Origin of the sequence: Archaeoglobus fulgidus DSM 4304 (genome assembly GCF_000008665.1) — an archaeon.
In the GTDB taxonomy this organism is placed as follows: Archaea; Halobacteriota; Archaeoglobi; order Archaeoglobales; family Archaeoglobaceae; genus Archaeoglobus; species Archaeoglobus fulgidus.
The window spans coordinates 1,762,264-1,981,448 of the sequence record NC_000917.1 but is presented as its reverse complement, the minus strand read 5'-3'; the positions used below and the strand labels follow the sequence as shown (position 1 = coordinate 1,981,448).

Below are 219,185 nucleotides of genomic sequence, written 5' to 3'. Positions count from 1 at the left end.
CGCCCGAGCCGTCGTTGAGGCTTGCAACTGACATAATCATGTTCTGTGCAAAAGAGATGCCCAAGTGGAACTCCATTAGCATTTCAGGCTACCACATGGAGGAGGCTGGAGCCACGCCCGTTCAGGAGGTTGCCTTTACCCTTGCCGACGGCATCACCTACGTTGAGAAGGTTATAGAGAGAGGCATGGATGTTGACAGCTTCGCTCCAAGGCTGAGCTTTTTCTTTGCTGCAGGAAACAACTTCCTTGAGGAGATTGCTAAGTTCAGGGCTGCAAGAAGGCTTTGGGCGAGGATAATGAAGGAGAGGTTCAACGCGAAGAATCCGAGGTCCATGATGCTTCGCTTCCACGTTCAAACCGCTGGTTGTACACTGACGGCACAGCAGCCCGAAAACAACATTGTGAGAGTTGCTCTGCAGGCTTTAGCTGCGGTGCTTGGCGGATGTCAGTCTCTGCACACCAACAGCTTTGACGAAGCTCTCTGCCTGCCAACTGAAAAGGCTGTGAGGATTGCTCTGAGAACGCAGCAGATTATTGCTGAAGAGAGCGGTGTTGCTGACGTCGTTGACCCGCTGGGCGGGAGCTACTACATTGAATGGCTTACGGACAGAATAGAGGAGGAGGCAATGAAGTACATTGAGAAGATAGACGAGATGGGAGGAATGATTAAGGCGATTGAGAGCGGTTACGTGCAGAGGGAGATTCAGAAGTCCGCCTACGAGAAGCAGAAGGCCATTGACGAGGGAGAGATTACTGTAGTTGGAGTGAACAAGTATCAGATTGAGGAGGAGATACAGATTGAGCTACTGAGAGTTGACAAAGCAGTGGTGGAGAAGCAGATAAGGAGGTTGCAGGAGTTCAGGAAGAACAGAGATGCGAAGAAGGTGGAGGAGGCTCTTGACAGGCTCAGAAAGGCTGCAGAGAAAGAGGATGAGAATTTAATGCCCTACGTTCTTGATGCTGTGAAGGCGAGAGCAACGCTGGGTGAGATGACTGACGCCTTAAGAGATGTTTTCGGGGAGTTCAGGGCTCCCGAGATTTTCTGATTTTTTATTATTTTTTATTATTTAATTTTCTTAGTACAAAAAGTAACAATTTCATCTTTTACTTTATTAACTCTCAATATTGTAAATAAATTAACTAAAAATAATATTGTTGATATAACTAAAATTAAAATTATGAAACTTCTCAAAATCAAGTTAAAATCTGGAGTATTGATTGTTACAAGAACTTTATAACCCAAAAAAGATATTACAAAAAGTGATGTACATCCAAATACCAAGACATTTGGTAAATCGTAAGCTAGTATAGCACTTCCCGTGAAGAATTTTGGAACAAATTCACTTTCGTAAATCATTAAGTTTTTTCCAATTAATTCGTTTATTGTTTTTTCTAAGTAAATCAGGTACCCTCCTAATCTAGCGATCGCGCTCAGGCTTGAAAATACGTTTGTCCACAATCCAATGATTAGCAGGATAGAAATAGTGTACATAACTGCATCCGTAGTGTTATCTATGACACTCTTTGTAATCTCATTTTTTATCAGAGAATGAAGTATATAACTCCCAATTAAGCTTAAAACTATGAGCCCAATTCTAATATTTCCTGTCATTTTTTGGGAAGTTAAATGTATCTCGTTTTTTAGAATTTTGTATTGCTCTAATAAAACTTTAATTTGTCCTGACTTCAGTTCTGGGTCAATTTGTTGTGGGTCAATTTGTTGAGACACATTTTGAATTTAAAATTTAGATTAAATAAATGTTTCTAAAAAACAGGGTAGAGTCTAATTAACAAAAACCACTCAATCGAATTGTAGTAAAGCATGAAAAGCTTACAGAACAGAATTCCAGTTTCTCACTGGATTATGGCAGCTAATCAAACAGAAAAAGACTTAAATTCGCTGCTTCAGCGAAGAAAACACGGATTCAACCTTACTTCTCTCACTGAAAGGTTTGATGCTAGTACTCCAATCCAAGACTCTCCAAACTGAACCAGCCAGGGAGCCTTATCCACCACAAATTTCGGCTTGTTTTCGCAGTACTCAAGCACTTCTTTGATATAAGGACTTTGTAGTCAGATAGTTTCTGGCTTCTTGGCTTTTTCTCCGGTGAGATGGACAATTTCTCCTCAAACCTCTTAATCCATCGGTGAACGGAGTATTTGGAAACAGGATGCAACTCCGACAGAATTTTAGCAGTTCTTCTCGCCGATGATATCTGGATGTAGATTGCTATTCCCAAAACTTTAATTTCGAGTTGTTCCTCTCAAAGACTTTAAGCTCCTCAACAATATCCTTTTATTTGTTTTAGTAAGGGACACGTTCCCTTTGGATGAAGGTTAATCAAATTCAGCTTTTTCCAGCCTCTCATAGATTTTCTTTGTGTGACCGACCGCCAAGCAGATATCACAGATATAGGGGCCGAACACCCCCAATAATTCGTTTCGAAAGAAGAAAGGTTGTTAGAGGGTTGTTTGACTTGACTTCAGGATTTGTAACGGGATTGCAAGATTAGAGATTGAAGCGTTATACCAAAACCTAAAGCCCAACAACCTCCAGAAAGTCAACCCTCCTGAAATCCTCATCGAAGGTGGCTATCTTTTTGATGCCGTAATGTTTGCATGTGGCAGCGATTAGGGCGTCGTTTGGGAGTGATTTATACTTCTCTGCGACAGATTTAATTAACTCCAAGTCCCTCGAATCTTGAACAACGTAAATTTCATCATAAAAATTATGTAGAGCTTTTACAAAATCCATTGCAAAGCCGTATCCGTTTTTCTTTACAAAATCCCTGAGAGCATAAGCATATTTTTAATATTTAGCCTTTTCTGGGCTATAATTCGAAGGCCTGTGTAAAAGGACTCCTCGTAGACCGTTACGCTTGCAATCGGATTTAAACGGTTGAAGAGCTCAATAGCTTTTTCTGTCTTATCTGTTTTTATTAGTAGGATATCACAAACGAAGTATCTACGAAGACATCCATGTCCCATCCCTGATTTTCTTTATTTCTTCAACGGAAACAGGTTCACCCAAATCTATGGGTTCTACTTTTAGTTCGAGTTTAATCTTCACTCTCTCCCCCTCCTTTAAATCAACCTTCTGCAAAGGCTTGAAGACTCCGTTTTCGTAAACAGCTTCGATGATTTTTGGCATTTTGATGATTTGCCTTGGAAGAAGAAAGGGGTTTCGTAGGTGGGGTTTGTAGATTTGAATGGGTTGGAGGTGGAAGTGTTGCTGAGTTGTGGAATTGTAAAGTTAGGCTTAGGTGTAGTATCCAAAATTATTTCACAACCCTAGACCCACTTCATGTGAGGAAACTAACGTAAAGGTTGAGAGAAAGTGAAAAGCTTGGCTCAGTTGAAGCAGTTGTAAGGTGGCATAACGAGATTAAGCCTCATATAAGTTTGGAGTGGGATGAACTCTGCAATGCGTTCTGGTGCAAGCTTCCTCCAGATTGAAGAGATGTAAAAATAATTGGGATGCCATACGAGCAAACCCAACCAAAAAGATTAAAATACTAATGGGATACAATAGGTTAAGCCCGGGTAGCTCAGCCAGGGAGAGCGTGCGGCTGAAGACCGCATAGTCCCCGGTTCAAATCCGGGTCCGGGCATTTCTATCCTTAAAATCCTTAATTCTGCCGTTTTTCCAGTCCTAAAAAAGTCTAGCAGTTTGTTTACAGTCTCTGAAATCCTGTAATTAAAGTTTTCTTTTGAATGTAGGTTGATATTCCCTTTAATTTCGAGAGGTACATCTCAAAGACTTTAAGCTCCTTAACAATATCCTTTACCGAATACATATTTTTTTTAGATTGGTTTTGGTAATGGGGACATGTTCCTAGTGTGCGACCAAACAAAATATTTATACCTCAGAAAATATTACCGTCATGGAGAGAATTTTTGCTCCTTGGAGAATAAGATACGTTCTCGCTCCAAAGCCGAAAGAATGCGTTTTCTGCACCGCTCCTAAGGAGAACAGAGACAGGGAGAACCTGATACTCTACAGGGGCAAAACCTGCTACGTCATAATGAACCGAAATCCCTACAATCCCGGTCACGTGATGGTCAATCCCTACCGCCACATTCCATCCATCGAAGACATGACGGAAGAGGAGATTGTGGAGGCCATGAAGCTCGTCAGGCTCTCGCTGAAGGCAATAAGGGAAGTAATGAACCCTGATGGCTTCAATGTGGGGGTGAACATAGGCAAGGTTGCAGGGGCTGGAATTGCCGCCCACCTCCACATTCACGTCGTGCCGAGGTGGAATGGCGATACGTCCTTCATGCCTGTCTTGGCGGACGTGCAGGTCATTCCAGAGGCCTTGGAGGAGACCTATGACAAGTTATACCCCGCGTTTCATAAACACTGAACTTTTTTACGTAGAATACGAAAAATGGAAAACTTTTTATGCGGTAATTAGACATGATTAAAATGATGGTTACTGTCGAAAGCACGATCCTCCAGGTGAAAAACAGGAGACACACCGCAGTCATCTACGTTAACGAAAGCAAGATAGAGGTTGTTGACTGCACTAACAGCACAAACTGCCGCATTCAGGGGGTTAAGGGGGCAGGCTGTCCGAGTTACTGCCCCTTTGTTGTGGATGCCAAAAGATACGTTCAGGGGCTGAAAACCAAGTACAGAGTAGAGGTTTTGAACCCCAACCCTTAGTTTTTTCATGGAGCAGATTTTCGTATACTTCACCGGCACAGCTGGTTCTGGAAAAACCTACATGACGAAGGCTCTTGCAGACTGGTTTGACCTGAAGAAGCTGGATTACCTGACCGTAAACCTCGACCCCGGCGCGGACTTCCTCCCGTACTCTGCAGACATCGACGTCAGGGAGTGGTTCACGCTTGAGGATATCATGGGGAGGTACAACGTTGGGCCTAACGGAGCGCAGATAATTGGAGCAGACCTCGTGTCAACCCTTATCGATGACATTAGAGATGAAATTCAGCTCTCCTCGTCAGAATACGTTCTGATAGATACTCCCGGCCAGCTGGAGCTTTTCACGCTCAGGGAGAGCAGCAGAGTACTCGTAAACGCTCTCAACCCCGAAAGAAGCGTTATGGTCTATCTTTTCGACCCCGTTGTGTCCAAAACACCATCCGGATTTCTCTCAATGCTGTTCATGGCGTCTTCGGCCGTATTCAGGCTTGAAATACCGCAGGTGCTCGTTCTGTCTAAATCGGATATTCTTTCGGAGAGGGAGCTTGAGAGGATTGTGGAATGGAGCGAGGACCCTGAAACCCTCTACGATAGCCTTAATCTGGAGCGGAAAACGCTGAACCTTGAGCTCTTTCTCCTGCTGAAGGAAGCTGGGCTGTTCAGACCGCTCATTCCGGCATCAGCGCTTACGGGCTACGGAATGGAGGACATATACGATGCAATTCAGGAAATCTTCTACGGAGGGGACGACTTAGAGAGGATCTTGTTCTAAGGATTGACGACAGGGAAACAGCTTCCTGGCCTCAAAGCCTTTTTTACACTCTCAAGAACAAAAATTCTTGCCTTTCTGACAGCATTTTCCAGCGAATTTCCCAAGCCGAGATAGCAGGCGAGGGCGGTGCTGTAAACGCAGCCCGTGCCGTGGATGTTTACGGGTGAGAATTCTGCTGAGACGGTGTATGTTCTGCCCGCCTCGCAGACAACATCCTTTCCCCCAAGCTCTCCACCGGTAATCACGACATCGCAGCCATACTTTTTGTTCATTTCCAGAGCGAGCTCTCTTGCCTCCTTGGTTGATTCCAGCAGCGTTATGGCTTCCGTTAGGTTTGGTGTGACGATATCAACATGCTTCAGGATCATTTTGTAAGCTTCCTCATCGCCTATTTTACCGCCCGCACCGGCAAAAATTACGGGGTCGAGTACCTTGGGGGCGTTAAGAGGAACAAGCTCAGCAGCCAAAACCTTAGCAATCTCGACAGATGTGATCAGGCCGATTTTGATGCAGTCGATTTTCATATCCTCAATGACCGCTCTGAGCTGTTCCCTGATAACCTCCGCCTCCACGGGAATAGCCGCCTTTACACCACATGTGTTCTGAACGGTCAGAGAAGTGATTACTGAAGCGGGATAAAGGCCAATTGCCTTAGCAGTCTTTATGTCGGCGCTAACACCAGCCCCACCAGACGGGTCGAGGCCAGAGATTGTTAGAATAGTTTTCATAAAAATAAAAATTTAGAAGAGCTCGTTCAGGTTTATGATGTGCTTTCCGAGCTTCCCACCGTAATTGCCGGCAGTAATCTTCACGACTCCCGGAATCTTTGTAGCAGCGAGTATTCCGACTCTCGTGGCCTCCTTTATTGCATCAGCGTTGAGACCGTTGATGACAATCTCGTAAACCGCCTTAACTCCCTCAGGAATCTGCGTTCCCTCGACCTGGTCTCTGATGCTCGGAGCGAATTTCTCATTGGTTGATGCTTTCAGGAACTTGTACTTGTTGGCCCCAACCTTCGAGCCAGAGGCGACGATTCCACCAGGGAACGGAGTGATTACGCCCTCAACGTCGCTAATCGCATCAACAGCAGCTTTTGCGGCAGCAAGGGCTGATGGCTGCGTTTCGGCCATAATGAAGAAGTTTCCTCCAGCAATTCCGTTTGTGTAGCCGATGTCGTTCTCGATTATGAAGTCTCCTTCCATCATTGGCACGGCCCAGCACTTCCTTCCTCCAACCTCAACTTCCTTCTCGTAGCCATCGGCGAAGAACTTCAGCTTGAAGCCGGTGTCGAACTTCTCTTCAGCGTCTGGCAAACCGTTAAACACTGCCGTAGTTGGAGCCGTAAGCACACACTGGCCGAGTCTGGCCAGAAGCTGCTCCTCAAGCCCCTTCTTGCTCATGTGGCAGATCTGGATGTAGTATCCCGGCCTCCCATCGGGAGTTTCTGAGGGCTTGGCCTTAATCTCGATTCCAGCCTCGGCAGGGCACATAATTACCGAGGTGCCAAACCCCGTAGCCTCGTTGGCAGCAACCCAGGCCCAGTAATAGTCGTAGCCCGTTATCAAAACCCTCGCAATTTTTATATCGAAGGCCTCAGCAAAAGTCTCCTCAACCTCAACACCATTCACTTTCATACTATCACCTGCTTTTTGTTTGGTAGAAGCGATTTAAATCTTTTTATTTTTGCAAGCTGGAAAATTTTTAAAGATTGAAGTGATTTAACTTTGTAATAAACCGGAATTTCGTTAAGAGGCTGATAAAGGAACATTTACGACTCCATTGAGTCCATCAGAGAGATAACTTCAAAGGATTTTGAAAGCATGAGCAAGGTTGAAAGGCTTGCGGTGAGATACAACATTATCACGTTACTCAACAAACAAAAGCCTCAAATTCTATCTAAGGCTCGGAGTGAGGCTTGAGGATGAGCTTTCTCTCCCCGTTGATGTTGTATCCTTCTGCCAGCCAAGTTTAGACATTATGTGCTCACTAGGGGGAAAGTTGTACTGGAAATGCAGCCTGAGCTTTACGAAGCCCTTTTCCTTAACACGCTCGACGAGCTTTTCCTTCTGGAAACCTCAGCTTAGATAATCCCGCCGTACCTGTCTATCTCGCCCCTCTTTATTCTTGTTGAAGAAATGGGCTTCCCGTCTTCTGCCATCATCCAGTCAACCTTTACTATGGTTATCTTTCTCTTTCCGAGCTCTTCCCTCTTCTGGTTAATCTTCAAAGCCATCTCGTAGGTTTCTGGCGATACAACGAGGTACTCGAAGTCAACATCGAGCGTTTTTCCGTAGGGGTTGGTTATCTTAACAATTTCCGGCTCGAACCCGTATTTTCTCATGACGTACCTTTTCACGTTCTCCGCTCTTATGGCAAAGGGTAGGACGCTCCTGATTCTCGCTCTCGCCATTCTGTCGCTGGTAACGCCTATGGTTATGTCCCTTCCTCCAAGCTTTATCGCCACGTCAATCAGCTTTTTGTGCCCCTCGTGCAACGGCTCGAAGGTTCCACCAAGTGCGACCTTCACGGTATATAATTGAGTGTTAGGGACTTATTAACCTTTTTTCCACTTAATCCGCGTTGCAGAGCCTCGCCACACCCCAGAGCATGCCCGTATAGATGCAGCCATCCGGGCCGATTTCAGTTGCAGCGTAAAAGCTGTTGTGAGCAGGGAGGGGAGAGATTCGCGCATACCACACAGCCTCACCGCTTTCCCAGTTCACAGCTTCGAGAGTCCAGAATCCACCTCTCTGGCCTATGGCGTAGAGGAGATTCGTTTTGTCACTCATTGTCGGTATGGCGTTTGGAATGCTCACGTTGCTCGCCCACACGCTTCTGAGTGCTCTTTTCTCAGCATCCCACTCGAACTTCTCAACTCCGTAAGGAGCGATTCCTGGGACGTTAGAGAGGAGCATAGAGAATGGTTGAAGCCTTTCTGGCAGGAGGTCGAGCAACCTCAAGCCAAGCCTGTTGTTTGTTATCGCTGCAGAGCAGTTTCTAACAAGCACCGACTGCTCGGAGTAGCTCTCATCCTTCTCAAAGCCGAATGTTACGGGGACTTCAGCAGCAATCCTCCTGTCTCTTCCCTCAATCCCTTTCCAGTCTTCTGGAATCTCATCCCTCCAGAAAAGAACCATGTGCATGAGCCTCTGTCCATCTGTTATAACCACAAACCTGTCCTCGCCGCAGTTCATAAGCGATGGGGTGGAGCCGGAGCCCTTTCCGAGCCTCCCTCCCCTCTGCTCCCCAGTCTGGTATTCGGCCCTCCAGCCGAGTCTCAAACTCTTGCCGTCCCAGTTTATTCTGTACACCGCCTTATCTGTCACGACGTATATCCCACCGCTCTCATCTGCGGCTATGGAGTTGGAAATCGTCTCGGCAATCTCGCAGTTTTGGTTTATTGGGTAAAGGGCGTAATCGCCAAAGTTGGGCGATACTACACCAACCCTGCCGAAGTTCGTTGCAAAGGCTATCATTCCGTCGTAGGTAAGCGTTATTCCAACTATCTCCTCTCCGCTGCACACTTCAGGTAGCTCAAAGACACCCTTCAGCTCGATTCTGGAAAGTCTGCCGTTATCACCGTAAGCGTATATCCTGTTCAGCTTTGGAACGAAGAAGGTGCGATTCGCGAGAACGCTATAGGCGCCGCTTATGCCCATTCTGTGCCCTTCAGGAGTGATTTCATCTATCAAGCTGAAGTTTTCGAGGTCTATCTTGGCTATCTTGCCGGTAAAGCCAACTGTTGAGACCCACGCAACCCTCTTGCCGTCTTCGTAGGGCTCGGAGAACGCTATTGTTATGGGGAGATCGCGGAGGGTGAGGTACTCAAATCTCAGCTTTTCCGGAAACCTTGGAGCTTCGAATGGGGAGCTTGCCTGACAGTAGCTGTTTCTGTGGCTCTCAGCCCACACCGAATCGAGGTATTTGTTGGCTGGAGGCTCCGCAGCGAAGGGATTTGGGTTCTCAGGTGGGGGATTTAAGAGCTTATCCACATTAAGTACAGCAGAAGAGGGATAGAGCTGGAAAAGCAGTTCTGGTAGGGCCAGAGACAAAATCAGCGCAAGGACAATTGCCAGGGCAGCATACCTTTTCCTCACAAAAAATTTTGATTATTTTCAGTTAAAAATTTAACGCTTAAAAATCTTCAACCCTGTAGATAGCCTTCATCCTTTCAAGCTTCAGAACGTTCCTTACATCACCCCTCGCTATGACGTCCATGGCCTTCAGGGCAAGTTTTTTGTAGAACTCACAGTATGGGCTTTTCCTGAGCATTGTTCCACTTTCGGCGTAAATTTCCGCCGGACAGGGGGCTCCGCAGAGATTTCTGAACTCACAATTCCTGCACTCCTCAATTTGCTCAACGGTCCTCTTTCTGACTACCTCAAACTTCTCAATCAAGCTGCTCCAGTCGGATAGGGCCGAAAGATTTGCTCTGAACTCTTCCATACCGATGAACTCCCCGCAGGGGTATATGCCGTCCGCACTTACTGCGAAAAACCTTCTCCCGCCGCCGCAGGGAGAAATGTCGCACTGCAGAACTCTGGACGTGGGTGCGACCAGCCCGAGGAGAATGTTGGCAAAATCGCCGATAACTATCCTCCTACCGCTCTTCGTGTTCTCGATCGCCCTATCAATGGCTTTGATGTAGTAATCTTCGAATCCTTCCGGCGGTCTCAACTCCCTTCCACCCGGACTTGTCCCTCTTACAGGATTTGCGAGCATCACACTAACTTTTCCGGCGAGAAAGTCAACCATTGCAGGCAGATGCTGGAAGTTGTGCTTGTTAACCGTCATTATAATATTTAAGCTCCTATAACCATCAAAGAAGTCGAGAGCCCTCATAACAGCATCGTAATGCCCCTTTCCCCTCAGATAATCGTTCGTCTCCTTGTATGGGCTGTCGAGGGAAATTCCAACGCTTGCCCCCTTCTTCATGAGAAGCTCAGCGTCTTCTTCCTCCAGCAGCGTTGCGTTAGTCTGGATGCCGTACTTGAAATCGAAATCCTCCATTGCTCTGAAGATTTCATCCTTTACCATTAAGGGCTCCGCTCCGTGAAAAATGACTCTCTCCACACCATTTTCGGCAAGCACCGTGAGGATCTCTTCAAGCTTTTCGTAGCTCATCTTTGTCCCCCTTTCTCTGATTTCGGCAGGGATGTAGCAGTACGGACAGTTTCTGTTGCAGCTCTCGGTAGGGTTGATGTAAGCAGTCCTGATGTCAACCTCAAATCGGTATCTCTGCATTTCCTCCAGAAGAGCATCCTTTCTTTCTCTGTAGAACCTCTCCACCTCCTCTCTCTCACCTATGGCCCAAAAGTTGGATTCGGGAGCCAAGAAAAACCTTTTACCATTTACCTCCAATTCTTTCAGCATAGTCCCACCAAAAAATTAAAAGGGTGTTTCCTCATCCAGAGCAACGTAATGCGTCAGCCCTCCCTCAGCTTTGCACTCGTAGCGGTATGCCTGCATGAAAAATACAGGTGTGAGGAGCTCTAAAAAAGTTAGGATTGTTATACAATTGTTATACGAAAGTTACATATACTACTTACTACGATGTATCGTAGTTAGTGGTGTTTATGGGAAACAGGGAAAAGGTGTTGAAGAGGCTAAGAAAAGAAATAAGGTCGGGTATCTACTCCTATGCAGTCCTGAACATTCTGGAAAACGGTGAAATGCACGGATACGCCATAAGAAAATCTTTCGAAAACCTGAGTTCTGGAGAATTCGTCCCCTCCGAGGGTGCACTGTACGACCTTCTGAAGCGTCTGCAAAAGCAGGGTCTTGTGGAGAGCTTCTGGGTTGAGGATACGAGACCAAGGAAATGCTACAGACTAACAGAACTCGGAAAAGTTGTTCTGAAGGATTTAAGAAGAGAAATTAGCATTTTAAGAAACGTAATTGAGAAAGTAGAGGAGGTGAAAGAATGGAAGATTTGAAAACTTTTCTGTCCTTTTTGCTGATAATTATAGGGCTGCTCACCTATGCTCTCAGAAACAGACCTAATCCGTATGTCGGAGTAAGAATGGGATACACCTACCTTTCAAAAGAAGCGTGGAGAAAAGCAAACACCTTTGCTGGCATATTCTGCGTTATGGCAGGATTGGTGCTTATTGCAATGAACATGCTGCTAAACCTCCCCGATCAAGTTTTTCTTATTGTATTCCTAATTATAATCGTTGCAGTAGCATTTCTAAGCTACAGAGTGGGCAAGGAAGCCTATGAAAAGGAGGACCTGCGAATGCCTGCAAAGGCCAAAAAACAGCTTGAGCCTGTAAAAGTCGAGCGACATCTTTTAATCCAGCTGATTTCGTTAGCTGCGTATCTTATTCTCCTTCTTGCCCTCTGGAATAACTTGCCCAAATCTATTGCCACACACTTCGACATAACCGGACGACCCGACAGCTACACTGACAAGTTTACAGGAGCAGTCCTGTTACCACTCCTCACTATGTCCATTATGCCGCTAATGACTCTTATCATCTCAAAGGAGCCAATGCTAACACGATTTCCAACCAAGGGGGTCAAAGCTCTTACTTTGGTGCATCTGCTCATTGTCGCGTTAATGGCACTGAGACTTTTCTACAATGCTGGAATTCCAGATAAGTTTTGAAAAATTATTTTTTGGGCGCTCTGTCGAAGTAGGGGCTCTTGCCCAGTGCTGACAGCGGAACGCCCATCACAACGTCCGCATCAATCATTCCAAGCTTCTTTGCCGCAATTCCAATTCTGTACATGATTCTCGTGTCAATCCCGAGCATCGCTGAAACTTTCACCGCCGAGCCGAGAGCGATGCCGAGGTCAATCATTCTGAAGGCGCAGTTAGGCCCCACAAAGTTCTCACCCTTCCTATCAGCCTTCTTGAATTCGGAGCAGCTTTCAAAGCCGCATGCCTGGCAGTTAACACCCACCGTTCTGTCCCCCTTGGCCCCTATCAACAAAATCGCCTGAGATTTTCTTACGCTTTCAGCATCTCTGATAAAATCCTTATCCCCTCCTTCAGCCATTTCCTCCATTTTTGCAGCAATTTTCTCCATTTCCTCGCCGTCAACGTAAACGATTTCGATGGTGTCCTCACCCTTGGACTTAGGAGCCGTTCTCGCCGATTCAGCCATGATGAGGGCTGCTATTTTCACACCTTCATTTTTGAAATCCTTCTCGTTGAGAAGCATGCCCTAATTAGAAATCAAAAAATAAGTACTTTACCCCGATTCACATACCAATGAGTCCTAAATCCCCTCAAAAAACGCATCAACAGAGCCGTATCGCCTAACGATCCTCAAATAAAGGTCGTCCAGAACTCTGCTCGACGCTCCCCAAACGAGCTGCCCTGCACACTCGAAGTTCGGCCCCCAGTCCGTGATTCTTCTCGACTTGAGAACCTTTCTGAGTTCATCGACCAGAACTCTGCTCACCTCTCTCCCATCAGGTACGAAATCGAGCGTCCTTATCATCCCCACAACGGGGCAAATCATTATCCTGTACTCGTGAACCTCCCGCGGCCTTAAAAATCCTAGAACATCAACACATTCGGGATTTATTCCAAGCTCCTCCTCAAACTCTCTCAAAGCTGCTTCAACCTCGTTCTCGCCATCCTCAATCATCCCACCGGGAAAGGCTATGTGACCCGCGCTCCTGTTCAAACCCTTCGAGCGCTTTATCATCACAATTTTCGGGCACTTCTCATCAAAAACCGGAACCACCACGGCGGCATCCGTCTTTTTAGAGACTTTTTTGTCCAGCAGCTCTCCAAGCCTCTTAACCAACACTTTGAGAGTTCATTAAAAAAGTATTTAAGGCTTTTCTAAGAAACAAACGGTTAACTTAAAAAGCACCGAACTAACTTGCAGTATGGGCAAAACTATTGCAGAAAAAATACTCAGCGAAAAATCGAAGAGTGACGCTTACGCCGGTGACATTGTTGTTGCCGAGATTGACCAGATAGCCCTGCAGGACGGCACGGCTCCTCTGGCAATAAGGCAGCTGATGGAGCTCGGAACGGAGGTTAGAGCAGCAGACAGGACACACTTTTTCGTTGACCACGCCGCTCCCTCGCCAAGAAGGGAGCTGAGCAACGACCAGAAGTTCATCTACGAGTTTGCAAAAAAGGTTGGGGCGGACTTCAACCCGCCCGGAGAGGGGATAATCCACCAGATTATGGTAGAGCGGTACGTCAAGCCCGGAGATTTGGCCGTTGGGGCTGACAGCCACACATGCACCTACGGAGGAATTGGAGCTTTCTCCACGGGAATGGGTTCTACTGATGTTGCAGTTGCCATCGCACTCGGCAAGAACTGGTTCAGAGTTCCTGAGAGCTTCAGAGTTCAGCTTGACGGCTCTCTCCCCAAAGGAGTTTTCGCCAAGGATGTGATACTGAAGCTCATAGGTGATCTTGGTGTTGACGGAGCAACCTACAAGGCCCTTGAGTTCCACGGGGAGTGTGCTGAGAACATGACTGTGGAGGAGAGGCTCACAATAGCCAATATGGCGGTAGAGTGCGGAGCCAAAGCGGGAATTTTCGAGAGCGATGAGAACACGAGGAAATTCCTCGCCGAGCTTGGGAGGGAGGGGGATTTCAGAGAGGTAAAGGCGGATGAGGATGCAGAGTATGAAAAGGAGATTTACATGGACGTTTCCTCCCTCGTTCCGGTTGTCTCAAAGCCCCACAACGTTGACAATGTTGCAGAGATTAGCGAGGTTGAGGGCACGGAGGTAAATCAGGTTTACATCGGAACATGCACAAACGGCAGGCTTTCTGACTTAGAGGTTGCTGCAAGAATCCTGAAGGGCAGGAAGGTTAAGGAGGGTGTTAGGCTGATTGTTGTCCCTGCAAGCAGGAGAGTCTATCTGCAGGCCCTCGATAAGGGGCTGATAAGAGTTTTCGTTGAGGCTGGAGGAATGGTTCTCAACCCCGGCTGCGGGCCGTGTGTGGGAATCCATCAGGGAATTCTGGCTGATGGCGAGGTTTGCATCTCCACTCAAAACAGAAACTTCAAGGGCAGAATGGGCAATCCGAACGCGGAAATTTTCCTTGCCTCACCAGCTACAGCTGCAGCAAGTGCTGTTAAGGGATACATAGCAGACCCGAGGGAGTTCCTGTGAAGATCTCCAGAGGATTGCTCAAAACAATTCTGGAAGCTGCGAAGAGCGCTCACCCAGATGAGTTCATAGCTCTGCTGAGCGGAAGCAAGGATGTAATGGATGAGCTCATTTTCCTTCCCTTCGTTTCGGGCTCGGTGTCTGCAGTTATTCACCTCGACATGCTACCCATCGGCATGAAGGTTTTCGGGACTGTTCACAGCCACCCCTCGCCGAGCTGCAGGCCATCGGAGGAAGACTTGTCCCTCTTCACCCGCTTTGGCAAGTACCACATCATAGTCTGCTATCCCTACGACGAGAACAGCTGGAAGTGCTACAACAGAAAGGGCGAGGAAGTGGAGCTGGAAGTGGTTGAAAAAGATTAATATATGATGAGAAATAGAGAAAATTGAAATGCCTCGTACCGTAAAGGATCTGCTCGTTGAAATTAAAGATACTACCGAGCTGATGGTTGACCTTGCCTATTCCGCAATTCTTTACAACAATGAGGATATTGCTGAAGAGGTTCTGGAGCTGGAAGGAAGGGTTCTCGATTTGCTCAAGCAGATAAGAGTCGTTTCAATCCTCGCTGCAAGAAGGGTGGAGGAGGCGGAGAAGGTTTCATCAATCCTGCAGATAGCCAACGCGGGGCAGAAGATAAGCAGCGCAGCAGCAGACATTTCCTCGCTTGTCCTGAGAAACATCAGACTCTCGGACGAGATGGTCAAGCTGATGCTCTACCATTCCGAGGAGACGGTCGTAAAGCTTGAGGTTCCCGAAAATTCAGAGATTGCAGGAAAAACTCTTGGTGAAGTTAGGCTCCACACCAGAACGGGAATGAGGGTGATTGCGATAAAGCGCGGGTTCAGCTGGATTTTCAATCCCGACAGGGACACGATGGTTTACAAGGGCGATTTGCTCTTTGCAAAGGGCGACCCGGCAGCTCTACCGAGATTTTACGAAGTAGTTGCGGGGAAGCAAATACCCCCTCCGCCCGAACCTCCGGACATCAAAATAGAGGAGCTCGACAGGGCCGTTGACCTGCTTATAGAGGTGAAGAACCTCTCCGAGCTTTCGGTAGACCTCGCGTACTCCTCATTGATTTACGGAAATGACGAAATTGCGCTGGAAGTCGTATACCTTGAGGAGGTTATCGACAACACCAAGTTTGAAATTGAGAAGAGCGTGCTCAAGTGCAGTCGCCACTTCAACGACGAGCAGCTTATGCCTTTAATGGCCATTGTCGAAATAGCCTACTGCTCCGAGCTTATAGCGGATGCAGCGAGGGACATCGCTCAGGTACTGCTGGACAAGATGGAGATTCCCGCGATATTCAAGGAGGCAATGAGAGAGACCGATGAGGTGCTGACATTGATTACAGTATCCGAAGAATCCCCGCTCAACGGAAAAACTCTTGGAGAGGCAAGGGTCGAAAGCAACACCGGGATGCATGTGGTGGCGATTAAAAGAAAGAACGAGTGGATAACAAAGCCAACTGCCAACACAAGGATTTTCAGTGGGGATGTTCTGATTGCAAAAGGAACGAGGGAGGGTGAGAGCGAGCTGTTAAAGCTCTGCTCTACCCGTGCACCGCTTCCATAAGCTTTACCACAAGCTCCCTCTTTATCATCGAGCTTCTGTCTCCCTCGCAAACTATAGACCTAACTCCTATTATGTCGGGTGAGAGCTCTTTTAGCGTCTCAATGTGATTCCAGCTTATGTTTCCGGCTAGAGCCACCATCAGGCCGTTATCTCTCGCCAGCTTCACAAAACTCTCAATATCTCCGATTTTCATGTGATCGAACAGGGAAGTGCCATCCTTTATGGCGGTGTCAACCATCACAATGTCCGCTCCAGCCTTCGCAACCGCTTCAGGCAAATCGAGGGGGGATACTGACGAAATTCTGTAATAGTCGCCGTAGCCAGCAGCAACGACTTTTTTGCTCGAATCAAAGTCCTTAACAGCTCTCACAACGCCAACCATCATCTCGTAAGCTTCTTCAGCGTTTTTGACTCCGTAAAGACCGACCTTTATGTAATCCGCACCTGCAACTGCAGCACCCAGCGCTGCAAGGCTCGCCGTTCCGGGCTTATACGGCATATCTCCCGTTGTTGCGCTTATCTCCTTACCGTATTTCTTGGCGAGCTCCGAAATTTCCCTAATCACCCAGGGGAAGTTAGCACCAAGCGAGCCTTCAGCAGGATTCTTCACATCGATGATGTCAGCCCCTCCCTCGATCGCCTCAATCGCTTCCGCAACACTCATGGGGCTTACAAGTACCTTCATAAAAGGTCGGACTTTGAGATGGTATATATGCCTTTTGAAAGAGATTTAAACACTCACATCAATGCAGAGTCATGAGAGTGACGAGTCCAGAAATACAGCGCGGAATCAAAGTTTCTGAGCTGCTCGATATGTTTGGAAGCACGGCATTCAATGCCAGAAGACTTGGAGAGGCTGCAAAAATCTGTGAGGAGATGGTTAAAAGCGACTCGTTTGTTTTCCTCACTCTGGCAGGAGCGATGATTCCCGCCGGGATGAGGAAAATCGTGGCCGGGATGATGCAGAACGGATTTATAAGCAGTCTTGTAACCACTGGAGCCAACATCGTTCACGAAATAGTCGAATCTCTCGGTATCGGTCACGAGATTGGAAGCTGCTACGTCGATGACACAGCTCTGGCTGAGGAGAGCATTAACAGAATTTACGACGTTTTTGTTGGGCAGGAAGCTTTTGAGAGGGTCGAGGAGTTTCTTTCAGGCATAATTGAAGGGCTTGATGGGATTTACACAACCTACGAGTTTCTATGGGAGGTAGGAAAAAGAATCCCGGATGAAAGGTCGTTCCTCAGAATTGCCGCGGAGAGAGAGATTCCAGTCTTCTGCCCCACCCTGCACGACTCAATAGCCGGCTTGCACATGACGATTTACCGAAAAAACCTTCAGATTGACTTCTTCAGGGATGTCAGCAGAATTATAGACTTCTGCTTCCAGAAAAGGAAGATGGGTGTCATTGTCGTTGGAGGAGGCGTGCCAAAAAACTTCACACTGCAGGCGATGCTTCTGGCGGAGGGATTTGACTACGCGGTGCAGATAACAACAGACTCACCGCAGTGGGGCGGGCTGAGTGGGGCAACGCTTGAAGAGGCTAAAAGCTGGTGCAAGCTAAAGCCCGACGCCAAGGCTGTAACGGTTTACTGCGACGCAACTATAGCTCTGCCAATGCTCTACGCCTACCTGCTGGACAGATGTGGGGAGTCGTGAAAAAGCCCGAAACCATTTTTATTAGCCAAACCGAGACGGAGCATGAAGCACAAATTTGACCCTAAAAAAGCTCATATTCTCGATTCGGAGTGGAGGAGGAAGATTTTTCCTCCGGAGAAGGTCGTGGAGTTCATTGAAAGCCTCAGGCCGAAGAAAAACGTTCTGTTCGACGTTGGAGCAGGAACAGGCTACCTCACAATTCCCCTTGCGAGGGTTTTCAAGAAGGTTTACGCTGTAGAGATAAGCGAGGAAATGGCGGAAGTTCTCAGGAGGAGAGTAGAGGAGGAGGGGTTGCTCAACATCGGAATAATCGTCTCCGAGAAACCGCCGGAGGTGGACTTCAGAGTTGACGTTGTGCTTTTCTCCAACGTGCTTCACGAGATGGACAATCCGGAGGAGTATCTGGAGTGGGCCTCAAGGGCCGACTACGTGGTGGTTGCTGAGTGGAAGAAAGAGAAAACTGAGTTCGGCCCACCGGTTGAGGAGAGGTTAAGCCTTGAGGAGCTTGAAAATCTGAGCAAAATGAAACTTGTAAAAAGCGAAAATTTGAGCTACCACTACTTGGCAGCTTTCAAAAAGGTTTAGGACCTCACTCCTAATATCGACTTCTGTGACCTTCTAATTCTCCTTCTCTTCTTTCCGTCGGACGTGTACTTCTGATTTGGTCCTGGCTTTTTGTAGTCCTGCCACTTGGTAGGCACGAGCCTGTACTCGTTGCTGTTCCTCTTCTTAATCTTCACCCACGTTACGCTGCCTGTCTTACCCATGCCCCATTTTCAGCCTCCCAATTTAAAAACTTTACCTGAGAACCTGAGGAGAGCTCCAAGAAGCATTAGGGCTGAGCCCAACCAGACGGCGTTTATCAGCGGAACGCGGTAGTACTCAAGCGTTACAACGTTGTTGTCCAAATCGAAGCTCTTGATTGAGTAATAGTTGTCCCACAATACTGTCGGAATTATCTCAACTGAAGAAACTCTGTTGTTCCCAGCAACTTTGTAAAAGTAAACTTTCGGTGCTATTACGCCATCCGGGGTTTTGACTATCGCTGTGAGAGTGTACTTTTCCGCATCCTCGCTAATGCTTAAATCGAGAAGCTTGTAACCCTCTGAGTCAAGAGTGATGGTCTTGCTTTCCTCGAAAAGCCAAACGGAAGTTGCTCCGACAAAGAGGAAAATTACGCCCAGGTGAAGCAGCGTCGCGGGCATCGAGACTTTTTTTATTTTAAGCACAACCAGCAGCACTATTAAGGCGAAGACCGGCAGAAACGTGACGAAGTAGTATTCTCTGCTCACCTCAACAGAAACGCCGGCAATCGTTCCTAGAAAAACCACAATAACTGCTGACAAAAAGAGGATTGGCAAATTCTGATTGCAGAGACTTGAAATCGAAAACTGTCTCGCCCTGACAACTAAAGGAGCTAAAGAGGCCAGAATCGGAATTACGTAGCTGTAATCACTAACCTCCCCTCCAAAACTGTGCACTGAGCTTATAATGCCACTTCTCGTGACTAGGGTTGCAAAAAGAACGAGTGAGAAGGTGAGATAAGCGAAAAAGTCTCTGCCCCTAGTGAGATGGAAGTAGGCTGTAAGAGTTAGCCACGGAAGTAGGGAAGCGTTCTCCACCGGATCCCATCCCCAGAAACCTCCCCATCCAAGAGTTTTGTATGCCCACAAACTTCCGATAAGAATGCCGAGGGTTAGGGATAACCACGTGAGCCTCGCGATGGTTCTTTCCCCTTCCGAATTTGCAACGATTACGGAGTACAGCAGAGCGGCAAGCGAGTAGGCGAGGAATACCACTGGAGGGTGGAGTATCATCTCCACAGTTCTCAGCAGAGGATTCAGTCCTGCTCCATCTGGGGGTGTGTAAGGTAAGACCGTAAAGGGATTTGAGAAAATCAAAAGGTTAAGGAGGAGGTAAGACGTGAAAAGAGTCATTACAGCAGCCACCTTGGCTTTCTTTCTGTCCTTAACCCCCCAGTTAATGTAGAGTGAGGTCACCATCAGATTGAGCACAACCCACAAGAGGAGGCTGCCTTCCTTCCCGGCCCAAACCGCGCTTATTTTGTAGGCCAGCGGCATTTCGGCATTGGAGTTAGCATAAACGTACCATATCGAAAACGTGTCGGTAACAAAGTAGTTTACAAGCAGCAGCAGGGCAGCAAAAGTCGTGGAGGTTGCAAGGTAAAGTGAGAACTCACCCAGACTTTCTTTTTTCGCGAGAAACAGTGAAAATGCCGAAAATGTAGCTACAAAAGAAGTTGCCAGCAGCAGGAAGCCTGGCTCCAACTAACCACCTTTGTACTCAGTATGGCACTTTTGAAGCACTTTCGTGGCATGCAGAACTTTTCCATCCCAGTTCCCCACAACCACGACCTCGGCATCGTACCGCTGAACCGTCCCGTTGTAAACAGCAGTTATGGTGTTTTTGCCATCAGAAAGCTGGAAGGTGTTGCCGTTGACAGATACAATCTTACCAACAACCTGAACGTTTTCCGCTTTCCCTTGCGCAATCAGGTCAGAAGGTGTTAAGTAAGGAGAAATGTTGTGGTAGAGAACGATAATCGCCAATGCTGTGAAAGAAACCAGTGCGATTAAGCTGAATTTTTTGTCTGCCATGCTTAGGAGTTGAACTCCTGAATTAAAAAATATTCGGCCATAAAGCACATAAACAGCAATTCTCAAATTTTTCCAAGCGGGGGTTGCCGAGCCAGGAAAAGGCGCAGGGCTTAAGACCCTGTCCCGAAGGGGTCCGCGGGTTCGAATCCCGCCCCCCGCATGCTTTTTACTGCAGTAAGAGTCTCATGTCACCTGCCACCCAGCCCTGGTCCTGCAAGGTCGTAGAGATGAGTCAATGTTGTGACCGTTGTTCCAACAGGTCAGTTGATGTGTCGCCGTCACTGTGAGTGAGGACTGTTACAGTCTCACCTGGATTGAGGTGGGAAATTAAAGCGGTGATTCGCCTCATCTCTGAGAATCAGCCCTGCAAAGATGCCTGTGTCCCCTATCGCGGGGAGAAGACCAATACGTGCTCAAAACCATCAGAAAAGATCATCTTTCAGGCATTCCCTGCCAGCCTCATTCAAACTACCACAACCCCCATCTTCACGAAGTGTTTGTCAAAGGTGTAAATTTCCTCGATTTTGTGCTCTCTCATCTTGACGTAAGCAAGGGCGTCGTTAACGTCAACGCCCTTCTCCACTGCGAGAAGAGAGGCTTTCAGGTAGTCTTCGGCACTAACCTCAAAAACCTTCACGTTCCTGAGGGTAAGAAATTCCTTCACGAATTCTGCTGACAGCTTTTCGTTACTCCTGCTCGCAATTACGTTGGCAACCTCGCTCAGATGCACAACAGTCGTCGCAACTTTCTCTCCCTCTTGGATCCTCCTGAGAATCTCGACGGATTTCCCCTTCATCTCTGCAATCCTGTCATCTGGTTCTTTCTTTGGTTTAAGCAGGGCGTAAATCAGGACGTTGGAATCAACGAACCTCATAAAGCTCTCTCCTCATCTCTTCCCAGTCCTTCAGCTCCTCAACCTCGATGCTGTCTGCAAACCTCATCACGTTCCCCTTCCTCGGGAGAATCTCAACTTTGTCCTCGTAAACCACAACCACAACCTCATCCCCGTGCCTCTCCCTCCACTCCTTGGGGATGACAATCCTTCCGTGTCTGTCCAGTTTTTTTACTTCGATGCTCATAGCTTTAATTGTATGGCATTTTTAATAAGTTTTGTCACAGAACTAAGCTTTTTCCACCTCCTCCATAAAACCCCTGAGCTGCTGCAACGAGTAGCTTTCTGCCGAGAGTTATGCCAAATGGCGATGCGGCAGTTTCTCTCCCCCAAACCGTTGCCTTGTTAGGGGCGAAACCAAACTCGCTCAATCTCGTTTGACCTCTCAACTCAAAAGGGATGCTAACTACGGCCAAACCAATCGGCAGTTTAATTTTTTGGTGCTGTTACATCTTTCCTTGGAAATCAAAAAGGGCAGGGATTCAACCCCACCCATGCAGCTGCAAATAGAAATCCCACTATGGCTAACAATTGACATCCAGAATAAAAAGATTCCCATCCAAGAAATCACATCTGCTTTAAAAGGAATTGAAGCTTCAATTCTGGGAAAGGTTCTGGAGGAGATAGACAGCGTTCTCATCTCCTCAATGCATAGAAAGGATACGACAAAAACGATTACCATAAACACAGCAGAGAAAAGAGAACGATCGTAACGCTGCTTAGAAAAACCGTTACAAGACTCAAAGACAAATCAATAGGCAGAACCTTCTGCCCCCTCTACAACTTAATAGAATTCGACGAGAAAAGGCTATATCAGCCAGATATAGCAGCAATAGCCATCGATTATGCTTTATCCATGAGCTACAGGGAATCAAGGCAGAGGCTTGAGAGACTGACAGAGTCTCCTTCACACCTCACGATATGGAGGAGGATGCAGGAATTAAGCTATGAGTCGAAATTCGAATACGAAAGCTTTGTTTCGGCTGATGGAACAAAGCTCCATGCTAAGAGAAGTAAGAAGCTCGATGTAAAGGTTATCGCTGGAAAAAGCGTTATCGTTGGGATTAACGAGAGCCATAGGGAAATGAGAGGAGAGTACGATGTTAAAGCAACAGTCGTAGGAGATGCTGACAGAGATCTCAGCTGCTTTTGAAGAAAGGCAGATCGATTTAGAACCTTAAAACCTAAACTTAATTTACCACTTCGCAACATTAAAACATGAGACTTCACGAATATCAGGCGAAGCAGATTTTCTCCAAGCACGGAATAAGAGTTGCAAGAGGAGAGCTGGCAACCTCTGTCGAGGATGTTAGGGGGATTGCTGAGGAGCTAGGGGGCAAGGTGGTACTGAAATCTCAGGTTCTTGTTGGCGGGAGGGGAAAGGCAGGTGGTATAAAGAAGGCCTACAGCGTTGAAGAGGCCGTTGAAAAGGCTAAGGAAATGTTTGGTTCCGTATTAAAAGGCCACATAGTTGAGAAAATCTACGTGGAGGAAATGATTGAAGTTCAGCGAGAAATGTATGCCGGGCTAACAATTGATAGAGCCAATAAAGGTATCGCGGCAATTCTGAGTTCTGTGGGTGGTATGGATATTGAGGAAATTGCCGTCAAGCATCCTGAGAAAATAGCCAGGATCGCTGTGAATCCGAAGTGGGGGCTCTGGGATTATCAGATAAGGGAGCTTTTGCTGAATTCGCAAATGCCGAGGGAGTACTGGAAGGAGGTCGCTTCAATCCTCAAAACCCTCTACCGGATTATGGTTCACTACGAGGCTGAGCTTGTCGAAATCAACCCCCTTGTTGTTACACCTGATGGACTTGTTGCTGCGGATGCGAGGCTTAACATTGACGACAGTGCACTTTTCAGGCACAGGGATTTGGAGAAACTGAGGGATTATACCGAAGCTGACCAGATGGAGAGAATCGCAATGGAAAAGGGGCTGAATTACGTCAAGCTTGATGGGAACGTTGGCGTGCTTGCAAACGGTGCCGGGATGGCCATGGCAACCATGGACCTGATATACATTTACGGTGGCAAGCCGGCGAACTTCCTCGACATAGGAGGTGGAGCCTCTGCAGAGGTTGTGAGGGAGGCCATTAACCTAATTCTCAGCGACAAGAATGTTAAGGTGGTCTTCATCAACATCTTCGGCGGGATAACGAGGTGCGATGAAGTTGCGAAGGGGCTTAAAGAGGCTTTGGCAGACGTATCAACTCCGGTGGTTGTGAGACTCGCAGGCACAAACGAGGAGGAGGGGAGGAAAATCATGGATGAGTTTGCAAAGGATAGGCCAAACTTCCACATTGTCGAGACGATGGAGGAAGGGGCGGAGAAGGCCGTAAAGCTTGCTGAGGAGGTGTGAATTATGGCAATTATCGTTGATGAAAGAACGAAGGTGGTAGTTCAGGGAATAACTGGCTATCAAGGCAAGTTTCACACGGAGAGAATGCTCAACTACGGCACAAAAATTGTTGCCGGAGTTACTCCCGGAAAGGGCGGGACGGAAGTCCTTGGGGTGCCGGTCTATGACTCTGTTAAGGAGGCAGTGAGGGAGGCTGACGCAAACGCATCCGTAATCTTCGTTCCCGCTCCCTTCGCTGCTGATGCCGTGATGGAGGCGGCTGATGCTGGCATCAAAGTTATTGTGTGCATAACGGAAGGCATTCCCGTTCACGATGAGCTGAAAATGTACTGGAGGGTGAAAGAGGCGGGAGCGACGCTAATAGGCCCCAACTGCCCCGGAATCATAAGCCCCGGCAAAACGCACCTCGGCATAATGCCCGTTCAGATTTTCAAGCCGGGGAATGTTGGGATTGTGTCAAGAAGCGGCACTCTGACGTATCAGATTGCCTACAACCTCACAAAGCTCGGATTGGGTCAGTCAACGGTTGTTGGAATAGGAGGAGACAGGATAATAGGCACGGACTTTGTGGAGGTGCTAAGGCTCTTTGAGGATGACAAGGAAACCAAGGCTGTTGTTTTGGTGGGTGAGATTGGAGGCAGGGATGAGGAGGTTGCGGCAGAGTTTATCAGAGAAATGTCGAAGCCGGTTGTAGGCTACGTTGCAGGCTTAACCGCCCCACCCGGAAAGAGAATGGGGCATGCGGGGGCGATAATTGAAGGGGGAGTTGGAACGGCGGAGTCGAAGATTAAAGCACTTGAAGCTGCGGGAGCGAGAGTGGGGAAGACGCCGATGGAGGTGGCTGAGCTGGTTGCGGAAATTCTATGAGGCTCGACATTCTGCTTGTCAGGAGGGGCTTTTTCAGCTCAAGGAGCAGAGCGAAGGAGGCAATAAAGAAAGGCTTCGTCTTGGTTGATGGAAAAAAGGTGACGAAGCCTTCAGCGGAGGTTGACTTTGAGGCGGAGATAAAAGTTCTCCAGCCGGAAAGGCCGCGGGGATACTGGAAGCTGAAGGAAATCGACGAGCACTTCAACCTTTTTTCCGGCAATGAGGTTGTTCTTGACCTCGGAAGCTCTGCTGGGGGTTTTTTGCTCTACGCCAGCGAAAAAGCAAAGGAGGTTTACGGTATAGAGTACAGCAGGGAGTTTGAGGAAGGCTTGAGGGAAATTGAGAGGCAAAGGCCAAACGTTAAGGTTTTCATTGCCGATGCCTTCACCTTCGACATTTCACTTTTGCCCGAGCTTGATTTAATCCTTAATGACCTCACTTTGCCTTTTTCCTCATCCTTTCGTGCAATGCGAAGATTTCTTCCGCTGCTGAAAAAAGGTGGAATTGTGCTGTTTGTTCACAAGGAGGGAGATGGGGAGAGCCCAGATTTTGGTGAAATGGAAGTAATTGGGAATCTGACTTCCTCAGACAGGAAGGAAAGTTACTATTTGCTTCGCCCATAAGGTTTCTTCTCATTATTATAACAATTGATGACATTATTATCGATTAATTACGAAAAATTTAAATACATAGAAGTTCCGGAATTATTGTCAAAATTGGGGGTAGTATTTATGAGGGGGTATGTAGTGGGATTGGTGCTGGCGTTAATGCTGGTAACTGCACCGGCAATGGCAGAAGACTTCAGCATGAACGGTACGGAGTTTGCGGCTGCATTCATAAAAAACACGGTTTCAAACCTCGATCTGGGAGCGAAGTTCCTGCACCTGCTCTACGAGGTGAACGACACTGACACAAACTCCAACCTCTTCCAGAACCTCTGGGGGCTGGTTTACGGTGGAGTTCTTGTTGCGGGTTGGAACAACCAGGTGACGGCGGAGGTTCTGGAAACGCTGGCAGACAGCGATAACCTGACATCCCAGAGAACTAACATCAGCGAATCAATAAGGATGATGGCGACCAACACCTCCGTTGTCTTCGGCGACACTGAGGGCAGCCAGGGACTGGCAGCGCTTATGAAGTACCAGGTAAAGGCCTTGCAGAACACGTCGATAACAACCACCAACTCTACCGGAGTCGAGGTGCCGCTGGTTGAGGCTTACGCCGAAGCACTGGCGAACACGATAACGGACAACGTAAAGTTCATGATGGAGCTGTTCAAGGCAATACCTAATGCTTTAACGTAAGCTCTCTTTTTTCCTTGAATTTTTTATATCCAGTAGTAAACTAGATTCATGGCTTTAGTCGAGGACGTCATATCCTTGCTTGAGCAGCAGGATGGCCTTACGGCAAAGGAAATATGCAAATTGCTCAACCTTGAACCGCAAAGGGAAGATGATGTTTACTCAGCATTGCTGAAAGCATCCAAGATTTTGAGGAGGAAGGGTAAAAGGCTTGTGATGCAACCTCCCCGCTGCAAGAAGTGTGGCTTTGAGTTTGACAGAATTAAAGCTTCTAAGTGTCCTAAGTGCAAGAGCCAGTGGATTGAGGATGCGAGATTTTTCATAGACTAGAGAAATTTTGATGCGAAAGTTTCAGCCCTGCTCTTACAGTCCTCACTGAAGCTGCAGTAATTGCAGTATCTGCTCTCCTTCCTTTCGGGAAGAAAACCTCTTTGTATGAGCTTCACTCGCTCAATGAGCTTGATGACCTTCTTTTTGAGGCTGAAGGTAACCTCAACAGGCCTAAGATCGCCCGTGTATCCGTAGTAAATCAGGGCTTTGCTGTAGTTTCCAGCCAAGGCGGCTGCACCGGCCTTTACCATGTCTTTAAACCAAACACCATTTTCTGGTGGATTTAGGCCAAGAAAGAGGGGGAGCAGCTCTCCATCACATTCAACTATCTCATCCACACTAACCAGAAGACCGAGCGACTTGGATTTTATCGTTGCATCCACTTCGACGCTTTTGCAGTCAATTTGAGGAAAGATGAATTTATTTGCCGCACTCCTGAAAGCTTCTTCATCGAATGCTCCATGTAGAGCTTTAGCCCTCTTTTTCGCCCAATCGAGGTCAAATCCCTGTTTCAGGGAAAGGTATATCTCCCTTACCGCAGTAAGCTCGGTAAAACGCTTTTCGCCAACATGAACCCGGAAGTAGCACAGTCTAGGACAGGTGATGTAGCTCGTGAGGTAGCTGAGCTTAATCATCGCAAGGTGTTGACATCAACATTTTAAACCTTATTGTTTTACTTTAATTGATGAAAAGAATTCTGGCTGTGGCAGACACGCACCTGAAAGAATGGAATCTTCCGGAGAAGCTCATAGAGCTTATGGAAGGAGCAGATTTTGTCGTTCACGCAGGGGACTTTGAAAGCTACAAGGTTTACAAAAAGTTCTCAGATTACGAGCTTTATGCTGTAGCTGGAAACAGCGACGATGATAAAATTAAGGAGGAGCTTGATGAAGAGCTGGTTTTTGAGGTTGAGGGGGTTAGATTCGGTTTAGTGCACAAGGGCAACTTCATCAACCAGTTCCACGACCTTGGCTATAAGGCAATGGAGCTTGGTGTTGATGTGCTTGTTTTCGGCCACTTACACCGTTTTGTTCTTGAAGAGGTTAGAGGAAAGCTTCTTGTTTGTCCCGGCAGCCCAACGCAGCCAAGAATGTCGGTTGCGAGCTGTGCTGAGATTGCTGTTGATGGAAGTAAGGTTGATGTTAAATATCATGTTGTTCAGCCGCTTTTCTGCGGTATGGACGTTTACGAGAAGCTGGAGGGGTGTGGATGAAGGTTTTCGTTCCCGAGAACTGGGATGAGCTGAAGGGAAAGCTGGCTGAGAGGGGAAGAGTTGTAGAGGTGAGGAAGGGAGATGGAGAGGAGGAGTGCTGCGCCTTCATTGGAAAGTCCCTCAGGATGACAGCAGGCCCTAAGAACATGAGGGAGGCGCTGGAAACCCTCGCAGATCTGGGGTTTGATTATGCTGCTATCATTGGTTTCGAGCTGGAGCTTGAGGGGCTTGAAAAGGGCCTCGGATTCAAGATTCCAAAGGTAAAGAGCGTGGAGGAGGTTGAGAGGGCTCCTGAAGTGGAGTCCCTAAAATCCATCGTTCTCAAAACAAAGTGCGTTGAAGGAGTGGAGAAATGCGGAGCAATTGGCATTTTCATAGGCTTTGTGCGGAAGGAGTCTGACGGGAAGACGGTAAGCAGGCTTGAGTATGAGGCTTATGATGAAATGCTGAACGAGAAGGCGAGGGAGATTGAGGAGAGAGTAAAGCAGATGCCCGGAATTGTAAATGCCAGAGTTTACCACAAGAGGGGGATTCTGCTGCCGGGGGAGGACATAGTTTACATCACCGTTATGGGAGAGCACAGGAAGGACATCTGGGAGCCTTTGAAGGAGGCAGTGGAGTTGATGAAAAAGGAGCTTCCAATCTGGAAGAAGGAGGTTTACGAGGATGGAGAGGTTTGGGTGCACGATGCCGAGAGAACTAAATCATGAAAACCATAATTTTTGTTAAAAGCCCGCCATATTTCACGAATCTCTCGTGAGTGCACTGCAGTCCTGCTTCCTCAGCGGCATTTGCAAAGACCCTGTGCTCAGCCGTTATGATAACAAGCCTCGAGTTCTGGTTCATACACCTTTTTGCCGCTCTGGCAAAGCTGTGATACAGCCTTTCAATTGCGCCCTTTCGGTGAATTCTAAGGCCATATGGCGGGTTTGTGATTATAACGTCATACTCTCCTGTCATCTCCGTTGCATCTCCCTGCCTGAACTCGATGGTGTCTGCAACTCCCGCATTTACGGCGTTTCTGATAGCACCAACAAGGTGCTTTCGAAACTTCTCCATTCCGTAAAGTTTCAGCCTGACTTCATTTGGCTCAAAAGCCAGCTCCCACTCGCAAAGCTTTTTGTAGGCAAAATCCCTCAAGTTCGGAACATTCCTCACCATTAAGGCAGCCTCGATTGGAATCGTTCCGCTGCCGCACATGGGGTCGATGAGGGATTCGTCAACCTTCCAATCGGCGATTCTCAACATCCCGCACGCTATGGCAGCGTTGAGGTGAGCAGGATGGTTGTAAACCCTCCACCACCGCTTATGCATCGCATCATCTCCTGTGGTGTCAACCCCAACGAAGAGCTCGCTATCAACAAGCTCAACCCTAATAATCACGTCTGGTTGATTGAGATTTACCTTCAACCTCTCCCCGTAGCTCTCCATGAAGCTGTCAATCACAGCCTGCCCCGCTACTCTCGCTATGTCCATTGACGTGAAATCGTGCTCCCCAACCCTCAAGCTCCTTATGGCAAAGCTTTTTCCTTTAACAAAGCTGAAATCCAGCCCCTTTACCGCTGCGTAGATGTCATCAAGCCCCTCAACTTCGCACCTCAGCAGCAACACGTTCAGCCTTTCCAGAGTTCTCGAAAAGTGGTTCAGCAGGGGGATTGCAGACTTTTCCCCGGAAAAGAAGATCCTGCCCCTTCTTTCTCTGATTTCCTCCACTTTGCACCCGAAACTCTCCACTTCCTTGGCTGCAACATCCTCAAGACCCGGGGTGAGAGTGGCATAGAACCTCACGACAAGACTTTTCTTTCCCGACGGATATGTTCTTCGGTGATAATTCGGGGAAAGCCCTACAGCGACGAGGAGATTCTGAACTCGCTTCATCCCTTAGTGAGGGAGTGGTTTCTCTCAAAGTACTCTGAATTTACCCCTCCGCAAAAATACGCTATAGTGGAGGCTTTCAAAGGCAGAAACGTGCTTATAACCTCTCCAACAGGAAGCGGGAAGACTCTTGCAGCTTTTCTTGCTGCAATAAGCATGCTTGTTGAGAAAGCTGAGAAGGGGGAGCTTGAGGATAGAGTTTACGTCGTTTACGTCTCTCCCCTTAAAGCCCTAAACAACGACATAAGGAAGAACCTTGAGGAGCCGCTTGAGGAGATTTACGCCCTTGCTGAGAAAAAGGGAATCAAGCTGCAGAAAATAAGAGCTGCTGTCAGAACAGGCGATACGGATGCTGCTGAAAAGCAGAAGCAGGCGAGAAAACCACCTCACATTCTGATTACAACTCCAGAAACCCTCGCAATCGTTCTCTGCAGCCCCAAGTTCAGCAAGTCCCTCACGAACGTCAGATTTCTCATCGTTGACGAAATCCATGCAATTGCGGAGAACAAGAGGGGAGTTCACCTAACCCTCTCAATGGAGAGGCTGCAGAGAATTCAGGAGGGAGAGATGGTAAGAATAGGCCTTTCTGCCACCATATCGCCCCTTGAGGAGATTGCGAGGTTCTTGGTGGGATACAACTACGGTGAGGAGAGAGACTGCGTGATAGCTGATGTCACCTTCGAGAAGCCGATGGACATAAAGGTTGTCTCTCCTATAAACGACTTTTTCTCCGCCAGTGCTGAAGAAATAAGCGACAGGCTTTACGACTTGCTTGCGGAGTACGTAAAAAGCTCGAAAACCACGCTGATTTTCACAAACACGCGTAGCGCGACAGAGAGAGTGGTTTACCACCTCAAGAAGAGGTTGAAGGATTTCCCAATAAAAGCTCACCACAGCTCCCTCTCCAAGGAAGTGAGGCTTGAGGTGGAGAACGAGCTGAAGAACGGGGAGCTGAGATGCGTTGTCTCCTCAACGAGCCTTGAGCTCGGCATTGACATAGGATACATCGACCTCGTCATTCTGCTGGGCTCGCCCAAGAGCATAAACAGGGCTTTGCAGAGAATCGGGAGAAGCGGGCACAGGCTGCATGAGGTGAGTGTTGGCAGAATTGTGGTCGTTGATCAGGACGACCTCGTTGAGTGCACAGTTTTGGCGAAAGAGGCGAGGGAGAGGAGGCTGGACAGAGTAAAGATACCGAGGAAGTGTCTCGATGTGCTGTGCCAGCATGTCGTTGGAATGGCCATTGAGAAAGTCTGGAGCGTTGATGAGGCCCTTGCCCTGATCAGAAACGCCTATCCCTACAGAGAGTTAACGAGGGAGGAGTTTCTCTCCGTGCTGAGATACCTCTCCGGCAACTTCTCCGAGCTGGAAAAGAAGAAGGTTTATGCGAAAATCTGGTTTGACGAGGAAGAGGGCGTTTTCGGAAGAAGAGGGAAGATGATCAGGCCGATTTACTACCTCAACACTGGCACGATTCCCGACGAGGTGGCTGTGAAGGTAATCACAAAGGACGGAAAGAGAGTTGGAAAGGTTGAGGAAGAGTTTGCCGAGAATTTACTGCCGGGAGACATTTTCGTCTTGCAGGAAAGACCTTCAGGTTTTTGAAGGCCAAGGGAATGAGCATCATCGTCGAGGAGGTTGAGGGGGAGAAGCCCACCGTCCCAAGCTGGTTCAGCGAGCAGCTGCCTTTAAGCTACGATTTAGCTGAGAGGATAAGGAAGTTCAGGGGCTGGATGGAGGAAATGCTTGAGAAGAAAAGCAGGGAGGAAATTATTGCCATTCTTATGGAAAACTTCGAGATTGAGAGAAACGCTGCCAACGCCATCTACCGCTACTTCATGGAGCAGAAGCTATTCAGCGAAATTCCGACTGACAGCAAGCTGGTGGTGGAGAAGTACGAAGCGGAGAGGAACTACTACTTCTTCCACACTCTGATTGGGAGAAGGGCGAACAGCGCAATTGCGAGGGTTTTTGCCTACAGGGCAGGTTTAATCAAGAACTGCAACGTTCAGATGGGGATAAACGATAACGGCTTTGTCCTCATCCTTCCATCTTACAAAAGGCTCAGCGATGCGGAGATTGAGGGGCTCTTCGTCATCCCTGAGTTTGAGGGCCATCTGAGAAAAGCTTTGGACAGGACAGAGATTCTGAGGAGGAGGTTCAGGCATGTTGCGGTGAGAAGCCTGATGATTCTGAGGAACTACATGGGGAGGGAGAAGAGTGTCTGGAGGCAGCAGTTCTCTGCGGACTCAATACTAAGCTTTTTAAGGCGCTACTACCCCGACTTCCCCGTGCTTAAGGAGACCTACAGGGAGATAATGGAGGATGCAATGAACATTGAGGATGCGATGGAGTTTCTGGCAAAGGTTGGCAGAGAGATGGAGCTTGTGATTGTAAGAACGCCCTATCCCTCTCCCTTCGCCTTCAACATGTACCTGCTGGGAGAGCAGGACGTAGTGCTTATGGAGGACAGGAGGAAGATTCTGAAGGAGCTTCACGAGAAGGTAATGGGCGTGATTCAGAATGCAGCGAATTAAGATGTATCTGGACTTCATAAAGATCGAGCACACGCTCTTCGCCCTCCCGTTCGCCTACGCTGGAGCCTTTCTCGCAGAGGGGGGACTTATAAGCCTCAGGCTGGCTTTTTTGATTTTAACAGCCTTCACCGGCCTTAGAACGGCAGCGATGACCTTCAACAGGATTATAGATAGGGAGATTGATGCAAAGAATCCCAGAACGGCGATGAGACATCTCCCAGCTGGCCTCATTAGCCTGAAGGAAGCCTATACCATAGCATTTTTGGCTCTTGCGATTTACTTCATCTCAGCTGCACTCATCAACAAAACTGCCCTCATGCTCTCCCCAATCCCCGCAATAACTGCCTACATCTATCCCTACCTCAAGCGCTTCACCTGCCTCTGCCACTACGTTCTCGGCCTGAACCTTGCTTTTGCCCCGCTGGGAGGGTGGATTGCCGTCACAGACTCAATCGACATTTTCGGCAGCGAGCTCGTCCCCACTCTTATTGGTGTAGCTGTGATGTTCTGGGTTGCTGGCTTCGACATGATATACGGCCTTCAGGATGTGGATTTCGACCGCAGCAACAACCTTCACTCAATTGGTGCTCATTTTGGTGTTAGAGCTGCCCTCTGGCTTTCAAGGCTAAACCACGTCATCTTCTTCGCCCTCATCGCCATCGCCCTTCAAATCCATAACGCTAAGCTTGCAGAGCTTTTTCTTCCTTTAATCGCCCTTTTGCTCTTCTACGAGCATTACATTGTCAGGGATGGCTACGATGAGGCAAAAATTCAGATTGCCTTCTTTTACGTCAATGCCCTCGTCAGCTCGGCACTTCTTGCAGCCATTTTCGCCGATGCCATTTTCAGTAAATTACTTTAACTCTTGCTGTCACATAGGTAAGTGAAGCTCTCCCGACTTAAGAGGAAGCACAAAAGGGTTATTTCAGTTGGTAAGATTGCAGAGCAATTCTGGTGCGAGATGAAAGTTGAGCTGAAGCTTCTTTACGACATAAAGCCCTCGAACGCTCTTGTTCGGAAAGGAAAGAGAATTCACGATGAAATATCTGGCAAAGCAAGCCTTCCGAGGCCCAAAAACTTCATCGACTGGTTGGGCGGGCAGATTTACTTCACCAACCTTTCCATTGAGAGCTTTCTTAAATCTGGCCTTGGCAGGGAGGTTTTTCTCGTTACAAAAGTTGATGGTGACGGCTGGAGGTGGTATCTCAGCGGTTCCATCGACGAAATCAGGAAAAAGGGTGGTAGAACTCAGGTGGTGGAAAGGAAGACGAGGCTGAGGGAAGAGGTGCCTGAGAATGAATCACACAAAGTTCAGGGGCTTCTTTACCACCTAATGCTTGATGAGGCGAGGAGACAGAAGGTCAGTAGGAATGTGAAGAGGGCCTATGGTGTCGTGGAGAGAGCAGCAATCAGCAAGGAGTTCTCTCAAGCTGTGGGGATGACAGAGAGGAATGTTAAGGCCATGCTCAGAACGCTGGACTCAAAGCTCCCCATGATTCCTGAACTTGATGAGGAGGTCGTGGTTATTTACGAAAGCCAGAAGACTGGTGAGAGGATAGGTGAGGTGAGGTTTAAAGCTCAGAGGGAGGAAATTGAGAGGATTCTGCAATTTTCGAGGGAGTACTGGGCGGGAGAGAGGGAGGCTTTAAAAACAAGAGAAAACTGGAAGTGCAGGTTCTGTGAGGTTAGGAAGTACTGCCTATGACTATTTTGCCAAATTCGGGTTAATGGTTCTCGAATCTGGTTGGGTTAAGGCTGTGAATGCAGAAAGAAAAACGCAGCTTAAACCTATATTCGTAAAAACTCATTCTCTTAATTCTGAGGTGTAAAATCCTTTAAATAGCATTGCACTATACAAACTCTGCTCAAACGCTATCGTTTTTAGCTAGGTTTTCCTCGTGTATTTAAAGGCTATTACTGGAAAAAAGAACCTACGAACTGAAAAAGAATCCAGAACTGATCATAGAGAGGGAAAATGAACTGGAAGAGCTTTTCATGCTTTTTGAGATTTTTGAGGAACTGGAAATTAACAGGGAAATCAGAAATCTGGCCTACGAATTTGTAAAGAAGATGGTTTATTGCCAAATGACGCTATAATCCTTTCCACCTGTAAATTTTATGGAGTAAAATATCTGATTTCGTTTGATGGTGATTTTAAGAGGGCATGCAAAGAGGAGGGTATAAAGCTTATTGACGGCATTTGTTTGATGATGAATACATAGGAGAGGAAACAAGAAGCCCCAACTTAGAATTTAGCTTTATTCAGCCCCTCTGCAATTTTCCTGATTACCTCTTCAACCGTAAGAATCTCCTTAATCAGCCCTGAAACCTGCCCTCCCAGAGCAGGATTCTCAGAATCTCCGCTCAGCTCTGGCTTGAGAGCTCTCATTACAACCGGGCTCTCAATAACCATCGTGGAGTCGCAGGTGGCTTTTAAAATAGCTTGCTTAATGCTTTCCGGCACGGGACACTCTTTGGTTGCAAGCAGTCTCGTGCCAATCTCAACACCTTCCGCTCCGAGAATCAGGGCTGCAGCAAATCCCCTCTCATCTGCTATCCCGCCAGCGGCTACAACTGGAATGCTGAGGTTGTCGGCAAGCTCAGGAATCAAGCAGAAGGATGTTACACCACTCCTCCCTATAATCCCTCCCGCCTCAAAGCCCATCGCAACCACAGCATCCACTCCCGCCTTCTCCGCTTTCAGCCCCTCTTTCAACCTCGACACCTTGTGTATGACTTTTGCCCCGGATTCCTTTACTCTCTCAGTGTATTTCTCCGGGCTTCCTGCAGAGGTGTAAATAATCCCAACATCAGCTTTAAGTGCAGTCTCAAGATTCTTCTCCGAGCCGGGCTGATATATTGGAATGTTCACGGCGAAGGGCTTATCAGTCCTGTTCTTAACTTTCTCTATCTCCTCTTTTAGTTTTTCAGGCGAAAGGCCGGCAGAAGCTATAACTCCAAGCCCGCCAGCCTCAGACACTGTAGAAGCAAATTCTCCGAGAGTTATTCCGGCCATCGGGCCCTGAACTATCGGATACTTCGTTTTGAGGAGTTTAGCAATCCTGTTCATAGAGCAATTTGTCAGTAATATTTTAAAACATTTGTTGCTTCTGAACTATTCCAGTAAATCTAAACCCCAATCTCGCAGAGTTCACTTTAACATACTCAAACAGTTCTGCTCTTGGGACCTGATGCAAGAGCTTTGAGCACCTCAATTCCCCTCTTTGACGTTAGCAGGTGCATGAGCATATTTGATGCTATGTGCAAAGTATTAAAAAATTGCCTTATGATAGCTCAAGTATAAGACCGTTTAGCTAACGTCTAAACAGTTTAGCCCGCATCTAAACATTTAGATATTATCTAAACTTTTTAATATAGAAATAAACGAAAGATTTATATGCTAAGAGGTTGCAAGATGCAATGGTGATACTATGTGGGGTAGCAAAGCGCTTGGGTTGGTGCTGGTGTTTGTAGTGCTGGGAAGTTTAGTGACACCGGTGATGGCTTGGGGAACCATAACGCACGTCAGGTGTCATCAGAAGCTGGAAACCCCCATCCGGGATTTAAAATGGAATACTTATCTGGCTCCATTGCGCCGGATGCTGGCTATACGATCTCTGTTGACTGGGGTAAAAAATTCCATGGTGAAGACGTGAATAAGGCAATCAAAATAGCGAACACAATGTTGAGCTTGGCAAAAGGAACCGACGAAAAAGCATTCGCAAAAGGATGGCTAGCCCATTTAATGCAGGATAGGGTGGCCCACGGAAACGGACAAGGACTGCCCAATGATCGCACCTACGGTGTGGGTTACTCAAACTACGCTGCACAGAAATACGGAATAGATCACATAACAGCAGAATTTTACGTGAACGGCAGAGTCATCCACGAAAAAGGTTGGAACTGGGACTTCGTGAGGATCGCCATCCCTACGAAACTTATTGCAAAGGCCATGAAATCGCTTTACGGCTCCTCCCCAAGTGAGAGTGACCTGAGCAACGCCTACAACAAGTTCGCTGCCGAATATTATGCTGAACTGACTTTCTGGAACTCACCTGCAGGGAACACACTCTATCTATCTCTGTATTTAACGGGCGTCGTTGCAGACTACGATGATTACGTTCAAGAAGTTAATTGCAATCCGTACGAGAAATCGATTGAACTGACGAGAAGTCCAAACGCAATGTCAGCAACCTTTAGCCCCCTCGTTGCTAAGGATGCCAAAGGCACTAACGTGCAAATCAAAAAATGGGTGAAAGAATATGCTACGATGCTTGAGAAGTCTGGAGCAATAAAAGTTAGCAGAAAATTCGAAAACGGGTGGTTGGTAATCGAGTTCAAAATGACCGACAAAGCGAAAGCGGACAAAATCGCTGAGCAAGTCCTGCGAAACATGGTAAAATCGGGCGAACTTCCCGAGAACACTGCAAAAATTTTAAGCCGGATGTTTTGATCGAGGATGAAGCGCACATCTGCAGCATTGGTGGTGTTTCTAATACTCCTTTTTTTGGGACTGTTATTCCTCCCGATGTTCATTGTTTATGGTGGTTTTGGACTGCTGGACCCTCTCGCAACCAAGGAAAGATACACGCTAAGCTACTACATATATCTTGAAAGCCGCAAGCCATTCGAAAACGTAACGGTCTTGATCCCTGCAGCCAAGCTGGGCTCGCTGGAGATAGTACCGGCAAATTTCGAAATTGTTAAAATTGGCAACAGAACGTATATAAAAATAGCTCGCGAAAAACCTTACTATGAGATTTATCGACTGCATGGAGAAAATGAAACCTTAACCAATTACAGAATGGACATCACAGTCGAATTCCCAGAAATTAAGATAGAGAACCTCACTGAATACAGAATAGACGACGGGAATGTTAGTGTCCTTCTCGATTACACAAACTCAAGCTACGTCAGCCTGCAGGTCATGTTGTATTACCTTGAACTGGACTACGTGGACATTTTCGGAAAAAGGATTTACACCAACTTCGGCCATTACAACTATCTATGGTGCAAGACAACTCCCGTTAATATTACCGAGGACAAGAGGGGCAGATGGATGAAAGTTCCCGTTTCTTGCGGGGGTGAACTTTAAAATGTTGCTTATTTTTAGGGTCCCGAGTAGAGTATGAGGTATAAACCTACCTCTGCTCATGTGGTATTTTACGCTGCAAACTTGGAGTTTGATGCCTGAAATAAGGGGATGATAAAATGAAACCGCAGCCACTTCTGCTCATCGCAATTGCACTGCTTTGCTGCTGCGTGACTGATGAAGGAGACAAGATTACAAGTCTCGGCAAAATAGCTGATGAGTCTATCGTGTACGTCTGGTGGAGTGTGAAGGCGGAAGATAGGGTTTACCTCGGTTTGGGGACTGTTGACGGAACATCCTTTGCAGAATTCCACCCTCCAAATCGTCTGGAGATTCTTCTCAGCAGTGAGGATTTCAGTCAGAGGGAGGCGGCGGTGTGGGATGGAGAGGAGATTCTAATCTTCGGCGGAACTGTCTTCGAGAACGGAAAGTATTCCCCCACAGATCAGATACTGAGCTTCAACCCAAAATTGGAGAGGTTAAGAGTTCTAAACGCATCTCTTCCCCATCCAACCTCCGACGTGGCAGCGGTGTGGGGAGATAGTAGGGTTTACATCTTCCTGAACAACAGCGAGAGATGCGAGGTTTACGCCTTTTATCCGAGCAACGAAAGCTTTGCGAAATTGGATGTTTCTTGCCCCATCGAGCATCCGGGAGGATGTGTTCACTCGGTCGTTTGGTACGGCGGCAAAGCATACTTTTTCTGTGGCGAAGGGGTTGCAAGCTTCGACCCCATGGGAGGATTTAAGTGGATAGCCTTCACCGACAGAGTGTGGGTCAGAGCTGCTACGGTGGCGGATGGCTACATCTTCGCCATCGGCGGTAGCAGCGGAATCGCAGAAACGAAGGATGAGATCATCAGATTTAACCCGAAAACAGGAGAGCTGTGCGAGATGAGGACCAAGCTTCCAGTTGCAAGGGGTCAGGCGGTGGCTGTCGGGGGCGAGTACATCTACATTTTCGGAGGATACACGAAGGATGGCTATGCGAACGAAATTCTGAGATACGATTACAGGGGCGATAAGTGCGTTAATTTCATTCAACTTCTGAACGATGATGTCAAGAAATACCGACCCAATAACGGAAAACAGTAATATATGACTGTGTCACAGTTGAACTGTGGACGAAAAGAGGATTGCCAGATATCTCGACAAGTTTGGACACATTGAGGAGAGAGTTGGTGACATTCTGAACTGGATTGAGGAGGCAAAAGTTGACAAAAAGTCGAGACTGGCAGTTTATAAAGCTGCTCAGGAGGCTGTTGAAGCTGCATGCGATCTTGTGGCGATGTTTCTTAGAGATTCTGGCGTTCCCCCAAAAGACGATTACACCAACTTCCAGAAATGGGGGGAGATGGTTGATAAAAATATTTCAGAATGTTTAAAAGTTGCGAATGGGCTTAGAAACAGGCTGGTTCACCGCTACAATGGACTTGATGATAGAATTGCCCTCAACTCAATAGAGGAGATCATTCCGTGCCTTCAGGAATTTGTGAAGGTGATGAAGTCGTGGCTGAGAAAAAAGATGTAATTTATAGGGACTTTGAGTTCCTGAAAGACGATGTTCTTGCTGTCCTCCTGTTTGGCTCGGCGGTAGATTGCAGTTCAAGCAGAGACATTGACGTTTGCATCGTCTCGCCGGAGGGATATGACATCAGGGAGGTTTTCAAGAGAGTCGATGTGGTGGGGAAGAAATACGACGTCTGGCTTTTTGAGGAACTCCCCCTATACATGAAAATTGAAGTGATTGAAAAGCACGTAATCGTGTTCTGCAGAGATGAGTTGGAGCTGTATGAATACTTCTACCACTTCAGAAAGCTGTGGAAAGATCAGGAAAGGAGGAACAGGATAACGAGAGAGGACTTGGAGCAGATGGTCTCATGAGATTTTTGTCGGATGCGGAATTCAGATGTTAATGTTAAAAAGTTAAAAACTGGCACCGAAAAATTTAAGTTTTGTTAGACATTGTGTATCATGAGCTAAGAGGTGTTGTGGCATGGTAAGGATTGCTGCGGTGCTGCTGGTTTTGGTAATGCTGAGCGTACGGCAACCGCAAAGCCCTCTGTTGAGCTGTACGCGGGGAGGGAAACAGTATCCCCGTTTTCGGCGAAGATTGCTATGTGGTAATTAACAGGATGATTGGTAAGATTGCAGCGTTCAGGAAGATGCCGGTGAGTGATTTCAAGTTTGATCTCAATCCGAGAATTAAGAAGAGGTTGGAAATAATGAAGGAGAACATGAAGGGGGGTGTGATGTTCATTCCTGACGTTGGTGTGGTGTGGGTTACGCCAAAGCCGAGCAGGATCATAAGTTTGGAGAACGAGAGAGAGGTTGGCGAAGAAATTTTGAAGGTGGTTATGCAAAAATACAAAACAAACATCAACTTCAGCGAGCTTGGATGGAAGTTGGGCGGGATGGGTCTTGAGAATGACGGTTTTCTTAGGACTTCCGTTAAAGGTGTAGACAACAACCAAGGGGCAGTTTTCAGAGTGGACGATCCGAAATGTTGGGATGATATAAAGGCTGCTGAAAGCTCGATGGAGAAAAACAGACCAAAAGACTATCCGTGGGATAGCAACGTGGACAACAGAGACGTTTTAGACTGCTCCAGTGAGAGTGGATGCGCTCACATTGTAAACCAGATACTTGAGGAAAACGAGGCGGTGTATTATTCTGGACACGGAAGCAACTACTGCATTCTGATTAAAGGTGAGAAGAACAGCAACAAGATCAACTTCTGCTCGAAAGATGTTGCATACGGCAGACAAACGAGGCTCTTCGTTGTCTCAGCCTGCTATGCGGGCAATGGACTGGCTGAGTGGCTGGTAGAGAAATGGGTTAGGTGCGTTATCGCTGATGATGGGGAGTTGTACGACTACAACTACTGGTCACCATGTGCCGCTTGGGCTGACGCCTTCTGGGACAGAGTAACGGGCAATGTAGATGCGGGGTACAGGAGGACACCACACGAAGCGAGGATTGAAACTAACAACCTATTTGGTTGGATACCAAGGAACTGCAACCTCGACGTTGAGAGGGGAGACTGCAACTTCTACATTTGATAGCATGCTCTTCATTTTTTACATCCCCTACTATCCGGGACTCGGCGATTTCAGCTTTATTATCAACTCCTACGCCACAAACGCAATCTTCCTTGCTGCATACGCTTTGATAACGAAATCAAAAGTGGATAAGATCAAATTCCCGATCGTGACTATGCTGCTCGTTCCACTCGACTTCGCCGCCATGTTGGCTGGTGGGCTCGTTAGCTGGGGCATAGTAAGCATGCCCTACTGGCTGTGGGGGGACTGGAGACTGATGGACGAGCTGGCGAGATACAGAGGAGAGCTTGGAGCGCTTGATGCGATCGTTGGCGGGATAATTCTTGGATATTCCGCATCCTTCGCTTTTACGAAGGTCAACAGGAAGCATCTGGTGATTTCGTGGATGCTCGCCAACTCCATTTCCACCTTGGTGGTTGCAATTTTCTTCGTTCCGCACTTCTGCGGCATGCCACCATACAGGTGTTAGGCGGACGGAGGTGGTTTCAGTTAGTTCAGAGTGGGCTGCTTGGAATGGTGGTTGGTGTGGATAACGATCAGGGAGCGGTGTTTAGAGCGGGTGATTGGTGGGTTAAAGATAACACGAACGCTGCAAAAAATTCGATGGAAAAGAATTGGGATCCTGATGTTGATGACTTTGGCGTTGTAGACAACACAAACGCTGTAAATCAAATTCTTAGAAACTACGAGGCTGTGTTTTATTCCGGTCACGGAAACAAGGAGGGCGGAGGATACGGAAAGGGAGAGTGCATAGTTGTTAAGGGAACAGGTAAACACCCAGAGCTCTGGTACTGCTACCACCACGCAGTATACGGCTTACGGACTCGGCTTTTCGTGATTCAAGCCTGCTACGCGGCAAACGAAAACCCGAATTCGCTGGCAAACGTCCTCGCGAGGAAGGGGGTTGAGTGCGTTATTGGCGCTTCGGGGAGCATACACGACTACGATGCTTTCGGATTGCCAACCTGTAGAACTTGGGCCGACGTATTCTGGGATCACGTGACAGGAAACTCCGATGCAAATTACCAGAAAAGGACGGCACACGAGGCGAGGATTGAAGCGAACAGCGCTGCATGGTTCTGCGATCTGGACAGGGAAGTGGGCAACTGCAACATGTACATCTGAGGGCTTATGTTCTTCAATTTTTTAATTCCTCCCAACAGCTTCTCGTCCTTCCCGGAATATGTCGCCTTCGTTGTTTCGCTATCCTACGCCCTCAACGCTACGCTCTTGCTGCTGTACTCACGGATTTTTGGGGTGGAGGTTAAGGAGAAGGCGTTCATCCCAGTAACACTCTCCTTTGTGGCAATCGACTTTACATCCATTCAAGGTCTAAGGCTATTCGTCGGCATTCCAGCGTACCTCGGCGTTGTGATACTAACATCTCTTTGTATCCTGGAAGGATTAGCTTTAGCCCTCACCTCGTCCCTCGCCCTCGTTAATGCGAGCAGAAGGCATCTCGCAGCAACGTGGATCGCTGCGAACGTCGCCTCTTCGGGCTTGTTTATGGCTTTTGTTGGTGTTTCTTAGGAGAGGGAGCATGGATAAATTGAGGCTGGCGAACAGACTCGTGCTTGCGATCTTTCTGTCGATTGCTCTAGCCATACCAATCCCACATCGTGCGGTTTGCTGACACGGGATGGTAGAATGTAAAGCAATTTGTCAGTAATATTTATAAGGATTTTTGAATAGGAGAATTGTGAAGTGGCTGATTCTCGCTGCCATCGCAGGCATTGCATTCGGAGTGATTACAGCCTACTACGCCGTTGATTACATCGCAGACCTTTTCAGCGTGAAAAACGGTCCGTGGGAGACTAACTTGCTTGCAGGCTCTGAAAAGGCCGACATCTACACCAGAGCTGCCATTGCCATCCACGCCCTTTTCGCCCTCAACAGGTCTGAGGCTGTTTACTTTATCGCAACAACGGATAGCAGCAATCAGCCCCTGAGGCTAAACTGCGACTACAGAATTGAGGGAGGAAAGTTTCCAGCGAGATGGTGGAGCATCACCGTTTACGGCTCTGACCACTTTCTCATTCCCAACGAATACGACATCTATGCAGTGACTGGAGAGAGTGTGAAGTGGAGTGACGGGAAGTGGGTTGTGAAGCTCTCTCAGAGGCATCGGGAGGGCAGCTGGATTCCTCTGAGGGGTGAAGGGAACTTCATTCTCGTCCTGAGGCTTTACAATCCCGAACAAATCGTTTACGAGAGCCCGCAGTCAGTCCAGCTGCCAGAAATTATTCTGGAGGGGTGCAGATGAGGAAGTATATCGCAGTCTTCGCAATTTCCGCCATCATCGCTCACATCGCCTTTGTAGCCTTCCTTCCCAAGCTGATAATGGTTTTCTACTTCTACACAACAACCTCGGCAGGCTACGAAGAGAACAAAATCTACCACGCACCTCCAATAAACTCAAGCCAGAGAACCGTCGTTCTGCCAAGCCCCAACCTGCTTTACTCCTTCTGCATCTACGACGTCTCCGAGGGGCCTTTGCTGATTGAAGCAAAAGTTCCTGAGAACACTTACTGGTCCGTCTCCTTCTACGATTCCTTCACAAACAACTTCTTCACCATCAACGACCGTCAGGTTAAAGGGATGGCCAAGATTTTGCTGGTGAAAGAGGGCACTGAAGTTAAAACAGATGCCATTGTGGTCAGAGCAAAGGATGAGCACGGCTTCGTCCTCTTCAGAACCTTCATTCCTGACAAAGCCCTCATCCCCCAGCTTGACGCTTTGAGGCAGCGGTGGAAGTGCGAGCCAACCAAAACATATTTATTTGATTAGATGTCAAATTATTTTTATGATTTCTGGAGTGTGGGTTGTGAGTCTTGAGCTGCTGAAGAAGGTATCGGCGGAGGAGGTCGAGGAGTTTGAGGGACCTGATAGCTGAGGTAGTTGAGAGCTACGATTCAGCACGCTTGGATGCGGAGACGGCAGAGCTTGTGGAGAAGTACCTTGCGAGGGTTGTTTTGAGGCACGTGTTCCTTGAAGAGGAGCTTGACGGGGAGACTGAAATCGTGCTTAGAATTCTCAAAAGATTTTTATCCTAATTTTTGCTATTCTCTGTCAGCGTAGAATGGTTAAGAGCTGCAGTGTTGGGTGGGGAGCAAAGGTTGCCGCTGTTTTCGCAGCTTTATACACCTCCATTTTAGGTCTTGCGGTTCTAATACCTCATGCCAATTCTGCCATTGAGGTTTTTTCCGCTGTGATGGCTGCTGGGTTGGGAATTCTAATCGCCCTTCTGGCCGTTCCATTTATAAGCGAAATTACGGATAAAACGGAAACTTTAGAGGTGGAAGTGATTGGAGAGGTGGTTGTAGAGGATTCTCTCAGCTTTGGAGGGGCCAATGCAGGACTAAAATCCGAAAGAATATTTGTTGCAGACAAAGGTTTAGTGATTGACGGATACCTCTTTGAGTGGCAAAAAATCAAATTTGAGATTGAAAAAGACGAAATCATCCTTAGATTACCTTCGGGAAGGCGATTGCCTATTCCTTACTCAGAAGAACTTGCCGAAATGCTGAGGAAATCGAAAACTTCTTATTTCATTGATACCAAGTAACAACATGAATGAAAAGGTGGTTGTTGCAGCAATCGTCATAATTATTGCCTCTGCCATTGCCGTTGCAGTCACTGCATCGAAATTCGAGAGCTATGCGAGATTTGGAGACATCGACATGAAGCTTGAGGCCGTCAATGACAGCCACGCAGTCGTAACCTTTGTCACCGAAGTGAGAAAGGAAAACGTGGAAGAGTTCGCGATAAAGGCGAAAATTTACGACATTCAGACTGATCTGCTGCTCAATGAGCTTGAAGAGACTTTCAAGAGTCCTGAGTCAAGATTCACGGCAGAATTAACGATTCCCTTCGAAAAGACTCGCGATTACAAAATAGTCCTTTATCTCCAGGTTGGAGACAGGATTTACGACTCCTACCGTCTAACGCTCAGAAATCTCAGGAATCTCGTATCTGAAGACATGAAACTCGAAGCATCGCTGGTTGATTCGGACTTCCTGCTGACATCGGTCAAAAACGGGAGTGTTGGCTTTGTGGCGAGGTTCTACGTTGAGAGTGTGAAGGATTACGATGTGGTGGCGAGGATTAAGGTTCTTCAGGCTGATTCAAACGTTCTTGTGGGGGAGAGCTGGAAGAACGTGACGCTTCAGAAGGGTAAGACCAACATAGTCTCGGCTGAATTTGAGGTGCCAGACGATTACAACTACGTGGTTAAGCTGGACGTATGGAGGAACGGTAAGCTTGTGAAAAGCTGGGCTGATGTGCTTAACCTTGCTCCAACTAAGAAGCTGTCCAAGGGGGAGGTTGAGAAGGAGGTTGACTTCGAGGCGGAGAAGTTCGTGACGGCTGTGGAGCCAGAATACGTTCCGAAAAGTGGCGGGGTGCCGGGGTTTGAAGTGGTTTTTGCCCTGATGGCCCTTGCGGGTGTGGCCTTATGGAGGAAGGCGAGACGGTAAGGAAGATTCTCCTCGCAATCCTATTTTTTGCTCTTGTTGTGTCTCTCGTAGGTCTGTACGTTTCCGCAAACGTTATGATTGACGTTTGGGCAGGGCAGAAGTATTCGACAGTTTACAAGGTTCTGATGAATGCTGCAATGCTTCTGATTGTCATTTACCTTATACAAAGGTTAATAATCCAGCCAAGGAATTCGGATTGATGAGACTGTTCGTTGCGGTTGATGTGGACGACTCAATCAGGGAGAAGGTTAAGCCAATCCTAAAGGAGCTCTCCGGTGTCAGCGGGGTTAAGGCCGTAGAACCCGAAAACCTGCACATCACGCTGCTTTTCCTCGGAGAGGTGGGCGAGGAGAAGCTTGCAAGAATTGAGGAAAGACTTTCGGAGGTTACCTTCCAGCCGTTTAAGATTTCCTTCGAGGGTGTCGGTGCTTTTCCGAATCCCGGTTCTCCAAGGGTTGTGTGGATTGGAGTGAAGGAGGAGGGTGAGCTTACAAGGCTGGCAAACTCGGTCTATGAGAAGCTGAAAAAACTCGGTTTCAGAAGGGACAAGGACTTCAAAGCGCATCTAACGGTTGGAAGGGTGAAGAGAAAAAATCCCGAGGTTGCGGACATCGTAAGGAAGTACTCCTCCGAGAGCTTCGGCGAGATGGAGGTAAGAGACTTCAGGCTTAAGCAGAGTATTTTAACCCCGAAGGGTCCGATTTACAAGGATTTGAGGGTATTCGAATGAAGGTTGAGGAGATACTTGAAAAAGCTCTCGAACTGGTCATTCCCGACGAGGAAGAGGTAAGGAAGGGAAGAGAGGCGGAGGAAGAGCTCAGAAGGAGACTTGACGAATTGGGTGTTGAGTACGTTTTCGTAGGCAGCTATGCGAGAAATACGTGGCTGAAAGGCAGCCTCGAGATAGACGTCTTTCTACTCTTTCCGGAAGAATTTTCAAAGGAGGAGCTCAGAGAGAGGGGGCTTGAAATCGGAAAGGCGGTTCTTGACAGCTATGAAATCAGGTATGCTGAGCATCCCTACGTTCATGGAGTTGTTAAGGGCGTTGAGGTCGATGTGGTGCCCTGCTACAAGCTTAAAGAGCCGAAGAATATCAAGTCAGCAGTTGACAGAACTCCCTTCCACCACAAATGGCTCGAAGGCAGGATAAAGGGGAAGGAGAACGAGGTCAGGCTGCTGAAAGGATTTCTGAAAGCAAATGGTATTTACGGAGCGGAGTACAAGGTGAGGGGGTTTTCCGGCTACCTCTGCGAGCTTTTGATTGTTTTTTACGGCTCTTTCCTTGAGACGGTCAAAAACGCAAGGCGCTGGACGAGGAGAACGGTAATCGATGTGGCAAAGGGAGAGGTGAGGAAAGGAGAGGAGTTTTTCGTGGTTGACCCCGTTGATGAGAAAAGGAATGTTGCTGCAAACCTGAGCCTCGACAATCTGGCGAGATTCGTGCATCTCTGCAGAGAGTTCATGGAGGCACCTTCTCTGGGATTCTTCAAGCCGAAGCATCCTTTGGAAATTGAGCCTGAGAGGCTGAGAAAAATTGTCGAGGAGAGAGGGACTGCGGTTTTTGCGGTTAAGTTCAGAAAGCCAGATATCGTTGATGACAACCTCTACCCGCAGCTCGAGAGGGCATCAAGAAAAATCTTCGAGTTTTTGGAGAGGGAGAACTTCATGCCGCTCCGCTCCGCCTTTAAAGCCTCAGAGGAGTTCTGCTATCTGCTGTTTGAATGTCAGATTAAGGAGATTTCAAGGGTTTTCAGAAGAATGGGACCTCAGTTCGAGGACGAGCGGAACGTCAAGAAGTTTCTTTCCAGAAACAGGGCGTTCAGACCGTTCATCGAGAATGGAAGATGGTGGGCTTTCGAGATGAGAAAGTTCACGACTCCTGAGGAGGGTGTGAGGTCTTACGCTTCAACCCACTGGCACACTCTCGGCAAAAACGTAGGCGAGTCGATTAGGGAGTATTTCGAAATAATTTCGGGGGAGAAGCTGTTTAAGGAGCCTGTTACAGCCGAGCTCTGCGAGATGATGGGGGTGAAAGATTGAGGCTGACCTTTTTGGGCACGGGCGTTTCTGTTCCCTACGGAAAAAAGGCTCAGAGCTCAATTTTGCTCGACACCGGAGAGTCAAAAATCCTTTTCGACTGCGGGATTGGCAGCTATCACCGTTTGGAGCAGCTGGGTGTTAGCGTTAATAACATCGATGCCGTCTGCATAACTCACCACCATTTAGACCACAATGGAGACCTGCTGAACATCCTCAAGGCCAGATGGCTCCTCGGTGGGGGTGTGCTGAAAATCTTCGGGCCGAAGGGCACGAAAAGTTTCATGGAGTCTCTGCTTGAGGCCTATCCCTATCTGAGGGGAAAGCTGAAGTTCATCGTCGATGAAGGGGAAGCTTTTGATGAGAGTGTGAAGATAAGGGCGATTCCAACCGTTCACTCCATAGAGAGCAGGGGTTATGTTGTGGAAGACACTGTTGCGATAAGCGGAGATACCAGGGCCATTAAAGAGTTCATTTCGGTGGAGTGCAGCCTGATGGTTCACGAGCTATCTTTGCCCTTTAACTATCAGGCAGACTACCACACCACACCCGAAAACCTGAAGGAGAATCTGAGATACTGCAAAGCGGAAAAGCTCTACCTCACACACCTCTATCCGATGGCACATGCGGTTAAGGATGAGATAATCGAGTATCTGGAGTTTGATGCTGTCGTTGCGGACGACATGATGAGCATAAGGCTTTGAGCAAACTTAAAATAGTGCCTTACAGAGGAACATTGGTGATGCTCATGAATGAAGAAGTAAACAAAATCATCACTTTATGCGGTAAAGACTGGGCTAAAATTGGCGTTGAGTTCATTTTCCTCGGTGGGAAGCAGGAATGCGAGAACTGCAAGATAAAAAAGACCTGTTTGAAGCTGAAGGAGGGGGCCAAGTACAAGATTGTCGGCTTGAGGGATGGGGCGGTGCAGGAGTGCCCTCTGCATGACGAGGGTGTGGTGGCGGTAGAAGTTGTTGAGCTGCCGATAATAGCCCTTGTTGACTCCAAAATCGCGGTTGAGGGGGCAAAAATTCACTACGAGCAGAGAAAGTGCGACGTGTACGACTGCAGCATGTACTCCCTCTGCCACCCGATTGAACTGAACAACGGGGAGACGGTGATTGTTGAGAAGGTCATCGGCGATGCTCCGGAGCAGTGCAGAAAGGGCCACAGCGTCATCGTTGCAGAGCTCAGAAGGGCTGAGGAGTGAAAAATTAGAACAGTGGTTTGAGAATTACCGCTCCTTTTACTTTTCTTTTGAACTCCTCGGGGTCTGCGGAGGTTTGCGGAATGGCTCCGAAGTGCATTGGAATGTAGTACTTAGCCCTTATGTCCTTTGCAGCCTCTATAGCCTCCTGAAGGTTCATTGTGTATGTTCCGCCCACAGGCAATAGGGCGATGTCGACTTCAATTTCCTTCATCTCAGGAATTCTGTCAGTGTCGCCAGCGTGGTAAATTTTTACGCCATCAATCCCAACTATGTACCCTACGCAGTTCTCCTTGTGGAATGGCTTGTCAACGTTGTAGGCGGGGACGGCTTTAATCTTCACACCCTTAACCTCCGCCTCTGTCCCGACTCCCACCTCGCAGCTTTCAAACCCCTCGATGATGCATCCTGAGGGGTGAACGACAACCGTGTCATCCTTTGAGAGCTTTCTGATGCTCTTAACGTCCATGTGGTCAAAGTGGTCGTGTGTGACGAGAATCACGTCAGCCTTTTCCAGCTCTTCGGGAATATCGTAAGGGTCGATGTACACAACCCTGGAGCCCTTAATCCTGAATCCTGCGTGCTTCAGCCAGGTTATTTCAACACCGTTGTAAACAAAACTGCTTTCCGCCATGAAAGTAGTTAGGCTTTAATTGTTATAAACGTTTGCTGCTAAACTTTTTAAGGCGGAAGTGTTTTATTCTCTATCAGGAGTGGTGCAGTATGATTTGGCAGGGAAGGAGCAGAAGAAAGCCGAGTGGAGGATTCTACAGGAAAGCCAGAAAAAAGAGAAAGTACGAACTTGGCAGAGAGCAGGTTGAAACGCTCATCGGTGAGAGGAAAGTGAAAAAGATTAGAGTGAGGGGCGGCAACTACAAGCTGAAGCTTTTCGCGGACAAGTACGCCAACGTTTACGATCCTAAGCAGGGTAAGGTTGTCAGAGTCGAAATTGAGAGCGTAGTCGAGAATCCTGCGCACGTGCACTATGCCAGGAGAAACGTCATCACTAAGGGGGCTATCATAGCAACAAGCATCGGAAAGGCGAGGGTTACCAACAGACCGAGCCAGGAGGGCGTTGTAAACGCAGTACTGATAGAATAAAGGGGTGCCGATAAAAACAACAACCTACTGCGGTGACGGCGGGATAGCTACTACCGGTGAACCGGCACCCCCATGGTTAATTTGTTTTTGCATGTAGATAAACTTTTCGCTGAGAATGTGTATTGGTTTATAATTTTGATAAAAATATTTACAGGAAATCCTTAGATTCGATTATTTTTGCGTTGAAAACGTTTTTCATGTGTCTAAGCCCATACTCGTAATCGTAGTCGCTCAAAGCCTTGGTGCAGTCCTTTAAAACTGCAACCTCATATCCTCTCAGCACCGCATCACCTGCAGTGTGAAGAACGCAGATGTTCGTTGCAACTCCGCAGATGTAGAGCTTTTTAACTCCAAGCTCCCTCAGCAGCAGGTCAAGGTCAGTAGCAAAGAAGGCTGAGTACCTCCTCTTCTTTACGTAGTAGTCTTCCGGCTGTGGGTTAAGCTCGTCGATGACCTCCGCCCCTTCGGTGTTCATTACGCAGTGCTTCGGCCAAATTTTGAACTCCACGTCATCCTCGCGGTGCCAGTCCTGTGTGAAGATTACCGGCATTCTTTTCCTGGCAGCCTCAACGACCTTGGCAGTGGCTTCGAAAATTTCCTCGGCGTTGGGAATGTAGAGGGCACCGCTCTTGTAGCAGAAGTCCTTCTGCATGTCAACTACAACGAGGGCCTCCATGTACTTAGTTGGTTTCGGTAAGATATATTTTTATCTGCGGAGACATCTGTTATGGAACTCACACACATCGAGGACGGGAAGGTCAGGATGGTTGACGTCTCGCACAAGGATGATGTTGACCGAATTGCCGTCGCTGAAGGTTACATCAGGTTGAGAAGCTCTACAATTGAGGCAATTATCAATAAGGAAGTTGCAAAGGGCAATGTAATAGCAGCGGCGAACATAGCCGGGGTTATGGCGGTGAAGAAAACTCCAGAACTCATACCGATGTGCCACCCTATTCCAATAACCTCTGTGAAGTTCGATTTCGACATCGAGAGTGTGGGGATAAGAGTGAAATGCACTGTCAAGTCTAAGGGAAAGACTGGGGTGGAAATGGAGGCCTTAACTGGAGTCAGTGTGGCCTTGCTAACGATATGGGACATGGTAAAGAGCTTGGAGAAGGACGAACGCGGGAACTATCCCAAAACTCTAATCGAGGTCATCAGAGTAGTGGAAAAGGTGAAAGGTGGTAAGGAATGATTGACAGAATAAAGAAAATAGTGTTCGGTGGAGAAAGGGAGAGGGAGGTTGTTGAGTTAATTGGGAAGCAGGTAGAGCTAATAATCGACACATGTGAGCTCATGAAAAGCATAATCGAGAGGAGCGATGAAGCAGTGGTTGGGGATGTTTGTGAAGCGGAAAAGCTGGGTGACGCTATCAGGAGAGATATAGTCCTGAAAATTCACTCTGGCGCCTTCATCCCAGCACTTCGCTCTGACTTCTGCAACCTTGCCGAGGAGCTCGATGAGATACTCGATGAGCTCGAAGACATCGCCATGCTTTACCTGCTGATCGACTTCATTCCGGACGAGTTGAGGGATGAGTTCATCAGGATCGCGGATACAAACTCAAAAATGGCCTATCTGCTCCTCGACGCATTTAATGCCCTTGAGGAGGGTGGCCTGAGCGACATTCTGCTAAAAATCAAGATACTTGAGGAGCAGATTGACAGCATGAAAGGGAGAATTTACGAAAAGCTTAAGAACATCGACTTTTCTGGTTACGCTGAGTGGTACTACTTCATCAAGTTCGTCGAGAAGCTTCTCAACGTCAGCGACCTCATAGAGGATGCTGGTGACACCATCCAGGTTTTAAGCGTCAGCATACGCTGAAAATGACCAATTCGCCAGCCCTTTTAACCATAACTTTTCCTGTATCCATGAGATAGTGAAGGAAGGCCAGGGTTTCGCAGAGGGCCATAAATTTATTGAAATCGTCGAATTTTCTGAAGTTCCCGGTGCTCCAGTTTATCTCTGAGGCAATTTCCTCGAGCATTTCGTGACCGCTGTTAACGGCATCGTAAACCTCATCCGCCCTCGATGAGTAGTGTTCGATGAGCTGCAAAATTCTCCTCTCCGGGTCTTTGATTCTGCTCTCGTGCGCGGGAAAGATTTCAGATATCTCAAGCTCAAGGCATTTTTCAAGCGACCTCAGGTAGTCGCTCACTCCGGTTGTGTAGGAGGGGTAGAAGCTTACGTTTGGTGTTGTGTTGCTCAGTATGAAATCACCGCTGAAGAGGCACCCATCTATGAGCAAACTAACGTGACCTGCAGTGTGACCGGGAGTCTCAACCACCATGCCGCCCCTACTCAGCTCAGAAACTCTCGCCCTCCTCGTTAGATTCAGGGCTGTAATCACTCTCAGAGTTTCCGCATACCTACCATTTACTCCGTAAGCTCCGAGAAGCCTTTTGTAGTCTTCAATAAACTTCTCTGGATTTGAGTATACTTCCAGAAACTCTATTTCCCGTTTGTGCATCTCAACGCTCCTTTTGCTGTAAAAGATCACGCCGACGTGGTCTATGTGGTGGTGGGTAACGATTGTCCTCTTAACATCGTACTCCTCAAGCTTTTCAGCGTTCTGGGGGTTGCAGAATCCACCGTCTATCATGATTTCTGAGTTTACAACGTAGACGTAAGTGTAGTCCGGATTTGGGAACGGAGTTTTCAGCTTTATCACTTCAACTTCCATTGAATGCTCTAAAATCCTGCGGATTTAAAAGTAATTACCTTTTTGAACTTTCTTTTTTATAGGAAAATCTTATTTTTGCCCTACCTTACGCTGAGTATGGAGATTATCCAGAACGTTTTCAATAGGGCGGAGAATGGAGACAGGATTATGATTTCATTTCCAGACATGCTCAGTTTTTTCACCGTGACGAAGTGGCTTAATGAGCAATTCGGCAATCCTTTGTGGATTCTCTGGACCGATGCTGCGGTTGAGAGGTTAAACCACCTCGGAAAGAAGTTGGGCTACCCCGTTAGCGGTAATGCTGTGACTATCGGTGCCATAAAGGAGTGCCTTTTTCTTGACGTCGTGGCGAGGTACGACTTTTACGACGATGTGAGCAGCTTGTTGAAATCCCTCCCAGTAGGGAATGTTCTCCTCATCTCCTTTGGTGTGAACTTTCTCGAAATTTTTGGTCAGGGGCTTTCCAAGGCGATTGAGTTCATAATTGAGCATGAGAACGGGATACTTTGCACCTGCACGGTTGGAGAAGCCCCAGATATCCTGCTGCCATTTCACGACACCTTTATTGAAATAAAGTCCGGGGAGGAGTCGTACTTAACCTACAAATCATACGTTGCTAAGCTTAGATTCTCTGTGGATGGAGGCACGATCGAGATGAGCGATAGTTTTCTTGTCAGCGAGTAATATTAAGATTGCTCAGATAAAGGATTTTAATCCGATTTTCCTTAATGGGGCCAATGAGCATAGAGCAGCAAATCAGGGAACTTGAGGAAGAGATAAAGAGAACACCCTACAACAAGGCAACGGAGCACCACATAGGAAGGCTGAAGGCCAAGCTTGCGAGGCTGAGGGAAGAGGCAGAAAAGCAGAAGGCAAAAGCGGCAAGACAGGCTTTTTCGCTCAAAAAAGAGGGTGATGCGACCGCGGTTTTGATAGGCTACCCCTCGGTTGGAAAATCAACGCTGCTCAACAAGCTTACCGGGGCGAAGAGCGAGGTTGCGGACTACGACTTCACAACTCTAAAGCCCGTTCCGGGAATTTTGAACTACAAAGGAGCCTCGATTCAGATTATTGACGTTCCCGGAATAATCGAGGGTGCTGCAAGCGGCAGAGGGAGGGGAAAGGAGGTAATCTCAGCCGTCAGGGTTGCTGATTTAATAATCATCGTAGCAGACGTATTCAACCTCCACACCATCGACATAGTCAAGAGGGAGCTTTACGAGGGCGGTATAAGGCTTGATCAAAAGCCTCCGGACGTTGTAATCAGGAAGAAGGAGAGAGGAGGAGTGAGAATAAGCTCTACAGTTCCCCTCTCGATTGATGAAGCTACGATAACCAGTGTTCTCAAGGAGTACAAAATTCACAGTGCTGATGTTGTGATAAGGGAGGATATTACGATAGAAAGGCTGATTGATGCTCTCGCGGGTAACAGGGTGTACATTCCTTCCCTTACTGTCGTAAACAAAATCGACCTGATGGATGTGGATGTTGCGGATGCCATCAAAGTCTCAGCCGAGAAGGGGATAAATCTTGACTTGCTGAAGGAGCAGATTTACAGGAAGCTTGAATTCATCAGGGTTTACCTCAAACCTCCCGGTGGGAAGGTGGATTTCAGCGAGCCTATGATTTTGAGGAGAGGTGCAACCGTTGAGGATATATGCAGGAAGCTCCACCGCGATTTTGTGGAGAACTTCCGCTACGCGAAGGTTTGGGGGAAATCCGTGAAGTTTGACGGGCAGAGGGTAGGATTGGAGCACGTCGTCGAGGATGGGGATATCATAACAATCTACGCATAGTTTTTACCGATTTTGTCAAAACCGGTAAAAGCATTTATATATGGACGTCTCAGTTAATGCTGAGGTGATGTAAGATGGTGATGATGAAGTTGTTCACGTCCCCCACATGCCCGTACTGCCCCAAGGCGGAGAAGGTGGTTAGCAAGGTGGCTAAGGAAGAGGGTGTGCTGGCCATTAACCTTCCCGTTAATACGGATGAGGGGTTGAAGGAAGCTCTCAAGTTCGGAATAAGGGGAGTTCCGGCGTTGGTAATTAACGATAAGTACCTCATCCTCGGTGTTCCGGATGAGGGTGAGCTTAGGCAGTTGATAAGAAAGCTTAAAGGAGGTGAGGAGTATGGAGCGTCTTAACAGTGAGAGGTTTAGGGAGGTAATCCAGAGCGACAAGCTGGTGGTGGTGGACTTCTACGCCGACTGGTGCATGCCCTGCAGGTACATCTCGCCGATACTTGAGAAGCTCTCGAAGGAGTACAACGGCGAAGTGGAGTTCTACAAGCTCAACGTCGATGAAAACCAGGATGTGGCCTTTGAATACGGCATTGCGAGCATCCCAACAGTGCTGTTCTTCAGGAACGGCAAGGTTGTTGGTGGATTCATTGGAGCGATGCCTGAAAGTGCGGTGAGGGCGGAAATAGAGAAAGCACTTGGAGCCTGAAGTCCCCATGAGGTCCCTCAAAGAGATGGTTTCAACCCTCAACTGCGGAAACCTGCTTGAGTGCGTTCTCGGCCTGACTCCCGCGGACGTGATGGTTTACGAGGCCTTGCTGCGAGGCAAGGAGAGAGTTGACGAGATAAGCGAGTGCGTCGGAAGGGGAGAGAGTGCGGTTTACAAATCCCTTCAGAGACTCCTCCTTGCCGGAATGGCCTACAGAGTTAAGATGCCGCTGGATGGCGGCGGTTACTACTTTATTTATAAACCCGCGCCGAGGGAGAAGGTTGTGGAGGAGGTCGAGAAAGTTTTAACGGCCTTGGTGGAGAGAGTTAGAAAAGCTCTGGAGGAGTTTACGGATGATAGCGGTACTCGGATGTCAGGGGTGTGGAACCTGCAGTAGGGTATGCCCGACGGATGCGATAATCAGAGAGGGCGGGAAGGTTGTGAGAATAGACCAAAGCAAATGCAAGGAGTGCTACGAGTGCGTGAAGGCATGTCCGTACGGGGCGCTAATCGTTATGGACTGAGCTTTGAAGGAATTATTCAGCTTCTCGGAGGAGATGATGAGGCGAGAAAAGCGGTAGCGTTGCTGAGGAAGCACTTTAGAAGGGGAAAAATTCCGAAAGACGAGCTTGACGTTGAAACGGCCTTGACTCTCGATTATTTCAGACTTGCACTACCCGTAAGCTCCTTCCACGATTCCCTATCGTGGAAAATGAGGTTTTTTGCAATAGAGGACATGGAAGTTCCCTACATAGTGAGGTTTTTCATAGAGGACGTGGAAAGGGGAATTGGGGACTGGAAGGCAACCGTGGAAAGGTACTTCAGGGCGATTGGCGAGGAAAGAGCGGAAGACTTCGTGAAAATTTTTGAGGAAATGGTCGAGAGAAGCAAGAACCTCATTATCTGCGGTGAGGATATAGTTGACATCTCGATGAAGTACGGAAGAGACGGAGGAGTTGTGATTGCGGAGATGAAGGGTGCTGGGCTGATAAGCCCTACTGTGGGATGTGGAGCTTTTGGAAGGGCGAAGGCCCCGCTTTACGAGATAAACAGGTTTTTTGCAATGCTTTTAGAGAAGCAAGGTTAAAGCAACCTTTTCCAGTACTTCTTCGCGTCAGCCCAAAAACACTTTCCACAATCTCATCTGGTGTGTAGGGAAGCACCTCCAAGTTTCCCATCAGTACTTTGCAACGAAAATGTCGTCCTCAGCGCTTTTAAGCCGCAGCGTCACCTCTCTGCGCACAGTTTATTGTCCTGAGCAAAACTATTTATACTATAGATAATAGACCAGTTGCATGGGCAGAAAGCGAGTTTACGAAGTTGTAAAGCACCTACCAGCAGAAGAACTCGATAAAAGGATCAAAAAGCTCGAAAAAGATACAAGAGTCCTTCAAAGACTCTACTTCATAAGATACCTTTACAGAGGAATGAGCGTTGAGGAAGCTGCCGAACTGGTAGGAATTACAAAGGCTACTGGCTACACATGGCTCAAGAGATGGAATACCAGAGGTTATGAAGGCTTAATTCCCGAATTTGGAGGTGGTAGACCTTCAAAACTTACAAAAGATCAGAAGGAAGAACTCAAAGAAATGCTCAAGGAAAGAGACTCGTGGACAACGAAAGAAGTTCAGGAGCTAATTGAAGCGAAATTTGGAGTTTCTTACTCTTCGTGGCAGGTCAGGAGAATTCTGAAATCATTCGGCATGAAATACGCCAAGCCCTATCAAAAGGATTACAGAAAGCCTGAAAATGCTGAAGATTCTTTAAAAAAACATGGATGAAGCCGAAATTCGCCAATCAGACGTAATAGGATTCATCGATGAGATGGCAGTCGAAGCGAATGCAAATACAGCAAAGCTGTGGAGTTTTGGAAGGCCTGTTAAAAGAGTCGCTACTTACGTCAAAGCTAAGGTTTCAGGATTCTATAGCTTGAACGGGAAAAGCGTAATAGAGTTTCTTAAGAGTAACAGGTCAGAAGACTTCATATCTTTTCTCAGGAAAATCAGAGAGGAAAATCCCAAGAAAAGGATTGTAATCGTTCTCGACAATTTCAAAACGCATCATGCTAAAAAGGTGAAAGAGGAAGCTGAGAAGCTTAGCATTTCGCTGGTTTATCTTCCTCCTTACTCTCCCGATTTGAATCCGATTGAAAACGTCTGGAAGAGTGTTAAAAGAGCAGTTTCAGAAACATCTCCTCTGAATGTAGATGAACTTAAAGAAACGATTGCTAAGGCCTTCAAAAAGTTAACAGGGTCGATATCATTTGCGAAGGGCTGGATTGAGAAGTTCTTGGGGGATAAGTTTAAGATGTTATGCACTTAACCATAACTTAGTCTGAAAATATTTAACACCTTCTCCACGACACCTTTAAATTTGGTGAGTTAAAGATGGATTGTGAAGCTCGTTGCCATCTCAGTGTACGGAGAGGACAAACCGGGAATCATCCACGCGATTTCGAAAGCACTCGCTGACTGCGGAGCGAACATAGTTGATATTGAGCAGACCGTCCTGCAGGGCATGTTCGTCATGTTCATCGTTGCAGAGGTTGATGATGAGGTATGTGTTAAAAGAGAGGTGGAGAGGGCAGCGGGTGAGGTTGGAGTTCACGTCAGCCTGACTCCCTTCCAGAGAAGGGAGAAGGCCGAGAAAAACCTCTACGTCGTGACGATTCTGGGCAAGGACAGGGTTGGGATAGTGAGGGACATTACGAGAGCTTTCCTCGATTTCGGCATCAACATCGAGAGAACGAGCTTGACGGCGAGGGAGGAGCTAATCTCCATAGAGTTCCTCGTTGACCTCGGGCAGAGGGATGCGGCTGAAGTCAGGAAAAGGCTGAGGAGAGAGGCTGAGAGGCTTGGGCTGGACATAGTAATGCAGCCCTACTCCACCTTCAACAGAGAGAAGAGGCTGATCGTTTTTGACATGGACTCCACGCTCGTGGAGGCTGAAATCATAGACGAGCTTGCCAAGGAGGCTGGAGTTGGGGATGAGGTGTCGAAGCTGACCGAGAGGGCAATGAGGGGAGAGATAGGCTTTAAAGAGGCCCTCGAGGAGAGGGTGAGGCTGCTGAAAGGGCTGCCAGTAGAGGTGCTCGAGAGGATTTACTCAAGAATAAAGCTAACGGAGGGGGCAAAGGAGCTTGTCAGGAGCCTGAAGGAGGCCGGCTACAAGGTCGCAGTCGTCAGCGGGGGCTTCAGCTACTTCACCGACAGGCTTAAGGAGGAGCTTGGTTTGGATTACGCCTTCGGCAACGAGCTTGAAATTGAGAACGGCAGGCTTACGGGCAGGATTAAGGGCAGGATAATCGATGCTAGTGAGAAGGCCAGGATTGTAGAGGAGATTGCGAGGAAGGAGGGGATAAGTCCTGAAAATGTGGTTGCGGTGGGAGATGGCGCGAACGACAGGCTTATGATTGAGAGGGCCGGACTGGGGATAGCCTTCAACGCGAAGGAGGTTCTGAAGGATGTTGCAGACGGCAGCATTTCCAAAGAGAACCTTGTTGGACTGGCAAGCGTCCTTAAGCTGCCAGCAGAGTTCAGAAAAAAGGTATGAGAGATATCCTTTTCATCTACCTGCTGACTCTCGGAATTAAGCTCTACGCCTACTTCCTGTCGGGATTTACGGCGATTCTGGCTGATGCTTTTCATTCCGTAATCGATATAACCATGATACTAATTCTGCTTCTCTCTGAAAGGTATGCTGAGAAGGAAGCGGATTACCAGCACCCCTTCGGCCACGAGATGGCGAGAAATGTTGCGTCACTTGCCGTAGGTGTGGGCTTCATAACCTTCATGTTCTTCGAGCTCATGAAGGAGGGTCTTCTTAAGGTCCTTCACCCGGCTTCGGGATACAGCAATGTGGAAGTCGCCCTGGGTGCGGAGGTTGCAGTTCTTGCCCTGCTCGTAATTGCTGCGCTGATATCTGCCAGAAGGTCAGGAATTCTTAACAGAACACTTCTCGTTGAGAGCCTAAACGACTCCCTTTCCACTTTGGCCGCTATTGTCGGTGTTGGACTTGTTTGGGCAGGCTACCCGATATTTGACGGCATCGCCACCATTGCTATTGCCTTTATAATCTTTTACAACTCCTTCAGGCTGGTAAGGGACAATGCAAGACTTTTAATCGGAATGTCCCCTTCAGAGGATTTTTATCGCAGCGTTGAGGACGCCTGTCTCGAAATTGAGAGGGTTAAGGGCGTTCACGACATGGTGGGCGTTTACACTGGGGAGAACTCCGTCCACCTCGATTTGCACGTGACTGTTGATGGGGCGATGACGATAGAGGAGGCCGACAAGCTCTCGGTGGAGATAGCCGAGGCGATAATGGCAAAGCATCCTGAGGTGAAGCACATATCCGTCCACTTCTGCCCCCACGATGGGCGTAGGAGGAAGTTATACTGAGAGGTCGATTAGATTGCAGTGGTTGGAATCCACTTCAGTAAAGATTGTGAAATTGGTTTGGCGTTTTTACTTATGTTGTACGATTCGTCTCCCGCCAATACAATGCAAACACTCCTTTCTTTAAGCGCTGCAGCAAATCCCGCAGGTGTTTGCAGTGCCAGGAAGCAACTCGCATCCGTGCATGCTAAAAGCTACTCTTTCTGCTGAGTTTGGTTTGCTCGTGTTTTTTGAGTGCGATGAACGTCAGCAATGCACCACAAATATCATGACCAGGGCCGAAGAGGTTGTTGATTATGGTGAAGTAGGTGGTTTCTTCCATTGTTTGTTGAGGTGGTGTGGTGCTATCTAAAATTACGGTAATCTTTGGACGGGTGAGGTATCGGTAGATTTCGCATATTCCGCCCACAAAAAGAGCCACGCCGATAGAAAGGATAATTTTCACGAAAAGCTCGTCGCCGTCAACGACTTTCCTGCCAAATTCTGTGAGGCTGACGTAAACCCACTTGCTCCTTCTGTTTTTGGCTACAAGCCCGGCGTTGAGCAGCTTCTCAATGTGCTCGCTGACGGTGGATTTTGACATGTCGAGGCTTCGTGAAATTTCGCTGAGGGTCATGTTCCTATCTCTAAGGAGTTTGAGAATTCGAACTCTTGTTGGAGACAGTAAAGCCTCTAAGGTTTCTGGCTTTAACACCCATACCATTGAACTCTTGTTAGTTCGGAGCATAATAAAGTTTCATGCTGGCTCATCAGCTTATCAGCCAGTCTATCAGTCGTGCAAGTGTCTCGAAAACGCCGAAAAGCGGTCGGAGTAATGTTTCTTGATTGTTCCAGCGGTCTGAATTGACTGTGTAGTTCTCAGGTGGCTGAATGCTGGAACGCTCAGGCAGTGAAATCTCGACCTTGGATAATTTGATTGTCGCATTTAACTTGCCCTCTGGAACGTCGGGGACAAGAATTCCTGCCTTTTCGACCATTATCGCATCGGCAGGAATTCCCAACCTTTCGGCGAGCGCTTTGATTCTCTCCAAGATCGTACCGTTTATCTTCGTCACACCAATAAACACTTTGTTCCTAGCTTCATCAGGTCCTGCCATGGATAAATACTTACCAAGAAAGGCATCCCTGCTCATTTCGTCAAAGATCGCATCCTTCCACCTGTAAAGCTGGCTGTAGCTGTACTTTCCCTTAACAACCTATCCACTCTCCACCGTAGTACGGCGAGTCTCTTCCCAACTTCTGCAGCTCAATCGCCTTCTTCGCTGCGGAGTAGTAGTCCGAACGCTCTATGCTGTCAACATCGATGCAGAGCCACCAGTCTGCAAGCTCCTCTTTCTTCACCCACTCTCCGTTCTCGAAAACGTAAAACTCCTCCATCGGACTTTTTCTGCAGAGCGACCTGTCCACCTTCAGCTCGGCAATCGTCGGTATCGCACTGCCCACTGCAATGGCCCCCAGTATGAGAACGCTTGCCAGCACGAATCTAAGTATATAGACATTTAGAGCTAAACTCGGAAAAACTACTAACGATAATTGTAATTTCAGCTCTTTTCGTGCTCATTGCTTTGCTCCTTATCTCTTACCAGCTCATCAAGCACGGATACAGGGCTGCAGATATAAAAAATCTTTACACAATCCTTGAAGGGGAAGAACTAAGGAGGCAAAAGGATTTAAGCGCTAAACTCAGATGGGGAATCGTTGACGAGATTCTTTGGACAATAATTGTTGCAAACGGAGCAATTCTCTTTACTGCGCATTACGTGCTAATCGGTTTAAAGATCTTGGATTTGATTGCTATTTTCGTGGTGATGTTGAGTGGCGTAATGCTTTACGCGCCGCTCGCCTTCTTATTTCTGTACCCCGTCGTAAGAGCATTCGAGAAGAATTTTCCTCCGAGCAATCCGCAGTTCTTGCTTTCCCACGGACTTATCTGCACTGTTTCGAGTCTAATAGTTTACGAGAAACTCGAACAACTTTGGTGGGACCCCCTGCTTGTGGGCTTTTTCTGGATCGCTGCGGGCTTCGTTAGCTTCTTCACGAATAGGAGATTTGAAGTCCTGGTTTTCCTGCTTCTAATAGCTCCTCTCGCCCTCCTCTCCGTAAAATGTCCGGGAGCGATTTTGCCGATTCTATTGGCGAAATCCGAATGCTCGTTGAGAATCCAAGCGACTTTTTTAGTTAAACTGGCAGTTCTAATCTTTGCGAGTTTAGCTGCAGTTGCATTGGTTCTGCAGGTCTTCGGATACAAATCGCTGAGGGAGCTTTCTGAGAAAAGGAAAGCAGCCATAAAACAGGGAAAATACAATCCCCTCAGAGATCCAATCATCTGGATAGCCTGGATCATGCTAACCTCACTCGGACTGCTTATCGCTTCGTTTATGGAGCGTGGTGAAATTTCCCCCAACATGCTGTAAACCAATTTTCTCTTCCTCACCTGCAAGATTTTTATTCTGTCGGATTATGGTGACACCATGAACAAAGGAAAATTCGCTTTGCTCTTCACATTTGCTGCGTGCTTTGCAGTCATTGTTTTCTTCTGGTTGCTCGCCGTCCCGCCCGAAAACTTCACCGCTGATAGAATTGTTATGGTTCTTCTCATATCGCCCATCTTTGCAATCTTACTCGCCTTTAACCTCTCAAGGTTCCTCAAGCAGCACGGCTACTCACTGAGACAAGTTCACGTTGCATTGGAGCAAAATATTGCCGACTTCATTTACGAGTTTCAGCGCCTTGTCTTCATCCACTTAATGCCCATCGCCTTTCTTGGAGCTCTTATTTTCTACTACGGAGAGTTTACACCAGCGATTGCAGAATTTTTATCTCTCTTCGCATTAATATTCGCCCTTTCTCCTCTCCTATTCCTCGGAATCTCCTTTTTCGTTGCCATGCTGCAAGTTTACGAGCGAGTTAGGAAAAAGAGCTTACTGCGAGCTAACTTTTTCAATTTCTGGATCTGGATTCACTTGTTCGTAATTTTGCTAATAATCATATCGAAAGTGTTAGTGCAACCCTCGGAGCTACCGTTCCAGAAAGCTTATTTTAAAGCTCTCAACGATGGGGTCTTCAATCTGTTAATTATTGCAACCATGAACGCCATTTTCGGCGTAACCGGAAGAATGGTAGCGCGTGAAAAGTTCCCCATCCTCTTGCACCTATCGATCCCGCTCGTAAATTCGTTTGTTGCTGTGAAAATTTTAATGGCGTAGGTTGTTGCGATGCGGAGAGCGGTAGCCTGTTCTATCGGGTGTAGTGGATTCCGTGCAGCGATATGCACAAGTCAATGTAGCAAGCTGGAACCTACTTCTGCACTACCACAGGTGTTTAGGCTTTATCCAGATCTTATTCTTCTGTGGTACGCAGTATTTCAGCCCGTACACTGGTTCAGGGTGCGTTCAAAGGAGAGAGCTAAGAGAGAAAAGTAGCTGTATCGCCATGACAGAACACAACTCTTTTTAGCTTTACTGGCTAAATGCGGACATGTGGAAGAGAAACCTCCTCCTGTTAATTCTCCTCCATATCGGCGCATTTCTCTTCCCATTCCTGACCGTCTCCAAGGAGAAGCTAACTCCGGAAAGAATAGCTGTCGCTTTAGCTCTTCTGGCAGTCGTGCTAATGTCCGAAGCTCTCTCCATCTACCTGATTTTCAAACGTCGCGGTTTGAGACTTAGAGAGGGACTGATCTGGATTCTGGAGCTTAAAGAGATTGAATACGCAAAACTCAGCGAAGAGGAACGCGATCTGGCTGTAAAGTTCGGCTACATAATTATCGGCTTCCCGGCGGCGGGCTTGATGCTCTGCGGAGCTGTTTTGGAGTGGGGTGATTTAGCGTTGGCTTTCAAGTTCCCGATCATCTTCTTTGCCTTCATCGTCCCGCTACTTCAGCTCTGCCTTTTCCCCCTCGTTGTTTTGTTTTACACCTACAATCGATTTTTGAAGAATGATCTGGCAGCTTCCGCAAACTTTTCAGTATTTTGGGCAAAGCTATCCATTGCGGGGCTCGTTCTGGTGCTTTTATCCTTAATGTTGGTCAAATCCGAAGTCCTGCCCTTCGTGAAAACCATTACCGCTCACAGAACAGCTTTCATCCTCGCACCGCTCTTCAACATCTTCGTGGGGGCGCTGCAGTATTTGATGGCTAAAACGGGCTCAAGGGAGCTCATGGTGACCTTTTCTATTGTTCTGTTCGCTTCGCCTCTGCTCTCCTTCGCTCTCCTCTTAGAGCTTCTCGGAGCCTATTCATTACAGGAAAGCCTAAAATTTGCGCTTATCGGCGTTTCAGTGATTTTTCTTGCCATGTTTGCGGCTACATGGGTGGTGCTAAGACTCTTTGGCTACTCTTTCGACACCCTTCAACGGGCGGTGGAAGAGGCGAGGGTTGAAGGTCCAATCCTTTTCTGGCTTTTCTGGGTAAACGCTGCAATTGTTGGGATTGGAATATTTTTCGTTATCCGCATTCTGACTTTTTAACGCAAGGGAAACTGATGTAAGCGGTGACGGGTTGAGGATCGAAAAATCTAACAGCATGCGTTGCCAATAGTAACGTGAAAATGGGCGCCAAACTCCTTTACATAGTTCTTTTCACAGATGTAGCACTGCTCCTCCTGTCAAGCTTTGTTGAAATCGGCGTGAGAGGTACTTGATGTACCTTTGCGGCCTTGCAATGACAGCTGCGCTGTCCTGCTACTTTTTAGCGTTCTTAAGGATTGCTTTGAAGAAAGTGTTGTGAGCAACTGTCTAAAATAAAAGAAAAATTTATAAGCTAAGAAATAGCATGGTGAATGGGTCAGGGTTTGGAGCCGTTTGCAATGAATAAACTCTGGGGTAGATCTGGTGATGGGCCATGGATGCAACAACAAATTTCTTCATTTCATATTTCTTACCCCTCATATCGTTTCTTGGCCTGCTGAATCTGCTCTACACCCTTTATTCAAGAAGCAGAATGGATAGACTTCGGTTTATTTCCTCGTCAGTCGTTTCCATCTTCACAATCTTGTTTGGAACAATGCCTTATGCCCGCTACAATCGATTGCTCGGCGAGAGCTTTTGCAACCTGATGGTTTTCGTTCTTCCCGTATCTTTCTTCCTTGTATCCTTGCTTTTATGGTTGCTAAGGAATAAATACGTAAGTGAACTGAAATGACCTTTCAACTTCTGAGTGTGGTAATTCTCGCCTTTGGTTTTGCGTATTTTTTGTTCTTAATTCTGCGCAAGGCACAATTTCCGAAAGTGGCCTGGATTATCCAGCTGGAACTACTACCATCTTCTGAAGTTTTCTGGGTTGGTATTTGACTTGGCTGGCTGGATATATTTCTTAAGTTTCGAATCGTCTCTCTCATCTTGTATTTTCCAGTTGCAGGGCTTTTCAGGTTTAAATCAACTGGTACAGCACAATTAAAAATAAAAATTAACCCAAAAACCTCTCCAGCCTGCTCAGAAACTCTCCAATCCTCTCCCTCGAAGTTGCGTAGCTCAGCCTGACCCAGCTTTTGTAGGCAACGCCAAAGGCTGAGCCGGGAGTTAGAGCCACATATTCCCTCTTCAAAAACTCCTCGCAGAACTCGTTGCTGTCCCTGCCAACATTCATGAAGATGTAGAAGGCCCCCTTAGGTGGAGCATACTCTATACCCATTTCGTCAAGCTTGGCCATTATCATGTCCCTTCTCGCCCTGAACTCTTCAACAATCTCCTTTATGAAGCTCTGGTCTCCTTTGAGGGCTGCAACTCCAGCATACTGAACGAAAGATGTGGGATGGCTGACAGAATGGCTCTGCATGCGGTTCATGAGCTTGATTATCCACTCCGGCGCTGCAGCATACCCCAACCTCCAGCCTGTCATGGAGTAGGTCTTGGAGAAGCCGTTGATTGTTATTGTCCTTTCAAGCATCCCGTCCATTGCAGCGAGGCTGTAATGCTCGCCCTCGAAGATTATCTTCTCGTAAATCTCATCGCTCATCACGAGGATATCCTTGTCCACCGCCAAGTCCCTTACCTTCTTCAGAAACTCCTTGGGATACACAACGCCGAGCGGGTTGCTGGGAGTATTCACAACAATCATTTTCGTGTTTGACGTTATGTAGTCCTCAATGGGGGCATCCTCAAAGCCCTCCTCGTGGGGAACCCAGACGGGCTTTGCTCCCGCCATCAGAATGCACGCCTCATAGCTAACCCACGAGGGGTCGAGGAGTATTACCTCATCCCCTTCCTGCAGCAAACACATCATCGCCTCGAAAATCGCATACTTTGCCCCCGGCGTGACGATTATGTTCTCTGCTCCAACATCAATGCCGTTCTCGTTCCTCAGCTTCTCAACGATGGCATCAATGAGCTCAGGAACGCCCTTTGTGGGAGTGTAGAAAACCTTGCCCTCCTTCATTGCTTTGTAAGCAGCTTCAATGATAAAATCGGGCGTGGGGAAGTCTGGCTCCCCAACGCTCATGTCCACTACGTCCTTGCCCTCTCTCTTCAGCTCCTTTGCCATCGTTGAAACTCTTAGCGTGGCTGAAGGCTGGACTACCTCAATCCTGTTAGCTCCCCTCTGCATCATACTCCTTCAGCCTCTTGACAAGCTTAACAGCAGCCTCAACAGCCCTCTTTGCATAATCAACTCTCTCCGTTGCTGCAATCCTGCCCATTCCGGGCCCGCTGATGCCGAGCGTTACGGGCTTGCCGTATTCAAGGCTCAAGTCCATGATCTTCCTCGCAGCGTGCTGGGCAACAATCTCATCGTGCTCCGTCTCTCCTTCGATTACACAGCCTATGGCAACAACGGCATCAACTCTGCCCTTCTCAAGCATCTTCTTTACGGCAATGGGGATATCGAAGGTGCCGGGAACCCTGATAACCTCGCTAACCTCAGCCCCCAGAAACTCAGCATGCTCCTTACCGAGAATCTCCATCATGTAGGTAATGTCCCTGTTGAACTCAGCAACGACCATTCCAAGTTTGACCTTCTCCATTTGAAACCACCTGACAAGAATCTCCGTCAGTTATTTAATAATTTAGGGATTCGCATTGCCTCAATCTGTCACGGATAATAAAAATTCAAAAAATTTTAAAACCAATGCAAAAATTTCGAATCATGGTTAGGCTCGATTTCATGAAAACCTTCATGGAGGTCGTTGAGTCGGGAAGCCTGAAGAAGGCTGCAAAGAACCTCGGAATGTCAGTCAGCTCTGTGAGCTTTCAGATTAACTCAATTGAATCCTTCTATGGGGTGAAGCTGCTTGAAAGGGGGACCAATGGCGTAAAGCTGACAGATGAGGGCAAGATAGCAATCAAAAACATGAAGTCCATTCTCAGCAGCGTTGAGGAGACCAAAAAGCTGATTTCGAACCTCAGGGGGGATAAGATAACCATAGCTTCAGGAATGGTGGGGTTGAACATCGTCCACGCCATTCAAACTCTTTTGAAGGCCACCTACCCACAGCTTGAGGTTAACGTGGCTCTCAGAGGAGCTCATGAGTGCGTTAGGGGTGTTTTGAGCGGAGAATTCGACTTCGCTATAGCTGGGGACATCCTCGACGAGCACCTTGAGTTCGACAGGCTCAACTGCGATGTTCTGGGCGAGGACCACCTCGTTCTAATCACACCGCCAAACCACGAGCTTGCTGAGAAGCCTGTTGTCACGCTGGAAGACATTACGAAATATCCGATAGTAATGCTTGACGACAACTACGGCATTACAACGAGCACAAAAAAAGCGCTGATGGCGAGCGGATTGAAGCTAAGCGAGCTGGATATTGCTTATACGGTCAGCGACTTCTACTCGAAAATCAATGCGGTGAGCAGCGGGATTGGAATTGCCATCACATCCTTCATCGCAGCCTGCAAGGCGTGTGAGGTTGGCTTGATAAAGATGAGAAAAATTGAGGGCTTTAAATCGGAGAGAGATATCTACCTCGTCTCCTCCAAGCTATCTTTGGAGAGCAAAAAGATGAGGGAGTATCTTGACTTCATTCTGGCCAAGGGGAGGCAGCTTTTCGAAGATTTTGCAGTGCAGGTGTTTCGGATAATTTTAATTTTTCGGCTTTTTTGAAATGGTTTTTGAATCCACTTAACCTTTAAAGTTGAGTTTTTTGAAGCAGTTACCTTATAATTTAATATATTACAGCTTTTAATTAAAATGCTATTTTAGGCAAGCAAAAACTCCGAACTTTCAAAAAATTTCGAAATACATTTGGAAAATTTCGAAAATTTTAAATGCATCCGAAATCACCGCTGACTATGCAGCAATCCAGTGTTTTTATCGACAGTGAAGTGCTGCTCGACGACAGGAAGTTTGCAGAAGCGATGCTGCTAAAGAAGGACAAAGCAGGGCTGAGCAGAGCCGACATGGTTTTCGTTCTTAGAAACCTGCTGAGGCTGAAGTACTATCCTGTAGCGGTGAAGTTCTTCTACGACGAGGCTGAGGTGGAGAAGTTCAAGGCGGAGCATGAGTACCTTGTAGCATGCAACCCCTTCACCTTCTGCCATTTCTGCGCTGAGTCGAGGCAGAAGGGAGATGTGCTGTTTGGGGAAAGGAGAACGCTGGGATGTAGCAACGCCCGCTACCTCTTTGGCTGGAAGGACTACGATGAGAATGAGATCAAGAGCCACATGAAGTATGTCAAAGACAGGGAACAGGCTGAGAGATTCGTAAAGACCAAGCCAAGGCTGCCTGAAGGACTTCTTGCCTTTGCCACCGCTCCACTCCACAAAGCAAAGTTTGAGCCTGATCTGGTGTTCATAATCTGCGACGTTCTGCAGAGCTACCACCTCTACAACGACTACGCAGCGGCCATGGACGTCCATCCAATCAGACCCAACTTCATGATGAACTCCGCTGCATGCGGTGGAGCGGTGTGGAGCTACGTGGAGAACACCATCAACATTGTTCCCATGTGCAGTGGCAGCTACACGGCAGGAAAAACGGAGCAGGGCGAGATAAACGTCTTCATACCTTGGGCTCACTTCGAGAAGCTGGTAGTCAGACTCCTTGAGAGAACTGCAAGTCAGGGAGGAGCGAGCTTCCCCAGAACAGGGGAAACCTATCCCGGATTCGATATTTGCAAGCTCTGCAACTTCCTGCTCTTCAGGAAGCCAAAGGAGGATGAGTAAAGGGAGGTGATACCTTGCTGGATGTAGTATGGGCTGAGATAGACGGGAACGTTATAACGGTGAATGCCCTGATGGTCTTTCTGTGGTTCATCTGGGTTGGCTGGATTTTCTCAACCGTCGGGGCATTTGGAGGTATCATGGCTGGTTTCGGCCACATTACAATCTTCGGAATTGGCGACTGGGCAAGCAAGCTGAAGGGGACAAAGGTTAACATTGGCTCCTACACCGATGCGGGCAAATACCTGACAGATACCATCAGGCTGGGCAACTCTGTGCAGACGTGGTTTAATGCTGTGTCGTCAACCTACAACTGGTACACTCAGAAGAGACTCGTATGGCCTGCTGGTGTTGCACTCGGTCTTGGAGCCGTCATCGGTGCTCAGGTTGGTGTGTGGGGCACTGGTGGGCAGGTTGCTCCTTCAATGTATAAAGGCCTGTTCGGTCTGGCGACCTATCTGATTGCAGGATACATGTTCTACCAGCTCACACCAAGGGCCAAGGCGGGAAAGAAGGCCGGAAGAGAGGCTGCACAGAGGTTCCAGCAGAAGGTTAAGGAGCTCAGAGAGAGCGGAAGGCTGCACGAGCTTGAGGGCATCAAGAACCTGAAGGTTGGCCTTAGCGAGACGACCTTCGAGTTCTTCGGCGAAAGCTTCAGAGTGAAGAACTTCGCACCTTTCATCGTCGGCTTCCTGATTGGATTGTTCTCCGCAGTGATAGGAATTGGAGGCGGATTCCTCTTCGTCCCGTTCCTGACGAGCCTCGGACTGCCCTTCTACGTCGTTCCCGGAGCTTCAACGCTTGCAGTGTTCTTTACACAGACATCAACTGTACTTGGATGGCTGGCAAGGGGAGTGATGTATCCTGTGGCCCTCATCGTTGCTGGATGGGCAGGAATATTCATCGGCAGCTACATTGGTCCGAGAACTCAGAAGTACATCCCGCAAGATGCTCTCTTCGCCCTCTTCGGCATCCTTGCCCTCTACGTCGGAACGAGGTACGTGCTGAGCGCATTCTTCGGAATCAAGCTTCCACCATGAACTATTTCTTAATTTTTTTAACTCTGCTCGTAGCAGTTATTGTTGAGAAAATTGAGGAATTAGTGGCAATCAGATTTTTCAGCAGCTACGTGCTTGATATTGCCAGAATGGAGGCTGAAATTGAGGAATACAAGGAGCTTTCCATGCTTGCCATGCTGTCGGGTGATAGAGAGGCTTACAGGGGTTTTCAGGACATGATGAACGAAATTTACGGCAGAGTCTTCTTCAGGAAAATTTCCTTTTTCACACCGCTTTACTTCCTCCTTCTCTCTCCCTATATCGTTGCATTGCAGTTTCTCGGAGTCGAGAACTCCTTAAGCATCGTGCTGCCCGTTGCTGTCCTTTACTTCTCAGCAAAGCTGTTTTACGGGATGGTGAGAGACTTCGTTAAGAGCTACGTAGATTACAGAAAGGCCAATAATTAGCATGGCTCTGAAAAAATCAGTCATAGAGCAAATAAGTGTTGATGCTCATCATAACATTTAATTCTAACAATGCGAAAAGTTTTTTATTAGATAATGACAAATCTCTCCAATGGCAAACGCAGCAGACTTCGCCAACGCCTTAATGCAGATTGTTCTGGCCAATTTCGAGTTGCTGACGAACGCATTCAGCTTATTGCTTAACAACTCTGTTGATGTTGCGGAAGTGTGGAATGTTTCAATTCACGCTGCAGGATTCGGTTACTGGTTCATCAAGCCCTTTGTAGGGGATGGAGGAGCCTTAGATGTTGCATCCAAAAACGTTTCCGCGATGAAGAACATCAGCTACGCGATAAACTATATTGGAGGGAACGCGGAAACGATTTTTGGCAACGAAACTGGTCAGAAGGGTCTGTCTGCGGTAATGAGCCATTTTGTGGGGTTGATTGATGATGAATTCGCCTTGAAGGTTTGGAATTTAGCCAAGAGCGGTGTGGAGGTGGCGATGAGGATGCTTGAAAACATCAATTCAACGCTGAGGTGATGGAATGCCCATAGCAGCAGCGACAGATTTTGCCTTAAATGCGATTCTAAGGCCAATATCAGACATCTTTGTCCTGATTTACGGGTTGCTTGAGCCCATAAATGCGCATCTCATTCCAGAACATACTAATTTCATTTACGGGCAGCTATCCCTTCTGCTGTGGGGAACAAAGTTTCTGGCGACAATTCTCGGTGTTACCGCAAACAATGCTACTGCGATGGCAAATTTCACCGATGTCCTCCACACTCTGTCGGAGAACTCCTACCACTTTTTCGGCACGGTTGAGGGGGAGAGCGGGATGGCCTACATTGCCAAGCACTCCTACATCGAGCTTAGTCAAAACCAGCAGCTTTCAGAGGATATGGCGGTGAAATTTGCGAGGGCGGTGAATAGCACGATAATCTACTTTGTGAAAGTTTTTGAGTACCTGTGAGGTGATCGAATGCCAACAGCAGCCGAGCTTGGCAACGTGATGCTGCAGGGCCTCTCCGCACTGCTCAGGGCTCTCGGCGACTTTTTCATCTATCTAAAATACGTGGGGAACAACGAAACCACTCTCAACGCTTCGAGGGGGAACTATCAGAGCTTCTGGGAGATTTGGTACCACGTTGATGCGGCAATTTCATGGTTCAGAAAGCTCCTTTTCGATACGAATGGGTTTATCTGGCAGATTAACCACAACGCAACGCTTGAGAATGAGTTTGCTGAAGTGGTTGAGATTGCTGCAAAAAACGGGACATACATATTTGGGGATGTTTCAGGGGATAATGGGACAGCCTTTTTGGTAAAAGTGATGGCGGAGAGCGTTTCAAACAACCCGGACTTCGTTTCAAATCTGTATTATGCGGCAAAGCATCTGGTGATACTGATGGCCGATGCGCTCAAGGTGTTTCCCAATTACTTTCCGGGGTGATGGAGGATGCCGCTTGACGTCTGGATTGCCTTCTCGTACTTCATAGATTTCTTTCAGTGGCTTTTCATGCTAAACGCTGAGGTGATGAGGGCAATTGCTGTAAACGACACTCTTGCCGAGAAAACTGCTGAGAGCATCTACTACATTTCCGGCTTTTTGAAGTACTTTTCAGATGTTTTCAGGGATACAGTGAACATAGTTTCTGCGAATGACACGATGATGCGCTACAGTGTAGGAATCTGGCAGAAGGTTGCTGGAAATGCCACCTACGTGTTTGGAGACGATAACGCAAACTGGGGTATAGCCTACATCTGGAGGAAAAGCTACGAGTGCATTCAGACTGGAGGTTACTGCCAGAATCAGGCACCGAACTTGACATACAATGCGCTGCAGTTTTTCAAGTGGATGTTTGCGGCACTGGCTGAGTTGGGGAAGAAATTCTCGTTGATTTACACCTAAAGCTTTTTGGTAACAAATAAGCTCTTCAGGCTTAGTTCGAAAAACTGGGGATAATTTACTTTATCATTACCATCAACAATACGAAACATTTAATAATTAATTTGATTATCGAATTTTCGTGAAAAGTGTGAAAATAATTATAATCTTAGCTTTAGCTTTACTTATTCAGATTTCGCATATAGCCGACGCCAAAACGTATACAGTTAATTTCTCCTCCATAGGCGGACTTGAGGTTACTCCGGACTCGCCTCACCCAAAAGCTTGGCACAGGGACACGAGAGACCTTCCGAGCAACCCTTACTACACGAGCGACAGGACGCCCTTCACGCAAGCTGATATCGACCTCATTGAAAGCCCTGACAGCAGCGGTTTCAGTTCGGGAGGTCAGGACACCCACCACTTCTACTTCAGCATCCCTCAGAACGCAAACGTCGTCGTGAGGTGGAGGGGACACGCGCAGGAGGATGGCGATTACGTCACGCTCTACTACTGGGACGGTAGCAGCTGGCAGAAATTAGAAGAAACGACCAGCGGGAGTTGGACTTGGATAAGCGGTAGCTTTACAGCGAGCTGCGAGGCACACATTCTGGCGGTAGGGCATGACGGAAGTTTGGAGTATACTCATCCGACGTCAGACTACGTAGAGATCGAGGTCAGCGTTGCCAACCCGCTTCCGGTAAGCGTCGTGAAGGCTGAAGGGAATCCGAGAAACTACGACGGCTTCTTCGACACCGACACGATAACATTATACGCAAAAGTTGTGAGCAACGGCAACCCTGTTCCCGATTATCCCGTCAAGTTTTACGCGGAGTTCGACTCGCAGAGGATATTCTTGGGAGGGGCTTGGACGAATTCGAGCGGCATCGCTAAACTTAGCTTCATTCCAAAGAATGTTGGACTGAGTGACAAGTTGAGAGTGAATTTTGTTGCTAAAATTGAGGACGTGATGACTAACTGCAACGCCTACACCACAACAACCAATCGTGCGATTTTGGCCGAGAACGTTGCCATAACCCCCGGAAGCTACGACATAACCCTCGTCGGCAGAATGTACTACTCAGGCGGGGCGGACTGGGTGAGGGTGAACTGGTACGTTGATGAGAACTCCGTGCTGAAACCGTATCCAATTCCCGTGGTTCAAAAGTTTACTGGAAACAGAGCCAGCGTTACAATCTGGAAGTATGGGTTAGATGACTACTGCACAGACCCCAACTGCCACAGGGAGGGTATTTACGGCAACTTTGACGACGCTGACTGGGATGGAGCGTGTATTGCTGTTGGAAGTACCACGCCTATGTGTGGTAGAGACGTTGGAGGGGCTTGTTACGGTGACCCAGATGGTCCGCTTAAAGGAAGACACGATTGTACTTACTTTTCGGGTTACAGGGTAGGTCCCTTTGTCCAGATGAACATACCCGACCACGCACTTGGTTTTCTGGCTGCGATGGTCATTCAGCTTTTCGGCGGGGGCGAACTCGACGACTTCATGAGAGCGACACACTACGACCAGCACGAGGGCCCATACGGTGTACTGGTTTCAAATGCTGGTTGTGGTGCTTTAAACCCCTCAACTGAACAGGCCTTAACTCATGGAGCGTTGGGGTTATTTGCAGATCCAAAAGGCGGTCTCGGCGTCGTCGGCTTTGTGGGACTAATTGCTGACAACGAGCATGCCATAGGGATTATGATGGGGCACCGCTATGGAATACATCCATTCACAGCCATCGTCACAACCGTTCCGAACTATCCGAGTGACGAGGCAGGCTGGAGGAACTACATGGACACGTGGCTCTATTACTTGCTGAACAATGCTGTTTACATCGCAAAAACGACAGGTGAAGAGCTGGCTGCTTGGAGCTTGAGATATCCAACCCAGAGCGATGTTGTGAATCTGAACAGAGCCTTCAATGATTTTATAACGGACTTCCTGCCATACATGCACGAGGTGCTCTGGCTGGTGGTTAACTGCGGTAAGACAGTCAACCACCCCTTCATAATTTCGACGTTTGTCCAGTTTAAAGATAACTTCGAAATCGTCCACAGAATAATGCTGAACTCAACTCTCAACAATGCACTCGGAAATCTGATTTCGGAAGTTCTATTGCAGCTGCCAAATGTGGTCGGTCCACCTGACGCCAGTACGGGTATCAACTACCTGCTAAATCACAGACAGTACCTTTCTTACAGTGAAAGAGAGATTTTTGGCTACAGAATGCTCCAACTTCTTGACCAGCTTACGGAAGTGGTGGTAACTCTGCTAAAAGAGATTCCGCTGATGGAACAGAGTTCTCGTGACAATCCAGGTTGGGACTTCAATTGGATAGCTGGATGCGGAGAGGGATGAGTGTAGAGACTCTGATTTATAAAAAATACAAAGGATAAATTAAATTATTTTCATTAACCGAGTCCAAGCATTCCAAGCAGGTTGTTCAGAAACTCAACCAGTCCGGGTGGCAGCTGGCTCATCAGGCTGAGCAAAAACATCAACAGTTGCTGTCCAAGCTCGGTTTGAAGAAGCTGCTCCAGCATTGGTTGCAAAAGTCCTAAAAGGCCACTCAACAAGCTGCTCAGGAACCCCATACACACTATAGTTCACAAAGAATTTAAATTTTTCCATAAAAAATGATTAAGATTATTATCATGGTTATTATTAACTCACTTCGTCAAAAACCTCATCACATCCTGCTTCGTGATTATTCCCACGACTTTCTCTCCCTGAACAACTAACACCGCAGGATGCTCCATTAGAAGCTTAGAAACAACGTTAACGCTCTCTTCCGGATCAACTACAGGAAAGGGGTCACCCATAACTTCCCTTACCCTTATGCTCTCCGCCCCCTCTCCCTTCTCCAGCACAGCCCTAACCACATCGGCCTCGGTTACCCCGCCTACGAGCTTGTCATTCTCCATAACGGGAAGCTGTGATATCTCCTTCTCGGTCATAAGCTCTGCAACGGTCTTTAATGAGTCGCTCGGCGATACGAAAATCACGGGGGAGTTCATCACAACCCTCGCCTCCACCCTGCCCCCTTCAATCTCCTCGAGAACTCTCAGCATTTTCTTGACCAAAGAAAGCTTGGGGTCAAACTTTCCTGCTTCGATTCTCGCTATTAAGGGCTGGCTCACCCCGACGAGCTCGGCAAGCTTTTTCTGACTCAAACCAAGCTTTTTCCTCTTTCTTCTGATTTCCTCGATTTCGGGGAACATCAAACTAATTCTGTCTTTTTACTAAAAAATCTGTCGTAGAGAAAGAGGTAGAACAGTATGTCCCTCGCAAACCTGCCAAACCTCTCCCTCGCAATCTCCCTCACTTTTTCCGCACTCTGAATCTCCCCATTGAAGTAAAGCCTTGAAACCGCCCTCCTCACGCCAAGATCATCTGCTGGAAAAACGTTCTTGCCGAGGGCCATTGACAGAACAAGCTCAGCTGTCCACCTGCCTATGCCCTTGAAGGAAGTGAGATACTCGTATGCCTCCTCTTCACCCCACTCCTTCAACTCCTCCAGATTCTCCTCCTTGGCAATCTCCACAATCAGCTCCGCCTTCCTCCTGCTCAGCCCGCACTCTCTCAGCCCCTCTACCCCAGCTTTCAGAATGGCCTCCTGAGTGGGAAAGCCGTAAAATTTCAGCCCATTCCATTCAACCTCATCACCAAACCTCCCAACAATTTTTGCAGCAAGTTTCTCCGCAACTACGAAAGAGATTTGCTGCTGTATGATGGCCTTGGCAATGCCCTCAAAAACGCTCATCGACATCAAACCAGCCCTGCCAAACCCGTAGAACCTGTTTTTTAGCATCCTTAACTTTTCATCACCGTCCATAAACCTGTAAAGCTCCTCCGGATTCTGCAGGCCTAAGTATTCGACAAGCTTACGCCTGACCGCTTCCCACTCCCTATTCTCAAAATTCCCCTCAACCACAATCGTTCTCTCACTCTCCGGATAAGCCATCACCGCAACTGCCCTGCCATCCAGCACGATGGCTCTTCTCCACACACCGCTTTCAACAACATCCGGAGTAGGCAGCTCAGGCAGAACGAAGAATTTCATCTTCAGTTCCCAGTTTACCGCATGCTTCAGCTCAATTCTCCACATGTTCACAACCTTTTTAATACGCCTTTTAGTGCAGCCATTATGGATGACGTCGTGATAGGGCTTGAGGTTCACGTTCAGCTTAACAGGCTCAGAACTAAACTTTTCTGCTCATGCCCCCTTAACTATCACCAAAGCCCTCCCAACACCCACGTCTGTCCAGTATGCCTCGGAATGCCGGGGGCTATGCCCGTCATCAACAAGGAAGCTGTTAAAGCTGCTGTGAAGGTGGCCATGGCCTTAAACGCAGAAATACAGCCCTTCACAGTCTTCGACAGGAAGAACTACTTCTACCCCGATTTGCCGAAAGGATTTCAAATCAGCCAGTACGACCGCCCCTTGGCCCTTGGTGGTTACGTCACCATTGAGCTCGACGGTCAGGAGAAGAGAATTCAGCTCAAGAGGGTGCACATGGAGGAAGACCCTGGAAAGCTCAGCTACAAAGGTTCGATTACGACGGCAAAGTACTCTCTCATCGACTACAACAGAAGCGGCGCCCCTCTGCTTGAAATTGTTACAGAGCCGGTGATGAACTCGCCCAAGGAGGCGAGGCTTTTCCTGAACAAGCTCAGGATGATTCTTGAGTATCTCGAAGTCTTCGATGGGGATCTGGAGGGGGCCATGAGGGTTGATGCCAACATCTCCATCAGAGGGAGTGGCAGAGTGGAGATAAAGAACATTTCATCCTTCAAGGGCGTTGAAAAGGCCCTGAGCTACGAAATTATGAGGCAGAAGAACCTCCTGCAGAGGGGGAGAAGTGTTGTTAGAGAAACGAGGCACTTTGATGAAGCAAGGAACATCACGGTTTCGCTCAGAAGCAAGGAGGAAGAGCAGGACTACCGCTACTTCCCCGAGCCTGATCTGGTGCCGGTTCTTACGGAGGAGATTGTCAGGGAGGTTGAGGGCACTCTGCCAGAAATGCCAGAGGAGAAGAGGGAGAGGCTAAAGCGGCAGTACGGCATTGGTGATAACTTTGCCAAGGTGCTGATTCTCGACGTAAAGATGGCAGACTACTTTGAAGAGGTTGCGAAGCTGGTTGATCCAAAACTTGCGGCAAGCTGGATTGTTGACGTGCTGAGAGGAGAGCTTAATTACAGAGACTGGAGCTTTGCCAAGTGCTGGGAGGTTTTCAAGCCGGAGGAGTTTGCCAAGCTGCTGAAGTACTTCGAAGAGGATAGGATAACGGAGAAGGGAGTTGTTGAGGTCATAAGGACGAAGCTTGATGAGGGTGGAGAGATTGATGCAATCATCCAGAAGAAGGGGCTTTTCGCCATTCCAAAGGAAGAAATCATAAAATTCTGCAAAGAGGCCATTGAGGAGAATCCGAAGGCTGTTGAGGACTACCTCAGCGGAAAGAGGCAGGCCCTGAACTTCCTCGTCGGGCAGGTTATGAAAAAAACTCGCGGAAGGGCTGATCCTGCTGATACGGCAAAGCTCATAGAAGAAATGCTCTCATGAGGCTGGCCGTAGTTGTTCCCGTCTCGCCCTTTGAGGATGAGGAAATAATCAGAAGAAGCATCGAGCACCTGAAGTCCCTTGACTACGATGATTTTGAAGTGAGGTTTGTCTATGTAATTGACTCCAACGGTAAGGATGACAGAAGGGCTGAGCTGGCTGAGAAACTCGGAGCAGAGGTTGTTTTCAGGAAGGACAGAAGGGGGAAGAGGGCTGGGGCTATAAACGATGCCATCAAGCGCCTCTCCAGCTTCAAACCAGACTACGTAGCAATCTTCGACGTAGATTCGAGGCCCGAGAAGAACTTCGTGGTTGAGTGCGTCAAAGCCCTTGAGGGCTGCGAGGACTGCTACATAGCTTCAACAAAGAGGTACATCAGCAACCCCATCAACCTTGTCACCGAGACTGTTGAGGCCGAGTACTACCTAATCAACTTCCTCCTTGGGAAAAGCAGGTTCAGGCAATTTAACGGTTTAATTGGGGTTTTGAGGGCAAAGTTTTTGATGGAGGAGGGGCTGAACGAGTGGGCTGTTGCCGAGGACGCCGACTTTGCGACAAGAATGCATGCTAAAGGGAGAAGGGCAATTCTCGTCAGAACATCAAAAATATACGAGCAGTCTCCGCTAACATGGAAAGACCTCTACAACCAGAGAAAGAGGTGGTATTACGGGGGTTTGCAGCTGTGGAGGTACAGGAAGGAAATGAGGAAGGCCCCGTGGGGAGTGAGGCTCTCTTGGTACATGGCTCTCACCCTCACCTTCATACCCATCCTTTTCCTGCCCCTTCTTCTCCTTTCTCCTCTCCTGCTTATCTACCACTTCCGCAGACTTTCCAAAGTAAAGGTGACTCTCGGACTTTTCATCCACACAATCATGCTACAGTATGCCGCAGTAAGAGCTTTATTCTCCTTTGTCAGAAAAAGGGAGGTTGAGTGGGAAGCTATGCAGAGGGTGGTTGAATGAGGAAGCTAACTTTGCTGCCGCTGCTTTTGATCATAACCGGATTGTTGACTGTGCAAGCTGCAGAGCTCCACTTTCAGGTCTTCATTAAGGGGTACAACGGCACGGCTGAGCTGGGCATATTCGGGGAGAACCTGTCAAAGGTTGAAACCGTAAAAAATGGTTCGATCATAAGCTTACCGGCAGGAAACTACACGCTTACGCTTTTTGCGCTCAACAAAACCTTCGTCAAAGATTTGAGGCTTGACAGTAACAAAACCGTTACGTTCAACCTTCTGTTCACAAACAGAACGGAAAATCTGAGCATGATGAGGCATGCAATCGTCCAGCCGAGCCTCGAAGTTTTTGAGATAGTCCTCATAACCAATTCAGGAGGGGAGAACTTCGAGGGAGACCTTGCAATCCCCCTCCCCGAGCATACGGGATTGAAAATCTCCGACTCCTCTCTGAGTTTTCTGGATTTTTCTGATCTCAATGGAAATCTCACTCTGAAGAAGCTCATCGTCCCCGCGAACAGCACGGGTGAGGTATCCATCACCTACAGGCTGGTTAAGCCAAAGCTTTCACTAAGTGGAGCTGAAAACCAGACTGTTCTCATTTTTACGACTCTTCCGGTTACCAATCAAAGCAACGCAGCATACAGGGGAGTTCAGCAGTTTAAAGGCGTGGATTACAGCGTTTACCAGTGCAAAACAAAGTGTGTTCTAGAGTTCAAGGTGGAACCTGAGATAAAGATAGACAAAACGTCCGCATTCGTCATTCTAACAGCTTCAGCCTTGATTTTCATCTACCTATTTACCAAAAGAGGTGGCTGGGAGAAGTAGTTTGTCAGGTGCAAAATTTTTTAACAGGAAAATAACTCAATTATATGGTTTCAATAAAAGAACATCTTGAGGAACTTCTCGAATCTTTCGACTACAGCGGAGATGTTGAGGAGAGAATAAGGCTTCTGAGGGCCGCTATCGGTAGAATCGGAAACATGTTCTACGGCACAGAGAATGAGGAGATTTACGCTGATCAGGTGAGAAGAATAAAGCTCAGGCTGAGAGAGCTGAGAGAAACTTATGCTACCAGTGAAGACAACTGGAGAGAGCTTATGGACAATCTGGAGGAATTGAGAGACCAGATTGAGAGGCTTGCCATAAGGGGAGGAATTATAGAGAAATAACATGATGCTCGACGATATCGGCAGCTTTCCCCTTCCCAAGGGGATTACGAGGGAGTGGGTGGAGCGAAACCTCCACACGAAAGAATACGAGGAGATGGTTCAGAGAGCTTTCCTCATGAAGGCGAAGGTTCTCGACGTCCCTACTTATCCGCAGTTCAGGGACATGATAGAGATGTTCATGCAGCCCATAAAGGCCAACCAGGTGGAGCCCTACCTTATAGACGAAAGGAAGGCCGTAATTCCGGAGCTTGAGTATGTTGAAAAAATGAGCGTTGAGGCTGTGAGGGTCTGCATCACCGGCCCCTTTGAGCTCTACTACAGGGAGTTTGGGGGCGTGATTTACGAGGACATTCTGCTGAACCTTGCAGAGTCGGTGAGAAGGTTTGTGGAGAATGCGGCAAAGCACGAAAATGTCGTTTGTATAAGCATCGACGAGCCCAGCCTCGGAATCGCTCCGGACTTGCAGCCGGATGAGGAACTTTTACAGAAAGCTCTGGACTACAAAGTTAAGCAGGACGTGCAGATTCACCTTCACGAGCCGCTCTACTACGAGAAGATTCTTGAAACGTCTGTAGATGTTATCGGCATTGAGTGCGCTAAAAAGCCAGAGAACATGGACTTCATTGATGCTGAGGCTGTTGCATCAGCGGAAAAAAAGCTCAGAATCGGGGTTGCGAGGAGCGATATTGACGGAATAATAGCCGAGTTCAACGCCTTGCACGGCGTTAATGCGTGGGGCAATGAGGAGCTAATCTCCCTCGCAATCGATGAAATAGAGCCTGTGGAGAAAATTGCGGAGAGGATCAGCAAGGCAAAAGAGCGCTTTGGAGATTTGCTTGCTTACATCGGCCCTGATTGTGGGCTGTTCTCCTTCCCCTCTCAGGAGCTGGCTTTGCAGCTGCTTGAAAATGTGAGGAAAGCTGTGAGAGAGGGCTGAGTATGGACATCGCTGGCTACCTCAGCTTCTTTTTTGCAAGCTTCACGACGCTCTTCATAATAATCGACCCTCCTGGAAATCTGCCGATTTTCATAGCGTTAACGGAGAGATTCAGCGATGAGTACAGGGAGAAAATTTCGAAAAGAGCAACAATCATTGCCTTCCTGATTCTGTTCATCACGATGGTGACGGGCGGTAAAATTCTCGACTACTTCGGCGTTTCCATCAGCAGCCTGAAAATTGCGGGAGGAATACTTCTCTTCATTTCCTCAGTCGATATCCTCCTCGGCGGGACTAGAAGGGAGGCTTACAAAAGAAGGGCTGAGGAAAGCATTGATGTGGATTCCATTGCTGTATTCCCCCTCGCCCTGCCTCTCTACACTGGCCCCGGAGCGATTACGGCAGGAATCGTGCTTTACTCGCAGGCGGGAGATGTGGTGATGAAACTGCTCGTCGTTCTGAGTGCCGCGCTGGTTTACTCGATCGTCAGGCTGAGCCACATCTACAGCGCCCCAATCATCAGACTCCTCGGCCGGAGCGGTGCGGACATTGCGGCGAGAATACTCGCCATATTCCTTGCTGCGATAGCTGTGGAGTTCGTCTTCGACGGGCTTGCAGAAAAATTGGTTTCAATGGACCTTTGAAACAACCTCGGCTCTATCAGCCTCGCTTTTAATCATTTTTGCGATGTAAACGAACGGAGTGTCGAGGGCAGCAACAATGAACTTCATGATATATGAGGTCACGAAAATCTCAGCGATAAGCTCCCATGGAAACACCTGCTCCCAGAAAACTCCGAAGCCAACGAAGGCAATCCACGTGAAGACTGCATTGTCGATTAGCTGCGAAACCATCGTCGATGCGTTGTTTCTCAGCCAGAGGAATCTGCCCTTCGTTCTCCTTTTCCAGAAGTCAAAGGCCCAGACGTCGTGGAGCTGAGAAACCAAGTAGGCTGTGAGACTGGCAACAGTTATTCTCGGCATTATTCCGAATATCTGCTCCAGGTGAGGGCTTAAAGTGTCGCTCTCGTGGGGAATGAAGGCAAGGCATATTTGCATAAGCAGTGTGAACACAACGAGAACGAAGAATCCTACTTCTACGGCCTTTTTGGCCTCTCTCTTCCCGTAGTTTTCGCAGAGGATGTCAGTGACAAGGAAGGTTGTTCCGTAAACGATGTTGCCCATCGCCGTAACGAGCCCAAAGAACCTTATCGTCTTCATAACCTGAATGTTAGCCAGAATAATTGCCATTGCCGTCCATGCGTAAAGCCCTGTTCGACCGAAAAGTCTGTAGGCTAGGATTATCCCCACAAAGCTTGCAAACAGTAGAGCGAACCACAGCAGCTCGTTCTGCATGCAGCAAAATCTGCACTCTGGTGAAAAATTTTTGGGTTGTGGATCCAATGTGGAAACCTTAATATATCTCATAATTGTAGTAATAATCATGAATAGTATTGTGATTAATAACTCTGGATTCTGGAAAGAAGTTGTGGAGAATTCCCTGGTGGGAGTGTTCGTTGTTGATGAGGATTTAAAAATAAGATATGTAAATAAAATCGTTGAAACGTTTACGGGCTACTCAAAGGATGAAATTTACAGAATTGGAGTATTCAGGCTTGCTCCTGAGGAAGAACACGAAATGATTATCCAGAACTACTTAAAAGGGCTGAAAGGGGAGAAGGTCTTCATGGAAAACAGGTACATCACGAAAGACGGAAAGGTGAGGTGGGTCTGGGGCTTTATCGTTCCGGTAGAGATTGAGGGAAAAAGATTTGGTGTGGGAAACTGGATAGACATTACAGCCAACAAAATGCTTCAGGCCAGGCTGAAAGAGAGCGAGGAGTTCCACAGGTCGCTGATTGAGGAGTCAGTCGCACCTGTGGCGATTGTTCAGGACGGTGTTTTCGTTTACGCCAACAGGGCCTTCGAGGAGATAACGGGTTATACGAGGGAGGAATTGAACGGAGTAAATCCTTTCGAGTTTTTCATACATCCCGATGACAGGAATGCAGTTCTGGAGAAGTACCTAAGGCTTATTTCCGGAGAAAGCGATGTGGAGTCCCACGATTTCAGAGTATTCTCAAAATCGGGAAGAGAGATATGGGCGAGCGTTAGGGGAAGCAGGATATCTTTGAACGGCAGATCTGCAGTAGCTATAACCGCAATCGACATCACAGAATTGAAGAAAAGCGAGGAGTTCCACAGGTCGCTGATTGAGAAGTCCTTGGCGCCCATTCACATAGTCCAGAGCGGCAGGATTGTTTACGCCAACGAGGCTTTCGAGAGCGTTACCGGCTTTGGAAAGCATGAGCTTAGCGAATTGGAAGGCCTTGAACTGCTGATACACCCCGAAGACAGGGACTTCGTCTCGAAAAAGTATCGGGAAGTGGAGTCGGGCATAAGCAGGGCGGAAGACATCAGCTTTAGGATAGTGACGAAGAGCGGAGAGGTCAGATGGGTAACGGTCAGGCTTGTGAGAATTGATTACGATGGAAAACCAGCTGTCGCCTCAACGGCTTTGGACACAACCAGAATACACATTCTGACCGATGAGCTGAGGAGGAAGAGCGAGCACCTATCGCTGCTAAACAAAATGCTTAGACACGACATTCTCAACGATTTAACCGTAATAAGGGCTGCCATTGAGCTTAAAGATGAAAAGCTGCTTGAAACTGCACTTTCAAAGATAGACAGGATTTCGAGGATGATTTACGAGGTGAAAAATCTTGAAATGGCTGGAGATGTAAGGAAGGAGATAAATCTTACAGAAGTTGTTCGAGAGATTGCTGCAACCTTCAGAGAAATGGCTGAGATCGATCTTGACCTTGAGGACGTGACGGTTTTGGCTAACGAGAATGTCAGAACTGTGGTCTTCAACCTCATCAACAATGCGATAAAGCACTCAGGCAGGGATGATGTGAAGATAAGCGTGGAGACCTACGCTGAAAACGGATGGGGTGTGCTCGTTGTCAGGGACAACGGAAAGGGCATCCCAGATGAGCTTAAGGAGAAGATTTTCGAGGAGGGATTCTCCGCAGGTTATGGCACAGGCTTGGGCCTTTTCATCGTCAAAAAGATGGTTGAGCTCTATGGAGGAAGCATAGAGGTCAGGGACAACGAGCCGAGCGGGGCAATGTTTGTCGTAAAGCTGCCAAAAAGGTTCAGAGAACGATGTGTTTGATGTGCTCAGGAATATCCTCATCCCCCTCATAGCCCAAAGCTCTGTTTACAGCGTGCCTCGCTATGTAACCACCGACGTGGAGCAGAGTTTCATTGTATTCGTTGTCCCTCTCCATGCTTGCGGTGCAGGGATAGCTGTGGTGGGCTTCAGCAACAACATTCCAGAGCTCCCTCATTTTTCCCTCCTTCACCTCACTGAAGTCGAATCCCCTGAGCTTTACTCCTATGTAGTACGCACAGCCGCACGGTTGAGACCTTGAGATTCTCACGTAGGCTTTGCCGTCTTCAAGCAGCTCAATTTCGAACTCAGGGTAGCCGATTCTCATCTCCTCAATCATTCTGTTAATTGTTGGATGTTCCTCACTTGGCCTTAGATTGCAGAAGGGCTTTGGGGCGGCAAACTCAAGGCCAAGCTCGTCGCACTTCTCCCTTATCTGCTTCGCCAGGCCGGGAGAGCACCACCTTGGCTCCTCAACGGGAACAATGAGGGCCTTAACCTTCCCCTTAAGCTTTTCAGGCATTACTGCGAGAACGTCAGGATGGAGGTTGATCGCAACCGCAATGTCTGCTTCTGGAATAACCTTTGGCAAAAAGTCTTCAGCGTTCTCAATGAAGTCGGGCATTGTTGTCGGGTCGGGCATCGAAAAAACGGCTATTATGTTTTTGGAGAAGTTGTAAAGCCCCTCCTTGCACTGTGTGCAGCCATCAATTCCACATGCCCCGTAAGACGGGCAGGAGTTGGGATAGTTCATCAGGTTGGCCACAAAGCGCTCCCCGAAAAATCCGTGCTGGAACACTATCAGCTTTAAGTCTGACTGGAACATGAAATTAGAAGGAGTTCAGGAGATATAACCGTATCCCCGAAAACCTTCGAGAAAGGTTTAGACGAACAGGCTCACCTCAACCTCCCTGAATTTCCGGTAGTGCTCAACTATCGTCCTCCCGTCGATGAACGGTATGCCCTTCTCCTCCGCATACTCCATGGCCTTCTCCTTAGTCAGAGCCTTGCCAGTCTCAGCATCCAGCATCTCGCAGATCGCCACTGCTGGAGCTATTCCAGCCATCTCCGCAAGGGCAACGCTGAGCTCAGTTTGCCCCACCCTCTCGTAGGTTAGCTTGTCCGCAGCCCTCAGCAGCGCAACGTGCCCCGGACTTCTGAACTCCCTGCCAAAATCAACCTTTTTGCCCATCATAACCTCGTCAACCACTTCTCCAATTCTCCTTATTGTCAGCGCTCTGTCAACGTCGGTTATTCCCGTAAAGGTGTCCCTGTGGTTAACCCAGAGCGAGAAGGAGCTTCTCGAATCGTACTTTATGTCGTCCGCGTCTGCAACCTTCCTTATTTCCGGCAGCTTCTCACTCGCAATTCTCAGCACATCGTGCATGAACGGCAGGCCGAGCTTCTCCGCAGCTACTGGGTGTATTGCAACGCAGATCAGCCCTCCTCCATCAATTCTCATCATCGCAACTTCATCCTTCCCCACGTGGATTGCGGGAATGGCTATGTCCGTTTCCCCCTCTCTATCCTCAAAGTCGTATATCAGCACTGGTGAGCCCTTCCTGAAAGCCCTCAACGACTCTTCAAAGTCGAGTATCATAAAATCACCTCCACCTCCACGAAGTCCCCATCCTTCAATCCGAGCTTATCTCTGAGCTTTACCGGAGATATTACCTCGAGAATTTCCGCCGGATAGTGCGTTCTTTTCGGAATCACAATTGCCCCCTCGATACCGTTTATTCTGCACTTGAATGCCTTAACCTCTCCAAAGGTTCTGTCCTCAGTCGAGAAACCTTCGATAAGGATTCCCCTCTCCTCATCCAGCCTTCTCCTGAAGTACATTTCCTCCTTCGGAATTCTGAGGTTGAGCGTGCCCGGGTAGGGGTCGAAGCCTAGCTTCTCCCTGAACTGCTTCCTGTAACCCTCAAGAGAGACGTAGTATCTCCCTTCCCCAACTCCGCTGAAAACCTCTCCCTTTATTTTAATCGTGCCCTCGTCATCGAAAATTTTCTTGTAGTCCATGTACTCCTTGTAGAGAAGCTGCTTCCCCTTCTCTGTTATCACCACAAACTGCCCGTCTTTGGTGAGTGTGCGGTCTATTAGCCCTTCATCTTCGAGCTCCTTCAGTTTTCTCGCAGCTGTCTGCAGACTCTGCCCTATGTGCTCTGCAAGCTCCTTTGAGCTTATTTTCACGACCTTCCTTGTCGCGTTCATCATCGCCAAGGCCTTGAGGACTTCGAGCATCTCATATATGAGAAGCACCTCAAAAAATTTAAAGGTTTTTATATCACGAACCATCGTGAGGAAGGCTTTTATTGGCTCTGGACTACTCTTTTTGTGAAGGTTAGAATAGAGTTCTACGCCACGCTCAGAGAAAAGTACGGGAAGAGCATAGAGGTTGAGTGCGACAGCACGCTAAGGGGAGCTTTCATGGCTGCTGCGGAGAAGCTCGGAAAAGACTTCCTCAAGGAGGTTTTCGACGAGAGGGGGAATTTCAGGGACGACAGAATAATAACGGTAAACGGCAGAAACATAAAGGATGAGATGATTGAGAAGCTCAGTGAGAATGCCAGAATCGCTGTTTTTCCACCGGTGGCCGGAGGATGAAGCTCAAAAAACTTCAGATTGAGCCCACCACCTTCTGCACGCTTGACTGCGAGTACTGCCACCGCAAGAGCATCCCACCGCAGGACCTACCACTCGAAGTTCTCGACAGGGTTAACGGCGTTGCGAAGGAGTACGTGATTTATGGCTATGGAGAACCTTTGCTTTACCCCGACTTTTTCAAGAGGATTGAGGGCTTTGACGGAAAGGTAGTGATCAGCACGAACGGAATGCTTGACTCCGATATCCTTGATTTGGCAGACAAGGTCGGAGTTTCAATTGACGTTAATGACAAGTTCAGGAAAGGGCTTGAGGTTGAGAAGGCTCTTGAAGTGCTCAGAAAGCTGGGTGAGAGAGGAATTGCCGAGGTGGTTGTAACAAAGGACAATCTTGAGCTGCTCCCGGCTTTCTTCGAAAGAATAGCTGAGCATGGCTCAGGAATGCTTGCCACCAATGTCGTAGCGTCAAATCCTGCAATTTACGAGCAGGGCGTTTACTTCGAGTGCAGCAGAATCACGGTTGAGAAGGTTCTCGGACTGGATGAGAGCATCCTTGTTGAGGCGATTAAGGACTGCTCCAGAGGTGGGGGAGAGGCGTTGAGGAGATACAAGCACTTGCTCAAAGAAGTGTATTCAAAAGGATACTCCATCAACCTTCTGGCAATTTTCGGTCGAAAGGGAAGAGTAGAGACCGCTTTTAAGGCTGAAGGTGTTTTTGAAATGCTCAGAGATTTGGCAGGGGATTACGGTGTTGAGCTGATTGAGCCCTCTTTCTTCGGAGACTCCAAAGCGAGGGAGTGTCCCTACAGAGATTCTGCCTTTCTGAGAGTTGACGGGAAGATTTCGAGCTGCATGTCCTTTGCCTACACTCACACGGAGTACGTTGACGGCCACTACAAGAAAGTGGAGAAGTTCTGCCCCGGTAACGTCCTGAAAGAGGACATTGACGATGTAATCGGAAAAATGGCCGAGTTTGAAAGGGTCAGGGCGGATATGGAGAACTTCCCGTGGTGCGCCGACTGCCCCTACGTTGAGGGTTGCTGGTACGCCGAAACAAACGTTGACTGCTATGCCAACTTACCATCATGCAGCGAATGCCTCTACAGCAGCGGCATAGCGAAATGTCTGCTTGGGGATTGATTGTTTATTATGAATTCATATAGATGGGTCGTTCTTGCAATGTACATCCTTGCGGGCATCGTTTCGCAGATCATGTGGATTACCTTCTCGCCCATCCTGCCCATTGTGGAGGAAATCTACAGTGTGGGGGATGCGGAAGTCGGGCTGCTTTCTGCCGTTTTTCCAATCGTCTTCATAGTCCTCGCTCTTCCAGTAGGCTACTACGTTGACAGAAGGGGGTTCAGGAAAGCGGTTCTGCTGGGAAGTGCCTTCTTTGCCGTTTTTGGCCTGCTGAGGGCCTTTGCAGCAACCTTTGAAATGCTGCTGGCATTCCAAACTCTAACCGCTGTGGGGCAGCCTTTCATATTCAACAGCATCTTGTCAAGAGCTGGTTCCCTGCCGAGGAGGCAGGACTTGCAACTGGTCTGGGGAGCATCTCCCTTTTCATATGAACAATTGTCGGCCTCGGCCTGACCCCGGCTTTGACGGTAAGCATTGGTTTCGAGAGCATGCTGCTGATTTACGGCATCTTCGCCTTCGTCGTGCTGGTTTTCTTTTACTTGCTGGGCAAGGAGACTGGAGGGGAGATGGAGGAGGAGTACAGGCTGAGGGAGTACTTAGAGGTGCTTAAAAACAGAAACGTTGTGATTCTCTCCGTCATTGCCTTCATTGGGGTGGGGATATTCACAGCCTACCTCACTTGGGTTGAGCCGGTTCTGGAGGAGCATGGCTTAACTGTGGAGACTGCTGGACTTACAGCCACAGCTTTCCTTCTGGGCGGGATTTTTGGCAGCATTATCATTCCAGCCTTATCTGACAGGGCCGGCAAAAGAAAGCCCTTCCTCTATTTATGCTTCATAATCTCAGCTGTGCTGTTTTATATCCACGCAATCGCCTTCGGTATGGCAATGGTGGCAGCTGTGCTCTTCGTTCTGGGATTCTTCTTCATCTCTGCCCTTCCACTTGCCCTCGACTTATCTGCAACTTCAGTTGGAGAGCAGTTTGCCGGAACCGCCAACTCCTCTCTATGGCTGTTCTCTCAGGTGGGTTCGGTTGTGCTGATAGTTTTGTTCGAGAGTATGGCGAGCTGGAACTCCACGCTGCTCCTCTCCGCCGGACTTCTTGCTGTGTCCTTCCTCCTCGCTCTGCAGCTCAAAGAGTAAAATCAAAGGCCACCTTCACCGCCCCACTTTTCCCTTTTTCAATCGCAGCCCTCAGAGCTTTCTTGTAGTCCTCGATGGTGAATCTGTGGGTAAGCAGAGAAGAGAGGTCAACTTTTTTGAGGATTTCAAAGGCTATGTCGAAGGCATCCCTTTTCTCCCCATTAACCTCCTCAATTCCGCATCCAAAAGTTCCCAACACGCTCAGCTCTTTCGCAAATACAGGAGCCCAGTCCACGCCCATCTTGGCTACGGTTCCCGCAATCACAACTCTGCCAAGAGGCTTGGTTATTCTCAGGGCTGTATCCACGGTCTGGGGAATTCCGGTGCACTCAAAGGCCACATCAACCCCACCACCAATGAACATTGGTTTGTCCCTCGGCGGGCGGTAAACTCTTCCACCCGTCATCTCGGCAATCCTCTCTACGGGATTTTCAGTTACCACCCCATCAGCTCCAAATTTTCTTGCCAGCTCGGCCTGTCTTTCACTTATATCAATCCCGATGATTTCACCCCTGAAGCCAAGGTGTCTCAGGGCGATGATGGTGCAGATGCCGATAACACCACAACCCACAATTGCGACAACCTCTCCATCATCGGGAAAGCTTCTCAGGGCTGAGTGGATTCCTATGGTGAGCGGCTCAGCGAACACAGCGTTTTCATCCCTAATCCCCTCTGGCACTCTAACAAGCTGAGATTCGTGGGCCACAAAGTACTCTGCCCACCCTCCTCCTGTATCCCTGCACGTTCCCGTGAATATGCCGGGAGAGATTCTGCCCCTATCCACATTATGGCAGGCGGCAAAATGGCCTTTTCTGCACGCATCGCAGTCATCAAATCCTCTAACTCTGCAGGAAAGGGCTGTATTGATGACAACCCTCTCCCCTTCCTGTGCATCTGCCTCCTTCCCCACCTCAACAACCTCTCCTACCACCTCATGGCCCGGGATGAAGGGGAAGGATGTCAGCGGGGCTAAATAGAAGCTCTCCTGAAGAGTTATGATTCTGAGGTCTGACCCGCAAATCCCGCAGAGCCTCGTCTTTACCTTGACCCAGTCCTCGTCGGGCAGCGCAGGTTCAGGGTAGTTTTTGTAGTATTTCAGCAACGATAGGGGGCTGTAGTAAACGCTTTTCGTAACCTTCCCCAGCAGCAGGCTCAGTGCTGCTTTCCAAAGCCTTAACTCAACAACCAGAGCCCTCATACTGGTGGAGGATTGCAGCCCTCAAGCCACACGATTGAGAGAGTAATCAAGTCTGGCGGGGAGAGATTGGCCTCCTGCGAGATTTTCACGTCCAGTAAAGCTGGTTTGTCTGAGCTTTCAGCCTTGTCGAGTGCTGTGGCAATGTCCTCGGGCTCCTCAACCCTCTGCCCGTACCATCCCATCGACTCAGCCACTTTATCGTATCTGACATCCTTGAAGTCAACACCTATGAACCTCCCGCCAAAGGCCGCCTTCTGCGAGCCTTTAATCATCCCCCAGCAGCCGTCGTTCATGACCACAGCTGTAATTTTCACCCCTTCCCTGCTTGCCGTCTCAAGTTCCTCCATTGTCAGGCCGAAGGCACCATCCCCCGCTATCAGGTAAACGGGCCTGTCGGGGTTGGCAAGCTTCGCTCCGATGGCGTATGGCAGTCCCGTGCCAAGGTGGCCAGAGTCAGCCGCCCACAGGAAGGTGTTGGGCTCGTAAATTCTGTTGAGATATGAAGCCCAAACTGCCGTGTTGCCTCCATCAACGCAGGAGATGGCGTTTCTGGGATAAAACTCCCTGACCTCCTTAATCACCCTCAGCGGGTGAATGGGCTTCTCACCGCTTTCAGCCAGCTTCAAAAACCCCTCAAGCCAATCCTGCTGCATTTTCCTGTATTCCTTGAGCCTGTCAACCGGCTCCCTCTTCTCCCCCTTCTTCTTCACCGCCTCAATCAACGCCTTCAGAGTCTCCTTAGCATCTCCAACAATTGCAACATCAACTGGGCGGTTTAGGGCAATCATCTCTGGGTCGATGTCTATCTGAATGGTCTTCTGCTGCTCAGGGTCACCCCATGCTGGTGGCTTTCCCCAGAAATCCAAGTCGCCCATCTTGCTTCCAACAACCAGAATAACATCAGCCTCGTTCTGGGCTGTGATTGCTGCCGGACTTGCAGGGAGGATGCAGAGCGGGTGGTCTTCCGGAATTGCTCCCCTCCCGCCCATTGTGGTTGTTACAACAGCTCCAAGATACTCGGCAAGCTCTCTAAGCTCATTCCAAGCCTTAGCCCTCAGAACCCCTGTCCCTGCGTGAATGAGCGGTCTCTCAGCGTTGTAGAGCATTTCAGCAGCCTTCTCCACCAGCTCAGGATGCCCCACAGGGGGCTTCATCGGTCTGTAGCGCTCAGGCCCGTAAACCTTCGCAAAGCTCTCCTCCTGACCGTTGTAGAGCACGTCAGATGGGAAATCAAGGTGCACAGGCCCCGGCCTGCCCGAAAGGGCAATTCTTATGGCCCTCTGAACGAGTTCTGGAATCCTCTCCCAGTGTGAAACCACCGCATTCCACTTCGTTATTGGCTTGAAGAGGTGGTACTGGTCTAAAGCCTGCATTGAGCCGTGGTCAGGGTAGCTCTTCCACGTCTGGTTTTGAGCTGTGATTACGAGCATGGGAACGCTGTCCGCAAAGGCAGGATAAACTCCCGGAACCAAATCAGCCCCACCCGGGCCTATCGTGCCAACGCAAACCCCAATCTCACCGCTAACTCTTGCGTAAGCATCTGCCATGCTCGCCGCAGCCTGTTCGTGCCTGCAGTTTACGAACTTCATTCCGTGCTTCTCCCCAACCCTTTTTATCGCATCGAGGAAGGTGAGAAGCTGCCCTCCCGGAACTCCAAAGATGTACCTGACATTCTCCTTTATCAAACACCTCACAAGCAACTCTCCTCCAGAAATCTGCGCCATACTCGATTTATGATTATAATTTTAAAAAGTTTGCTAAGGTTGATTTTGTCAGGCTGCAAGAGTTTAAAACCCATCGAATACGATTAATCAAAAAGAATAAATAATCGTGCTGAGGAAAAGGAGCATGAAACTGGGCGATTTGAAGGTTCACACTCTTGCAATTCCACTTCGCGAACCAATCCAGTTTTCGTGGGAGCCTTTCCCACATCCCGTTTACGTTTTCAGCATAGTAGAGGTTGAGGCGGGTGGATTCAAGGGATACTCTGCGATTGAGTTTGGTGCAGCCTACAAGCACTTTCTCGAAACGACGGTCAAGCTTACGATTCAAGGCTTAGACATTGAAATTGAAGACGTTGATGCAAGGCTGCTTGAGGTGGGCAGCTGGGCGATTCAGAGGCTTGGAGCACTGGAGGTTGCCATATGGGACCTGATTGCTAAAAGGGAAGGTTTGCCGCTTTACAGGCTGCTCGGTGGTGGTAGAAGGAAAGTCAAGGTTTACGCAAGCACAGGCAGGTTGCTTTCAGCAGAAGAAACCGTGAAAATGGTTGAAAAGTACGCCGAGCTCGGAATAGATGTGGTGAAGCTGAGGTTCAGGAGAGAAAGGATCAATGAGGACCTGGAGGTGCTGAAAGCCGTAGCGAGGGAGTTTTCCGATGTTAAGATTTCAGTTGATGCAAATCAGGCTTGGAGCTACACACCACCCTACTGGAGCAGGAAAAAAGCAATGAAGGTTGCCAAGGAGCTTGAAAACTTTGAAGTTCTCTGGCTTGAGGAGCCGCTCTGGAAGGATGACGTAGAGGGATACAGGTGGCTCAGGGAAAACACCAGCATTGAGATTTCTGGAGGAGAGCTGGAGCATGGCATCCAGAGGTTCAGAATGCTCATTGAAGGGGGAGCTTTTGACATCGTTCAGGCAGATGCGGTTTATTCGAACGGAATACAAGAGTGCAGAAAGGTCGCCGCTCTTGCTGAGGCCTTCAACCTCAAGTTTATGCCCCATGCGTGGGACCCGGGACTGGGATGGCTCGCTAACCTGCACCTCGCCGCTTCCCTTCCGGAGAAGCTATGTCCCTACATCGAAACACCGCTCGACCCCCTCTGGTGGAACGAAGTGATGTTTGGTGTGCTTAATGGTGAGGTTGAGCTGGAGAAAGGCTATGCAAAGCTTCCTGAGCAACCCGGCCTCGGCTTTGAGCCTGATGAGGAGAAAATGAAAAAATTCAGAATTGCTTAACCGTAGCCCATGAAGGGCTTTGTTGCTGCAACCTGCATTCTCTCGGTCCTCATTTTCTCCTCGAATCTCTCGTAGAAGTTCAGCATGGCCTCGTTGACGCTCGGCTTTATCTTCTTCAGAGCCTCAAGGAAGTGCCTCATCTCCACCTTCTCCGCGTTGATGTTTTCCCTGATTGCCAGCATCACAGCCTCTCTGCAAATCGCCTCGATGTCCGCTCCAACGTACCCTTCGGTCAAATCAGCAAGCTCCTCGAGGTCAACGTCTTCGGAGAGGGGCATGTCCCTCGTGTGAATCTTGAATATTGCCAGTCTGCTCTTTTTGTCCGGTGGGCGGACGTAAACCATTCTGTCGAATCTGCCCGGCCTGAGCAATGCGGGGTCGAGAATGTCCGGGCGGTTGGTTGCGCCAATAACTACAACTCCGTGCAACTCCTCGAGACCGTCCATCTCAGTCAGAAGCTGGTTGAGCACCCTCTCAACTGCTCTACTTCCTTCGTCTATGCCTCTCATTTGGGCTATTGCATCGATTTCGTCGAAGAAGATTATACAGGGTGCAACCTGCCTCGCCTTCCTGAATATCTTCCTCACAGCCTTCTCACTCTCTCCGAGCCACTTGCTTAGAATCTGCCCTCCCTTGATGCTTATGAAGTTCGCCTCACTTTCGTTGGCAACAGCTTTGGCAATCAGCGTTTTACCAGTTCCCGGCGGACCGTAGAGCAGCACACCTTTCGGCGGCTTAATTCCGAACTTCTTGAACTTCTCAGGGTACTTCAGCGGCCACTCCACAGCCTCAATTATCTCCCTCTTAACGTCCTCAAGCCCTCCAACGTCGTTCCAGGTGACCTTGGGTATCTCAACGAAAACTTCCCTCATCGCAGAGGGCTCAATTTCTCTGAGAGCATCCATGAAGTCGTCCCATGTCACTCTGATCGATTCGAGCAGCTCTATCGGAATCTCGTCCTCGTTGAGGTCAATCTGCGGCAGGTACCTCCTAAGAGCCTTCATTGCAGCCTCCTTGCAGAGAGCCTCTATGTCTGCCCCAACAAATCCGTGGGTTTGATCAGCAAGGCTGCGGAGCATCGCCTTAGTTATCTCAACTTCAAGCTCGTCGATTACTTCCTGCGGGAGGAGATTTTTCACAGCTCCTTTCACTTCCTCCTCCGTCTCTGAGTTCTTTATCTCGTCGTAGAGGAAATCGAGATTCTTTATCAGCTCAGGGTCGTCAACCTGCCTCTTGAATCTCTCAATCGCATCGAGGACGAACTCTCTGCTGTACTTAGCCTCCAGTGGCATGTTCCTCGTGTGTATCTGGAATATCTCGTATCTGCCCTCTCTGTCCGGCACTCCGATCTCAATCTCCCTGTCGAACCTTCCCGGCCTTCTCAACGCTGGATCGACAGCGTCAATTCTGTTCGTTGCGCCGATGACTATAACCTGCCCTCTCTCCTCAAGCCCGTCCATCAGAGTCAGAAGCTGAGCGACGACTCTTCTCTCAACTTCTCCGGTGACCTCTTCTCTCTTAGGAGCGATTGAGTCGATTTCGTCTATGAAGATTATCGACGGAGCGTTCTCCTTCGCCTCTTCAAAAATCTCCCTCAGCCTTTGCTCGCTTTCTCCATAGAACTTGCTCATGATTTCCGGACCGTTGATGGTGAAGAAGCTGGCCCCGATCTCGTTCGCCACAGCTTTGGCAATCAACGTTTTTCCAGTTCCCGGCGGACCGTAGAGCAGCACACCCTTCGGCGGCTCGATTCCGAGCCTCTGGAAGAGCTCCGGATACCTTAAAGGCAGCTCTATGACCTCTCTTACCTTCTGAAGCTCCTCTTTTAAACCTCCTATGTCTTCGTAAGTGATTCCGGCCTTTCCGAACCTCTCGAAGCCCTTTGCCGGTCTGTCCCTGTAAACGACCTTGGTTGTCTCGTCGATGACCACAGGGCCCTTGGGCTCGGTCTTGACTGCAACGAAAACCACAGCTTGGTTCTGCTGGTTGTACCTTCCAAATCCCGAAAGGGCCGGAGAGCCAACGAGAGGGACTAAATCTCCTTCAACAACCGGTCTTTTCAGAAACTGGTGCTTGAGATACTCCCCAATATCGACTCCGTAAATCCTCAAATCCATCTTCTTGAGGGGGGCGAGGATTACGGTTTTTGCGGGCTGGTACTCAACCTTCCTAACCTTGACGACATCCCCAACACCAACTCCGGCATTCTCCCTTATGAATCTGTCAATCCTTATGATGTTCTTCCCCCAGTCCCTCTTCGGAGCTCTCCAGACCTTTGCAACGGTCTTTCTGGCCCCCTCTATTTCTATTATGTCTCCGGGGGAGATTTGAAGCTTTAACATTGTGTCCGGGTCCAATCTTGCTATTCCTCTTCCTGAATCACTCGGATACGCCTGATTTACCTTTAGCGTGATTTCCATATTATCACCCATCAATCTTTTACACCTAAACAGTTTTTATTTTAGAGATAAAAAAGGCTTGTGGTGATTTGATGAAGGTTGCAATATTCGATGCCTTCAACGGGGCGAGCGGGGACATGATTCTCGCATCACTGCTCGGCGTTGGTATTAGTGAGGAGGAAATAGATGAAGTTGTGAAGGCTCTCGGTATTGATGTGAATTACAGTATGACTACCGTCAGTGTTAGGGGGATAAGCGCGAGGAGGGTTGAGGTTGAAGAGAGAGATGGAGAGAGGAGCTTTAAGGAGGTTTTGGAAATTATAAGGAGCTCAAATTTGGAGGAGGGAGTGAAGAAAAATGCCATCGCAGTTTTCGAGCTAATTGCCAGAGCTGAAGGAAAGGTGCACGGAAGAGACTACAGAGAAGGTGTTTTTCATGAGGTTGGGGCTGATGACGCAATTTTTGATGTGGTTTGCTGTGTAAAGGCTTTTGAAAATTTAAAGACTGCTGGATACGAATTCTTTGCCACACCGGTTAGGGCGGGGTCAGGATTCGTCGAGTTTTCCCACGGGAAGTATCCCGTTCCTCCTCCGGCTGTGCTTGAAATACTCAAGAGCTCAAATCTGGAGGTGGTGATGGATGGTGAGGGGGAGCTTTTGACTCCTACCGGCGCGGCAATCCTCTCCCACTACTGCAAACCGCTCAAGCCCTTCCCCATCAGGGTAAAGGAGGTTTCTTACGGCGCCGGAAAGAGGGAGACTGACGTGCCAAACGTGCTGAGATTGATTCTCGGTGAAACTGCCTTTCACGACAGCATTGTAGTTATCGAGACAAGTGTGGACGATTTGAGCGGGGAGATGATTGGCTACGCGATGAAGAAGCTGCTCGAAAGAGATGACGTGCTCGATGCTGTGATAATCCCAGCTTACGGCAAGAAAATGAGACCTGCAAGCATTTTAAAGGTCATCTCTCCTACGCACAGGTCAGAGGAGGTTGCTGCGGAGGTCATGAGGCTCACCGGTAGCCTTGGGATAAGAATAATACCCGTTCACCACAGGTTGATTTCGGAAAGGATGGAGGAGGTAGTGAAGGTTGAGATTAGCGGCAAGGAGTTTGATGTGAGGGTGAAAAGGTCCTACCCGGGATTCAGACATCTCAAGCCGGAGTTCGATGACATTGCGGTGATAGCGGATGAGCTGAACATTCCGCCGCATGTCGTGTACAGAGAGATTGTAAGGAAGATTGTCGGTGCAGAGAATGCTGATTCCAACGGGCAGTAAGTGCATAGACTCTCTTCTCGGAGGAGGAGTTGAAACCGGAACGGTTACTCAGATATACGGCCACGGAGGTACGGGGAAGACCACTTTGTGCTTGATGCTGGCAAAAAATGCAGCAGAGCAGTTCAAAGTTGCGTACATCGACACGGAAGGTCTTTCGGGGGAGAGAGTTAGGCAGATTTTCGGTGATGAGAGGCTTTTCTCCAACGTCTTCGTTTACGAGGTTTACAGGTTCAGGCAGCAGGGAGTGGCGATTCAGGAGGCGGAAAAGCTCTGCAGAAGCGAGAAGGTCAAGCTAGTTATCGTTGACTGCTTCACCTCCCTCTACAGGAGCGAGCTTGAGGATGACAGGAAGCAAATAAAGATAAAGAGGGAGCTAACGTCACAGCTAACCTTCCTCCTCGGAATGGCGAGGAAATACGATGTGGCCGTGGTGATAACCAACCAGATGTTTACAGATGTTGGCTCTGGAGTTGACCGCCCCCTCGGCGGGCCGAGCCTTGAGCACCTTTCAAAGGTCATAATCGCCCTTGAAAGAAGTAATGAGCTGAGAAAAGCCACGCTTATCAAGCACAGGTGGATGAAGGAGGGAAAAAGCTGCTTTTACAGGATTACCGACAGGGGTATAGAGCCCTAACTACTTCAGCAGAGGTAGGTTGCCCGTAACCTTGTCAATTTTCCTCTCCTCATCTGGGCCTATGACGACAGCGGTAATCGTTCCGGGAGGGACTTCAGTCAGCCCGGCGTCCTGCACGAGCCCGGTTACAAGGCCAAGCGATTCCGCTTTGTGCTTGATCCCCAGCAACTCTTCGAGGCTCTTGACCTTCAAAACGACCTTTTTCTGCCCTTCATCGAGCCACTTCCTCCTTAAACTGCTGTCAGACTTGAGGTAGCCAATAATCGCTGCATGGGCAACCTGAACCGCAAGCTTTCCTCTCGATAGCTTCAAGTCATCCCTGACTACAATCACCTGCTTCAGAGTCATTACTCCCCTTCCTCACCAAAACCGTAGGATTTCAACTCTTCGAGGGTTACGGGCTTTGACTTTTCCTCCAGCCACTTCCTTCCCAATTCTCTTGCCTCCTCCTCGTCGAATTCCCCGATGACTATTCTACCGTCCTCTACGGATTTTATGCTCTTCTTCGGAACCGCAAGAAACTCCGTCCCAACTTTCACGATCAGGTAATCGCCATAAACGTCTATGCTCTCCCCGAAGCTCTCCTCACCTTTGAAAACGTACATGCATATTAAATCCATGCCCAATGTTCTCTGCAATCTTAAAAGCTTTGCTCCGGTCGGTTTTTCAGTTGGCTTGAGGATGCAGCTATAGAGTTGTATGGGAGTAAAAAGTGAATATTGCAGCTAAGGCAATACTTAGCAGTTCTAAAGAACGGTTACACGCAGAATATGGCATGGACCGGTGGGGATTTGAACCCCAGGCCTTCGCCATGCCAAGGCGACGCTCTACCAGACTGAGCTACCGGCCCTTGGATGAGTTGCTCTAAATGGGATTATAAAGCTTACCTTCAGTCCAGATCTGTAACTGTAACTCTCCAGTATGCGCTGACCAGAGCCGCAGCTTTGGGGTTCTTGAATCCCTTGAGCAATCTGAAGTCCTTTGGATAACCTATGAAGGGGTCTATAGTTTTCTCGTCCGGATTGACAACCCAGATTTTTAGTCCGGCCCTCTTTGCATCCTCGGAGTATTGCTTGAAGAACTTCAGGAACGGGTTGAGCTCGTTTTCAGTCGGCACGATCACCACGTAGTCCCCGTCCACCTCATCCACCATTCTCAGGTGGATGTCGACATCCTCAAAGGTGTCATCAATGGTGGAGAAGAACGCGTAGTAGTTTCTCCCGTCCTTTGTGTACTTTCTCATGTATCTTCCTTCAGCCTCATAGCCTTCAAAAAAGCGGTCGGTCACTTCCCTCATAATGTCAAAAGCATCGAGAAACTTCTTTGACTGCTTGTATTCGAAGTAAGCCTGTTCAAAATCCTCCTTTTCAGGCTTTATTACGTGGGGGTGGTAAAACAGTACGTCTCCGATCTTAACCTTTTCCGAAAAGTGGAGACTTTTGAGGGTGATCGGGCAATCAATAAGGCTGCATGTAACATCTTCAATCAATTCAGCATCGATGCCGACGAGCCTTGCCCCCATAATTTTCAAAGCGCACCTAATCGCTTTTCTCCTTATCTCTTCCTCAGTAACCGCCTTTCTTCCGGCCAGCATTTTTGAGAGTTCCTCTACAATTTCAACATCCATAAAATAGAGTTTCTGGGGGTTAATATATCACTTTCGTGGTTTATTGCAGAGGGTCAACTCCGATGTTAAATGTCTCGATGAGGGAGAAATCTCCGCCGAACGTCAGGTTAACGTGCCTAACTTCTCCAGCAGAGATGCTGCCAAACTCCCACCAGTAGATGTCGCCATCATTGCCGCTTGAATCGAAATCACCTTCTGCCGTTAAAACGAGGCCGGATGGTTTTATCCAGTAAAGTTTGACGTTGTTCGCCTCCTCAAGAGCCGTGATTGTGATGTTTGCACCACGGAAAGTTATAGCCATCTCGGCTCTCACTTTAACGGGTTTTGTCGTTACGCGGGCATCTGGACCGAACTCTGAAGTGTTTCCGTTGAGTATTGTTAAAGCGGTTATAAGGGAGCCAACCTCTGCACCTTTGCCCGCTACGTTCAACTCTCCCCGGAAGTTACCGCTTGAGTCTGCTGTTAAGGACCCAAGATAAATCCAGCCCTCTCCGTAGAATTTTGAGGATGTGGAACCACCTGAGAGGACATTGTTGCCCGCAAGGTCATCTCCATCAGTTGAGTTGTTGACCATGTAGATTTCCACGGTGGCGCCGGCGAAGCTGGAGCTTCCACTTCCAGCGTTCTCGTCGTTTATGAACCCCTCAATGTGGAGTGAGCTGCCGATAAGCTGTGCTGCGGTTATTACGGGGTAGTCTATTCCGCAGTTTGGTTGAGAGCAGTCGAGCTGGCCGTCGTTTAATGTTACATTGTCTCCCATGTTGTTCGATGTGTCTTCAACATTCAGGTCGATACCGACATAGCCGTTCTTGAAAATGGAGTTTCTTGAAATTTTGATGCCGGTTGGCGTACTTGTGCTGCCAGTAGGTGTGACGAGTATCCCATCTCCAACATTTTCAGCAACGAGGTTGTTTACTATCTCGCTCCCACTGCCCGAAACTCTAATTCCGCTCGGCTCAGCATTCCCCCACCCGTTCTTGACCACAGAGCAGTTCCTTATCGTTATCCTGCCTCCATTGTAGTTGTCGATCCCTGAACCTGAATTGTTTGCCGCAACGCAGTTCTCGAAGATGACGTTTGAGGCCCCATTCACAGCAATGAAACCGTCAAGATTGCTTCCGCTTAAGGCGTTGTAGTATGCAATACTGTTCACCGCCTTTCCAGAGTTAACTCCTGAACCCTCGAATCGAATTCCCAGACCTCCGTTGTAAGCGGCAATTGAAGAGTTAACTGTGGTGTTATTTGAAAGAATTCTGATTCCGTGACTTGAAATCCTTGGGAAGCCTGAATCCGAAGGGTCAGAACCATCCGCCCTCAAACCAGCAAAGACTTTATCGAGCTGAGAATCATCTCCATAAACCTCTATTCCGTTTGAACCACTGAAAACGCTGACGGAGCTTACATGAGCCTTAGCAGTAAAGTTGAGCACTGGAGAGCCAGCAACACCAATAATCTCGATTTCTGGCTTTGGTATTGCATTTAACCTCGGCTCGTCACCGCTGAAAGGCACTCCATCGCTTCCAACACCAACGGGGATTGATTTGCTACACGCTACGCTTTCGAGGGTGTTGGTGGAGTAGTTGTAGAGCAGGCAGTCTGGGTTGGAGTTGTTTACGGTCATGTCAGCGTTTAAAACGGTTCCGTTGAGCTCCACCTCATCGTTGAAATTTGGTAGAGAGCCGAGGGTGGAGTTGACTGTTATGCTCCACCATTTGCTGTCAGAAACCTTGTTATTTGGCTCAACAGCCATTACGAAGTACGAACGCTGCTTTCCTGCAATGGCGTTGGAGTTGGCTATGAACTGTCTCAAGCAGCCCTGACAGTACCTCTCTGAATCAACTTTTGTTGTAAGTGTGCCGGATTTGTTGAAAACCCAATACGCAACCTGTTCAGTACCATGGCTTCTTTCACCATCTCTGATTTGATCTTCATCAATTGAAAGATTAAGTTTATTGCTAACAGGGACTTTGGGACAAAATTACCTCACCACCCTAACAGCAAACACATTGTGCCACAGCCCAACAGCAAACAAAGCCATCTCTCTCCTGTCCTCCCTCCTCTGCCTTATCAACCATCCAAATCTCCTCTTATCAGCAGAAAATCCTGCCTCACTTAAGTTCCTCTTGAAGTACCTCTTCAGAAACCTATAAGGAGCTTCAACAATCCTCTCGATAACCCTCAACCAGTCAAATCCTATTCTGGCAAGATTTCGCTTTGGAATGACGTAGACAGCTGTCTCAGCATCAAACAGCCTCAGAGTCTTCCTACTGCTGTAATACTTATCCAGAGAAATCGAGTTTACCTTCACCCCCATGCTTTTGAGCATTCCTAAAGCCTTCTCAAAGGCATCTTTCTCAGATCTGTCAGAATAGCCAAAGCCAACGTACATTCCCGTATCGATGTCAATTATCCTGAAAACGTATCTGAAGTCTTTACCTTTCCTTTTAGGATTGCTTCTATAGTGCTTAGTGATGGTTAGGCTGTATCCTGTCCCATCTCCTGAAAAATCTCCTGAAACTCCTTCCTCTCTAAGCAGAAGGATGAAGAGGTTGTGTAAAGCCATTCTAACTTCTTCATCCGAGTATAATCTTTCTATCGTTTTGTAGCTAACCTTTATCCCGAATAAAGGTTCAAACAGCTCTAAAAGCTCCTCAATATCTCTGTTTGATTTGTCCATCAGCCTTGCAAACAGAAAGAGCATAACTCTCTTCTCCAGATCAACTTTCTTTGGTCTTCCCACCCTCTTTTGCACGGTTATCACAGAAATAGCCTCTCTAACGTATTCAGGGAGTTTTCTCAGCCTTTCCTTAACAACTTCTCTCTTCCTCTCCCATTCTGTGTACGGATACTTTTCCTTCTCCTCCTGTCTTATCTCCTCTGCAATTTCATCCAAAACATCCAGAAGTTCCCTTACAAACTTCCCTGTCACTCTGAATCCAAGGTTCATGTTCTGATTCCAACCAAAAAGTATTTAAGTATTTCTATGGATATACTTAACATGAGGAGGGTTGAAGTGAAGAAGGGAGATTTTGTTCTGAAAGAGGAGGTTGAGGTTGTTTTCGAGAAGAGAGTCACGCCTTTCGGTAATTCAGCAAAGGTTGATGTGCCCAAGAGGTATATTGGGTGGAGAGCGTATGTGATTGTTGTCAGGGATTAAAGGAATTTTGTCCCAAAACCTGCTAACAGGATTTGAACCGTATAATACAGCCCAACCTCCGTTTCCACCATCCATAGCATTTTGAGTGGTTATCGCAACTGAGTAATCACCGCCTAAGGAGTAGCTGAAGGGTGGGCCGTCATCAACTCCCCTGATGGAATCGGCGCCGAGATCCGCTTCGTAACTCATGCCATTAACAACCCCACTTCCGGCTTCAACGACTATCACACCCAGAACTTCGGGATTTCTCGTTATGTCTGTATCCTCACCAACATGCTTTCCGACGTAAAGGTTTGAAGAATCTGGAGGGTTTTGCCTTGTTCCATTACTGCACCAGAAAGCCGACCAGTCGGGATCGTTGTAGCTCATAACCTGCCCCAGAACTACTGGGTTTGCATAGCTCCAGTTGTAAGTTAGGTGCTCCAATCCTGAATTCCAGCTTCCACGACGATTTGTCTCATCACTCACCACCCTGTGAGCCTCAACCTTTGTTCCATCGCTTAGAGTCCAGTTCCCCTCCTCCATCACGATGCAGTGCACGTCTGATGGTGTTGGTGTCGCAGAATCTCCGGGATTCTGAATCCTTATCTCAAAGCTGTAATGCTGAACATTCCTTATCCTTACAACTGCTGGTGGATCAGAACTGCTCGGGAGGTTGTAGGTGCACACTATAACGGGACTTTCATAGTAGTTGTGAAGGTAAACCGTCTTCCAGCTCTCGCCAACGTTCTCTACTATAAATACCTCCCCAATGGGCTTCAAACTCTCTTCCTTTTTGTCTTCGATGTTAACGATGACCTCAAAGCTGAATCCAAAGTCTATACTTTCTCCATTGTAGTTGTTGAGGTTTAAGGCTGTATAGTGCTCAAAGTTCAGCCCGAAGGAGTCGCTTTCCTCCGGATCCTGCCCGCCAAATTTCTGAACAACAACCCAGCTGCTCTCATCCCATTCAGTCTGATATGTTTGCTCTGCCCAAGTGCTTTCCACCTTATAACCTGAATTTAATCCTCTGAAGGATGTCAGCGTTCTTGAATCAACCACTATGAAGTAGGTGGCAGAGACATTAACTGGAGAGAGTCTGAAATAGCCGGTAGAGTTTGTCGTGTCAATGCCCACAATCTTATCGTTTTCATCCAGCAAACCGTTTCCATTGTCCTCATAAAGGGCAACGCGCACGTTTGAGAGCCCTATATCCTCCCCATTGTTCTTCCCAAGAGGGAACAGGTCTTCAAGCACTCTCCCTGTTACTATCTTCCCCACCGCAACGTAAGCTGTGGATGTTGAGGTCACACCATTCGACTCAACTCCAGTTACATTTACCCTGTAAAATCCGGGCACAGGTGCAGTAAAGGTGAAGTCGAAGAGCTTCCAGAGTGAGGGGCTTGAAGGGTCAGTGGTGTTGAGGTTCATGGTTGTTGAGATTAGAAGGCTTCCGTTGGGGTAGAAGACTTCAATTCTCGCTTCAGATATGTCGTAAGAGCCTATGGGGTCTGTTACGTTAGCGTAAACTGTAACATCGTTTCCCGAAACAACCGATTGAATCTCTTCAACGTTAACGTAGGTTGATGTGTGGAGAGTAATGTTCGATGAATAAGTTTGGGACATGGATACCGTCATGTCGCTGGATGCGATATTTTCAACTCTCAATACAATGTAATCTCCTCTCCGGAACTCAAATGGGGAGGTGAGAGGGATTTTGAAGGTGTAGAGTGTGGGTGTGGTGGTTAGAGTGAGAGTGGTCGAGTTTGCGCCGATAAGGTATGACGTGGTTCCGGTTGTTGACAGAACCTGTACTCTAACCTCGTGAGTTGATGAGGTTGAACTGCTGAGCCATAAGTTTACGGTCACGTTATCGTAAATCCTGAAATTGTCTGCGAAAACCGGGTTCTGATACCACGAGTGGAGAGAGTTGGCCACGATCTGTATTTGAGATGGAGTGGACTCTGCAGATGTGTTCAAAACAGAATCTCCGTGGAGATAGAAGGTCTTAATCTCTGTTGGAGGGGGTGGGGTGGATGTTTGGATTGTTGCAGTATCGAAAATTGATGCGTCAGTTGTGGAGGTAAAGTTGAGCTGGGTGAAGTCGCTTACCCCCAGCTCTGCGGAGGATGGTATTTCCTTAGATACGTTGATGTAGCTCGTCCCCTGTGGGATTGGTATGTCGGGTATGCCGTTGGAGTTGGTGTCATAATTCGAATCAACAAAATCCCAGAAGGAGTCTCCATCTGCATCTTCTGCAATTTTCACCCCGCTTACATATATTGCCGTGGGCCAACCTTCTGAAGTGCCCTCAATCCTTACATCGAACCTCTGGGAGGAAAGACCATTGATTGCGGTTAGATTGTGGAACGCTTCTTCGCCGGGATTTGCAGTTAATGGTTTGTCAGGCTCGACAGTGAATCCAACAATGTTGACGTAAATCCACTTTTCGTCGTTAGTAGTGTTCTGGTCGTTGGAGAGATTCGTTCTGAAGCTGACTTTGTATGTTCCGTAGCCAAGCGATGAGATGTCGAGCGGGAAGGAAACGTTGGCTGTTTCTGCATCGGGGACGGAGAGGTTGACAGTCTTTGAGCCCTGATAGCTGTAACCTCCACCGACCTTTGTAATGTTGAAGATGACCTCAAGGTTGTAGGCATCAACTATCCCGAAGAGAGCTGCGGTGGCGTTGAAGTAAACAACTCCCTGCGAGGGGTTCAGATTTGAGTTGTTTGCTGGAGCGTCTATGGATAGAATTCCGGTATCGTAGAGCTTTGACTTTCCGTCGTTTATTTGTGCGACCATGTCCTCCTTAGTGAATCCGAGTCCCCAGATGACCGGAACAATCCACATCTCTCCCGGAGCGAGAGAGGGTTTATCCCATGCCAGAGCGACTCCTGCGTCTCGATAGTAGGAATTCCGATTTTGAAGATTGTCTTGGTCTATTCCTGTCCATATGTCACTGTAGTAATTTCCAACGTCATGTGCAGAGCTCGGAATATTTGAGGAGAAACCACCATACTGAATGTCTCCCGGTGCAGCATTTGAATCATAACCATAGACAGTATCTACACTTGAATTGTAGAATCCATAATCATCACTAAAATCTCCGTTAAAGTTCCAGTCCATTCCCTGAAAGAATCTTAGGTTCGTTATGGTTGTACTTCCAATGTTTTCAATGTAGTAAATTGTAGCAAACCATCTGCTGTTGTCTCTGATTATGACCTTCTGGGTGATGTTAACCTGAGAGTTCTGCCAGAGGGGGGTTTGCATTTTTGTGGTGATTACACTTTCAACAACTCCGTTTGGAGCAGTGTTTAGCGGTGTGTCCTCTCTGCTTATCTGGTTAATTAGGTCATCACCGAGCGGCTCAGCTCCATTTAAGTGATCCCACCAATTTCCAAACTCTCTCGTGTTCCCGCCAGAAGAGAACCTAATAGCGATTTTAGAACCGGCATCAATATCCAAATCATAAGCATATCCATAATCCTCAGTTCTTCCAGCGTGGTCGTAGGAGGTTATTGTTGCATCGTCATCTCCTTCGGAGTAAGGGAAAATAATGGCCGAAATTTGTCCACCCTCTGAATAAGGTCCAGAGTAAGCCAGCTCAACCGCTATCGACCTGTTCGGTCTTGGTGGGTAGAGGGAGATGTCGTACCCCCAAATGGGATCGTCGTAGAAGTAAAGGGTATTGTTCTTAACATACCACCTCAAATCTCCCTCCAACTCGCCGGTGCTCCTGTTAACATGGACGGTGTTGACAATCCTCCTCCCGTCATCTCCTATAATCCCCTTAACCCTGTAACCTTCAGGAATCTCAACGCTGAACCTGTACCACGTTTCCAGCTTGTTGTTAACTTCCAGCCTTATCATGTCCTTCTTTACCCTTTTAGTTTTGATTTCTGTGCTCAAAACATCAGGCGTTAAATTGAATTTTTTGATGTTTTCCTCAGTTGCGGGAACTTCAAGTTCAACAAGTTTGACTTTTTTCTTTCTTTCCTCGGTTGAAGCTATCTTAAACTTTCCGTCCTGTTCCTCCTCCAGCTTTTTAATCACAATGACCTTTTTTACCGGGTCAAAGGCAACAATCTCCCCTTTCTCTTCCTTTGGCGGTTTGGGGGTGACTTTCACGATCTTAAGAACATTCCCGCATCTCAGCTCAACTTCTTTGGCTGCCTTCTTCAGCAAAATCTCGAAGCTTCCGTCATCAGCCACCTTTGCCTTTCCCTCTTCCTTCCCTGCTTTGTAGTAAACGTAATCGGGCTTAACAAAATGCCATTTTATTGTACCAGCAACAGCCGAACCATTAAAGCTCGCATTTATCGAGTAATCGTCAACCACAAAGCTCAGATTGAACTCATCCACCCTCAAATTGTATCTCCCAATCTCCTCTGCCCCAATCTCAGCGATGAACGCCCCCTCCCTCTCCGAGAAGTTCAGCCGAACAGTCTCGTTAGAGGGAGTAACTATGTAGGCCTCTTCGGGCATGAAGGTTGCTCTCACCTCAACAATCTCTCCCAAAAAGCTGAAATCGTCCACCTCAACGTTCCTCGCCTCCGCAACGCTGAAGTTCATCTCATAGCGGGAGTTTCCACACTCAAAAACAGCCCTGAAATCTCCAGTCCTGTTTACGGGAATGTTGAAATTCCCCCCAGCAACCCCTTCCTCGGAAAAGTTCTCTCCAGCAATAAGATACCTTACCTTTGGGGTGGTGTAGAAGCTCCTCGCCTCACCCCAAATCGCCCCATCCCCGAACTCGGCTGAAACCTCGCAAAAATCGACAACGAACTGCTTCACAATTCCATCAACCAGAACGGTGTAGTTACCCAGAACGACGTCCTTCTTCAGCTCGTATCTCGCCAAATACTTTCCGTCCTCCTCAACGAACTCAAGCTCCTCCTTTTTTCCATCGGGCCCGACAATCAGCCCCTTCTTAGGCTTGAAGTTGGTAACAACCTCAACCGTATCGCCCGCAAAGTAAACTCCGCCAACCTCAACAACCTTCTTTATCGCCTCTATTTCAACGCTCTCCTCTGCCCTCAGCCCGTTATTCTCAGCGATCAAATGCAGAATCCCGCTGACGTTGCTGAAGCTGAGGTTAAAGGTTCCATTAACCTCCAGAACCCTCTCCTCTCCTTCATCAAACCAGTAGCTCAGGTTCGCCTCAGTTTCGACACCATTAAGCAGAACTCTGCCCTCAACAAAGGCCGTTTCATTTACAACCTCAACCCTGTCAAGCACGATGCTCAGCTCAGCCTTCAGCTTTACCCTCTCAACGGCATTCCCGCATCTCAGCTCGACTTCTTTAGCTGCCTTCTTCAGCAAAATCTCAAAGCTCCCGTCCTCAGCCACCTTTGCCTTTCCCTCTTCCTTCCCGGCTTTGTAGTAAACGTACTCGGGCTCAGCAAAGTAGTAGCTGACGTTTCCAACAACCTTGCCATTGAAGTAGGCAGCTTCAATTGAGTAGCTGTCCACGTAGAATTCTGCTGAAACGTTGTCCGCAAAAAGAAGATACTTACCTAGTACAACATCCTTCTTCAGCTCAAGCTCCGCCTCAAAGCCCCCTTCGCTTTTTCTGAATTCCAGTCCGATAACCTTGCCTGCCGGGTCAACCAGCTTTGCCTTTAAGGGCATGAAATTTGCCTTTAGAATTACTTTATCTCCCGGAAAGTAAACTTTCTCAACAGAAATTGTTTTATTGACTGTTTCGTTGCCTATATTGCCTGAAAATTCCACACTACCGGCTAAGTTGGAAACGAGAAATACAACAACCGTGAGTGCGAGCAAAGCGCTGACTTTCATCCAACTCCCTTAAAAGTAATTACGCTATATTAAAGCTTTTAGCTAATGACCATAATAGTTATAAGGCAACCTTTTGAAAAGCGTTTTTAAACTTGAAATCGAAATCCGGCTATGCTTAGATTAAGGACACCCTCAAGAATCCACATCACGCTCATTGATTTAAACGGTTCGATTGGTAGAGTTGATGGCGGAGTTGGTCTGGCTCTGGAGGAGCCCCATATCGAAATAAAAGCTAAGGAGAGCGAGACATTTGTCCTGAAAGGTGAACCAATCAACAGAGAAAGGTTCGAGATTGCAGCGGCAAAAATGGCCGAATACTGCGGCAGAGGTGCAGAGATAGAGGTTGTTTCAGATTATGATGCACATGTTGGCCTCGGCAGCGGGACGCAGATAAGCCTTGCTGTAGGAAGGGCATTCAGCGAGCTTTACGGTTTAAATCTCACTACAAGGCAGATTGCCGAAATAATGGGCAGGGGTGGAACCTCGGGCATCGGTGTTGCTGTCTTCGACCACGGAGGATTGGTTGTGGATGGAGGGCATTCCACCAAAGAAAAGAAGAGCTTCCTGCCCTCTTCAGCCAGCAGGGCAAAGCCCGCTCCAATGATAGCGAGGCTCGACTTTCCCGATTGGAATGTGGTTCTGGCAATACCCGACCTGAAGGGATTTTTTGGGGAGAGGGAGGTTAACCTCTTTCAGAAAAGCTGTCCTGTCCCTCTTGAGGATGTGAGGGAGATTTGTCACCTCATTCTCATGAAAATGCTTCCTGCTGTTGTCGAAGCTGACCTCGACGAGTTTGGAAAGGCTTTGAAGAGAATCCAGGAGCTAGGATTCAAGAAGGCAGAGGTTGAGCAGTACGGTGAACTGATTAAGGGCTGCTTTGACCTTGCCGACTGCATTGGAATGAGCTCCACCGGCCCGACGGTTTATGCCATTACCGACTCAAATGCGGGGGGGATTGAGAGGAGCTTAAGAGATTACTTCGCCGAAAAAGGTTACGAATGCAGAACCATAGTAACCAAGGCGAGGAACAGGGGTGTCGAAATTGAGGTATAATCTCTGGTTTGGGGTTTACGATGGTAAAGAGATAAAGCTCAGTGAAAACTTTGAGGAGTCGTTTTTAAAAGCCGAAAACCCATCTCCACTGCCGTTCAATGTTTCTGAAGTTGGAGCGAAAGCCTTGGGGAAGGACTACTACCGGATTCTGCGAAAAACTGCCCTGGCCGTGTCTGAGAAAATGGTCGAGAAAGAGTTGAGGAGGGAAGACAGATACGTCGTAGCGCTTGTAAAGGCTCTGGAGGAGATCGACGAGTCAATAAACATGCTGAACGAGAAGCTTGAGGATATAAGGGCTGTCAAGGAGTCTGAGATAACGGAAAAGTTTGAGAAGAAAATTAGAGAATTGAGGGAGCTTAGGAGAGACGTGGAGAGGGAGATTGAGGAGGTAATGGAAAAGATTGCGCCGAACATGACTGAACTAGTAGGGGCGAAGGTCGCAGCAAAGCTCCTCGAAAGGGCTGGGAGCATGGAAAGGCTTGTGAGACTGCCTGCAAGCAAGATTCAAGTTATAGGGGCCGAAAAGAGCCTTTACAAGGCCTTTGCAAGGATGAAAAAGGGCAAGAAGGCAAAAATTCCGAAGCACGGCATAATTTTCCTTCACCCCTTCATAAGAACTCTGCCCAAGGCCAAGAGGGGCAAGATGGCAAGGTTTCTGGCTGCAAAGCTCGCCATTGCGGCGAAAATCGACTATTTCAGGGGTGAAATTGATGAAAGCCTTTACGAGAGCATAAGAAGGCGCTACGAGGAGTTGAGGAGGAAATGAAGGAGCTGATGAGGAACGTTTACCTGCTTGATGACACGCTGGTGACGAAAAGCAAATACGGCAGCCACTATGGAGAGAAGGTCTTTGACGGATACAGGGAGTGGGTTCCGTGGAGGAGCAAGCTTGCGGCGATGATTTTAAAGGGGCACAGGCTCAAGCTAAGAGGGGACGAGAGAGTCCTCTATCTTGGGGCGGCGAGCGGGACGACTGTAAGTCATCTGGCGGACATAGTGGATGAGGGGATAATTTACGCTGTCGAATACTCCGCAAAGCCCTTTGAAAAGCTCCTTGAGCTGGTGAGAGAGAGGAATAATATAATCCCTCTTCTCTTTGACGCATCCAAGCCGTGGAAGTACAGCGGGATTGTGGAGAAAGTCGATTTGATTTACCAAGATATAGCCCAGAAGAACCAGATTGAAATTTTAAAGGCCAATGCGGAGTTTTTCCTGAAAGAGAAAGGAGAGGTGGTCATCATGGTAAAGGCGAGGAGCATCGACTCAACGGCAGAACCTGAGGAAGTCTTTAAGTCGGTTTTGAAGGAAATGGAGGGGGATTTCAAAATTGTTAAGCACGGAAGCTTGATGCCCTACCACAGGGACCACATCTTCATCCACGCTTACAGGTTTTGAAAAACCAAAGCTTTTTAATCATAAAGTTTAGGAGGAGAAGGATGATAGATTTGGCCATAATGCTCACTGTAGAGGGAATGGGTGTTGTATTTCTCGTTCTGTCCATTTTAGCGCTCTTTATGTGGCTTATGGGAAAGGTGGCGGGAAGTGCGAATAAAGAGAAAATTGAGATAAGCTCGGATTCTACCGGATTTAGTGAAAAAGAGATTTTTGCAATTGTTGCAGCCCTATCAAGGCATGAGGGGTTGCAGGTTGTTGAGATAAGCGCACCCCAGAACTGGAAAAGGGTTGCCAGGCTGTATGCGATGAGGTGGGTCGAATGAGGTTTTACAGAATTAGGGTTGACGGAGCCGACTTCAAAGTGGGTGTGGAGAAGCTGAGAGAAGGAGTTTACAGGGTGAGGGTAGGAGATAAAGAGGCCGAGGTGGTCGTTGAGGACATCTACGAAAGGGCTGAGAGGCCATCGTTTGAACCAGTTGCTCCATCCGCTTTACTTTCGGAGGTAAAAGAGGAGCTTACCGCACCGGAGAACGCTGTAACCTCCATGCTTCCGGGGGTGGTTCTGAAAATCCTTGTCAAGCCGGGGGACAAAGTAAAGGCGGGAGAGCCGGTTGTGATTGTTGAGTCGATGAAGATGGAGAACGAGATTGTGAGTCCTACTGAGGGGGTTGTTGCAGAAATTCTCGTGAAGGAGGGGCAGAGGATAGAAGCTGGGGATATCGTTGCCATAATCCAGCCGGTGAGCTGATGCTCGGAAGCCTCGTGATGATTGGTGTCGGATTACTGCTGGTTTACCTCGGTATAGTCAAGAAAATGGAGCCCCTCCTCCTCGTCCCCATCGGTATAGGAGCCATTCTCGTCAACATTCCCGGCGGTGGGCTGGCTGAAGAAGGGAGCATTTTCGATCTCTTTTTAAAGTATCTGATCCACACCGAAATAGTCCCTCTCCTGATTTTCCTCGGTCTTGGAGCCTTAACTGACTTCTCTCCGCTGCTTGCCAATCCCAAAACGTTTCTGCTTGGTGCTGCAGCTCAAATTGGAATTTTTGCCGCTCTCATTGCCGCGCTCTTCCTCGGTTTTACACCGCAGGAGGCAGCTTCAATCGGCATAATCGGCGGGGCTGACGGGCCCACAACAATTTACACCACCACAATTCTCGCTCCTCATCTGCTCGCTGCAACTGCCGTCGCAGCATACAGCTACATGTCCCTCGTTCCGATTATCCAGCCACCAATCATCAAGGCTCTAACGTCGAGCAGGGAGAGAAAAATCAAGATGAGGCAGCTAAGAATAGTGTCTAAAAAAGAGAAGATTCTTTTCCCTATTGCAACCATAATTATTTCCGGTTTTCTCGCCCCCAAAGCACTCCCTCTTGTCGGAATGCTCATGACAGGCAACCTGTTCAGGGAGAGCGGTGTTACCGACAGACTGGCGAAAGGGGCGAGTGAGGAGCTGATGAACATCATGACGATAATTCTTGGCCTGTCCGTGGGAAGCACAATGAGGGCGGAGAGCTTTCTGACGCAGAAAACTTTGCTTGTCCTCGCTCTTGGTGTTGTCGCTTTTGCTGCAGCAACTGCCGGCGGTGTGCTGCTTGCGAAGGTAATGAACCTCTTCCTGAAAGAAAAAATCAACCCCATGATCGGTGCAGCGGGGGTTTCTGCAGTCCCGATGTCGGCGAGAGTTGTTCAGAGGCTTGCAATTGAGGAAGACCCCCACAACCACATCCTGATGCACGCAATGGGGCCAAATGTAGCTGGAGTTATCGGTTCTGCCGTTGCGGCAGGAGTCTTGATTCAGATTCTTGGGTAGGTTAATCATCGCATTTTGAGGCGTATCTGCTTTTTTTATTTATTCACGAATTTCGAAATATTGTAATAATAACAATAAGAGTAGAGGAAATCTATAAATATAGCTAAAGATAATTCATCTTATGGGAGATAAAAGGTCACGTTTCGAAATTTTTGTTGCTATTTTAAAAATCACAAACAGCGGAGCCAACATGACCAAGATCGTTTACGGTGCGAACATAAACTTCAAGATGGCTCAGAGTTATCTTGAGGAGCTTGTTGAAAACGATTTTCTCGTTTTGGATTCAAAAAATGGGAAGAAAACATACAGCACCACCGATAAGGGGAGAGATTTTGTGAAAAAATATGGCGAACTGCAGGAAATGACTGAGTAGTGATTTGCCTCAGTAGCCATTCTTCGAATTCTTTAAATATTCTCACGCAGTAGTTTCACTATGTTAAGAGATATTGACAAACTCCTTGAAATGATAAAAGACGGAAAGCTGTCAAAAGAGGATTTGTCAGAAAGGGAGCTCAAAGTTTTGCTTGAACTGGGACTTGCAGAGCTGAAAGACGGAAAACTTGTAATTACAGAGAGAGGAGAGAGGTTTCTGAACCTTCCTACTGAGTAATCCTCCTTAATTTTTACCCTGATTTTGGCTTCTGATTTTATTTTCAAATATTATATATAACATTTCGACCAATATTCCTTGTCGGCAGAATGCCGAGTAAGAGGTGAAAAAATGAGAAAAATGCCTTTGGGCATATTGGGAGCAATGGTGGCTTTGAGCCTTGTCATAGGCGTAAGCGCTACCTTTAGTGACTACAACGCAGATAGAAGCGTTCACTGGAACATTACAACTGACGATACAGAGCTTATCGACCTTAAGCCGATACAGCCCTACGCCTACATCGCTGACAACGGAGAGCTTGTAGTGGACTTCTCACCTGAAAACCCAAATTATCCGGGATACGGTGATGGAATAAGCCCTGCCAGCGAGTATAACTTCGACGAGGTTTTTGCGGTTAGCAACCATCTGTGGGAAGACATGTGGATAGTTGTTAGAGTTACTTCATCCGATACGCATGTGGAATTCTACAGCCACGAGGGTGGAGTTTATGCGGTGGATGGCGGTGCTGCAGCAACAGCATCAGACAGTGCGAGAGATGATGTTTGCTTTACTCTTGGACCAAACTCGGAAAAGAGAATTGGAATGGACCTCAGCGCTAACGGTGACAGTCCGGGAGATGTGTGGGATGAGACGATGACAGTCAAGGCCTACAGGCTTGGAACAGAGCCTGCAGAGCTGAATAACTGTGGACAGGTGAGATAATGAAAAAGTTAGCGGGACTTCTGCTTCTTATTGTTGGCTTAACCCTAACAATAGGAGCGGGAGCAAACTTCAGGTATTACGAGGCAGAGAGGAGCGTGACGGTTAATATAACATCAGATGACAACGAGTTTATTGATCTAACTCCAATTCAGCCCTACGCCTACCTAAACAACGGAAAGCTGACCATTGAGATATCGCCAAACAACCCCAATTATCCGGGTTATGGCGATGGAATGAGCGTCAACACGACCTACGTGTTTGAGGAGATGTTCAACGTGAGCAACGAGCTCTGGGAGAACGAAGATGCGGACTTCCCGATTTGCGTCCACATATCGCTTAACCAGGGAGATGGCATCTCGTTCTTTGCTGGAGACTATGATAGCCCGATAAGCGGTCCGGGAACACAGATACACTTCACCGTCTACCACAACCAGCCGGTTCCAGTTGGATTCATATTCGACAACACGAACAAGGATCTGGGAAGCAATGAAGCGCAGATGAGTGTAAGTGCAGATGCGGGAGCTTGCGAGTAAGCTCTCAAATTTAATTTTTTATGAGGAAAGTAAATGAAAAAGCTCGTAATTGCGATAACACTACTTCTCATAGCTCTCGGATGGAGAGCTCCGGCTATCTCTGCTATAGCTGCGGAGACCATAAACGGAGTTTTGCTTTACTCTCCCTCACCATACGGCAGCAATGAGGAAAATCTTACAATAGACATCACCGAAAACAACCCGAATTATCCGGGATACGGCAAGGGATTAAGCCCCGGCTCTACTTACAGATTTGACGATTTGCTGAGAATAGAGAACGGCAACGGCTTTCCTGTTTGTGTTGTCCTTCACTCGCAGAGTGACTTGATTAGGTTTTACACCAGCGGTGAGGCTTTGCAAACCATCAGCTTCTCCCTGGCAGTTAACGAAAGCATTTCAGTGGGCGTTGAGTTCAGCTCAACCGAGCTCGGGCTGATGGAGGAAAGTTACAGCATTAAGACGTTTGAAGGTGAGTGCGATGAAGCTGTCTGACCTTCTCATGCTTATTCTTGCAGTATTTCTGCTTGCATCAACGGCAGGATTTTTGCTTAACAGGCCGGTTCTGCTTTCCTACGTTACATCAGACAGCATGACTCCAACGCTGAACAGAGGAGACCTTTTCCTCATAAATCCGCTGGCAGAGGCGAAGCCGGACGACATAATCGTGTTCAACCTCAACGGCCACTGGACGGTCCACAGAGTTGTGGCGGAGACGGATGGGGGATACATAACCAAAGGAGACCACAACATCGCCACAGACCAGCAGGGGTCTAATAGTGTTGTCAAAAGGGAGAGCGTTGCGGGAGTAGTTTTGGTTTTGCTTGGAAATCCCATAAAAATCCCTGAGGTGGGAAACTACATTCAGAGACTTTCGGGCACAACAATGAACATTCTGCTTGCAGTTTTCATGATAGTAGGTGGAGCTATGCTTTTGACGGGAAAAGAAGAGAGGAGGAAGAAGGAGAGAAAGGTTTACAGGCTGAGATACAAAACTGCCTACGTTGCAGTCTCAACAATATCAATTGCAATGCTCCTTCTTTCGGTTATCGCCACTTGGGGGGTTGTTGGGTTCAACTATGCATCAACGCTGGCAGGTGGGCAGAAAGAGGGGTGGTATCTTCCCGAATCGGAGTTTGACAGGCAGATTGAGATAAAGAACAACGCCCTTTTTCCACTCCTTTACCTTTTCAGCTCAGAAAGTGAGAGAGTGGAGCTGAAGGATGAGAGCAAAATACTTTCAGGAGGGGACAGGGCAGAGTTAAGCGTTCACGTTAGAGTTCCGTCAGAAACAAGAATTTATTATGAGGAGGTAAAGGTTCACGCTTATCCGCTCATTTTACCATCAGATTTGATAATCAGAATGTACGGTTTGAATCCTTTCCTGCCGCTCGCTGCCTTTGCGGTGGAGCTAGCAGCGGTTCTGGGCGTGATATACTACGCCACGAGGGCTGGAGAGGAGGAGGTTATAAGATTGAGTAAAAGAAGGAGGTTGAAATTATGAAAAAGTTGTTAATAATCCTTGCCGCCACGCTCGTGCTCGTTCTGGGTTCGAGTGGTAATTTCAGAGAGTATTACGGGGCGAGGGGAGTTGCTGTCAACATAGCTGATAACAACAGCTCCTACATAGGCTTTGAATGCCCCGAAATGACTCTCTACCTTGCCAATGGCGATAGCACAGGTGTGATTAGCGTGAAAAACAACCTTGGGGAGGATGTTGAGCTGTACTTCTCCACACCAAATGACATCCTGACATTCAGCAACCCGACTTTTCTGTATGCAGGTGAGGAAAAGCTCGTTGAGGCTGAATTCAGAGGAAGTCAGGGAGAGTACACGATACCGATTGACATCGAGGCTTTCTGGGATAACGGTTCAGCCAAAATCCCTGCATGCAGCGTTAAAGTTGTTGACCCAGCTGTCAGGATGAGCAAAGTGTTACTCAGCGGTAACACAACTGTCCCGCTCTTCACGAGAGAGGTATGGAAGTTCAGAATTCTCGTCGAGAGCGATGCTGGTGACAATTACACCATCCTTGACACGATTCCTGCAGAGTTTGAGGTTCTGAGCATAGCAGCTTCAGATGGCAGTTTCGCAACCCACCACCCCGGAGCGGGGAGGAGCTGTACAACCAAGATAGTCTGGGATGTCTATGTTGAGGGAACAGAGTTCATGGATGTAACAATCGCAACAAAGCACAATCCTGCGGGAAAACAGGAGTTCACAAGTCCGGGAAGTTACAATCTCAACGATGGTGCGGAAATCAAGGGGCTTGGAATTGTGAGCAACCCCATCATCGTTAAAGCAGTGAGGTGATTTTATATGGAATCTAAATATAAAAAATTGACGACAGTTGTGCTGTCTGTTGCGGCAGCATTGCTGGCTGTCATGGCCCTTTACGCCTTCTCAACTCCGGCTGAGAGTGTGAGAAGTGTTATTAATGAGGTGGTGGAGCAGAAGGGAGAGTTTAAGCATCATGCAATGCTTTCGAATGAATCAATTTACGGCAGTAAGGCATCGCTCGACTACTACCCTGCCGGAATTACAGGGAGCATAGAGGGCGAGTATCTCTACTCCATAAGCCCTGAAAGGGCTGGAGAGTATCGAATGACTGTCAGAACCACCTACTTCGTTCAGGATGGGAGAGACAAGGTTCAGATTTGGGAGGACACGCTAAAGGACGAGCAGGGTGAGTTCGCTGGTAGTTTGAGCATTCCGATTGCGTTTAACTTCACCCAGATGGGCGAAAGACTTGCTGCGGTGAAAGATGGCACAGCGCTGCCGAGACTAACGAGGATTACGGAGATAGCCTTCACAGCTAAAGCCGAAAACGAGAGCTTCAACCACACAATCACGCTGAAGGAAGGGAGCGACCTTTACAGCTTTTCAGATGATTCTAAGAGTATAAGAACGGTTTACAGCACGAAAGAAGTCACAGAGAACAGCTTTGGTGGATTGAGTGTAAACAGCGCCAGAATAGTTTATGCGGCGATGGCGGTTTTCGCTGCAGTGCCGGTAGCGATTCTGAACAGAGATGCTTTCAAGAGAGAAAGGAGAAATCCCCACGTCATTAATGGCAGGAGAGAGGGTGCAAAAATCATACTGGAAAGCGAGGAAGACCTCAAAAAGGTCTTTGCAATGTCAGACAGTCCCGTTGTGAAGACAGAGATTGACGGAAAGGCAGTTTACTCAATAGCAGCAGAAGGAGTGGTTTACGAGTACAGAGAAATTTAGTTTTCAATTTTTTTGCACAATCAGTGAGCAAAAGTTCTTAATCCTTGACGCAACTTCAATCATGCACCTCCAGAGGCTGAAAGAAGAGCTGGAAAGAGACATTGCGCGTATCGCGGAATTTAAGCCTGTAGTGCACCACATCACGAACTACGTGGCGATGAACGATTCTGCCAACATAACCATAGCTATCGGCGCATCACCGATAATGAGCTTCGCTCACGGGGAAATCGATGAGCTTGTTTCGATTGCATCTTCTCTCCTGATAAATATCGGAACCCTTGACGAGTACATAATCCAGGCGGTAATGCTGGCAGTCAAATCGGCAAAAAGCAAAGGGGTGCCGGTTCTGCTCGACCCAGTTGGGTCTGGAGCAACAAAGCTGAGAACATCCACAGCCTTGTCGGTTGCGGAGGAGGGTGTTGATGTTATTAAGGGCAACCAAGGGGAGATTCTTAGCCTTCTGAGAAAGGAGGGGGTTGTTAGGGGTGTTGATTCAAAAGTTACGGCCGAAGCTGCAGATGTTAAGGAGGTTGCCAGGAAGTTCGGCTTGGTGGTTGTGGCAACCGGAAAGGAGGATTTGATTAGCGACGGTAGAAGCGTTTACGTAATGAGAAACGGCACGGAGATGCTCGGCAGGATTACGGCGAGCGGCTGCATGCTCGGTAGCGTTATAGCCAGCTTCATGGCTGTTCAGAAGGATTTTCTCCTCGCCTCACTTGAGGGGCTGGCATGCTACAACGTTGCCGGAGAGCTTGCGGCTGAGAAAAGCTCCGGAACGGCAAGCTTTCGCTCAAACCTTATAGATGAAATTTCAAAAATAACCGCGGAGAAGGTTATTGAAAGGCTGAACCTTGAGAGGGTGGTCTGATGAGCAGGCTTGAGGATTATTTGAGCGTTTACTTCATAACGGATTCCGAATTCGGCCGAACGCACGAGGAGCTTGCCGAAATGGCTTTGAGGGCTGGAGTGAGAGCAATCCAGTTCAGGGAGAAGAAGCTCAGCACGAAAAGGATGTACGAAATAGGAAAGAGGCTCAGGGCGCTTACAAGAGATTACGACGCTCTTTTCTTCGTAAACGACAGGATAGATGTTGCCCTGGCCGTTGATGCGGACGGAGTCCACATCGGGCAGGATGACATGCCTGCTTTTGCGGCAAGGGAAATCTTTCCCGGCTACATTGGCGTTTCAGCCGGCAACGTTGAGGAGGCGAAGAAGGATGAGAGGTTCGCTGATTACCTCGGAGTCGGGCCTGTGTTTCCAACAAAAACGAAGGAAGATGCGGGGGAGGCAATCGGTATTGAAGGGTTGAGGAGAATAGTTGAGAGCGTGAGTGTCCCAGTTGTGGCCATCGGCTCAATAAATAAACAGAATGCCATCGAAGTTCTGAAAACCGGTGTGGCCGGGATTGCTGTAATATCAGCCATAGCTGCGGCGGATGACCCTGAGAGGGCTGCAAGAGAGCTGGTTGAGCTTGTCAGACGATTTAAATCCGGGTTGTAGCTTTCAAGCACAGTCGCAGAATTTTTATAGTATCATGAAAACTTATAACATGCTCGAACTGAACGGTGTGCCGGTTGATGATACATACTGCGAGGCTTTTGATGGGATATATTCGAGAATTATCGTAACGGCAAAGCACAAGTGGCTGCTTAAGAAGGCCGCATACTCCGCAACAGCCTTGCCCTCAACCGTTTTTGGTGAAGCTGAGGGTGGTGTTGAAAAATGGCTCTCACCTCAGGAGACTCCCGATGGCAGGCTTGGAGCCATCTGCCAGATTTGGGTTCAGAAGTCCAAGAAGTTCCTTGACGTTTTGATGAGGGAGATGGGGAAGAGGATAAGGCAGGGAATTCTCGTCGTCCCCACTACGAGGGTTTTCAATGCTACCGAAAGCGAAACGAAGTTTGATGCTGAAATAAACGTTGGGAGGTGCGGTGACGGCTACGAGTGGGAGGACGAGATGTGGGGAAGGAAGGTTATCAGAGTCCCCATAATGTTCGGAGAGTTCATAATCGAGCGCTATATTGGTTACGCTGAGGGCATCGCTGGTGGAAACATCTGGTACTTCTGCGAGAGCGAGGAGGCCGCTTTAGAGGCGGGAGAGGCCGCGGTTGAGGCGCTAAAGCAGCTGGATGGTGTGATAACGTCCTTCGACATCTGTTCCGCTGGAAGCAAGCCGGAAACGAAGTATCCGGAGATGGGTCCAAGCACGAACCACTACTTCTGTCCCACACTTAAAGGCAAAATCCCCGATTCAAAGGTTCCTGATGGCGTTAAATCGATTCCAGAAATCGTCATCAATGGCATTAAAAGAGAGGTGGTTGAGAAGGCAATGTTCGTCTGCATGGATGTTGTCAGCAAAATCGACGGCGTTGTGAGAATCTCTGCAGGCAACTACGAAGGAAAGCTCGGCCAGCACAAGATTTACCTTAAGGACCTGATTGAGAAGTACTCCTGATTTTCTTTTTTCCTTATCTGCCTTCAATCAATCCTCTTAGCTTCTCAACAGCTTCCTCCTTACTCCCTTTTACCTTTCAGAACTTTGCTCCTCGACTTTTCACCGCTTACGAGCTCAACCTCACCGAATATCTGTCTGAATATGCCAAGCAGCTCCCTGTTCGCTTTCCCCTCCTTGGCGGGGCTTTTTATCCTCACCTCCACCGCCCTTCTCCACTCATCATAGCTGAAAGAAACCTCCTTTGAACCCGGAGAAACGTGCACTGAAATGAGAACTCCATCCTTAGCTTCCCTCACAGCATCCTCAACTTTCGCCATCTCAGAAAACTCTTTATTTTGCCTCTTAACCTTTTCCTCATGAAGGTTGGAATAATTGGAGCGAGCGGATACACGGGCTCCGAACTCCTCAGGATTCTCGCTAACCACCCCGAGGCGGAGGTGATAGCAGCATCATCCAGAAGGTATGAGGGGCAGAAGATATGGAAGGTTCATCGCTTTCTGAAGGGATTTTACGACCTTGAGTTCTGCAGCCCTGAGCTGAGCAATTTCGGTGATTGCGATTTGGTTTTTACAGCCGTCCCTCACGGAGAGGCGATGAAGTACGTCCCCCAGCTTCTTGACAGCGGGATAAAGGTTGTGGACATCTCCGCAGACTACAGGCTGGATAAGGAGACCTACGAAAGAGTCTATGGAAAAAAGCATGAGGGTTATGTAGAAGCGGTGTATGGTTTGACGGAGCTGCATAGAGAGGAAATCAAAAAGGCAAATCTTGTGGCAAATCCCGGCTGCTACCCCACTGGCACAATCCTCGCAGCATCACCCCTCGCAAAGCTTGAGCTGATTGAGAGGGTTGTTTTTGACTGTAAGAGCGGGATAACGGGAGCTGGAGAGTCTCCCTCCGCCTTCACGCACTACCCCAACCTGCACGAGTCAATAGTGCCCTACAAAATCACAGAGCACCGCCACTACTACGAGATGGTTCAGGAATTGGGCAGGTTTCAGAGCGACATCAAAATCTCCTTCACCCCCCAAGTCTATCCCGGCTCAAGGGGTATTTTGACCAACGCCCACGTCTTTCTGAGGGGAGAGCTTACAAGGGAGGAGCTTTACAGAATCTACGAGGAATTCTACGAAGACAGCTTCTTTGTCAGAATTCAGGAGAGTGTCTCCCTCAGTCAGGTGAGGGGGAGCAACTTCTGCGACATCTCCATCCATCCCGGAGAAGACAGGGTTGTAGTTGTTTCCGCAATCGACAACCTCGTGAAGGGGGCTTCGGGGCAGGCGGTTCAGAACATGAACCTGATGATGGGGTTCGACGAAACCCTTGGACTCAGAACTCCACCACTCTTCCCATGAAAAATTTTTTACACAGCCCCACCAAAAGGAAATGGTAGGGCAGGCATCGGTGAGAGGAGCATGGTGAAGGACGTGGTAACGATAAATGTTGGAAAAAACGGTGTGACGGAAAGCTTAATAAACGAGATAAATTTCCTGCTTGAGAAGCGCGGGGCAGTTAAGGTTAGAATGCTCCGCAACTTCAGAGAGTCATCGGGTAAGGATAAAAAGGAGCTTGCCCGGGAAATAGCTTCAAAGGTTAAGGGCAGGCTCGTTGATTTCAGAGGGTTCGTGCTAACCTTCGAGAGGTGAAGATATGGCGACAGTGTATGATGTTCCGGCGGATTTGCTGATCAAGAGGGTTGCCGAAAGGCTGAAGGACATGGTTGCCCCTCCAGAGTGGGCAAAGTATGTTAAAACGGGAGTTCACAAGGAGAGGAGTCCAGAGCAGGATGACTGGTGGTATTTGAGGCTCGCATCAATTTTCAGAAGAGTTTACATTGACGGTCCTGTGGGCATCGAGAGGCTCAGAACCTTCTACGGTGGGAGAAAGAGGAGGGGTTCAAAGCCTCCGAAGTTCAGAAAGGGAAGCGGGGCTATAGTGAGAAACGCGCTCCATCAGCTTGAGCAGCTTGGTTTTGTGAAGAAAACAAGGGAGGGCAGAGTTGTAACTCCGATGGGGAGGTCTTTCCTCGACAAAGTTGCAACAGAGCTAAAATCTGAACTCGTTTCCGAGATACCTGCCCTCGAAAAGTACTGAGGGTGGTTTTTATGGATGATCTGGAGGAAATAAGGCGCAGGAAGCTGATGGAGTTGCAGAGGCAGAAGGAGCTTGAGGAGCTGCAGAAGGAGGAGATGAGGAGACAGGTTGAGGCACAGAAGAAGGCAATTTTGAGGGCAATTCTTGAGCCCGAAGCTAAGGAGAGACTTTCACGCTTAAAGCTCGCTCATCCTGAAATTGCTGAGGCAGTTGAGAACCAGCTTATTTATCTGGCTCAGGCTGGAAGAATTCAGAGCAAGATAACTGATAAAATGCTCGTTGAAATTTTGAAGAGAGTTCAGCCCAAGAAGAGGGAAACGAGAATCATAAGGAAGTGATATTATGGGTAAGAAGACGGTTGGCGTTAAGAAGAGGCTGGCGAAGGCCTACAAGCAAAACAGAAGAGCTCCCGTCTGGATTACTGTGAAGACCAAGAGGAGCGTCTTCGGAAGCCCCAAGAGGAGGCACTGGAGGAGGAGCAAGCTGAAGGTGTGAGGTGAGGGCAATGGCCAAGGTTGTCGTTGAGAGGGTTTATTCAATAAGGCTCAGGCACAAGATGAAGAGGTATCCGAGATGGCTTAGGGCGAAGAAAGCTGCAAAGTACGTCAGGAAGTTCCTCAGCAGGCACATGAAGGTAGAGCCAGAGAACGTGAAAATTGACACCGCTGTTAACGAGAAAATCTGGGAGAGAGGAGCGGAAAAACCACCAACAAAGATAAGAGTAAGGGCTGTGAAGTTCGACGACGGAATAGTGGAAGTTGAGCTCGCGTGAATGAAAGTTGCTGTTAACGGCAATCCGCTGATTGGACTCTACGCCAAGGTGTCTGAGGAGTATGCAGTAGTGGGGGTAAACCACGAGCCTCTGATTGACGCCATTCAGGAGAAGCTTGATGTTGATGTTATCGTTACAAAAATAGCCGGTTCCGAGCTTGTTGGGGCGATGATGGCTTTGAACAGCAGGGGGGCAGTGGTTAGTGATCAGGTCCTCTCCAGTGAGCTCAGGGAGCTTGAGAAGAGTCTTGATGTGCTGGTGATTGAGACTCCAATGACCTGCTTCGGAAACAATCTGCTGATAAACGATAGGGGTGGGATTGCCAACCCTGAAATGGAGAGCAGTGTGGTGGAGAAGGTGGCCGACTTTATGGACATAGAGCTTGTCAAGGGGACGGTGGGGGGTATAAAGACCGTCGGCATGGCTGCGGTGGTGACGAACAGGGGTGGGCTTGCAAATCCCAACATAAACGAGTGGGAGGCGAAAAAGCTGCAAGAGGTGGCGGGAGTGGAAGTTTTAACCGGAACCGTTAACTTCGGAACGGATATGGTTGGTTCGGGCCTTGTAGCCAACTCAAAAGGATATGTTGTGGGTAGAGACACAACAGGCTTTGAGCTGGGCATTGTTGAGGAGGCTTTATTCCCGTGAGGTGGTAACATGAAGTTTGAGGTTAGAGGAGCGTTTAAGACTCTGGAAGGCTGGCAGAAGTTCACGAAAGTTGTTGAGGCGAACAATGAGAGATACGCGCTTGAGAAGGTGTATTCTCTAATCGGGAGCAATCACAAGGTTAAGAGAAACCTCATAAAGATTGAGGAAGTGAAGCAGGCATGAGCTCTGAGAAAGAAGTTCAGGAAAAAATTGCGACTCTGCAGATACTGCAGGAGGAGGCAGAAGCGCTTCAGAGAAGGCTCATGGAGCTTGAAATCCTCGAAAACGAGTACAGAAAAACTCTTGAAACGCTGGAATTTTTCGAATCGATAGACACTAGCGTTGAGGCGTTGATGAACCTCGGGGGAGGCGTTTTTGCCTACGTTGACGTGAAAAACAGCAAGAAAATGCTCGTTGACATCGGCAGCGGTGTTGTTGTCGAAAGGGAGGTAGGAGAGGCCATAGAATTCGTTAAGAACAGAATAAAAAAGATTGAGGAGAATCAGGAGAAAATGACATCGATGCTCCAGCAGGTTCTCTCGCAAGCTCAGAGAATCCAGCAGGAGCTTGCTGCGAGACAGCAGAAGGAGTGAATTGAATGTTCAAGGCTCTCAAGGAGAAGCTAAGCGGTTTGAGGAAAAAGATAGAGGAGGAGGAGAAGGAGGAAATTGAAGAAATAAGGAAAGAGGCTGAGGAGAAAAGAGAAGCTAAAGTGGAGGAGAAGAAAGTAGGGCTGAAAGACAAAGTTGCCGCACTTGTAATAAGCAGAGAAGTAGTTATTGATGAAAAGAAGGTAGAGGGAATTCTTGAAGAACTTGAAGAGATTCTCCTTGAGAGTGATGTTGCATTTGAGGTTGTTGACGCAATATCCGAAGCCCTAAAGAGCAGACTGGTCGGCAGGAGGAAAAAGCTGACCGAAAAGCTATCCGACATTGTTATGGAAGAGTTAAGGTCAATAATATTTGAAATTCTCGACGAAAACAGGTTTGATTTTGATGAGTTCATAAAGGAGAAGCTGAAGGAGAAAAAGCCGGTGGTTATAGCCTTCGTCGGTGTTAACGGCACAGGAAAAACGACAACAATCGCTAAGGTTGCGAACAGGCTGATAAAGCAGGGCTACTCAGTCGTTCTCGCTGCAGGAGACACGTTCAGGGCGGGAGCGATAGAGCAGCTTGAAGAACACGCGAAAAGGCTCGGTGTTAAGCTGATAAAGCACAAGCACGGCTCTGATCCAGCAGCGGTTATTTACGATGCGATAAAGCATGCGGAGAGTAAAGGCATAGATGTTGTGCTTGCCGACACAGCAGGCAGAATGCACACAAAGAAGAACCTCCTCGACCAGCTTGAGAAGATAAAGAGGGTGACGAAGCCGGACCTGATTATATTTGTAGATGAGAGCATTGCCGGAAACGATGCTGTTGAGAGAGCGAGAATGTTTGCAGAAACGGTAGGAATTGACGGGAGCATTTTAACCAAGCTCGATGCCGACCCCAAGGGAGGTTCAGCAATCTCCATCAGCTACGTAACCAAGAAACCCGTGCTTTTCTTCGGTGTGGGCCAGGAGTACGACGACCTTGTGAAGTTTGATTCTAAGTGGCTGGTTGAGAGAATCTTTTCATGAGGATTCTCATCCCTTTTAAGGCTAACAACCCCAAATCGAGGCTTTCCTCCATTCTCAGCGAGGAGGAAAGAAAGGAGCTTGCAAGGCTCATGCTCCTTGACGTAATTGATGCAGCCAAACCATTCGGGGAAATCAAAGTTGTGTGCCCCTCAGAGTTGGACGTTGAAGGGGTGGAGGTTGTTGTTGACACCTCAGACCTGAACACAACCGTTAATAAGGTAATGGACGAAGCTCCTCTTGCGGTGATAATGTCCGACCTCCCTCTCCTCAGTGAGGAGGTTTTGAAGAGGTTCTTCGAAACAGAGGGCGATGTTGTAGTTGCTCCGGGAAGGAAGGGGGGTACGAACATGCTTCTCGTGAGGAAAAGGGGGTTTAGAGTTTCCTATCACTTCGGCAGCTTTTTCAAGCATCTGGAAATGGCCCGCAAAATGGGGATGAAGGCAAAAATCTTCGACTCCTTTTACTCCTCCGTTGACATCGATGACGAGAGCGACCTTCTTGAGCTGATGATGCACGGGAGTGGGAAAAAATCCTATGAGTTTTTGAGGAAAATCGGTTTCTCCGTCAGTTTTGAGGAAACACCCAGGCTGGAACGTAGAGTTTTTATGCAACCATAATTAATAAAACTTCGATGGAGAACTTCGAAATCTGGGTTGAGAAGTACCGCCCGCGCACTCTTGATGAAGTCGTGGGGCAGGATGAAGTTATACAGAGGCTTAAAGGGTATGTTGAAAGAAAAAATATACCTCACCTCCTCTTTTCCGGACCTCCTGGAACTGGTAAGACGGCAACAGCAATAGCTCTGGCGAGGGACCTGTTCGGGGAAAACTGGAGGGACAACTTTATAGAGATGAACGCGAGTGATGAGAGGGGAATTGATGTTGTAAGGCACAAAATCAAGGAATTCGCGAGAACGGCCCCCATAGGAGGCGCTCCCTTCAAGATAATCTTCCTCGACGAGGCTGATGCACTAACTGCCGACGCTCAAGCAGCCTTGAGAAGAACAATGGAAATGTACTCAAAATCCTGCCGTTTTATTTTGAGCTGCAACTACGTTAGCAGGATAATTGAGCCCATTCAGAGCAGATGTGCGGTTTTCAGATTCAAGCCGGTGCCCAAGGAGGCGATGAAGAAAAGGCTGCTTGAAATTTGCGAGAAAGAGGGTGTGAAGATTACAGAGGACGGGCTTGAGGCTCTGATATACATCTCAGGAGGGGACTTCAGAAAGGCCATAAACGCCCTTCAGGGTGCAGCAGCAATTGGGGAGGTTGTTGATGCGGATACGATATACCAGATAACCGCAACAGCAAGGCCTGAGGAGATGACGGAGTTAATCCAGACGGCGTTGAAGGGTAACTTCATGGAGGCGAGAGAGCTGTTGGACAGGCTGATGGTGGAGTACGGGATGAGCGGTGAGGATATAGTTGCGCAGCTTTTCAGAGAGATAATTTCGATGCCCATAAAGGACAGCCTGAAGGTTCAGCTTATCGACAAGCTTGGAGAGGTGGATTTCAGGCTGACGGAGGGGGCGAACGAGAGGATTCAGCTTGATGCCTATCTTGCGTACCTCTCCACTTTGGCCAAGAAGTGATGTGGGAGCAATTTAAGAAGGAAAAGCTCAGAGGTTACCTCGAGGCAAAGAATCAGAGGAAGGTCGATTTTGATATAGTTGAGCTTCTCGACCTGATCAACTCTTTTGATGACTTCGTAACTCTTTCAAGCTGCAGTGGGAGAATAGCAGTCGTCGACCTTGAGAAGCCTGGAGACAAAGCAAGCTCCCTTTTTCTGGGCAAGTGGCATGAAGGCGTGGAAGTCAGCGAAGTAGCAGAGGCAGCGTTGAGGAGCAGAAAAGTTGCCTGGCTAATTCAGTACCCGCCAATCATTCACGTTGCTTGCAGGAATATTGGGGCTGCGAAGCTGCTCATGAATGCGGCAAATACCGCCGGTTTCAGAAGAAGTGGTGTTATTTCTCTTAGCAATTACGTTGTTGAAATAGCCTCTCTCGAAAGAATTGAGCTTCCAGTTGCTGAGAAGGGCCTAATGCTCGTCGATGACGCCTATCTATCCTATGTTGTTAGGTGGGCGAACGAGAAGCTTCTCAAGGGAAAGGAAAAATTGGGAAGGCTGCAAGAAGCTTTAGAGTCTCTTCAGCGTGAAAACGCCTATTGCAGCGATTAGTATCGCTCCGACAATCGCTCCCGCAAGGTTCTGCAATGCGTTGGGTGCCTCTGGATTGAGTACGTAGGCTGCTGAGGCCCAGACAATCAGACCGAAGGCAATCAGAAGAAAGATTATCGTGAAGTACTTCGAAACTCTCCTTTTTTCCGCGTAGGCATCGGCAGCCCTCGCAAGAAGTGCGAATATCCCGGAAAGCACGAACCACCACGTGCTGTAAAAGATAAAGCTGGAAATTGCCTGAGCTGCATCAGCAATGTTGACGGCGGCGTTGAAGCCATTGACGATGCTGATTATAAGAAGTATCGCAGAGGTGACGTAGAATATGAAGGAGAGCCTCCCCTCAACCAGAGAAACTCGAACTGTCTCCAGGAGGTTCGCTATGTTCTGCTCCCATCCGTAAGCCTTTACCATGAAGTAAACACCGAGGAAGAATATTATGCCACCGAGCCCCCATTCGGGATGCTGCATGACGAGAAATATTGAGTAAACGAGGAATATCATTCCAAGGGGTGCAAGGGTGATTCTAGCAATTTTCGGGTCGTTAAGCATCCTTCTGATGAGGAAGTACGTGCTTTCTATCGTCCTGCTCTGCCTCACAACAACGCGGTGAACGGAATCGATCTTGACTCTTGAGGATATGATTGGAAGGACGAACTCGTCCTCCGAGCCATCTGTTACGACTATTGCGCTTGACGGTCTGAGGTTCAGAACAACTCTGTCAAGCTGCTCGGCAATCTTCGAGTCGGAGACAACACCAACGCTCCTGTCTCCGCAAACAACAACCACCTCAACATCCTCTCCCCTTCCTTTGAGTTCATCGTAAATTTTTATTGCCGCAAACATGGCGTTGACGTCAGAATCTTCGGGATCGGCGGTTCCGAGCCTTACTGCAGCGGATACAATGTTGTCTCTGCCGATAACGGGCGAGGATATACCTGCCTTTTGGCCCAAATCATCGTCCCTGTCGATTACGAGCACGAGCTTTTTTGGCATTAAAAAAATGTGATGGAGAATATATAAAAAGCTATCTGAACTTGCCGAGAATGTCTCTCGCAATCGTGTTTAGCTGCACTTCCTTCGTCCCCTCGTATATTTCGGTAATCTTGGCATCCCTGAAGAACCTCTCCACCTCGTACTCTGCAATGTATCCGTAGCCTCCGTGCATCTGCACCGCCTCATCGCAGATCTTGACGGCAAGCTTTCCTGCGTAGTACTTCGCCATAGAGGTTAGCCCGGGATCGATTCTGCCCTGGTCGTAGTTCCACGCTGCCTTGTATATCAGCAATCTCGCAGCCTCAAGCTGCGTTTTCAGGTCAGCGATTCTGTGCTGCAAAGCCTGGAACGCAGCAATCGGCTGCCCGAACTGCTTCCTCTGCTTTACGTAGTTGACAAGCCTGTCGAAAGCACCCTGGGCAATTCCCAGAGCCTGAGCGGCAATCTCAATCCTGCTCTCATCGAAGAACTCGAGAACCTGGTAGAATCCTCTGTTGAGCTGCCCTATAACCGCTGAATCATCAACCCTCACGTCCTTGAATACGACTTCAGCAGTCGGCGAGGCCCTTATACCCAGCTTTCCTCCAATTTTTGTTGTCTTCAGTCCAGGAGTGTCTTTCTTAACAAGGAAGGTGGTAAATCCTCTGTAGCGTGGCTGCGCGTTTGGATCAGTTACTGCCAGCACAACGTAGTAGTCCGCGATGGTGCCATTTGTGATGAAGGTCTTGGAGCCGTTAATAACCCACTCATCTCCATCTTTTTCAGCTTTGGTTTTGATTGCCGTCAAATCGCTACCCGCCTCAGGCTCGGTGTAGCATCCGGCGGTGATAGCTTTACCACCCGCCACCTTCGGCAGAACCTCCTTTTTCTGCTCCTCACTGCCGAACCTCATTACAACCTCTGAAGAGAAGTCAGAGAGGATTATGGCACTCCCGATTGTGCTGTCCGCCCTGCAGAACTCCTCTACGATGAGTATGTTTTCGAGAACACCCATTCCCGCTCCGCCGTACTCTTCGGGGAAGTGCACGCCTATGAAGCCGAGTTCGCACGCCTTTTTCCACAAATCGAAGGGAAACTCCTCATTTCTGTCGTATTCCTCGGCCCTCTCCTTTGTAAACTCATTTACGGCGAATTCTCTGGCAGCGTTTTTAATATCCTTCTGCTCTTGTGTAAGCTCGAAGTCCATGAAGCCTCTCCCAACAGGAAAATTTAATATTTGCCTTTTCACCATTATATTGCGATGCTGCCTCAGCAGTCTCACACCAAAACCTTATATTTTCTGCGTGTTAAGGCAGAATGATGAACTTGGTGTACATGCAACTGTTTCCGGGCGGGCAGGAATGGTTGCTGATACTGCTGATAATATTTGTGCTGTTTGGAGCCAGCAAGCTGCCAGAAGTAGCCAGAAGTCTTGGAAGGAGCATGGGAGAGTTCAAGAAAGCTCAGAAAGAAGCGGAAATGGAGCTCAGGCAGTTTGAAAGGGAGCTGAGGGAAGGTAAATACACCAAAGACGAGAAAAGGGCGAAGCTTGAGAAAATAGCGAGGGACCTCGGAATAGACCCGGAGGGAAAGAGCGACGAGGAACTGATTGAGGAGATAAACAAAGCTCTTCCAAAGAGGGAAAAGGCAGAACCGTAAATTTTTATATCTGCTACCGTTCTGTATCCGCTATGCTTTTGGAAATATCAATATACTGCAGAGGAGGCCAGGGGGGCGTTACTGCGGCAAGGATTCTCGCAGCGACTGCAATGTTACAGGGTTACTACAGCCAATCAATGCCGCAGTTTGGCCCTGAAAGAAGGGGAGCGGAGGTAAGGGCTTTTTTAAGAATTTCTGACGAAAGAATAAGGAGAAAATGCCCGATTACTTACCCTGACGTTGTTATTCTTTTTGACTTAAAATTGAGCTTTAATGGTAATCCTGAAACCGTTGTGGTTAACTGCAACGGCTCCTCGTTCACAGGTCACGGAAACGTTTTCGCGCTCGATGCAACTGAGATAACCCGAAGGTACGGGCTTGTAAATGCTGGCTGGCCGATCCTAGGCCCGGCCATGGCGGGTACTGCAGCGAAAGCCCTGGACCTCGACCCCAGGTGCCTTCTGGAGGCAATAAGGCTCGAGCTGGGTGATAAGGCTGATAGAAGTGTGAAGGCCGCAGAGGAGGCCTACAGGGTGGTCGAATGCGTTTAGACTCGCTGATATCCAAGTCAACAGCTGGATCTGCCGGCGAAACGGGGAGCTGGAGAATCCTTAGGCCAGTTGTTGACGAGAAAAAGTGCTCAGGCTGTAAGGAATGCTTCTACTACTGCCCTGAAGGGGTAATTCAGGTGGATGTTTTTGCCAGAATCGACTACAGGTTCTGCAAGGGGTGTGGAGTTTGCGGGGAGGTATGCAGGCAGAAGGCGATTGTAATGGTGCCGGAGGAATGAAAAAGCTTCTGACCAGCAATGAGGCAATAGCTGAGGCAGTAAAGCTGGCAAAACCTGACGTTATTGCTGCTTACCCAATAACCCCTCAGTCACCAATCGTAGAGAAGCTTTCGGAGATGGTTGATAGCGGTGAACTCGACTCCAGATTTGTTAGGGTTGAGTCCGAGCACTCAGCGATGGGTGTGGTCATCGGAGCTGCAACAGCTGGAGCGAGGGTTTTCACAGCAACCTCAAGCCACGGCCTCGCCTACATGTACGAGATGTGCTGGTGGGCGGCTGGCTCAAGATTGCCAATAGTGATGGCTCTGGCAGCGAGGTCCATCGGTGCCCCCTGGAACATTCACGGAGACCACCTGGACTTGATGGCCATGCGAGACTTGGGGTGGATTATCAGCGTTGCGGAGAACGCCCAGGAAGCGTTTGACATGACCTTGAACGCCTTCATGCTGAGCGAGGAGGTGAACATCCCAGTTGCCGTTGCCATAGACGGGTTTACGATGAGTCACACCGCCGAGGTTGTTGAGGTGAGGGAGGTTGAAATCCCGCCGAGAAAGCAGGCCTACAGAATACTGCCGGGTATGGATGTGGCGTTGAATGCCGTTACGTTTGGTGAGGCAAGAATGACGGCACGTTACGACCTTGCAAAGGATCTGGAGAATTCTGCGGAGCTGATAGAAAAAGAATATGGAGGTTTGGTTGAGAGATACAGGCTGGAGGATGCCGATTACGCTGTGGTTGTGACGGGTGGGTTGAGCGGTGACGTGAAGGATGCTGTTGACATGCTTAGGGAAGAGGGGGTGAAGATGGGTGTTTTGAGGCTGAAATTCATCAGACCGTTCCCCAAGAAAGCCGTTAAAAGCCTCCCATCTCAAGTTCTCGTCGTTGACAGGGCAAATACAGACCTCAGAGGAACTCTCTCGGTAGAGGTTGCTGCTTGCGGTGTTGAGAACGTAAACGTTGTTGCGGGAATCGGGGGTAGGTATCCGACAGTTGAGGAGCTTTACTCCTGCCTGAAAAGATTTGCTGATGGTAAACTCTCGGATGTGGAGTGGTTGATATGATTCTGCCGGGAAACGCAAGCTGCCAGGGATGCCCCATATCGATGGCGATGCGCTGCTTAGACGAGATAGAGAATCCAGTTCTCGTAATTCCAGCCGGCTGCTCGACGGTGATTGCCGGCCTGCATCCAAAGTCCGCTATGAAATGCCCCGTAGTGCACGTTCCCTTCGCATCCACCCACTCCGTTGCATGCGGGCTCAGCGAGGCTTACAAGAAACTCGGAGTTGGTGCTACTGTTGTTGCCTGGATGGGGGATGGTGCTGCAGACATCGGCTTTGCTGCTCTAAGCGCTTCGGCAACGCGGAAGGATGATATTCTCACTGTTGTTGTTGACAATGAGGCGTACATGAACACCGGGACTCAGTCGAGCCTCAGCACCTTCTGGAAGGCGAAAACAACAACTTCCCCTAAAGGGAAAACTGAGGACAGGAGGAACCTCGCACTGGTGATGCTGGCTCACAAGGTCGACTATGTTGCTACAGCCTCGGTCGGCTACATTCACGATTTGAGGAGGAAGTTCAGGATTGCGGGTAAAAAGGATGGTTTCAGGTTTTTGCACGTCCACGCTCCTTGCCCTCCGGGCTGGAGATTTCCCAGCGAGAAGACGGTTGAGGTTGCGAGAAAAGCCGTGATGAGTGGAGCCTGGATTCTCTGGGAGTACGACGGTAAGCTTACTCTCTCCCCACCGAGCAGGAAGTACGCAGATGGGTCGGAAAGGATACCGCTGGAGGAGTACCTCAGTCAGGGTAGGTTTCAGCATCTGAGCAGAGAGGACATAGAGGAGATAGAGAGGAGGATAGAGGAGGAGTGGAAGCTGCTCCTCAAATTTTCCTGAATCTTTTCCCGATGAAGTAGACTTCGGCGCTCCTTTTCCTTGATGCCTGAGGGCTGTGGAACTTTTTAAATCTAAAATGGGGCTTGAGCTCATTGAAAAATTTCTGAATCTCCTCACCCTGAAAAACCTTGACGACGAAATTACCTCCGGGCTTGAGAACCTCCTTTGCGATGCTGAAGCTCGCCCTTGCCAGGTCGATAGACCTCAGGTGGTCGATAGTCCACTTTCCGCTGATTTTCGGTGAGGCGTCGCTCATCACGACATCGTAGTCTGGAGAAATTTCCCTGATTTTCTCAAGAGTCTCCGGGAGAGTTATGTCCCCTCGAATGAAAGTTACGTTTTCGAGAGGTTTCATGGGGTTGATGTCAACCGCAACGACTCTCGCTCCCAAAAGAGCGGCAACCTGACTCCAGCCGCCCGGCGTAGCTCCGAGGTCAAGAACCAAATCCCCCTCCCTGATGAGCTTGAACGTCCTGTTCATCTGCAATAGCTTGTATGCTGCCCTGCTCCTGTAACCTTCCTTCTTCGCCTTCCAGTAGTAGTAATCCTGCCTGTCCTTCATAGCGCCTTCACAATCACTCTTCTCGTTCTTGGACCGTCGAATTCGAGAAATAAAATTCTCTGCCACGTTCCGAGTGCAAGCTTTCCGCTCTCCACAGGAACCACAACGGAGTTGCCGAGAAGCGTGGCTTTGAGGTGGGCATCAGCGTTGCTGTCTAACCTATCGTGCTTGTATCCCTTCCCGTAGGGCACGAGTTTCTCCATGAACTCGAGAATGTCTTCAAGAAGCCCCCTCTCCCCCTCGTTTATTACGAGGGCTGTGGTTGTGTGGGGTGTGTAGACCAAAACCAATCCGTCTCTACTTTCAACGCACCTCTCAACCTGGTCAGTTATGTCGATAATCTCAACCCTCTTAGCTGTTTTCAGAGTTAGCTCCATAACCGAGTCACGGAAGTCTCAGCATATATTCCTTCCCTTGAGCGATTCCGAACTCGCCTAAAACAATTCTGTCGAAGTCGGTGTGCCTGGTTTCAATTACGAACTCCTCTCCTCTGAACTCCCTCACGACTCCCAGTCCCAGATACTTGCTTCCTCTGTAAACCCCAACGACGAGGCCTTCAAGCTCCTCCATCGCCACAACGTAAACGTCCTCAACCTCGTACAGCATCTTGAGCGATTTAATTATGCTGCTGTCAACCTCAATTTTCTCCTCAGTTAGTATGAGCAGGAAGTCCTCACCCTTCCTTACCTCCTTAACCCTAACTTCGAGCACGTCCTCAATGAAGTCCTTGACTATGTTTTTTCCGTTGAAGAACCTTCCCGAAACCCTTGATTTGTCAACCACCACAAGCTTTGAGCCCTCAAGCTCCCTTCGGTACTTCTCCATCCTGATTTTTGCTCTCTCCTCCCTGCTTCTCTCCACAACTTCCCCGCTCTCGACTCTGAATACGTTCCAGTCCTCTAAATTTGCATCTTCAAAGGAGGCAACGATATCCGGATTGATTACCTCAAGCTTGGCGAGCTTGTAGTCCAGAGCTCTTGCCCCCCTCACCCAGCCTGTTGTGTTTACTATCTTCCTGCCCTCAAGCTTCTTCAACTCTCCCCATAGCCTTGCAACACCTCGTATGCACTTTACCTCCTTTCCCATCGGTGAAATCACTCCGACGAAGTAGCCGTTGATGTACTCCGCCTGCGAAAGGTTCACGCAGTTTCTGGCAAAGCCGTACCCCATCGCTCCGGGATGGAGAAGCTCGGACTGCCCGATGTCCAGGTCGAGGATGTAGCAACCTCCCAACTTGTTGGCCAGGTACGTTGCAAGAGTGCTCTTTCCGACATCAACTCCGCCGTAGAGGAAAAGAACCTCCCAATCCCTTTTAGCCAGCTTTTTCCATGATTCCGGTATGGTGCAGCCGTCAACTATTCTGCACTCTCCTTCAACCAAAATTTCGCAGTCGTCGAGGCAGTAAATTGGAACGAACTTTTCTGTGAAAAATTCGGAAATGGAGGCTCCGCAGACCTCCGCCTCCCCCTTTATCCTTACTCTCCCCTTCGCTATTGCGGTTTTGCCCTTTTCAACTCTCATTTTGCGTGTTGTTGAAGGATATCTGCCAGGTCAGAATGTTTGGTCTGGCATTTACAACCTTCGTGAAGTTCTTGTCCTCCATTACCGCAACGCTCAACCCGTCGCCGAAATTCTGCACCTTGTAGTACTCAAAGTTCTTCTCAGACTCGTTCATTCCTCCGAAGAAGTAGTTTCCTTCAAAGTGCATTGCCCAAACTTTCTCGTAGCTGCTGTTGTTGAAGTTGTACCTGTAACCTTCGAAGAAGAAGTCCGCCGGACTTTCGTTGCCCACTCTTATCCACTGCTTAACAACATCCCCGTACGCAAAGAAGGCGTAGGCGAAGCTCCCGTTTATGCGGGACAGGTAGCTGTAGGTCTTGTTTCCGAAGCTCGGATAGTTCCCCTCCACCGTATCGACGGCCTTCTCAACGAGTGGCTTGTAACCCACTACCAGAGGAGAAAGCTCGCTTACGAGGGCAATTCCAGGTCTTCTGACCTGTAGAGTGAAGTTTCCGTGCTTTATTTCGTCCTCCTTGGCGAAGTAGATTTTGCTCATTCCAGCATCGACAAAGTAAAGGGGCACAGTTTCTCCAAAATCGACTATCATCACCTGTGAAATCCCTCTGGTGACTTCAAGAACCTGTCTGCTGAATATGGCCGGAATCAACAGCTTTTGCAGGTCAGTGGTTACCATACTGGCAAGCGGGTCCTTGCTTCCTAGCTTGGATGTGTAGGAGAGGTTGTAGTACTGAACGTAAACAGGATCAGCCGGAGTCCAGTTTACGTACTCCCTAAAATCGTCCAGTCTGTAAACGACCTCTCTGTGCTCCGCACTCCCGCCACTTAGCATGTACGCAAACACTGATCCGATCATAATCAGAGCGAGAAGGAAGGCGAGCAGTCTTGCTGATTTTTTTTCCATCTGTTTGGCCATGCTGAAACGTTTCAGTATGGCAGATAAAACTTTCTTTCACGGCAAGCTTTTTAACTTACTCCGGAAATGGGTGTTGATGATTCTGACGAAGACTCCTGAGGAAGCAAAGGAAATGCTTGTATCCAAGGTTATTGGTGGGGAAACTTGCAGGTCGAGGTTTGGCGATTACAGACTGTCAAAGCCGACGATGGTTGTGGTTGAAGAACCAACCTCCTTCGGTTTCGAGTTCGATTACGACGTCTGCGGGGAGAAATACAGCGAAAGGTTGTCAAGGTGCGTAGAAAGTGCTGCTGAGAAGCTCAGAAAATCTCCCCACACGAGAAGAGCTTCCATACCGCTCTGGTATCCGAAAGACCATCTTTGCAGAAATCCCGCAGCTATTACTGAAATTTCGTTCATTTTTCACGAGAAGCTCCATCTTACGGCCTTCCTGAGGTCGATGGAGTGTTTGAGCTACTTTGAACACAACTTCGACTTCCTCGTTGAGGCTCTCGAAACGATATGCAGGAAAACCGGTATGGAGGAGGGGAGCATCGGGATGCTAATAGCAGTACCACACTTCTACGAGAGGGACGTTGAAAGGGCTCTATCCTATTCAGGTAAGTTGAGAGAAACCTACGGCTACCACGAGCTCGGAACGCATCTGGTGGAGGACTACATTTCCTCAGCGTGGCATTCGGCACTCGAAACAATATACACCAACGGAAAGAAAAAGAGAACCGAGTGGGGGGACATCTTCGAAGGGCAGAAGGAAAGCCTTTTCGTTCACAGGCTTTTTCTGGAAGTAGAGAAGCCAGAGGAAAACAAGCTTCACGACAAAGCACCTTTTACGGAGAAGTACGGGATTGAGTATGCACATGATTACATAATGCACGCCGCAAAGCTTGACGGTGAGGTCAGACGGAGCATTCTGAAAGAGGGTGAGGAGTACACCTACGCGGAGAGGGCGAGGTACTGCGATAGAGATGATGTTAAGGTTGACCAGCTGTACAAGGTTATTGAGAAGCTGAAAGAGGATTCGTGCAGGAGAGACTGCTACGTTGGAATTTCAAGGCCCTGGGATTTGCTGAGTGACGAACCACCTTGCCTTAGAGGCTATCAGTTTTCGAAGTACGGAGACGAATTGCTGGGAACCTTCTACATGAGGTCCAATGACGCCTACGGAGCCATGCACGCAAACATGTACGCCTTTGCCCTTCTAACCAAATACGTTGCAGAGCTGACAGGCTTTAAATCGTACAGGTACAACCACTTCGCCCTTGATGCGCACATATACGCTGAATTCTTCGATGCGGTGAGGGAGATTCTCTACCCTGAGTCTCCAAGCTACCTGGACAAAGTTTCAGGAAAGGGTTAAAAACAATGTAAATCTTGGGAAAAGCGATGCTGGCAGAGGTAATTTCAGCAGTCTCTCTAATTCCGATGCTGGTTTACGTTAAAACACGCAGCAACTTTGCTGGCTTCCTGGGGTGGGCTCTCTTCTCCGCAGCATGCCTCATCAAGGTCCCCGATTACTTGTCGTCTGCAGATTACTACAACACCGCCGTATTCTTTTTGGCCTACGTTTTTTTCCTTTACATGGCCATAAAAATTCTTACCGCAAATTCTCAGACTTTTGTTGACGTAACGGCCTTCTCGGCTCTTGCATTCGTCGTTTACTTTCCCTTCGCCTTCACACCTCTCGGCGATGCCTTAATTGACTGCACGGCGCACCTTACAGCTTCTCTTGCGAATCTGCTTGGTTACGGCGTTGTGAAGGAAGGGGTGAATTTGTATCTCAACGGCAGGAGTGTTAGGATAATTCTCGCCTGCACAGCCATCGAGAGCATGGCCCTTTTCACAGGAGCAACACTTGGTGTGAGAGCGGAGGTTTCAAGGAAGGTCAAGGCCTTTTTAATATCTGTTCCCGTGATATATGTCCTGAACCTCTTCAGAAACGTTTTCGTGACGGTTTCCTTCGCCTACAGCTGGTTTGGTGAGAACAGCTTCTACATAGCTCACAACGTTGTTTCGAAAATAGGCTCGACGCTGGCTCTCATTTTCATCGCCTACGGTGTTTTCAAGCTCCTTCCCGAACTGGCAGATTTAATATACTCTCTCAAGGACGAACTGGTGGGTGGTGGTAGATGATAGAGCGAAGCGGCTACGGCATTATTGCAGCATCTCTGCTTTTATCGGCGGTTGCCTATTTACTGCACCCACTAATCTCTGCCCTCTTCGTGGGCTTTGCACTCTTTACAGCCTACTTTTTCAGAGACCCCGAGAGAAAAATAGGAGAGGGGGTTGTGTCGCCGGCAGATGGCAGGATAGATTACTTGGAGGGCAGGAGGCTGGAAATCTTCATGTCCCCCTTCGACTGCCACATTAACCGCGCTCCGTGGGGCGGAAAAGTTCTCTCGGTGAAGTTCATTGAGGGGAGCACACCTCCGGCTTTTATAAGAAAAAGCGGGGTCAGGACGAACGAAATACTGATTGAGACCGAACACGGTGTTTTCAGAGTTTTGCAGATGGCCGGCATCTTTGCAAGAAGAATTGTGAGCTACGTCAGTGAAGGGGATGTGGTAAAAAAAGGGCAGAAAATAGGGATGATCAGGTTCGGTTCGAGAGTTGTTCTGGAGGTGCCGGAGGGATTCAGGTTTGTCAGGGGCGTGGGCGAAAAGGTTAAAGCTGGTGAAACGGTTGCTTTAAGAGATGAGAGTTTTCAGGGAAGTTAGCCTAGCCGACTCGCTTTCAGTCCTGAACGCTCTTTTCGGTTTTACTGCCGTCGCTTACCTTCTCCTATACGGGATAAGGGTCGAGTCCTACGCTCTGTTCTACCTTTCAACCTTCTCGGATGGGCTGGACGGCTTCATCGCGAAAAAGACCGAAAAAAGTCCTTTTGGGAAGGAGCTGGACTCTCTTGCCGACTCAATCTCATTTGGCGTTTTCCCCGCATCCCTTCTTGTGAAGTACGACGCGAACCTCTTCCCATTCGCGGCCCTATTTCTCGCATTCAGCATTCTCCGCCTTGCCAGATTCAACGTGCTCAACGTCGAGGATTTTATTGGCGTCCCCACTCTGGTGAGCGCCCTTGCTGTAACCTCGCTCGTAAGGCTGGATGCTGGATACGGCTGGGCTGCGGTTGCGGCTTTTCTGCTCTCCTTTCTGATGGTATGCGACGTGAGGTATCCGAGAGTCAGAGATGCGTTTGCGCTGCTGGTTGTTGGTTTCGTTCTGATTTCAGCCATTTTCTTCGCGGAAATGTGCTACGCGATACTTCTTTTAGTTGGGGTTTACATAACGCTGCCGATAATTGGTGAGGGGGTGAGATTCTGGAGAGAAAGGAGGTTGAAGAGGCTGCTTTCGAAGCAGGAATAAAGCTTGGAGCGTTATTTCATCAATTCATTGGTGCCCCGGTCGCGGAAAGGAATGCGGAAATCCTTGAGAAGGCCATTCGGAGCTGTGTCCTTCTTCAGCCCTACGTGGTGGATGCGGAGGTCAGGATAAACAGGGATAAGCTTAAAGATGTATCGGCTTTCGGCTACACCTCCCTGATGCCGGACATGCTGTTCGCGCGGGTGAGGGTTAGGGTTGGCAAAGCTGAGGTCTCGGCTGTTCTGGAGTGGGATGAGGAGCTTGGCTATCCTCTCATGAGGCTTGAGCGCTGAGATAGGCTGTTTTAGCTCTCATAGCCATCTCAAGTTAAGCTATAACCGTCCCCACAGCTTCTCCTTTCACAGCCTTCATTATGTTTTCAGGCGTGCCAAGGATGACGTAGGTCTTAATCTTGCTTCTTTCTATTATTTTTGCAGCGAGCAAGTCGATGACGACGTTCGTTCCCGCTTTGGCGGAGCTTCTGCTCACGATCTCAACAAGCTGCTGAGGTGAGAGCCTGTCGTACTTAACTGCACTTGTGTCAGACTTTGGATCGGCAGAGTAAACGCCATCCACGTTCGTGGCGTTGATGAACACGTCAGCTTTTATAAATTCGGCGAGAAGGGCTGCTGTGGCATCGGTGGTATGGCCGGGGAAGGTTCCGCCCATCACAACAACCCTGTAAAGCTTTGACAGCTCTTCAGCCTCCATGAAATCTACCGGGACTTTTTTCGCTGCTGAAGGGATGGCTGATATAAGGAGCATGGCGTTCAGCCTTGTTGCAGCAATGCCGATGTAGTCGCAAAAGGTCTCGCTCGCTCCAAGTTCTCTTGCCCTCTTTATGTACTCTCTGGCCAGCTTGCCCCCACCAACAACGACGAATACCTGATTTTGCTGGGCAACGCTCTCTATCGTTTTTGCGAACTCTCTTATCTTTTCAGATTCATTGGAGAGGACAGAGCCGCCGAGCGACAGAACGACTTTCATCGTAGTTGGTTGAGCAGAGGGGTTTTTATAGTCTCGGTTGGAAGTTTGAGTTTAATCGGCGCAGTCTGGTAGAGCGGAAAAATAGGATTTAGGGAGTGCTGACCACCTCCGATAGTTTTCTACCTTTTATCACCAGCCAGAAAGCAAACAGAACCTCTCCAAAGAAAGTGTACATCCCTATTTCAACTGCATATCCGGAAAATCTGAGAAGGGGGTCGATTATGTATCCCGTTGATGCAATAAAAATCAGAGCGCCAAGCCACTTGGGCATATACCCTGATTTGTAAACCAGAAAACCCAACAAGAAAAGGTGGATTCCGAAAAAGATGTATCCCAAATCCAGAATGGAGTAAAATGCCGTTAAATCATGGATCTTGTACAAGGCGGTTGTAAATATAGCTGCATACACGATTCGGAACAGAGACATCAGCATCGAGATGTTTTTACTCACAGGTCTCAGCAGGAAGTATAGAGCAACCGCAACAGTGACGTCAAGAATAATTATCAAGAAAATTCCGACAATTGAGTAGATAGTTGGCTTTAGGTTAAGGAGGAAAATGATTGCCAGCACCGACATCAATATAAGTCCACTACCGGCAATCGTTGCCGCATTGGACAATGTTATCTTTTCTCCGCTTGTCAAGTTATCACCTTGAATTTTTTGATTTTAGATAATATATACTTTCTTGCTGCGAAAAGAATTAAAGACTGAAAGCAATGGGGGAGTTAAAATAATTTCCACGAAGTTCTTATGAAAACTGAATCTATAAACAAAAAACAGTGCGGCCGCCGGGATTCGAACCCGGGCAACGGGCTCGGGAGGCCCGTGTCCTGCCGCTAGACTACGACCGCTTGTACGCTTTTACTCAACTAAGCAAATAAACGTTTCGAATTGCAACCTTTGACACCACACCACAAACTTAATTTACTGGAGGTTTATTCGCTGCAATGCTCACTGACACTCTGCTCGGCACACTGCTCGGTTTCATTGCAGGACTGATTCCAGGGATTCACAGCAACACCTTCGCCTCCTTAACTCTTCTGTACTCCCCAAGCTTTCAAAATCCTTCCGCAATTATCGTTTCATCAGCCATCGCTTACACGATAGCCAACATTATCCCAACAGTGTTTCTGGGAGTTCCTGATGAAGATACAGCCATTGCGGTCCACCCCGCCAACGAGATGGTTCTCGAAGGGAGGGGGTTTGAGGCGGTTAGCATTTCTGCCATAGCTTCCTTTTTGGCGATAATTTTGAGCTTCCTTCTCTATCCTGCAATTTACCTTTTGGGTCTAAGCTATTCGGCAATCAGGCGCTTTACGCCCTTAGCCCTCCTCGCGATTTCCGCCTTCCTGATTCTCACGGAAAGGGGTGAGGAGTTCGGTGGTAGCTACTCCGCGTGGCGCAAAAGGCTCTACGCCTTTCTCGTTTTTGCCGTTTCCGGATTTATCGGCTTCGTTACCTTCCAGGTTTCGGAATACGTGTACAATCCGGCGGGCTCAATGTTCCTTCCTCTCCTTACAGGCCTCTTCGGCGTTCCAATACTTCTCCAAACGACCTCCGGCAGCGTTCCGCCCCAGGAAGTGAGGCTGAGGATGCCGGGCAGCAACGCAGTCTCAGCCGGAACAATCGCGGGCTTTTTGGTCTCCCTGTTCCCCGGAGTTAGCAGCGGTGTTGCAACGGTCCTTGCCACAGTTGGGATACGGGATAGGGAAGGCTACGTTGCTGCTGTAAGCGCCGCAAACTCCGCCAATGCCGTTCTCTGCTTTTTCATGCTGATTGCAACCTCCAAAACCAGAAGCGGTGCTGCAGATGCGCTGCTGAGTCTCGGCGTGCATCCCTCTTTCTTCGAGTTAATCTTTATGGTAACAGTTTCAGCCTCAATCGCTCTGCCTCTAACTCTCTTTGTATCGAGATTGGCCCTCTCACGCCTTACGAGGCTGAGGTTCTCAAAGCTTTCCGCGGCGGTTCTCCTCTTTCTGATAGCCTTAACTTACACCCTCACGGGATTCGTGGGACTCATGGTTCTCTTTGTGTCCTCCATAGTCGGTATGTCCGCCCCACTCCTCGGTGTGAGGAGGGCTAACTGCATGGGCTGCCTGATTATTCCGGTTTTGCTTTACTATCTCCCACCTTCCTGATTCTGGCCACAAAAAACCCTGAGCATTGATGCCTGTGGGGGTAGAACCTTCTCGCTTTGCTTACCTCATTCTTAACCCCCGGCAGAGCTAAAGCCTCATCGCCCCACTCAATCTCCTCAACAACCCCCTTTCTCCTCTCAAGCAGGAAATCCACCACAAACTCGTTTTCTTCAGGTGTGAGCGAGCAGGTGGAGTAGACCATCACTCCTCCTTCCTTAAGGCAATCGAAGGCTGCGAGGACGAGCTCTCTCTGTAAAGAGGAGCAGAAAAGGATGTCCTCCTTTCCACGGTCCGTCTTTCTTGATGGGTCCTTGTGGATTATCCCCTCCCCGGTGCACGGAGCGTCGAGCAGAACCCTGTCGGCCTTTATTCCCATAGCAGGAACTCTTCTACCATCAACGTTAATCACTGCCACATTCATCGCCCCCATTCTGTTTATGTTGTCTATGAGGGGCTGCAGTCTTTCCTTCTGCGGCTCCACGGCAATGACAGCGCCCTTATTTTCCATCAGCATTGATAAAAAGGTAGTTTTCCCGCCGGGAGAGGCTGCGAGGTCAACAACAACCTCTCCCGGTTTTGGTTCAAGGGCGAGGGGAGGAATGCAGGAGCTCTTGTCCATAACGTAGTAGTAGCCCATCAGGTACTCAGGTGTTGCTCCGATGGAGTAGGGCTCCTCAACAACCTCAAAGCAGTAGGGGACCTCCGTTTTCTTCAGCTTGAATCCTCTGCTCTCCAATCTCTCCAGCAGGCCTTTTTCGTCAATCTTCAGAGTGTTGATTCGGATGTACTTCGGAATTCCCTCCTCAAAAGCCCTGATAATGTCTTCAGTTTCATCGCCAAAAAAGTGAAGCCACCTCCTAACGATGAACTCGTCGTAGCCGTACTTTACCGCCAGCTCCTTGGCCTTTTTCGAGGAGGGAAAGTCAAGAACCTTCATCCTTTATCCTCGCCTTTCCGGGAGGTAGGAACTTCATAATCTCATCTGGCGTTGCCACGGCCCTGACTATGTGCCTCTCCTCTCCAGCCATTTCCACGAGCTTCTTTGCAATCTCCACTCCAAGCTCATTGTGCTCCTTATCACCAATCTCAAGCTCCACGTAGTAGCTCGCCTGCTTTTTTACTGCCGACACCGGCCCCCCAATCACCCTCAGGTTCTCAACATCAACGCCCACGGCGCAGTTCAGCTCAACAGTGAGGTAGTTCCTCTTTCCCGTGATGTAGAAGCTTCCCTTCGGCAGGTACTCTCCGGCCTTGGCAGACTTCGAAACCTGCTCTGGCAGGACGTAGTAAACCTCTCCCGCATGCTTTCCTTCCTTCCATAAAGCTGAATAGGTTGCGGCAAACTCGGCAGCCTCCCTTATGCTCTCCTCCCCCGCCTCCTGCCCCCTTTTCAGGATTACGGCTGGAGCACCGGGAGTTTGAGTGTGGAAGAAGAGGTCGAGGCTTTCGAGGTGCTTTGCTACAATCTCCTCATTCATCTCCGCAGTTCTGCCCCCAATAACGAGAAAGCCCTCGCTGGTGAAGAACCATCTGTAGTTCTCGTACCACTCCTTCTTCCTTCTCACTTTGATGCTCGTGACGAGCTTCTTCTCCAGCTTCTCCTCAACCCTCTCCATCTCCCTCAGAGTTGCTTCAATGGCTCTCTTCACTCCCTCAGCCTTCTCCCTCGCCTTCTTGGCCTTCTCGTAGTAAAGGTCTGCATTCTCGTGAATGCTCTTTTTTATCTCAAGCTCAACGTCAAAATCGCCTACTTTAACCACAATGGCGTTCTTCTCGGGCTTAATGGCCTTTACCAGCTTTTTAAGCTTCTCATCCCTCGCAACGATCTCCTTAATCTCATCCCAGCTCTTTCTCTCCCTCGCAGCTCTGAAGGCCTCGATTATTTTCTCCACCATCTGGTAGTTCTCGTAAATGGCATCCCCTATCTTCCTGAAGCTCTCCGCTTCATCCTCAAATTTCCTAAGGCTCTCCTTCTGAATTTCAAGCCTCTTCTTTAGCTTCTCTAGCTCTTCGCTCTTCATCGACTCAAGCTCGTCCATTTCGGCGAGTTTCTTGGAGAAGTAGTCGTCGAGGGCGTCGTTAAAGGACTCGAAGTACTTCTTCTCGTAGTTTGAGTAGTAAAGCAGGTCCATCGGCACCACGTCGAGGTAATCTCCATCCTTCAGGATAATCTGGGGCTTTGGAGTAAAGTTCATCAGCCTCTCAATCTCCTCGTCAATCTTTTTCCTCTCATCCTCGCTCAGCTCTGCATACTTTTTCTTCTTGTCGATTCCGGCTCTCAGGCAAACCTCTTCAGCATAAAGCCCGCCCAAGCCGGACATTGCAAGGACTCTCACCACCTCTCTGTCCTCGTCTTTCCTTTCCCTCTGCTCCGGGAATCTGTAAAGCTCCCCAACCTTGATGGTGTGTTTGAGGGGCATGATAACTCGGTTTTCCTCATTCAGCAGCACGACGTTTCCTTTCGAGAAGAGCTCTGCTACAATCCTTCTTATTTCACCAAACCGCTCGAACTCGATTACAACAACTCTGTCAAAGTCGTACTGCTCTATTTTCTTGATTCTCGCCCCCTCAAGGTGCTTCCTCAAAAGCATCGCGAAGGCCGATGGAAATCGAGGGGCTTGCTTCGGAAACTTGGTGAGGTGAATTCTCCTTCCCGCTTCAATTACTAGGTCAACTTTCCTGCCAGCGTAGATTCTTATTCTTATTTCATCCGGCGGATGGTGATAGACCTTCTCCACCTTCCCTCCCTCAAGCTCCTTGAGCTCCCTCACGCAGGCCTTGATGTCGAACGAACTCAGCTGTTTCACGTTCCCACCTCTGCTTCAGGTTAAAATTCTTTAACCTTTGAAAAAATTGAACACATGGAAGAAGTTCTCGAAGCTGCGGAAAAAATCAGGAGCATGGAGGTGAGAGGTGCTGCAAGAATTGCGAGGTTCGCTGCGGAAACTCTGATGAAATTCGCCGAAAAAGCCTCTGACGAGAAGTTTGACGAGGAGATGAGGTTCGCTGCGGAAACTCTCCTCAACACTCGCCCAACTGCCGTGAGCCTCTACAACGCCATAAACTACGTCATGCGTTACAGCGGGGAGAGCGTTGAGGAGAAGAGGCAGAGTGTGATAAGGAGAGCAAGGGAGTTCATAAACTGGGTTGAGACTGCCCAGAGAAAGATTGGGGAGATTGGGGAGAAGAGGATAAAGGACGGCTACACCGTTATGACGCACTGCAACTCCTCAGCAGCCCTTTCTGTTATCAAGAAGGCCCACGAAAACGGCAAGAGGGTGGAGGTAATAGCAACAGAATCAAGGCCGAGGTGGCAGGGGCATCTGACGGTAAAGCAGCTGAGGGAGGCGGGGATTGAGGTTACTCTCATCGTTGACTCAGCTGTCAGGTATTTCATCAACGAGGTGGACTGCGTTGTGGTTGGGGCTGACACCATAACTGCCAATGGAGCCCTGATTAACAAAATCGGCACATCTCAGATAGCCTTAGCGGCAAAGGAGGCGAGGGTACCTTTCATGGTCGCTGCAGAGACCTACAAGTTCAGCCCGAAAACGCTCTTCGGTGAGCTCGTCGTTATCGAGGAGAGGGATGCAAGAGAGGTTGCTCCTGAGGAGATTCTGAAGCTGGGGGTGAAGGTGAGAAATCCTGCCTTCGACGTGACGCCGCGGGACTACATTGATGTTATCATAACCGAAATCGGTGCGATACCGCCTGAGATGGCCTATATTGTGATAACCGAGAGGCTGGGATATGCAGGCATTGAAGAGGAGGAGATAACGCTGAATTCGAGGCACTTTGATTAGCGATGGTTGCTGTTAATCGATAAATTCCGAAAACTTTTTTGCCCTCAAACTAAATTTTCTATGTGGAAAAGCTAAAGGCCCTCATTGAGGTAACGAAGCCGAAACAAACATTCCTGTTAATGATTACCTTCTTAGTCTCCTATATCGTAGCCCGTGGAGGGGCAGACTTCAACTTCGTCATCGCTGCAATCTCAATGTTCTTGGCCATTTCAGGAACCACCGCCATCAACATGTGGCTTGACAGGGATATAGATGCAATAATGCCTCGAACGAGAAAAAGGCCGGTTCCAGCGGGAATTTTAAAGCCCTCCGAATGTGCAGCTTTTGGCGCTGCAATCTTTGCCATCGGGCAGGTGCTTGCATTCCTTGTAAGCCTTGAGTTCGGTTTAGTTGTGTTTTTCGGGCTCTTCTTCGACATCGTTGTCTATACAATCCTCCTGAAGAGGAAGAGTCCCTACTCCATCGTTCTGGGAGGTTTTGCGGGGGCTATGCCTGCCCTTGGTGGTTGGGTAGCTGTGCAGGGCTTCACGCTGCCGGGGTTCATAATAGCTGCCATCGTTCTCCTCTGGATTCCCTCTCACATCTGGTACATATCCATGCACTACGAGGAGGACTACAGGATGGCCAATATCCCAATGTATCCCCTCGTTGTCGGCATGGAGAGGGCTTCGTGGGCAATCGTTTTTGCCACCGCAGCAATGCTCGTGCTGGCTGCGAGCCTTTACGTTCTGCTTCCCTTGGGAATCTTCTACCTCGTTATCTCAACCTCTGCAGTAGCTTTCTTCCTCTACAAGGCGGTGAAGTTCGCCCTCTCTCCCGACAGGGTGAAGGCGAGGAAGATGTACAAGCTGGCGAGCATGACCCTTGGACTCGTTTACTTTTCTTTGCTTTTAGGCGTATTTTTATAAACAAGCCACCCTAACTTATCCTGATGTGGAGCATTCTTAAAGCTGTTCGCGAAAACCCGGAAATTCTTTACGAGTCTCAGAGAAGAAGGGGTTTGAGCGTTGATATTGTTGATAGAGCTATTGAGCTGGACAGAAAGTGGAGAGAAGAGCTTAAGAGGGTAAACCAGCTGAGAAAGCGGAGAAACGAGCTGGCGAGGGCTGTGAAGGAGGCAAAGGGGGAAGAGAGGGCAAAGGTCATCGAGGAAGCAAAGGCTGTATCTGAAGAGGTTAAAAGGGCTGAGGAGGAGCTGAAGAGGCTTGAGGCGGAGCTTGAGGAAGTTCTGCTTTCAATTCCAAACATCATCCACGAGTCCGTGCCAGTTGGAAAGGACGACAGTGAAAACGTTCCGATAAAGTACTGGGGGAAGGCGAAGGTCTACTTCGAGGATGTTGATGCCTTTGTTGAGATGACGCAGGGAATGGCGGAGTATGAAGTTACGGACGTCAAACCTATCGGTCATGCTGATGCCGTTGAGATTTTCGGCTGGGCTGATCTGGAGAGGGCGGCAAAGGTTGCGGGGGCGAGGTTCTACTACCTGCTGAACGACCTCGTCTGGCTGGACTTCGCTTTAACAATGTACGCCCTTGACTTTCTGAGAAAGGAGGACTTCACAATAGTCTCTCCTCCCTACATGATGCGCAGAGAGGCTTACAGCGGAGTCACGGCCTTCAGCGACTTTGAGGAGGTCATATACAAGGTTGAAGATGAAGACCTCTATCTTATAGCCACAAGCGAGCATCCAATAGCTGCGATGCACATGAGGGAGGTTCTGGAGGAGAGAGAGCTTCCATTGCTCTATGCAGGAGTCTCGCCCTGCTTCAGAAAGGAGGCCGGGGCGCATGGCAAGGACACGAAGGGGATTTTCAGAGTTCATCAGTTCAACAAGGTGGAGCAGTTCGTTTTCTGCCTTCCTGAGCAGAGCTGGGAGTGGCATGAGAAGCTGATAGAGAATGTGGAGAAGCTGTGGCAGGGCTTGGGCATCCCCTACAGAATCGTTAACATCTGCACAGGCGATTTAGGCATTGTAGCGGCAAAGAAGTACGACCTCGAAGCGTGGATGCCCGCTCAGGCAAAATACAGGGAAATGGTTTCCTGCAGCAACTGCACGGACTGGCAGAGCTACAGGCTGGACATAAGGTTTGCGGAGGAGAGGGGGAAGCCGAGCAAGGGATTCGTACACACTCTCAACTCCACCGCAATCGCCACTACAAGAGCCATCACAGCCATAATCGAGAACTTCCAGCTTGAGGATGGGAGGGTGGAGATTCCCAGAGTGCTGAGGAAGTACCTTGAGCCCATCGAATCAGCACCAAAGGATTTCATTATGCCGGCAAAGAGTCAGTAGAGCTTTATGAACTTCTCGAAGGGAGTGAGAACCTCACATCCATTTTTCCTCACAACAACCGTATCCTCCACCCTCACCCCTCCAACTTTCGAGTAGTAGAGGCCCGGCTCAACGGTAACAACCATCCCCTTCTTCAGCTCAACGCTCAGCTCGCTTATTCTCGGCTCCTCGTGAACTTCAAGGCCTACTCCGTGTCCCGTAGAGTGTATAAATCCCTCTCCCTTTTCCGTCTTAAAGCCGTGGCTGTTCAGCGTGTCCTTTACCGCCTGATGCACATCCTTTGCGTCAACACCATCTCTTATCATTGAAAGGGCTTTTTCCTGTGCATCCACCACCGCTTTATACATCTCCTCAAGCTCTGCGTTTTCTCTCACAAAGAGGGTCCTCGTGAAGTCGGAATAATAGAGGTGGTCAAGGCTCTTGGGGAAGACGTCAAGAACGACGTGCTCCTCTATCTCCCCCTTCCCAATTTCGTGGGGGTCGGCTGAGCTTTTTCCGGTGGAGCATATCGTGTTCTCTGCCAGATAGCCTTCAGAAAAAAGCTTCAGCTCAATTGCCCTCCTCATCCCCTCGCAGGTTCTGAAGCTGAAGTTCTCAACTGCCCACTTGACGCATCTGAGTATTGCGTTGCTCGTGTCCCTTATTTTTTCAACCTCCGAGGAGCTTTTGATTATCCTCAGCGTTGAAAAGGGATTTTTCACCACCTCAACCTCGAAGTGCTTCATCAGCTCGAAGGAGATGTAAGTTGGCATCTCCTCTGGGATTAGGAGCTTTCTGCATCTTCCCTCCTTCAAAATCGCCACAAGGATTTCGAGGTAAGCTTTTTTCGCATCTCCAAGCTCTTTCAGCTTTTCCATGTAGCCCAAATCGTTGAGCGAGACAATCTCCTTGACCCTGCTTTCCCTCTCGGCCCTTTTCTTCTCCATTTCAGGAACAATTAGAATGTCGGAGCCGTCAATGCCGGCAATGTAGGTGAGGGGGTCGTAGGTTTTGAACTTGGTTGCGTAGTAGAAGTTGGCGTTGCTGCTTGAGCCGTGGAGGATTATGAAGTCTGCGCTGTGCTTCCTGAGAAACTCGGCAATCATAGTACAAGTTCGCTCCTCTGGTTAAAAGTTTTGGTTGCCAAAAATTGTAATGGAAATTGCAGAAATTACCAAAATTTTCTTATACTCATAATTAGGTTGAGTATCAATGATAGTAAAGAGGTGGTTTGATGAGTGAGGCATATAACTACCAGCTTTTGTTGAAGCACATTCTCGAGAGCGGTGTGACGTACGCTCCAAAGCAGGAAATCGTCTACAGAGATTTGAAGAGGTTCACCTACAGAGACATCTACGAGAGAGTTCACAGGCTGGCAAGCGCTCTTGAGGAGCTTGGCGTAAAGAAGGGAACGAAGGTGGCGGTTCTGGACTGGGACACGAACCGCTATCTGGAATGCTTCTTCGCTATCCCCATGATGGGGGCGGTTTTGCATACGGTCAACGTCAGGTTAAGCCCCGAGGACATACTTTACACGATGCAGCATGCCGAGGATGAGGTGGTTCTGGTTTACAAGGACTTCGTACCGCTTATAGAATCAATTGCGGACAAGCTCGACACCGTGAAGAAATATGTTGTTATGACAGACGACACAATGCCCGAAACGAAGCTTACTGACGTAGAGTATGAGGAGATGCTGAAGAAGGCCAGCCCCAACTACGACTTCCCGGACTTTGATGAGAACACGATGGCAACGCTGAGCTACACCACCGGCACTACGGGAAGGCCGAAGGGGGTCTGGTTCACGCACAGAAAGCTTTTTCTCCACACTCTCGCAGGTTGTATAGCAATGACCGGCTACAGGTCGGTTTTGAGGCTGAAGGAAGATGAGGTCGTTTACATGCCCCTCACGCCGATGTTCCACGTCCACGCGTGGGGAGTGCCCTACATGATGTGGCTGCTCGGCCACAAGCACGTCTATCCGGGCAGGTACGAGCCTCAGATGATTGTCAAGCTGGTCATGACTGAAGGGGTAACTTACTCCCACTGCGTGCCGACAATTCTACAGATGATTGTTGACAATCTGCCAGAGGGCTTCAAGTTCCCCGGCTGGAAGATGATTATTGGAGGAGCTAAGCTGCCGAAAGGACTTGCTCTGAGGGCGAGGGAGAAGGGCATAATAACCATGGCGGGCTACGGAATGTCCGAGACCTGCCCAATATTGACTGGAGGGTTCCTCAAGCCTCACTTGCTCAACGTCGATGAGGAAACCAAGGTTGAGCTGTCAATCAAGACCGGCATACCATTCCCGCTGGTTTATGTCAGGGTGGTGCATGACGATTTCACTGACGTGAAGCCGGACGAGCAGGACATGGGAGAGGTTGTGGTCAGAGCACCGTGGCTGACTGACAGCTATCTCAAAGATCCGGAGAAGACAAAGGAGCTCTGGGAGGGAGGATGGTTGCACACTGGAGATATAGCGGTCATGGATGAGGAGGGTTATATCACCATTGTCGACAGGCTCAAGGATGTTGTGAAGAGCGGAGGAGAGTGGATTTCCACGCTGACACTCGAAAACCTGCTGAGCCTGCATCCCAAAGTGAGGGAGGTTGCAGTTATCGGCATCCCGGATGAGAAGTGGGGTGAGAGACCGCTCGCCATCATCGTCCCAATGCCCGGAGAGAAGCCGACTCCTGAAGAGCTGAGAGCTCACCTCATGAAGTTTGTCGAAGAGGGCAAGATTACCAAGTGGGCTGTGCCTGACAGATTCGAAATAGTCGATGAGATACCGAAGACGAGCGTCGGCAAGATAGACAAGAAGGTCCTGAAGCAGATGTACTCCCGCTAATCTTTTTTGAACTTCTTTTCTATTTTTGAGAGGTCGTAAATTTCCTTCTCCATTCTGGCAATTTTTTCTGAATTTGCCCAGGAAACGTCGAGTTTCTCGACGATGTCCACAATTCTTTCTATCTGCTGGATAATCTTCTTACTGACCTCTTCATCATCAACAAAAAGCTCGGTAAAAGCTCTGATAGCAGCAAGCGGATTCCTAATCCTGTCAACAAGGTATGCTATCGTTCTGATATTCTCAACAAGCTGTTTGAGCAGCTCTTCCCTTCTCTCCTCATCCTCCATTGATTTGAAGGCAAATGCGAGGTCATCTGTGAGGGCTTTCAACAGGGGTTTCATCTCCTCGTCAACGTTCTCAACACATAGATAACCGTAGGTTTTATCACCGTACCTGATTTCCAGGCACTCTCCCTGCCCGCTATCTCTAATCTTCGCCGAGTAGTCTGAAAGAATCTCTTCTATCTTCTTCACCAGTTCCTCACGTTCGCCAATTCGGACTATGGCTTCATTTACTTCGACCATTTCTCTGAGCAGCTTGTTCAGTTTCCTGAGTTCGGTGATATCCTGGGCTATTACCAGACAGTGCTTCTCCCCTTCAAGCTCGAGGGGTAGGTAGAAGTTTATGAAGTACTTTCCGCCCCTCTCGTCTTCGAACTCAACCAGCTCCCCCTCTTCGAGTGCTTTCTTCAAATGATTAAGCCTCCTTTCCGCGACGTCCTTTGGGAAAATTTCGGAGAGCTCTTTTCCAACCGGATTTTCTCCGATGCTTTTCACCATTGCGGGATTCGCCTCAACGAACCGCCCATCTTTGTCCAAAATTGCAATAAGAACTGGAGCATGCGTAAAAACGCTTCTATACCTTTCTTCACTCTCTTTCAACTTTCTCTCCATCTTTATCTTATCAGTAATGTCCTGGACAATGGAGAGGCCGTAAATCCTCCCTTTTGCGTCCCTGTAAATCGTGTTGTGCCACTCACACGTTATGACCCTACCGTCTTTCGTTAAATTCTCGTTTATCGAGTGCGTGTAAACCTCTCCCTCCAGGATTCTTTCCGCGATTAGCTGAATTTCTCCCCTCAAATGCTCCGGAACGAGCAGCTCGATGATATTTTTTCCAAGAGCCTCCTCCTTTTTCCAGCCGAAAATATCCTCAGCCTTCTTGTTCCAATCTACTATTTCAGCCCTGTCGTTGAACACGATGATGGCGAGGGGTGAGTAGTTGAAAATAGATCTGTACCTTTCCTGGCTCTCCCTCAGCCTCTCTTCCAGCCTGACCCTGTCGGTCACGTCCCTGAAGTTCCCCACGAACCCTTTGACTTTGCTTCCTTCCCACAAAAGCCTTACGTTGCCTTCAACGATTATCTCTTTCCCATCCTTTCGCCTGACCTTGAACAAAAGCCCGTAAACATTTTTTCTCTCTCTGAAAGCTTTGTTGTAGCTCCTGAAAATCTCCTCTGCCACATCCTTGCTGAGTTTCAGGACTTCCGCAAAGTTTCTTCCCCTCACCTCATCCCTGGAGTAGCCGAAGACCTCCTCAAAGGCTCTGTTAACCTCCACGAAGTTTCCCTTGAGATCAGTCACCGCTATTATGTCCAACGAGTTCTCGAAGAAATCCCTGTACCTCTCCTCAGTTCTTCTTCTCGCAGTAACATCTCGGAGAATGAGCAAAACAGCCCTTTTGCCTCTGAAGGTTATGGGAGTAGGGTTCGTTTCGAGCCACACCTCTCTACCGTCTGGAAGGACAAAAAGCTCTTCGTAGGGCTCCACACTCTCGCCCTTCATGACCTTGGTCATCCTCTCGACAGCAATCGCCCTGTAGTCGGGGTGAATGAACTCGACCAGCTTTCTTTTCATCAGCTCTTCGGCGGATACGTACTCTAACGCTTTGGGGTTGGCGTAAAGAACTCTCTCACCATCGTGAATCAGGACTGGGTCTGGGCTGCGCTCCGCTATTATCTTAAGAGTCTCGTCATCGGCTTCGGTTATGCTTTTCCTGCTCACCTCATTCTTCACTATTTTCTACTTTGATGCGTCAGGTAAAAAGTTTTCCCATCATAACAATTAAAGTGATGAGAGTTATCATTCGTTTTAGCGGGCAGCACCAGCACGGAAGCAAACAAGAGAAAAGTTTAAATCCAGCTTTTGAAATGGCTGTTAAGTGACTTCAGAGTTCTTCAAAAAAACGCTGTTGTGAGAGCATGATGCTGGAGAAGTTGGAGGAAAGGAAAGAGCAACTTGAGAAGGAGCTTCAGGATTTCATAAAGAAGAGGGATGAGCTAAACGCCGCCGCGAGGGAGTACGCAAATAGAAGAGACGAGCTCAACAAGAAAGTCAGGGAGATGCTCGCTGCCACAAAAGAGGTAAAGGCAAAGAGGGACGAGCTGAACGCAAAGGTAAAGGAGATTAGGGCGAAGAGGAATGAAATCTTCAAGGAAGTCGATGCGCTTTACAAGGAAGTGGACAAGCTCAGAAGGAGCATCGATAAGGGAGGCAGGCCGCTGGGAGAGATTGAAAAGGAAATCAGGCGCCTGGAGTTCAAGCAGCAGACAGCCGTGCTTACAATAGAGAAGGAGAGGGCTCTGGTCGAGAGGATTGCGAAGCTCAGAAAGGAGCTGGAGGAGAGGAAGGCTCAGCTTGAGAGGCATGAGGAGTTCAAGAGACTGATTTCAAGAATAAGGGAGCTGAAGGATCAGGCAAGGGAGCTGCTGAACGAGCTGAAAGCCTATGCTGAAGAGGCTGACAAGTACCATGAGCAGCTGACTCAGATGTTCAGCGAGATTGACGAGATGAGGAAGCTTGCGGATGAAATGCATGAGAAATTCATCGAAAGCAAGAAGGAGGCGGACAGGTGCCACAACGAGGCAATAAAGAGGAGAAAGGACATCAAGGACCTTGAGAAGGTCATAAAGGCCCTGAAGTCGAAGCAGGTCAAGACCAAGGAGCAGAGGGAGAAGGAAGAGCTGATAAGAAGGGCGAAGGAAATCTACGAGATGTTCAAGAGAGGGGAGAAAATAGAAACTGAGGACTTGCTCATACTGCAGAGGGCCGGCCTGATATAGCCTGATTATACCCCATTTTTAATGCTTTCAGGTTAAGGTCAACGATTTTGCTCTTCATCGTCTCTCTTATTGCCTCCTCGACGTGCTCGATACCGAAGGGCATGCTGTAATAGCCGAAAAGCATCCCCACAACGACGACATTTGTTGCCAGCACACTTCCAGCCTTTTCCGCAATTTCTGAAGCGTTTACGGGTATAACTCTCGGAGTAACTTTTCTCAGCTCGCCGATAATCTCATCCAGCTCGGGATATTTTGCCGTCCCTGCGGTAACGGAAGGGGGGATGATCTTTCTCGTGTTGAGTATAACGAGAGTGTTTTTGTTAAGAAACTTCGCGTAGCGTAGAGCCTCAGCAGGCTCAAGAGCGATCATCACATCCGCCCCGCCTTCCGGGATTAGTGGGGCCCTGACGTCTCCGATTCTCACGTGAACCTCAACACTTCCCCCCCTTTGGGCCATCCCGTGGGTTTCAGCGGTGACCACATTCAATCCGGCCCTCATCGCTGCCCTTGCTATTATCCCCGAAGTTGTGAGAGCTCCCTGCCCGCCAACACCAACGACGACTATGTTCAGCCTCATCCAGCCTCAGTTTTGAACTGGGCATTTAAATTTAGCTCTGCTCCATTCCCACTGCCGAAAGCAGCCTCTTTGTAATTGCCTCCGTTATCAGCTTGGCGAGCAAGTCCTTTTCGTTCGTCTCTCCGAAGATTCCGAGCGGAATTTGCGCTCCCGCAGCATGTGCGTGTCCACCGGCACTTCCGACGTCCCCAAAAGCCCTCCTGAGCACCTCTCCCATGTGGATTCTAACGTCCTTGTTTCTGGCGGAGACGTAAACCGTGTCCTTTATCACGCCGAAAACGACTACGGTGGAAATGCCTTCAAGCTTCAGCAGAAAATCTGCTGCTTGGGGGAGGGCATCCCTGTCGTTGATGAACCCCGCAAAGCTGATGAGAAAGCTGGAGTAAACCTGCCGGTTTTTGATTGCGGTGCCCAGAATGTCGAGCGTCTCCGTTGAGATTGAAGGGCTCTCTATTTTCTCTATCAAATCCTGATCAACGAAGGGGTAAAGGAAGGCGCAGGCCAAGAAGTCTGCGGTTCTGGTGTTCCTCTTGAACTCGTCCGTTTCGCTTTTTATTCCGAAGAAGAGCGCGGTTGCGAGAATCTTGCTAGGAGTTATCTTCAGCTCCTTTATGTACTCTGTAAGGATTGTAGCTGTTGCACCCACGTCCTCTCTGAGGTCAACGAACTCCGCCACGACCTTCTCGGCAGGATGGTGGTCGATTACGATGGAGATGTCTATGTCTGGGGGAATAGAGTTGTTGACGCCCGGCCCGGAAGAATCGACGATTGCAAACGCATCATAGTGGCTTAAGTCAACTTCCGGAGCCCGGATCATAGGTATTTCAAGAAGATTGACCATCGCCCTGTTTTTCTGATGAAGAATCTCTCCGTAGTAAAGGATGTCCGCAATCACGTCGAACTGCTTGGCTATTTCCCTCAGGGCGTAGGCCGACGACATCGAATCCGGATCGGGATTGTCGTGGGTGAAGATGCCGAGCCTCTTGCCTCTCAGCGACTCCATTATTCTCTTGAGCTTTTCTATCTTCTTCAGAGTCTCCATCTTCTTTATTTTGTCCATGAACGCCTGCTTTACGGCATCGGCCACAAGCACCACGAGGTTTGCCCCAGCCTCCTCGAACTCCTCCTTCTTTTTGGGAGAAGAAACTCTTACGATGGCGTACACATCGGAAACGCTGCGCAGCGCTTTTAGGATTTTAAGGTTGAACTCATCATCCGAGCCTGTGATGAGCACGGCAGAAACTCCCTCCAGGTCGAGGCTTCTGTAAAAGCTCTCATCGGTCGGATCAGCAATTACAGCGTCGAACCCCTCGTCTTCGAGCAGCTCGATTTTTTCCTTGGACTTATCAACGGCAAGAACTTTTTTGCCCGCAGCAGTCAGCTCTCTAACAAGACCTACACCGGCAGCTTCGCTGCCAATGACTATGTACTCGTACCTGCCGTTTTCGGTCATTTCAGAATCAAAAAATCGAGGAAGTATTAAACGTTTCCGGTGGGGTTTATATTCTTCATTTGCGATGTATTCAAAAACTCGAAAATTTTTTATATATGCTTATCACCATTACGAGCATGTCAGCTGGGAGATTGGGAAAAATAGGGCTCGTAGCGATGATTATTGTACTCACAATTATTACCATTAACACTTCAGCGGCGCCATTAGAGGTGAGCATCGAGGAGAGGGTGAATAGTACGATAAACATGACTGACGCGGCGAACGGAGTGGGGACTTTTGAATATCAAACGGATGTTAAAGGGATTATCAATGTGACAAACAATGCTAATGAGGATATAATGGACATCTGGGTGGCGGTTGATATTGGGTTGAATGATGGATCGTGTAGTGCAATATCAACGGGCGTTCAGATACTAGATTCAGGCGATGTGCCAAGTAAACTCACAAACGAGGGAGGATTTGATACATCAGGTGCAGATTGTATTATCCACATACCGAGGCTGGGACCGGGAGAGTCAAAATACGTTGCCTATGATGTTACCGAGACACCAGAAATACAAAATGGTGCACCTTTCATCGTAGAGGAGAAATACGACCCCGCAAAGATTCCTAAGGGTGGAGACTACACTTGGACGGTTTACTTCAACGTTTCGCTGAATGATACGTGGTGGAGTAGCACGGGGTTGGGAGGCAAACCATCTTCAGTAACCCTGACTGTGAACAAGAACTTGAATACGAGTTATGACACTAACTGGAAGACTTTAGAATTTGCGGATGGTAGTTCTAATCCTAAACAAATAATAAGTGGAACTCTTGACAACAATAAATGGTTAACCACGACCTTCAAAGTTAAAGGCAATTACTCCACAGACGAAGCGTTCGTATCAAGACTGGTCGGATTCGGTGAAGCTTATTTCCAGTTTGGACCCATAAACGGAAACATCAGCGGTACAAAGATAATTGACGTCTTTGCAATCGGCAATGCGAGCATTGGTGTTAACAAGAGCGGGCCTGATAACAGCAACCAGTGGACAGGGAATGTTACGATAAAGAACACTGCAACAGGACTTACTTATATCGTGAAGAGCGTGAAGGTGTGGGCGACTGATCGGAATTACAATGAAATTAATGGCGCAAGATACGAGAATACAACTGTAAATGTACAAATTGGAAGGGATGAGAGCTTCACTTCAAAAGACCTTAGCTTCCAATATGACAAAGTCCCAATCATCTGGGGCAACGTGACCTTCAGGCTGGTTGAAGATGCCAACTACGGATGGGGAGTTGGGCAGGATAAAATCACAGACGGTGGCAACACCTACATCATCGAAAGAATCTACGTCATCGGCAGCTACCTTGTGAAGGTTACAAAGCACGTGGAGTCAGCGGGCAATGACATTTACAACATAACCCTTGTCGTGGAGAACCTTGGAGGGCAGGAATCACCATACGTCTATGTTTACGACCTGATTCCGAAGAATTTCTCACTGACCAATGGAGATAATGACTGGAAAGACCCGCAGGATAGGGATGGAGACTGGGTCAACAAATCTTCTATGCTTGCTGGAGGTCCTGAAACTATAACTAACATTCAATTGTCAGGATACGACACCGGTTACTGGTGGAGAATACGCCCCATTAACGCCAGCGCAGATGGGGATGGCGCTTACGACGACTACACCGAAATCGAAAACAACCAGACAGTCGTAATCTTCTACCAGATTCAGGGTAGCGAAGACTACAAGCTCCTCGACGCATTCATTGTGGGTATTGACCCCATCCTCTCAATGAACGAGCAGACATCGCCAAAAATCACCCTCGTCAGCGGTGCCAAGGCGACGAGCTACGAGTCCGTCATGGCTCTCGCAACAGCCCTTGTTGGGTTGACGGCAGTTGTGGGTTACAGAAGGAGAAGTTAATTTTTTAAATTTTCTCCCCTTTTTTTAGCATGATGGCAAGGGTTTGGGTGGTAATAGCGCTTCTGCTGATTTTGCCTACCGTTCAGGCTCAGAAGGTTGAGGAAATTTCCAATTTCAAGATTACTGTTGATGTTGATACCCTCGCCCATGTTCGCTACGACGTCACCCTTAAAAATCTGATTGACAAGCCCGTTGTTCCGGGTATTGGGGAGATAAGGCTCCAGAAAGCTGAGCCTGTTAAGGTTGGCTTTCTCTCCATCCCCTTTACCGATGAGAGGAAGCCGGTGAAGGTTTATAATGTCAAAGCTTACTCCGAGAACAGAAACTTCAAGGTGACTGTTGAGGAGAAGGAGGACTACACGCTGATTGTTTACGAGATATGGTATCCCATAGAGCCGAAAGGGGAGTTGAACTTCACCGTGGAGTATGATGCTGACATCGTTGACAGTGGCTTGCTCTTCAAGTCCGTAACAATACCCCTTGGCACCGACACGGACATCAAAAATCTCGAAATCAATGTCAACTCAGACTGGAAGCTCACCTACGCAGAACCGCCGGCAGAGAACACTCCCATGTGGAAGGGAAGTCTTCCAGCGGGAAGCATAGCCTTCTTTACCGCAGAGTTCTCGCTTCTGCCCTTACCAGCGATGCCGGTGAGGGGTTACGTGGTCTTCTGGGGAGCGCTGCTCGCATTGGCTGTGATTCTGCTTGTCTTAGGGTTGAGGAAATGAGACTCTTGGCTTTTCTCTCCCTGCTCCTCCTGATTTATCCCTCAATGGCATGCATTTACGAGATAAGGGAGGTGGTTTTTTACCCCAATGCCACTCAGGAGGTCGGAAGGGACTGGATGGTTGTCAACTTCACCAACCCCTACCCCTTCAACCTCTACGACGTTAACCTCTCCTACAGAAACGACTTCGTTTACATCCCTCTCATCCCAGCCAATTCCAACCTCAAAATAGACCCCTACAAAACGCTAAGCCCCCAAAATTTCCCCCTCTCAATCACACACACTGCAAATCTTCAGGGAGGGGCTGTTAACATCATCTACACCATCAAAAACAGCTACAGTAGAGATGTTGATGTCAGCATTGAAATTCCAAAGCCTGCCAATTTTCTAAGCTGCATTGGCTGTCAGGCTGGAGATACGCTGACCTTCCACTCAACCATCCCTGCTGGAGGTGAGAAGTCCTTCTCCATCCTCGTGTCAGGATACTCAGGTGAAATCTCCGACTCAATTCTCGCATTCAAGCTGAAAGACTCGGTGCCGGTTGAGTATGGTGTTGAGCTGCTTCTCTCAATTGAGAAGAAGAGAGCTGGAAATGAATGGTATGCTACCTTCCGCATTCAGAACCCGCTCGCTCAGGATGTGAATGTTAGCTTTGAGGCGTGGTATGTGCTGAAGATAGATGACTACACCTTCACCGACAGAGAATCGCTTTACAATGAAACCTTCCAGCTTTCGGCAGGAGAGAACAAAACATTCCAGAGCGTTGTGGAGAGTGACAAAACACCCGTTTTCTACGCAAGGGCAAAGGCAAGGCTGGCAGGGCAGTGCGAGGTAACGATTTTCCCTGCAACATTTTCTGATGGTAACTACATCGTGGGTGAAGCTGTGCTGAAAGGTCTTGGCTACCAGTTCACGCCCCCCGGAGGCGGCGGTGGCGGAGGAGGTGGTGGAGGTGGCCCGCCACCTCCAGTGCTACCGCCCGTGCAACCACCCGCTCAACCACCAGTGCAGCCTCCAGTTCAACCTCCAGCTCAACCCCAGCCGATTTCTCTGCCGGTATCCGTTTCACTGCCTGCAATAACCGTCCCCGAAATTCCTGCTGAAATCGTTGAAGGATACATAGCCATGATGCTACCAGCAGCCTACGCCCTCTTCATGTCCATTGTCTTCGTCCCCTTAATGACGAGGAGGGGTGTTGTGGTTACCTCTGATGCCGTCAACGCCCAGAACTACGCTCTTCTGAGAGCTTATGGCAGAAGAATATACACCACCCCATCAAACGCGTTGCCAGGAAGCATTATTATAACGCCTGATGAAGAACTGGTTGAGAGGTTCGTGGGTATGGGGTTGAGAAGGGAACATGCAGAGTCTATTGCTGCGGCGATTATGATAAAGAGGCCGCTGGCAACGACTAAAAAGGAGGTGGCGGAAATAGCCGTAAGGAACGGATGTGTGCCCTTGCTGTTGAGAGGTGGTTGATTTGGATGAGTTTGAAGTGGTGCTTGAGGAACTGGTGAAAGAAGTGAAGAGGAGAGACACCATTGCTGCTGTGCTCATTTCAACCTCCTTCGTGCTATTCGGCTTCCTCGCCCTCGTCCTTCTCAATGTAATAAGGCTTGAGGAGTTTATGAGGGGAATTGTTGCAATAGTCTCCCTCATTGCTATCTGGGTTTTGATGACCGCTGGAGTTTACATTCTGCTCTCAATGCCGCTGCCCGAGCTGCCCACGAGAATCGTGGCGGATTCAAAGGGTGTTATGGAGCTGATGAAGAGGAATTACGGCGGAAAGATTTACATAACAAGGCAGAGCTACCGAAACCTCCCACCAAAAGTTGGAGCAAGGATGAATCTCGAAATAGTTGACGTTTCTGATGAAGAGGTTGCAAAGTACCTAAATCACGGTGTTGAGCTTGCAGAAAGCATTGCTGCTGCAAAAAAGCTGAAAGCAAAGGTCGTTAGCGACAGGAAGATGAAGGTTGACGGCGTTGAGATTATAAAGGCTGAAGACCTCTTCTAAATTTCTCTTAGGGCCTCAATCAGCCTGTCATTATCCTCTCGCTTACCCACTGTAATGCGAATATACAGACCCTCAAGGCCCATAACACTTGCATCCCTCACAATAAACCCCTTCTCGGCCAGCTTCTCTACCACGCCCTCCTTGTTCGCCTTTACAAGCACGAAGTTGGCATCTGACGGGTAAACTTCAAGCCACTCAATTTCTTTCAGTTTCTCAATAAGCCTCTCCCTCTCCCTGACGATTCTGTCCCTTACTTTTTTGTAGTAATCCAAGGACCTCAAAGCGGCAATTGCCGTTTCAACTGCAGGATAGCTTATACCAAAGGGCAGCCTTACCTTCTCAATTGCCTCAGCAATCTCCGCACTGCAGACAGCATAACCAACCCTCATTCCTGCAAGCCCGAAAAACTTGGAAAAGCTTCTCAGCACAATCAGGTTGTTGTAATCCCTAACCATCTCAATCTTTGAATCATCGCTGAACTCCACATAGGCCTCATCCAGCACAACGTACTCCGCACTCTCAGCCACCTTCTGAACGATTTCTCTGCTCAGGCTGTTGCCCGTTGGGTTGTTGGGAGAGCAGAGAAAAACGAGCTTCGGCCTTTCCTCGGCGATGACGTCAGGATCAACCCTGTATCCCTCAAAAACCGGGAAGCTGATGGATGCGCTCCGCAACATTGCATAGATGGAGTAGAGGGTGTAGGAGGGCATTGGAATGACAACCCTGTCCAGCTCTTCCAGCAGAACGTTGCAGATGCAGGAAATTAGCTCAGATGCTCCACATCCCACAGCTATGTTTTCAACTTCAAAGCCCGTGTATTCTGCAAGGGCCTTTTTCAGCCGGGCGTAGTCCGCTTTAGGATATCTTGGAATGTATTTCACAGCCCTAAGGTAAGCCTCCCTAACCTCCTCGCTCGGCTCATAAGGATTCTCGTTTGAAGAAAGGTTGACAACCTCTTTGTCGGGAAAATCCTCGGGGAAAAGCCCGGGGTCGTAGGGGTTGATGAATCTTACAACATCTCTCATACAACCACTTCTTTCAACCTTCTGACCGAGTCAACATCCCGAAAGAAGGGGTCTGCGAGCACCACGTGGTCGCAGATATTGAGCAACGATTTTATTCTTCTCCTTACCTCCCCCACATCTCCGCTTATGGTGAAGTTCTGCAGTAAAAACTCCCTATGCCTGAAGAGAATCTCAGCCCCCTCCTCACCTGCTATGCTCCTCCCCTCCCATCTTGCCCTCACCAGAGACATTATGTCCACCTTTGAAAGCTCTTTCGCAACCTCCTCAAATCTAAACTCCGCTATGAGCCTTTTGCTTCCCGTGAAGACAATTGCGGCTGCAAGAAGTAAATCTTCTTCGTTGCTGCTCGGTAAAATCAATGCCGGGCCGTAGGCGGCTTTGAAGGCGGTGTTAGTAAAGCGGAGAAGCCATGAGATAAACTCCTCCTTGACGGAGTTAAAAAGAACGCCATCCACCTCTTTTGAGAGGGATGCAGTTCCGGGTGAGCTTGCCCCGACAACAACGGGGAATTCAGCGTTTCTCAGAAACTCCACGCATCTTCTCATCTTCCTGTACCCTTCCTTCGGGCTTTGATAGCTCCCCGCACCGATTCCCACAATGAACCTGTCGCCATGTCTTTTCCTCAACTCCTCAACTTCTGCGATTATCCTCTCGCAGCCCTTCTGCGCTGAGAGCACTCCGAATCCAACCCACATTTGGCTGCGAGAGCTCACAGTTTCTGCAACGCTGAATGGATCCTGGAAACCCTCAAACTCCCCAATCCAGATAACTCTCACTCCCGCTCTCTCGGCAATTCTGACTCTCTCCTCTATTTCTTTCTCGCTTAAATCTCCGTTTATGTTCAGCCCAACTCTACCAATCGAGAAGTTTCTTAACCTTGGGGAGCTTCTCATCCTTTTTCTCTTGTTTCTCCACTATTTCCTCAGACTTCGTTTTAGGCCTGTAGCCGAGCCTGTCTCCGTAGAGCTCCACTACAAACTTTGCAGCGATCTTTGCCAAATCGTACATCTTGGCTTCAGTCAGCTCCCTGAACTCCGTTCTCCTTTTATCTTTTCTCTTGTCCACATAGTAAAGGCAGAAGAGGCAGCGGTATGGGGAGATGGGCGTGGGCTCTTTATCGGAAAACACATCTTCGAAGGTTTCAATGGCGCAGTAGGCTCCATCGCTGAACTTGCAGAACCTCACTCTTTCGTCAGCCACTTCCTTGGCCACTCTGAGGAACTCGTTGAGCTCACCAGTTGTTTCTGCCTTCTTGCCCCTCTTGAAGAAATACCACTCAAGAAGGAGGTACACGAACTCCGAAGGAGATACTCCTGACTCCTCGCACTTTTTCACCAGAAGCTTTTCCATGTCAGGCGGAATTTCTACGGTTATCTTCATTTCTTGCCCTTCCTCCCCTTCTTTTTGTCATCTGCATCGAGAATTTCGGCATCGCCACTCTGTTCCGTCTCAGCCTCTACTACAAGAGACTTCGCAAGGATGTAGTATCCAATGGAGTTCGCCTTTATCGGTTCATCCGGTCTTTTGACGTCTCCAATATCGCTGAAGCTTTCCTTGAACATCTCGTAAACTCCGGGCAGCATGCTTCCACCGCCTGTTATTGCAAAGTTCTCCACAAGTGTTGTCGAGAGCCCCTCAAGAACGAGCTTGACCCTGCTCGCAATTCTCTCCACCCAGGTTTTGACGTAGCCTTCGTATTCTGGCATGATCTCTTCTCTGCTGACGCTAACTTTCTTTCCACCCCTTATTCTTCCAATTTCGTAGCCTTCGGTTGTGAGAAGCTTCGTCATCTCTTCCGGAGTGATGCTTATTCCTATCCTGTTTCTCACAGCTACCTCCAAATTCTCGTAGAGCTTGTCAACGCCCATGAGCATCGTGTCTCCCTTTAAATACTCCATGTCCGCAATCACGAGAACATCGGTCGTTCCAAAGCCAATATCCACGCACACTCCGGTCTCCATTCCCATGTAGGCCATGGTTCCGACAGGCTCCGGAAATATCAGGACCTTTGAGTTTAGCTCAGACTCCAGCTCCCTTTTCAGTTCTTCTCTCTCCTTTTTTGACGATTTAACAGGAAGTCCGGTCGCTATTAGGCCGTCCTTCACTTTGAGCTTGTTCAGACCGTATTTCGCAAGTTCGAGGTAGGATGTATGCAGAACCCTGCCCTCGTGAAGGGGTCGGAGAACTTCAACATTCTCCATAGACTGAACTATGGACAAAGCTTCATCACCGATATAAACGCTCTTCGTCTCTCCCTTAAGGCTCCAGTCCTTCTCCTCACCGTAAGCTACGATTGAGGGGTAAAGCAGAACATTTTTCCCATCCGCCGTAATCTTGGTGTAGTTCGTGCCAATGTCAAGACCAACAGGCTGCATGTTTTCAGTACATTTGCCAATATAAAAAATTTCTTCGGGATAGGTTTTTAAGGGAGTGGGAGGATAAAAACCATGGTAAAAATCAGGCTCCATACCACAGTGTCATCTGAAACGGCCAGAAAAATTGAGGATTTGAAGAAAAAGCATCGAACCACAAGCAGCGTTGTTGAGAAAGCAGTGGATTTGCTTTACACCTCGGAGAACTTCAGCAGGTTGGGAGATGAGGATTTGTTGATTCTAGCCTTTATCAGGGAGCTCAACTTCATGCTCTGTGCGAAGGACCACTACACCGCACTGGTTGAGGGAGATGCTGAGAGGGCTGTAAGGGAGAGTATGATCGAGATGGCCGTCAAGTATCTTTCAAAGAAGCCCATAAGCGACCTCGACTTTGAGGAGCTTCTCAGCGTTGTGGCAAGGCTCTGGAATCTGCTGAACAGGGCGGAGCATGCTGAAGTGCAGAAGGATGGGGAGAAGCTAAACTTCGTCTTCTACCACGACATGAGGAGCAAAGCAGTCTCCGAGCTTCACCTCAATCTGCTGAAATACCTCTACGAGAAGTATTACAGCAAAAAGTACGAGATGCAGGTTGACACGATAACCGTGAATGGCTTCTCAGTACTCTTCTTCCCGAAGGATTCCGTGGATTGATTTTCTCACCACATCATACATCTCCTCTCTCCTTACAACTCTTGGATTCCTCCGAACGTGCTTCTCGCTCAAGAAAATCCTGTCCACTATCTTCTCAATGTCATCCTCTCCAGCACCAACGTCGCTCAGTTTGTGGGGCATTCCTAAATCCTTCAGAAGTTTGGCAAAGCCAATTCCTGCTCTTAGTGCAGTTTCTCTTAAAGAGGAGCCACTCTCACCCAAAGCCCTCGCTATTCTGGCGTGCTTCTCAAGGTCTGCAATGGCGTTGTACTGCAGAACGTAGGGCATTGTTATACCAACACTCTTGCCATGGGGGCTGTTGTGAATGTGATTGTGCGCATACCCCAAAGCGTGTCCCAGCCCTGTGCCCGCTGAGTTGAAAGCGATTCCGGCAAGGAGGGAGGCAAAAGACATGTCTGTTCTTGCCCTCACATTCTCTCCATTGGCGTAAGCCTCCCTGAGAGCTTTTGGAATAATTGCAATGGCCTTCTCCGCAAACATGTCGGAGATTGGGTTTGAGAAAAGGGACGTGTACGCTTCGATAGCGTGGCAGAAAGCATCTATCCCTGAGCTTGCTGTCACATGAGGAGGGCAGGAGAGTGTGAGCTTCGGGTCGATGATGGCTATATCCGCATAAAGGCTCTCGTCATCGAAAACGTACTTCACTTCTCTTTTAGGGATTTTGAAAACCGCTAGCTTCGTCACCTCAGAGCCGGTTCCTGCTGTAGTGGGGCAGAGAAGGAGCTTGCACTTCCTTTCGGGCAGCTTTTTCCCCACCAGCTCCACAGCCTTAGCTTTTTCCCCCGCAGCAACTGCCGTGAGCTTCGCAACATCGAGGGTGCTGCCCCCACCAACGCCAACAACCGTGTCGAAGCTGAATTTCTCAATGATATCATCCACAATGCCGATTTCGGGTTCAGGCTCAACATCCGAAAAAATCTCGTAGTCAAAGCTGAGGTTGAGCTCTTCTACGGCCTTTCTCACCGCCCTGTCTGCAATAAACACCACCTTTCCTCCCTTAAGCCTCTCAACCTCCTCCTCAATTCTCTCCAGCCTTCCCCATCCAAAAACAACTCTCACGCAGGAGAAGCTGAAGCTATCCAATCAGACCACCTCCGTATCTTAAAATCACCACCAGAGAGAGCAAAACCACGGCTGAAAGAATTATCCTCTTCAGCCTTTCCCCATCCATCCTCGAAAGAATTCTGCTTCCCAATGCATAAGCGATGATGATGGAGGGGGCGAGAATAAGAAAGTTGGTAAGGATTTGGACATTCACGTGGCCAAAGGCGAAGAAGGCGGAAAGTGTAGCTGTATCGATGACCACAAGGTAGGTAATCATGAAGCTCCTGATGAAGCTCGCTGCATAGCCCTGATTGGCGAGGGTAATCACAATCTGAGGGCCGTTGACTCCGGTTATAACCCCCATCGCTCCGCTGAGAAAGCCCATGCTCAGGAAAAGAGGTCTAGTTCTCCTTACCCTGAAATTCACGCCGAGAAGCATAACCGCAGCCATGACACCCATAGCAACGCCGATTGTAAGGCCAACGATTTCTTGAGGAAGCAAGCCGAAGAAGAGAATTCCCGCAGCAATGCCAAAGAAGGCTCCGAGGTAAATCTCTCTCAGGCTGAAGTTCATCCTCTCCTTTAGCAGAAAAATCACGTTAACGAAGGATTCGAGCAGAATGATTAGCACCACAGCTTCTTTCGGGGGCATGAGGTTGGAGAATATTGGAGATAGGAGAATGGCGCTGCCAAATCCGGTTACAACTCTGACTGTGAATGCCACAAGGGTGAGAAGAAACATTGCCACAATCGTCGCTTCGTTCATTCCAGTCCCAGAAACCTTAGCAGCTTTTTCAGCCTCTCAACTCTCTCCTCATAGGCTTTAGGGCCATATTCATAAATCCCCTTTCCCGCCTTCACACCAACCTCGCCCTTCTTTATTTTCTCCTGCAGCCATTCTGGCGGCTTGAACTTCTCATCTCCAAATCTTTTGTAGAGGTAGAGGGAAGCGTAGTAGGCAACGTCGAGGCCGATGTAGTCAAGGTTTCCCAGAGGGCCGAACAGAGTGTAGAGCAGGCCGAGGTGGTGCTTCCAGACTCTGTCAACGTCCTCCGCCCTCACACCCTCCTCAATCATCCTCGAAGCTTCGCTAAGCACAGCTGCATTGAACCTGTTCACCAAGGACTGGCCTTTGCAGACAACAACCTCCTTTCCCAACTCCCTCAAAAAGCCCTCCACGAAGGCGACTGTTTTGCTGTCCGTAAATCTGGAAATCACAATTTCAACGAGGGGCATTACGTGGGGAGGATTCATCCAGTGAACGCCGAGAAATCTTGAAGGGCTGTCAAGCCTCTCCGCAATATCATCAACGCTTATGACTGACGTGTTGGAGCAGAGCGGTGCATTTGTGAGCCTCTCCACCTCTCTGAGCACTTCAACCTTGGTGTTAAGGTCTTCAAAAACCGCCTCCATTACGATGTCGCAGTCTTTAACCTTTTCAAGGGTGGTTGTGAACTCTATCTTGCTCAAAAGCTCTTCAGGAATCTGCTCTCTTGCAGCTTCGAGAGCTTTTTCGCTTACATCCTGCAGAACGACCTCATGCTTTGAAGCGATGGCAATGGCTATCCCTCTCCCCATCAGTCCCGCTCCGATAACAAAGACCTTCACTCTTCCACCTCTGCAAGCGTTTTAAGGTGGTCTTCCACTATTTCCTCAGCGCTTTTCCACCTAATCTCCCAATCAAGCTCTTCAATTCTGCTGTACTTGTCGATTATCCCCGCTTTCTCAACCATTTCAGTCATGAGCGTCCACTGCTGCGCAATTCTCCTGCTTTCGTCATCGATCCTGAATTGAGGCTTGAAGGGAATGAATTTCTTCACCGCCTCGACAATGTCTTTTATGGAGAGGACAACGCCACCAACGTTGAATATTGGCTTTGAAACTCTATCTATGCTGTATAACCTGAAAACGAGCTCTGCAGCATCTTTAACATAAAGAACGGGGAGCTTTGTCTCCTCTGGCAGGGTAATGACGGACGTGCCATTGAAGAAAGCATCATCGATGAGAGAAGAGAAGGCTACGCTCGCCCCCATCCCCCTCCTGAAAGGCCCGACGAGGATGGGAAACCTCACAGCCCGAAAATCAATGCCGTAGGTGTAGCTGTAGTAAGTTCCCAGAATTTCTGAGCAGGCTTTTGTAGCCCCGTAGAAGGTTGTGGGGTCTCTGTATGAAAACTCCGTGAAGGGGTAGCTTCTTGGGCCGTAAACGGAGTGGCTGCTGGTGAAAACAACCTTCTCCACATCGAAGACTCTGCAGGCTTCGAGTATGTTGAGCGCCCCCTCAACATTTGCCCTGAAAGCATCCACATGGCTCTTCTCTGCCTTTACTGAAAGCTCCGCGGCAGCGTGAATCACCCCCTCAATCTCGTGCTTCCTGAAAACTTCTGCAATGTCCGACCATGCTGTAACGCTCCCAAACTCAAAAATTCCCCCTTTTCCCTCTTTCAGGTCGAGAATCACAGGAGAGTCGAAGTGTTTCGCTACAAACCTCCCAAGAAACCCCGCCCCTCCTGTGATGAGCACGGCCATCTTATCCCTCCGAGCCTGAGAGCAGGTAGGCGAGGGGAGAGATTTCGTCGAGCTTCACCCTCACGTCCAGAACAGCTGGCAGAGCAGAGTCAAAGGCTCTTTTCACAGCCTCCTTAACTTCCCCAGATTTCTCAACCAGCTCTCCATACGCTTCCAAACTCTCTGCAAACCTGTCGTATCTGGCAGCGGGGTTGAGCATAACCCCATAACTCGCCCTCTCTGCTGACTTCGTTGAAAGCAGCCTTGTGTGGTTCACCAAGCCCCAAGCGGAGTCGTTGACCACAACTACTACTACCTGCAGACCGTGTCTTACAGCAGTATCTATTTCGGCTCCATTGAACAAAAAGCTCCCGTCTCCTGTGACAACGAAAACTCTTTTTTCTGGATATGCCGCCTTTGCAGCAATTCCCATGGGAATCCCAGCGCCAAGATGCCCGAAGGGTCCCTGAGAGCTTATAACCTTACCCTTTTTGAGGTATAGAAGGCCCCAGGCTGTTGTCTCCCCGCCATCGAGGATGACGATGTCGTCCCTACTCAAAACCTCGTTGAGCTCTCTCATCAATCGCTGCGGCTTCATTGGCTTATCCTCTCCCTTCGCAGCCTCCTCGAACATTCTGTTCACTCCCTCCATTATCGGCCTTGCCCAGTTCTCGAATTTTTTCTCCCCCTCAAGCATTGCAAGAGCTTTTGAGAAGAAGTATCCCGCATCGCAGCTAATGGCGATGTCAACATACCTGTTCTTCGCCAGCTCGCAAGCGTCGATGTCAACATGAACCACCTTACCCTTGAACTTCTGTCCAAAACCGAGGAACTCGTCGAACCTCGTTCCCACAACCAATACAAAGTCACTCTGCATCACAGCAGGAGATGCGGAAGCCTGACCCGCAAAGAGGGGATGGTCGGGAGAGATGCAGCAGCCTCCGAGCCCGCTAACGCTGACGGGAATGGAAAGCTTCTCGGCAAAGGCAATCATAAAATTCTCCGCCCTGCTCCAGTAGACCCCGCTTCCAGCCACTATGAGTGGTTTTTCGGCATTCAACAGCATCTCCAGTGCTCTGTAAATGTATTCCTCCTCACATCCAACTCTTCCTGTGTACCTGTAGTTTCTCGGCTCTGCAAGCTCAACTTTGCCATCAATATCAGCATTCAACACATCTTTCGGAATTTCGAGTAGCACTGGTCCATATCTCCCAGACAGGGCTCTCCTGAAAGCCTCCTGAACGTATTCGTGGAGTCTGTGAGTGAAGGGAACGAGCCTCGACCACTTCGTGTACTCCTTAACCCAGAGATAGCCGTCAATCTCCTCAAAAGCTTCCCTGTCAAGGTTCACATACCTGCTGTGTCCCGCAATTGCGACTACGGGGCTTGAGGCGTAGTAAGCCTGAGCAAGGGCGGGCATGAGATTCGCCAATCCCGGCCCCGTGGGGACAATGCAAAATCCCGGCCTTCTCGTTACTCTCGCATAGCCGTCGGCAGCGTTTCCTGCGGCCTGCTCGTGCCTTGTGAATATAACCCTCACACCCTCAGCCTCAAGGTACTCACAGACTGGCAGAATCTCTCCGCTTGGCAGTGAAAAGGCGCAGTCAATTTTTTCCCTCAACAAAGCTTTCGCAACAGCTTCAGCACCGTCCATAACATCACCCTAAAACTCCTCCAGCTCTCTTCCCTTCGTTTCGGGAAGAAGCCACGGAAATATGCACATCAGCAAGAACGCAATCCCTCCGAGAAGCATTCCGTAAAGCAGGCTTGAGAAGGTTGCAACGTAGCCCACAATTAGCCCGCCCACCGAAAGACCTCTGGCTATGCTGAAAATAACAGAGGTGGCAGTTGCCCTCACCTTTGTTGGGAACATCTCGCTGCTCCACACTCCGAAGAGTGCATGGGAGCCGAAGCCGATGGGTATGACGAAGAGGGAAAGAAGAGCAAGACCAGGATTGTAGTTCACCAGAGTGAAGTAAGCAAGCATTAAGCAGCCAAGCAGCCCTATTGAAGCGGAGATGGCAAAGCTCGACCTCCTTCCAATGTAATCGCTGATGAGGCCGAAGAATGGGAGAACGATGAGGGCAACGAGAGAAATGCGTAGAACAATCATGCTTGCCTCCTCAGGGCGGTAGTTGAACTGCCTTATGATGAATGTTGGCGACCAGTCAACTATTGCATGGTAGGCGAATTCTGCGAGCCAGAAAAGGAATGTGGCGAGCACCAGTAGCCTTAGATACCTGCTCTCTCTCACAATTTCGGCCAGCCTCAGGCTTTTATCCATCTCGGCGCTGTGCTTTTCCCATATCCTCGATTCTGGCAGGTATTTGGCAAAGAGTATCAGGAAAGGAATGGGATAGAGGGTGACGAAAAAGCAGGCTCTCCAGCCGTAAATGGGGTAAATCAGGGACACTGAGAGGGCTGAAAGGATGAATCCGAAAACGAAGGTGGCGTGAATCAAACCGCCAAACAGCCCCCTTCTCTTTGGAGAGTAGAACTCGCTCATGTAGGTGAACGCAAGCCCCCAAGTCACGCCCATTCCCGAAATGAGCCTAAGAATTGCGAGAGTCCAGAAGTTGGGGGCAAAGGCTGAGAGAACGCTGAAAACCGCAACCCAGAGTATGGATAATATCAGGGCATTTTTCCTCCCAAATCTGTCCCCCATCTCCCCAAAAAGCATTGCTCCGAAGATGCAGAAAATGTACTGGGCGGAGAATATAAATCCGATTTCAAGCGTACCCACGTTGAACTCCCTCATTATTGGCTCTGCAAGGAAGTTAAGCAGTGTGAGCCCAACAGCATCGTGTGACCATCCTATGGCGGCTGCAAGAAGGACTATTAGTTTCTCAAACTTGGAGAATTCACCCATGGAAATTTAAAGAATTAAAAAGCTAAAAATTTTATGCAAATAAATATGCATAAAATGCACACTTTAGAGCTCTTCTCTGAGGTCAAGAACCCTCTTGGCCTTACCCTTTGACCTCTCGATTGTCCCCTTCTCCACCAGCTCAACGTTCGTTCTCAGCCCAAGTTCCTTCTGAAGCTCCCTCTGCACTTTCTGCTGCAATCTCTGCAGGTCGAAAAGTTCTCCTGTGAATAGCTCATCCCTGACCTCCACCCTAACTGTAATCTCATCGAGTGTGCCGTTTCTGGTTATGACAACTTGGAAGTGATCGCCAACTTCCGGAATCTGCATTAGCACATGCTCAATCTGACTCGGAAAGACGTTTATTCCTCTTACTATTATCATGTCATCGCTCCTACCAAGAATGCGGTGTATCTTGGGATGCGTTCTGCCGCAGGAGCACTCATCGTCCATTATGTAGGTGATGTCACCAGTTCTGTATCGTAGCACGGGCAAAGCCTCCTTTGTAAGCGGTGTAAGGACGAGCTCTCCCTTCTCTCCCTCCGAAAGCGGCTCTCCGGTTTGCGGGTCGATGATTTCGATGAAGTAGTGGTCTGCCCAAATGTGAAGCCCGTGCTGCTCTTCGCACTCAAACGCGACTCCAGGCCCGTTCATCTCACTCAAACCGTAGCTATCGAAGGCCTTGATGTTGAACGCATCTTCCAGCCTTTTTCTTGTGTTCTCACTCCACGGCTCCGCTCCAAAGCATCCGATTCTCAGGCTGAGCTTGTCATCCACTCCGAGTTCTTCGGCAACCTCCTTGACGTGGAGCGCGTAGCTTGGGGTTGAATGTATCGCTGTGGTGCCGAAGTCGGCCATGCATCTCACCTGCCTCTCCGTGTTCCCCACACCAGCTGGAATCACCATTGCGCCTATTCTTTCCGCCCCGTCGTGGATTCCCAGGCCACCTGTGAAGAAGGCGTAGTTCGCCATGTTCTGGAAAATATCGTGCTTCCTCACTCCAACCATGTAAAGGCATCTCGCAACAAGATTGATCCAGTTCTCAAGGTCGTTGGCGGTGTATCCAACAACCTTTGGCTTTCCAGTTGTGCCGCTCGATGTGTGGAGTCTGACGATTTCCTCCTTTGGGACAGCAAAAAGCCCGAAGGGATAGTTCTCTGCAAAGTCTTTTTTTGTGGTGAACGGAATTTTTGCAATATCTTCTCGCTTCTTTATGTCGTCAGGATGAACTCCTGCTTCCTTCAGCTTTCGCCTGTAATGAGCCACGTTCTCATAGGCGTGTCTGACAACCCACCTCAACCTCTTGAGCTGAAGCTCCTCAAGCTCCTTCTTAGGCATCACTTCCTCCTTCTGCCAGTATAGCTCGCTGTAGGCCATTCTTATCACCATGATAAAGTGTATCTTTCTGTCATGAGGGAGGCAGGATTTAAATACTTCACCATCCTGAAAAACGAATGCGTTTGCAGCAAAAGGCTTTAAAAGCCACTGCCTTTAATCATTACAGAGGGGCCGTAGGGTAGCCTGGTGATCCTCTCGGCTTTGGGAGCCGGTGACCCGAGTTCAAATCTCGGCGGCCCCATCATTGAACTGGCGGGAAAACCGTTTTTTAATACTGCCAGATACTGTCTGAGCTGCAGTTCCAGAAAAGCTGACAGGTTGATTCTTTAATCAAACATTCTTTTCAGTCCATCAACAACATCGAAATCTGCATCGTTGCTAATAATCACACCATCGCAGTATTTCAGGGCAAGGACAGCATGAATTGCATCTCTCGGCAATAGATTATACTTCTCAGCAAGCTTCTGGGCTTCTTCACAAACAGCAAAATCAACATCCAGAAACTCAATGAATGGCATTTTAAGCAGAATTTCTCCAGCTTTAATGCCTTCTTCTATTCCAGCAACTTTTCTTACGACATACACAACTTCATCCCACGTAAGCGTTGATGTAAATGCGTTGAATTCGCCATCTGAAGCTCTTAAGAGGTACTCCTTCGATTTTTCGGCAGTCTTTCCCGAGTAAAGCGTTGCATAAATGAAAACATTAGAGTCCAGATACGCGCTTTTCAATCTGTCCATAGTACAACCTCTTCAGTTCAGCAGGTTCTGGTGCTTCAAGCTTCTTCTCAATGATTGAAGTAAGCTCCTCCACATAATCTCTTCCGCTTTTTTCCGGTCTCAAGATGATTTCATCTCCTCTAATCTCAAAGACGACTTTCTCACCCTCCTTCAAACCGAACTTTTCCCTGATCTCTTTTGGAATTGTAACCTGTCCCTTCTTGCCAACAGTTCTCGTTCTTACCATTAGGTATGAATTTCGATGTGAAGGTTATAAAACTTATTATTAAGCTTACGACAAGACTGCCTGCTCCTTTATCCTTCTTTACTTCAAGTGTAAAAATTGAGTGCCCCAGTGCCTGAGCTACATAACCTTCATCCGTCTCCTCGATGTTCAAATCTATCGGGCCCCTCCCTTAATCCTAAGACCCTTTTTCAACAAAGAGCTCAACGAAGTAGGTGGTTTTTACGTTCGGACTGATGGCAATTCTGTATATTCCGTCGTAAGGTATGGGAACATCCACTTCTCCGGGTTCAATTTTTCTCTGTGAGAGAGGTATGTCTTCTATTCTCGATTTTTGATATGGTGTGAACACCCCACTTCGTAAATGGCTGGCGTCTTTTCTCCTCTCAACTCTCTTGATAAGCTCGATGTTGAAAAGAGTTTTTGATTCTGGAGATTCAGCTCTCACTATCCCCCTTATTCTCCACCCTTTTTTGAGATTTAACAGTTCTGATTGGAATTTCGATTGGAACCAGCCACTAACTATACTTTCTCTTTCAGCATCCTTTTTGGCCTTTCTCAGGGAACCCTTGTGCTTTATAAGCTCGATAGCTTCCTTTTTAAGGGCTTCAACATCTGGAGATACGTGAATTCCCATATCTATGGTTTCAGCTCCAACAGTTGCCTTGGCCAGAAAAGTGTCGGGCCATGATTGCACGATTCGGATGTTTTTCACGTCTTCTGGAAGTGGTATTAAATTGTTGCCTTCATCTCCGTGAACTACTGGGAAGGTCCTTGTCCTCAACCCACTTTCAATTTTTGTGACCAGAATTATCCATGCAATCACAGGGTAGAGGTATATCGTTAAGCCAGTTTGTTCCTCGGTATCTGGTGACATAAATTAGCTACATGCTAACAAAAATAAAAATTTTACTATTTAGGCCTCAAGCCCTAACCTCAATTTTACTAATCCTCTCCCACCACCTTCTATTATTCACACACCCGGGATCGGGCTTAGTGTAGTCTCCAAAGTAGTTGTAGGCCCTAGCTCTGCAGCCTCCACACACGTACCTGTATCCACAGCTTCCACAGCCCTCAAGAATATCCTTATCCCTCAAATCCTCGAAAACGTGGTTGTGAAGCCAAAGCTCCTCCAGATCATCCTCCCTCACATTACCAACCTTAAGCGGGAAGAAGACGCAGGGCTGAATGTCGCCGTTCGCCTTTATGGCGAAGTAGAACCTCCCAGCCCCACAACCACCAATGAACTCCGCCAGCTCCTTCAGCCTCTCACCAGCGTTTACATTGTAGAAGTGCGTCGGCACAATCTCTCCCTGACACTGCAGTGCAACGCGGGCAAACTGGGGGGCGGTTGAGAGCAGGGAAATGTTCGAGCTGTAGTTTTTCTCGTAGAGCCATTTCAGCAGCTCCTCCCTCTGCTCGGGAGTTATGTCCGCCTCCACTATCTCTCTACCTCTTCCTGTTGGGATGAAGTTGTAGTGCATGAACCAGTTCACTCCCAGCTTTTCGCAGAGCTCGACCACTTTGGGCACCTCGTGGTAGTTGTATCTGGTCACCGTCATGGAAACGTTAACGAACAATCCCGTCTTGACAGCATTCCTGATCCCCTCAACTGTTTTGTCGAAGCAACCCCTTATCCCCCTGAAAGCCTCATGAGTCTCTTTCATCCCATCAAGGCTGATCTGCACGTAGCCAACTCCATTCTCCTTCATCCTTTTAGCTATTTCTTCTGTTATTAGGGTTCCGTTGGTTGCTATGGCAACGTAAATCCCCTTCTCGGCAGCGTATCTCGTCAGCTCGAAGATGTCCCTTCTTACGAGCGGTTCTCCTCCGGAAAAGGCGATGATTGTGACGCCAAGCCTGTCCAGCTTGTCGATTGTTTCGAGAGCTTCATCGGTTGTTAGCTCATCCTGTAGTGGTTTGCCTGCTGTTGCGTAGCAGTGCTTGCAGCGGAGGTTGCAGGAATATGTGATGTCCCACACAACCTGAAAGGGCGCGCCGGGAACGAAGGGCTTTCTGACTCCGAAGTGGGCTATTCCTTTGATAACGCTCGCCAACCCCTTTCTCCAGTAAGCATCTCTGAACTTCTCCCTTATTTCATTCATGTCAACATTGAATGCCCTTCCGCCAGCCTCAATAACCTTCTTGACAACTTTGGCAGCAGCCCTGCACTTCCAACAGGCATCACTGCGGTAGCCGAGAGCGTAATCTATGGCAATCTTTATTCTTTTGTCTCCACAGGTTTTGCATGAACCTGAAAGATTTCTGAGTGCTTTTTTGGTTAAAGGGTTGTTGACAATGCCAGCAAAAATTTCCACGTTCATGTCCACATGTATGACATGCGATATTTATTCATTACGCCTGAATTGTTCCTATGTATGAACTATTTAGTTCCAAAAGGTTAAATATCTGGATGCACAAGGAATGATAGATGAGCAACCCTCTTGGCGAGCTGGTCAAAGCGCTGGAAAAGTTGAGCTTCAAACCTTCCGATGTGAGGATTTACTCCCTCCTTCTGGAGAGAGGGGGGATGAGAGTGAGCGAAATCGCCAGAGAGCTTGACCTCTCTGCAAGATTCGTGAGGGACAGGCTGAAGGTGTTGCTCAAAAGAGGCTTCGTGAGGAGGGAGATTGTGGAGAAAGGATGGGTGGGTTACATTTACTCTGCGGAAAAACCCGAGAAGGTTTTGAAGGAATTCAAATCCTCGATTTTGGGTGAGATTGAGAGAATAGAGAAAATGTTCACCGATTGAATCTTGCTGTAACTGCAAACCCCTCCCCAATCCTTTCAATTTTCTCAATTCTGCATTTTTTCAAAAAGGATTCCCCATCGCAAACTGTTGGAGAGTCTCTACCTCCTATGAAAATTGGCCCGTAGTAAATTCTTATCTCATCGACGAGGTTTTGTGAGATTAGTGATGAAATCAGCGTCCCCCCACCCTCAACCATCAGCCTTCTTACACCCTTCCTGTGGAGAAATTCCAGAAGGGCTGATAGCTCGACTCTCTCTTCTCCAAAAACGGCCACCTCTGCAACCTTTTTAACTTCCCTAACTTTTTCTTCTGGAGCAATCCTTGAAACGGCAACGAGCGTTCTTGCCTCGTCATTAAGAATTCTGGCGGTCAGAGGCACTCTGCACCTGCTGTCCACAACAACTCTCAGAGGATTCGGCTCCTTTCCATCCTTCTGCCTTTTCTCTCTCAATTCAGCACTTTTAACGGTGAGCCTTGGGTCATCAGCAAGGACCGTTCCTATACCAACCATTATAGCATCGCTCTCGGCCCTCAACCTGTCCACGATCCTTAAATCCTCTTCGCAGGATATTCTGAGCTGCTTCCTGCTCTCATCACTTATCTTCCCATCAAGGCTTGCAGCGACGTTGACAAAAACATAGGGGCGCATACTTCAACCTTTAAAGTAAGGCTCTCTTTTCCTTACAGTCTCTATTATCGCCCTCGCAAGCTCCTCCCCGTGCTTCCCGTCAATGGTGATGGTTTCATTCCTCAGAAGGCAGGGCTTAAGCTTGCCGTCAGAGGTAACCCTCATCCTGTTGCAGTGCATGCAGAAGGCGGTGTTGTCCATCGGCTTCACGAACTCAATTACCCCTTTGGGCGTGAAGTACTGCGTTCTGCGGTGCATTGCCCTTACCCTCCTTTGTGTGGCCATTCTGGCGTACTTTTCCTCGATGGTTGAGATGTCGAAGAAGTACTTCTCAAAGCCCGGAAAGGGAACAAGTTCAATGACCTGCAGAATGGCTTTGGTATTACCTCTGTTGAAGGAGTTCGTAAACTCCAGCAGCTCATCAACCTCGTTATCGTTCACTCCTCCCAACACGAGCATGTTAATCTTTACAGGTGTAAGTCCAACCTCGCATGCCTTCTCAATTCCGTTAACCACCTTCTGAACCTCCCCACCTCCCGTTATCCACCTGTACTTCTCAGCATCGAGCGTGTCGAGGCTCACGTTAACTCTACTGAGCCCACACTCCCTGAGCTCCTCAGCGTACTTTTCGAGGAGAATTCCGTTTGTCGTCATCGAAATCTCTTCGAATTCGGGGAGGTTCAGGATTATGTCGGGCAAATCCTTTCTGAGCAGAGGCTCACCGCCCGTAATCTTCAGCTTTCTCACTCCAAGCTCTTTAAAGGCTCTGGCAATCTCAACAATGCGCTCGGCGCTGATTTCCTCTCCGGGATTACTCTCCCCCTCTTTGTGGCAGTAAAAGCATCTCAGGTTACATTTTTTCGTTACGGCAATCCTCAGGTTCGTTACAACCCTTCCGTACTCATCTTTGAGCATATCTCTTCAGCCCTCTTTAAATCATCAGGAGTGTTGATGTTGAAAAATGAGATTAGCTCCTTATCAAACTTTCTCAGCTTTTCCACAGGATAGTAAACAACATTGAGCCTCTCAAGCGGAACGAGGATTTTTCTGATTCCCTGAAGAATTGCCCTCTCCAGCTCATCTGCAGCGCTTTCAGCGTAGTATGCAAGCAGAGGCTCGGGATAGTCGTGTTTTGGAATGAGAGCGTCACAGCCCGCCTTTTCACCCTCCTTGTAAAGATGCTCCAGCACCTCAGGCTTGACAAAGGGCATGTCTATTGCAGCAACAACGCAGCTTCCGAAGTGCCTTAAAGCGGCATGGATTCCAGCGATGGAGCCCACGCCTTTGTGCAAATCCCAGATGAACTCAGCCTCATACCGCGATGAAAGCTTCTCCGCCTGCTTCTCATCCCTGCAGACAAAGACTGTCTGAAAGGGGGAGTACTTTTCCAGAACCCACTCAATGAGCTTTTTGCCGCACAGCATTACCTCAGTTTTCTCCATCCCGATTCTCCTTCCAACTCCACCAACGAGGACAGCAACCTTCACCGAGCTTACTTTAGTTAGTTATTTATTACACTTTTCCGAGGTTTTGCCATGGACATCATCGAGGAGCTGAGAGCTTACAGGGAGAAGGACATTCCCTACTCAAGGGTGCTCAGCTCAATGTGCACCGTCCCCCATCCAGTTGCGGTTGAGGCCCACAGAATGTTCATCGAGACGAACCTTGGCGACCCCGGAATCTTCAGGGGGACGGTGGAGCTTGAGGCAAAGCTGATGAGGCTAATTGGCGACATTCTGCACTGCGAAACTCCCGCGGGCTACATCTGCTCTGGAGGCACGGAGGCGAACATTCAGGGAATAAGGGCGGCAAGAAATGTTCAGAAGAAGGAAAATCCCAACATTGTAATTCCCAAAACTGCTCACTTCTCCTTTGAGAAAATTGGCGACATTCTGGGAGTTAAAATTAAAAGAGCGGGAGTGGATGAGGAGTATAAGGTTGACGTGGGGCAGGTTGAGGATTTGATGGACGAAAACACTGTTGCAATTGTTGGCATTGCAGGAACGACCGAGCTTGGACAGATTGACCCCATTGTGGAGCTCTCGAAGCTTGCAGAAGAGAGGCAGGTTGAGCTTCACGTCGATGCGGCCTTTGGAGGGCTCGTTATCCCTTTCATGGACAATCCTTATCCCTTCGATTTCCAGAATAGGGGCGTTTCGTCGATAACCATAGACCCCCACAAGATGGGGATGGCAACCATCCCTGCTGGGGGAATCATTTTCAGGAATGAGAGCTACCTGAGGGCTCTGGAGGTGGAAACTCCCTACCTGACGTCAAAAACTCAATTCACTTTAACAGGGACAAGGCCGGGGACTGGTGTGGCCTCAGCCTATGCTGTTTTGAAGTCTCTGGGCTTTGAGGGAATGAGGGAGGTTGTTAAAAACTGCCTGAAGAACACTCGAATCCTCGTCGAGGAGATGAGGGATCTGGGCTTTGAGCCCGTTATCGAGCCTGTCATGAACGTTGTTTCCTTCAGAACGGATGAGGCTGAAAGGATTAAGGAGGAGCTTTACAGGATGAGGTGGGTCATCTCGACAATCAGGGAGCCAAAGGCCATAAGATTTGTTGTTATGCCCCACGTGACGGAAGAGGTTATTAAGAACTTCATAAGCGATTTCAGGAAGGTTTTAAGGAGGTGATAGGATGGAGGTAAGGCTTGTTGTTGATGGTGAAGACATAGAGATGAACGAGTTCGTGACCAAAGTGTTTGGGAGGGTTATTGAGGCTCTCGTCTCAACGCTAAAGGGCGTTGATGAGGACTGGGACATAGTGCAGATTGAGGTTGTGCGGTGAGAGGTTGCTGAGGAAGTGTGCAGAACTCTCAAAATACATTCCGGGAAAGAGCATTGAGGAGGTTAAGAGGAAGTACGGCCTTGAAAGAGTGGTTAAGCTTGCCTCGAACGAGAATCCCTATGGGCCGAGCCCAAAAGCCATAGAAGCGTTCAGGAGCTACTCCGACCTGCACATCTATCCGAATCCAGAGTACAGGGAGCTGAGGGAGAAGATATCCGATTACACTGGATGGGATGCTGATAGAGTTGTGGTGGGGGCAGGAATTGACGGAATCCTTGAAACGCTCTTCAGAATTCTCATAGACGAGGGGGATGAGGTCGTCATACCGATTCCGACCTTCCCTTACTACCACATTCTAACAAAGCTTAGCTGCGGGAAGGAAGTTCTGGTGAGGAGAGGCGAGAACTACCGCATTGATGAGTCCATTTTTGATGCCATAACTCAGAAAACCAAAATTATCCTCATCTGCAATCCCAACAATCCAACGGGGAATGCGGAGGATGCTAAGCTAATAGAGGAGCTTGTTAACTCAACCAATGCCCTTATCTTCCTCGATGAGGCCTACGTTGAGTTTTCCGATGTATCCTTTAGCGTCGATGCGGAGAATGTTGTAATTGCCCGAACTTTCTCAAAGGCCTTCGGGCTGGCGAACCTGAGAATTGGATATGCCTTGCTACCTGAATGGCTCGTTAGCCCCTTCAGGGCGGCAATGACTCCCTTCCCCCTCTCAACTCCCGCTGCAAAGGCTGCTGAGGCGGCTCTCGATGATGTGGAGTGGATGCGAAGCTGTGTGGGGAGAATAAAGGCGGAGAGGGAGAGGCTGTACAAAGAGTTGAAGAAGCTCGTAGAGGTAAATCTCTCACAGGCGAACTTCCTCTTCTTTGAGAGCCCCGTTGAGAATCTGGCAGAGGAGCTGCTGAAGAGAGGGGTTATAGTGAGGGACTGCAGCAGCTTTGTTGGTTGCGGTAACCACATCAGAGTGACTGTTGGAAGGCCAGAGGAAAACGACATGTTCCTTGAGGCTTTGAAAGAGGTGCTTGGATGCTGATTGCCCTTACTGGCACTCCCGGCACGGGAAAAAGCAGCGTTGCTGAGCGGTTGAGGGAGAGGGGGTATAAAGTTGCGACTGTTGTGGAGCTGGCGGAGAAGCATGGTTGCATAATCGATGAGGAGGATGGGGAGATTGTTATTGATGTTGAAAGCCTTGCAGCAAGAATTGATTTTGAGGGAATTGTGGAGGGTCACCTCTCCCATCTTCTGAAGCCTGATGTGGCCATTGTGCTGAGGTGCAATCCTGCTGTGCTTAGGGAGAGGTTAAAGGGTAGGAACTGGAGCGAGGAGAAGCTGCTGGAAAATCTTGAGGCAGAGATGCTTGACGTAATCCTTGTTGAGGCTCTTGAGCATGCCAGTGAGGTTTACGAGATTGATACAACCGAAATGAGCCTTGAGGAGGTTATTGAGGCTGTTGAGGCCATAATAAGGGGAGACAGGGAGGCGAGGAAAAGGTATAAGCCGGGAGGTATAGACTGGCTTTCTGAGCTTGAGGACAGAATTGAGGAGTTTATGAGGAAGGTGTGAGAAATGGAGGGCTTCAGGAAGATTGAGTGGGCAGAGCGCTACATGAAGGTTCTTGGAAAGATAAGGGAGCAGTTCAGGAAGGAGAGACCGCTGGAGGGCTTTACCGTCGGCATGGCTTTGCATGTTGAGGCGAAAACCGCAGTTCTGGTTAGAACTCTCGTTGATGCTGGGGCTGAGGTGGCGATTACGGGCTGCAATCCCATGAGCACTCAGGATGATGTGGCAGATGCTTTGAGGGAGAGCGGGATTGCATGCTACGCAAAGAGGGGGATGGATGTTGAGGAGTATTACGAGGCCTTGAGGAATGTTATAAGGGCTGAACCGGATATAGTCATCGACGATGGCGCAGACCTCATTTTCCTCCTTCACGGCGAGATGGAGAGCTATGCTGAAAAGGTGAAGGGGGCGAGCGAGGAGACGACGACGGGAGTTATAAGGCTCAGGGCGATGGAAAGGGAGGGGGTGCTGAAATTCCCCGTTATTGCTGTGAATGACGCCTACACAAAGTACCTCTTCGATAACCGCTATGGCACTGGCCAGTCCGCCATTGATGGAGTTATCAGAGCCACAAACCTGCTGATGGCTGGAAAAATTGTTGTTGTAGCTGGCTACGGGTGGTGTGGTAGAGGAATAGCGATGAGAGCGAGGGGAATGGGGGCAAGCGTTGTTGTTACGGAGGTTGATGAAATCAGGGCTCTTGAGGCGGTGATGGATGGATTCAGAGTTATGAGGATGGAGGATGCAGCAAAAATCGGGGATATCTTCATCACAGCTACGGGCAACAGGGACATCATCAGGGAGGAGCACATAAGGCTGATGAAGGATGGGGCGATTCTGGCGAATGCCGGCCATTTCAACGTTGAGATTGACATCCCGGCCCTTGAGAGGATGGCAAAGGCGAAGAGAGAGGCGAGAAAGTACGTAACAGAGTATGATCTGGGCGATAAAAGGGTTTACCTGCTCGCAGAGGGAAGGCTGGTGAACCTCGTTGCTGCCGATGGTCATCCAGTAGAGGTTATGGACATGAGCTTTGCCAATCAGGCTTTAGCTGCTAAATACATTGCCGAGAACTGGCAGAAGCTGGAGAGGAAGGTTTACAGGCTGCCCGAAGAGCTTGACAGAATGGTTGCGAGAATGAAGCTTGAGTCGATGGGCGTTGAGATTGACCAGCTTACTGAGGAGCAGGTAAGGTATCTGAGCGACTGGAGGTGCGGGACATGATCTGGACATACAGAGCTTTGAACAATCCTGCAGCAAGGAGAAAGTGGACCGCGTTCATCCTCCTTATTGTTCTGGCTGGATTCGGGTACACCGCCTACAAGATTGCTGGAGGGGCGGAGGTTGGGAAGTCGCTGATTGCGGCAGCTATATTTGCCCTCTTTATTTCCCTCTACGCCATCATTACGCTCGGAAAGCCGAGGCACTACTACATCGAGGGTGATTATGTTTACTACAGGCCCTTTAAGACGAACCTGAAGGATATAGAGGGATTTGAGGTGGATGAGGAGAGGAGAGTTATCAGGCTGAAGGGGGCAGGGATTTTTTCAGTCAGAACTCTTTACTTCGACAACGAGGATGATTTGAGGCAGGCTGTTAGAAGGCTGGAAAGGATTGTGAAAAGGTGAGGTTGCTTTTTGGTAGTTGCTAAAAATGTGAGGTAAAAGAGCTAATGTCAACGGGCTGTTAAACCTAAATTGTTTTATTTTGCAGGTGTAGTTAAACTATGGTTTCTCTCACAGCCTGCATGCAGTGCGCGGTGTGCAGCTCATCCTGCAGCATGCGGTATGCGATGAACATCAGGAAGCTCATTGCCCGCTACATTTCCAGTGGAGATGACTTCTGGAGCGAGGAGCTGTGGAACTGCACCACCTGTCACGTTTGCCAGGACAGATGTCCAAGGGGCATTCCCATTACTGACTTAATCGTTGAGGCGAGGAGCAGGGTAATTGAGAGCGGTAAAGTTCCGACAGACGTCAGAGAGATGCTGGAGAGCATTCAGAAGTTCGCCAATCCCTTTGGGGTGGGAAAGGCCAAGAAAAGGGGTTGGCATCAGGGGAAGTTCAGGTTTGCAGATGAAGGAGAGTTCGAGTATCTCCTCTTTGCGGGCTGTGGGGTTGTGGATGACAGGATTGCTGATGTTGCAAGGAAGGCTGGGGAGCTTCTGGAGGCTGCTGGCGTTAACTTTGCCATTCTTAGGGAGGAGGGATGCTGCGGGAATGACGTTAAGGCTGTTGGGGAGGAGGGGCTTTTTGAGCTGCTCAGGGAGGAGAACATGGCCACTTTTGAGGAGTATGGGGTTAAGAAGGTGATTGTCATTTCGCCACACTGCTACAACACCTTCAAAAATGACTACGGGCTTGAGGTTTATCACATCTCCGAAATTCTGCTTAAGGCAATAGAGGAGGCGAGGATAAGGTTCAGAAAGGTCATCGAGGCGAGGGTAGCTTTCCACGACTCTTGCTACCTCGGCAGATACAACGGGCTGTACGAGGAGCCGAGAGAAGTTTTGAGGGCGATTCCCGGCATTGAGCTGGTTGAGATGCTGAGGAACAGGGAGAACTCCCTCTGCTGCGGTGCTGGAGGCGGGAACATTGTGAGGGACGTGGAATTCAGGCCCTCTCTCAAGAGAATTGACGAGGCGGGGATTGTTGCTGCCGAATTTTTGGCGGTGGCGTGCCCCTTCTGCCTGATGATGCTTGAGGATGCTGTGAAGGTTAAGAAGGCTGACGTTAAGGTTCTTGACGTGGTGGAGCTGCTTTACGAGTCGGTTTTTGGTGTGGAGGAGTGATTTTTGGTTTTGTTTGAAGGTATAATTTTTTGATTTAGCAGGTCGAAAAACCTATTAATTTTTAAACATACATGCATGCATGACAAAAACGATTAGCATTTCCGATGATGTGTATGAGATGCTGGTTAAAATTAAAGGAAAAAGGAGCTTCTCTGAAGTCATCAGGGAGTTGGTAAAAAAGGAAGGAAATTTTGACCTTTTAATGGTTGCATTCGGGACGAGGAGCGAGGAGGAGGTTGAAAAGTTAAAAAGGGAGATGAAGGAGGTTGAAGAATGGATGCAATCCTTGTGTAATCATTGATTTGTTTAAAGGAGATAAAGGATTGCTTGAAAAGTTGAACGGAGATACAGTTTATGGCATTTCTGTCATAACTCTTTTCGAACTCCAGTGTGGAAGTTTAAAAGAGAGGGAAGAAATTTTTCTTGAAAAAATACCTAAGCTGAATTTTGAAGAAAGTTCTGCAAAGCTTGCAGGAAAAATTTTCAGAGAACTTAAAAAAGGGGCAGAGTTCCAAAGGTAAAAGACCTGCTGATTGCATCTTCTGCCTTAGCAAACGACAAAATTCTGATAACGAGGGACTTTGACTTCGAGATTTTCCGAAAATTCGGGCTGAAGCTCCAGCTTGTTTAAAAAATAAAAAATTACTTCTTCATTGCTCTATAGAGGAAGTACGCCAATCCACCGTAGAGCACGGCAAAGCCGAATACCGCCATGGCGATTGCATCAGCTGACATTTTTATCCCTCCATGAGAGTATTGCTGCCACAATCATGCCCAGAACTATAATAGAAAGGCCCGTCAGCAGCACTTCCGTCGGATAGCCGCCGTAGTTCTCCGTGAGGTTTCCTCTGATGTCGAGAATCAGCAGCACTGCCAGTATGAGCGGTGTTGCAAACTTTACTGCCAAATCCCACCACATACCGACCTTTATCTCCGAAACAGAGTTGATGTGGTTCTTCAGCACTGTCAAATCAAAGAGCCACGCTGCGGCTATGACCTCCAGCAGCCCCACCAGAACAAGGCCGTAGTAGTTGATGAAGTGGTCAACGACGTCGAGCCAGTAAAGGCCCGCCTTCGTTGTGTAGACGATGCTTCCGAGAAATCCAACTAAAACGACGATGTTCACGGCCTTTCTCCTCTCCATGCCGAACTTGTCCATCAGTGCCGAGCTGACGGCCTCAACGAGTGATATGGAGGACGAAAGCCCTGCAACGACCAGTGCGAGGAAGAATACCGCTGCTGTGAACACCTTCAGTGCTGGCAGCATGTTCAGAGCCTTCGGAAACACCACGAAAGCCAGACCGACCGACTGCGCTACCACGTCGCTTATATCCGATTGAGTGGCGTAGGCCATGTATCCGAGAGTGCCGAAGACAGCAAAGCCGACAAGGAAGCTGAAGGCGCAGTTGGCAAGGCTGACTATGAAGGCGTTGTTTGCTATATCGCTCTTTTCAGGCAGATAGCTGGCGTAGGCTATCATTATGCCCATTCCGAGGCTGAGCGTGAAGAATATCTGCCCGAAGGCGGCAAGCCAGATGTTGTAATCGCCGAGCTTGCTGAAGTCGGGCTTCAGATACCACTCTATCCCCTCCATCGCTCCCGGCAGAGTTACCGCTCTGATGACAAGGATTACGGCGAGAAGCCAGAGAAGCGGCATCAGCAAAAGGTTGGCCTTCTCAATTCCCTTCCTGATGCCCCTGAAGTCGACAAGCCAGTTCAGCGCCCACACAATGATTGTAGCAATCAGAACTTCGGTTGCAAACCCGCCGAAATCCCATGGATTGTCGGAGAGCTGCAGAACCGTGCCGAAGAAGTATCCTCCCGTATCCTCTCCCCACGCCAGCGTCAATGACTTTGTGAAGTAAACTATGGCCCATCCAATGACTACCGTGTAGTACATTGTGATTATCAAGCCTCCTGTGACCGCCCACCAGCCAATCCACTCGAAGCCTCTGCCTCCAAGCTTCCTCATTGATGCAGGAGCGCTCCCCCTGAACCTGTGGCCGATGGCAAACTCCAGAATCATCAGGCTTATTCCCGCCACAAAGAGTGCAACGAAGTAGGGGATGAGAAACGCCCCTCCACCGTTTTTGTAAACAAGATAGCCGAATCTCCAGATGTTTCCGAGTCCTATGGCCGAGCCAATGGCGGCGAGAACGAAACCGGCTCTTGTAGCCCAGTTTTCCCTCTCCATGGCCACTGCTTAGACTATCCTGACATATAAACTTTGTTTTACTAAAAAAATTTTAAGGGCCAACTTTTGTTTGCAAACGCTCAGCCCTCAAAGGCTGCAACCTCGTAGCCCTCAAAGTTGACGAGGTGAACCACAACGTCTCCTCCGAGAACGTCTTCGAGTTCTGTGGCCATTGATTGATAGCTGTTTTCCATTTCTGGCGTAAGCTCGCTGGCATCGTTAATTCCAACAAAGGGAACGACGTGATAAACTCCTTCCGACTGCTCGAAAATTACATCCCAGTCGTAGTTCTCTCCGACAAGGCTCTCAAGGTAGTTTGCAAGGTTAAACGCCTGCTCCCTATCAACACCTTTGAAGTAAACGAAGACCCTTCCAGCCTTCTCGAAGCTGTACTGGTTTTTAACAGCAAAAAGCTCATCGTTCTGGTGGGTGACAAGGACGAGCTTAACAGGAGAGCCGAAGAAAACCTCCTCACTAACCCTTGAGGCAAGAAGAGCAAAGTAGACCTTGAAGCTCTCTTCAACTTCAGATGGGGAGCTGTAGGAACTCGGAATCCTCACCTCGTACTCGTTGCCGCTCATGCTGAGCAGAATGTCAGTATCAGAGGTAAAGCCGAACTCCTCTTGCAGATAACCAGCCAGAACCTCTGCCTTTGCGTCGGGGACGTTGGTGTAGTAGACAGTCGTGTGGCCGACGGTAACGCTGCTCTCCTCATCAGTGCAGCCTATGAGCGAAATGGGCAGTAGTAGCATCAGCAGTATCAGTTTTTTCATTTTATCACCTCCTTTCACTTCTCCACATACCTGTAAATCTCGATGGTAGCCTCATACTCCTCTCCCGGATTTGGCGGGGCGTAGTTCACTCGGACAACGAAGGAGTTGGAGGAGCCGTAGAGCAGATTGGTTGTATCCTCATGTTTTGCAACAACATTTCCGCTCCTGTCTATGATTTCTATGTCCTCAACGATCCCGGTTCCACCAGCAATGATTCTGTAGGTTCCCGGGCCGAGCAATTCTGAGGTGAAGTGTACTCTGTCGTTGAAAACGCCCTCATCGTAGGCTACAAGCTCCTTATCGTAGTTGGCTTCGTAGTAGTAGTTCATAACCGCAACACCAGCAATTCCGAGGAGAATGAGGAGGAAAAATCCCATTATGAGCTTTTTCAGCATCTCATCACCCGAGGTTCTTGTAACCGAGAAGGACTTCGTGGTCGCAATCGCCAGTCTTCTGGTGGCTGTAGATGGTGAAGGCTGTGTAGCTTCCATCAGAGTTCTTGTTGATGTAAACGTGTCCAATCTCTATCTCCATGGTGTCTTCGTGGAGGTAGCCGGATGAGGGGATGTTTGCAGAGGTGACGGCTTCAAGGTTCATCACGCCGATGTCTGCAAAATTCCCGTTAATTGCAGCGTTGTCGATGCACCAAGGTTCGAGCATTATGTCGAAGTTGTTTTCATCGCCATATCCACTTGAGAAGTCAAGAAACATTCTGTTGGGGGTTGAGAGAGTAATCTTGACTACATTGCTTCCCGCTGTGCCTGAGCTGGCAGATGAGTCACCACCGGCAGACCATACTTCATCAAAAACTCCGTCAAAGTCGTAGTCGTGCATGTCAGCATCTCCATCAAAGTCTGCATCCCTGACATCCACAACTCCATCGCCATTCAAGTCCCATGCATCAATCCTGCCGTCACCGTTGGTGTCGTAAACGTCAGGAATTCCGTCGGCATCTAAATCCCATGCGTAGCTCTTCTTATTGTTTAAGGTTGTAATCCAGAGGTCAGTCTTGCCATCGTAGTTCTCGTCAAGGTATCTCGTCTCGAAGTCCCCGTTCTCGTCGAGGTCGAGGAGCACCGCATCATACTTTCCATCGCTGTTTCTGTCGTAGATAACAAAGTGCTGAGTGACCTCTGCGTATCCATCTCCGACGTAAACATCCCCCTGCCCGTCTCCATTCGCATCAATCCACGTATCCTTAACATCTCCGTGCTTCGTTCCTCCTCCCCAGCCCGGATAGTCGTCTATGAAGTCGTCGGGTATGTTACCATCCCAGTCTATGATTATGAATAGCCCGAAGAGAATCAGCAGCAGGAAGAACAGCTTTTTCAGCTTTCCCATTCAAACCACCTCACTCATCCCAATCGCCCTCATCGTCCCAGCTGTCGTCATCCCAGTCGTCTGCATCCTTCAAAATGCTCCTTTGCTTCTTTCCCTTCTTTTTGCTCTTGTCCCCTGACATAGCCCAGATCCCAACGATTGCGAAGCCAGCGGCAAAAACCAGCGAGAGGGATGGCTCGACAGCTTCTCCAACGAAGTAGCCCACAACAGCTCCTATCAACACAACCACGAGCTTGAGCACCTTTTTGAATATCCAGAGCAGCAGGAGAGCGATCAGGATTATGATGAGCCCCGCCAAAGGCCCCTCGACGTGAAAGCCCGTCAGAAATTCCTGCCCTTCAACTGCAAGGAGAAAAGGCTCAAACATTGCCCTTCACCTCCACCCAGGTGTCCTTTTCAAACCACCCTCCTGAAATGCGCTTGTACTTCCTTCCAGTCTCGTAGTCCTCGTAGATTCCCGGAATGCTGGTTTCGTGCAAAACGCCAACATCCGTTTGTATCCATCCGCCGTTTCTGTCCTCTATTTTCTTTCTGAGCTTGATCAGGGCATCAACCGTCGCATCCGCCATGTTTCCGAAGTAGCCAGTCGGGTCGAGCAGCTTTCCAATCTTCGTTGCACCGTCGAGCACGACAATGGAAACCTTTGTTCTGCTGTCGAGATTCATCTTTTCGAGCTGTCTCGCATGATCCATCAGCGCTTTTGCATCCTGAGCGACGAGGTAGATTTTTGCCGGAGTTGTGAAGAACTTCACTTTCTCAGCACCTTTGAGCTTCACAGTATCTCCAACCTGCTCGAAGTTTGATGCGACGAACTGAGCCCAGTCCAGAGCGCCGCCAGAACCATACTGCCCCCCAACAAACCATTTGGGCGGGTTGATTATTCCCGTCAGAATGGCGTTCTTCACCGCTTCTCTCTCAGCTTCAGATTTGGAGTTCTCATAAACGAACTTGTTTAGCTCGTAGTTTCTACGCCAAGGGTCGTTCTTATACTTTTCCGCAATCTCCACAACCTTCTCCGCTTTGTCCGGGTCATCCTGAAAGATTTGGATGATTGTCTTAATCTTCTGGTTGTGGTAAACCTGAGCGTCCATGTATCTGTTCATCTCAGCAACCATTCTATCGGGGTCGTTCTTGTATTTCTCGTAGAGGTTCTTTATGTGGGCAATTTTGGGCTCGAAGAATGACCTGTCGGGCTGGGACTCCATGTATTCTATGTGCCTTTTCATCACACTCTCCGCCCATTCGAGCTTTTTCTGGTAAACACACTCATCGCTGGTTGCTATGTCTGGGTCATTGCAGTCAACAAGGCCATCTCCATCGTTATCTTTGCCATCAATAATTTCCGGGCTGATGAAGTTGAGAGTCAGGCTTTTTGTGGCGAGAAGTGTTATGCCTGAGGAGGTCTCACCGTAGAGCTTGATCCAGATGTCCCCCTTTCCCGTGTTAATATTCTTCGGAGCAATTCTTGCGTAAAGATCGTTGTTGTAGATAGTAAACTTCCTCTCGATGCCGTCGGGTGCAATAACCACAGCATAGAGATTGCTCGCCCCCTCTCCCGACACCTTTGCCTTGATGTTGACAATGTGAATGAACGCTTTGTCGCTCCACACTCCGCCTTTGTTGAAGAAGGATGTGACTGTTGCTCCCTGACTTGGAGAGAGAATCTGGATTGTGTAGGATGCGGCTGGAGTTGCGGTTGTTGTTGGCGTTGCTGTCTCACCCGCACCAAGGGCTGATAAGACAGCACTTTCAATTTTCAGGCTGAGTGTTTTTGTGAATTCTGCTGTTTTCTGGTTCAGGTCTTCGAGGCACTTAACATAGTTGCTGTATTTTTCCGAATCAACCACTTCGACGCAATCATTGGTTTGAGCGTCGCAAACAGTATAAACATAGTCAGACTCACATGTGTAAAAATTATGGATATTGATTATAGTTGCCACTTCAGCTCTTGGTGTGACTGTGAGAAGTTGAGAAAAAGCATGCCTGGGTGATTCCTCCCAGTATTTTTGTCCATCGATGTTCTGCCAATCGACAAATAGGTGATAGCAGTACTGTCTTGTACCCTCGATTGTGCTTATTTGCTTGAAAATGTCATCACTTCCACTCTGGTATTCATCACACCTGGCTTTCTCCCTATTTAGATCAGACCTTAGGATGTTGGAGCCACTGGCAGGAATTTCTTTGTAGTTTTTGTATCCATATATTTTCATAATTTCTGTGTAATCCTGAATTTTTATACTCACATCTGCTGTAATCCCTGCATAAGCTATGGGCCCAGTATATTTGTAATGGCCGTTAATGATCGACCCGATATTCCCGTAGGCCTTTGTGTCCACCTCTACTCCAACTGAACTAACAGCGTCAACAACCTTGTTAAATTCTTCCTCACTCAGAGCGCTTGCCGGATGTAGCAATGCTAAGAAAAGCATCGGAATCCAAATTTTAGCTAAAATCCTCAAATAGCTCACCTCTAAATTTTATTCCGCTGGAAGACGGCAAAATCTTCCAGATTCGTTCCAATTTGCATAATTCAAGCTTCAATCTACCACTCTCATCCAAACAAGAAACCAATCTTGGAGAGAAAGGCTTCTTGTTATAACTATAGTTATGTAAACTTGAACTATAAAATACTAATCGAAGCCACTATATACCAATAAAAAATTTTTATGAAAATTCACTCCTCTTTTTCTTCAGTCTGCTCTTCCTCCTCGCCACTCTCTCCTTCCTTCTCAGCTTCCTCTTCAGCCTTTATTTCCTCTCCAAGCTTCAGAAGCTCCTGCTCCCTCTCGAACCTCTCCACGATTTCAATTTCCTTTACCTCTGTATTTTCAAAGATATCCTTCACAGCCCTGTATCTGCCGATGAGAAAGACCTGATTCAGGTAGACGTCGCTCGAAACCTCAACGATTGCCTTGCCGTCTTCAATCTTAACGTCCTTCACGTCAATGCCCGTGTGAATTACAAAGAGAGCCTTGATTTTATCCTCTGGCTTCTCAAGCTTCTCCTTGATTTCGTAGTCGAAGATGATTTTTTTGCCAGCCAAGGGGTGGTTGAAGTCAACGATGACTCTCCTTCCAACTATCCTCTCAACCGTTCCGATTCTGTCGCCAATTCTCACTCTCTGCCCGATTTCGGGTCTCTCCTTGAACCTGTTGACGCTGAAGGTGTCCTTCAAATCGGGGTTGTACTCGCCAAAGGCCTTCTCAGGTGGAATCTCGACTGTGCCCTTGTATCCCACATCTTTGCCCTTTATGTCCTCCTCAAGTCCGGGCAGAACGTGACCTTTGCCCACCACGATGTATATATCCCCGTACCTCGCATTTTCGTTGTATATCCCGTGCTCCTTTGCCACCTCCTCGTCAGTGGTATCTACAATCGTTCCATCCTCCAGCTTTGCTGTGTAGCTGAGCCTGATAAAGTCACCATCCGATATCATTAACACCACCTTTTTAAGCCCCAAGGGGCGGATATAAAAAGATTGAGATGGAGGTCGAGGCCAAGTTTCCCTACCGCGAAGGGGTGGAGGAGAAGGTAAAGGAAATAGCGGAACTAATTATTGAGAAATTCGAGCACGACATTTACTTCTCCCATCCGTGCAGGGATTTTGCCAGTAGCGATGAGGCTCTGAGGATAAGGCAGGATGTGGAGGGGATAACTTTAACCTATAAAGGTCCGAAGGTTGATGTGGAGACGAAAAGCAGGGAAGAGGTTAAGCTTAAGGTTGAGAATTTTGAAGCAGCTAAGCAAATCCTCGAAAAGCTCGGCTTCAGGGCTGTTGCGGAAGTTAAGAAGCTCAGGAGAATTTATGGCTTGTGTGAAGCTATAATCTGCTTAGATGATGTTGAGGGCCTTGGAAAGTTTGTTGAAATCGAGGTGGAGGCTGATAACATTGATGCCAAAGAGAAGGTCTTTTCCATCGCCGAGCAGCTTGGCTACTCAAGGAATGAGAGCATCAGAGATTCGTACCTTGAGCTTATCTTACAGAAAAAATCACGAAAAGAGTCTCTTTAAATCGGCCAAAAGTCTTAAATATCGATTGATGCGGGAGCTAATTACATCATACAGGTGGATAAGGGAAAGGGCTTGAGCAAAAGCCTTATAAACCTAAAAACCAAATAATGTGTTGCCAAGAACGAAAACCGTGGGTCCGGCAAGTGCCCCGAAAGGGCGTAAGCCCGTGATGAGGGGAGGCCTTCCTGCCCACGGTATATTGTGGGAGGACCGCATGCAAAATGCGGTCTGATGTGGGCTTGTCAGCAGAGCAAACCGGCAGGCGAGGGATGTATTCACCGCTTTAGCCCCCGCCAATTCTGGTTGATCCTGCCAGAGGCCGCTGCTATCCGGCTGGGACTAAGCCATGCGAGTCAAGGGGCTTGTATCCCTTCGGGGATGCAAGCACCGGCGGACGGCTCAGTAACACGTGGACAACCTGCCCTCGGGTGGGGGATAACCCCGGGAAACTGGGGCTAATCCCCCATAGGGGATGGGTACTGGAATGTCCCATCTCCGAAAGCGCTTAGCGCCCGAGGATGGGTCTGCGGCGGATTAGGTTGTTGGTGGGGTAACGGCCCACCAAGCCGAAGATCCGTACGGGCCATGAGAGTGGGAGCCCGGAGATGGACCCTGAGACACGGGTCCAGGCCCTACGGGGCGCAGCAGGCGCGAAACCTCCGCAATGCGGGAAACCGCGACGGGGTCAGCCGGAGTGCTCGCGCATCGCGCGGGCTGTCGGGGTGCCTAAAAAGCACCCCACAGCAAGGGCCGGGCAAGGCCGGTGGCAGCCGCCGCGGTAATACCGGCGGCCCGAGTGGCGGCCACTTTTATTGGGCCTAAAGCGTCCGTAGCCGGGCTGGTAAGTCCTCCGGGAAATCTGGCGGCTTAACCGTCAGACTGCCGGAGGATACTGCCAGCCTAGGGACCGGGAGAGGCCGGGGGTATTCCCGGAGTAGGGGTGAAATCCTGTAATCCCGGGAGGACCACCTGTGGCGAAGGCGCCCGGCTGGAACGGGTCCGACGGTGAGGGACGAAGGCCAGGGGAGCGAACCGGATTAGATACCCGGGTAGTCCTGGCTGTAAACGATGCGGACTAGGTGTCACCGAAGCTACGAGCTTCGGTGGTGCCGGAGGGAAGCCGTTAAGTCCGCCGCCTGGGGAGTACGGCCGCAAGGCTGAAACTTAAAGGAATTGGCGGGGGAGCACTACAACGGGTGGAGCCTGCGGTTTAATTGGATTCAACGCCGGGAAGCTTACCGGGGGAGACAGCGGGATGAAGGTCGGGCTGAAGACCTTACCAGACTAGCTGAGAGGTGGTGCATGGCCGCCGTCAGTTCGTACTGTGAAGCATCCTGTTAAGTCAGGCAACGAGCGAGACCCGCGCCCCCAGTTGCCAGCGGTTCCCTTCGGGGAAGCCGGGCACACTGGGGGGACTGCCGGCGCTAAGCCGGAGGAAGGTGCGGGCAACGGCAGGTCCGTATGCCCCGAATCCCCCGGGCTACACGCGGGCTACAATGGCCGGGACAATGGGTACCGACCCCGAAAGGGGTAGGTAATCCCCTAAACCCGGTCTAACCTGGGATCGAGGGCTGCAACTCGCCCTCGTGAACCTGGAATCCGTAGTAATCGCGCCTCAAAATGGCGCGGTGAATACGTCCCTGCTCCTTGCACACACCGCCCGTCAAGCCACCCGAGTGGGCCAGGGGCGAGGGGGTGGCCCTAGGCCACCTTCGAGCCCAGGGTCCGCGAGGGGGGCTAAGTCGTAACAAGGTAGCCGTAGGGGAATCTGCGGCTGGATCACCTCCTAAAGGTGCATTCCAGCCTTCGCCTGCCGGGCTCATATGCTGACAAGCCCAAGGGCTCGTAGCTCAGCGGGAGAGCGCCGCCTTTGCGAGGCGGAGGCCGCGGGTTCAAATCCCGCCGAGTCCATTATTACGTGCACCCGGCGATGAAAGTCGTCGGGGAAGGGTTGATGGGCAAGTTTGCCCAGGTGAAGCCGTGCAGAGGTTCGTCCCCAAATGCAATCTGGGACCGGCTCTACCGGCGAATATCCCGGCCGGTGGATGGCTCGGCTCGGGCGCCGACGAAGGGCGTGCCAAGCTGCGAAAAGCCCGGGGGAGGCGCAAGGAGCCTTAGAACCCGGGATTCCCGAATGGGATATCCTGTCCCTTCGGGGACGCTCCCTTACGGGAGCGGGAACGCGGGGAAAGGAAACATCTGTGTACCCGCAGGAAAAGAAAGCAAACGCGATGCCGTGAGTAGGGGCGACCGAAAGCGGCACAGCCCAAACCGAACATCCGGGGGTAACTCCGGATGGATGTGGTGTTGTAGGACCCTGCCTAATGCCGTGGAACGAAGCCGAAGTGGTCTGGAACGGCCCGCCGTAGAGGGTGATAGCCCCGTAGGCGTAAGTTCCACGGTTACAAGGCGGGGTATCCTGAGTACCGTGGGTTGGAATTCTCGCGGGAAGCTGGGGGTCATCAACCCCCAAGGCTAAATACGTCCCGAGTCCGATAGCGCAATAGTAGGGTGACCGAAAGCTGAAAAGAACCCCGAGAAGGGGAGTGAAAAGAGCCTGAAATCGGCCGGGGATAGTGAGCAGTGGCTCGAAAGGTAATCCCGGCAAAGGAAAGTGCTGAGAGGCGCGAGTACGAGCCGGGACATGCCGGAGTCACTGCGTACGTTCTGAAGAACGGGCCAGGGAGTGTACGGCAGGGGCGAGGCTAAGGAGTGAAACTCCGAAGCCGGAGGGAAACCGACAGCCCGCAGCTTATGCGAGGGGCGGGGTGTGCTCGCCTGTAGTCCCTGCCGTACGACCCGAAGCCGGGCGATCTAGGCGGGGGCAGGGTGAAGCGGTGCGAAAGCGCCGTGGAGGCCCGCAGGGGTGTTGATGTGCAAATCGCTCCTCTGACCCCCGTCTAGGGGTGAAAGTCCAATCGAGCCCGGGGATAGCTGGTTCCCCCCGAGACATACCGCAGTATGACCCGTCCGGAGGTTGGCGGTGGGGTAGAGCACTGATAGGAGGATCCGGGGGGTGACACCCTCGCCCTCCTGTCAAACTCCGAATCCACCGCCGCCGTAGATGGGCGGAGTCAGGGGCAGGGGGTAAGCTCCTGTTCCGAGAGGGAGACAACCCAGACCGGGGTTAAGGCCCCTAAGTGCCGGCTAAGTGTAAACGATAAAGGAGGTCCCGGGTCGAAGACAGCGGGGAGGTAGGCTTAGAAGCAGCCACCCTTTAAAGAGTGCGTAACAGCTCACCCGCCGAGACTCGGGGCGCCGAAAATGGACGGGGCTCAAGCCGGCCGCCGATACCCCGGGGCTCCGAAAGGAGATCCGGTAGGGGGGCGTGCCGATGGCGCAGAAGCCTGAGGCGTAAGCTCGGGTGGAGCCGTCGGTAACGAATATCCTGGCGGTAGTAGCAGCATAGTCGGGTGAGAATCCCGACCGCCGGAAGGGCAAGGGTTCCACGGCAATGTTCGTCAGCCGTGGGTGAGTCGGTCCTAAGGTGGCCCGTAACTCGGCGCCGCCGAAAAGGGAAGCCGGTTAATATTCCGGCACCGCTGCCCGCTGCCTTTATGGCACCCGACGCCTCGGGATAGGCCGGGCGGGAGCTGCCAGCCCGTCCAAGCGTCGAAGCCCCCGGAGATCCGTAATGGAGAGAAGGGGGTGAAGGCGTGATGGCGTAAGCCGGCCGACTCCTGGGGCCCGTGAAAAGGGGGGCAGTTGGACCGTACCGAGAACCGACACAGGTGCCCTGGGTGAGTAGCCTAAGGCGTGGCGGAACATTCCGGCCGAGGGAATTCGGCAAGTTGGCCCCGTATCTTTGGTAGAAGGGGTGCCTGCGGTTTAGCAGACCGCAGGTCGCAGTGACTAGGGGGGAGCGACTGTTTACTAAAAACACAGGGGGCTGCAATCCGGCAACGGTTTGTACAGCCCCTGAGTCCTGCCCAGTGCGGGTACCTGAAACCAGGGTACAACCGGGCGAAGGGCCCGTAAACGGCGGGGGTAACTATGACCCTCTTAAGGTAGCGTAATACCTTGCCGCTTAATTGGCGGCTTGCATGAACGGATTAACGACTCCCCCACTGTCCCCGGCCGGAAGCCGGCGAACCCGACATCCCAGTGAAGAGTCTGGGGACCCCCGTTGGGAAGCGAAGACCCTGTGGAGCTTTACTGCAGCCTGCCGTTGCTCCACAGCTGGGGGTGCGCAGGGTAGGCGGGAGGCTTCGAAGCCCCGTCTCCGGGCGGGGTGGAGCCGTCGATGAGACACCGCCCACCTCCAGCTGTGGAGCTAACTCCCGCTGGGAGGACATCGGTAGGTGGGCAGTTTGGGTGGGGCGCCACTCCCCCGAAAAGGTATCGGGGGAGCCCAAAGGTCGGCTCAGGCGGGTCAGAAATCCGCCGTAGAGTGCAAGGGCAAAAGCCGGCCTGACGTGAACCCGCAAAATAAGGGTTCACGAGCCGAAAGGCGGGCCTAGCGAACCACCCTGGCCTTTTGGTGAGGCCGGGTGACGACAGAAAAGCTACCCCAGGGATAACAGAGTTGTCCCCGGCGAGAGTACATATCGACCCGGGGGCTTGCTACCTCGATGTCGGCTCTCCCCATCCTGGCCGTGCAGCAGCGGCCAAGGGTGAGGTTGTTCGCCTATTAAAGGGGATCGTGAGCTGGGTTTAGACCGTCGTGAGACAGGTCGGTTGCTATCTAACGGGGGTGTCAGGGCGGCTGAGGGGAAGGAGGCTCTAGTACGAGAGGAACGAGCCTCCGGCGCCACTGGTTTACCGGTTGTCCGGCAGGGCATCGCCGGGCAGCTACGCGCCACGCGGTTAAAGGCTGAAAGCATCTAAGCCTGAAACCGCCCCCGAAAAGAGCCGCCCATTAAGGGCTCCCGTAAAAGACGGGGTTGATAGGACCGGGGTGTAAGCGGCGAGCTTCGGCGAGCCGTTCAGCCCGCGGTCACTAATCGCCCGCGCCGATTGGGCCGGTCTCAGGCATAGATTGGGGACGAACCTTTGCATGGCTTTGTCAACTACTTTTTAGTATTGACCTTACGACTCTCTCGTAAACTCTGGCGCTCTATAATAGAAAATTTTTTAAACAACAAAACTTTTTTAGTGCTATGGTAAGTTTCGTGCATGTCATTTCAGTTGAATCAAACACCGCTGAAATTGTGGACAGTGTGAAAATGAGTGGACATCCGATTCATAAGGCATACCTAATATTTGACAGCGAGGAGTCTAAGAAGTACGTTGATGAGGTTAAGGGAACGCTTAGCTCCCTGGTTGAAGTTGAGGTTCTAGAGCTTAAAAGTGACGGCGTGTATGAGGCTGTTGTGGACATACTCAGGACCGTGAGAAAGGAGGTTGATGCAGGAAACACGGTGCTTTTCAACATCACAGACTCGGACAAGCTTACCTGCCTCGCCTGTTTCATTTCCGCCCAGATTTCTGAAAGCAAAATATATACCAAAAAAGGCGACTCGGTCATTGAAATACCCACCCCTCCAATAAAGAAAGTCAACGAGGACAAACTTGAAATTTTGAGGGCGCTTGAGAGGGAAGGCGGGAGTGTGGACTCAATCAACAAGCTAATCGAGCTCGTAGAAGGGAAACTTGAGGAGCAGAAGAAGTACATGGCACAGAGGGCGAGAATGAGCTACCACCTCAACGGTCTTGAGGAAGATGGGCTTGTTGTTACCGAAAGAAAGGGGAAGAACCTCAGCATATTCCTGACCGAACTTGGAAAAGCATTTGTAGCCATGTTCGGATGATAGTGCATGCTATCAGTACTGCTGATTGCCGAGGATGGTGAGTGGCATCGCTACAAGGAGCTTGAGGAGTGCCTGATAAATGACTATCATGTGGACTATTCGGGGCAGATTTCGACGGATATTGCGGAATTGAGCAGAATCGAGTTCTCGTACGAAATCATTTTTTTCCTAAAACCCGTAGAGTTCTCCGAAATTCCCGCTATTTCCCGGCTCGCAAAAAGCAAGATTTTGGTTTTCCATGTTTTGAACAATAACGTTCCGATTCGCCTTTCGGAGAATCTCTTGCCCGTCGCGGATTGCCTTGAGCTCAACGCCTCTGCAATGAGGGGCAAGCTTGAGTACTTCAGAGGTGTTGACGTAATAAAGCTCCTCCATCCATACCATATGGAGGTTGATGAGGAGTGCGAGGTAATCCTTAACGGGAACAGAAACACGAAGGTATTGCTTGGGGACATAACTTTCAGAACTGGCAAAAACGTGGTTTTTGGGGTTAGAAAAGGAAACATGGCCTTCTTCTCGGCAGACATCTTTTCCAATGATGCTTTGAAGGAAAGCGACAACTGCAGGTTTATAAAAAATTTGATAAAGGAGCTTGTTGGGAAAGCAGAGGTGTATTAGTCCTTTTTGAGCCAGGGCATCATAGCCCTTAGCTCTTTTCCGATTTTCTCTATCGGATGCTCCCTTTCCATCTGGAGCAGTTTGTTGTAAACCGGTCTTCCCGCCATGTTTTCGAGAATCCACTCTCTCGCGAATTCACCGGTCTGAATTTCCTTCAGGATCTTTCTCATCTCTTCTCTCGTCTGCTCTGTGAAGATTCTCTTTCCTCTCGTCATTCCTCCGTATTTGGCAGTCTCGCTAACAGCACTCCACATGTTGTAAATTCCGCCCTCGTAAATCAGGTCGACGATGAGCTTGAGCTCGTGCAGAACCTCAAAGTAGGCTATTTCGGGCTGGTAGCCCGCCTCGACCAAGGTTTCGAAGGACATCTTTATCATCTCCGCAACTCCACCGCAAAGGTCAACCTGCTCTCCGAACAAGTCGGTTTCCGTTTCCTCTTTGAAGGTCGTCTCTATGACACCTGCTCTCGTCGCTCCAATTCCCTTTGCGTAGGCGAGGGCGACTTCGAGAGCCTTGCCAGTGTAGTTTTGCTCAACCGCAACCAAAGACGGCACGCCCTTACCTTCAACGTACATTCTCCTTACCAGTGGCCCAGGCCCCTTGGGTGCAACCATTGCCACATCCACGTACTCAGGCGGAACAATCTGGTTGTAGTGGATGTTGAAGCCGTGGGCGAACATTAGCATCGCACCTTCCTTCAGCTTGTCCTGAATGTGCTCTCTGTACACAGCAGGCTGGACCATATCGGGAATGAGCATCGCTATCACATCTGCTCCATCAGCAGCCTCGCTAAGCTTTTTAACAACCATCCCGTCCTTCTCGGCCCTCTCCCATGTTGCCTTGTCCCACTCAGGCAGTCCGACAACCACGTTAACCCCAGAATCCTTCAGGTTCAGGGCGTGGGCGTGTCCCTGACTTCCGTATCCGATTATACATACAGTCTTCCCGTCAAGGTACTTCAAATCCGCATCCGCGTCGCGATAAATTTTTGCCATGCTCCGTGTTGCAGCGTCCGTTAAATATATATTGCGAGTCTGGATATGTTCGCTGTGCGAACGAAGTTTGTTACAAAAACAGAGGTTGTGCTCAGAACAGTTTACACCGCACTTGAGAAAGGTCTTGCAGTAATCGGTCCCACGCAGGTTGCGGAGGAGCTTGGCGTGTCGAAATCAACAGCTCAGAAAATGCTGAACGAACTGTCTAAGGCAGGCTACGGCGTTTACGTCCCGAAGAAGGGATTGGTTCTGAATGAAAGGGGAAAAATGGAAGCAAGGGCAGCGGTAAGGATGCACAGGCTTATAGAGTGCCTTCTCGCAGACCTCGGCGTGGAGGACTTCTGCAAGGAGGCTGAAAAAATAGGCATGGTTGCCGGCAGCAGCCTCGTTGATGCCCTCGAAGCAAGGTACGGTGACAGAGAATTCTGCCCGTGTGGGAAGAGAATTCCGGAGGTGAAAAAGTGAGACCCGTCATTATTGCAGCTTTATCACTTTTTCTCCTCCTCAGCACAGCCGAGGCATCGACAATAGTCGTTACGGTGCCCGATTTCAAGCCAATCGTTGAGGCGGTTGCTGGAGATGGCTTTGAAGTTTACAGCCTGCTCCCCCCAGGCTCCGATCCTCACGCCTTCAGCCTAACGGTTGAGGATATTGAGAAAATGAGGAAAGCGGACCTCATCGTGCTTGCAAACTCAAAACTGCTGGATTTTGAGGCAAAAATAGCAAGTGAGTTCTCCAACACCCTCGATTTTAGAGATTACAACGCAAAGCTCTACGACTTTCCCGGCTTCGAAAGCAACCCGCACGGCTACTGGATGCTACCAGAAAACGCAGTAGGGATCGCAAAGGCGGTTAAGGACAAGCTCTCAGAGATGTATCCCGGAAAAAAGGCGCAGTTTGAAGAAAATTTTAAAGTCTTCGTTGAGAGAGTCGAGGAGGCGGAAAAAGAGGCCAAAAGGATCTCGGAAGGGGAGTCGGGAAGGAAATACGTTGCGATGGTACCCGGAGTCTGCTACATAGCTAAAACCTATAACTTGAGCGTTGCAGCAGTTCTGATTTCAGAAGGAGCGGGTAGCGCAAGCGCAGGAGAGCTTGCTGAAATAAGAAAAAAGCTCGAAAGCGGAGATTACAGGGGAATAATCGTTCCGGAGTTTATGAAGGGTGGAAAGGGAGAGGAAATGGCGAAGGAACTGGTTAAGGGTACGAATGCGAAAATAGCATGGGTTAGGTTCTCTTCAGGAGATTCGGCTTACGACACAATGCTCATTTCAAACGCAGCAAGAATCGCCTATGCAGGAGGCTACGCGGAATGCAGCAGGGACAGCGTCTGGATATACGTTCTTTCAGTCCTTTGTGTAGTTGAGGCTCTTATCATCGCTGTGATAAAGGTGAGGTTATGAAAGTAATAGAGTTTTACGACGTGAGTTTCTCCTACAACTCCAGCGAGGTTCTGAGTGATCTGAACCTGGGTATAGGAAGGGGGGAGTTTGTTGCGGTACTCGGCCCCAACGGGGCTGGAAAGAGCACGATGCTCAGGCTTATTCTCGGACTTTTAAAGCCCACTAAGGGAACTGTTAAAGTTCTCGGTTATAACGCCTTTGATGAGAGGGATAAATTCGTTGGCAGGGTTGGCTATCTTCCTCAGAGAGAGGAGATTCTTCTTGAAGCTCCCCTGACGGTTTCTCAGGTTATAAAATTGCCATTGCTGGCGAGAGGGAAAAAGGTTGGTGATAGTAAGCTAAGAGAGGCTCTTTCAATGGTCGGTTTGGATGGGTTTGGAGATAAGCTTTTCAGCGAGCTAAGTGGCGGGCAGCAGCAGAAAGTGCTGCTCGCGAGGGCTCTAATCTCCGACCCAGAAATTCTGCTGCTCGATGAGCCCTTTAACGGCGTTGACGTGCCATCGCAGGAAAAAATAGTTGAGGTGCTTGCGGAGATGAGTTCCAAGGGCAAAACTGTCGTTGCAGTGGTTCACAACATCAATCCATTGCTCCACAACATTGACAGAGTTGTTCTGCTCAACAGGAGGATAATAGCGGCAGGAAAACCAAACGAGGTTTTCTCAGAGGAGAACATCATAAAAGCTTACGGCACGTCCATACCAATCGTAATTTGCGAGGAGGGCTTCACACATCCGCTTTACGGTGATTACCATGGATGAGCTCATTTTGAGGGCTTTAATAGCTTCAGTGCTGATTTCGCTGAACGCATCCATAGCCGGAACCCTTACTGTTTTCAGAAGGGCATCGTTTCTCGTTGCTGGCTCCGCCCACTCTGCCCTGGCAGGAGTTGCTCTCGCTCTCTTCTTGAACTCAATTGGCTTCAGCGCTCACTACTTTCTTTTTGCTGTGATTGCAGCAGTCTTCTTTGCAGTTCTCTCTGCGAAGGCCGCAAGGAGAGGTGATGTGAACGTTGGCATCGCAACCGCCTTCTCCTTATCCATGGCTCTGGCGGCCATATTTATCGCAATGACCAGAAACTCAGCATCAAATGCTTGGCAGTTTCTCTTCGGAGATGTTCTGCTCCTCACCCTCGACGATTTCGTGATTGTAGCAATCACAACGGCTTTCGTGCTTATTGCAATCTCGTTCTTTTACCACAAGTTCATTTTCATATCCTTCGACCCCTCAGGGGCGGAGGCGACCTGTATCAACGTTTACCTTTACGATTTCCTGCTGATCGCCCTGATCTCGATATCAGTTGTGACGGCGCTGAAAGCTGTCGGAGCGATTCTTGTTTTTTCAATCTTCATTGCTCCCTCATCGACTGCAAGGCTGCTGGGAAGAAATCTTTCGTCAGTCTTCCTCATTTCATTCGTTTTAGCCCTCTCAAGCCTTTACTTTGGCCTTTTAACCTCTTTCTACTTCAGCATTCCTTCAGGTGCGGTTGCGGCAGCCATAGCATCGTCGATATACTTCGCAGTCTCGTGGAGGGGTTAGGGAAAAACTTAAAGCCTTGTTCATACACGCTTGGTCATGTGGTCTAAAGCCTCAGCTTTGTGCTTCTTCTCCGGCTTCGCGATGCTCGTTTACGGTGTTTACAAGGTACTCTCACTCGCTCCCGTTTCATCGCCGACAATAGCTGAGAACTACAGAATAATATTCTTTCACGTCCCCGCAGCCGTTACTTCTTTTGTGGCATTCGCGGTAACTCTGGCCTTCTCAGTTGTTTTTCTCAAAACGGAGAACTACAGAAGGGATGTTCAGGCTGTGAGCTCAGCAAAATTCGGTTTTGCTATGATTACCGCCGCTCTCATAAGCGGCTCGATATGGGCAAAGGTCGCTTGGGGGAGCTACTGGAACTGGGACCCGAGAGAGACGTTTGTTCTCGTCCTCTGGTTTGCCTACGCTGCGTACTTCGGTTTGAGAGCGAGCATTGAGGATTATGCGGTGAAGGCGAGATACTCAGCCATCTACTCCATCTTCGCCTTCGTCACGGTTCCGATGAGCTATTTTTCGTCTCTCCTCTCCCCGCTTCATCCAAAACCTTTCGAAGTGAGCTTTGATACGGAGAGGGGAATGCTGTTGGGAGTTATGATAATCGCGTTCATTTTGCTCTACATCGCCTTTTTCCTTCTGGATTCGAAAATTTCCGAAATAAGGGAGAAATTGGAGGTGATGGAAAATGAATGATTACACAGCAGTAATGCTGGCTTCGATGGTCGTTTTGATTGCCCTGTTCGCCGTGTACACCTTAACCCTGCTGAACGCGATAAAGCTGAGCAAGAAGTTCGGTTAGTCGAGCCTTCTCCTTACCGCAGGGTTTCTGGAGGCGATTTCCTTAAGAGCCTGCTCGAAGCAGTCAGTTGAAGGAATTGTCTCGCAGAGAAAGATGCCCGTCCTTCCGACCTCTCTCCTTCTCGTCAGAACCCTTATTCTCTCCGTCACGATGTCTATTGACACTCCGAGCATTCTCGCCACGCTGCTCGGATGAATGTCTGTAAGAGGGATTTCGCGATGCCCTTTTCCGGTGGGAATTATCAGAACGAGTCTTTTGTCCACTCCCGGCACTCTTCGCTTCTCCATCAACCCCCTGTAATCAACACAGCCTCCGAACCTGTAAAAGTCCATCTCCCTTTCCCTCATCCTGACCAGTGGAAAACTGACGGTGGTGTTGTCGGACAGCACAAATTCTCCCTTTATGGCGTAGTTTGGAGTTGCCTGGACGATTCTTTTTTCAAGGACTTCGAAGCCGTCAAGAGCGACCTCAACCTTATAAGAGGGTATAACCTCGGGGATGAAGATGTCCACGTCACTTTTTTCGTTCACATCCCCTCTCGCAACGCTGCCGTAAACAACGCTTTCGATTCCGAATGAAAGTAAGGACTCCATTACCTCCTTTGCCCGCTCCCTTTTCTCTGCGAGTATGTTCCAGCGCTCCTGATCGTACTCTATCAATTTCCTTCCACCGTATGTTCCGACCCTCCTCATTCGACTGTCTCGTCTATCCAATCGAGAAACTCCTTGAGCCCTCTTTCTATCGGTATTGCGCATATGCAGGGAGTTGTGTAGCTGTGCATCGCCTTTACCTCATCCCTGACTTCGGCAAACTTCTCCGACCTCGTTTTAACGATCATGGCAAACTCAGTTGCTGCCTCTATCTTTCCCTCCCACCAGAAGAAAGATTTAATGGGAAAGATGTTTACGCAGGCTGCGAGTTTTTTCTCAAGGAGCCTCTTCGCTATTCTTTCCGCCTCCTCCAAAGAAGGGGCGGTTATGTAGATGAAGTTGTGCATGCAGCTCTTTAATGCTCTGGACTTAAATTATTTCTTCTTTCTCTTCACAACAACAACGTCGCCCAGTGTTGGAACAAGGCTCTTGCTCTTCTCAATTTTGATTTCGGGAACCTGCTCTCTCAGCTTGATGTTGAACAGCTTCTCCAGCTTCTCCACAACCTCAGGCTCAGGTGTAATCTCCGCATTCTCGATTTTCTTTATCAAAGACTCCTTCTCCTGAATCTTCTTTGCAAGCTGCTCCTGACTCCAGCCTCTCTTTTCCCTTTCTCGCCTGATAATAATGTGGAAGTTCTCAACAAGCTCCTCTGTGAACTCGATTTTTGTCGAACCCCTCTTCTTTTTCAGAACGACCCTTCTCGCCCCCTGCTGAGATGCTACGGAGGGCTTCTTTTCAGTTCCGAACTGTCTGCAGGAGCCGCAAACCGTAACCTCACTGCCCTCAACAACAATCTTGAAGCCTTTTCCCTTAATCTCTCTGCCACAGATTTCGCAGTTCATTTCACTCACCAGCAACAAGTTCTTATATGATGAGTGATATATATGTATTTGGAGGCTTCCGGAACGTAGAGGGAAGCAAAAAATAAAATTGAGGGATAAAATATGGGCGATAGCGAAATACAATACCTCCTGGAAAAGTTGAAGAAGCTGGAGGAGGATTACTACAAGCTTAGAGAGCTTTATCGCAGATTGGAAGACGAGAAGAAGTTTATCGAAAGCGAAAGAATAAGGTATGAAAGAGAAGTAAGAAGGCTGAGAAGTGAAGTTGAAAGATTACGCTCACCGCCATTACTCGTAGGTGTTGTTTCAGACATACTTGAAGACGGAAGAGTTGTTGTGAAGAGCTCAACCGGACCGAAGTTCGTTGTCAACACCTCGCAGTACATCAATGAGGAAGAACTCAAGCCGGGTGCGAGAGTCGCTTTAAACCAGCAGACGCTGGCAATAGTGAATGTCCTTCCAACATCCAAAGACCCAATGGTTTACGGCTTTGAGGTGGAGGAGAAGCCAGAAGTTAGCTACGAGGACATAGGAGGTCTTGATGTACAGATTGAGGAAATCAGAGAGGCTGTTGAGCTGCCGCTGCTGAAACCGGAGCTTTTCGCGGAAGTTGGCATAGAGCCGCCCAAGGGTGTGCTGCTCTACGGTCCGCCGGGTACGGGTAAAACCTTGCTGGCCAAAGCGGTCGCAAACCAGACGAGGGCAACGTTCATACGTGTGGTTGGCAGCGAGTTCGTTCAGAAGTACATCGGAGAGGGAGCAAGGCTGGTCAGAGAGGTGTTCCAGCTCGCAAAGGAGAAGGCACCTTCAATAATATTCATAGATGAGCTTGATGCAATAGCTGCGAGAAGGACAAACAGCGATACCAGCGGTGACAGGGAGGTTCAGAGGACGATGATGCAGCTCTTAGCTGAGCTTGACGGCTTCGACCCGAGAGGGGATGTGAAGGTCATCGGTGCGACGAACAGGATCGACATACTCGACCCAGCAATCCTTCGACCTGGAAGGTTTGACAGAATAATAGAGGTTCCGCTACCAACGTTCGAGGGGAGGATACAGATTTTCAAGATACACACGAGGAAGATGAAGCTTGCGGAGGACGTTGACTTCAAGGAGCTTGCGAGAATCACGGAGGGTGCGAGTGGAGCGGACATCAAGGCGATATGCACCGAGGCAGGGATGTTTGCCATCAGAGAGGAGAGGGCGAAGGTTACAATGCTGGACTTCACCAAGGCGATAGAGAAGGTGCTCAAGAAGACGACTCCGATACCCGATTTGAAGGGAGTGATGTTCGTTTAACCGTTCCGGGAGTCTCCACCATTTTATCATTTTAATTTTTGCTTTTCAGCATTGCTGAATAAAAAACTTAAAAAGCACTTGTGAATTCTGAACTATAAGATGGAAATTGGATGCATAACGATTTCTCACAAAAATGCCAAAGTTGAGGAAATTGAGAAAATCTGGCTTACTGTAAAGCCGAGACTGGAGGATGTGATTTCGAAATGCAGTTTTTCCGAGTATGCTTACATCTTCACATGCAATCGCTTCGAAATCTATCTCGTTGGCGAGAATCTGAAAAGCTGTCTTCAAGATATTGCGGAGGAGCTTGGTATAACCGGAAAGGCTGAAATTTTTGTTGGTGAGAGCTGCCTGAGGCACCTGCTGAGAGTTGCTTCGGGAATAGAGTCGATGATTGTTGGGGAGGAGCAGATTCTCGGTCAGGTAAGGCAGTGCTTTAATCTCTGCAGGGAAGGTGGGCAGGCTGGGGAGGTTCTGGAGAGGGTTTTCGGCAAGGCCGTTCAGGTCGGGAGAAGGGTTAGGAGAGAGACGGCAATTTCGAAAGGCTCGGTGTCGATTGGCTCTGCTGCGGTTGAGGTGGCGGAGAGAGTTCTGGGAACGCTGAAGGGAAAGAAGGCTTTGCTCGTAGGTGCGGGGGAAATGGGCACGCTCGTTGCAAAGGCCATTGCAGGTAAGGAAGTAGAGGCTGTTTTAATAGCCAACAGAACGTACGAGAAGGCTGAGGAGCTTGCAAAACGAATTGGCGGGGTTGCAGTAAAGTTTGACAAACTGGTTGATTACCTCAAGGTCTGCGACGTCGTCATATCCGCAACCTCCGCACCCCACGCCGTCATAACGAGGGGGGACGTGGAGAGGGCTATGAGGGAGAGAAGTCAGAAGCTTCTCATCATTGACATAGCCTTGCCGAGAGACGTGGATGAGAGCGTTGCACAACTTGACGGAGTTGAGCTACTCACGATCGATGATTTGAGGAGAATAAGCGAGGAGAACCTTGCCAGAAGGAGGGAGGAGATAGCAAAGGTTGAGGGGATTATTGAGGAGGAGCTTGAGCAGCTAAAGCTGCTCTTGAAGGACATCTCCGCCAGAGACGCCATTGCAGCCATGTACTCTCTCGCTGAGAGGTTCGTTGGCGAAGAGGTGGAGGAGCTTTACGCAAAGCTAAACGCGAGATACGGCGTTTCAGAGGATGTTAAGGAAATTCTCAACGATTTTGCCAACTCCCTCATTAAGAAATTCCTGAGAGAGCCTACAGTTCGCCTGAGGGAGGCGGCGAGGAAGGATGAGTTTCACGTTATTGAGTCCATAAAGTATGTTTTCGGTGATGGAAATGGCAGAGTTTCCGAAGGTAAGGATGCGAAGGTTGAGGAAGGCAAACCTGAGGTGGATGTTCAGAGAAGCAAGGCTGAGTCCTGAGAATCTCATAACACCGATTTTCGTTGATGAAAATATTAAAGAAAAGAAGCCGATCGAATCCATGCCTGACTACTTCAGAATTCCGCTGGAGATGGTTGATAAGGAGGTTGAGGAGTGCCTCGAGAAGGACCTGAGAAGCTTCATCCTTTTTGGCATCCCCTCCTATAAGGACGAAACTGGTTCTTCTGCTTATGACCAAAATGGTGTAATACAGAAAGCCGTCAGGCGAATTAAGGCTGAGTTTCCGGATGCTGTAATCGTAACGGACGTCTGCCTCTGCGAGTACACAACTCACGGCCACTGCGGTGTTGTAAAGGATGGGGAGATTGTGAATGATGAGACATTGCCCATAATCGGGAAAACTGCTGTGAGCCATGCGGAAAGCGGAGCGGACATTGTTGCGCCATCCGGAATGATGGATGGAATGGTTAAGGCGATAAGAGAGGCCCTTGATGCAGCGGGTTTTGAGAGCACTCCCATTATGAGCTACTCCGCCAAGTATGCTTCCAACTTCTACTCTCCCTTCAGAGATGCTGCGGAGAGCGGGTTCAAGTTTGGTGACAGAAGGGGGTATCAGATGGATATCCACAATGCCAGAGAGGCGATGAGGGAGATCGAGCTTGATGTCAAAGAGGGAGCGGACATAATCATGGTCAAGCCGGCCCTGCCCTACCTCGACATTATAAGAATGGTACGGGAGCGCTTCGATTTGCCTTTGGCAGCGTACAACGTGAGCGGAGAGTACAGCATGATCAAAGCTGCGATAAAGAACGGCTGGCTGAGCGAGGAGGCAATCTACGAGGTTCTGATTTCCATAAAAAGGGCTGGAGCGGACCTCATCATAACCTACCACTCCAAGGAAATTGCCGAGAAGCTTCAGTAAACTTCAGCGTCCACAACAACGTGATAAACACCCGGAGAGTAATTTTTAACCTTCTTAAAACCCAATATTCTGCATTTTTTCCCCATTTTCCTGCAGGCTTTCTCCACCCTCCTTACGGGCCTGTCAATAACCGCTTCAGGAGTTGCCTCGTGGTAGTGCACAACACCCCTCTCCTTCAGAGCCCTTATGGCGGTGTGGAGGTAATCGTGGCAGTAAATGTGCCCCATGACAACCCTGTCCGCTACACCCTCAGGCGTAACGAACTGGGAATCGCCCAGAATCGGAACTATATTTCCGACGTCATTCAGCTTTATATTCTCAAGAAGGAGTTTGTAGGACTCAGGGTTAATTTCAATGGAGTATATTCTCCTTGCCTTTGAGTGGACGGCGATCGGTATTGAGAAGTATCCGATGCCCGCGAACATGTCAACAACCACCTCCCCATCTTCAACGAGCCTCGCGATTCTCATTCTCTCCGCCTGGTTGCCCAGGCTAAACATGACCTTGGCGACGTCAATCCTGAACCTGCACCCGTTCTCCCTGTGCTCCGTAACGCTCCCTTCCCCTGCGATCAGCTCCATTCTCGGCTTTCTCTTCATCCCGTATCTGCCGTAATCACACCAGACCGCCTTGCAGGGGTTAATCTGCATCAGAGCCTCTCCAATCACCTTGGCATACTCCCTGGCCCTTTCATCGAGCTTAACGACGACGATGTCGCCAATAACCTTGTAATTTGTGGGAATAAGCTCCTCCGGCACCTTTCCCCTAAGAATTTCCCGAAGACTCCTTTTTCTCGAAAAAACAGGATTGTCCTGCTCAACTATAGTGTATCCCTTGAAAAAACTCTCGGCAGAGTCAATAATCGGAATCTCAACGTAGTCTCCGGTTGCCGTAATCCTCCTGCTCTTGTCCTTGACACCGAGCTTCTCCGCCAGCCTTCTAACCTGCTCTGCCTCACTCTTCGGAACTCTGACCGCCTTCATACACGGAGAAGAATTTGCCATTTATTTCGAAAACCTTCACCTCAGCGCCAATCTCCGCTCCCGAAGGTTTCGGAGTCGTCACAAGCCTTCCATCCTCGCAAACAACTTCAACCGCATTGGGGTCAGCGTTAACCACAACACCGCTCTTCAGGTCTTCTCTTCTCACCGCTACCCTCTCATTGCCGAGGTTGACGGTTTTTCCTGTGAGTATGTCCAGACCCTTTCCAGCCACGGAGTTTCTGACAACTGCGAACCTCCCCTCTTTCTCTACAATGTCTCCTTCTCTGTATTCAGGCAGTTTGACCGAGTAGGTGAATCTGTAAACGTCTCTGCCGTCGATTCGCGTGTGCAGCTTCTTGCTCTCCGTGATGCTCCCCCCGAGCTTTTTCATAATCATCCTTGATACCTTTTTGCCTATGTTTCTGCTTCCGAAGAATATGTTGACACCCTCCCTCTTCCTCTCAAGCTTTGAAATAAAGGCCTTCTGATCTTCGGGAGCGCTTGAAATAACCTCATCCACAATTTCTAAGGCTTTTTCAATTTCTTCGTCACTTAGCTCTCTTCCGGCAGCCCTCAGCTGCACTATTGACTCGTAATACCCCCCAGCCTCCCTGCTGCACTTCTCGCAGAGCACTTTGTTTATCCTGTACTTCAGTGGAACTAAGATCTTAACCTCATCGCCAGAAATCTCACCCCTGAAGACGCAGTGCTCCTGGGATATCGCAACTTCGGTAACGTTAAACTCCTCAACAACTCTTGCATTTCTCAAAACCATTTCTTCGATAACTTCCTCAACGCTCCTCTCAACCCACCTGTTTCCCAGCCTAATTAAATTGCATCTGCTGCATACGGTAATCTCAAATTCGTCGATTTTGGCAACTTCTTCCTTCTCAACCATGCATTTTCCGCACAAACTCCCGGTTTCAATTTCTCTTCCGCATACAACACATCTCACGTTGCAATTACTCCGACGCTTCTTAAAAATCTGAACAGAAAACTTTATATTTCGACTACCTAACATAAAGTTAGGTTAAGTAAGTTAGGAAAGAAAGGTTAGGGGGAGGTGATGGGGATGTTGATTGACCCGTTTGAGGAGCTGAGAAGGATGCAGGAGAGGTTTAACAGGCTGCTGGAAGAGTTTGGCAGATTCCCTGAGGTGAAGGAGTTCAGGGTGACAATGCCGGTCGATGTTATTGACGAGGGCGAGCAGATCAGAGTTGTCGCGGACCTGCCGGGATTCAGCAAGGAGGATCTGGAGATTTACTTTGAGGATGGAGATTTAGTCATAAAGGCGGAGAAGAAGGAGGAGTTCGAGGAGAAGAAGGGTGAGTACCTCAGAAGGGAGAGAAGGATGGGAAAGGTTTACAGGAGGATTGCGCTGCCTGCTGGACTTGACATCGATGCTGTCAAGGCCAAGTACAACAACGGAGTCCTTGAGATAACCATTCCGAAGCTGAAGAAGGACAGAAAGGCCGTGCAGATTGAGTAATTAGCTTTTATTTCTTTTTGAGTTTGTAGGCAATTACGAATAATTACACTATTAATGGGCTCATACAACCTCAAAAAGCTTTTAAAGGTTCGAAAAAATAGCCCGCATGGAAATTGTAAAAGAGGTTGAAAGGCTGATTCGGGAAGGAAAAATTCTTGATGCTTTTGAGCTTGTAAAGCAATCCGCACCTGAAGAGCTAAGGGAGAGGATAGAGAAGTCCTTCAGAGATGCTGAGGAGATTAAAAAGCTTGATGGAATCTGGAAAAAACTCATGCTGATACTTCACTTCGTTTACGCTTCTCAGGACGCGGTCGAGAGGCAGGACAAGCAATCTCTCGTTTCCTGCGTTGTTTCATCTGTTAATGCGATAAAGCTCACCATTGAGCTTGGAATGAAATCCATAACGCCGGTTTTGATGAGAAACGCTGCGAGAGCATTGATTCTGATGGACATGAAAGAAAACGCGGAGAGGATGTACACGGAGGCGGAAAAAATATGCGAGGAAAACAGAGATGAAGAGATGCTTGCAGCCATTGAAAACGACCTCGCAACGCTTTACTACGACATGGGAAAGTACAACGAGGCCAAGGTTAAGGCCGAAGAGGCTTTAGAGATAAGGAGAAAGATTGGCACCAAAGAAGAGCTTGCGGAAAGCCTTGCGACCGCATCGGAGATTTACGTAAAACTCGGAGACTTTGACGAGGCTGAGGAGTGCTACAGAGAGGCGGAGAAGCTGTACAGGGAACTCGTGGAGGAGGCAGAGTCCTTCAAGCTTAACCTGGCCATTCTGCTGAGCAACTACGCGATGTTCCGAAAGAAGCTCGGAAGGTATCAGGAGGCTGAGAAAATGTTCAAGGAGGCGCTGGAGATTTTCCAGAATCTCGAAAGGATTGATGCGGACTTCATGCAGTTCGTAGCCGCAGCGTACAGGCATCTTGGAGACCTCTACAGAGAAATGAAGGAGTACTCGAAGGCTGAGGAGTACTACAAGCTTTCGAGGGAGAAGTTCAGGGACATACAGAAAAGGTGGGAAAGCGTAGCGAGCTAAATCCCACAGCTTTTTATATCCACCTCCACAACCTCCCCTCTTGGCTCTTTTTCCTTGAATATCTGCCCCTCGAACCTGTAAACCTCCGCTCCGGTGAGCCAGCAGTCCGGTGGTAGGCCTGCTTTCATGCAAGTCTCGCTGAGGAACTCCTCGGCGTCCATGTTGTACTCCACGGCAACCTGAGGCAGGAGGAGACCTGAGAAGGGGCCCATTTTTACTATAAGACCATGTCTCCCAATTTCGACGTGGTTGGGTAGGTCTTTGGGCTTGGCATCAATTCTCTCAGGCGGAGTTAAGATGGTCACCTCAACAATGATTTCGTTCATCTCGCTCAGCCTCACAGGCTCGAAACGTGGATCGTCAACCGCAGCGGCGATTGCGGACTCTATTATCGCCTCGTCAAGCCTTTTAACCGGATAGGGAAAGCCAATGCAACCCCTCAAATTTCCGTGCTTTGTCAGAGTTGTGAAAACCCCTCTTTTTTGGGAGAAAACGCCGTCAAGTCTTTTTTGGAGTATTTTCCTTTCCTCAAGGTAGTGCTCTATAGCCTCCCTTGCAAGCCTGACGGCTTTTTCGCCCTCTTCCCTCGTCAGAAGTTTGACCATAGTTACAGTGCGTTTTAAATTTAATAACGTTGTTGCTCTATCATGATTGTCGGAATCGACGTTGGGGGGACAAACACCGATGTTGCCGTTCTGGAAGGAAACGTCTTCCAAATAAAGAGCTTCAGAACCTCGGAAGTTATTCAGAACTTATCCGACTTCATCGAGAAAAATTTTGGTGATGCTGAGGCCGTTGGAATCGGTGTGGCTGTTTGGTTTGTTGACGGTAAGCCCGTTAAGGCACCTAATCTTCCAGCAATTCCGAAAATGGAGCTCGATGTTCCGTTCATTGTGGACAATGACGCGAACTGTTTCGCTTACTTTGCCGCCAAAACTCTGAACTTCAGGCATTTGCTTGCGGTGACGGTTGGAACGGGTATTGGAGGGGGGATTGTTGCCGACGGGAAGATTTACAGGGGTAGGGGTGCGGCCGGCGAGATTGGGCACACCTTTGTTGGAGGGAGGAAGAGGTGCAGGTGCGGTGGTGAAGGGCACCTTGAAGCCTACTTTGGGGGGTGGGCTATGGAGAATGTGAAGGAGTTGATTGATACAGGGGAAATTTATAGCACGGCAGAGTTCGCCCTCTTCTGCCGCTCTCTGGCCAACGCTGTGATGCTGCTGAATCCCGAGGCAATAGCTCTCGGGGGGAGAATAGGGGGGAGGCTGGATGAGAGGCCGCTCGCGGAGAAGGTTAACCGCTACCTTCCGGAGGAAATAGATGTGGTGGTTAGGGTTGTTAAGGACGATTACGCTGTGGCGAAAGGGGCAGCGCTTCTAGCCCTTGATACCATCTCTCAAAATCTGCCTTAAGCCCACTTTTTTCAATCAGGTCGAGCGAAACTATATACTCATCCTGAGTTTCCCTCTTCGTCCCCACAACGAGGTAGAACTTTCCGTCGATCTCCTCCAAATCCCCTCTCGCCAAAATTCTCTCCCCTCTGAAGGCCTGCCCGACGAAGGTGTGTGTGAAGCTCAAAACAGCCTCTATTTCGGGATGCTCGATCGGATAGTAGCCCGGGTAGTCGAAAACGAGCGAGTCATCCTTTACAACGGCGCTTATCTCAACCTTCCCCTTCTTTACGCCCATGTCCTCCGGCACGTTCCTCGAAAGCTCATCGTAGTCTCTGACGTACAGCAGGTCGAAGTAGGTGCTACCGAGAAAAGCTCTGTGGTACTTTCTTCTTTCGTGAGTCACGAAAACGTCGTAGGGGAGGGCGATTTTTCTCTTGCGGTAGATGAAATCCCACGTCGCATCATCCGGCTCGGAAAGCTCTTTCCGCTCAATCCCACCTTTCAGCCTCTCCCTTGCCTCGAACCACCACCTGCCGTAGACTATGAAGTCAACGTCCGAATCACCGCCCTCAAGCCCGATGAGTCTCGAGCCCGTTACGCCCATTTTCTCCTTGGGGATTTCAGAGAAAAATTCAACGATTTTTCGCACCTCTGCAGACCTCATTGCAAAGCCCAACCTCTCCTCGGGCTTGTAGATGCTCTCGACAACTCCGTAAGGGAGTCTGAACACTCCTGAGTCCAGATACTTCTCCGCGAGAGGAGAGTTTACCGCCTCATCGTGAGAGAGCTTTCTGTATCTCCTTCCGTTCAGCTCTCTGTCTCCATTGCTGTCCGGAACGTATCTGAGAAAACTCTTTATCCTCTTCTCATTTCTGTATCCGACAACGGAGAAAAAGCATTCCTCAGCCTTTACGAAATCCCTCAAGCGCACTGGCTTATCTACCCTCATACTTCGCGTATATCCTTCTTATTTCTCTTGCCCTTGCCCTTTTACCCTCCCCCCTCAAAACACCGCCGGAAATGAGCTTGATTCTGTGGATTCTGAACCTCTTACCATCAACATGCAGAACCTCTCCAACCTCAAATTCGGTCTCTCCGTCAACAACCATCTTGTAGGGGGTGGTAACGCTCCTCTTGTGGAGGCTCATTCTAACCTCTACCTCGCCGACATCTCTCAGCCACACTGTCTCTATCTCACCAACCGCTGCACTCTCCGCCCTCTTGCCGTTTTTCAGCTCAAGCGAAGTGATTTCGCCTATTTTGTGACCTCTTTCAGTTTCAACAATGTACTCGTCCCCCTTTTCGAGCTTCTCTCCCTCGTAGGCTCTTATCGACCCTTTTACGGATTCCGGCCCACTGCTGATTATCGCCCTAACCCCCACCTCCCTTCTTGGAAGGTGGGTGGTGAAGGTTCCGCACTCCGTGCATCTGTAGAGGTTCTTCTCCTCTCTTATGAGCTCGTGAAGCGTCTCCTCACCGCAGGTGTCGCAGTAGATGTACTCTCTTTTCATCCTTACACCTTTTCACTCTCAGAAGTTAAACTTTCTCTCCAAACCTCTCCTGAAAGAACTTGCCCGCAACCTCCGCTATTTCGAGACCGAGCGGATAAACGCTTTCATCAATCTTGAAGTTTTTCTCCGTTCTCTCAAGCATCTGAACCGGAAAGAATCTCCACTTCTTTCTGGGGAGTTTTAGGGCAACGTATGCTTCAGCCCCAAACCCCCTTGCGAACGTTACCAGCTGCTCAACCTCATCTGCAGAGAGGTAGAGGGGCAATTCTTTCCGCATCTTTACCTCTATAGCCAAATAAGTCCTTCCATTTCCCGCAACTATGTCCGGGCAGGGAAAGGGGGAAACTCCGCTGCCCGCAACTCTTATTGCTGCGAATCCAGCTTTCCAGAGTTCTACAAGCAAATCTCTTTCAAATCTCGTGCCCTTGCTCTTCATCCAATCAACCAGAAAATTTTTTAATTATTTATTAACTTTACGTATGGCGAAGCTTCTTGTTTTGATCGTGAGCGGAAAGGAGGCAAGGGAGAAGGCCGTTGCTGGGCTGGTTTTTGCGGCGAACTCAATGAAGTTCGGCTGGGCTGAGAAGGTGGAGATAATCTTTTTCGGCCCTTCAGAGGACTTGCTTGTGGAGGACGAGGAGTTCAGAAATCTCGTTTTGAGCCAGCTTGGCGAATACAAGCCCCTCGCCTGCAAATTCGTTGCGGACATGAAGGGATATGCCGACAAGCTGGACTTTACGAGGCTTGAGTATATTGGTGAGCTGGTGAACAGACTCATTGATGAAGGCTTTACGCCCATGGTTTTCTGATTACTTTATTTTTCTCGGGTCGGTAATTTCTCCGTAGATTGCCGTTGCTGCCGCTACTGCAGGATTCACAAGGTAGATTTTGCCCTCAGGACTTCCCTGCCTGCCGATGAAGTTCCTGTTGGAGGTTGACACACTAACCTCTCCGCTTGCAATCAAACCAAAGCTTCCTCCCATGCACGGCCCGCAGCACGGGGCCTCAACCAGCGCTCCAGCGTCAACGAATATCTCAATCAGCCCTTCCTTCAAGGCCCTCCTGTACTCCCTGTGGCTTGCAGGAATGACTATTAATCTGACATTTGACGCAACCTTCTCTCCCTTTAGTATCTCAGCCGCAATCTTCAAATCCTCGTATCTGCCGTTGGTGCAGGAGCCGATGAAAACCTGATCAACCCTCGTCCCCTCAACCTCCGATATTCCAACCACGTTGTCAACTCTGTGCGGGGCAGCGACCTGAGGCTCCATTCCAGTCACATCAAGCTCAACTTCCTGAAATTCAGCATCCTCATCGCTTTTCAGCAGCTCTCCCTCATAGGGCCTGCCCATTGCCTTCAAATATTCAAGCGTTGTTTTGTCGGGCTCCACAATTCCAGCCTTGCCTCCCATTTCAATGGCCATGTTGCACATGGTCAGCCTATCAGACATTCCAAGCTTTTCCACAACCTCTCCGCTGTAGATGCAGGCCTTGTAGTTCGCTCCATCAGCCCCAACCATTCCGATGAGCTTGAGCACTATGTCCTTGCCGTAAACGTGCTTTTCCAGCTTACCGTGGACGTTGAATCTGATTGACTCTGGAACCTTGAACCACAGCTTTCCCATCGCCAAAACGAAGCCCATGTCTGTTGAGCCTATACCTGTGGCGAAAGCTCCCAAAGCCCCATACATGCACGTGTGGCTGTCGGCCCCAACAATCAGCATTCCGGGCTCAACGTGGTTTTCAACCATTATCTGGTGGGCAATTCCCCCTTTAACATCGTAGTTCAGAATCCCCTGCTCCTCAGCAAACTTCCTCAGCATCTTGTGGTTTTCTGCAGCATGCACGCTGTCCGCCGGCACCTGATGGTCGAAGGCCATAATCACCTTGCTTTTGTCCCAGACCTTTGCATCACTGCCGAGAATTTCCCTGAAAGCTTTAATCGCGAGAGGAGCGGTTATATCATGAATCATGGCGAGGTCGATGTTTGCCATTACGAATTCTCCTGCTTTCACTTCCTTACCGCTCGCCTTTGAAAATATCTTTTCTACCAGTGTCTGAGCCATGTTAAAGCCAAAATTGGGGGTGATAAAAACTTTGCTGGTAGGCACAAGATTTTTAAGCAGATTCGCTCAGTAAGCTATCGAACCCGCCTTAGCTCAGAGGTAGAGCGTGGGACTGTAGTCCGCCACTCCGCGGCAGGCGGAGATCCCATGGTCCCCGGTTCAAATCCGGGAGGCGGGACTTGAATGCTTTGGTTTATATCCCTACTCATTTTTTATACTCTAAAATCGAATAATGAATGAGGTTTGTGGAATTTGAAGAGGGTTCGCTGAAAGGCGAAAAGAGGCTGCTTGAGGAGATTGAAAGCTGTGGTGAGTGGGAAAGCTTATATTATTTTCCCACCTACTCTCGTTGCCAAAAGATACGGTCTCGACATCGTGAAGATATTCACGAGCGTTATGGCGATCTGCGGAATAGACGATGAGAGGCCGCTCAAAGCGGCTATATACATCAGAGACTACGGTCTCGGAGTCTTCGACGCCTTTCACGCTGCCTACTGCGGGGGGAAGATAATCAGCTCCGATTCCGTCTACGACAGAGCAGGAGTTGAAAGGGTCAGGCTGGAGGAGATGTAGCAGTTTCAGACCACATTTGCCCCATGACCTCCGGCATCGCAGTTTGCATCTATCAGCGAGCCCATCACTCTCTGCCTGTTTGGCGGGCAATGTGGAAAAAGTCGGCGACGCTTCAGCCCCACCGAGGGCCGAAATTATTCATGGCGTATACAGAATATTTTTTGAACAAAAACCGTTATCTAATTTGACATTCGACATTTTATGTGGTGGTTGGCCTTGAAAGGTATGAGGCGATAAACAGGGGAGAGGCGCTGGCCAAATTTCAGATAGCCAAGCGAATTAATGCGGAAAAGGCTGAGAGTCTTGATGAAATGCTTGAGATTCACCGCAAACTGAAAAGGGAATTTGCAAAAGTCCTCGAAAGCGGAGATGTTCCCGATGAAAAGCCCGATTACTCTTTCATGCACCTGAAAAGGGATATTCTGTATGAAATGCTGAAAAGCTGCAACTTCTGCGAGCGAAGGTGTGGTGTGAACAGGTACGAGAAGAAGGGGTTTTGCAAATGTGGGGTTACGAGCTACTTCAGCAGCGAGTTTCTGCATGTTGGCGAGGAACCTGAGCTTGTCCCTTCCCACACAATCTTCTTCAACCGGTGTACCTTTGCGTGCGTTTTCTGCCAGAACTACGACATCGTTTACGAGGACGACTACATCGTCGATGCAAGGGAGCTTGCCTACATCATTGATGTTAGGAGAAGGCAGGGGAGTAAGAACGTTAACTTTGTCGGAGGAAATCCCGACCAGCACGCCCACACCATTGCTGAAATTCTGCTTTACGTCGAGTCGAACGTTCCGGTTGTGTGGAATTCGAACATGTACCATAGCGAAGAGCTTGCGGAGGTAATTGAGGATTTTGTTGACGTCTGGCTTGGGGATTTCAAGTACGGAAACGATGAGTGCGCAAGGAAGTACTCAAAGGTTGCCAACTACTGGAAGGTTGTCACGAGAAACTTTTTGAGAGCTAAGGAGAACGGGGAGCTTCTCATAAGACATCTGGTGATGCCGAATCATATTGAATGCTGCACAGAGCCGATTGTGAGGTGGGTGGCCGAGAATCTTGGCAGGGATACGAGGTTCAACCTGATGTTTCAGTACTATCCAACCTTCAAAGCGTGGGAGTATCCAGAGATAGCGAGAAGGTTAACGCGAGAGGAGATGGAGAAAGCTGCGAGAATTGCGGAGAAGTACCTGAGCAACCTGGTATGATTGAAGAGCTTGTTGAAATTCTGGACAGGATTGAGAAGGCTGCGATGCAGAAGATGCTGAAGAGGGACATCTATTCTGCCGAACTTTTGGCAAGGAGAGGAGAAATTGCCGTGCTGCGCTCATCGGGATTCATAAGGACCGGAAGCGCTGTTGCTGAGGTTGAGGGCGATGCAGCGTATCCCATCGGCTGGGTCGTTGATGCGAGGCGATACGGAAATGCCTACCTGCTGGCTGTGAAGGAAGTGGAGGAGTTTGAGGGCGAGGCAATTGTAGAGGCTGAGAACGTTGTGAGCATAATGCTGAGAAGAGAGGCTGCGGAAAGAGCGGACGAGATTCTCCATTTCAGTTACTGGAGCGGTGAAATCAAGGAGCTGGACGCTCCGGGCTACCTCGACAGGTGGCAGAAAAAGTGCTACCATGCAACCTGCTCGCTTGATGAAGGGGAGATATTGCTCGTAGTAGGCCCACCGGGCAGCGGTAAGACCACCTTTATTGCGGAGGCTGCGAGAAAGCTCTCGGAGGAGGAAAGAGTTTGGGTGACGTCGAACACGAACATTGCGGTTGACAACGTTCTTGAGAAGCTTGAAAGAGCGCTCAGAATAGGCCATCCGTCAAAGATAACGGCTGGTGTGAGGAGGCACAGCGTTGAGTATAACCTGCTGTCTGGGATAAGGTTTTCAGACTACAGGGAGTACGCTTCAAAGGTGGCGGAGGCTTACAGAGAGATTGCGAGGATACAGAACGACATGATCAGGAAGGGTAAGATCGTCGTTGGTTCGACAATTTTAAAGGGGATGATGAGCGCCTTGAAAAACTACGACTTCGACACGGTGATAATTGATGAGGCGAGCAACACCTGCATTTCAACAGCCCTTCTTGCTCTGGAGAAGGCTGAAAAAGCCGTGGTTGTTGGAGACCCCTATCAGCTTCCACCCGTTTACGAAGTTGGAGGGCACAAGGCAGCAAAGTTCAGCGCCTACAACTTTCTGATCAATATTTACGGCAAAAATTTATGGCTCAGAAGGCATTACAGAAGCAATGCAAAGATTGCTGAGTTTGCGGCAAGGCACGTTTACGGATTTCTTGAAATTGACGAGAAATGCCGCAGAATAAAAATTGAGCCGTGCAAAACAACCATTCCCGAGGTGGGAGACCCCGAGAAGCCGCTTGTTTTCATCGACTGCAACGGTGTTGAGAGGAGGGAGGGGAGGTCGAAGGTAAATGAGGAGGAGGCAGAGGTCGTTGCGATGATTGCCGAGGAGCTTGCGGAGTGCGTGGGAGAGGAGAACGTTGGAGTCATAACGCCCTACGTCAAGCAGGCTGAGCTTATAAGAGGCATACTTTCCGAGTTCGGTGTGATGGTTGAGGTTAGCACGGTTCACAGCTATCAGGGGAGGGAGAAGGACGTGGTGATTTACTCGATAACCGCAACCGGCAATCCCTACTTCGCGTCGGAAAAAAGGCTCTTCAACGTTGCTCTGACAAGAGCGAGAAAGAAGTTCATCGCTGTTGGAAACTCAAAGGCCCTCGAAGGAAAGAACCTCTTGCTCACGAGGTTCATGGTAGCCGCAATAAAAGAGGGAGGGTTCGTCAGACTGCGTTAGGCGAGCAGAGCAGCCCCCACAGCACCAACAATCTGCGGCTCGGGAGGTGTTTTAACCTCCATCCCGAACTCCTTTTCGAGGGCCTTCTTCATCGCCTTGTTTTTCGCAACCCCTCCGGTTAAAACGATGTCCGGCTCTATTTTAACTCTCCTGGCCATTGCCGCAATTCTCGACGCTATCGCCTCGTGTATCCCAGCAACTATGTCCTCAACCTTTTCCCCTGAGGCGAGATGGCTGATAACCTCCGACTCGGCAAACACCGTGCATGTTGAGGAGATTTTCGTGGCTTTGGTAGCTCTTTCAGCCACGTCCCCAAGCTCCTCCACTTTTAGATTCAGCGCTGCGGCCATGACTTCAAGGAATCTTCCCGTTCCAGCAGCGCACTTGTCGTTCATCACGAACTCGGCAACCTTTCCGTTCTCGATGGCAATCACCTTGCTGTCCTGCCCT

The 219,185-nt window shown here is 48.9% G+C and carries 260 protein-coding genes, 7 tRNA genes, 2 rRNA genes and 2 pseudogenes (2 of these 271 only partly in view); 170 read left to right on the top strand and 101 right to left on the bottom strand.

Annotation, left to right across the window (positions count from 1 at the left end; all coding sequences use genetic code 11):
• On the top strand, positions 1-1,046 hold the 3' portion of the coding sequence (locus AF_RS11150; protein WP_010879704.1) for an acyl-CoA mutase large subunit family protein. The gene continues 601 nt to the left of window position 1, outside the view; only the last 1,046 of its 1,647 coding nucleotides appear in the window; the start codon falls outside the window, past its left edge; its stop codon occupies positions 1,044-1,046.
• 17 nt (positions 1,047-1,063) lie between these two features.
• On the opposite strand, the gene AF_RS11145 is transcribed toward AF_RS11150, so the two are convergent.
• The 3 genes from AF_RS11145 to AF_RS11135 form a co-directional block, all read right to left on the bottom strand.
• Positions 1,064-1,729, bottom strand: a complete 666-nt coding sequence (locus AF_RS11145; protein ID WP_010879703.1) for a hypothetical protein — start codon at positions 1,727-1,729, stop codon at positions 1,064-1,066.
• An 807-nt stretch (positions 1,730-2,536) separates the two neighbouring features.
• A complete protein-coding gene (locus tag AF_RS11140; protein WP_010879702.1) occupies positions 2,537-2,755 on the bottom strand; it encodes a PIN domain-containing protein in 219 nt (72 codons plus the stop codon).
• Positions 2,756-2,965: 210 nt separating this feature from the next.
• Positions 2,966-3,151: an antitoxin family protein gene (locus tag AF_RS11135; RefSeq protein ID WP_010879701.1), complete on the bottom strand. Its 186-nt coding sequence runs from the start codon at positions 3,149-3,151 to the stop codon at positions 2,966-2,968.
• A gap of 179 nt (positions 3,152-3,330) precedes the next feature.
• Here AF_RS11135 and AF_RS12940 point away from each other — a divergent pair.
• From AF_RS12940 to AF_RS11115, 5 genes and pseudogenes are all read left to right on the top strand, one after another.
• Positions 3,331-3,456: pseudogene (locus tag AF_RS12940) on the top strand (IS481 family transposase); the annotation flags it as partial.
• A gap of 81 nt (positions 3,457-3,537) precedes the next feature.
• Positions 3,538-3,611 (top strand) — tRNA-Phe (locus AF_RS11130).
• Positions 3,612-3,884: 273 nt separating this feature from the next.
• Positions 3,885-4,367: an HIT family protein gene (locus tag AF_RS11125; protein WP_010879700.1), complete on the top strand. Its 483-nt coding sequence runs from the start codon at positions 3,885-3,887 to the stop codon at positions 4,365-4,367.
• A gap of 62 nt (positions 4,368-4,429) precedes the next feature.
• Positions 4,430-4,669, top strand: coding sequence for a hypothetical protein (locus tag AF_RS11120; protein WP_143274475.1), 240 nt, complete (start codon positions 4,430-4,432; stop codon positions 4,667-4,669).
• A gap of 7 nt (positions 4,670-4,676) precedes the next feature.
• Positions 4,677-5,441 carry an ATP/GTP-binding protein gene (locus AF_RS11115; protein WP_010879698.1) on the top strand — a complete coding sequence of 255 codons (765 nt, stop codon included), beginning with the start codon at positions 4,677-4,679 and terminating at the stop codon, positions 5,439-5,441.
• Here the strand turns inward: AF_RS11115 and thiD are convergent.
• The 6 genes from thiD to cbpA all read right to left on the bottom strand — a co-directional run bounded on the left by thiD (position 5,438) and on the right by cbpA (position 10,910).
• The gene (gene thiD / locus AF_RS11110) at positions 5,438-6,169 is read right to left on the bottom strand and encodes a hydroxymethylpyrimidine/phosphomethylpyrimidine kinase family protein (protein WP_010879697.1); all 732 of its coding nucleotides are present in this window, start codon (positions 6,167-6,169) and stop codon (positions 5,438-5,440) included. The genes AF_RS11115 and thiD overlap by 4 nt on opposite strands.
• Before the next feature lie 12 nt (positions 6,170-6,181).
• Complete coding sequence (gene fhcD, locus AF_RS11105; protein ID WP_010879696.1) at positions 6,182-7,075, bottom strand: formylmethanofuran--tetrahydromethanopterin N-formyltransferase; 894 nt, start codon at positions 7,073-7,075, stop codon at positions 6,182-6,184.
• Positions 7,076-7,521: 446 nt separating this feature from the next.
• On the bottom strand, positions 7,522-7,968 hold the full coding sequence (locus tag AF_RS11100) for a phosphopantetheine adenylyltransferase (RefSeq protein WP_010879695.1): 447 nt from the start codon (positions 7,966-7,968) through the stop codon (positions 7,522-7,524).
• Positions 7,969-8,011: 43 nt separating this feature from the next.
• Complete coding sequence (locus AF_RS11095; RefSeq protein ID WP_010879694.1) at positions 8,012-9,538, bottom strand: hypothetical protein; 1,527 nt, start codon at positions 9,536-9,538, stop codon at positions 8,012-8,014.
• Positions 9,539-9,575: 37 nt separating this feature from the next.
• Positions 9,576-10,814 (bottom strand): peptide-modifying radical SAM enzyme CbpB, encoded by a 1,239-nt coding sequence (cbpB, locus tag AF_RS11090; RefSeq protein WP_010879693.1) that lies wholly within the window; start codon positions 10,812-10,814, stop codon positions 9,576-9,578.
• Between the two features lie 15 nt (positions 10,815-10,829).
• On the bottom strand, positions 10,830-10,910 hold the full coding sequence (gene cbpA / locus AF_RS13925) for a modified peptide precursor CbpA (protein WP_081423283.1): 81 nt from the start codon (positions 10,908-10,910) through the stop codon (positions 10,830-10,832).
• A 107-nt stretch (positions 10,911-11,017) separates the two neighbouring features.
• Between cbpA and AF_RS11085 the strand changes: the two genes are divergently transcribed.
• Both AF_RS11085 and AF_RS11080 read left to right on the top strand, forming a co-directional pair.
• Positions 11,018-11,377: a PadR family transcriptional regulator gene (locus AF_RS11085; protein ID WP_010879692.1), complete on the top strand. Its 360-nt coding sequence runs from the start codon at positions 11,018-11,020 to the stop codon at positions 11,375-11,377.
• A complete protein-coding gene (locus AF_RS11080; RefSeq protein ID WP_010879691.1) occupies positions 11,365-12,051 on the top strand; it encodes a DUF1648 domain-containing protein in 687 nt (228 codons plus the stop codon). Before AF_RS11085 ends, AF_RS11080 begins: the two co-directional genes overlap by 13 nt.
• A gap of 4 nt (positions 12,052-12,055) precedes the next feature.
• Here AF_RS11080 and AF_RS11075 read toward each other — a convergent pair whose 3' ends face one another.
• A complete protein-coding gene (locus AF_RS11075; RefSeq protein ID WP_010879690.1) occupies positions 12,056-12,610 on the bottom strand; it encodes a ferredoxin domain-containing protein in 555 nt (184 codons plus the stop codon).
• A 57-nt stretch (positions 12,611-12,667) separates the two neighbouring features.
• Positions 12,668-13,207: an NUDIX hydrolase gene (locus AF_RS11070; protein WP_010879689.1), complete on the bottom strand. Its 540-nt coding sequence runs from the start codon at positions 13,205-13,207 to the stop codon at positions 12,668-12,670.
• Positions 13,208-13,289: 82 nt separating this feature from the next.
• Between AF_RS11070 and AF_RS11065 the strand changes: the two genes are divergently transcribed.
• The 3 genes from AF_RS11065 to AF_RS11055 are packed head-to-tail and all read left to right on the top strand — an operon-like array spanning position 13,290 to position 16,118.
• Positions 13,290-14,540, top strand: a complete 1,251-nt coding sequence (locus tag AF_RS11065) for a homoaconitate hydratase family protein (RefSeq protein ID WP_010879688.1) — start codon at positions 13,290-13,292, stop codon at positions 14,538-14,540.
• A complete protein-coding gene (locus AF_RS11060) occupies positions 14,537-14,902 on the top strand; it encodes a Mov34/MPN/PAD-1 family protein (RefSeq protein ID WP_010879687.1) in 366 nt (121 codons plus the stop codon). Before AF_RS11065 ends, AF_RS11060 begins: the two co-directional genes overlap by 4 nt.
• 28 nt (positions 14,903-14,930) lie before the next feature.
• The gene (locus AF_RS11055) at positions 14,931-16,118 is read left to right on the top strand and encodes a potassium channel family protein (protein WP_010879686.1); all 1,188 of its coding nucleotides are present in this window, start codon (positions 14,931-14,933) and stop codon (positions 16,116-16,118) included.
• Here AF_RS11055 and AF_RS11050 read toward each other — a convergent pair.
• Positions 16,096-16,803 carry a (5-formylfuran-3-yl)methyl phosphate synthase gene (locus AF_RS11050; RefSeq protein WP_010879685.1) on the bottom strand — a complete coding sequence of 236 codons (708 nt, stop codon included), beginning with the start codon at positions 16,801-16,803 and terminating at the stop codon, positions 16,096-16,098. The two genes, AF_RS11055 and AF_RS11050, sit on opposite strands and share 23 nt — an antisense overlap.
• A gap of 71 nt (positions 16,804-16,874) precedes the next feature.
• On the opposite strand from AF_RS11050, the gene AF_RS11045 reads away from it, so the two are divergent.
• Both AF_RS11045 and AF_RS11040 read left to right on the top strand, forming a co-directional pair.
• Positions 16,875-17,780, top strand: coding sequence for a deoxyhypusine synthase (locus tag AF_RS11045; protein ID WP_010879684.1), 906 nt, complete (start codon positions 16,875-16,877; stop codon positions 17,778-17,780).
• A 42-nt stretch (positions 17,781-17,822) separates the two neighbouring features.
• Positions 17,823-18,365 (top strand): class I SAM-dependent methyltransferase, encoded by a 543-nt coding sequence (locus tag AF_RS11040; RefSeq protein WP_010879683.1) that lies wholly within the window; start codon positions 17,823-17,825, stop codon positions 18,363-18,365.
• On the opposite strand, the gene AF_RS11035 is transcribed toward AF_RS11040, so the two are convergent.
• Genes AF_RS11035 through AF_RS11025 form a run of 3 tightly spaced genes read right to left on the bottom strand, consistent with a single transcriptional unit; the run spans position 18,362 to position 20,398 of the window.
• Positions 18,362-18,547, bottom strand: a complete 186-nt coding sequence (locus AF_RS11035; RefSeq protein ID WP_010879682.1) for a DUF5350 domain-containing protein — start codon at positions 18,545-18,547, stop codon at positions 18,362-18,364. The two genes, AF_RS11040 and AF_RS11035, sit on opposite strands and share 4 nt — an antisense overlap.
• Positions 18,548-18,556: 9 nt before the next feature.
• The gene (gene ccsA / locus AF_RS12470; protein WP_010879681.1) at positions 18,557-20,068 is read right to left on the bottom strand and encodes a cytochrome c biogenesis protein CcsA; all 1,512 of its coding nucleotides are present in this window, start codon (positions 20,066-20,068) and stop codon (positions 18,557-18,559) included.
• Positions 20,069-20,398: a cytochrome c maturation protein CcmE gene (locus AF_RS11025; RefSeq protein ID WP_048064543.1), complete on the bottom strand. Its 330-nt coding sequence runs from the start codon at positions 20,396-20,398 to the stop codon at positions 20,069-20,071.
• 76 nt (positions 20,399-20,474) lie between these two features.
• Between AF_RS11025 and AF_RS11020 the strand changes: the two genes are divergently transcribed.
• Positions 20,475-20,558: transfer RNA gene (locus AF_RS11020), tRNA-Leu, on the top strand.
• A 303-nt stretch (positions 20,559-20,861) separates the two neighbouring features.
• On the opposite strand, the gene AF_RS11015 is transcribed toward AF_RS11020, so the two are convergent.
• From AF_RS11015 to AF_RS13150, 3 genes are read right to left on the bottom strand one after another with little or no spacing between them, the layout of a single operon-like run.
• On the bottom strand, positions 20,862-21,272 hold the full coding sequence (locus AF_RS11015; protein WP_010879679.1) for a type II toxin-antitoxin system VapC family toxin: 411 nt from the start codon (positions 21,270-21,272) through the stop codon (positions 20,862-20,864).
• Positions 21,259-21,477, bottom strand: a complete 219-nt coding sequence (locus tag AF_RS11010) for an AbrB/MazE/SpoVT family DNA-binding domain-containing protein (protein ID WP_010879678.1) — start codon at positions 21,475-21,477, stop codon at positions 21,259-21,261. Before AF_RS11010 ends, AF_RS11015 begins: the two co-directional genes overlap by 14 nt.
• A gap of 34 nt (positions 21,478-21,511) precedes the next feature.
• On the bottom strand, positions 21,512-21,661 hold the full coding sequence (locus tag AF_RS13150) for a hypothetical protein (protein WP_156029592.1): 150 nt from the start codon (positions 21,659-21,661) through the stop codon (positions 21,512-21,514).
• A 123-nt stretch (positions 21,662-21,784) separates the two neighbouring features.
• Here AF_RS13150 and AF_RS11000 point away from each other — a divergent pair, with 123 nt between their 5' ends.
• The 7 genes from AF_RS11000 to AF_RS10970 all read left to right on the top strand — a co-directional run bounded on the left by AF_RS11000 (position 21,785) and on the right by AF_RS10970 (position 26,149).
• A complete protein-coding gene (locus AF_RS11000; protein ID WP_048064541.1) occupies positions 21,785-22,003 on the top strand; it encodes a hypothetical protein in 219 nt (72 codons plus the stop codon).
• 143 nt (positions 22,004-22,146) lie between these two features.
• A complete protein-coding gene (locus tag AF_RS10995) occupies positions 22,147-22,443 on the top strand; it encodes a hypothetical protein (protein WP_010879676.1) in 297 nt (98 codons plus the stop codon).
• Positions 22,444-22,508: 65 nt separating this feature from the next.
• Positions 22,509-23,651 (top strand): ADP-forming succinate--CoA ligase subunit beta, encoded by a 1,143-nt coding sequence (sucC, locus tag AF_RS10990; RefSeq protein WP_010879675.1) that lies wholly within the window; start codon positions 22,509-22,511, stop codon positions 23,649-23,651.
• Positions 23,652-23,654: 3 nt separating this feature from the next.
• Complete coding sequence (gene sucD / locus AF_RS10985; RefSeq protein ID WP_010879674.1) at positions 23,655-24,518, top strand: succinate--CoA ligase subunit alpha; 864 nt, start codon at positions 23,655-23,657, stop codon at positions 24,516-24,518.
• Entirely contained in the window at positions 24,515-25,141 is a 627-nt protein-coding gene (locus AF_RS10980) for a TlyA family rRNA (cytidine-2'-O)-methyltransferase (RefSeq protein WP_010879673.1), read from the top strand. The genes sucD and AF_RS10980 overlap by 4 nt, the downstream gene beginning before the upstream one ends.
• Positions 25,142-25,249: 108 nt before the next feature.
• Positions 25,250-25,822 carry a hypothetical protein gene (locus AF_RS10975; protein WP_143274474.1) on the top strand — a complete coding sequence of 191 codons (573 nt, stop codon included), beginning with the start codon at positions 25,250-25,252 and terminating at the stop codon, positions 25,820-25,822.
• Between the two features lie 48 nt (positions 25,823-25,870).
• Positions 25,871-26,149: a transcriptional regulator gene (locus tag AF_RS10970; RefSeq protein WP_010879671.1), complete on the top strand. Its 279-nt coding sequence runs from the start codon at positions 25,871-25,873 to the stop codon at positions 26,147-26,149.
• Here the strand turns inward: AF_RS10970 and AF_RS10965 are convergent.
• Positions 26,146-26,784, bottom strand: a complete 639-nt coding sequence (locus AF_RS10965) for a Dna2/Cas4 domain-containing protein (RefSeq protein WP_010879670.1) — start codon at positions 26,782-26,784, stop codon at positions 26,146-26,148. The genes AF_RS10970 and AF_RS10965 overlap by 4 nt on opposite strands.
• 50 nt (positions 26,785-26,834) lie before the next feature.
• Here AF_RS10965 and AF_RS10960 point away from each other — a divergent pair, with 50 nt between their 5' ends.
• Entirely contained in the window at positions 26,835-27,362 is a 528-nt protein-coding gene (locus AF_RS10960; protein WP_010879669.1) for a metallophosphoesterase, read from the top strand.
• Positions 27,359-28,072 carry a molybdenum cofactor biosynthesis protein MoaE gene (locus tag AF_RS10955; RefSeq protein ID WP_052270495.1) on the top strand — a complete coding sequence of 238 codons (714 nt, stop codon included), beginning with the start codon at positions 27,359-27,361 and terminating at the stop codon, positions 28,070-28,072. The genes AF_RS10960 and AF_RS10955 overlap by 4 nt, the downstream gene beginning before the upstream one ends.
• On the opposite strand, the gene trm14 is transcribed toward AF_RS10955, so the two are convergent.
• Positions 28,062-29,240, bottom strand: a complete 1,179-nt coding sequence (gene trm14 / locus AF_RS10950) for a tRNA (guanine(6)-N2)-methyltransferase (protein ID WP_010879667.1) — start codon at positions 29,238-29,240, stop codon at positions 28,062-28,064. The genes AF_RS10955 and trm14 overlap by 11 nt on opposite strands.
• On the opposite strand from trm14, the pseudogene AF_RS13920 reads away from it, so the two are divergent.
• The 4 genes and pseudogenes from AF_RS13920 (at position 29,187) to AF_RS13915 (ending at position 33,996) form a co-directional block, all read left to right on the top strand.
• A pseudogene (locus tag AF_RS13920) lies at positions 29,187-31,774 on the top strand (ATP-dependent helicase). The gene trm14 and the pseudogene AF_RS13920 sit on opposite strands and share 54 nt — an antisense overlap.
• Positions 31,761-32,636: a UbiA-like polyprenyltransferase gene (locus AF_RS10940; protein ID WP_010879665.1), complete on the top strand. Its 876-nt coding sequence runs from the start codon at positions 31,761-31,763 to the stop codon at positions 32,634-32,636. The pseudogene AF_RS13920 and the gene AF_RS10940 overlap by 14 nt, the downstream one beginning before the upstream one ends.
• 21 nt (positions 32,637-32,657) lie before the next feature.
• On the top strand, positions 32,658-33,479 hold the full coding sequence (locus AF_RS10935) for a PD-(D/E)XK nuclease family protein (RefSeq protein ID WP_010879664.1): 822 nt from the start codon (positions 32,658-32,660) through the stop codon (positions 33,477-33,479).
• A gap of 373 nt (positions 33,480-33,852) precedes the next feature.
• The gene (locus AF_RS13915; protein ID WP_197030927.1) at positions 33,853-33,996 is read left to right on the top strand and encodes a PIN domain-containing protein; all 144 of its coding nucleotides are present in this window, start codon (positions 33,853-33,855) and stop codon (positions 33,994-33,996) included.
• A gap of 23 nt (positions 33,997-34,019) precedes the next feature.
• Here AF_RS13915 and AF_RS10930 read toward each other — a convergent pair whose 3' ends face one another.
• The gene (locus tag AF_RS10930; RefSeq protein WP_010879662.1) at positions 34,020-34,844 is read right to left on the bottom strand and encodes an NAD(P)H-dependent flavin oxidoreductase; all 825 of its coding nucleotides are present in this window, start codon (positions 34,842-34,844) and stop codon (positions 34,020-34,022) included.
• A 498-nt stretch (positions 34,845-35,342) separates the two neighbouring features.
• Here AF_RS10930 and AF_RS10925 point away from each other — a divergent pair, with 498 nt between their 5' ends.
• The 19 genes from AF_RS10925 to AF_RS10835 all read left to right on the top strand — a co-directional run bounded on the left by AF_RS10925 (position 35,343) and on the right by AF_RS10835 (position 47,649).
• Positions 35,343-36,227: a zinc dependent phospholipase C family protein gene (locus AF_RS10925; RefSeq protein WP_244372766.1), complete on the top strand. Its 885-nt coding sequence runs from the start codon at positions 35,343-35,345 to the stop codon at positions 36,225-36,227.
• A 75-nt stretch (positions 36,228-36,302) separates the two neighbouring features.
• Positions 36,303-36,869, top strand: a complete 567-nt coding sequence (locus AF_RS10920; RefSeq protein ID WP_048096268.1) for a hypothetical protein — start codon at positions 36,303-36,305, stop codon at positions 36,867-36,869.
• A gap of 116 nt (positions 36,870-36,985) precedes the next feature.
• The gene (locus AF_RS10915) at positions 36,986-37,960 is read left to right on the top strand and encodes a hypothetical protein (RefSeq protein WP_010879659.1); all 975 of its coding nucleotides are present in this window, start codon (positions 36,986-36,988) and stop codon (positions 37,958-37,960) included.
• 25 nt (positions 37,961-37,985) lie between these two features.
• Positions 37,986-38,396 carry a DUF86 domain-containing protein gene (locus tag AF_RS10910; protein WP_010879658.1) on the top strand — a complete coding sequence of 137 codons (411 nt, stop codon included), beginning with the start codon at positions 37,986-37,988 and terminating at the stop codon, positions 38,394-38,396.
• Entirely contained in the window at positions 38,375-38,749 is a 375-nt protein-coding gene (locus tag AF_RS10905) for a hypothetical protein (RefSeq protein ID WP_010879657.1), read from the top strand. Before AF_RS10910 ends, AF_RS10905 begins: the two co-directional genes overlap by 22 nt.
• Before the next feature lie 251 nt (positions 38,750-39,000).
• Positions 39,001-39,927: a hypothetical protein gene (locus AF_RS10900; RefSeq protein WP_148183487.1), complete on the top strand. Its 927-nt coding sequence runs from the start codon at positions 39,001-39,003 to the stop codon at positions 39,925-39,927.
• Positions 39,928-39,931: 4 nt separating this feature from the next.
• The gene (locus tag AF_RS10895) at positions 39,932-40,396 is read left to right on the top strand and encodes a hypothetical protein (RefSeq protein WP_010879655.1); all 465 of its coding nucleotides are present in this window, start codon (positions 39,932-39,934) and stop codon (positions 40,394-40,396) included.
• Positions 40,397-40,440: 44 nt separating this feature from the next.
• A complete protein-coding gene (locus AF_RS10890) occupies positions 40,441-41,052 on the top strand; it encodes a hypothetical protein (RefSeq protein ID WP_048096264.1) in 612 nt (203 codons plus the stop codon).
• 6 nt (positions 41,053-41,058) lie between these two features.
• Positions 41,059-41,457: a hypothetical protein gene (locus tag AF_RS10885; protein WP_010879653.1), complete on the top strand. Its 399-nt coding sequence runs from the start codon at positions 41,059-41,061 to the stop codon at positions 41,455-41,457.
• Positions 41,458-41,626: 169 nt separating this feature from the next.
• The gene (locus AF_RS10880) at positions 41,627-42,190 is read left to right on the top strand and encodes a DUF1214 domain-containing protein (RefSeq protein ID WP_048064537.1); all 564 of its coding nucleotides are present in this window, start codon (positions 41,627-41,629) and stop codon (positions 42,188-42,190) included.
• Positions 42,187-42,714 carry a DUF1254 domain-containing protein gene (locus AF_RS10875; protein ID WP_048064536.1) on the top strand — a complete coding sequence of 176 codons (528 nt, stop codon included), beginning with the start codon at positions 42,187-42,189 and terminating at the stop codon, positions 42,712-42,714. Before AF_RS10880 ends, AF_RS10875 begins: the two co-directional genes overlap by 4 nt.
• Positions 42,715-42,800: 86 nt before the next feature.
• Positions 42,801-42,980: a hypothetical protein gene (locus AF_RS10870; protein WP_010879650.1), complete on the top strand. Its 180-nt coding sequence runs from the start codon at positions 42,801-42,803 to the stop codon at positions 42,978-42,980.
• A 158-nt stretch (positions 42,981-43,138) separates the two neighbouring features.
• Positions 43,139-43,492 carry a hypothetical protein gene (locus AF_RS10865; protein WP_158296898.1) on the top strand — a complete coding sequence of 118 codons (354 nt, stop codon included), beginning with the start codon at positions 43,139-43,141 and terminating at the stop codon, positions 43,490-43,492.
• A gap of 4 nt (positions 43,493-43,496) precedes the next feature.
• The gene (locus AF_RS10860) at positions 43,497-44,402 is read left to right on the top strand and encodes a DUF7490 domain-containing protein (RefSeq protein ID WP_010879648.1); all 906 of its coding nucleotides are present in this window, start codon (positions 43,497-43,499) and stop codon (positions 44,400-44,402) included.
• Complete coding sequence (locus AF_RS10855; RefSeq protein ID WP_010879647.1) at positions 44,381-44,602, top strand: hypothetical protein; 222 nt, start codon at positions 44,381-44,383, stop codon at positions 44,600-44,602. Before AF_RS10860 ends, AF_RS10855 begins: the two co-directional genes overlap by 22 nt.
• Positions 44,602-45,132, top strand: a complete 531-nt coding sequence (thpR, locus tag AF_RS10850) for an RNA 2',3'-cyclic phosphodiesterase (protein WP_010879646.1) — start codon at positions 44,602-44,604, stop codon at positions 45,130-45,132. The genes AF_RS10855 and thpR overlap by 1 nt, the downstream gene beginning before the upstream one ends.
• On the top strand, positions 45,129-46,442 hold the full coding sequence (gene cca / locus AF_RS10845; RefSeq protein WP_010879645.1) for a CCA tRNA nucleotidyltransferase: 1,314 nt from the start codon (positions 45,129-45,131) through the stop codon (positions 46,440-46,442). Before thpR ends, cca begins: the two co-directional genes overlap by 4 nt.
• Positions 46,439-47,143, top strand: coding sequence for an MBL fold metallo-hydrolase (locus AF_RS10840; RefSeq protein WP_010879644.1), 705 nt, complete (start codon positions 46,439-46,441; stop codon positions 47,141-47,143). Before cca ends, AF_RS10840 begins: the two co-directional genes overlap by 4 nt.
• Before the next feature lie 44 nt (positions 47,144-47,187).
• Positions 47,188-47,649: a UPF0179 family protein gene (locus AF_RS10835; protein WP_048064767.1), complete on the top strand. Its 462-nt coding sequence runs from the start codon at positions 47,188-47,190 to the stop codon at positions 47,647-47,649.
• Positions 47,650-47,653: 4 nt separating this feature from the next.
• Here the strand turns inward: AF_RS10835 and AF_RS10830 are convergent, their stop codons facing one another.
• Positions 47,654-48,280, bottom strand: a complete 627-nt coding sequence (locus tag AF_RS10830; protein ID WP_010879642.1) for an MBL fold metallo-hydrolase — start codon at positions 48,278-48,280, stop codon at positions 47,654-47,656.
• 89 nt (positions 48,281-48,369) lie between these two features.
• Here AF_RS10830 and AF_RS10825 point away from each other — a divergent pair, with 89 nt between their 5' ends.
• The gene (locus tag AF_RS10825; RefSeq protein WP_010879641.1) at positions 48,370-48,747 is read left to right on the top strand and encodes a 30S ribosomal protein S8e; all 378 of its coding nucleotides are present in this window, start codon (positions 48,370-48,372) and stop codon (positions 48,745-48,747) included.
• A gap of 148 nt (positions 48,748-48,895) precedes the next feature.
• Here AF_RS10825 and AF_RS10820 read toward each other — a convergent pair whose 3' ends face one another.
• Positions 48,896-49,423, bottom strand: coding sequence for a cysteine hydrolase family protein (locus AF_RS10820; RefSeq protein WP_010879640.1), 528 nt, complete (start codon positions 49,421-49,423; stop codon positions 48,896-48,898).
• Between the two features lie 51 nt (positions 49,424-49,474).
• On the opposite strand from AF_RS10820, the gene moaC reads away from it, so the two are divergent.
• Entirely contained in the window at positions 49,475-49,945 is a 471-nt protein-coding gene (moaC, locus tag AF_RS10815) for a cyclic pyranopterin monophosphate synthase MoaC (RefSeq protein WP_010879639.1), read from the top strand.
• Positions 49,942-50,577 carry a TIGR00153 family protein gene (locus tag AF_RS10810; RefSeq protein ID WP_010879638.1) on the top strand — a complete coding sequence of 212 codons (636 nt, stop codon included), beginning with the start codon at positions 49,942-49,944 and terminating at the stop codon, positions 50,575-50,577. Before moaC ends, AF_RS10810 begins: the two co-directional genes overlap by 4 nt.
• Here the strand turns inward: AF_RS10810 and AF_RS10805 are convergent.
• Complete coding sequence (locus tag AF_RS10805) at positions 50,564-51,436, bottom strand: MBL fold metallo-hydrolase (RefSeq protein WP_010879637.1); 873 nt, start codon at positions 51,434-51,436, stop codon at positions 50,564-50,566. The two genes, AF_RS10810 and AF_RS10805, sit on opposite strands and share 14 nt — an antisense overlap.
• A gap of 96 nt (positions 51,437-51,532) precedes the next feature.
• On the opposite strand from AF_RS10805, the gene AF_RS10800 reads away from it, so the two are divergent.
• From AF_RS10800 to AF_RS10755, 10 genes are all read left to right on the top strand, one after another.
• Complete coding sequence (locus tag AF_RS10800; protein WP_010879636.1) at positions 51,533-52,120, top strand: hypothetical protein; 588 nt, start codon at positions 51,533-51,535, stop codon at positions 52,118-52,120.
• Between the two features lie 53 nt (positions 52,121-52,173).
• Positions 52,174-53,232, top strand: coding sequence for an OBG GTPase family GTP-binding protein (locus AF_RS10795; RefSeq protein ID WP_048064535.1), 1,059 nt, complete (start codon positions 52,174-52,176; stop codon positions 53,230-53,232).
• Positions 53,233-53,312: 80 nt separating this feature from the next.
• Positions 53,313-53,582: an MJ0307 family thioredoxin gene (locus AF_RS10790; RefSeq protein ID WP_231487513.1), complete on the top strand. Its 270-nt coding sequence runs from the start codon at positions 53,313-53,315 to the stop codon at positions 53,580-53,582.
• Entirely contained in the window at positions 53,569-53,886 is a 318-nt protein-coding gene (trxA, locus tag AF_RS10785; protein ID WP_010879633.1) for a thioredoxin, read from the top strand. The genes AF_RS10790 and trxA overlap by 14 nt, the downstream gene beginning before the upstream one ends.
• Before the next feature lie 7 nt (positions 53,887-53,893).
• Positions 53,894-54,283 carry a helix-turn-helix domain-containing protein gene (locus AF_RS10780; RefSeq protein ID WP_010879632.1) on the top strand — a complete coding sequence of 130 codons (390 nt, stop codon included), beginning with the start codon at positions 53,894-53,896 and terminating at the stop codon, positions 54,281-54,283.
• On the top strand, positions 54,240-54,410 hold the full coding sequence (locus AF_RS13810) for a 4Fe-4S binding protein (RefSeq protein ID WP_010879631.1): 171 nt from the start codon (positions 54,240-54,242) through the stop codon (positions 54,408-54,410). Before AF_RS10780 ends, AF_RS13810 begins: the two co-directional genes overlap by 44 nt.
• Positions 54,377-54,973 carry a hypothetical protein gene (locus AF_RS10775; protein ID WP_048064534.1) on the top strand — a complete coding sequence of 199 codons (597 nt, stop codon included), beginning with the start codon at positions 54,377-54,379 and terminating at the stop codon, positions 54,971-54,973. Before AF_RS13810 ends, AF_RS10775 begins: the two co-directional genes overlap by 34 nt.
• A gap of 208 nt (positions 54,974-55,181) precedes the next feature.
• Positions 55,182-56,208, top strand: a protein-coding gene (locus tag AF_RS12755; protein ID WP_076611374.1) for an IS630-like element ISA1083-2 family transposase whose coding sequence is annotated in 2 segments (ribosomal slippage) — positions 55,182-55,652 and positions 55,654-56,208 — 1,026 coding nt in all. Because the reading frame shifts where the segments join, the coding sequence is not laid out codon by codon here.
• A 72-nt stretch (positions 56,209-56,280) separates the two neighbouring features.
• Complete coding sequence (serB, locus tag AF_RS10760; protein WP_048064533.1) at positions 56,281-57,438, top strand: phosphoserine phosphatase SerB; 1,158 nt, start codon at positions 56,281-56,283, stop codon at positions 57,436-57,438.
• The gene (locus AF_RS10755; protein ID WP_010879628.1) at positions 57,435-58,286 is read left to right on the top strand and encodes a cation diffusion facilitator family transporter; all 852 of its coding nucleotides are present in this window, start codon (positions 57,435-57,437) and stop codon (positions 58,284-58,286) included. The genes serB and AF_RS10755 overlap by 4 nt, the downstream gene beginning before the upstream one ends.
• A 184-nt stretch (positions 58,287-58,470) precedes the next feature.
• Here AF_RS10755 and AF_RS12465 read toward each other — a convergent pair whose 3' ends face one another.
• From AF_RS12465 to AF_RS10740, 3 genes are read right to left on the bottom strand one after another with little or no spacing between them, the layout of a single operon-like run.
• Complete coding sequence (locus AF_RS12465; RefSeq protein ID WP_052270494.1) at positions 58,471-58,986, bottom strand: winged helix-turn-helix domain-containing protein; 516 nt, start codon at positions 58,984-58,986, stop codon at positions 58,471-58,473.
• 46 nt (positions 58,987-59,032) lie between these two features.
• Positions 59,033-59,416, bottom strand: coding sequence for a hypothetical protein (locus AF_RS10745; RefSeq protein ID WP_010879626.1), 384 nt, complete (start codon positions 59,414-59,416; stop codon positions 59,033-59,035).
• A 55-nt stretch (positions 59,417-59,471) separates the two neighbouring features.
• The gene (locus tag AF_RS10740; protein WP_010879625.1) at positions 59,472-59,762 is read right to left on the bottom strand and encodes a hypothetical protein; all 291 of its coding nucleotides are present in this window, start codon (positions 59,760-59,762) and stop codon (positions 59,472-59,474) included.
• Between the two features lie 74 nt (positions 59,763-59,836).
• Between AF_RS10740 and AF_RS10735 the strand changes: the two genes are divergently transcribed.
• From AF_RS10735 to AF_RS10725, 3 genes are all read left to right on the top strand, one after another.
• Complete coding sequence (locus tag AF_RS10735) at positions 59,837-60,697, top strand: hypothetical protein (protein ID WP_010879624.1); 861 nt, start codon at positions 59,837-59,839, stop codon at positions 60,695-60,697.
• 57 nt (positions 60,698-60,754) lie between these two features.
• The gene (locus AF_RS10730; protein WP_010879623.1) at positions 60,755-61,489 is read left to right on the top strand and encodes a hypothetical protein; all 735 of its coding nucleotides are present in this window, start codon (positions 60,755-60,757) and stop codon (positions 61,487-61,489) included.
• A 271-nt stretch (positions 61,490-61,760) separates the two neighbouring features.
• Positions 61,761-62,750, top strand: a complete 990-nt coding sequence (locus AF_RS10725; RefSeq protein ID WP_010879622.1) for a hypothetical protein — start codon at positions 61,761-61,763, stop codon at positions 62,748-62,750.
• 677 nt (positions 62,751-63,427) lie between these two features.
• Here the strand turns inward: AF_RS10725 and AF_RS13310 are convergent.
• The 3 genes from AF_RS13310 to ribH all read right to left on the bottom strand — a co-directional run bounded on the left by AF_RS13310 (position 63,428) and on the right by ribH (position 65,239).
• Positions 63,428-63,619 (bottom strand): hypothetical protein, encoded by a 192-nt coding sequence (locus AF_RS13310; protein ID WP_148183485.1) that lies wholly within the window; start codon positions 63,617-63,619, stop codon positions 63,428-63,430.
• A gap of 68 nt (positions 63,620-63,687) precedes the next feature.
• Complete coding sequence (locus AF_RS10720; protein WP_010879620.1) at positions 63,688-64,827, bottom strand: pyridoxal phosphate-dependent aminotransferase; 1,140 nt, start codon at positions 64,825-64,827, stop codon at positions 63,688-63,690.
• Positions 64,808-65,239, bottom strand: a complete 432-nt coding sequence (gene ribH / locus AF_RS10715; RefSeq protein WP_010879619.1) for a 6,7-dimethyl-8-ribityllumazine synthase — start codon at positions 65,237-65,239, stop codon at positions 64,808-64,810. Before ribH ends, AF_RS10720 begins: the two co-directional genes overlap by 20 nt.
• 122 nt (positions 65,240-65,361) lie before the next feature.
• On the opposite strand from ribH, the gene AF_RS10710 reads away from it, so the two are divergent.
• The 9 genes from AF_RS10710 to AF_RS10670 all read left to right on the top strand — a co-directional run bounded on the left by AF_RS10710 (position 65,362) and on the right by AF_RS10670 (position 73,098).
• Positions 65,362-66,318: a LysR family transcriptional regulator gene (locus AF_RS10710; RefSeq protein ID WP_148183483.1), complete on the top strand. Its 957-nt coding sequence runs from the start codon at positions 65,362-65,364 to the stop codon at positions 66,316-66,318.
• Between the two features lie 188 nt (positions 66,319-66,506).
• Positions 66,507-67,379 carry a DUF169 domain-containing protein gene (locus tag AF_RS10705; protein ID WP_148183481.1) on the top strand — a complete coding sequence of 291 codons (873 nt, stop codon included), beginning with the start codon at positions 66,507-66,509 and terminating at the stop codon, positions 67,377-67,379.
• A gap of 14 nt (positions 67,380-67,393) precedes the next feature.
• Positions 67,394-68,416: a sulfite exporter TauE/SafE family protein gene (locus AF_RS10700; protein ID WP_143274471.1), complete on the top strand. Its 1,023-nt coding sequence runs from the start codon at positions 67,394-67,396 to the stop codon at positions 68,414-68,416.
• On the top strand, positions 68,413-68,841 hold the full coding sequence (locus tag AF_RS10695; protein ID WP_010879615.1) for a hypothetical protein: 429 nt from the start codon (positions 68,413-68,415) through the stop codon (positions 68,839-68,841). The genes AF_RS10700 and AF_RS10695 overlap by 4 nt, the downstream gene beginning before the upstream one ends.
• Positions 68,842-68,950: 109 nt before the next feature.
• Positions 68,951-69,382, top strand: a complete 432-nt coding sequence (locus tag AF_RS10690) for a hypothetical protein (RefSeq protein WP_010879614.1) — start codon at positions 68,951-68,953, stop codon at positions 69,380-69,382.
• Positions 69,383-69,386: 4 nt separating this feature from the next.
• On the top strand, positions 69,387-69,815 hold the full coding sequence (locus AF_RS10685; RefSeq protein ID WP_010879613.1) for a hypothetical protein: 429 nt from the start codon (positions 69,387-69,389) through the stop codon (positions 69,813-69,815).
• A 9-nt stretch (positions 69,816-69,824) separates the two neighbouring features.
• Entirely contained in the window at positions 69,825-70,295 is a 471-nt protein-coding gene (locus AF_RS10680) for a hypothetical protein (RefSeq protein WP_010879612.1), read from the top strand.
• Between the two features lie 6 nt (positions 70,296-70,301).
• Positions 70,302-70,754: a hypothetical protein gene (locus AF_RS10675; protein ID WP_010879611.1), complete on the top strand. Its 453-nt coding sequence runs from the start codon at positions 70,302-70,304 to the stop codon at positions 70,752-70,754.
• Positions 70,755-70,872: 118 nt separating this feature from the next.
• The gene (locus AF_RS10670; protein WP_010879610.1) at positions 70,873-73,098 is read left to right on the top strand and encodes a hypothetical protein; all 2,226 of its coding nucleotides are present in this window, start codon (positions 70,873-70,875) and stop codon (positions 73,096-73,098) included.
• Positions 73,099-73,151: 53 nt separating this feature from the next.
• On the opposite strand, the gene AF_RS10665 is transcribed toward AF_RS10670, so the two are convergent.
• The 3 genes from AF_RS10665 to AF_RS10655 all read right to left on the bottom strand — a co-directional run bounded on the left by AF_RS10665 (position 73,152) and on the right by AF_RS10655 (position 74,920).
• A complete protein-coding gene (locus AF_RS10665) occupies positions 73,152-73,334 on the bottom strand; it encodes a hypothetical protein (protein ID WP_048064532.1) in 183 nt (60 codons plus the stop codon).
• A 75-nt stretch (positions 73,335-73,409) separates the two neighbouring features.
• Positions 73,410-73,961, bottom strand: a complete 552-nt coding sequence (locus tag AF_RS10660; protein WP_010879609.1) for a CBS domain-containing protein — start codon at positions 73,959-73,961, stop codon at positions 73,410-73,412.
• Positions 73,961-74,920, bottom strand: a complete 960-nt coding sequence (locus AF_RS10655) for a DNA-3-methyladenine glycosylase family protein (RefSeq protein ID WP_143274470.1) — start codon at positions 74,918-74,920, stop codon at positions 73,961-73,963. Before AF_RS10655 ends, AF_RS10660 begins: the two co-directional genes overlap by 1 nt.
• Between AF_RS10655 and gatB the strand changes: the two genes are divergently transcribed.
• Genes gatB through AF_RS10625 form a run of 6 tightly spaced genes read left to right on the top strand, consistent with a single transcriptional unit; the run spans position 74,888 to position 80,008 of the window.
• Positions 74,888-76,303, top strand: a complete 1,416-nt coding sequence (gene gatB, locus AF_RS10650; protein WP_048064531.1) for an Asp-tRNA(Asn)/Glu-tRNA(Gln) amidotransferase subunit GatB — start codon at positions 74,888-74,890, stop codon at positions 76,301-76,303. The genes AF_RS10655 and gatB overlap by 33 nt on opposite strands.
• Positions 76,300-77,262, top strand: coding sequence for a glycosyltransferase (locus AF_RS10645; protein ID WP_010879606.1), 963 nt, complete (start codon positions 76,300-76,302; stop codon positions 77,260-77,262). Before gatB ends, AF_RS10645 begins: the two co-directional genes overlap by 4 nt.
• Positions 77,259-78,083 (top strand): hypothetical protein, encoded by an 825-nt coding sequence (locus AF_RS10640; RefSeq protein ID WP_010879605.1) that lies wholly within the window; start codon positions 77,259-77,261, stop codon positions 78,081-78,083. Before AF_RS10645 ends, AF_RS10640 begins: the two co-directional genes overlap by 4 nt.
• 44 nt (positions 78,084-78,127) lie before the next feature.
• Positions 78,128-78,427: a hypothetical protein gene (locus AF_RS10635; protein ID WP_010879604.1), complete on the top strand. Its 300-nt coding sequence runs from the start codon at positions 78,128-78,130 to the stop codon at positions 78,425-78,427.
• A gap of 1 nt (position 78,428) precedes the next feature.
• On the top strand, positions 78,429-79,364 hold the full coding sequence (locus AF_RS10630) for a methionine synthase (RefSeq protein WP_010879603.1): 936 nt from the start codon (positions 78,429-78,431) through the stop codon (positions 79,362-79,364).
• A gap of 2 nt (positions 79,365-79,366) precedes the next feature.
• Positions 79,367-80,008 carry an NAAT family transporter gene (locus AF_RS10625; RefSeq protein ID WP_010879602.1) on the top strand — a complete coding sequence of 214 codons (642 nt, stop codon included), beginning with the start codon at positions 79,367-79,369 and terminating at the stop codon, positions 80,006-80,008.
• On the opposite strand, the gene AF_RS10620 is transcribed toward AF_RS10625, so the two are convergent.
• Positions 79,994-80,719, bottom strand: coding sequence for a queuosine precursor transporter (locus tag AF_RS10620; RefSeq protein ID WP_010879601.1), 726 nt, complete (start codon positions 80,717-80,719; stop codon positions 79,994-79,996). The two genes, AF_RS10625 and AF_RS10620, sit on opposite strands and share 15 nt — an antisense overlap.
• A gap of 88 nt (positions 80,720-80,807) precedes the next feature.
• Between AF_RS10620 and AF_RS10615 the strand changes: the two genes are divergently transcribed.
• Positions 80,808-82,544: a PAS domain S-box protein gene (locus AF_RS10615; protein ID WP_158296897.1), complete on the top strand. Its 1,737-nt coding sequence runs from the start codon at positions 80,808-80,810 to the stop codon at positions 82,542-82,544.
• Here AF_RS10615 and AF_RS10610 read toward each other — a convergent pair.
• The 3 genes from AF_RS10610 to AF_RS10600 are packed head-to-tail and all read right to left on the bottom strand — an operon-like array spanning position 82,525 to position 84,839.
• Positions 82,525-83,367, bottom strand: a complete 843-nt coding sequence (locus AF_RS10610) for a DUF166 domain-containing protein (protein ID WP_010879599.1) — start codon at positions 83,365-83,367, stop codon at positions 82,525-82,527. The genes AF_RS10615 and AF_RS10610 overlap by 20 nt on opposite strands.
• 57 nt (positions 83,368-83,424) lie before the next feature.
• Complete coding sequence (ribB, locus tag AF_RS10605) at positions 83,425-84,141, bottom strand: 3,4-dihydroxy-2-butanone-4-phosphate synthase (protein ID WP_010879598.1); 717 nt, start codon at positions 84,139-84,141, stop codon at positions 83,425-83,427.
• On the bottom strand, positions 84,138-84,839 hold the full coding sequence (locus AF_RS10600) for a winged helix-turn-helix domain-containing protein/riboflavin kinase (protein ID WP_010879597.1): 702 nt from the start codon (positions 84,837-84,839) through the stop codon (positions 84,138-84,140). The genes ribB and AF_RS10600 overlap by 4 nt, the downstream gene beginning before the upstream one ends.
• A 39-nt stretch (positions 84,840-84,878) precedes the next feature.
• Between AF_RS10600 and AF_RS10595 the strand changes: the two genes are divergently transcribed.
• Genes AF_RS10595 through AF_RS13765 form a run of 4 tightly spaced genes read left to right on the top strand, consistent with a single transcriptional unit; the run spans position 84,879 to position 87,426 of the window.
• On the top strand, positions 84,879-85,148 hold the full coding sequence (locus AF_RS10595) for a MoaD/ThiS family protein (RefSeq protein WP_010879596.1): 270 nt from the start codon (positions 84,879-84,881) through the stop codon (positions 85,146-85,148).
• Entirely contained in the window at positions 85,145-86,284 is a 1,140-nt protein-coding gene (locus tag AF_RS10590) for a radical SAM protein (protein ID WP_010879595.1), read from the top strand. The genes AF_RS10595 and AF_RS10590 overlap by 4 nt, the downstream gene beginning before the upstream one ends.
• A 9-nt stretch (positions 86,285-86,293) precedes the next feature.
• Positions 86,294-86,737 (top strand): MFS transporter, encoded by a 444-nt coding sequence (locus AF_RS13770; protein WP_010879594.1) that lies wholly within the window; start codon positions 86,294-86,296, stop codon positions 86,735-86,737.
• An 8-nt stretch (positions 86,738-86,745) separates the two neighbouring features.
• A complete protein-coding gene (locus AF_RS13765; protein WP_158296896.1) occupies positions 86,746-87,426 on the top strand; it encodes an MFS transporter in 681 nt (226 codons plus the stop codon).
• Here AF_RS13765 and AF_RS10575 read toward each other — a convergent pair.
• Together AF_RS10575 and AF_RS10570 are read right to left on the bottom strand one after the other, a co-directional pair.
• Positions 87,416-88,624: a zinc-dependent alcohol dehydrogenase gene (locus AF_RS10575; RefSeq protein WP_010879592.1), complete on the bottom strand. Its 1,209-nt coding sequence runs from the start codon at positions 88,622-88,624 to the stop codon at positions 87,416-87,418. The two genes, AF_RS13765 and AF_RS10575, sit on opposite strands and share 11 nt — an antisense overlap.
• Complete coding sequence (locus AF_RS10570; protein WP_010879591.1) at positions 88,621-90,348, bottom strand: thiamine pyrophosphate-binding protein; 1,728 nt, start codon at positions 90,346-90,348, stop codon at positions 88,621-88,623. The genes AF_RS10575 and AF_RS10570 overlap by 4 nt, the downstream gene beginning before the upstream one ends.
• A 124-nt stretch (positions 90,349-90,472) precedes the next feature.
• Here AF_RS10570 and AF_RS10565 point away from each other — a divergent pair, with 124 nt between their 5' ends.
• The gene (locus AF_RS10565; RefSeq protein ID WP_048064762.1) at positions 90,473-91,582 is read left to right on the top strand and encodes a mandelate racemase/muconate lactonizing enzyme family protein; all 1,110 of its coding nucleotides are present in this window, start codon (positions 90,473-90,475) and stop codon (positions 91,580-91,582) included.
• On the opposite strand, the gene AF_RS10560 is transcribed toward AF_RS10565, so the two are convergent.
• Positions 91,579-94,002, bottom strand: coding sequence for a CDC48 family AAA ATPase (locus AF_RS10560; RefSeq protein ID WP_165693599.1), 2,424 nt, complete (start codon positions 94,000-94,002; stop codon positions 91,579-91,581). The genes AF_RS10565 and AF_RS10560 overlap by 4 nt on opposite strands.
• A gap of 71 nt (positions 94,003-94,073) precedes the next feature.
• Here AF_RS10560 and larC point away from each other — a divergent pair, with 71 nt between their 5' ends.
• Positions 94,074-95,261, top strand: coding sequence for a nickel pincer cofactor biosynthesis protein LarC (gene larC / locus AF_RS10555; RefSeq protein ID WP_010879588.1), 1,188 nt, complete (start codon positions 94,074-94,076; stop codon positions 95,259-95,261).
• Complete coding sequence (radB, locus tag AF_RS10550; protein WP_048064529.1) at positions 95,239-95,895, top strand: DNA repair and recombination protein RadB; 657 nt, start codon at positions 95,239-95,241, stop codon at positions 95,893-95,895. The genes larC and radB overlap by 23 nt, the downstream gene beginning before the upstream one ends.
• Here the strand turns inward: radB and pth2 are convergent, their stop codons facing one another.
• The 6 genes from pth2 to AF_RS10520 all read right to left on the bottom strand — a co-directional run bounded on the left by pth2 (position 95,896) and on the right by AF_RS10520 (position 100,469).
• Complete coding sequence (pth2, locus tag AF_RS10545; RefSeq protein WP_010879586.1) at positions 95,896-96,243, bottom strand: aminoacyl-tRNA hydrolase; 348 nt, start codon at positions 96,241-96,243, stop codon at positions 95,896-95,898.
• The gene (locus AF_RS10540) at positions 96,243-96,515 is read right to left on the bottom strand and encodes a DUF5749 family beta-barrel protein (RefSeq protein ID WP_010879585.1); all 273 of its coding nucleotides are present in this window, start codon (positions 96,513-96,515) and stop codon (positions 96,243-96,245) included. The genes pth2 and AF_RS10540 overlap by 1 nt, the downstream gene beginning before the upstream one ends.
• A 156-nt stretch (positions 96,516-96,671) precedes the next feature.
• Positions 96,672-96,745, bottom strand: a tRNA-Ala gene (locus AF_RS10535).
• A 39-nt stretch (positions 96,746-96,784) separates the two neighbouring features.
• Positions 96,785-97,522: a hypothetical protein gene (locus tag AF_RS10530; RefSeq protein ID WP_010879584.1), complete on the bottom strand. Its 738-nt coding sequence runs from the start codon at positions 97,520-97,522 to the stop codon at positions 96,785-96,787.
• 40 nt (positions 97,523-97,562) lie between these two features.
• Complete coding sequence (locus AF_RS10525; RefSeq protein ID WP_048064528.1) at positions 97,563-99,332, bottom strand: right-handed parallel beta-helix repeat-containing protein; 1,770 nt, start codon at positions 99,330-99,332, stop codon at positions 97,563-97,565.
• Positions 99,333-99,500: 168 nt separating this feature from the next.
• Positions 99,501-100,469 (bottom strand): ISNCY-like element ISA1214-1 family transposase, encoded by a 969-nt coding sequence (locus AF_RS10520; RefSeq protein WP_010877790.1) that lies wholly within the window; start codon positions 100,467-100,469, stop codon positions 99,501-99,503.
• A gap of 51 nt (positions 100,470-100,520) precedes the next feature.
• Between AF_RS10520 and AF_RS10515 the strand changes: the two genes are divergently transcribed.
• On the top strand, positions 100,521-100,679 hold the full coding sequence (locus AF_RS10515; RefSeq protein ID WP_010878145.1) for a DUF2080 family transposase-associated protein: 159 nt from the start codon (positions 100,521-100,523) through the stop codon (positions 100,677-100,679).
• Here AF_RS10515 and AF_RS12460 read toward each other — a convergent pair.
• Entirely contained in the window at positions 100,611-106,457 is a 5,847-nt protein-coding gene (locus tag AF_RS12460) for a hypothetical protein (RefSeq protein ID WP_010879582.1), read from the bottom strand. The genes AF_RS10515 and AF_RS12460 overlap by 69 nt on opposite strands.
• Positions 106,458-106,568: 111 nt before the next feature.
• On the opposite strand from AF_RS12460, the gene AF_RS10505 reads away from it, so the two are divergent.
• The 17 genes from AF_RS10505 to AF_RS10430 all read left to right on the top strand — a co-directional run bounded on the left by AF_RS10505 (position 106,569) and on the right by AF_RS10430 (position 118,245).
• Positions 106,569-107,510 (top strand): beta-ribofuranosylaminobenzene 5'-phosphate synthase, encoded by a 942-nt coding sequence (locus AF_RS10505; RefSeq protein ID WP_010879581.1) that lies wholly within the window; start codon positions 106,569-106,571, stop codon positions 107,508-107,510.
• Positions 107,491-108,276 (top strand): NOP5/NOP56 family protein, encoded by a 786-nt coding sequence (locus AF_RS10500; RefSeq protein WP_010879580.1) that lies wholly within the window; start codon positions 107,491-107,493, stop codon positions 108,274-108,276. The genes AF_RS10505 and AF_RS10500 overlap by 20 nt, the downstream gene beginning before the upstream one ends.
• A complete protein-coding gene (locus AF_RS10495; protein ID WP_010879579.1) occupies positions 108,273-108,905 on the top strand; it encodes a fibrillarin-like rRNA/tRNA 2'-O-methyltransferase in 633 nt (210 codons plus the stop codon). Before AF_RS10500 ends, AF_RS10495 begins: the two co-directional genes overlap by 4 nt.
• Before the next feature lie 41 nt (positions 108,906-108,946).
• On the top strand, positions 108,947-109,228 hold the full coding sequence (locus AF_RS10490; RefSeq protein WP_010879578.1) for an OadG family protein: 282 nt from the start codon (positions 108,947-108,949) through the stop codon (positions 109,226-109,228).
• A complete protein-coding gene (locus tag AF_RS10485; protein ID WP_010879577.1) occupies positions 109,225-109,653 on the top strand; it encodes a biotin/lipoyl-containing protein in 429 nt (142 codons plus the stop codon). Before AF_RS10490 ends, AF_RS10485 begins: the two co-directional genes overlap by 4 nt.
• A complete protein-coding gene (locus AF_RS10480) occupies positions 109,653-110,717 on the top strand; it encodes a sodium ion-translocating decarboxylase subunit beta (RefSeq protein ID WP_010879576.1) in 1,065 nt (354 codons plus the stop codon). Before AF_RS10485 ends, AF_RS10480 begins: the two co-directional genes overlap by 1 nt.
• 121 nt (positions 110,718-110,838) lie before the next feature.
• Positions 110,839-111,090 (top strand): DUF4364 family protein, encoded by a 252-nt coding sequence (locus AF_RS10475; protein ID WP_010879575.1) that lies wholly within the window; start codon positions 110,839-110,841, stop codon positions 111,088-111,090.
• A gap of 60 nt (positions 111,091-111,150) precedes the next feature.
• A complete protein-coding gene (locus AF_RS13145; protein ID WP_156029588.1) occupies positions 111,151-111,327 on the top strand; it encodes a hypothetical protein in 177 nt (58 codons plus the stop codon).
• 111 nt (positions 111,328-111,438) lie between these two features.
• Positions 111,439-112,029: a DUF1102 domain-containing protein gene (locus AF_RS10470; protein WP_010879573.1), complete on the top strand. Its 591-nt coding sequence runs from the start codon at positions 111,439-111,441 to the stop codon at positions 112,027-112,029.
• Positions 112,029-112,562 (top strand): DUF1102 domain-containing protein, encoded by a 534-nt coding sequence (locus AF_RS10465; RefSeq protein WP_010879572.1) that lies wholly within the window; start codon positions 112,029-112,031, stop codon positions 112,560-112,562. Before AF_RS10470 ends, AF_RS10465 begins: the two co-directional genes overlap by 1 nt.
• Positions 112,563-112,595: 33 nt before the next feature.
• Positions 112,596-113,054: a DUF1102 domain-containing protein gene (locus AF_RS12455; RefSeq protein ID WP_010879571.1), complete on the top strand. Its 459-nt coding sequence runs from the start codon at positions 112,596-112,598 to the stop codon at positions 113,052-113,054.
• On the top strand, positions 113,041-114,063 hold the full coding sequence (locus tag AF_RS10455; RefSeq protein ID WP_048064526.1) for a signal peptidase I: 1,023 nt from the start codon (positions 113,041-113,043) through the stop codon (positions 114,061-114,063). Before AF_RS12455 ends, AF_RS10455 begins: the two co-directional genes overlap by 14 nt.
• The gene (locus AF_RS12450) at positions 114,060-114,872 is read left to right on the top strand and encodes a hypothetical protein (RefSeq protein ID WP_010879569.1); all 813 of its coding nucleotides are present in this window, start codon (positions 114,060-114,062) and stop codon (positions 114,870-114,872) included. Before AF_RS10455 ends, AF_RS12450 begins: the two co-directional genes overlap by 4 nt.
• Before the next feature lie 6 nt (positions 114,873-114,878).
• The gene (locus AF_RS10445; protein ID WP_010879568.1) at positions 114,879-115,790 is read left to right on the top strand and encodes a hypothetical protein; all 912 of its coding nucleotides are present in this window, start codon (positions 114,879-114,881) and stop codon (positions 115,788-115,790) included.
• A 61-nt stretch (positions 115,791-115,851) separates the two neighbouring features.
• Positions 115,852-116,658 (top strand): hydroxyethylthiazole kinase, encoded by an 807-nt coding sequence (gene thiM, locus AF_RS10440; protein ID WP_010879567.1) that lies wholly within the window; start codon positions 115,852-115,854, stop codon positions 116,656-116,658.
• Positions 116,658-117,290, top strand: a complete 633-nt coding sequence (gene thiE / locus AF_RS10435) for a thiamine phosphate synthase (RefSeq protein WP_010879566.1) — start codon at positions 116,658-116,660, stop codon at positions 117,288-117,290. Before thiM ends, thiE begins: the two co-directional genes overlap by 1 nt.
• A gap of 49 nt (positions 117,291-117,339) precedes the next feature.
• Positions 117,340-118,245 (top strand): formylmethanofuran--tetrahydromethanopterin N-formyltransferase, encoded by a 906-nt coding sequence (locus AF_RS10430; RefSeq protein ID WP_010879565.1) that lies wholly within the window; start codon positions 117,340-117,342, stop codon positions 118,243-118,245.
• 59 nt (positions 118,246-118,304) lie between these two features.
• Here AF_RS10430 and AF_RS10425 read toward each other — a convergent pair whose 3' ends face one another.
• The gene (locus AF_RS10425) at positions 118,305-118,562 is read right to left on the bottom strand and encodes a DUF167 family protein (RefSeq protein WP_048064524.1); all 258 of its coding nucleotides are present in this window, start codon (positions 118,560-118,562) and stop codon (positions 118,305-118,307) included.
• A 39-nt stretch (positions 118,563-118,601) separates the two neighbouring features.
• Between AF_RS10425 and argC the strand changes: the two genes are divergently transcribed.
• The 13 genes from argC to AF_RS10360 are packed head-to-tail and all read left to right on the top strand — an operon-like array spanning position 118,602 to position 125,558.
• Positions 118,602-119,600, top strand: a complete 999-nt coding sequence (gene argC / locus AF_RS10420; protein ID WP_010879563.1) for an N-acetyl-gamma-glutamyl-phosphate reductase — start codon at positions 118,602-118,604, stop codon at positions 119,598-119,600.
• A 60-nt stretch (positions 119,601-119,660) separates the two neighbouring features.
• The gene (locus tag AF_RS10415) at positions 119,661-119,891 is read left to right on the top strand and encodes a YhbY family RNA-binding protein (protein WP_048064523.1); all 231 of its coding nucleotides are present in this window, start codon (positions 119,661-119,663) and stop codon (positions 119,889-119,891) included.
• Between the two features lie 4 nt (positions 119,892-119,895).
• The gene (locus AF_RS10410; RefSeq protein ID WP_010879561.1) at positions 119,896-120,339 is read left to right on the top strand and encodes a 30S ribosomal protein S19e; all 444 of its coding nucleotides are present in this window, start codon (positions 119,896-119,898) and stop codon (positions 120,337-120,339) included.
• An 11-nt stretch (positions 120,340-120,350) separates the two neighbouring features.
• Positions 120,351-120,677, top strand: coding sequence for a DNA-binding protein (locus AF_RS10405; protein WP_048064758.1), 327 nt, complete (start codon positions 120,351-120,353; stop codon positions 120,675-120,677).
• A 4-nt stretch (positions 120,678-120,681) separates the two neighbouring features.
• A complete protein-coding gene (locus AF_RS10400) occupies positions 120,682-120,834 on the top strand; it encodes a 50S ribosomal protein L39e (protein ID WP_010879559.1) in 153 nt (50 codons plus the stop codon).
• A gap of 10 nt (positions 120,835-120,844) precedes the next feature.
• Complete coding sequence (locus AF_RS10395; RefSeq protein ID WP_010879558.1) at positions 120,845-121,111, top strand: 50S ribosomal protein L31e; 267 nt, start codon at positions 120,845-120,847, stop codon at positions 121,109-121,111.
• On the top strand, positions 121,112-121,759 hold the full coding sequence (locus tag AF_RS10390) for a translation initiation factor IF-6 (RefSeq protein WP_010879557.1): 648 nt from the start codon (positions 121,112-121,114) through the stop codon (positions 121,757-121,759).
• Between the two features lie 9 nt (positions 121,760-121,768).
• Entirely contained in the window at positions 121,769-121,942 is a 174-nt protein-coding gene (gene rpl18a / locus AF_RS10385; protein ID WP_010879556.1) for a 50S ribosomal protein L18Ae, read from the top strand.
• Entirely contained in the window at positions 121,939-122,352 is a 414-nt protein-coding gene (pfdA, locus tag AF_RS10380) for a prefoldin subunit alpha (protein WP_010879555.1), read from the top strand. Before rpl18a ends, pfdA begins: the two co-directional genes overlap by 4 nt.
• Positions 122,353-122,357: 5 nt before the next feature.
• Positions 122,358-123,380, top strand: coding sequence for a signal recognition particle-docking protein FtsY (gene ftsY, locus AF_RS10375; RefSeq protein ID WP_010879554.1), 1,023 nt, complete (start codon positions 122,358-122,360; stop codon positions 123,378-123,380).
• Positions 123,377-123,997 carry a 2-phospho-L-lactate guanylyltransferase gene (gene cofC / locus AF_RS10370; RefSeq protein ID WP_010879553.1) on the top strand — a complete coding sequence of 207 codons (621 nt, stop codon included), beginning with the start codon at positions 123,377-123,379 and terminating at the stop codon, positions 123,995-123,997. The genes ftsY and cofC overlap by 4 nt, the downstream gene beginning before the upstream one ends.
• A 14-nt stretch (positions 123,998-124,011) precedes the next feature.
• Complete coding sequence (locus tag AF_RS10365) at positions 124,012-124,971, top strand: replication factor C small subunit (RefSeq protein ID WP_010879552.1); 960 nt, start codon at positions 124,012-124,014, stop codon at positions 124,969-124,971.
• A complete protein-coding gene (locus tag AF_RS10360; protein ID WP_048064522.1) occupies positions 124,971-125,558 on the top strand; it encodes a tRNA(Phe) 7-((3-amino-3-carboxypropyl)-4-demethylwyosine(37)-N(4))-methyltransferase in 588 nt (195 codons plus the stop codon). The genes AF_RS10365 and AF_RS10360 overlap by 1 nt, the downstream gene beginning before the upstream one ends.
• On the opposite strand, the gene AF_RS10355 is transcribed toward AF_RS10360, so the two are convergent.
• Positions 125,517-126,551, bottom strand: coding sequence for a DUF373 family protein (locus tag AF_RS10355; protein ID WP_010879550.1), 1,035 nt, complete (start codon positions 126,549-126,551; stop codon positions 125,517-125,519). The genes AF_RS10360 and AF_RS10355 overlap by 42 nt on opposite strands.
• A gap of 31 nt (positions 126,552-126,582) precedes the next feature.
• Positions 126,583-127,737: an acyl-CoA dehydrogenase family protein gene (locus AF_RS10350; RefSeq protein ID WP_048064757.1), complete on the bottom strand. Its 1,155-nt coding sequence runs from the start codon at positions 127,735-127,737 to the stop codon at positions 126,583-126,585.
• 110 nt (positions 127,738-127,847) lie between these two features.
• On the opposite strand from AF_RS10350, the gene tatA reads away from it, so the two are divergent.
• The 5 genes from tatA to AF_RS10325 are packed head-to-tail and all read left to right on the top strand — an operon-like array spanning position 127,848 to position 130,873.
• Positions 127,848-128,189: a twin-arginine translocase TatA/TatE family subunit gene (gene tatA / locus AF_RS10345; RefSeq protein WP_010879548.1), complete on the top strand. Its 342-nt coding sequence runs from the start codon at positions 127,848-127,850 to the stop codon at positions 128,187-128,189.
• A 32-nt stretch (positions 128,190-128,221) separates the two neighbouring features.
• The gene (locus AF_RS10340; protein ID WP_010879547.1) at positions 128,222-128,740 is read left to right on the top strand and encodes a 2-oxoacid:acceptor oxidoreductase family protein; all 519 of its coding nucleotides are present in this window, start codon (positions 128,222-128,224) and stop codon (positions 128,738-128,740) included.
• A complete protein-coding gene (locus AF_RS10335; RefSeq protein ID WP_010879546.1) occupies positions 128,731-128,979 on the top strand; it encodes a 4Fe-4S binding protein in 249 nt (82 codons plus the stop codon). Before AF_RS10340 ends, AF_RS10335 begins: the two co-directional genes overlap by 10 nt.
• Entirely contained in the window at positions 128,976-130,040 is a 1,065-nt protein-coding gene (locus tag AF_RS10330) for a pyruvate ferredoxin oxidoreductase (protein WP_048064521.1), read from the top strand. Before AF_RS10335 ends, AF_RS10330 begins: the two co-directional genes overlap by 4 nt.
• A complete protein-coding gene (locus AF_RS10325; protein WP_010879544.1) occupies positions 130,037-130,873 on the top strand; it encodes a thiamine pyrophosphate-dependent enzyme in 837 nt (278 codons plus the stop codon). The genes AF_RS10330 and AF_RS10325 overlap by 4 nt, the downstream gene beginning before the upstream one ends.
• Here the strand turns inward: AF_RS10325 and AF_RS10320 are convergent.
• From AF_RS10320 to AF_RS10305, 4 genes are read right to left on the bottom strand one after another with little or no spacing between them, the layout of a single operon-like run.
• The gene (locus tag AF_RS10320) at positions 130,860-131,435 is read right to left on the bottom strand and encodes an SAM-dependent methyltransferase (RefSeq protein ID WP_010879543.1); all 576 of its coding nucleotides are present in this window, start codon (positions 131,433-131,435) and stop codon (positions 130,860-130,862) included. The two genes, AF_RS10325 and AF_RS10320, sit on opposite strands and share 14 nt — an antisense overlap.
• Positions 131,432-131,812, bottom strand: coding sequence for a secondary thiamine-phosphate synthase enzyme YjbQ (locus tag AF_RS10315; RefSeq protein WP_010879542.1), 381 nt, complete (start codon positions 131,810-131,812; stop codon positions 131,432-131,434). Before AF_RS10315 ends, AF_RS10320 begins: the two co-directional genes overlap by 4 nt.
• Positions 131,813-131,819: 7 nt before the next feature.
• On the bottom strand, positions 131,820-132,956 hold the full coding sequence (locus AF_RS10310; RefSeq protein ID WP_010879541.1) for a Clp1/GlmU family protein: 1,137 nt from the start codon (positions 132,954-132,956) through the stop codon (positions 131,820-131,822).
• Positions 132,946-133,869 carry a hypothetical protein gene (locus tag AF_RS10305; protein ID WP_010879540.1) on the bottom strand — a complete coding sequence of 308 codons (924 nt, stop codon included), beginning with the start codon at positions 133,867-133,869 and terminating at the stop codon, positions 132,946-132,948. Before AF_RS10305 ends, AF_RS10310 begins: the two co-directional genes overlap by 11 nt.
• Before the next feature lie 76 nt (positions 133,870-133,945).
• Between AF_RS10305 and AF_RS10300 the strand changes: the two genes are divergently transcribed.
• The 5 genes from AF_RS10300 to AF_RS10280 are packed head-to-tail and all read left to right on the top strand — an operon-like array spanning position 133,946 to position 137,516.
• Entirely contained in the window at positions 133,946-135,226 is a 1,281-nt protein-coding gene (locus AF_RS10300; protein ID WP_048064520.1) for a thymidylate synthase, read from the top strand.
• Between the two features lie 26 nt (positions 135,227-135,252).
• Positions 135,253-135,999, top strand: a complete 747-nt coding sequence (gene artA / locus AF_RS10295) for an archaeosortase A (RefSeq protein WP_010879538.1) — start codon at positions 135,253-135,255, stop codon at positions 135,997-135,999.
• Positions 135,996-136,583 (top strand): archaetidylserine decarboxylase, encoded by a 588-nt coding sequence (locus AF_RS10290; RefSeq protein WP_010879537.1) that lies wholly within the window; start codon positions 135,996-135,998, stop codon positions 136,581-136,583. The genes artA and AF_RS10290 overlap by 4 nt, the downstream gene beginning before the upstream one ends.
• Complete coding sequence (gene pssA / locus AF_RS10285) at positions 136,561-137,226, top strand: CDP-diacylglycerol--serine O-phosphatidyltransferase (RefSeq protein WP_010879536.1); 666 nt, start codon at positions 136,561-136,563, stop codon at positions 137,224-137,226. The genes AF_RS10290 and pssA overlap by 23 nt, the downstream gene beginning before the upstream one ends.
• On the top strand, positions 137,178-137,516 hold the full coding sequence (locus AF_RS10280) for a dihydroneopterin aldolase family protein (protein ID WP_048064519.1): 339 nt from the start codon (positions 137,178-137,180) through the stop codon (positions 137,514-137,516). Before pssA ends, AF_RS10280 begins: the two co-directional genes overlap by 49 nt.
• A gap of 34 nt (positions 137,517-137,550) precedes the next feature.
• Here AF_RS10280 and pyrH read toward each other — a convergent pair whose 3' ends face one another.
• The 3 genes from pyrH to AF_RS10265 form a co-directional block, all read right to left on the bottom strand.
• Positions 137,551-138,210, bottom strand: a complete 660-nt coding sequence (pyrH, locus tag AF_RS10275) for a UMP kinase (protein WP_010879534.1) — start codon at positions 138,208-138,210, stop codon at positions 137,551-137,553.
• A gap of 88 nt (positions 138,211-138,298) precedes the next feature.
• Positions 138,299-138,853, bottom strand: a complete 555-nt coding sequence (locus AF_RS10270) for a DUF4386 domain-containing protein (protein ID WP_048064518.1) — start codon at positions 138,851-138,853, stop codon at positions 138,299-138,301.
• A gap of 138 nt (positions 138,854-138,991) precedes the next feature.
• A tRNA-Gly gene (locus AF_RS10265) sits at positions 138,992-139,062 on the bottom strand.
• Positions 139,063-139,158: 96 nt separating this feature from the next.
• Here AF_RS10265 and AF_RS10260 point away from each other — a divergent pair.
• Positions 139,159-140,349, top strand: coding sequence for a tripartite tricarboxylate transporter permease (locus AF_RS10260; protein WP_010879532.1), 1,191 nt, complete (start codon positions 139,159-139,161; stop codon positions 140,347-140,349).
• Here AF_RS10260 and AF_RS10255 read toward each other — a convergent pair.
• Positions 140,312-141,286 carry an NOL1/NOP2/sun family putative RNA methylase gene (locus tag AF_RS10255; RefSeq protein ID WP_010879531.1) on the bottom strand — a complete coding sequence of 325 codons (975 nt, stop codon included), beginning with the start codon at positions 141,284-141,286 and terminating at the stop codon, positions 140,312-140,314. The two genes, AF_RS10260 and AF_RS10255, sit on opposite strands and share 38 nt — an antisense overlap.
• Positions 141,273-143,156 carry a ribosome rescue protein RqcH gene (rqcH, locus tag AF_RS10250; RefSeq protein WP_010879530.1) on the bottom strand — a complete coding sequence of 628 codons (1,884 nt, stop codon included), beginning with the start codon at positions 143,154-143,156 and terminating at the stop codon, positions 141,273-141,275. The genes AF_RS10255 and rqcH overlap by 14 nt, the downstream gene beginning before the upstream one ends.
• A gap of 54 nt (positions 143,157-143,210) precedes the next feature.
• Here rqcH and AF_RS10245 point away from each other — a divergent pair, with 54 nt between their 5' ends.
• The 3 genes from AF_RS10245 to serS all read left to right on the top strand — a co-directional run bounded on the left by AF_RS10245 (position 143,211) and on the right by serS (position 146,445).
• On the top strand, positions 143,211-144,152 hold the full coding sequence (locus AF_RS10245; protein ID WP_010879529.1) for a ribose 1,5-bisphosphate isomerase: 942 nt from the start codon (positions 143,211-143,213) through the stop codon (positions 144,150-144,152).
• A 62-nt stretch (positions 144,153-144,214) separates the two neighbouring features.
• The gene (cyoE, locus tag AF_RS10240) at positions 144,215-145,060 is read left to right on the top strand and encodes a heme o synthase (RefSeq protein ID WP_010879528.1); all 846 of its coding nucleotides are present in this window, start codon (positions 144,215-144,217) and stop codon (positions 145,058-145,060) included.
• A 20-nt stretch (positions 145,061-145,080) separates the two neighbouring features.
• A complete protein-coding gene (serS, locus tag AF_RS10235; RefSeq protein WP_048064517.1) occupies positions 145,081-146,445 on the top strand; it encodes a serine--tRNA ligase in 1,365 nt (454 codons plus the stop codon).
• On the opposite strand, the gene AF_RS10230 is transcribed toward serS, so the two are convergent.
• Positions 146,439-147,530: a M24 family metallopeptidase gene (locus tag AF_RS10230; protein ID WP_010879526.1), complete on the bottom strand. Its 1,092-nt coding sequence runs from the start codon at positions 147,528-147,530 to the stop codon at positions 146,439-146,441. The two genes, serS and AF_RS10230, sit on opposite strands and share 7 nt — an antisense overlap.
• Before the next feature lie 128 nt (positions 147,531-147,658).
• Here AF_RS10230 and AF_RS10225 point away from each other — a divergent pair, with 128 nt between their 5' ends.
• On the top strand, positions 147,659-149,272 hold the full coding sequence (locus tag AF_RS10225; protein ID WP_010879525.1) for a fatty acid--CoA ligase: 1,614 nt from the start codon (positions 147,659-147,661) through the stop codon (positions 149,270-149,272).
• Here the strand turns inward: AF_RS10225 and AF_RS10220 are convergent.
• Positions 149,269-151,287, bottom strand: a complete 2,019-nt coding sequence (locus tag AF_RS10220) for a PAS domain S-box protein (RefSeq protein ID WP_010879524.1) — start codon at positions 151,285-151,287, stop codon at positions 149,269-149,271. The two genes, AF_RS10225 and AF_RS10220, sit on opposite strands and share 4 nt — an antisense overlap.
• Before the next feature lie 185 nt (positions 151,288-151,472).
• Between AF_RS10220 and AF_RS10215 the strand changes: the two genes are divergently transcribed.
• Entirely contained in the window at positions 151,473-152,333 is an 861-nt protein-coding gene (locus tag AF_RS10215) for a coiled-coil protein (protein ID WP_010879523.1), read from the top strand.
• On the opposite strand, the gene AF_RS10210 is transcribed toward AF_RS10215, so the two are convergent.
• Positions 152,305-152,910 (bottom strand): indolepyruvate oxidoreductase subunit beta, encoded by a 606-nt coding sequence (locus tag AF_RS10210; protein ID WP_010879522.1) that lies wholly within the window; start codon positions 152,908-152,910, stop codon positions 152,305-152,307. The genes AF_RS10215 and AF_RS10210 overlap by 29 nt on opposite strands.
• Before the next feature lie 31 nt (positions 152,911-152,941).
• Positions 152,942-154,363: a DHH family phosphoesterase gene (locus AF_RS10205; RefSeq protein ID WP_010879521.1), complete on the bottom strand. Its 1,422-nt coding sequence runs from the start codon at positions 154,361-154,363 to the stop codon at positions 152,942-152,944.
• A gap of 116 nt (positions 154,364-154,479) precedes the next feature.
• On the opposite strand from AF_RS10205, the gene AF_RS10200 reads away from it, so the two are divergent.
• Genes AF_RS10200 through AF_RS10185 form a run of 4 tightly spaced genes read left to right on the top strand, consistent with a single transcriptional unit; the run spans position 154,480 to position 159,029 of the window.
• Complete coding sequence (locus AF_RS10200) at positions 154,480-156,282, top strand: hypothetical protein (RefSeq protein ID WP_048064516.1); 1,803 nt, start codon at positions 154,480-154,482, stop codon at positions 156,280-156,282.
• A gap of 29 nt (positions 156,283-156,311) precedes the next feature.
• Entirely contained in the window at positions 156,312-157,013 is a 702-nt protein-coding gene (locus AF_RS10195; protein ID WP_048064515.1) for a hypothetical protein, read from the top strand.
• Entirely contained in the window at positions 157,010-158,491 is a 1,482-nt protein-coding gene (locus tag AF_RS10190) for a hypothetical protein (protein ID WP_143274467.1), read from the top strand. The genes AF_RS10195 and AF_RS10190 overlap by 4 nt, the downstream gene beginning before the upstream one ends.
• A gap of 1 nt (position 158,492) precedes the next feature.
• Entirely contained in the window at positions 158,493-159,029 is a 537-nt protein-coding gene (locus AF_RS10185) for a hypothetical protein (RefSeq protein ID WP_143274466.1), read from the top strand.
• On the opposite strand, the gene hisC (AF_RS10180) is transcribed toward AF_RS10185, so the two are convergent.
• From hisC (AF_RS10180) to AF_RS10165, 4 genes are read right to left on the bottom strand one after another with little or no spacing between them, the layout of a single operon-like run.
• On the bottom strand, positions 159,026-160,054 hold the full coding sequence (hisC, locus tag AF_RS10180) for a histidinol-phosphate transaminase (RefSeq protein ID WP_010879516.1): 1,029 nt from the start codon (positions 160,052-160,054) through the stop codon (positions 159,026-159,028). The genes AF_RS10185 and hisC (AF_RS10180) overlap by 4 nt on opposite strands.
• Positions 160,051-160,947, bottom strand: coding sequence for a hypothetical protein (locus tag AF_RS10175; RefSeq protein WP_010879515.1), 897 nt, complete (start codon positions 160,945-160,947; stop codon positions 160,051-160,053). The genes hisC (AF_RS10180) and AF_RS10175 overlap by 4 nt, the downstream gene beginning before the upstream one ends.
• A complete protein-coding gene (locus AF_RS10170; RefSeq protein ID WP_010879514.1) occupies positions 160,907-161,434 on the bottom strand; it encodes a hypothetical protein in 528 nt (175 codons plus the stop codon). The genes AF_RS10175 and AF_RS10170 overlap by 41 nt, the downstream gene beginning before the upstream one ends.
• Positions 161,431-162,429: a ParM/StbA family protein gene (locus tag AF_RS10165; RefSeq protein ID WP_048064754.1), complete on the bottom strand. Its 999-nt coding sequence runs from the start codon at positions 162,427-162,429 to the stop codon at positions 161,431-161,433. Before AF_RS10165 ends, AF_RS10170 begins: the two co-directional genes overlap by 4 nt.
• Before the next feature lie 72 nt (positions 162,430-162,501).
• Between AF_RS10165 and AF_RS10160 the strand changes: the two genes are divergently transcribed.
• Positions 162,502-163,077, top strand: coding sequence for a hypothetical protein (locus AF_RS10160; RefSeq protein WP_010879512.1), 576 nt, complete (start codon positions 162,502-162,504; stop codon positions 163,075-163,077).
• On the opposite strand, the gene AF_RS10155 is transcribed toward AF_RS10160, so the two are convergent.
• The 7 genes from AF_RS10155 to AF_RS10125 form a co-directional block, all read right to left on the bottom strand.
• Positions 163,042-164,181: an iron-containing alcohol dehydrogenase gene (locus AF_RS10155; protein ID WP_048064512.1), complete on the bottom strand. Its 1,140-nt coding sequence runs from the start codon at positions 164,179-164,181 to the stop codon at positions 163,042-163,044. The two genes, AF_RS10160 and AF_RS10155, sit on opposite strands and share 36 nt — an antisense overlap.
• Positions 164,174-164,908, bottom strand: a complete 735-nt coding sequence (locus AF_RS10150; protein WP_010879510.1) for a sulfite exporter TauE/SafE family protein — start codon at positions 164,906-164,908, stop codon at positions 164,174-164,176. Before AF_RS10150 ends, AF_RS10155 begins: the two co-directional genes overlap by 8 nt.
• Positions 164,905-165,750 carry a 3-hydroxyacyl-CoA dehydrogenase family protein gene (locus AF_RS10145; protein ID WP_010879509.1) on the bottom strand — a complete coding sequence of 282 codons (846 nt, stop codon included), beginning with the start codon at positions 165,748-165,750 and terminating at the stop codon, positions 164,905-164,907. The genes AF_RS10150 and AF_RS10145 overlap by 4 nt, the downstream gene beginning before the upstream one ends.
• The gene (locus AF_RS10140) at positions 165,747-166,670 is read right to left on the bottom strand and encodes an NAD-dependent epimerase/dehydratase family protein (RefSeq protein WP_010879508.1); all 924 of its coding nucleotides are present in this window, start codon (positions 166,668-166,670) and stop codon (positions 165,747-165,749) included. The genes AF_RS10145 and AF_RS10140 overlap by 4 nt, the downstream gene beginning before the upstream one ends.
• Position 166,671: 1 nt before the next feature.
• Positions 166,672-168,303 (bottom strand): thiamine pyrophosphate-binding protein, encoded by a 1,632-nt coding sequence (locus tag AF_RS10135; RefSeq protein ID WP_010879507.1) that lies wholly within the window; start codon positions 168,301-168,303, stop codon positions 166,672-166,674.
• 9 nt (positions 168,304-168,312) lie between these two features.
• Positions 168,313-169,518, bottom strand: a complete 1,206-nt coding sequence (locus AF_RS10130) for an MFS transporter (RefSeq protein WP_010879506.1) — start codon at positions 169,516-169,518, stop codon at positions 168,313-168,315.
• A gap of 63 nt (positions 169,519-169,581) precedes the next feature.
• A complete protein-coding gene (locus AF_RS10125; RefSeq protein ID WP_010879505.1) occupies positions 169,582-170,904 on the bottom strand; it encodes a phenylacetate--CoA ligase family protein in 1,323 nt (440 codons plus the stop codon).
• Between the two features lie 116 nt (positions 170,905-171,020).
• Here AF_RS10125 and AF_RS10120 point away from each other — a divergent pair.
• Positions 171,021-171,094, top strand: a tRNA-Pro gene (locus tag AF_RS10120).
• Positions 171,095-171,179: 85 nt separating this feature from the next.
• Here the strand turns inward: AF_RS10120 and AF_RS10115 are convergent.
• From AF_RS10115 to AF_RS10100, 4 genes are all read right to left on the bottom strand, one after another.
• On the bottom strand, positions 171,180-171,593 hold the full coding sequence (locus AF_RS10115) for a type II toxin-antitoxin system VapC family toxin (RefSeq protein ID WP_010879504.1): 414 nt from the start codon (positions 171,591-171,593) through the stop codon (positions 171,180-171,182).
• Positions 171,559-171,819 carry an AbrB/MazE/SpoVT family DNA-binding domain-containing protein gene (locus tag AF_RS10110; protein ID WP_010879503.1) on the bottom strand — a complete coding sequence of 87 codons (261 nt, stop codon included), beginning with the start codon at positions 171,817-171,819 and terminating at the stop codon, positions 171,559-171,561. The genes AF_RS10115 and AF_RS10110 overlap by 35 nt, the downstream gene beginning before the upstream one ends.
• Before the next feature lie 175 nt (positions 171,820-171,994).
• Positions 171,995-172,693, bottom strand: coding sequence for a hypothetical protein (locus tag AF_RS10105; protein ID WP_010879502.1), 699 nt, complete (start codon positions 172,691-172,693; stop codon positions 171,995-171,997).
• Positions 172,694-172,739: 46 nt separating this feature from the next.
• Positions 172,740-174,140, bottom strand: coding sequence for a radical SAM/SPASM domain-containing protein (locus AF_RS10100; protein WP_048064511.1), 1,401 nt, complete (start codon positions 174,138-174,140; stop codon positions 172,740-172,742).
• Positions 174,141-174,247: 107 nt separating this feature from the next.
• On the opposite strand from AF_RS10100, the gene AF_RS10095 reads away from it, so the two are divergent.
• Positions 174,248-174,568 (top strand): transcriptional regulator, encoded by a 321-nt coding sequence (locus AF_RS10095; RefSeq protein WP_010879500.1) that lies wholly within the window; start codon positions 174,248-174,250, stop codon positions 174,566-174,568.
• Here AF_RS10095 and AF_RS10090 read toward each other — a convergent pair.
• The 3 genes from AF_RS10090 to AF_RS10080 are packed head-to-tail and all read right to left on the bottom strand — an operon-like array spanning position 174,558 to position 176,683.
• Entirely contained in the window at positions 174,558-175,217 is a 660-nt protein-coding gene (locus AF_RS10090; protein ID WP_010879499.1) for a 2,5-diamino-6-(ribosylamino)-4(3H)-pyrimidinone 5'-phosphate reductase, read from the bottom strand. The two genes, AF_RS10095 and AF_RS10090, sit on opposite strands and share 11 nt — an antisense overlap.
• Positions 175,218-175,220: 3 nt before the next feature.
• Complete coding sequence (moaA, locus tag AF_RS10085; protein WP_010879498.1) at positions 175,221-176,111, bottom strand: GTP 3',8-cyclase MoaA; 891 nt, start codon at positions 176,109-176,111, stop codon at positions 175,221-175,223.
• Positions 176,081-176,683, bottom strand: coding sequence for a molybdenum cofactor guanylyltransferase (locus AF_RS10080; RefSeq protein ID WP_010879497.1), 603 nt, complete (start codon positions 176,681-176,683; stop codon positions 176,081-176,083). The genes moaA and AF_RS10080 overlap by 31 nt, the downstream gene beginning before the upstream one ends.
• 48 nt (positions 176,684-176,731) lie before the next feature.
• Between AF_RS10080 and mfnA the strand changes: the two genes are divergently transcribed.
• The 9 genes from mfnA to AF_RS10040 all read left to right on the top strand — a co-directional run bounded on the left by mfnA (position 176,732) and on the right by AF_RS10040 (position 182,876).
• Positions 176,732-177,835, top strand: a complete 1,104-nt coding sequence (mfnA, locus tag AF_RS10075) for a tyrosine decarboxylase MfnA (RefSeq protein ID WP_010879496.1) — start codon at positions 176,732-176,734, stop codon at positions 177,833-177,835.
• A gap of 4 nt (positions 177,836-177,839) precedes the next feature.
• Positions 177,840-177,989, top strand: coding sequence for a hypothetical protein (locus AF_RS13220; protein WP_010879495.1), 150 nt, complete (start codon positions 177,840-177,842; stop codon positions 177,987-177,989).
• A complete protein-coding gene (hisC, locus tag AF_RS10070) occupies positions 177,973-179,037 on the top strand; it encodes a histidinol-phosphate transaminase (protein WP_231487506.1) in 1,065 nt (354 codons plus the stop codon). The genes AF_RS13220 and hisC (AF_RS10070) overlap by 17 nt, the downstream gene beginning before the upstream one ends.
• Positions 179,031-179,567 (top strand): adenylate kinase family protein, encoded by a 537-nt coding sequence (locus AF_RS10065; RefSeq protein WP_010879493.1) that lies wholly within the window; start codon positions 179,031-179,033, stop codon positions 179,565-179,567. Before hisC (AF_RS10070) ends, AF_RS10065 begins: the two co-directional genes overlap by 7 nt.
• Positions 179,568-179,570: 3 nt before the next feature.
• A complete protein-coding gene (gene ahcY / locus AF_RS10060) occupies positions 179,571-180,788 on the top strand; it encodes an adenosylhomocysteinase (RefSeq protein ID WP_010879492.1) in 1,218 nt (405 codons plus the stop codon).
• Positions 180,785-181,192, top strand: a complete 408-nt coding sequence (locus AF_RS10055; protein WP_048064510.1) for a hypothetical protein — start codon at positions 180,785-180,787, stop codon at positions 181,190-181,192. Before ahcY ends, AF_RS10055 begins: the two co-directional genes overlap by 4 nt.
• Before the next feature lie 98 nt (positions 181,193-181,290).
• Positions 181,291-182,355 (top strand): (Fe-S)-binding protein, encoded by a 1,065-nt coding sequence (locus AF_RS10050; RefSeq protein ID WP_010879490.1) that lies wholly within the window; start codon positions 181,291-181,293, stop codon positions 182,353-182,355.
• Between the two features lie 79 nt (positions 182,356-182,434).
• Positions 182,435-182,656: an antitoxin VapB family protein gene (locus AF_RS10045; protein ID WP_010879489.1), complete on the top strand. Its 222-nt coding sequence runs from the start codon at positions 182,435-182,437 to the stop codon at positions 182,654-182,656.
• Entirely contained in the window at positions 182,622-182,876 is a 255-nt protein-coding gene (locus AF_RS10040; protein WP_010879488.1) for a type II toxin-antitoxin system VapC family toxin, read from the top strand. Before AF_RS10045 ends, AF_RS10040 begins: the two co-directional genes overlap by 35 nt.
• A 121-nt stretch (positions 182,877-182,997) precedes the next feature.
• On the opposite strand, the gene AF_RS12925 is transcribed toward AF_RS10040, so the two are convergent.
• The 8 genes from AF_RS12925 to AF_RS10005 form a co-directional block, all read right to left on the bottom strand.
• Positions 182,998-183,090 carry a MetS family NSS transporter small subunit gene (locus tag AF_RS12925; RefSeq protein WP_143274465.1) on the bottom strand — a complete coding sequence of 31 codons (93 nt, stop codon included), beginning with the start codon at positions 183,088-183,090 and terminating at the stop codon, positions 182,998-183,000.
• Positions 183,080-184,549: a sodium-dependent transporter gene (locus tag AF_RS10035; RefSeq protein ID WP_048064509.1), complete on the bottom strand. Its 1,470-nt coding sequence runs from the start codon at positions 184,547-184,549 to the stop codon at positions 183,080-183,082. The genes AF_RS12925 and AF_RS10035 overlap by 11 nt, the downstream gene beginning before the upstream one ends.
• Before the next feature lie 80 nt (positions 184,550-184,629).
• Positions 184,630-185,322: a hypothetical protein gene (locus AF_RS10030; RefSeq protein WP_143274464.1), complete on the bottom strand. Its 693-nt coding sequence runs from the start codon at positions 185,320-185,322 to the stop codon at positions 184,630-184,632.
• A 14-nt stretch (positions 185,323-185,336) separates the two neighbouring features.
• The gene (locus AF_RS10025) at positions 185,337-185,717 is read right to left on the bottom strand and encodes a hypothetical protein (protein WP_010879485.1); all 381 of its coding nucleotides are present in this window, start codon (positions 185,715-185,717) and stop codon (positions 185,337-185,339) included.
• Positions 185,718-185,721: 4 nt separating this feature from the next.
• Positions 185,722-186,663: a hypothetical protein gene (locus AF_RS10020; RefSeq protein WP_010879484.1), complete on the bottom strand. Its 942-nt coding sequence runs from the start codon at positions 186,661-186,663 to the stop codon at positions 185,722-185,724.
• Positions 186,664-186,673: 10 nt separating this feature from the next.
• Positions 186,674-187,030, bottom strand: a complete 357-nt coding sequence (locus AF_RS10015; protein WP_010879483.1) for a hypothetical protein — start codon at positions 187,028-187,030, stop codon at positions 186,674-186,676.
• Positions 187,023-189,122, bottom strand: a complete 2,100-nt coding sequence (locus tag AF_RS10010; RefSeq protein WP_148183477.1) for a hypothetical protein — start codon at positions 189,120-189,122, stop codon at positions 187,023-187,025. Before AF_RS10010 ends, AF_RS10015 begins: the two co-directional genes overlap by 8 nt.
• A 215-nt stretch (positions 189,123-189,337) precedes the next feature.
• Positions 189,338-190,099: an FKBP-type peptidyl-prolyl cis-trans isomerase gene (locus AF_RS10005; RefSeq protein ID WP_010879481.1), complete on the bottom strand. Its 762-nt coding sequence runs from the start codon at positions 190,097-190,099 to the stop codon at positions 189,338-189,340.
• Between the two features lie 47 nt (positions 190,100-190,146).
• Between AF_RS10005 and cyaB the strand changes: the two genes are divergently transcribed.
• From cyaB to AF_RS09975, 6 genes are all read left to right on the top strand, one after another.
• Positions 190,147-190,674, top strand: a complete 528-nt coding sequence (cyaB, locus tag AF_RS10000) for a class IV adenylate cyclase (protein WP_010879480.1) — start codon at positions 190,147-190,149, stop codon at positions 190,672-190,674.
• Between the two features lie 296 nt (positions 190,675-190,970).
• Positions 190,971-192,462: ribosomal RNA gene (locus AF_RS09995) — 16S ribosomal RNA — on the top strand.
• 51 nt (positions 192,463-192,513) lie between these two features.
• Positions 192,514-192,585: transfer RNA gene (locus AF_RS09990), tRNA-Ala, on the top strand.
• 107 nt (positions 192,586-192,692) lie between these two features.
• A 23S ribosomal RNA gene (locus AF_RS09985) occupies positions 192,693-195,634 on the top strand.
• Together the 16S and 23S rRNA genes with 1 tRNA gene alongside form the textbook arrangement of a ribosomal RNA operon.
• A 139-nt stretch (positions 195,635-195,773) precedes the next feature.
• Positions 195,774-196,424, top strand: coding sequence for a DUF6293 family protein (locus tag AF_RS09980; RefSeq protein ID WP_010879479.1), 651 nt, complete (start codon positions 195,774-195,776; stop codon positions 196,422-196,424).
• A gap of 6 nt (positions 196,425-196,430) precedes the next feature.
• Entirely contained in the window at positions 196,431-197,042 is a 612-nt protein-coding gene (locus tag AF_RS09975) for a hypothetical protein (protein WP_010879478.1), read from the top strand.
• Here AF_RS09975 and ilvC read toward each other — a convergent pair.
• Positions 197,039-198,067: a ketol-acid reductoisomerase gene (ilvC, locus tag AF_RS09970; RefSeq protein WP_257640135.1), complete on the bottom strand. Its 1,029-nt coding sequence runs from the start codon at positions 198,065-198,067 to the stop codon at positions 197,039-197,041. The two genes, AF_RS09975 and ilvC, sit on opposite strands and share 4 nt — an antisense overlap.
• Before the next feature lie 15 nt (positions 198,068-198,082).
• Here ilvC and AF_RS09965 point away from each other — a divergent pair, with 15 nt between their 5' ends.
• From AF_RS09965 to AF_RS09945, 5 genes are read left to right on the top strand one after another with little or no spacing between them, the layout of a single operon-like run.
• Positions 198,083-198,502, top strand: coding sequence for a metal-dependent transcriptional regulator (locus AF_RS09965; protein ID WP_010879476.1), 420 nt, complete (start codon positions 198,083-198,085; stop codon positions 198,500-198,502).
• A complete protein-coding gene (locus AF_RS09960) occupies positions 198,499-199,437 on the top strand; it encodes a metal ABC transporter solute-binding protein, Zn/Mn family (protein ID WP_048064506.1) in 939 nt (312 codons plus the stop codon). Before AF_RS09965 ends, AF_RS09960 begins: the two co-directional genes overlap by 4 nt.
• On the top strand, positions 199,434-200,195 hold the full coding sequence (locus tag AF_RS09955) for a metal ABC transporter ATP-binding protein (RefSeq protein WP_010879474.1): 762 nt from the start codon (positions 199,434-199,436) through the stop codon (positions 200,193-200,195). The genes AF_RS09960 and AF_RS09955 overlap by 4 nt, the downstream gene beginning before the upstream one ends.
• Complete coding sequence (locus AF_RS09950; protein ID WP_048064505.1) at positions 200,188-200,973, top strand: metal ABC transporter permease; 786 nt, start codon at positions 200,188-200,190, stop codon at positions 200,971-200,973. Before AF_RS09955 ends, AF_RS09950 begins: the two co-directional genes overlap by 8 nt.
• 36 nt (positions 200,974-201,009) lie before the next feature.
• Positions 201,010-201,666: a cytochrome c biogenesis protein gene (locus AF_RS09945; RefSeq protein WP_010879472.1), complete on the top strand. Its 657-nt coding sequence runs from the start codon at positions 201,010-201,012 to the stop codon at positions 201,664-201,666.
• A gap of 102 nt (positions 201,667-201,768) precedes the next feature.
• Here the strand turns inward: AF_RS09945 and AF_RS09940 are convergent, their stop codons facing one another.
• Genes AF_RS09940 through AF_RS09930 form a run of 3 tightly spaced genes read right to left on the bottom strand, consistent with a single transcriptional unit; the run spans position 201,769 to position 203,267 of the window.
• Positions 201,769-202,464, bottom strand: a complete 696-nt coding sequence (locus AF_RS09940) for a nucleotidyltransferase domain-containing protein (protein ID WP_048064504.1) — start codon at positions 202,462-202,464, stop codon at positions 201,769-201,771.
• On the bottom strand, positions 202,461-202,769 hold the full coding sequence (gene cutA / locus AF_RS09935) for a divalent-cation tolerance protein CutA (RefSeq protein WP_010879470.1): 309 nt from the start codon (positions 202,767-202,769) through the stop codon (positions 202,461-202,463). Before cutA ends, AF_RS09940 begins: the two co-directional genes overlap by 4 nt.
• A gap of 27 nt (positions 202,770-202,796) precedes the next feature.
• A complete protein-coding gene (locus AF_RS09930; protein WP_048064503.1) occupies positions 202,797-203,267 on the bottom strand; it encodes a multiprotein bridging factor aMBF1 in 471 nt (156 codons plus the stop codon).
• Positions 203,268-203,369: 102 nt separating this feature from the next.
• On the opposite strand from AF_RS09930, the gene pan reads away from it, so the two are divergent.
• The 3 genes from pan (at position 203,370) to hemB (ending at position 206,862) form a co-directional block, all read left to right on the top strand.
• Positions 203,370-204,566 (top strand): proteasome-activating nucleotidase, encoded by a 1,197-nt coding sequence (gene pan, locus AF_RS09925; protein WP_010879468.1) that lies wholly within the window; start codon positions 203,370-203,372, stop codon positions 204,564-204,566.
• 99 nt (positions 204,567-204,665) lie between these two features.
• A complete protein-coding gene (gene hemA, locus AF_RS09920; RefSeq protein ID WP_010879467.1) occupies positions 204,666-205,979 on the top strand; it encodes a glutamyl-tRNA reductase in 1,314 nt (437 codons plus the stop codon).
• Positions 205,894-206,862 carry a porphobilinogen synthase gene (hemB, locus tag AF_RS09915; RefSeq protein ID WP_010879466.1) on the top strand — a complete coding sequence of 323 codons (969 nt, stop codon included), beginning with the start codon at positions 205,894-205,896 and terminating at the stop codon, positions 206,860-206,862. Before hemA ends, hemB begins: the two co-directional genes overlap by 86 nt.
• On the opposite strand, the gene AF_RS09910 is transcribed toward hemB, so the two are convergent.
• Together AF_RS09910 and AF_RS09905 are read right to left on the bottom strand one after the other, a co-directional pair.
• Positions 206,856-207,845 carry a class I SAM-dependent methyltransferase gene (locus tag AF_RS09910; RefSeq protein ID WP_048064502.1) on the bottom strand — a complete coding sequence of 330 codons (990 nt, stop codon included), beginning with the start codon at positions 207,843-207,845 and terminating at the stop codon, positions 206,856-206,858. The two genes, hemB and AF_RS09910, sit on opposite strands and share 7 nt — an antisense overlap.
• Positions 207,817-208,800: a 60S ribosomal export protein NMD3 gene (locus tag AF_RS09905; protein WP_158296895.1), complete on the bottom strand. Its 984-nt coding sequence runs from the start codon at positions 208,798-208,800 to the stop codon at positions 207,817-207,819. The genes AF_RS09910 and AF_RS09905 overlap by 29 nt, the downstream gene beginning before the upstream one ends.
• Before the next feature lie 117 nt (positions 208,801-208,917).
• Between AF_RS09905 and AF_RS09900 the strand changes: the two genes are divergently transcribed.
• Both AF_RS09900 and AF_RS09895 read left to right on the top strand, forming a co-directional pair.
• Positions 208,918-209,334 carry an Hsp20/alpha crystallin family protein gene (locus tag AF_RS09900; protein ID WP_148183475.1) on the top strand — a complete coding sequence of 139 codons (417 nt, stop codon included), beginning with the start codon at positions 208,918-208,920 and terminating at the stop codon, positions 209,332-209,334.
• A 106-nt stretch (positions 209,335-209,440) separates the two neighbouring features.
• Positions 209,441-210,382 (top strand): tetratricopeptide repeat protein, encoded by a 942-nt coding sequence (locus AF_RS09895; RefSeq protein WP_010879462.1) that lies wholly within the window; start codon positions 209,441-209,443, stop codon positions 210,380-210,382.
• On the opposite strand, the gene AF_RS09890 is transcribed toward AF_RS09895, so the two are convergent.
• Entirely contained in the window at positions 210,379-210,987 is a 609-nt protein-coding gene (locus AF_RS09890) for a TIGR00296 family protein (RefSeq protein ID WP_010879461.1), read from the bottom strand. The two genes, AF_RS09895 and AF_RS09890, sit on opposite strands and share 4 nt — an antisense overlap.
• A gap of 42 nt (positions 210,988-211,029) precedes the next feature.
• Between AF_RS09890 and AF_RS09885 the strand changes: the two genes are divergently transcribed.
• Positions 211,030-211,794, top strand: a complete 765-nt coding sequence (locus AF_RS09885; RefSeq protein ID WP_010879460.1) for an ROK family protein — start codon at positions 211,030-211,032, stop codon at positions 211,792-211,794.
• Here AF_RS09885 and AF_RS09880 read toward each other — a convergent pair.
• The 3 genes from AF_RS09880 to hjc are packed head-to-tail and all read right to left on the bottom strand — an operon-like array spanning position 211,721 to position 213,723.
• Positions 211,721-212,725 (bottom strand): nucleotidyltransferase domain-containing protein, encoded by a 1,005-nt coding sequence (locus AF_RS09880; RefSeq protein WP_010879459.1) that lies wholly within the window; start codon positions 212,723-212,725, stop codon positions 211,721-211,723. The genes AF_RS09885 and AF_RS09880 overlap by 74 nt on opposite strands.
• On the bottom strand, positions 212,712-213,287 hold the full coding sequence (locus tag AF_RS09875; RefSeq protein WP_010879458.1) for an HVO_0476 family zinc finger protein: 576 nt from the start codon (positions 213,285-213,287) through the stop codon (positions 212,712-212,714). The genes AF_RS09880 and AF_RS09875 overlap by 14 nt, the downstream gene beginning before the upstream one ends.
• Before the next feature lie 25 nt (positions 213,288-213,312).
• Positions 213,313-213,723, bottom strand: a complete 411-nt coding sequence (gene hjc, locus AF_RS09870; protein WP_010879457.1) for a Holliday junction resolvase Hjc — start codon at positions 213,721-213,723, stop codon at positions 213,313-213,315.
• 43 nt (positions 213,724-213,766) lie between these two features.
• Between hjc and AF_RS09865 the strand changes: the two genes are divergently transcribed.
• Positions 213,767-214,096, top strand: coding sequence for a hypothetical protein (locus tag AF_RS09865; protein ID WP_048064500.1), 330 nt, complete (start codon positions 213,767-213,769; stop codon positions 214,094-214,096).
• On the opposite strand, the gene AF_RS09860 is transcribed toward AF_RS09865, so the two are convergent.
• Positions 214,097-215,353: a 3-isopropylmalate dehydratase large subunit gene (locus AF_RS09860; RefSeq protein ID WP_048064499.1), complete on the bottom strand. Its 1,257-nt coding sequence runs from the start codon at positions 215,351-215,353 to the stop codon at positions 214,097-214,099.
• Between the two features lie 82 nt (positions 215,354-215,435).
• On the opposite strand from AF_RS09860, the gene AF_RS09855 reads away from it, so the two are divergent.
• The 4 genes from AF_RS09855 to AF_RS09840 all read left to right on the top strand — a co-directional run bounded on the left by AF_RS09855 (position 215,436) and on the right by AF_RS09840 (position 218,735).
• A tRNA-Tyr gene (locus AF_RS09855) sits at positions 215,436-215,531 on the top strand.
• A 110-nt stretch (positions 215,532-215,641) separates the two neighbouring features.
• Positions 215,642-215,926 (top strand): pilus assembly protein, encoded by a 285-nt coding sequence (locus AF_RS09850; RefSeq protein ID WP_231487496.1) that lies wholly within the window; start codon positions 215,642-215,644, stop codon positions 215,924-215,926.
• Positions 215,927-216,129: 203 nt separating this feature from the next.
• On the top strand, positions 216,130-217,131 hold the full coding sequence (locus AF_RS09845) for a radical SAM protein (RefSeq protein WP_048064498.1): 1,002 nt from the start codon (positions 216,130-216,132) through the stop codon (positions 217,129-217,131).
• Positions 217,128-218,735 carry a DEAD/DEAH box helicase gene (locus AF_RS09840; protein ID WP_048064497.1) on the top strand — a complete coding sequence of 536 codons (1,608 nt, stop codon included), beginning with the start codon at positions 217,128-217,130 and terminating at the stop codon, positions 218,733-218,735. The genes AF_RS09845 and AF_RS09840 overlap by 4 nt, the downstream gene beginning before the upstream one ends.
• Here AF_RS09840 and AF_RS09835 read toward each other — a convergent pair.
• Positions 218,732-219,185 carry the 3' portion of a BadF/BadG/BcrA/BcrD ATPase family protein gene (locus tag AF_RS09835; RefSeq protein WP_010879451.1) on the bottom strand. The gene runs 302 nt beyond the window's last position, so the window shows 454 of its 756 coding nt (coding positions 303-756); the start codon falls outside the window, past its right edge — the gene reads right to left on this strand; its stop codon occupies positions 218,732-218,734. The genes AF_RS09840 and AF_RS09835 overlap by 4 nt on opposite strands.

Bases quoted from the DNA above. Each gene is read 5' to 3' on its own strand.
- AF_RS11140 (WP_010879702.1), bottom strand. From the start codon at position 2,755: ATGGATTTTGTAAAAGCTCTACATAATTTTTATGATGAAATTTACGTT.
- AF_RS11135 (WP_010879701.1), bottom strand. From the start codon at position 3,151: ATGCCAAAAATCATCGAAGCTGTTTACGAAAACGGAGTCTTCAAGCCT.
- AF_RS11125 (WP_010879700.1), top strand. From the start codon at position 3,885: ATGGAGAGAATTTTTGCTCCTTGGAGAATAAGATACGTTCTCGCTCCA.
- AF_RS11120 (WP_143274475.1), top strand. From the start codon at position 4,430: ATGATGGTTACTGTCGAAAGCACGATCCTCCAGGTGAAAAACAGGAGA.
- AF_RS11115 (WP_010879698.1), top strand. From the start codon at position 4,677: ATGGAGCAGATTTTCGTATACTTCACCGGCACAGCTGGTTCTGGAAAA.
- thiD (WP_010879697.1), bottom strand. From the start codon at position 6,169: ATGAAAACTATTCTAACAATCTCTGGCCTCGACCCGTCTGGTGGGGCT.
- fhcD (WP_010879696.1), bottom strand. From the start codon at position 7,075: ATGAAAGTGAATGGTGTTGAGGTTGAGGAGACTTTTGCTGAGGCCTTC.
- cbpB (WP_010879693.1), bottom strand. From the start codon at position 10,814: ATGCTGAAAGAATTGGAGGTAAATGGTAAAAGGTTTTTCTTGGCTCCC.
- cbpA (WP_081423283.1), bottom strand. From the start codon at position 10,910: ATGCAGGCATACCGCTACGAGTGCAAAGCTGAGGGAGGGCTGACGCAT.
- AF_RS11085 (WP_010879692.1), top strand. From the start codon at position 11,018: ATGGGAAACAGGGAAAAGGTGTTGAAGAGGCTAAGAAAAGAAATAAGG.
- AF_RS11080 (WP_010879691.1), top strand. From the start codon at position 11,365: ATGGAAGATTTGAAAACTTTTCTGTCCTTTTTGCTGATAATTATAGGG.
- AF_RS11075 (WP_010879690.1), bottom strand. From the start codon at position 12,610: ATGCTTCTCAACGAGAAGGATTTCAAAAATGAAGGTGTGAAAATAGCA.
- AF_RS11065 (WP_010879688.1), top strand. From the start codon at position 13,290: ATGGGCAAAACTATTGCAGAAAAAATACTCAGCGAAAAATCGAAGAGT.
- AF_RS11055 (WP_010879686.1), top strand. From the start codon at position 14,931: ATGCCTCGTACCGTAAAGGATCTGCTCGTTGAAATTAAAGATACTACC.
- AF_RS11050 (WP_010879685.1), bottom strand. From the start codon at position 16,803: ATGAAGGTACTTGTAAGCCCCATGAGTGTTGCGGAAGCGATTGAGGCG.
- AF_RS11045 (WP_010879684.1), top strand. From the start codon at position 16,875: ATGAGAGTGACGAGTCCAGAAATACAGCGCGGAATCAAAGTTTCTGAG.
- AF_RS11040 (WP_010879683.1), top strand. From the start codon at position 17,823: ATGAAGCACAAATTTGACCCTAAAAAAGCTCATATTCTCGATTCGGAG.
- AF_RS11035 (WP_010879682.1), bottom strand. From the start codon at position 18,547: ATGGGTAAGACAGGCAGCGTAACGTGGGTGAAGATTAAGAAGAGGAAC.
- AF_RS11025 (WP_048064543.1), bottom strand. From the start codon at position 20,398: ATGGCAGACAAAAAATTCAGCTTAATCGCACTGGTTTCTTTCACAGCA.
- AF_RS11015 (WP_010879679.1), bottom strand. From the start codon at position 21,272: ATGAGGTTCGTTGATTCCAACGTCCTGATTTACGCCCTGCTTAAACCA.
- AF_RS11010 (WP_010879678.1), bottom strand. From the start codon at position 21,477: ATGAGCATCGAAGTAAAAAAACTGGACAGACACGGAAGGATTGTCATC.
- AF_RS11000 (WP_048064541.1), top strand. From the start codon at position 21,785: ATGCAGCTGCAAATAGAAATCCCACTATGGCTAACAATTGACATCCAG.
- AF_RS10995 (WP_010879676.1), top strand. From the start codon at position 22,147: ATGAGCTACAGGGAATCAAGGCAGAGGCTTGAGAGACTGACAGAGTCT.
- sucC (WP_010879675.1), top strand. From the start codon at position 22,509: ATGAGACTTCACGAATATCAGGCGAAGCAGATTTTCTCCAAGCACGGA.
- sucD (WP_010879674.1), top strand. From the start codon at position 23,655: ATGGCAATTATCGTTGATGAAAGAACGAAGGTGGTAGTTCAGGGAATA.
- AF_RS10980 (WP_010879673.1), top strand. From the start codon at position 24,515: ATGAGGCTCGACATTCTGCTTGTCAGGAGGGGCTTTTTCAGCTCAAGG.
- AF_RS10975 (WP_143274474.1), top strand. From the start codon at position 25,250: ATGAGGGGGTATGTAGTGGGATTGGTGCTGGCGTTAATGCTGGTAACT.
- AF_RS10970 (WP_010879671.1), top strand. From the start codon at position 25,871: ATGGCTTTAGTCGAGGACGTCATATCCTTGCTTGAGCAGCAGGATGGC.
- AF_RS10965 (WP_010879670.1), bottom strand. From the start codon at position 26,784: ATGATTAAGCTCAGCTACCTCACGAGCTACATCACCTGTCCTAGACTG.
- AF_RS10960 (WP_010879669.1), top strand. From the start codon at position 26,835: ATGAAAAGAATTCTGGCTGTGGCAGACACGCACCTGAAAGAATGGAAT.
- AF_RS10955 (WP_052270495.1), top strand. From the start codon at position 27,359: ATGAAGGTTTTCGTTCCCGAGAACTGGGATGAGCTGAAGGGAAAGCTG.
- trm14 (WP_010879667.1), bottom strand. From the start codon at position 29,240: ATGAAGCGAGTTCAGAATCTCCTCGTCGCTGTAGGGCTTTCCCCGAAT.
- AF_RS10940 (WP_010879665.1), top strand. From the start codon at position 31,761: ATGCAGCGAATTAAGATGTATCTGGACTTCATAAAGATCGAGCACACG.
- AF_RS10930 (WP_010879662.1), bottom strand. From the start codon at position 34,844: ATGAACAGGATTGCTAAACTCCTCAAAACGAAGTATCCGATAGTTCAG.
- AF_RS10925 (WP_244372766.1), top strand. From the start codon at position 35,343: ATGGAATACTTATCTGGCTCCATTGCGCCGGATGCTGGCTATACGATC.
- AF_RS10920 (WP_048096268.1), top strand. From the start codon at position 36,303: ATGTTCATTGTTTATGGTGGTTTTGGACTGCTGGACCCTCTCGCAACC.
- AF_RS10915 (WP_010879659.1), top strand. From the start codon at position 36,986: ATGAAACCGCAGCCACTTCTGCTCATCGCAATTGCACTGCTTTGCTGC.
- AF_RS10900 (WP_148183487.1), top strand. From the start codon at position 39,001: ATGATTGGTAAGATTGCAGCGTTCAGGAAGATGCCGGTGAGTGATTTC.
- AF_RS10895 (WP_010879655.1), top strand. From the start codon at position 39,932: ATGCTCTTCATTTTTTACATCCCCTACTATCCGGGACTCGGCGATTTC.
- AF_RS10890 (WP_048096264.1), top strand. From the start codon at position 40,441: ATGGTGGTTGGTGTGGATAACGATCAGGGAGCGGTGTTTAGAGCGGGT.
- AF_RS10885 (WP_010879653.1), top strand. From the start codon at position 41,059: ATGTTCTTCAATTTTTTAATTCCTCCCAACAGCTTCTCGTCCTTCCCG.
- AF_RS10875 (WP_048064536.1), top strand. From the start codon at position 42,187: ATGAGGAAGTATATCGCAGTCTTCGCAATTTCCGCCATCATCGCTCAC.
- AF_RS10865 (WP_158296898.1), top strand. From the start codon at position 43,139: ATGGCTGCTGGGTTGGGAATTCTAATCGCCCTTCTGGCCGTTCCATTT.
- AF_RS10860 (WP_010879648.1), top strand. From the start codon at position 43,497: ATGAATGAAAAGGTGGTTGTTGCAGCAATCGTCATAATTATTGCCTCT.
- AF_RS10855 (WP_010879647.1), top strand. From the start codon at position 44,381: ATGGAGGAAGGCGAGACGGTAAGGAAGATTCTCCTCGCAATCCTATTT.
- thpR (WP_010879646.1), top strand. From the start codon at position 44,602: ATGAGACTGTTCGTTGCGGTTGATGTGGACGACTCAATCAGGGAGAAG.
- cca (WP_010879645.1), top strand. From the start codon at position 45,129: ATGAAGGTTGAGGAGATACTTGAAAAAGCTCTCGAACTGGTCATTCCC.
- AF_RS10835 (WP_048064767.1), top strand. From the start codon at position 47,188: ATGAATGAAGAAGTAAACAAAATCATCACTTTATGCGGTAAAGACTGG.
- AF_RS10830 (WP_010879642.1), bottom strand. From the start codon at position 48,280: ATGGCGGAAAGCAGTTTTGTTTACAACGGTGTTGAAATAACCTGGCTG.
- AF_RS10825 (WP_010879641.1), top strand. From the start codon at position 48,370: ATGATTTGGCAGGGAAGGAGCAGAAGAAAGCCGAGTGGAGGATTCTAC.
- AF_RS10820 (WP_010879640.1), bottom strand. From the start codon at position 49,423: ATGGAGGCCCTCGTTGTAGTTGACATGCAGAAGGACTTCTGCTACAAG.
- moaC (WP_010879639.1), top strand. From the start codon at position 49,475: ATGGAACTCACACACATCGAGGACGGGAAGGTCAGGATGGTTGACGTC.
- AF_RS10810 (WP_010879638.1), top strand. From the start codon at position 49,942: ATGATTGACAGAATAAAGAAAATAGTGTTCGGTGGAGAAAGGGAGAGG.
- AF_RS10805 (WP_010879637.1), bottom strand. From the start codon at position 51,436: ATGGAAGTTGAAGTGATAAAGCTGAAAACTCCGTTCCCAAATCCGGAC.
- AF_RS10800 (WP_010879636.1), top strand. From the start codon at position 51,533: ATGGAGATTATCCAGAACGTTTTCAATAGGGCGGAGAATGGAGACAGG.
- AF_RS10795 (WP_048064535.1), top strand. From the start codon at position 52,174: ATGAGCATAGAGCAGCAAATCAGGGAACTTGAGGAAGAGATAAAGAGA.
- AF_RS10790 (WP_231487513.1), top strand. From the start codon at position 53,313: ATGATGAAGTTGTTCACGTCCCCCACATGCCCGTACTGCCCCAAGGCG.
- trxA (WP_010879633.1), top strand. From the start codon at position 53,569: ATGGAGCGTCTTAACAGTGAGAGGTTTAGGGAGGTAATCCAGAGCGAC.
- AF_RS10780 (WP_010879632.1), top strand. From the start codon at position 53,894: ATGAGGTCCCTCAAAGAGATGGTTTCAACCCTCAACTGCGGAAACCTG.
- AF_RS13810 (WP_010879631.1), top strand. From the start codon at position 54,240: ATGATAGCGGTACTCGGATGTCAGGGGTGTGGAACCTGCAGTAGGGTA.
- AF_RS10775 (WP_048064534.1), top strand. From the start codon at position 54,377: ATGTCCGTACGGGGCGCTAATCGTTATGGACTGAGCTTTGAAGGAATT.
- AF_RS10755 (WP_010879628.1), top strand. From the start codon at position 57,435: ATGAGAGATATCCTTTTCATCTACCTGCTGACTCTCGGAATTAAGCTC.
- AF_RS12465 (WP_052270494.1), bottom strand. From the start codon at position 58,986: ATGGTATGGGTGTTAAAGCCAGAAACCTTAGAGGCTTTACTGTCTCCA.
- AF_RS10745 (WP_010879626.1), bottom strand. From the start codon at position 59,416: ATGAGCAGGGATGCCTTTCTTGGTAAGTATTTATCCATGGCAGGACCT.
- AF_RS10730 (WP_010879623.1), top strand. From the start codon at position 60,755: ATGAACAAAGGAAAATTCGCTTTGCTCTTCACATTTGCTGCGTGCTTT.
- AF_RS10725 (WP_010879622.1), top strand. From the start codon at position 61,761: ATGTGGAAGAGAAACCTCCTCCTGTTAATTCTCCTCCATATCGGCGCA.
- AF_RS13310 (WP_148183485.1), bottom strand. From the start codon at position 63,619: ATGAGAGAGACGATTCGAAACTTAAGAAATATATCCAGCCAGCCAAGT.
- AF_RS10720 (WP_010879620.1), bottom strand. From the start codon at position 64,827: ATGATGCAGAGGGGAGCTAACAGGATTGAGGTAGTCCAGCCTTCAGCC.
- ribH (WP_010879619.1), bottom strand. From the start codon at position 65,239: ATGGAGAAGGTCAAACTTGGAATGGTCGTTGCTGAGTTCAACAGGGAC.
- AF_RS10710 (WP_148183483.1), top strand. From the start codon at position 65,362: ATGGTTAGGCTCGATTTCATGAAAACCTTCATGGAGGTCGTTGAGTCG.
- AF_RS10705 (WP_148183481.1), top strand. From the start codon at position 66,507: ATGCAGCAATCCAGTGTTTTTATCGACAGTGAAGTGCTGCTCGACGAC.
- AF_RS10695 (WP_010879615.1), top strand. From the start codon at position 68,413: ATGAACTATTTCTTAATTTTTTTAACTCTGCTCGTAGCAGTTATTGTT.
- AF_RS10690 (WP_010879614.1), top strand. From the start codon at position 68,951: ATGGCAAACGCAGCAGACTTCGCCAACGCCTTAATGCAGATTGTTCTG.
- AF_RS10685 (WP_010879613.1), top strand. From the start codon at position 69,387: ATGCCCATAGCAGCAGCGACAGATTTTGCCTTAAATGCGATTCTAAGG.
- AF_RS10680 (WP_010879612.1), top strand. From the start codon at position 69,825: ATGCCAACAGCAGCCGAGCTTGGCAACGTGATGCTGCAGGGCCTCTCC.
- AF_RS10675 (WP_010879611.1), top strand. From the start codon at position 70,302: ATGCCGCTTGACGTCTGGATTGCCTTCTCGTACTTCATAGATTTCTTT.
- AF_RS10665 (WP_048064532.1), bottom strand. From the start codon at position 73,334: ATGGGGTTCCTGAGCAGCTTGTTGAGTGGCCTTTTAGGACTTTTGCAA.
- AF_RS10660 (WP_010879609.1), bottom strand. From the start codon at position 73,961: ATGTTCCCCGAAATCGAGGAAATCAGAAGAAAGAGGAAAAAGCTTGGT.
- gatB (WP_048064531.1), top strand. From the start codon at position 74,888: ATGGATGACGTCGTGATAGGGCTTGAGGTTCACGTTCAGCTTAACAGG.
- AF_RS10645 (WP_010879606.1), top strand. From the start codon at position 76,300: ATGAGGCTGGCCGTAGTTGTTCCCGTCTCGCCCTTTGAGGATGAGGAA.
- AF_RS10640 (WP_010879605.1), top strand. From the start codon at position 77,259: ATGAGGAAGCTAACTTTGCTGCCGCTGCTTTTGATCATAACCGGATTG.
- AF_RS10635 (WP_010879604.1), top strand. From the start codon at position 78,128: ATGGTTTCAATAAAAGAACATCTTGAGGAACTTCTCGAATCTTTCGAC.
- AF_RS10630 (WP_010879603.1), top strand. From the start codon at position 78,429: ATGATGCTCGACGATATCGGCAGCTTTCCCCTTCCCAAGGGGATTACG.
- AF_RS10625 (WP_010879602.1), top strand. From the start codon at position 79,367: ATGGACATCGCTGGCTACCTCAGCTTCTTTTTTGCAAGCTTCACGACG.
- AF_RS10620 (WP_010879601.1), bottom strand. From the start codon at position 80,719: ATGCAGAACGAGCTGCTGTGGTTCGCTCTACTGTTTGCAAGCTTTGTG.
- AF_RS10615 (WP_158296897.1), top strand. From the start codon at position 80,808: ATGAATAGTATTGTGATTAATAACTCTGGATTCTGGAAAGAAGTTGTG.
- AF_RS10610 (WP_010879599.1), bottom strand. From the start codon at position 83,367: ATGTTCCAGTCAGACTTAAAGCTGATAGTGTTCCAGCACGGATTTTTC.
- ribB (WP_010879598.1), bottom strand. From the start codon at position 84,141: ATGATACTCGACTTTGAAGAGTCGTTGAGGGCTTTCAGGAAGGGCTCA.
- AF_RS10600 (WP_010879597.1), bottom strand. From the start codon at position 84,839: ATGGTTCGTGATATAAAAACCTTTAAATTTTTTGAGGTGCTTCTCATA.
- AF_RS10590 (WP_010879595.1), top strand. From the start codon at position 85,145: ATGAAGCTCAAAAAACTTCAGATTGAGCCCACCACCTTCTGCACGCTT.
- AF_RS13770 (WP_010879594.1), top strand. From the start codon at position 86,294: ATGAATTCATATAGATGGGTCGTTCTTGCAATGTACATCCTTGCGGGC.
- AF_RS10575 (WP_010879592.1), bottom strand. From the start codon at position 88,624: ATGAGGGCTCTGGTTGTTGAGTTAAGGCTTTGGAAAGCAGCACTGAGC.
- AF_RS10570 (WP_010879591.1), bottom strand. From the start codon at position 90,348: ATGGCGCAGATTTCTGGAGGAGAGTTGCTTGTGAGGTGTTTGATAAAG.
- AF_RS10565 (WP_048064762.1), top strand. From the start codon at position 90,473: ATGAAACTGGGCGATTTGAAGGTTCACACTCTTGCAATTCCACTTCGC.
- AF_RS10560 (WP_165693599.1), bottom strand. From the start codon at position 94,002: ATGGAAATCACGCTAAAGGTAAATCAGGCGTATCCGAGTGATTCAGGA.
- larC (WP_010879588.1), top strand. From the start codon at position 94,074: ATGAAGGTTGCAATATTCGATGCCTTCAACGGGGCGAGCGGGGACATG.
- radB (WP_048064529.1), top strand. From the start codon at position 95,239: ATGCTGATTCCAACGGGCAGTAAGTGCATAGACTCTCTTCTCGGAGGA.
- pth2 (WP_010879586.1), bottom strand. From the start codon at position 96,243: ATGACTCTGAAGCAGGTGATTGTAGTCAGGGATGACTTGAAGCTATCG.
- AF_RS10540 (WP_010879585.1), bottom strand. From the start codon at position 96,515: ATGGATTTAATATGCATGTACGTTTTCAAAGGTGAGGAGAGCTTCGGG.
- AF_RS10530 (WP_010879584.1), bottom strand. From the start codon at position 97,522: ATGGATGTTGAAATTGTAGAGGAACTCTCAAAAATGCTGGCCGGAAGA.
- AF_RS10520 (WP_010877790.1), bottom strand. From the start codon at position 100,469: ATGAACCTTGGATTCAGAGTGACAGGGAAGTTTGTAAGGGAACTTCTG.
- AF_RS10515 (WP_010878145.1), top strand. From the start codon at position 100,521: ATGAGGAGGGTTGAAGTGAAGAAGGGAGATTTTGTTCTGAAAGAGGAG.
- AF_RS12460 (WP_010879582.1), bottom strand. From the start codon at position 106,457: ATGAAAGTCAGCGCTTTGCTCGCACTCACGGTTGTTGTATTTCTCGTT.
- AF_RS10505 (WP_010879581.1), top strand. From the start codon at position 106,569: ATGCTTAGATTAAGGACACCCTCAAGAATCCACATCACGCTCATTGAT.
- AF_RS10495 (WP_010879579.1), top strand. From the start codon at position 108,273: ATGAAGGAGCTGATGAGGAACGTTTACCTGCTTGATGACACGCTGGTG.
- AF_RS10490 (WP_010879578.1), top strand. From the start codon at position 108,947: ATGATAGATTTGGCCATAATGCTCACTGTAGAGGGAATGGGTGTTGTA.
- AF_RS10485 (WP_010879577.1), top strand. From the start codon at position 109,225: ATGAGGTTTTACAGAATTAGGGTTGACGGAGCCGACTTCAAAGTGGGT.
- AF_RS10480 (WP_010879576.1), top strand. From the start codon at position 109,653: ATGCTCGGAAGCCTCGTGATGATTGGTGTCGGATTACTGCTGGTTTAC.
- AF_RS10475 (WP_010879575.1), top strand. From the start codon at position 110,839: ATGGGAGATAAAAGGTCACGTTTCGAAATTTTTGTTGCTATTTTAAAA.
- AF_RS13145 (WP_156029588.1), top strand. From the start codon at position 111,151: ATGTTAAGAGATATTGACAAACTCCTTGAAATGATAAAAGACGGAAAG.
- AF_RS10470 (WP_010879573.1), top strand. From the start codon at position 111,439: ATGAGAAAAATGCCTTTGGGCATATTGGGAGCAATGGTGGCTTTGAGC.
- AF_RS10465 (WP_010879572.1), top strand. From the start codon at position 112,029: ATGAAAAAGTTAGCGGGACTTCTGCTTCTTATTGTTGGCTTAACCCTA.
- AF_RS12455 (WP_010879571.1), top strand. From the start codon at position 112,596: ATGAAAAAGCTCGTAATTGCGATAACACTACTTCTCATAGCTCTCGGA.
- AF_RS10455 (WP_048064526.1), top strand. From the start codon at position 113,041: ATGAAGCTGTCTGACCTTCTCATGCTTATTCTTGCAGTATTTCTGCTT.
- AF_RS12450 (WP_010879569.1), top strand. From the start codon at position 114,060: ATGAAAAAGTTGTTAATAATCCTTGCCGCCACGCTCGTGCTCGTTCTG.
- AF_RS10445 (WP_010879568.1), top strand. From the start codon at position 114,879: ATGGAATCTAAATATAAAAAATTGACGACAGTTGTGCTGTCTGTTGCG.
- thiM (WP_010879567.1), top strand. From the start codon at position 115,852: ATGCACCTCCAGAGGCTGAAAGAAGAGCTGGAAAGAGACATTGCGCGT.
- thiE (WP_010879566.1), top strand. From the start codon at position 116,658: ATGAGCAGGCTTGAGGATTATTTGAGCGTTTACTTCATAACGGATTCC.
- AF_RS10430 (WP_010879565.1), top strand. From the start codon at position 117,340: ATGCTCGAACTGAACGGTGTGCCGGTTGATGATACATACTGCGAGGCT.
- AF_RS10425 (WP_048064524.1), bottom strand. From the start codon at position 118,562: ATGGCGAAAGTTGAGGATGCTGTGAGGGAAGCTAAGGATGGAGTTCTC.
- argC (WP_010879563.1), top strand. From the start codon at position 118,602: ATGAAGGTTGGAATAATTGGAGCGAGCGGATACACGGGCTCCGAACTC.
- AF_RS10415 (WP_048064523.1), top strand. From the start codon at position 119,661: ATGGTGAAGGACGTGGTAACGATAAATGTTGGAAAAAACGGTGTGACG.
- AF_RS10410 (WP_010879561.1), top strand. From the start codon at position 119,896: ATGGCGACAGTGTATGATGTTCCGGCGGATTTGCTGATCAAGAGGGTT.
- AF_RS10405 (WP_048064758.1), top strand. From the start codon at position 120,351: ATGGATGATCTGGAGGAAATAAGGCGCAGGAAGCTGATGGAGTTGCAG.
- AF_RS10400 (WP_010879559.1), top strand. From the start codon at position 120,682: ATGGGTAAGAAGACGGTTGGCGTTAAGAAGAGGCTGGCGAAGGCCTAC.
- AF_RS10395 (WP_010879558.1), top strand. From the start codon at position 120,845: ATGGCCAAGGTTGTCGTTGAGAGGGTTTATTCAATAAGGCTCAGGCAC.
- AF_RS10390 (WP_010879557.1), top strand. From the start codon at position 121,112: ATGAAAGTTGCTGTTAACGGCAATCCGCTGATTGGACTCTACGCCAAG.
- rpl18a (WP_010879556.1), top strand. From the start codon at position 121,769: ATGAAGTTTGAGGTTAGAGGAGCGTTTAAGACTCTGGAAGGCTGGCAG.
- pfdA (WP_010879555.1), top strand. From the start codon at position 121,939: ATGAGCTCTGAGAAAGAAGTTCAGGAAAAAATTGCGACTCTGCAGATA.
- ftsY (WP_010879554.1), top strand. From the start codon at position 122,358: ATGTTCAAGGCTCTCAAGGAGAAGCTAAGCGGTTTGAGGAAAAAGATA.
- cofC (WP_010879553.1), top strand. From the start codon at position 123,377: ATGAGGATTCTCATCCCTTTTAAGGCTAACAACCCCAAATCGAGGCTT.
- AF_RS10365 (WP_010879552.1), top strand. From the start codon at position 124,012: ATGGAGAACTTCGAAATCTGGGTTGAGAAGTACCGCCCGCGCACTCTT.
- AF_RS10360 (WP_048064522.1), top strand. From the start codon at position 124,971: ATGTGGGAGCAATTTAAGAAGGAAAAGCTCAGAGGTTACCTCGAGGCA.
- AF_RS10355 (WP_010879550.1), bottom strand. From the start codon at position 126,551: ATGCCAAAAAAGCTCGTGCTCGTAATCGACAGGGACGATGATTTGGGC.
- AF_RS10350 (WP_048064757.1), bottom strand. From the start codon at position 127,737: ATGGACTTCGAGCTTACACAAGAGCAGAAGGATATTAAAAACGCTGCC.
- tatA (WP_010879548.1), top strand. From the start codon at position 127,848: ATGATGAACTTGGTGTACATGCAACTGTTTCCGGGCGGGCAGGAATGG.
- AF_RS10340 (WP_010879547.1), top strand. From the start codon at position 128,222: ATGCTTTTGGAAATATCAATATACTGCAGAGGAGGCCAGGGGGGCGTT.
- AF_RS10335 (WP_010879546.1), top strand. From the start codon at position 128,731: ATGCGTTTAGACTCGCTGATATCCAAGTCAACAGCTGGATCTGCCGGC.
- AF_RS10330 (WP_048064521.1), top strand. From the start codon at position 128,976: ATGAAAAAGCTTCTGACCAGCAATGAGGCAATAGCTGAGGCAGTAAAG.
- AF_RS10325 (WP_010879544.1), top strand. From the start codon at position 130,037: ATGATTCTGCCGGGAAACGCAAGCTGCCAGGGATGCCCCATATCGATG.
- AF_RS10320 (WP_010879543.1), bottom strand. From the start codon at position 131,435: ATGAAGGACAGGCAGGATTACTACTACTGGAAGGCGAAGAAGGAAGGT.
- AF_RS10315 (WP_010879542.1), bottom strand. From the start codon at position 131,812: ATGGAGCTAACTCTGAAAACAGCTAAGAGGGTTGAGATTATCGACATA.
- AF_RS10310 (WP_010879541.1), bottom strand. From the start codon at position 132,956: ATGAGAGTTGAAAAGGGCAAAACCGCAATAGCGAAGGGGAGAGTAAGG.
- AF_RS10305 (WP_010879540.1), bottom strand. From the start codon at position 133,869: ATGGCCAAACAGATGGAAAAAAAATCAGCAAGACTGCTCGCCTTCCTT.
- AF_RS10300 (WP_048064520.1), top strand. From the start codon at position 133,946: ATGATTCTGACGAAGACTCCTGAGGAAGCAAAGGAAATGCTTGTATCC.
- artA (WP_010879538.1), top strand. From the start codon at position 135,253: ATGCTGGCAGAGGTAATTTCAGCAGTCTCTCTAATTCCGATGCTGGTT.
- AF_RS10290 (WP_010879537.1), top strand. From the start codon at position 135,996: ATGATAGAGCGAAGCGGCTACGGCATTATTGCAGCATCTCTGCTTTTA.
- pssA (WP_010879536.1), top strand. From the start codon at position 136,561: ATGAGAGTTTTCAGGGAAGTTAGCCTAGCCGACTCGCTTTCAGTCCTG.
- pyrH (WP_010879534.1), bottom strand. From the start codon at position 138,210: ATGAAAGTCGTTCTGTCGCTCGGCGGCTCTGTCCTCTCCAATGAATCT.
- AF_RS10260 (WP_010879532.1), top strand. From the start codon at position 139,159: ATGCTCACTGACACTCTGCTCGGCACACTGCTCGGTTTCATTGCAGGA.
- AF_RS10255 (WP_010879531.1), bottom strand. From the start codon at position 141,286: ATGAAGGTTCTTGACTTTCCCTCCTCGAAAAAGGCCAAGGAGCTGGCG.
- AF_RS10245 (WP_010879529.1), top strand. From the start codon at position 143,211: ATGGAAGAAGTTCTCGAAGCTGCGGAAAAAATCAGGAGCATGGAGGTG.
- AF_RS10230 (WP_010879526.1), bottom strand. From the start codon at position 147,530: ATGATTGCCGAGTTTCTCAGGAAGCACAGCGCAGACTTCATAATCCTC.
- AF_RS10225 (WP_010879525.1), top strand. From the start codon at position 147,659: ATGAGTGAGGCATATAACTACCAGCTTTTGTTGAAGCACATTCTCGAG.
- AF_RS10215 (WP_010879523.1), top strand. From the start codon at position 151,473: ATGATGCTGGAGAAGTTGGAGGAAAGGAAAGAGCAACTTGAGAAGGAG.
- AF_RS10210 (WP_010879522.1), bottom strand. From the start codon at position 152,910: ATGAGGCTGAACATAGTCGTCGTTGGTGTTGGCGGGCAGGGAGCTCTC.
- AF_RS10205 (WP_010879521.1), bottom strand. From the start codon at position 154,363: ATGACCGAAAACGGCAGGTACGAGTACATAGTCATTGGCAGCGAAGCT.
- AF_RS10200 (WP_048064516.1), top strand. From the start codon at position 154,480: ATGTCAGCTGGGAGATTGGGAAAAATAGGGCTCGTAGCGATGATTATT.
- AF_RS10195 (WP_048064515.1), top strand. From the start codon at position 156,312: ATGATGGCAAGGGTTTGGGTGGTAATAGCGCTTCTGCTGATTTTGCCT.
- AF_RS10190 (WP_143274467.1), top strand. From the start codon at position 157,010: ATGAGACTCTTGGCTTTTCTCTCCCTGCTCCTCCTGATTTATCCCTCA.
- hisC (WP_010879516.1), bottom strand. From the start codon at position 160,054: ATGAGAGATGTTGTAAGATTCATCAACCCCTACGACCCCGGGCTTTTC.
- AF_RS10175 (WP_010879515.1), bottom strand. From the start codon at position 160,947: ATGAGAAGCTCCCCAAGGTTAAGAAACTTCTCGATTGGTAGAGTTGGG.
- AF_RS10170 (WP_010879514.1), bottom strand. From the start codon at position 161,434: ATGAAGATAACCGTAGAAATTCCGCCTGACATGGAAAAGCTTCTGGTG.
- AF_RS10165 (WP_048064754.1), bottom strand. From the start codon at position 162,429: ATGCAGCCTGTTGGTCTTGACATTGGCACGAACTACACCAAGATTACG.
- AF_RS10160 (WP_010879512.1), top strand. From the start codon at position 162,502: ATGGTAAAAATCAGGCTCCATACCACAGTGTCATCTGAAACGGCCAGA.
- AF_RS10150 (WP_010879510.1), bottom strand. From the start codon at position 164,908: ATGAACGAAGCGACGATTGTGGCAATGTTTCTTCTCACCCTTGTGGCA.
- AF_RS10140 (WP_010879508.1), bottom strand. From the start codon at position 166,670: ATGGCCGTGCTCATCACAGGAGGGGCGGGGTTTCTTGGGAGGTTTGTA.
- AF_RS10135 (WP_010879507.1), bottom strand. From the start codon at position 168,303: ATGGACGGTGCTGAAGCTGTTGCGAAAGCTTTGTTGAGGGAAAAAATT.
- AF_RS10130 (WP_010879506.1), bottom strand. From the start codon at position 169,518: ATGGGTGAATTCTCCAAGTTTGAGAAACTAATAGTCCTTCTTGCAGCC.
- AF_RS10125 (WP_010879505.1), bottom strand. From the start codon at position 170,904: ATGGTGATAAGAATGGCCTACAGCGAGCTATACTGGCAGAAGGAGGAA.
- AF_RS10115 (WP_010879504.1), bottom strand. From the start codon at position 171,593: ATGGACAGATTGAAAAGCGCGTATCTGGACTCTAATGTTTTCATTTAT.
- AF_RS10110 (WP_010879503.1), bottom strand. From the start codon at position 171,819: ATGGTAAGAACGAGAACTGTTGGCAAGAAGGGACAGGTTACAATTCCA.
- AF_RS10105 (WP_010879502.1), bottom strand. From the start codon at position 172,693: ATGTCACCAGATACCGAGGAACAAACTGGCTTAACGATATACCTCTAC.
- AF_RS10100 (WP_048064511.1), bottom strand. From the start codon at position 174,140: ATGAACGTGGAAATTTTTGCTGGCATTGTCAACAACCCTTTAACCAAA.
- AF_RS10095 (WP_010879500.1), top strand. From the start codon at position 174,248: ATGAGCAACCCTCTTGGCGAGCTGGTCAAAGCGCTGGAAAAGTTGAGC.
- AF_RS10090 (WP_010879499.1), bottom strand. From the start codon at position 175,217: ATGCGCCCCTATGTTTTTGTCAACGTCGCTGCAAGCCTTGATGGGAAG.
- moaA (WP_010879498.1), bottom strand. From the start codon at position 176,111: ATGCTCAAAGATGAGTACGGAAGGGTTGTAACGAACCTGAGGATTGCC.
- mfnA (WP_010879496.1), top strand. From the start codon at position 176,732: ATGGACATCATCGAGGAGCTGAGAGCTTACAGGGAGAAGGACATTCCC.
- AF_RS13220 (WP_010879495.1), top strand. From the start codon at position 177,840: ATGGAGGTAAGGCTTGTTGTTGATGGTGAAGACATAGAGATGAACGAG.
- AF_RS10065 (WP_010879493.1), top strand. From the start codon at position 179,031: ATGCTGATTGCCCTTACTGGCACTCCCGGCACGGGAAAAAGCAGCGTT.
- ahcY (WP_010879492.1), top strand. From the start codon at position 179,571: ATGGAGGGCTTCAGGAAGATTGAGTGGGCAGAGCGCTACATGAAGGTT.
- AF_RS10055 (WP_048064510.1), top strand. From the start codon at position 180,785: ATGATCTGGACATACAGAGCTTTGAACAATCCTGCAGCAAGGAGAAAG.
- AF_RS10050 (WP_010879490.1), top strand. From the start codon at position 181,291: ATGGTTTCTCTCACAGCCTGCATGCAGTGCGCGGTGTGCAGCTCATCC.
- AF_RS10045 (WP_010879489.1), top strand. From the start codon at position 182,435: ATGACAAAAACGATTAGCATTTCCGATGATGTGTATGAGATGCTGGTT.
- AF_RS12925 (WP_143274465.1), bottom strand. From the start codon at position 183,090: ATGTCAGCTGATGCAATCGCCATGGCGGTATTCGGCTTTGCCGTGCTC.
- AF_RS10035 (WP_048064509.1), bottom strand. From the start codon at position 184,549: ATGGAGAGGGAAAACTGGGCTACAAGAGCCGGTTTCGTTCTCGCCGCC.
- AF_RS10030 (WP_143274464.1), bottom strand. From the start codon at position 185,322: ATGAAAAAACTGATACTGCTGATGCTACTACTGCCCATTTCGCTCATA.
- AF_RS10025 (WP_010879485.1), bottom strand. From the start codon at position 185,717: ATGCTGAAAAAGCTCATAATGGGATTTTTCCTCCTCATTCTCCTCGGA.
- AF_RS10020 (WP_010879484.1), bottom strand. From the start codon at position 186,663: ATGGGAAAGCTGAAAAAGCTGTTCTTCCTGCTGCTGATTCTCTTCGGG.
- AF_RS10015 (WP_010879483.1), bottom strand. From the start codon at position 187,030: ATGTTTGAGCCTTTTCTCCTTGCAGTTGAAGGGCAGGAATTTCTGACG.
- AF_RS10005 (WP_010879481.1), bottom strand. From the start codon at position 190,099: ATGATATCGGATGGTGACTTTATCAGGCTCAGCTACACAGCAAAGCTG.
- cyaB (WP_010879480.1), top strand. From the start codon at position 190,147: ATGGAGGTCGAGGCCAAGTTTCCCTACCGCGAAGGGGTGGAGGAGAAG.
- AF_RS09980 (WP_010879479.1), top strand. From the start codon at position 195,774: ATGGTAAGTTTCGTGCATGTCATTTCAGTTGAATCAAACACCGCTGAA.
- AF_RS09975 (WP_010879478.1), top strand. From the start codon at position 196,431: ATGCTATCAGTACTGCTGATTGCCGAGGATGGTGAGTGGCATCGCTAC.
- AF_RS09965 (WP_010879476.1), top strand. From the start codon at position 198,083: ATGTTCGCTGTGCGAACGAAGTTTGTTACAAAAACAGAGGTTGTGCTC.
- AF_RS09955 (WP_010879474.1), top strand. From the start codon at position 199,434: ATGAAAGTAATAGAGTTTTACGACGTGAGTTTCTCCTACAACTCCAGC.
- AF_RS09950 (WP_048064505.1), top strand. From the start codon at position 200,188: ATGGATGAGCTCATTTTGAGGGCTTTAATAGCTTCAGTGCTGATTTCG.
- AF_RS09945 (WP_010879472.1), top strand. From the start codon at position 201,010: ATGTGGTCTAAAGCCTCAGCTTTGTGCTTCTTCTCCGGCTTCGCGATG.
- AF_RS09940 (WP_048064504.1), bottom strand. From the start codon at position 202,464: ATGAGGAGGGTCGGAACATACGGTGGAAGGAAATTGATAGAGTACGAT.
- cutA (WP_010879470.1), bottom strand. From the start codon at position 202,769: ATGCACAACTTCATCTACATAACCGCCCCTTCTTTGGAGGAGGCGGAA.
- AF_RS09930 (WP_048064503.1), bottom strand. From the start codon at position 203,267: ATGAACTGCGAAATCTGTGGCAGAGAGATTAAGGGAAAAGGCTTCAAG.
- pan (WP_010879468.1), top strand. From the start codon at position 203,370: ATGGGCGATAGCGAAATACAATACCTCCTGGAAAAGTTGAAGAAGCTG.
- hemA (WP_010879467.1), top strand. From the start codon at position 204,666: ATGGAAATTGGATGCATAACGATTTCTCACAAAAATGCCAAAGTTGAG.
- hemB (WP_010879466.1), top strand. From the start codon at position 205,894: ATGGCAGAGTTTCCGAAGGTAAGGATGCGAAGGTTGAGGAAGGCAAAC.
- AF_RS09910 (WP_048064502.1), bottom strand. From the start codon at position 207,845: ATGAAGGCGGTCAGAGTTCCGAAGAGTGAGGCAGAGCAGGTTAGAAGG.
- AF_RS09900 (WP_148183475.1), top strand. From the start codon at position 208,918: ATGTTGATTGACCCGTTTGAGGAGCTGAGAAGGATGCAGGAGAGGTTT.
- AF_RS09895 (WP_010879462.1), top strand. From the start codon at position 209,441: ATGGAAATTGTAAAAGAGGTTGAAAGGCTGATTCGGGAAGGAAAAATT.
- AF_RS09890 (WP_010879461.1), bottom strand. From the start codon at position 210,987: ATGGTCAAACTTCTGACGAGGGAAGAGGGCGAAAAAGCCGTCAGGCTT.
- AF_RS09885 (WP_010879460.1), top strand. From the start codon at position 211,030: ATGATTGTCGGAATCGACGTTGGGGGGACAAACACCGATGTTGCCGTT.
- AF_RS09880 (WP_010879459.1), bottom strand. From the start codon at position 212,725: ATGAGGGTAGATAAGCCAGTGCGCTTGAGGGATTTCGTAAAGGCTGAG.
- AF_RS09875 (WP_010879458.1), bottom strand. From the start codon at position 213,287: ATGAAAAGAGAGTACATCTACTGCGACACCTGCGGTGAGGAGACGCTT.
- hjc (WP_010879457.1), bottom strand. From the start codon at position 213,723: ATGAAGAGCAAGGGCACGAGATTTGAAAGAGATTTGCTTGTAGAACTC.
- AF_RS09865 (WP_048064500.1), top strand. From the start codon at position 213,767: ATGGCGAAGCTTCTTGTTTTGATCGTGAGCGGAAAGGAGGCAAGGGAG.
- AF_RS09860 (WP_048064499.1), bottom strand. From the start codon at position 215,353: ATGGCTCAGACACTGGTAGAAAAGATATTTTCAAAGGCGAGCGGTAAG.
- AF_RS09840 (WP_048064497.1), top strand. From the start codon at position 217,128: ATGATTGAAGAGCTTGTTGAAATTCTGGACAGGATTGAGAAGGCTGCG.